At 71.0% G+C, this 225,072-nt stretch carries 205 protein-coding genes, 2 tRNA genes, 1 other RNA gene, 2 pseudogenes and 2 riboswitches (2 of these 212 running past the window's edge); of the genes and pseudogenes, 80 read left to right on the forward strand and 130 right to left on the reverse strand.

All coding sequences use genetic code 11. The features are described from left to right. Positions 1-269 carry the final stretch of a TIGR00730 family Rossman fold protein gene (locus PE066_RS01230; protein ID WP_271234748.1) on the forward strand. Its footprint begins 319 nt before the window's first position, so only the last 269 of its 588 coding nucleotides appear in the window; its start codon lies beyond the left edge, outside the window; it ends in the stop codon at positions 267-269. Position 270: 1 nt separating this feature from the next. Here PE066_RS01230 and PE066_RS01235 read toward each other — a convergent pair whose 3' ends face one another. Together PE066_RS01235 and PE066_RS01240 are read right to left on the reverse strand one after the other, a co-directional pair. Next, positions 271-609, reverse strand: a complete 339-nt coding sequence (locus tag PE066_RS01235) for a P-II family nitrogen regulator (protein ID WP_271234749.1) — start codon at positions 607-609, stop codon at positions 271-273. Positions 610-627: 18 nt separating this feature from the next. Next, a complete protein-coding gene (locus PE066_RS01240; protein ID WP_271234750.1) occupies positions 628-2,292 on the reverse strand; it encodes an NAD+ synthase in 1,665 nt (554 codons plus the stop codon). Between PE066_RS01240 and PE066_RS01245 the strand changes: the two genes are divergently transcribed. Beyond that, positions 2,291-3,472 carry a GNAT family N-acetyltransferase gene (locus tag PE066_RS01245; protein WP_271234751.1) on the forward strand — a complete coding sequence of 394 codons (1,182 nt, stop codon included), beginning with the start codon at positions 2,291-2,293 and terminating at the stop codon, positions 3,470-3,472. The two genes, PE066_RS01240 and PE066_RS01245, sit on opposite strands and share 2 nt — an antisense overlap. Before the next feature lie 3 nt (positions 3,473-3,475). Here the strand turns inward: PE066_RS01245 and ppa are convergent, their stop codons facing one another. After that, a complete protein-coding gene (gene ppa, locus PE066_RS01250; RefSeq protein ID WP_271234752.1) occupies positions 3,476-4,018 on the reverse strand; it encodes an inorganic diphosphatase in 543 nt (180 codons plus the stop codon). A gap of 223 nt (positions 4,019-4,241) precedes the next feature. Between ppa and PE066_RS01255 the strand changes: the two genes are divergently transcribed. The 3 genes from PE066_RS01255 to PE066_RS01265 all read left to right on the forward strand — a co-directional run bounded on the left by PE066_RS01255 (position 4,242) and on the right by PE066_RS01265 (position 8,801). Then, on the forward strand, positions 4,242-6,422 hold the full coding sequence (locus PE066_RS01255) for a sodium-translocating pyrophosphatase (protein ID WP_271234753.1): 2,181 nt from the start codon (positions 4,242-4,244) through the stop codon (positions 6,420-6,422). Positions 6,423-6,518: 96 nt separating this feature from the next. Continuing rightward, positions 6,519-7,337, forward strand: a complete 819-nt coding sequence (locus PE066_RS01260) for a metal-dependent hydrolase (RefSeq protein WP_271234754.1) — start codon at positions 6,519-6,521, stop codon at positions 7,335-7,337. Between the two features lie 30 nt (positions 7,338-7,367). Then, a complete protein-coding gene (locus PE066_RS01265) occupies positions 7,368-8,801 on the forward strand; it encodes an aldehyde dehydrogenase family protein (RefSeq protein WP_271234755.1) in 1,434 nt (477 codons plus the stop codon). A 98-nt stretch (positions 8,802-8,899) separates the two neighbouring features. Here the strand turns inward: PE066_RS01265 and PE066_RS01270 are convergent, their stop codons facing one another. From PE066_RS01270 to PE066_RS01280, 3 genes are read right to left on the reverse strand one after another with little or no spacing between them, the layout of a single operon-like run. Next, on the reverse strand, positions 8,900-9,490 hold the full coding sequence (locus tag PE066_RS01270; protein WP_271234756.1) for a hypothetical protein: 591 nt from the start codon (positions 9,488-9,490) through the stop codon (positions 8,900-8,902). Further along, entirely contained in the window at positions 9,487-10,680 is a 1,194-nt protein-coding gene (locus PE066_RS01275; RefSeq protein WP_271234757.1) for a M48 family metallopeptidase, read from the reverse strand. Before PE066_RS01275 ends, PE066_RS01270 begins: the two co-directional genes overlap by 4 nt. Continuing rightward, on the reverse strand, positions 10,677-11,423 hold the full coding sequence (locus PE066_RS01280; protein WP_271234758.1) for a hypothetical protein: 747 nt from the start codon (positions 11,421-11,423) through the stop codon (positions 10,677-10,679). The genes PE066_RS01275 and PE066_RS01280 overlap by 4 nt, the downstream gene beginning before the upstream one ends. Positions 11,424-11,530: 107 nt before the next feature. On the opposite strand from PE066_RS01280, the gene PE066_RS01285 reads away from it, so the two are divergent. From PE066_RS01285 to PE066_RS01305, 5 genes are read left to right on the forward strand one after another with little or no spacing between them, the layout of a single operon-like run. Further along, positions 11,531-12,310, forward strand: a complete 780-nt coding sequence (locus PE066_RS01285; protein ID WP_271234759.1) for an SDR family oxidoreductase — start codon at positions 11,531-11,533, stop codon at positions 12,308-12,310. Positions 12,311-12,338: 28 nt separating this feature from the next. Next, complete coding sequence (gene moaA / locus PE066_RS01290; RefSeq protein WP_271234760.1) at positions 12,339-13,454, forward strand: GTP 3',8-cyclase MoaA; 1,116 nt, start codon at positions 12,339-12,341, stop codon at positions 13,452-13,454. Continuing rightward, complete coding sequence (mobA, locus tag PE066_RS01295; protein WP_440480561.1) at positions 13,454-14,062, forward strand: molybdenum cofactor guanylyltransferase MobA; 609 nt, start codon at positions 13,454-13,456, stop codon at positions 14,060-14,062. Before moaA ends, mobA begins: the two co-directional genes overlap by 1 nt. After that, positions 14,059-15,327 (forward strand): molybdopterin molybdotransferase MoeA, encoded by a 1,269-nt coding sequence (gene moeA / locus PE066_RS01300; RefSeq protein ID WP_271234761.1) that lies wholly within the window; start codon positions 14,059-14,061, stop codon positions 15,325-15,327. The genes mobA and moeA overlap by 4 nt, the downstream gene beginning before the upstream one ends. A 58-nt stretch (positions 15,328-15,385) precedes the next feature. Further along, entirely contained in the window at positions 15,386-16,402 is a 1,017-nt protein-coding gene (locus PE066_RS01305; RefSeq protein ID WP_271234762.1) for a hypothetical protein, read from the forward strand. A 33-nt stretch (positions 16,403-16,435) separates the two neighbouring features. Here the strand turns inward: PE066_RS01305 and PE066_RS01310 are convergent, their stop codons facing one another. The 5 genes from PE066_RS01310 to PE066_RS01330 all read right to left on the reverse strand — a co-directional run bounded on the left by PE066_RS01310 (position 16,436) and on the right by PE066_RS01330 (position 22,500). Next, positions 16,436-16,585 (reverse strand): hypothetical protein, encoded by a 150-nt coding sequence (locus tag PE066_RS01310; protein ID WP_271234763.1) that lies wholly within the window; start codon positions 16,583-16,585, stop codon positions 16,436-16,438. A 143-nt stretch (positions 16,586-16,728) separates the two neighbouring features. Beyond that, positions 16,729-19,860, reverse strand: a complete 3,132-nt coding sequence (locus PE066_RS01315) for an efflux RND transporter permease subunit (RefSeq protein ID WP_271234764.1) — start codon at positions 19,858-19,860, stop codon at positions 16,729-16,731. A 21-nt stretch (positions 19,861-19,881) separates the two neighbouring features. Next, positions 19,882-21,123 carry an efflux RND transporter periplasmic adaptor subunit gene (locus tag PE066_RS01320; protein ID WP_271234765.1) on the reverse strand — a complete coding sequence of 414 codons (1,242 nt, stop codon included), beginning with the start codon at positions 21,121-21,123 and terminating at the stop codon, positions 19,882-19,884. Between the two features lie 124 nt (positions 21,124-21,247). Beyond that, positions 21,248-21,715 carry a ribonuclease HI gene (gene rnhA / locus PE066_RS01325; protein ID WP_271234766.1) on the reverse strand — a complete coding sequence of 156 codons (468 nt, stop codon included), beginning with the start codon at positions 21,713-21,715 and terminating at the stop codon, positions 21,248-21,250. Beyond that, the gene (locus tag PE066_RS01330) at positions 21,712-22,500 is read right to left on the reverse strand and encodes a class I SAM-dependent methyltransferase (protein ID WP_271234767.1); all 789 of its coding nucleotides are present in this window, start codon (positions 22,498-22,500) and stop codon (positions 21,712-21,714) included. The genes rnhA and PE066_RS01330 overlap by 4 nt, the downstream gene beginning before the upstream one ends. Here PE066_RS01330 and gloB point away from each other — a divergent pair. From gloB to PE066_RS01350, 4 genes are all read left to right on the forward strand, one after another. Continuing rightward, on the forward strand, positions 22,499-23,272 hold the full coding sequence (gene gloB, locus PE066_RS01335; protein WP_271234768.1) for a hydroxyacylglutathione hydrolase: 774 nt from the start codon (positions 22,499-22,501) through the stop codon (positions 23,270-23,272). The genes PE066_RS01330 and gloB overlap by 2 nt on opposite strands. Further along, on the forward strand, positions 23,269-24,783 hold the full coding sequence (locus PE066_RS01340) for a transglycosylase SLT domain-containing protein (protein WP_271234769.1): 1,515 nt from the start codon (positions 23,269-23,271) through the stop codon (positions 24,781-24,783). The genes gloB and PE066_RS01340 overlap by 4 nt, the downstream gene beginning before the upstream one ends. 273 nt (positions 24,784-25,056) lie before the next feature. Beyond that, entirely contained in the window at positions 25,057-25,623 is a 567-nt protein-coding gene (locus PE066_RS01345; protein WP_271234770.1) for a dTDP-4-dehydrorhamnose 3,5-epimerase family protein, read from the forward strand. 10 nt (positions 25,624-25,633) lie between these two features. After that, complete coding sequence (locus PE066_RS01350) at positions 25,634-26,971, forward strand: NAD(P)H-dependent oxidoreductase (RefSeq protein ID WP_271234771.1); 1,338 nt, start codon at positions 25,634-25,636, stop codon at positions 26,969-26,971. A gap of 88 nt (positions 26,972-27,059) precedes the next feature. Here the strand turns inward: PE066_RS01350 and PE066_RS01355 are convergent, their stop codons facing one another. The 10 genes from PE066_RS01355 to dnaX all read right to left on the reverse strand — a co-directional run bounded on the left by PE066_RS01355 (position 27,060) and on the right by dnaX (position 36,281). Beyond that, positions 27,060-28,097, reverse strand: a complete 1,038-nt coding sequence (locus PE066_RS01355) for an NAD-dependent epimerase/dehydratase family protein (RefSeq protein WP_271234772.1) — start codon at positions 28,095-28,097, stop codon at positions 27,060-27,062. A gap of 10 nt (positions 28,098-28,107) precedes the next feature. Then, positions 28,108-28,815, reverse strand: a complete 708-nt coding sequence (locus PE066_RS01360; RefSeq protein ID WP_271234773.1) for a PIG-L deacetylase family protein — start codon at positions 28,813-28,815, stop codon at positions 28,108-28,110. A 7-nt stretch (positions 28,816-28,822) separates the two neighbouring features. Then, a complete protein-coding gene (locus tag PE066_RS01365) occupies positions 28,823-29,569 on the reverse strand; it encodes a glucose-1-phosphate cytidylyltransferase (RefSeq protein WP_271234774.1) in 747 nt (248 codons plus the stop codon). 202 nt (positions 29,570-29,771) lie between these two features. Continuing rightward, positions 29,772-30,611: an ABC transporter permease gene (locus PE066_RS01370; protein WP_271236481.1), complete on the reverse strand. Its 840-nt coding sequence runs from the start codon at positions 30,609-30,611 to the stop codon at positions 29,772-29,774. A gap of 2 nt (positions 30,612-30,613) precedes the next feature. Beyond that, the gene (locus tag PE066_RS01375) at positions 30,614-31,426 is read right to left on the reverse strand and encodes an ABC transporter ATP-binding protein (RefSeq protein WP_271234775.1); all 813 of its coding nucleotides are present in this window, start codon (positions 31,424-31,426) and stop codon (positions 30,614-30,616) included. 80 nt (positions 31,427-31,506) lie between these two features. Beyond that, positions 31,507-32,550 (reverse strand): ABC transporter substrate-binding protein, encoded by a 1,044-nt coding sequence (locus PE066_RS01380; RefSeq protein WP_271234776.1) that lies wholly within the window; start codon positions 32,548-32,550, stop codon positions 31,507-31,509. 143 nt (positions 32,551-32,693) lie between these two features. Further along, positions 32,694-33,107, reverse strand: coding sequence for an MAPEG family protein (locus PE066_RS01385; RefSeq protein ID WP_271234777.1), 414 nt, complete (start codon positions 33,105-33,107; stop codon positions 32,694-32,696). Between the two features lie 153 nt (positions 33,108-33,260). Continuing rightward, a complete protein-coding gene (recR, locus tag PE066_RS01390; protein ID WP_271234778.1) occupies positions 33,261-33,848 on the reverse strand; it encodes a recombination mediator RecR in 588 nt (195 codons plus the stop codon). A 60-nt stretch (positions 33,849-33,908) separates the two neighbouring features. After that, entirely contained in the window at positions 33,909-34,241 is a 333-nt protein-coding gene (locus tag PE066_RS01395; RefSeq protein ID WP_271234779.1) for a YbaB/EbfC family nucleoid-associated protein, read from the reverse strand. Positions 34,242-34,292: 51 nt separating this feature from the next. Next, positions 34,293-36,281 (reverse strand): DNA polymerase III subunit gamma/tau, encoded by a 1,989-nt coding sequence (dnaX, locus tag PE066_RS01400; RefSeq protein ID WP_271234780.1) that lies wholly within the window; start codon positions 36,279-36,281, stop codon positions 34,293-34,295. Positions 36,282-36,355: 74 nt separating this feature from the next. Here dnaX and ffs point away from each other — a divergent pair. The 6 genes from ffs (at position 36,356) to PE066_RS01430 (ending at position 40,755) form a co-directional block, all read left to right on the forward strand. Next, positions 36,356-36,452, forward strand: an RNA gene (ffs, locus tag PE066_RS01405) — signal recognition particle sRNA small type. A 143-nt stretch (positions 36,453-36,595) separates the two neighbouring features. After that, on the forward strand, positions 36,596-37,084 hold the full coding sequence (locus PE066_RS01410; RefSeq protein ID WP_271234781.1) for a hypothetical protein: 489 nt from the start codon (positions 36,596-36,598) through the stop codon (positions 37,082-37,084). A 60-nt stretch (positions 37,085-37,144) separates the two neighbouring features. Beyond that, a complete protein-coding gene (locus PE066_RS01415; protein WP_271234782.1) occupies positions 37,145-37,543 on the forward strand; it encodes a response regulator in 399 nt (132 codons plus the stop codon). Further along, positions 37,543-38,313, forward strand: coding sequence for a YaiO family outer membrane beta-barrel protein (locus PE066_RS01420; protein WP_271234783.1), 771 nt, complete (start codon positions 37,543-37,545; stop codon positions 38,311-38,313). The genes PE066_RS01415 and PE066_RS01420 overlap by 1 nt, the downstream gene beginning before the upstream one ends. Further along, entirely contained in the window at positions 38,291-39,355 is a 1,065-nt protein-coding gene (locus PE066_RS01425) for a HEAT repeat domain-containing protein (RefSeq protein ID WP_271234784.1), read from the forward strand. The genes PE066_RS01420 and PE066_RS01425 overlap by 23 nt, the downstream gene beginning before the upstream one ends. Continuing rightward, on the forward strand, positions 39,352-40,755 hold the full coding sequence (locus tag PE066_RS01430) for a glycosyltransferase family 2 protein (RefSeq protein WP_271234785.1): 1,404 nt from the start codon (positions 39,352-39,354) through the stop codon (positions 40,753-40,755). The genes PE066_RS01425 and PE066_RS01430 overlap by 4 nt, the downstream gene beginning before the upstream one ends. A 4-nt stretch (positions 40,756-40,759) precedes the next feature. Here PE066_RS01430 and PE066_RS01435 read toward each other — a convergent pair whose 3' ends face one another. Further along, positions 40,760-43,015 carry a sensor histidine kinase gene (locus tag PE066_RS01435; protein ID WP_271234786.1) on the reverse strand — a complete coding sequence of 752 codons (2,256 nt, stop codon included), beginning with the start codon at positions 43,013-43,015 and terminating at the stop codon, positions 40,760-40,762. 176 nt (positions 43,016-43,191) lie between these two features. Here PE066_RS01435 and trxA point away from each other — a divergent pair, with 176 nt between their 5' ends. The 5 genes from trxA (at position 43,192) to PE066_RS01460 (ending at position 48,478) form a co-directional block, all read left to right on the forward strand. Next, a complete protein-coding gene (gene trxA, locus PE066_RS01440) occupies positions 43,192-43,524 on the forward strand; it encodes a thioredoxin TrxA (protein WP_271234787.1) in 333 nt (110 codons plus the stop codon). A gap of 205 nt (positions 43,525-43,729) precedes the next feature. Continuing rightward, positions 43,730-44,995: a transcription termination factor Rho gene (gene rho, locus PE066_RS01445; RefSeq protein WP_271234788.1), complete on the forward strand. Its 1,266-nt coding sequence runs from the start codon at positions 43,730-43,732 to the stop codon at positions 44,993-44,995. A gap of 88 nt (positions 44,996-45,083) precedes the next feature. Then, positions 45,084-45,344, forward strand: a complete 261-nt coding sequence (locus tag PE066_RS01450) for a type B 50S ribosomal protein L31 (protein ID WP_271234789.1) — start codon at positions 45,084-45,086, stop codon at positions 45,342-45,344. Between the two features lie 93 nt (positions 45,345-45,437). Further along, on the forward strand, positions 45,438-47,123 hold the full coding sequence (locus PE066_RS01455) for a hypothetical protein (protein WP_271234790.1): 1,686 nt from the start codon (positions 45,438-45,440) through the stop codon (positions 47,121-47,123). After that, positions 47,123-48,478 carry an MATE family efflux transporter gene (locus tag PE066_RS01460; protein ID WP_271234791.1) on the forward strand — a complete coding sequence of 452 codons (1,356 nt, stop codon included), beginning with the start codon at positions 47,123-47,125 and terminating at the stop codon, positions 48,476-48,478. The genes PE066_RS01455 and PE066_RS01460 overlap by 1 nt, the downstream gene beginning before the upstream one ends. Here the strand turns inward: PE066_RS01460 and phoR are convergent. From phoR to pstS, 7 genes are all read right to left on the reverse strand, one after another. Then, a complete protein-coding gene (gene phoR, locus PE066_RS01465; RefSeq protein ID WP_271234792.1) occupies positions 48,423-49,784 on the reverse strand; it encodes a phosphate regulon sensor histidine kinase PhoR in 1,362 nt (453 codons plus the stop codon). The genes PE066_RS01460 and phoR overlap by 56 nt on opposite strands. A gap of 10 nt (positions 49,785-49,794) precedes the next feature. Then, on the reverse strand, positions 49,795-50,505 hold the full coding sequence (phoB, locus tag PE066_RS01470) for a phosphate regulon transcriptional regulator PhoB (protein ID WP_271234793.1): 711 nt from the start codon (positions 50,503-50,505) through the stop codon (positions 49,795-49,797). After that, positions 50,502-51,215 carry a phosphate signaling complex protein PhoU gene (gene phoU, locus PE066_RS01475; protein ID WP_271234794.1) on the reverse strand — a complete coding sequence of 238 codons (714 nt, stop codon included), beginning with the start codon at positions 51,213-51,215 and terminating at the stop codon, positions 50,502-50,504. The genes phoB and phoU overlap by 4 nt, the downstream gene beginning before the upstream one ends. Before the next feature lie 17 nt (positions 51,216-51,232). Continuing rightward, positions 51,233-52,006 carry a phosphate ABC transporter ATP-binding protein PstB gene (gene pstB, locus PE066_RS01480; protein ID WP_271234795.1) on the reverse strand — a complete coding sequence of 258 codons (774 nt, stop codon included), beginning with the start codon at positions 52,004-52,006 and terminating at the stop codon, positions 51,233-51,235. Between the two features lie 4 nt (positions 52,007-52,010). Continuing rightward, positions 52,011-52,904 (reverse strand): phosphate ABC transporter permease PstA, encoded by an 894-nt coding sequence (gene pstA / locus PE066_RS01485; RefSeq protein WP_271234796.1) that lies wholly within the window; start codon positions 52,902-52,904, stop codon positions 52,011-52,013. Then, complete coding sequence (gene pstC / locus PE066_RS01490; protein WP_271234797.1) at positions 52,901-53,857, reverse strand: phosphate ABC transporter permease subunit PstC; 957 nt, start codon at positions 53,855-53,857, stop codon at positions 52,901-52,903. The genes pstA and pstC overlap by 4 nt, the downstream gene beginning before the upstream one ends. 99 nt (positions 53,858-53,956) lie before the next feature. Next, positions 53,957-54,994: a phosphate ABC transporter substrate-binding protein PstS gene (pstS, locus tag PE066_RS01495; RefSeq protein WP_271234798.1), complete on the reverse strand. Its 1,038-nt coding sequence runs from the start codon at positions 54,992-54,994 to the stop codon at positions 53,957-53,959. A 204-nt stretch (positions 54,995-55,198) separates the two neighbouring features. Here pstS and PE066_RS01500 point away from each other — a divergent pair, with 204 nt between their 5' ends. Both PE066_RS01500 and PE066_RS01505 read left to right on the forward strand, forming a co-directional pair. Next, positions 55,199-56,341 (forward strand): ABC transporter substrate-binding protein, encoded by a 1,143-nt coding sequence (locus PE066_RS01500; protein WP_271234799.1) that lies wholly within the window; start codon positions 55,199-55,201, stop codon positions 56,339-56,341. Between the two features lie 41 nt (positions 56,342-56,382). Continuing rightward, positions 56,383-57,870 (forward strand): Ppx/GppA phosphatase family protein, encoded by a 1,488-nt coding sequence (locus PE066_RS01505; RefSeq protein WP_271234800.1) that lies wholly within the window; start codon positions 56,383-56,385, stop codon positions 57,868-57,870. Positions 57,871-57,898: 28 nt separating this feature from the next. Here the strand turns inward: PE066_RS01505 and PE066_RS01510 are convergent, their stop codons facing one another. From PE066_RS01510 to PE066_RS01540, 7 genes are all read right to left on the reverse strand, one after another. Further along, positions 57,899-58,360, reverse strand: coding sequence for a SixA phosphatase family protein (locus PE066_RS01510; RefSeq protein ID WP_271234801.1), 462 nt, complete (start codon positions 58,358-58,360; stop codon positions 57,899-57,901). Next, positions 58,351-60,453, reverse strand: a complete 2,103-nt coding sequence (ppk1, locus tag PE066_RS01515) for a polyphosphate kinase 1 (protein WP_271234802.1) — start codon at positions 60,451-60,453, stop codon at positions 58,351-58,353. Before ppk1 ends, PE066_RS01510 begins: the two co-directional genes overlap by 10 nt. Positions 60,454-60,535: 82 nt before the next feature. Continuing rightward, complete coding sequence (locus PE066_RS01520) at positions 60,536-62,812, reverse strand: penicillin-binding protein 1A (RefSeq protein ID WP_271234803.1); 2,277 nt, start codon at positions 62,810-62,812, stop codon at positions 60,536-60,538. A gap of 4 nt (positions 62,813-62,816) precedes the next feature. Next, entirely contained in the window at positions 62,817-63,431 is a 615-nt protein-coding gene (locus tag PE066_RS01525) for a trimeric intracellular cation channel family protein (protein ID WP_271234804.1), read from the reverse strand. A gap of 150 nt (positions 63,432-63,581) precedes the next feature. Beyond that, positions 63,582-63,669: riboswitch (glycine riboswitch) on the reverse strand. 44 nt (positions 63,670-63,713) lie between these two features. Then, positions 63,714-64,799, reverse strand: coding sequence for a glycosyltransferase family 4 protein (locus tag PE066_RS01530; RefSeq protein ID WP_271234805.1), 1,086 nt, complete (start codon positions 64,797-64,799; stop codon positions 63,714-63,716). Continuing rightward, complete coding sequence (locus PE066_RS01535) at positions 64,796-65,662, reverse strand: UDP-2,3-diacylglucosamine diphosphatase (protein WP_271234806.1); 867 nt, start codon at positions 65,660-65,662, stop codon at positions 64,796-64,798. The genes PE066_RS01530 and PE066_RS01535 overlap by 4 nt, the downstream gene beginning before the upstream one ends. Before the next feature lie 8 nt (positions 65,663-65,670). Then, positions 65,671-66,495, reverse strand: a complete 825-nt coding sequence (locus tag PE066_RS01540) for a GNAT family N-acetyltransferase (protein WP_271234807.1) — start codon at positions 66,493-66,495, stop codon at positions 65,671-65,673. Between the two features lie 585 nt (positions 66,496-67,080). On the opposite strand from PE066_RS01540, the gene PE066_RS01545 reads away from it, so the two are divergent. Continuing rightward, positions 67,081-68,271, forward strand: coding sequence for a hypothetical protein (locus tag PE066_RS01545; protein ID WP_271234808.1), 1,191 nt, complete (start codon positions 67,081-67,083; stop codon positions 68,269-68,271). Between the two features lie 42 nt (positions 68,272-68,313). On the opposite strand, the gene glmM is transcribed toward PE066_RS01545, so the two are convergent. The 4 genes from glmM to PE066_RS01565 form a co-directional block, all read right to left on the reverse strand. After that, positions 68,314-69,648 (reverse strand): phosphoglucosamine mutase, encoded by a 1,335-nt coding sequence (glmM, locus tag PE066_RS01550; protein WP_271234809.1) that lies wholly within the window; start codon positions 69,646-69,648, stop codon positions 68,314-68,316. A gap of 35 nt (positions 69,649-69,683) precedes the next feature. After that, positions 69,684-70,505 carry a dihydropteroate synthase gene (gene folP / locus PE066_RS01555; protein WP_271234810.1) on the reverse strand — a complete coding sequence of 274 codons (822 nt, stop codon included), beginning with the start codon at positions 70,503-70,505 and terminating at the stop codon, positions 69,684-69,686. A gap of 109 nt (positions 70,506-70,614) precedes the next feature. Further along, positions 70,615-72,528, reverse strand: coding sequence for an ATP-dependent zinc metalloprotease FtsH (ftsH, locus tag PE066_RS01560; RefSeq protein WP_271234811.1), 1,914 nt, complete (start codon positions 72,526-72,528; stop codon positions 70,615-70,617). Positions 72,529-72,685: 157 nt separating this feature from the next. Next, entirely contained in the window at positions 72,686-73,348 is a 663-nt protein-coding gene (locus PE066_RS01565) for an RlmE family RNA methyltransferase (protein ID WP_271234812.1), read from the reverse strand. Positions 73,349-73,384: 36 nt separating this feature from the next. Here PE066_RS01565 and PE066_RS01570 point away from each other — a divergent pair, with 36 nt between their 5' ends. Beyond that, complete coding sequence (locus PE066_RS01570) at positions 73,385-73,855, forward strand: YhbY family RNA-binding protein (protein WP_271234813.1); 471 nt, start codon at positions 73,385-73,387, stop codon at positions 73,853-73,855. A 102-nt stretch (positions 73,856-73,957) separates the two neighbouring features. Here PE066_RS01570 and PE066_RS01575 read toward each other — a convergent pair whose 3' ends face one another. The 20 genes from PE066_RS01575 to rpsB all read right to left on the reverse strand — a co-directional run bounded on the left by PE066_RS01575 (position 73,958) and on the right by rpsB (position 94,568). Continuing rightward, a complete protein-coding gene (locus PE066_RS01575) occupies positions 73,958-74,404 on the reverse strand; it encodes a DUF4149 domain-containing protein (protein WP_271234814.1) in 447 nt (148 codons plus the stop codon). 5 nt (positions 74,405-74,409) lie between these two features. Then, the gene (gene greA, locus PE066_RS01580) at positions 74,410-74,886 is read right to left on the reverse strand and encodes a transcription elongation factor GreA (RefSeq protein WP_271234815.1); all 477 of its coding nucleotides are present in this window, start codon (positions 74,884-74,886) and stop codon (positions 74,410-74,412) included. Positions 74,887-75,029: 143 nt separating this feature from the next. Then, positions 75,030-78,281: a carbamoyl-phosphate synthase large subunit gene (gene carB, locus PE066_RS01585; RefSeq protein ID WP_271234816.1), complete on the reverse strand. Its 3,252-nt coding sequence runs from the start codon at positions 78,279-78,281 to the stop codon at positions 75,030-75,032. Positions 78,282-78,284: 3 nt separating this feature from the next. Continuing rightward, on the reverse strand, positions 78,285-79,454 hold the full coding sequence (gene carA / locus PE066_RS01590; protein WP_271234817.1) for a glutamine-hydrolyzing carbamoyl-phosphate synthase small subunit: 1,170 nt from the start codon (positions 79,452-79,454) through the stop codon (positions 78,285-78,287). Between the two features lie 163 nt (positions 79,455-79,617). Then, positions 79,618-80,385 carry a TrmH family RNA methyltransferase gene (locus PE066_RS01595; RefSeq protein ID WP_271234818.1) on the reverse strand — a complete coding sequence of 256 codons (768 nt, stop codon included), beginning with the start codon at positions 80,383-80,385 and terminating at the stop codon, positions 79,618-79,620. Continuing rightward, positions 80,382-81,047: a ribonuclease HII gene (gene rnhB / locus PE066_RS01600; RefSeq protein WP_271234819.1), complete on the reverse strand. Its 666-nt coding sequence runs from the start codon at positions 81,045-81,047 to the stop codon at positions 80,382-80,384. Before rnhB ends, PE066_RS01595 begins: the two co-directional genes overlap by 4 nt. After that, the gene (lpxB, locus tag PE066_RS01605; RefSeq protein ID WP_271236482.1) at positions 81,019-82,137 is read right to left on the reverse strand and encodes a lipid-A-disaccharide synthase; all 1,119 of its coding nucleotides are present in this window, start codon (positions 82,135-82,137) and stop codon (positions 81,019-81,021) included. Before lpxB ends, rnhB begins: the two co-directional genes overlap by 29 nt. A 50-nt stretch (positions 82,138-82,187) precedes the next feature. After that, positions 82,188-82,979: an acyl-ACP--UDP-N-acetylglucosamine O-acyltransferase gene (gene lpxA, locus PE066_RS01610; RefSeq protein ID WP_271234820.1), complete on the reverse strand. Its 792-nt coding sequence runs from the start codon at positions 82,977-82,979 to the stop codon at positions 82,188-82,190. Positions 82,980-82,989: 10 nt separating this feature from the next. Beyond that, on the reverse strand, positions 82,990-83,433 hold the full coding sequence (gene fabZ / locus PE066_RS01615) for a 3-hydroxyacyl-ACP dehydratase FabZ (protein ID WP_271234821.1): 444 nt from the start codon (positions 83,431-83,433) through the stop codon (positions 82,990-82,992). Continuing rightward, a complete protein-coding gene (gene lpxD / locus PE066_RS01620; RefSeq protein ID WP_271234822.1) occupies positions 83,430-84,398 on the reverse strand; it encodes a UDP-3-O-(3-hydroxymyristoyl)glucosamine N-acyltransferase in 969 nt (322 codons plus the stop codon). Before lpxD ends, fabZ begins: the two co-directional genes overlap by 4 nt. Before the next feature lie 7 nt (positions 84,399-84,405). Beyond that, a complete protein-coding gene (locus PE066_RS01625) occupies positions 84,406-84,915 on the reverse strand; it encodes an OmpH family outer membrane protein (RefSeq protein ID WP_271234823.1) in 510 nt (169 codons plus the stop codon). Further along, entirely contained in the window at positions 84,915-87,209 is a 2,295-nt protein-coding gene (bamA, locus tag PE066_RS01630) for an outer membrane protein assembly factor BamA (RefSeq protein ID WP_271234824.1), read from the reverse strand. The genes PE066_RS01625 and bamA overlap by 1 nt, the downstream gene beginning before the upstream one ends. Positions 87,210-87,264: 55 nt before the next feature. Next, entirely contained in the window at positions 87,265-88,641 is a 1,377-nt protein-coding gene (rseP, locus tag PE066_RS01635) for an RIP metalloprotease RseP (protein WP_271234825.1), read from the reverse strand. A gap of 12 nt (positions 88,642-88,653) precedes the next feature. Further along, positions 88,654-89,844 (reverse strand): 1-deoxy-D-xylulose-5-phosphate reductoisomerase, encoded by a 1,191-nt coding sequence (gene ispC, locus PE066_RS01640; RefSeq protein ID WP_271234826.1) that lies wholly within the window; start codon positions 89,842-89,844, stop codon positions 88,654-88,656. Then, positions 89,841-90,695, reverse strand: coding sequence for a phosphatidate cytidylyltransferase (locus PE066_RS01645; protein ID WP_271234827.1), 855 nt, complete (start codon positions 90,693-90,695; stop codon positions 89,841-89,843). The genes ispC and PE066_RS01645 overlap by 4 nt, the downstream gene beginning before the upstream one ends. A 47-nt stretch (positions 90,696-90,742) precedes the next feature. Beyond that, positions 90,743-91,462, reverse strand: a complete 720-nt coding sequence (uppS, locus tag PE066_RS01650) for a polyprenyl diphosphate synthase (RefSeq protein ID WP_440480562.1) — start codon at positions 91,460-91,462, stop codon at positions 90,743-90,745. A 2-nt stretch (positions 91,463-91,464) separates the two neighbouring features. After that, positions 91,465-92,028, reverse strand: a complete 564-nt coding sequence (gene frr, locus PE066_RS01655) for a ribosome recycling factor (RefSeq protein WP_271234828.1) — start codon at positions 92,026-92,028, stop codon at positions 91,465-91,467. 23 nt (positions 92,029-92,051) lie between these two features. Beyond that, positions 92,052-92,771, reverse strand: a complete 720-nt coding sequence (pyrH, locus tag PE066_RS01660; protein ID WP_271234829.1) for a UMP kinase — start codon at positions 92,769-92,771, stop codon at positions 92,052-92,054. 81 nt (positions 92,772-92,852) lie between these two features. Continuing rightward, entirely contained in the window at positions 92,853-93,743 is an 891-nt protein-coding gene (tsf, locus tag PE066_RS01665) for a translation elongation factor Ts (protein ID WP_271234830.1), read from the reverse strand. A gap of 72 nt (positions 93,744-93,815) precedes the next feature. Beyond that, positions 93,816-94,568: a 30S ribosomal protein S2 gene (gene rpsB / locus PE066_RS01670; RefSeq protein ID WP_271234831.1), complete on the reverse strand. Its 753-nt coding sequence runs from the start codon at positions 94,566-94,568 to the stop codon at positions 93,816-93,818. 181 nt (positions 94,569-94,749) lie between these two features. Here rpsB and PE066_RS01675 point away from each other — a divergent pair, with 181 nt between their 5' ends. From PE066_RS01675 to PE066_RS01685, 3 genes are read left to right on the forward strand one after another with little or no spacing between them, the layout of a single operon-like run. Next, positions 94,750-96,084: an amidase gene (locus PE066_RS01675; protein WP_271234832.1), complete on the forward strand. Its 1,335-nt coding sequence runs from the start codon at positions 94,750-94,752 to the stop codon at positions 96,082-96,084. A gap of 20 nt (positions 96,085-96,104) precedes the next feature. Then, complete coding sequence (locus PE066_RS01680; protein ID WP_271234833.1) at positions 96,105-97,376, forward strand: D-amino acid dehydrogenase; 1,272 nt, start codon at positions 96,105-96,107, stop codon at positions 97,374-97,376. 25 nt (positions 97,377-97,401) lie between these two features. Next, positions 97,402-98,841 carry an NAD(P)H-hydrate dehydratase gene (locus tag PE066_RS01685; protein WP_271234834.1) on the forward strand — a complete coding sequence of 480 codons (1,440 nt, stop codon included), beginning with the start codon at positions 97,402-97,404 and terminating at the stop codon, positions 98,839-98,841. Here PE066_RS01685 and rnr read toward each other — a convergent pair whose 3' ends face one another. Continuing rightward, the gene (rnr, locus tag PE066_RS01690) at positions 98,842-101,049 is read right to left on the reverse strand and encodes a ribonuclease R (protein ID WP_271236484.1); all 2,208 of its coding nucleotides are present in this window, start codon (positions 101,047-101,049) and stop codon (positions 98,842-98,844) included. A 57-nt stretch (positions 101,050-101,106) separates the two neighbouring features. Here rnr and PE066_RS01695 point away from each other — a divergent pair. Continuing rightward, positions 101,107-101,191 (forward strand) — tRNA-Leu (locus PE066_RS01695). 103 nt (positions 101,192-101,294) lie between these two features. On the opposite strand, the gene rimO is transcribed toward PE066_RS01695, so the two are convergent. The 10 genes from rimO to PE066_RS01745 form a co-directional block, all read right to left on the reverse strand. Further along, positions 101,295-102,674: a 30S ribosomal protein S12 methylthiotransferase RimO gene (gene rimO / locus PE066_RS01700; protein WP_271234835.1), complete on the reverse strand. Its 1,380-nt coding sequence runs from the start codon at positions 102,672-102,674 to the stop codon at positions 101,295-101,297. A gap of 49 nt (positions 102,675-102,723) precedes the next feature. Continuing rightward, positions 102,724-103,500, reverse strand: a complete 777-nt coding sequence (locus tag PE066_RS01705) for a thiazole synthase (protein WP_271234836.1) — start codon at positions 103,498-103,500, stop codon at positions 102,724-102,726. Positions 103,501-103,504: 4 nt separating this feature from the next. Next, positions 103,505-103,708, reverse strand: coding sequence for a sulfur carrier protein ThiS (gene thiS, locus PE066_RS01710; RefSeq protein WP_271234837.1), 204 nt, complete (start codon positions 103,706-103,708; stop codon positions 103,505-103,507). Next, on the reverse strand, positions 103,705-104,733 hold the full coding sequence (locus tag PE066_RS01715) for an FAD-dependent oxidoreductase (protein ID WP_440480563.1): 1,029 nt from the start codon (positions 104,731-104,733) through the stop codon (positions 103,705-103,707). Before PE066_RS01715 ends, thiS begins: the two co-directional genes overlap by 4 nt. Continuing rightward, positions 104,730-105,776 (reverse strand): thiamine phosphate synthase, encoded by a 1,047-nt coding sequence (locus tag PE066_RS01720; protein ID WP_271234838.1) that lies wholly within the window; start codon positions 105,774-105,776, stop codon positions 104,730-104,732. The genes PE066_RS01715 and PE066_RS01720 overlap by 4 nt, the downstream gene beginning before the upstream one ends. Before the next feature lie 41 nt (positions 105,777-105,817). Next, positions 105,818-106,663 carry a bifunctional hydroxymethylpyrimidine kinase/phosphomethylpyrimidine kinase gene (gene thiD, locus PE066_RS01725; RefSeq protein ID WP_271234839.1) on the reverse strand — a complete coding sequence of 282 codons (846 nt, stop codon included), beginning with the start codon at positions 106,661-106,663 and terminating at the stop codon, positions 105,818-105,820. Between the two features lie 217 nt (positions 106,664-106,880). Then, a complete protein-coding gene (phaR, locus tag PE066_RS01730; RefSeq protein ID WP_271234840.1) occupies positions 106,881-107,414 on the reverse strand; it encodes a polyhydroxyalkanoate synthesis repressor PhaR in 534 nt (177 codons plus the stop codon). Between the two features lie 137 nt (positions 107,415-107,551). After that, positions 107,552-107,628 (reverse strand) — tRNA-Val (locus PE066_RS01735). Between the two features lie 42 nt (positions 107,629-107,670). Then, a complete protein-coding gene (locus PE066_RS01740) occupies positions 107,671-109,878 on the reverse strand; it encodes a RelA/SpoT family protein (RefSeq protein WP_271234841.1) in 2,208 nt (735 codons plus the stop codon). Further along, the gene (locus tag PE066_RS01745) at positions 109,875-110,780 is read right to left on the reverse strand and encodes an alpha/beta fold hydrolase (protein ID WP_271234842.1); all 906 of its coding nucleotides are present in this window, start codon (positions 110,778-110,780) and stop codon (positions 109,875-109,877) included. The genes PE066_RS01740 and PE066_RS01745 overlap by 4 nt, the downstream gene beginning before the upstream one ends. 91 nt (positions 110,781-110,871) lie before the next feature. Between PE066_RS01745 and PE066_RS01750 the strand changes: the two genes are divergently transcribed. Then, positions 110,872-111,642: a 3-hydroxybutyrate dehydrogenase gene (locus PE066_RS01750; protein ID WP_271234843.1), complete on the forward strand. Its 771-nt coding sequence runs from the start codon at positions 110,872-110,874 to the stop codon at positions 111,640-111,642. A gap of 18 nt (positions 111,643-111,660) precedes the next feature. Here the strand turns inward: PE066_RS01750 and PE066_RS01755 are convergent, their stop codons facing one another. Genes PE066_RS01755 through PE066_RS01765 form a run of 3 tightly spaced genes read right to left on the reverse strand, consistent with a single transcriptional unit; the run spans position 111,661 to position 114,242 of the window. Next, positions 111,661-112,476 (reverse strand): metallophosphoesterase family protein, encoded by an 816-nt coding sequence (locus tag PE066_RS01755; protein WP_271234844.1) that lies wholly within the window; start codon positions 112,474-112,476, stop codon positions 111,661-111,663. After that, the gene (locus tag PE066_RS01760; RefSeq protein WP_271234845.1) at positions 112,473-113,456 is read right to left on the reverse strand and encodes a diacylglycerol/lipid kinase family protein; all 984 of its coding nucleotides are present in this window, start codon (positions 113,454-113,456) and stop codon (positions 112,473-112,475) included. The genes PE066_RS01755 and PE066_RS01760 overlap by 4 nt, the downstream gene beginning before the upstream one ends. Before the next feature lie 48 nt (positions 113,457-113,504). Continuing rightward, a complete protein-coding gene (locus PE066_RS01765; RefSeq protein WP_271234846.1) occupies positions 113,505-114,242 on the reverse strand; it encodes an SIMPL domain-containing protein in 738 nt (245 codons plus the stop codon). Between the two features lie 164 nt (positions 114,243-114,406). Between PE066_RS01765 and ompR the strand changes: the two genes are divergently transcribed. The 3 genes from ompR (at position 114,407) to PE066_RS01780 (ending at position 117,643) form a co-directional block, all read left to right on the forward strand. Continuing rightward, entirely contained in the window at positions 114,407-115,138 is a 732-nt protein-coding gene (ompR, locus tag PE066_RS01770; protein WP_055902032.1) for an osmolarity response regulator transcription factor OmpR, read from the forward strand. A 111-nt stretch (positions 115,139-115,249) separates the two neighbouring features. After that, entirely contained in the window at positions 115,250-116,710 is a 1,461-nt protein-coding gene (locus PE066_RS01775) for a sensor histidine kinase (RefSeq protein WP_271234847.1), read from the forward strand. A 231-nt stretch (positions 116,711-116,941) separates the two neighbouring features. Next, positions 116,942-117,643, forward strand: coding sequence for a hypothetical protein (locus tag PE066_RS01780; protein WP_271234848.1), 702 nt, complete (start codon positions 116,942-116,944; stop codon positions 117,641-117,643). Between the two features lie 25 nt (positions 117,644-117,668). Here PE066_RS01780 and PE066_RS01785 read toward each other — a convergent pair whose 3' ends face one another. The 3 genes from PE066_RS01785 to PE066_RS01795 form a co-directional block, all read right to left on the reverse strand. Beyond that, positions 117,669-119,105: a coniferyl aldehyde dehydrogenase gene (locus PE066_RS01785; RefSeq protein WP_271234849.1), complete on the reverse strand. Its 1,437-nt coding sequence runs from the start codon at positions 119,103-119,105 to the stop codon at positions 117,669-117,671. Positions 119,106-119,131: 26 nt separating this feature from the next. Beyond that, a complete protein-coding gene (locus PE066_RS01790) occupies positions 119,132-120,325 on the reverse strand; it encodes an aminotransferase-like domain-containing protein (protein WP_271236486.1) in 1,194 nt (397 codons plus the stop codon). Between the two features lie 94 nt (positions 120,326-120,419). Further along, positions 120,420-121,049 carry a hypothetical protein gene (locus tag PE066_RS01795; protein WP_271234850.1) on the reverse strand — a complete coding sequence of 210 codons (630 nt, stop codon included), beginning with the start codon at positions 121,047-121,049 and terminating at the stop codon, positions 120,420-120,422. A gap of 155 nt (positions 121,050-121,204) precedes the next feature. On the opposite strand from PE066_RS01795, the gene PE066_RS01800 reads away from it, so the two are divergent. After that, positions 121,205-122,098, forward strand: coding sequence for a YihY/virulence factor BrkB family protein (locus PE066_RS01800; RefSeq protein WP_271234851.1), 894 nt, complete (start codon positions 121,205-121,207; stop codon positions 122,096-122,098). Between the two features lie 13 nt (positions 122,099-122,111). Here PE066_RS01800 and PE066_RS01805 read toward each other — a convergent pair whose 3' ends face one another. From PE066_RS01805 to PE066_RS01835, 7 genes are all read right to left on the reverse strand, one after another. After that, positions 122,112-123,722, reverse strand: a complete 1,611-nt coding sequence (locus PE066_RS01805; RefSeq protein ID WP_271236487.1) for a gamma-glutamyltransferase family protein — start codon at positions 123,720-123,722, stop codon at positions 122,112-122,114. 118 nt (positions 123,723-123,840) lie between these two features. Next, positions 123,841-125,166 (reverse strand): glucarate dehydratase, encoded by a 1,326-nt coding sequence (gudD, locus tag PE066_RS01810; protein ID WP_271234852.1) that lies wholly within the window; start codon positions 125,164-125,166, stop codon positions 123,841-123,843. A 17-nt stretch (positions 125,167-125,183) separates the two neighbouring features. After that, positions 125,184-126,749 (reverse strand): galactarate dehydratase, encoded by a 1,566-nt coding sequence (garD, locus tag PE066_RS01815; RefSeq protein WP_271234853.1) that lies wholly within the window; start codon positions 126,747-126,749, stop codon positions 125,184-125,186. Positions 126,750-126,810: 61 nt separating this feature from the next. Then, a complete protein-coding gene (locus tag PE066_RS01820; RefSeq protein WP_271234854.1) occupies positions 126,811-127,767 on the reverse strand; it encodes a Bug family tripartite tricarboxylate transporter substrate binding protein in 957 nt (318 codons plus the stop codon). 32 nt (positions 127,768-127,799) lie between these two features. Next, positions 127,800-128,711 carry a 5-dehydro-4-deoxyglucarate dehydratase gene (gene kdgD, locus PE066_RS01825; protein WP_271234855.1) on the reverse strand — a complete coding sequence of 304 codons (912 nt, stop codon included), beginning with the start codon at positions 128,709-128,711 and terminating at the stop codon, positions 127,800-127,802. A gap of 79 nt (positions 128,712-128,790) precedes the next feature. Then, complete coding sequence (locus PE066_RS01830) at positions 128,791-129,525, reverse strand: FadR/GntR family transcriptional regulator (RefSeq protein ID WP_271234856.1); 735 nt, start codon at positions 129,523-129,525, stop codon at positions 128,791-128,793. Positions 129,526-129,561: 36 nt separating this feature from the next. Next, positions 129,562-130,467 (reverse strand): crotonase/enoyl-CoA hydratase family protein, encoded by a 906-nt coding sequence (locus tag PE066_RS01835; RefSeq protein ID WP_271234857.1) that lies wholly within the window; start codon positions 130,465-130,467, stop codon positions 129,562-129,564. A 126-nt stretch (positions 130,468-130,593) separates the two neighbouring features. On the opposite strand from PE066_RS01835, the gene PE066_RS01840 reads away from it, so the two are divergent. Further along, positions 130,594-131,700, forward strand: coding sequence for a CapA family protein (locus PE066_RS01840; protein WP_271234858.1), 1,107 nt, complete (start codon positions 130,594-130,596; stop codon positions 131,698-131,700). Between the two features lie 40 nt (positions 131,701-131,740). On the opposite strand, the gene PE066_RS01845 is transcribed toward PE066_RS01840, so the two are convergent. Continuing rightward, complete coding sequence (locus PE066_RS01845; RefSeq protein WP_271234859.1) at positions 131,741-132,082, reverse strand: hypothetical protein; 342 nt, start codon at positions 132,080-132,082, stop codon at positions 131,741-131,743. A gap of 464 nt (positions 132,083-132,546) precedes the next feature. Between PE066_RS01845 and acsA the strand changes: the two genes are divergently transcribed. From acsA to crcB, 9 genes are read left to right on the forward strand one after another with little or no spacing between them, the layout of a single operon-like run. After that, positions 132,547-134,328: an acetate--CoA ligase gene (gene acsA / locus PE066_RS01850; protein ID WP_271234860.1), complete on the forward strand. Its 1,782-nt coding sequence runs from the start codon at positions 132,547-132,549 to the stop codon at positions 134,326-134,328. Next, a complete protein-coding gene (gene pdhA / locus PE066_RS01855; RefSeq protein ID WP_271234861.1) occupies positions 134,325-135,335 on the forward strand; it encodes a pyruvate dehydrogenase (acetyl-transferring) E1 component subunit alpha in 1,011 nt (336 codons plus the stop codon). Before acsA ends, pdhA begins: the two co-directional genes overlap by 4 nt. Next, positions 135,332-136,321, forward strand: a complete 990-nt coding sequence (locus PE066_RS01860; RefSeq protein WP_271234862.1) for an alpha-ketoacid dehydrogenase subunit beta — start codon at positions 135,332-135,334, stop codon at positions 136,319-136,321. Before pdhA ends, PE066_RS01860 begins: the two co-directional genes overlap by 4 nt. 16 nt (positions 136,322-136,337) lie before the next feature. Continuing rightward, positions 136,338-137,546: a dihydrolipoamide acetyltransferase family protein gene (locus PE066_RS01865; RefSeq protein WP_271234863.1), complete on the forward strand. Its 1,209-nt coding sequence runs from the start codon at positions 136,338-136,340 to the stop codon at positions 137,544-137,546. A gap of 11 nt (positions 137,547-137,557) precedes the next feature. Further along, complete coding sequence (locus PE066_RS01870) at positions 137,558-137,797, forward strand: acyl carrier protein (protein ID WP_271234864.1); 240 nt, start codon at positions 137,558-137,560, stop codon at positions 137,795-137,797. Positions 137,798-137,830: 33 nt separating this feature from the next. Then, positions 137,831-138,472, forward strand: a complete 642-nt coding sequence (nth, locus tag PE066_RS01875; protein ID WP_271234865.1) for an endonuclease III — start codon at positions 137,831-137,833, stop codon at positions 138,470-138,472. A gap of 52 nt (positions 138,473-138,524) precedes the next feature. Continuing rightward, complete coding sequence (locus PE066_RS01880) at positions 138,525-139,106, forward strand: J domain-containing protein (protein WP_271234866.1); 582 nt, start codon at positions 138,525-138,527, stop codon at positions 139,104-139,106. 26 nt (positions 139,107-139,132) lie between these two features. Continuing rightward, positions 139,133-139,402 (forward strand): hypothetical protein, encoded by a 270-nt coding sequence (locus PE066_RS01885; RefSeq protein WP_271234867.1) that lies wholly within the window; start codon positions 139,133-139,135, stop codon positions 139,400-139,402. A 9-nt stretch (positions 139,403-139,411) separates the two neighbouring features. Next, positions 139,412-139,792 (forward strand): fluoride efflux transporter CrcB, encoded by a 381-nt coding sequence (crcB, locus tag PE066_RS01890; protein ID WP_271234868.1) that lies wholly within the window; start codon positions 139,412-139,414, stop codon positions 139,790-139,792. Between the two features lie 62 nt (positions 139,793-139,854). Here crcB and PE066_RS01895 read toward each other — a convergent pair whose 3' ends face one another. The 12 genes from PE066_RS01895 to PE066_RS01950 form a co-directional block, all read right to left on the reverse strand. Further along, positions 139,855-141,330 carry an efflux transporter outer membrane subunit gene (locus PE066_RS01895; RefSeq protein ID WP_271234869.1) on the reverse strand — a complete coding sequence of 492 codons (1,476 nt, stop codon included), beginning with the start codon at positions 141,328-141,330 and terminating at the stop codon, positions 139,855-139,857. Beyond that, on the reverse strand, positions 141,327-144,629 hold the full coding sequence (locus PE066_RS01900; RefSeq protein WP_271234870.1) for an efflux RND transporter permease subunit: 3,303 nt from the start codon (positions 144,627-144,629) through the stop codon (positions 141,327-141,329). Before PE066_RS01900 ends, PE066_RS01895 begins: the two co-directional genes overlap by 4 nt. Next, a complete protein-coding gene (locus tag PE066_RS01905) occupies positions 144,626-147,766 on the reverse strand; it encodes an efflux RND transporter permease subunit (RefSeq protein ID WP_271234871.1) in 3,141 nt (1,046 codons plus the stop codon). Before PE066_RS01905 ends, PE066_RS01900 begins: the two co-directional genes overlap by 4 nt. Continuing rightward, positions 147,763-149,334 carry an efflux RND transporter periplasmic adaptor subunit gene (locus tag PE066_RS01910; RefSeq protein ID WP_271234872.1) on the reverse strand — a complete coding sequence of 524 codons (1,572 nt, stop codon included), beginning with the start codon at positions 149,332-149,334 and terminating at the stop codon, positions 147,763-147,765. The genes PE066_RS01905 and PE066_RS01910 overlap by 4 nt, the downstream gene beginning before the upstream one ends. Positions 149,335-149,598: 264 nt before the next feature. After that, entirely contained in the window at positions 149,599-150,036 is a 438-nt protein-coding gene (locus tag PE066_RS01915; RefSeq protein WP_271234873.1) for a universal stress protein, read from the reverse strand. A gap of 96 nt (positions 150,037-150,132) precedes the next feature. Then, positions 150,133-151,584, reverse strand: a complete 1,452-nt coding sequence (locus PE066_RS01920; RefSeq protein ID WP_271234874.1) for a cobyric acid synthase — start codon at positions 151,582-151,584, stop codon at positions 150,133-150,135. 55 nt (positions 151,585-151,639) lie between these two features. Continuing rightward, positions 151,640-152,416, reverse strand: coding sequence for an ABC transporter ATP-binding protein (locus tag PE066_RS01925; protein WP_271234875.1), 777 nt, complete (start codon positions 152,414-152,416; stop codon positions 151,640-151,642). Further along, positions 152,413-153,465 (reverse strand): FecCD family ABC transporter permease, encoded by a 1,053-nt coding sequence (locus PE066_RS01930; RefSeq protein ID WP_271234876.1) that lies wholly within the window; start codon positions 153,463-153,465, stop codon positions 152,413-152,415. Before PE066_RS01930 ends, PE066_RS01925 begins: the two co-directional genes overlap by 4 nt. Continuing rightward, positions 153,462-154,325, reverse strand: a complete 864-nt coding sequence (locus PE066_RS01935; RefSeq protein ID WP_271234877.1) for an ABC transporter substrate-binding protein — start codon at positions 154,323-154,325, stop codon at positions 153,462-153,464. Before PE066_RS01935 ends, PE066_RS01930 begins: the two co-directional genes overlap by 4 nt. Beyond that, positions 154,322-154,915, reverse strand: a complete 594-nt coding sequence (locus PE066_RS01940; RefSeq protein ID WP_271234878.1) for a bifunctional adenosylcobinamide kinase/adenosylcobinamide-phosphate guanylyltransferase — start codon at positions 154,913-154,915, stop codon at positions 154,322-154,324. The genes PE066_RS01935 and PE066_RS01940 overlap by 4 nt, the downstream gene beginning before the upstream one ends. Next, the gene (locus tag PE066_RS01945; RefSeq protein ID WP_271234879.1) at positions 154,908-155,717 is read right to left on the reverse strand and encodes an ABC transporter substrate-binding protein; all 810 of its coding nucleotides are present in this window, start codon (positions 155,715-155,717) and stop codon (positions 154,908-154,910) included. Before PE066_RS01945 ends, PE066_RS01940 begins: the two co-directional genes overlap by 8 nt. A gap of 9 nt (positions 155,718-155,726) precedes the next feature. After that, the gene (locus PE066_RS01950; protein ID WP_271234880.1) at positions 155,727-157,544 is read right to left on the reverse strand and encodes a TonB-dependent receptor domain-containing protein; all 1,818 of its coding nucleotides are present in this window, start codon (positions 157,542-157,544) and stop codon (positions 155,727-155,729) included. 67 nt (positions 157,545-157,611) lie between these two features. Continuing rightward, positions 157,612-157,887: riboswitch (cobalamin riboswitch) on the reverse strand. A gap of 36 nt (positions 157,888-157,923) precedes the next feature. Between PE066_RS01950 and zapB the strand changes: the two genes are divergently transcribed. From zapB to PE066_RS01965, 3 genes are all read left to right on the forward strand, one after another. Further along, positions 157,924-158,136 (forward strand): cell division protein ZapB, encoded by a 213-nt coding sequence (gene zapB, locus PE066_RS01955; RefSeq protein WP_271234881.1) that lies wholly within the window; start codon positions 157,924-157,926, stop codon positions 158,134-158,136. A 1-nt stretch (position 158,137) separates the two neighbouring features. Then, positions 158,138-158,455 (forward strand): cell division protein ZapA, encoded by a 318-nt coding sequence (locus PE066_RS01960; protein WP_271234882.1) that lies wholly within the window; start codon positions 158,138-158,140, stop codon positions 158,453-158,455. Between the two features lie 499 nt (positions 158,456-158,954). Next, on the forward strand, positions 158,955-159,770 hold the full coding sequence (locus PE066_RS01965; protein ID WP_271234883.1) for a sulfite exporter TauE/SafE family protein: 816 nt from the start codon (positions 158,955-158,957) through the stop codon (positions 159,768-159,770). 96 nt (positions 159,771-159,866) lie between these two features. Here PE066_RS01965 and PE066_RS21400 read toward each other — a convergent pair. Together PE066_RS21400 and PE066_RS01970 are read right to left on the reverse strand one after the other, a co-directional pair. Then, positions 159,867-160,541: pseudogene (locus PE066_RS21400) on the reverse strand (alpha/beta fold hydrolase); the annotation flags it as partial. Between the two features lie 6 nt (positions 160,542-160,547). Beyond that, positions 160,548-160,856, reverse strand: a complete 309-nt coding sequence (locus tag PE066_RS01970; RefSeq protein ID WP_271234884.1) for a hypothetical protein — start codon at positions 160,854-160,856, stop codon at positions 160,548-160,550. A 397-nt stretch (positions 160,857-161,253) separates the two neighbouring features. Here PE066_RS01970 and PE066_RS01975 point away from each other — a divergent pair, with 397 nt between their 5' ends. The 3 genes from PE066_RS01975 to PE066_RS01985 all read left to right on the forward strand — a co-directional run bounded on the left by PE066_RS01975 (position 161,254) and on the right by PE066_RS01985 (position 167,135). Further along, entirely contained in the window at positions 161,254-165,627 is a 4,374-nt protein-coding gene (locus PE066_RS01975; RefSeq protein ID WP_271234885.1) for an ATP-binding protein, read from the forward strand. A 144-nt stretch (positions 165,628-165,771) separates the two neighbouring features. Continuing rightward, positions 165,772-166,149: a chorismate mutase gene (locus PE066_RS01980; RefSeq protein ID WP_271234886.1), complete on the forward strand. Its 378-nt coding sequence runs from the start codon at positions 165,772-165,774 to the stop codon at positions 166,147-166,149. After that, positions 166,146-167,135, forward strand: coding sequence for a Bug family tripartite tricarboxylate transporter substrate binding protein (locus tag PE066_RS01985; protein WP_271234887.1), 990 nt, complete (start codon positions 166,146-166,148; stop codon positions 167,133-167,135). The genes PE066_RS01980 and PE066_RS01985 overlap by 4 nt, the downstream gene beginning before the upstream one ends. A gap of 238 nt (positions 167,136-167,373) precedes the next feature. Here PE066_RS01985 and PE066_RS01990 read toward each other — a convergent pair whose 3' ends face one another. Beyond that, on the reverse strand, positions 167,374-168,981 hold the full coding sequence (locus PE066_RS01990; protein WP_271234888.1) for a sensor histidine kinase: 1,608 nt from the start codon (positions 168,979-168,981) through the stop codon (positions 167,374-167,376). Between the two features lie 210 nt (positions 168,982-169,191). On the opposite strand from PE066_RS01990, the gene PE066_RS01995 reads away from it, so the two are divergent. Then, complete coding sequence (locus tag PE066_RS01995; RefSeq protein ID WP_271234889.1) at positions 169,192-169,965, forward strand: hypothetical protein; 774 nt, start codon at positions 169,192-169,194, stop codon at positions 169,963-169,965. A 110-nt stretch (positions 169,966-170,075) separates the two neighbouring features. Here PE066_RS01995 and PE066_RS02000 read toward each other — a convergent pair whose 3' ends face one another. The 6 genes from PE066_RS02000 to PE066_RS02025 are packed head-to-tail and all read right to left on the reverse strand — an operon-like array spanning position 170,076 to position 176,728. Then, positions 170,076-171,242: an ABC transporter substrate-binding protein gene (locus PE066_RS02000; protein WP_271234890.1), complete on the reverse strand. Its 1,167-nt coding sequence runs from the start codon at positions 171,240-171,242 to the stop codon at positions 170,076-170,078. 27 nt (positions 171,243-171,269) lie between these two features. Continuing rightward, complete coding sequence (locus PE066_RS02005; protein WP_271234891.1) at positions 171,270-173,126, reverse strand: AMP-dependent synthetase/ligase; 1,857 nt, start codon at positions 173,124-173,126, stop codon at positions 171,270-171,272. A gap of 7 nt (positions 173,127-173,133) precedes the next feature. Then, positions 173,134-173,949: an ABC transporter ATP-binding protein gene (locus tag PE066_RS02010; RefSeq protein ID WP_271234892.1), complete on the reverse strand. Its 816-nt coding sequence runs from the start codon at positions 173,947-173,949 to the stop codon at positions 173,134-173,136. Then, positions 173,946-174,746, reverse strand: a complete 801-nt coding sequence (locus PE066_RS02015; RefSeq protein WP_271234893.1) for an ABC transporter ATP-binding protein — start codon at positions 174,744-174,746, stop codon at positions 173,946-173,948. The genes PE066_RS02010 and PE066_RS02015 overlap by 4 nt, the downstream gene beginning before the upstream one ends. After that, a complete protein-coding gene (locus PE066_RS02020; protein ID WP_271234894.1) occupies positions 174,743-175,819 on the reverse strand; it encodes a branched-chain amino acid ABC transporter permease in 1,077 nt (358 codons plus the stop codon). The genes PE066_RS02015 and PE066_RS02020 overlap by 4 nt, the downstream gene beginning before the upstream one ends. Positions 175,820-175,852: 33 nt before the next feature. Next, positions 175,853-176,728 (reverse strand): branched-chain amino acid ABC transporter permease, encoded by an 876-nt coding sequence (locus PE066_RS02025; protein ID WP_271234895.1) that lies wholly within the window; start codon positions 176,726-176,728, stop codon positions 175,853-175,855. A gap of 120 nt (positions 176,729-176,848) precedes the next feature. Here PE066_RS02025 and PE066_RS02030 point away from each other — a divergent pair, with 120 nt between their 5' ends. The 12 genes from PE066_RS02030 to PE066_RS02085 all read left to right on the forward strand — a co-directional run bounded on the left by PE066_RS02030 (position 176,849) and on the right by PE066_RS02085 (position 189,158). Next, the gene (locus tag PE066_RS02030; RefSeq protein ID WP_271234896.1) at positions 176,849-177,649 is read left to right on the forward strand and encodes a crotonase/enoyl-CoA hydratase family protein; all 801 of its coding nucleotides are present in this window, start codon (positions 176,849-176,851) and stop codon (positions 177,647-177,649) included. Beyond that, on the forward strand, positions 177,649-178,464 hold the full coding sequence (locus tag PE066_RS02035; RefSeq protein WP_271234897.1) for a helix-turn-helix domain-containing protein: 816 nt from the start codon (positions 177,649-177,651) through the stop codon (positions 178,462-178,464). The genes PE066_RS02030 and PE066_RS02035 overlap by 1 nt, the downstream gene beginning before the upstream one ends. 80 nt (positions 178,465-178,544) lie before the next feature. After that, a complete protein-coding gene (locus PE066_RS02040; protein ID WP_271234898.1) occupies positions 178,545-179,714 on the forward strand; it encodes an acyl-CoA dehydrogenase family protein in 1,170 nt (389 codons plus the stop codon). Further along, entirely contained in the window at positions 179,714-180,613 is a 900-nt protein-coding gene (locus PE066_RS02045; protein ID WP_271234899.1) for a phosphatidylglycerol lysyltransferase domain-containing protein, read from the forward strand. Before PE066_RS02040 ends, PE066_RS02045 begins: the two co-directional genes overlap by 1 nt. Positions 180,614-180,741: 128 nt before the next feature. Next, the gene (locus PE066_RS02050) at positions 180,742-182,355 is read left to right on the forward strand and encodes an acyl-CoA carboxylase subunit beta (protein ID WP_271234900.1); all 1,614 of its coding nucleotides are present in this window, start codon (positions 180,742-180,744) and stop codon (positions 182,353-182,355) included. A gap of 16 nt (positions 182,356-182,371) precedes the next feature. Further along, positions 182,372-183,526 (forward strand): acyl-CoA dehydrogenase family protein, encoded by a 1,155-nt coding sequence (locus PE066_RS02055; protein ID WP_271234901.1) that lies wholly within the window; start codon positions 182,372-182,374, stop codon positions 183,524-183,526. A gap of 4 nt (positions 183,527-183,530) precedes the next feature. Beyond that, the gene (locus PE066_RS02060; protein ID WP_271234902.1) at positions 183,531-185,498 is read left to right on the forward strand and encodes an acetyl-CoA carboxylase biotin carboxylase subunit; all 1,968 of its coding nucleotides are present in this window, start codon (positions 183,531-183,533) and stop codon (positions 185,496-185,498) included. Continuing rightward, complete coding sequence (locus PE066_RS02065) at positions 185,495-186,307, forward strand: TIGR03084 family metal-binding protein (RefSeq protein ID WP_271234903.1); 813 nt, start codon at positions 185,495-185,497, stop codon at positions 186,305-186,307. The genes PE066_RS02060 and PE066_RS02065 overlap by 4 nt, the downstream gene beginning before the upstream one ends. Before the next feature lie 73 nt (positions 186,308-186,380). After that, positions 186,381-186,599, forward strand: coding sequence for a DUF3079 domain-containing protein (locus tag PE066_RS02070; RefSeq protein WP_271234904.1), 219 nt, complete (start codon positions 186,381-186,383; stop codon positions 186,597-186,599). 58 nt (positions 186,600-186,657) lie between these two features. After that, on the forward strand, positions 186,658-187,323 hold the full coding sequence (locus PE066_RS02075; protein WP_271234905.1) for a DsbA family oxidoreductase: 666 nt from the start codon (positions 186,658-186,660) through the stop codon (positions 187,321-187,323). A 499-nt stretch (positions 187,324-187,822) separates the two neighbouring features. Further along, positions 187,823-188,788 carry a glycosyl hydrolase family 18 protein gene (locus tag PE066_RS02080; RefSeq protein ID WP_271234906.1) on the forward strand — a complete coding sequence of 322 codons (966 nt, stop codon included), beginning with the start codon at positions 187,823-187,825 and terminating at the stop codon, positions 188,786-188,788. Between the two features lie 145 nt (positions 188,789-188,933). Further along, positions 188,934-189,158: a hypothetical protein gene (locus PE066_RS02085; RefSeq protein ID WP_271234907.1), complete on the forward strand. Its 225-nt coding sequence runs from the start codon at positions 188,934-188,936 to the stop codon at positions 189,156-189,158. Between the two features lie 11 nt (positions 189,159-189,169). Here PE066_RS02085 and PE066_RS02090 read toward each other — a convergent pair whose 3' ends face one another. Both PE066_RS02090 and PE066_RS02095 read right to left on the reverse strand, forming a co-directional pair. Beyond that, positions 189,170-190,861 carry an isovaleryl-CoA dehydrogenase gene (locus tag PE066_RS02090; RefSeq protein WP_271234908.1) on the reverse strand — a complete coding sequence of 564 codons (1,692 nt, stop codon included), beginning with the start codon at positions 190,859-190,861 and terminating at the stop codon, positions 189,170-189,172. Between the two features lie 38 nt (positions 190,862-190,899). Next, entirely contained in the window at positions 190,900-191,682 is a 783-nt protein-coding gene (locus PE066_RS02095; protein WP_271234909.1) for a PaaX family transcriptional regulator C-terminal domain-containing protein, read from the reverse strand. Between the two features lie 255 nt (positions 191,683-191,937). Here PE066_RS02095 and PE066_RS02100 point away from each other — a divergent pair, with 255 nt between their 5' ends. The 4 genes from PE066_RS02100 to PE066_RS02115 are packed head-to-tail and all read left to right on the forward strand — an operon-like array spanning position 191,938 to position 196,047. Further along, a complete protein-coding gene (locus PE066_RS02100; protein ID WP_271234910.1) occupies positions 191,938-192,360 on the forward strand; it encodes a PepSY domain-containing protein in 423 nt (140 codons plus the stop codon). Positions 192,361-192,374: 14 nt separating this feature from the next. Next, positions 192,375-192,851 (forward strand): DUF2271 domain-containing protein, encoded by a 477-nt coding sequence (locus tag PE066_RS02105; RefSeq protein WP_271234911.1) that lies wholly within the window; start codon positions 192,375-192,377, stop codon positions 192,849-192,851. A gap of 9 nt (positions 192,852-192,860) precedes the next feature. Beyond that, positions 192,861-195,065 (forward strand): PepSY domain-containing protein, encoded by a 2,205-nt coding sequence (locus tag PE066_RS02110; RefSeq protein ID WP_271236488.1) that lies wholly within the window; start codon positions 192,861-192,863, stop codon positions 195,063-195,065. Then, a complete protein-coding gene (locus PE066_RS02115; RefSeq protein WP_271234912.1) occupies positions 195,046-196,047 on the forward strand; it encodes an FAD:protein FMN transferase in 1,002 nt (333 codons plus the stop codon). The genes PE066_RS02110 and PE066_RS02115 overlap by 20 nt, the downstream gene beginning before the upstream one ends. Positions 196,048-196,065: 18 nt before the next feature. Here PE066_RS02115 and PE066_RS02120 read toward each other — a convergent pair whose 3' ends face one another. The 6 genes from PE066_RS02120 to PE066_RS02145 all read right to left on the reverse strand — a co-directional run bounded on the left by PE066_RS02120 (position 196,066) and on the right by PE066_RS02145 (position 202,682). Beyond that, the gene (locus PE066_RS02120; RefSeq protein WP_271234913.1) at positions 196,066-197,586 is read right to left on the reverse strand and encodes a malonate--CoA ligase; all 1,521 of its coding nucleotides are present in this window, start codon (positions 197,584-197,586) and stop codon (positions 196,066-196,068) included. Next, positions 197,587-198,372 (reverse strand): enoyl-CoA hydratase/isomerase family protein, encoded by a 786-nt coding sequence (locus tag PE066_RS02125; RefSeq protein WP_271234914.1) that lies wholly within the window; start codon positions 198,370-198,372, stop codon positions 197,587-197,589. It lies immediately after the preceding gene. Between the two features lie 137 nt (positions 198,373-198,509). Beyond that, entirely contained in the window at positions 198,510-199,496 is a 987-nt protein-coding gene (locus PE066_RS02130) for a Bug family tripartite tricarboxylate transporter substrate binding protein (RefSeq protein ID WP_271234915.1), read from the reverse strand. A 103-nt stretch (positions 199,497-199,599) separates the two neighbouring features. Then, the gene (gene lgt / locus PE066_RS02135) at positions 199,600-200,430 is read right to left on the reverse strand and encodes a prolipoprotein diacylglyceryl transferase (protein WP_271234916.1); all 831 of its coding nucleotides are present in this window, start codon (positions 200,428-200,430) and stop codon (positions 199,600-199,602) included. 54 nt (positions 200,431-200,484) lie between these two features. Beyond that, complete coding sequence (locus PE066_RS02140; RefSeq protein ID WP_271234917.1) at positions 200,485-201,681, reverse strand: M20 metallopeptidase family protein; 1,197 nt, start codon at positions 201,679-201,681, stop codon at positions 200,485-200,487. A gap of 2 nt (positions 201,682-201,683) precedes the next feature. Then, on the reverse strand, positions 201,684-202,682 hold the full coding sequence (locus tag PE066_RS02145; RefSeq protein WP_271234918.1) for a Bug family tripartite tricarboxylate transporter substrate binding protein: 999 nt from the start codon (positions 202,680-202,682) through the stop codon (positions 201,684-201,686). A gap of 101 nt (positions 202,683-202,783) precedes the next feature. Between PE066_RS02145 and PE066_RS02150 the strand changes: the two genes are divergently transcribed. Then, positions 202,784-203,728 carry a LysR substrate-binding domain-containing protein gene (locus PE066_RS02150; protein WP_271234919.1) on the forward strand — a complete coding sequence of 315 codons (945 nt, stop codon included), beginning with the start codon at positions 202,784-202,786 and terminating at the stop codon, positions 203,726-203,728. Here PE066_RS02150 and PE066_RS02155 read toward each other — a convergent pair. Beyond that, positions 203,685-204,611, reverse strand: coding sequence for a LysR family transcriptional regulator (locus tag PE066_RS02155; protein ID WP_271234920.1), 927 nt, complete (start codon positions 204,609-204,611; stop codon positions 203,685-203,687). The genes PE066_RS02150 and PE066_RS02155 overlap by 44 nt on opposite strands. 132 nt (positions 204,612-204,743) lie before the next feature. Between PE066_RS02155 and ilvD the strand changes: the two genes are divergently transcribed. Together ilvD and PE066_RS02165 are read left to right on the forward strand one after the other, a co-directional pair. Continuing rightward, a complete protein-coding gene (gene ilvD, locus PE066_RS02160; RefSeq protein WP_271234921.1) occupies positions 204,744-206,438 on the forward strand; it encodes a dihydroxy-acid dehydratase in 1,695 nt (564 codons plus the stop codon). A 184-nt stretch (positions 206,439-206,622) separates the two neighbouring features. Next, the gene (locus PE066_RS02165; protein ID WP_271234922.1) at positions 206,623-208,119 is read left to right on the forward strand and encodes an FAD-dependent oxidoreductase; all 1,497 of its coding nucleotides are present in this window, start codon (positions 206,623-206,625) and stop codon (positions 208,117-208,119) included. A 60-nt stretch (positions 208,120-208,179) separates the two neighbouring features. On the opposite strand, the gene PE066_RS02170 is transcribed toward PE066_RS02165, so the two are convergent. Continuing rightward, positions 208,180-208,422, reverse strand: a complete 243-nt coding sequence (locus PE066_RS02170) for a TIGR04438 family Trp-rich protein (protein WP_271234923.1) — start codon at positions 208,420-208,422, stop codon at positions 208,180-208,182. A gap of 115 nt (positions 208,423-208,537) precedes the next feature. Between PE066_RS02170 and PE066_RS02175 the strand changes: the two genes are divergently transcribed. Beyond that, complete coding sequence (locus PE066_RS02175; protein WP_271234924.1) at positions 208,538-208,843, forward strand: c-type cytochrome; 306 nt, start codon at positions 208,538-208,540, stop codon at positions 208,841-208,843. A gap of 110 nt (positions 208,844-208,953) precedes the next feature. Here the strand turns inward: PE066_RS02175 and acs are convergent, their stop codons facing one another. Continuing rightward, complete coding sequence (acs, locus tag PE066_RS02180; protein ID WP_271234925.1) at positions 208,954-210,939, reverse strand: acetate--CoA ligase; 1,986 nt, start codon at positions 210,937-210,939, stop codon at positions 208,954-208,956. Positions 210,940-211,123: 184 nt separating this feature from the next. Here acs and PE066_RS02185 point away from each other — a divergent pair, with 184 nt between their 5' ends. Then, the gene (locus tag PE066_RS02185; protein ID WP_336298446.1) at positions 211,124-211,714 is read left to right on the forward strand and encodes a YqhA family protein; all 591 of its coding nucleotides are present in this window, start codon (positions 211,124-211,126) and stop codon (positions 211,712-211,714) included. Between the two features lie 90 nt (positions 211,715-211,804). Here the strand turns inward: PE066_RS02185 and PE066_RS02190 are convergent, their stop codons facing one another. Both PE066_RS02190 and PE066_RS02195 read right to left on the reverse strand, forming a co-directional pair. Then, the gene (locus tag PE066_RS02190; protein WP_271234927.1) at positions 211,805-212,644 is read right to left on the reverse strand and encodes a class III extradiol dioxygenase family protein; all 840 of its coding nucleotides are present in this window, start codon (positions 212,642-212,644) and stop codon (positions 211,805-211,807) included. Positions 212,645-212,665: 21 nt separating this feature from the next. Beyond that, complete coding sequence (locus PE066_RS02195) at positions 212,666-213,031, reverse strand: protocatechuate 4,5-dioxygenase subunit alpha (protein WP_271234928.1); 366 nt, start codon at positions 213,029-213,031, stop codon at positions 212,666-212,668. Between the two features lie 201 nt (positions 213,032-213,232). Between PE066_RS02195 and PE066_RS02200 the strand changes: the two genes are divergently transcribed. The 3 genes from PE066_RS02200 to PE066_RS02210 are packed head-to-tail and all read left to right on the forward strand — an operon-like array spanning position 213,233 to position 215,710. Continuing rightward, on the forward strand, positions 213,233-214,891 hold the full coding sequence (locus PE066_RS02200) for an FAD-dependent oxidoreductase (protein ID WP_271234929.1): 1,659 nt from the start codon (positions 213,233-213,235) through the stop codon (positions 214,889-214,891). A gap of 12 nt (positions 214,892-214,903) precedes the next feature. Next, positions 214,904-215,134: a DUF2783 domain-containing protein gene (locus PE066_RS02205; protein ID WP_271234930.1), complete on the forward strand. Its 231-nt coding sequence runs from the start codon at positions 214,904-214,906 to the stop codon at positions 215,132-215,134. Between the two features lie 33 nt (positions 215,135-215,167). Further along, positions 215,168-215,710 carry a VOC family protein gene (locus PE066_RS02210; protein WP_271234931.1) on the forward strand — a complete coding sequence of 181 codons (543 nt, stop codon included), beginning with the start codon at positions 215,168-215,170 and terminating at the stop codon, positions 215,708-215,710. Positions 215,711-215,741: 31 nt separating this feature from the next. Here PE066_RS02210 and PE066_RS02215 read toward each other — a convergent pair whose 3' ends face one another. Next, positions 215,742-216,056 carry a putative quinol monooxygenase gene (locus PE066_RS02215; protein WP_271234932.1) on the reverse strand — a complete coding sequence of 105 codons (315 nt, stop codon included), beginning with the start codon at positions 216,054-216,056 and terminating at the stop codon, positions 215,742-215,744. A gap of 246 nt (positions 216,057-216,302) precedes the next feature. Here PE066_RS02215 and PE066_RS02220 point away from each other — a divergent pair, with 246 nt between their 5' ends. Continuing rightward, positions 216,303-216,686, forward strand: coding sequence for a hypothetical protein (locus tag PE066_RS02220; RefSeq protein ID WP_271234933.1), 384 nt, complete (start codon positions 216,303-216,305; stop codon positions 216,684-216,686). A gap of 10 nt (positions 216,687-216,696) precedes the next feature. Here the strand turns inward: PE066_RS02220 and PE066_RS02225 are convergent, their stop codons facing one another. From PE066_RS02225 to PE066_RS02270, 10 genes and pseudogenes are all read right to left on the reverse strand, one after another. After that, positions 216,697-217,704 carry an aldo/keto reductase gene (locus PE066_RS02225; protein WP_271234934.1) on the reverse strand — a complete coding sequence of 336 codons (1,008 nt, stop codon included), beginning with the start codon at positions 217,702-217,704 and terminating at the stop codon, positions 216,697-216,699. 17 nt (positions 217,705-217,721) lie between these two features. Further along, complete coding sequence (locus tag PE066_RS02230) at positions 217,722-217,919, reverse strand: hypothetical protein (RefSeq protein ID WP_271234935.1); 198 nt, start codon at positions 217,917-217,919, stop codon at positions 217,722-217,724. Between the two features lie 164 nt (positions 217,920-218,083). Further along, a complete protein-coding gene (locus PE066_RS02235; RefSeq protein WP_271234936.1) occupies positions 218,084-218,440 on the reverse strand; it encodes a hypothetical protein in 357 nt (118 codons plus the stop codon). A 175-nt stretch (positions 218,441-218,615) separates the two neighbouring features. After that, positions 218,616-218,972, reverse strand: a complete 357-nt coding sequence (locus tag PE066_RS02240; RefSeq protein ID WP_271234937.1) for a hypothetical protein — start codon at positions 218,970-218,972, stop codon at positions 218,616-218,618. 159 nt (positions 218,973-219,131) lie between these two features. Then, positions 219,132-220,097, reverse strand: coding sequence for a PDR/VanB family oxidoreductase (locus PE066_RS02245; RefSeq protein ID WP_271234938.1), 966 nt, complete (start codon positions 220,095-220,097; stop codon positions 219,132-219,134). Between the two features lie 13 nt (positions 220,098-220,110). Continuing rightward, a complete protein-coding gene (locus PE066_RS02250) occupies positions 220,111-221,826 on the reverse strand; it encodes an AMP-binding protein (RefSeq protein WP_440480564.1) in 1,716 nt (571 codons plus the stop codon). 7 nt (positions 221,827-221,833) lie between these two features. Then, entirely contained in the window at positions 221,834-222,517 is a 684-nt protein-coding gene (locus PE066_RS02255) for an RraA family protein (RefSeq protein ID WP_271234940.1), read from the reverse strand. Between the two features lie 36 nt (positions 222,518-222,553). After that, a pseudogene (locus PE066_RS02260) lies at positions 222,554-223,372 on the reverse strand (aspartate dehydrogenase); the annotation flags it as partial. Between the two features lie 85 nt (positions 223,373-223,457). Further along, positions 223,458-224,261 carry an SDR family NAD(P)-dependent oxidoreductase gene (locus tag PE066_RS02265; RefSeq protein ID WP_271234941.1) on the reverse strand — a complete coding sequence of 268 codons (804 nt, stop codon included), beginning with the start codon at positions 224,259-224,261 and terminating at the stop codon, positions 223,458-223,460. Positions 224,262-224,294: 33 nt separating this feature from the next. Beyond that, positions 224,295-225,072 carry the 3' portion of a VOC family protein gene (locus PE066_RS02270; protein ID WP_271234942.1) on the reverse strand. Its footprint extends 200 nt past the window's final position, so only the last 778 of its 978 coding nucleotides appear in the window; its start codon lies off the right edge, out of view — the gene reads right to left on this strand; its stop codon occupies positions 224,295-224,297.

A 225,072-nucleotide genomic window follows, 5' to 3' on the forward strand; every position in this document is an offset into this window, starting at 1 on the left:
CGCTGGCCGGCGGCATCGGCACGCTGGAAGAGCTGTTCGAGGCCTGGACCTGGCGCCAGCTGGGCTACCACGCCAAGCCGGTCGGCATCCTGGACACCGATGGCTACTACGCGCCGATGCTGGAATTCCTGCGCGGCAGCGTGGCGCACGGCCTGATGAACGAGTGGCAGATGCAGCTGGTGCGGGTGGGCGGCGAGCCCGGCCCGCTGCTGCAGGCGCTGGTGGACGAGTCCACGCCGGCCTCGGCGCAGGACCTGTCGCAGATCTAGTTCAGACCGCCGACTCGTCGGTCTCGCCGGTGCGGATGCGCACCACCCGCTCGACGCTGGTGACGAAGATCTTGCCGTCACCGATCTTGCCGGTGCGCGCGGCCTTGACGATGGCGTCGACGCAGCGCTCGACGTCGTCGTCCTTGACCACCACCTCGATCTTCACCTTGGGCAGGAAGTCCACCACGTACTCGGCGCCGCGGTACAGCTCGGTGTGGCCCTTCTGGCGGCCGAAACCCTTGACTTCGGTGACCGTCAACCCGGTGACGCCGCACTCGGCCAGCCCCTCGCGCACCTCCTCGAGCTTGAAGGGTTTGACGATGGCGGTGATCTGTTTCATGGTCTTCCTTGCGCGGGCCTAGGCGCCGAACTTGCCGGTAATAGGATAGCGCCAATCCTTGCCGAAGCCGCGGTGCGTGACGCGGATGCCGATCGGCGCCTGCCGGCGCTTGTACTCGTTGACGCGCACCAGCCGCGCAACCCGCTCGACCACCGCGCGCTCGAAACCCTCGGCCACGATCTGCTCGACGCCCTCGTCCTCCTCCATGTAGCGCGAGAGGATGGCGTCGAGCACCTCGTAGGGCGGCAGGCTGTCCTGGTCGACCTGGTCCGGCCGCAGCTCGGCGCTGGGCGGGCGGGTGATGATGCGCTCGGGGATCGGGTGGGCGCCGGTGCCGTACGGATCGTTCGCATTGCGCCAGCGCGCCAGCGCGAACACGCTGGTCTTGAGCACGTCCTTGATCACCGCGAAGCCGCCGGCCATGTCGCCGTACAGCGTGCAGTAGCCGGTGGCCATCTCGCTCTTGTTGCCGGTGGTCAGCACGATGCTGCCGAACTTGTTGGACAGCGCCATCAGCAGCACGCCGCGGATGCGCGCCTGGATGTTCTCCTCGGTCGCATCCTCGGGCAGGCCCTCGAATTCCCCGGCCAGCGCCGCCTTGAAGGCCTCGAACTGCGGCACGATCGAGATCTCGTCGTAGCGCACGCCCAGCCGCGCCGCCATCTCGCGCGCGTCGATCCACGAGATGTCGGCCGTGTAGGGCGACGGCATCATCACGGTGCGCACCTTGTCCCTGCCCAGTGCATCGACGGCGATCGCCAGCACCAGCGCCGAGTCGATGCCGCCCGACAGGCCCAGCAGCACGCCCGGGAAGCCGTTCTTGGCGATGTAGTCGTGCACGCCCAGCACCAGCGCGTCCCAGAGCTCGGCTTCGGGCTCGCGCGCCGGCGCCATCGGCGCATGGAGCACCAGCGCACCGGGCGAACCCTCGACATCGACCGTGAACAGGTCCTCGCGGAACGACGGCGCGCGGCCGGCCAGCGTGCCATCGGCGGCCACGGCGAACGATCCGCCGTCGAACACCACCTCGTCCTGCCCGCCCACCAGGTGCGTGTAGACCACCGGCAGGCCGGCTTCGCGGGCCCGGTCGGCCATGCGGGCGACCCGCTCGCCACCCTTGCCGACATGGAAGGGCGAGGCGTTGATCACCGCCAGCAGCTGCGCGCCCGACTCGGCCGCCAGCATCGCCGGCTCCTCGAACCAGGCGTCCTCGCAGATCAGCAGCCCGACGTTCAGGCCCTCGACCTGGAACACGCAGCTGCCCTTGCCCGGGGTGAAGTAGCGCCGCTCGTCGAACACCTGGTAGTTGGGCAGTTCGCGCTTGGCATAGGTCTCCAGCACCCGGCCTTCGCTGATGACGCTGGCCGCGTTCAGGCGCCGCTGCACCTGCACCGACCTGCTGCGCAGGTCGCCGCCGACCGGGTGGCCGACCACCACGTGCAAACCTTTCAACCCCGCGAGCTCGCGGGCCACCGTTTTGACGGCATCATCGCAAGCCGCGATGAACGCGGGACGCAGGAACAGGTCCTCGGCCGCGTAGCCGCAGATGGACAGCTCGGGAGTCAGGACCAGGCGCGCGCCGTCGGCATGGGCCCGGCGGGCGGCATCGATGATCTTGCGGGCATTGCCGGGCATGTCGCCCACCACGAAGTTGAGCTGGGCGTTGCAGATCCGGAGGGCCATGTCAGCAGTGCGAAAACAGCCTCGGGATTATGTCATCCGGCTCCTTGCCTCACCGGGTGAAGTGCCGCGACAGGCCTGGAACGAATTGCTGGCGGCGCAGGACCTGCCCACGCCCTTCATGCGGCACGAGTACCTGGCCGCGCTGCACGACAGCGCCAGTGCCACGGTGGCCAGCGGCTGGCAGCCCAGCTTCGTGACGCTGTGGCGCGGCGATGCGCTGCAGGCCGCCTGCGCCTTCTACCTGAAGGCCCATTCGTACGGCGAGTACGTGTTCGACTGGGCCTGGGCCAATGCCTACGAGCAGCACGGGCTGGACTACTACCCGAAAGGGCTGGTGGCAGTGCCGTTCACGCCGGTGCCGGGCTCCCGGCTGCTGGCGCGCGACGAATCCTCCCGCCGCGCACTCGTGCAGGCACTGGTTACCCTGTGCCGCAGCAACCAGCTGTCTTCGCTGCACCTGCTCTTTCTCTCCGACGCGGACGCGGCGGCCTGCGAGGAAGCGCAGCTGATGGCGCGCCACACCGTCCAGTTCCACTGGCTCAACCAGGGTTGGCGCGACTTCGATGCCTTCCTCGCCAGCCTGGCGCAGGACAAGCGCAAGAAGATCCGCCAGGAGCGGCGCAAGGTCGCCGAGGCAGGCGTCACGTTCCGCGCCCTGCGCGGCGAAGCCATCGGCGGCGCCGACTGGGAATTCTTCTACCGCTGCTACGAGCGCACCTACCGCGAGCACGGCAACCCGCCCTATCTGCGGCACGAGTTCTTCCGCCGCATGGCGCGCGACCTGGCCGCCCACTGGGTGCTGTTCGTGGCGCAGCGGGGCGGCCGCGACATCGCCTGCAGCCTGGTGGCGCTGTCGGACGAAGGTGCGGCGCCGCAAGCCGCGTACGGCCGCTACTGGGGCGCGCTCGAGCGCGTGGACTGCCTGCACTTCGAGGCCTGCTACTACCAGCCGCTGCAGTGGTGCATGGCGCACGGCGTGCAGCGCTTCGAGGGCGGCGCCCAGGGCGAGCACAAGATGGCGCGGGCGCTGATGCCGGTGAAGACGCAGAGCGCCCACTGGCTGGCGCACCCGTCCTTCGCCGATGCGGTGGAGCGCTTCCTCGAGCGCGAGGGCGCCGGCATCGCGCACTACATGGAGCACCTGGAAGGGCGCTCGCCCTTCCGGCGCGACGCCGGCTAAGCCTCAGGCCGCCTTGGGGGTGCGGCGGAAGTTCTCGATGCCCTCGAGGACTTCCTTGCGGGCGGCGTCCGGACCTTCCCAGCCCAGCACCTTGACCCACTTGTTGGCCTCGAGATCCTTGTAGTGCTCGAAGAAGTGGGAAATCGTCTTCAGGCGCAGCGGATTCAGGTCCTCGGGCTTCTGCCAGTGGCTGTAGATCGACAGCACGCGGTCGATCGGGACCGCCAGCACCTTGGCGTCGTCGCCGGCCTCGTCCTGCATCTTCAGCACGCCGAGCGGGCGGCAGGTGACGACCACGCCGGGGATCAGCGGCACCGGGGTGATCACCAGCACGTCGACCGGATCGCCGTCGCCGCTGATGGTCTGCGGCACGTAGCCGTAGTTGGTCGGGTAGTGCATGGACGTGCTCATGAAGCGGTCCACGAAGATCGCGCCGGAGTCCTTGTCCACCTCGTACTTCACGGGGTCGGCATTCATCGGGATCTCGATGATGACGTTGAAGGCATCGGGGGCCTGCTGGCCCGGCGTGACGTTGTCGAGAGACATGGGGTCGTTTTCTTTGGGAAGTGAAAAACCTAGGACTAACCCTGATTTTACTTTCGCGACCCTGGTGCCGTCCCGGCTGTCGCCGGCAGCACAAGAGTTTGGACTTATAGTGCTTCGGTTGGCCAATCGTCTCCCGGCCGAAGGGATGCGACGAGGAAGCAACGCAGCGGGGGCACCGCTTGCGTGGCCCCCTCCAAGCAGACAAACGACAGGAGATGAAGAAATGAGTGGCAACTCGGCGCTGATACTGGCGCTCGTGTGCGGCCTCGCGGCCGTCGCTTACGGGTTCTGGGCCCGAAGCTGGATCCTCTCGCGAGACGCCGGCAACCCCCGAATGCAGGAAATCGCCGCGGCGATCCAGACCGGCGCGGCGGCTTACCTGGCAAGGCAGTACAAGACCATCGCCATGGTCGGTGTCGTACTGGCCGTCCTCATCGGCATCTTCCTGGACGGGCAGACCGCCCTCGGCTTCGTGGTCGGCGCGGTGCTGTCCGGTGCCTGCGGCTTCATCGGCATGAACGTCTCGGTGCGCGCCAACGTGCGCACCGCGCAGGCCGCCACCCACGGCATCGGCCCGGCGCTGGACGTCGCGTTCCGCGGCGGCGCCATCACCGGCATGCTGGTGGTCGGCCTGGGGCTGCTGGGCGTGGCCGGCTTCTACTGGTTCCTGGTCGGCAACGGCCGCCTGACGCCGGATGCCAACCTGGCCAACCTGCTCAACCCCCTGATCGGCTTCGCCTTCGGCTCCTCGCTGATCTCGATCTTCGCCCGGCTGGGCGGCGGCATCTTCACCAAGGGCGCCGACGTCGGCGCCGACCTGGTGGGCAAGGTGGAAGCCGGCATCCCCGAGGACGACCCGCGCAACCCGGCGGTGATCGCCGACAACGTGGGCGACAACGTGGGCGACTGCGCCGGCATGGCGGCCGACCTGTTCGAGACCTACGCCGTGACGCTGATCGCCACCATGGTGCTGGGCGCGCTGATGGTCACCGCGGCCGCCACCCAGGCCGTGCTGTACCCGCTGGCGCTGGGCGGCGTGTCGATCATCGCCTCGATCATCGGCTGCTTCTTCGTCAAGGCGCGCCCGGGCATGACCAACGTGATGCCGGCCCTGTACAAGGGCCTGGCCATCTCCGGCATCCTGTCGCTGATCGCCTTCTACGGGGTCACCGTCTGGCTGATGCCGGACAACGCCATCACCGCCAGCGGCTCGCAGATGCGGCTGTTCGGCGCCTGCGCCGTCGGCCTGATCCTCACCGGCCTGCTGGTCTGGATCACCGAGTTCTACACCGGCACCCAGTACTCGCCGGTGCGCCACATCGCGCAGGCCTCCACCACCGGCCACGGCACCAACATCATCGCCGGCCTGGGCGTGTCCATGCGCTCCACGGCCTGGCCGGTGCTGTTCGTCTGCCTGGCGATCATCTCGGCCTACTCGCTCGCCGGCCTGTACGGCATCGCGGTGGCCGCCACCTCCATGCTGAGCATGGCCGGCATCGTCGTCGCGCTGGACGCCTACGGCCCGATCACCGACAACGCCGGCGGCATCGCCGAGATGGCCGAGATGCCCTCCTCGGTGCGCGACATCACCGACCCGCTGGACGCGGTGGGCAACACCACCAAGGCGGTGACCAAAGGCTACGCCATCGGCTCGGCCGGCCTGGCCGCGCTGGTGCTGTTCGCCGACTACACCCACAAGCTGGAAGCCTACGGCCGCGCCATCAGCTTCGACCTGTCGGACCCGATGGTGATCGTGGGCCTGTTCATCGGCGGCCTGATCCCCTACCTGTTCGGCGCCATGGCGATGGAGGCCGTGGGCCGCGCCGCCGGCTCGGTGGTGGTGGAGGTGCGCCGCCAGTTCCAGACCATCAAGGGCATCATGGAAGGCACGGCCAAGCCCGAGTACGGTGTGGCCGTCGACATGCTGACCAAGGCCGCGATCCGGGAAATGATGATCCCGTCGCTGCTGCCGGTGGTGGTGCCGATCGTGGTCGGCCTGGTGCTCGGTCCCAAGGCGCTCGGCGGCCTGCTGATGGGCACCATCGTCACCGGCCTGTTCGTCGCCATCTCCATGTGCACCGGCGGCGGCGCCTGGGACAACGCCAAGAAGTACATCGAGGACGGCAACCACGGCGGCAAGGGCTCCGAAGCCCACAAGGCGGCGGTCACCGGCGACACGGTGGGCGACCCCTACAAGGACACCGCCGGCCCGGCCGTCAACCCGCTGATCAAGATCATCAACATCGTGGCGCTGCTGATCGTGCCGCTGGTGGTGAAGTTCCACGCCGGCAATGCGGAAGCCGCCAAGGCGCAGGCCGCCACGCCGGTGGCCGTCACGGCACCCGCCAGCGTCACGGCGCCGGTGCCCGCGACACCGGCCACGCCGGCCAGCGCGGCGAAGTAGCCGCAACCGGCTCGTCAGGAGGCCCGCTTCGGCGGGCCTTCCTCTTCCTGTTTCCGGCGTTTGCCATAGGATCAGACCAACGCCACCGCCCTTCCCATGACCGACCTCGTCGTACGCCGCCTCCTGGTGGACATGCAAGCGCCGATCGAGCGCCATTGGTGCGCCGGCGATCCGTTCCGCACGGCGCTGCTGGATGCGCTCTCCATGAGCTTCCCGGTCGGCGAGCAGTTCTTCATCGACAGCGTGCGCGAAGGCTTCAAGGCCCTGCCTGGGCCGCTGCAGGAGCGCTTGCGCGACGAGGTGCAGGGCTTCATCGGGCAGGAGGCCACGCACCGGCGCCTGCATGCGCTTTACAACGAACACCTGCAAAGGCTCGGCCTGGTCAACCACTGGGAGCCCCGTGCACGCAAGCGGCTCGGGCTGCTGGAAGGCGCGGACATCCGCCACTGGCTGGGCATCACGGCCGCCAACGAGCACTTCACCGCCATCCTGGCCGACTGGCTGCTGCACAACGCCGACCTGCTGGGCGAGCGCGACCCGCGTCTGGCGACGCTGTGGCTGTGGCACAGCGCCGAGGAATCGGAGCACAAGTCCATCGCCTTCGACCTGTACCAGGCGCTGGGCGGCGACCACCGCTGGCGGCTGCGCTGGTTCCGGCGCGTGACCGTGTTCTTCCTCTCCGACGCGGTGCGCCAGACCCTGTCCAACCTGCGCCAGGACGGCACGCTGTGGCGCTGGAGCACCTGGAAGGGAGCGGCTTCGTTCCTGTTCGGCCGTCGTGGCCTGGTGCGGCAGACGTTCGGTCCCTGGAAGCAGTACCTGCGGCGCGATTTCCATCCGAGTCAGCAGGACAGCAGTGCGTCCCGGCGCTGGCTGGCGGAGCACGCCCACCAGTTCGTGGCCGTCGGGCGCTGAGGCTGCCGGTCGCTGGCGCAAAATGGCGCCATGCAACTCCACTACATCGCCAACGAGGGCGTGCGCTCCTCCTCCGGCCGGACGCTGCCGGTCATCGACCCGTCGGACGGGCAGGTCTTCGACGAGCTGCAGCGCGGCACGGCCGAAGACATCGACCAGGCCGTGCAGGCCGCGCGCCGTTGCTACGACAAAGTCTGGAGCAAGCTGAGCGCGGCCGAGCGCGGCCGCCTGCTGATGCGCCTGTCGAACAAGGTGGCCGAGCACGCCGATGAACTGGCCGCGCTGGAGCAGCGCGACTGCGGCAAGCCGACCAAGCAGGCGCGCGCCGACGCGCTGGCGCTGGTGCGCTACTTCGAGTTCTACGCCGGCGCCTGCGACAAGCTGCATGGCGAGACCCTGCCGTACCTGGACGGCTACAGCGTGCTCACCTGGCGCGAGCCGCACGGCGTCACCGGCCACGTGATTCCCTGGAACTACCCGATGCAGATCTTCGGGCGCAGCGTCGGCGGCGCCCTGGCGGCCGGCAACGTCTGCGTGGTCAAGCCGTCGGAGGACGCCTGCCTGTCGCTGATCCGCGTGGCCCAGCTCGCGGCCGAGTGCGGCTTTCCCGCCGGCGCCATCAACATCGTCACCGGCTTCGGCCACGAGGTGGGCGACGCGCTGGCGCGGCACCCGGGCATCGACCACATCAGCTTCACCGGCAGCCCTCACGTGGGCACGCTGATCCAGCAGGTCGCGGCCGAGCGGCACTGCCCGGTGACGCTGGAGCTGGGCGGCAAGAGCCCGCAGATCATCTTTGACGACGCCGACCTGGAAGCCGCGCTGCCGATGGTGATCAACGCCATCGTGCAGAACGCCGGCCAGACCTGCTCGGCCGGCTCGCGCCTGCTGGTGCACCGCCCGCTGTACGAATCGCTGCTGGACCGCCTGGGCAACGCGTTCGCCAACCTGCGGGTGGGCCCGGCGGCCATGGACCTGGACGTGGGGCCGCTCATCCGCTCCAGCCAGCTGCAGCGCGTCTGGGATTTCCTCTCGGACGCCCAGCACGCCGGCATTCCGATGGTGGCCCAGGGCCAGATCGTCGACGAGGCGCCCGACACCGGGTACTACCAGGCGCCCACCCTGCTGCGCGACGTGCCGGTGACCCACCGGCTGGCGCAGGAGGAAGTGTTCGGGCCGGTGCTGGCCGCGATGTCGTTCCAGGACGAGGATGAGGCGGTGGAGCTGGCCAACGCGACGCAATTCGGCCTGGTGGCCGGCATCTGGACGCGCGACGGCGGCCGCCAGCTGCGCATGGCCAAGCGCGTCAAGAGCGGCCAGGTTTTCATCAACAACTACGGCGCCGGCGGCGGCGTCGAGCTGCCCTTCGGCGGCGTCAAGTCCTCCGGCTACGGCCGCGAGAAGGGCTTCGAGGCGCTGTACGGCTTCACCACGCTCAAGACCGTGGCGATCAAGCACGGGTGAGGCGGCCCCCTCCTCCGGCGAAAGCCGGAGGAGCCACGCAACGCTCCAGCCCCTTGTCGTTCGTGGATTCCCGCTGCCGCGGGACCGACGGGAAGACGCTAGCCGCGGATCTGCGCGCTGCGCGCCACCGCTTCGGCCTTGGGCAGCAGGCGCGGGTAGAAGGCCAGGCGCGGCGCCACGAAGCTGGCGGCGAACAGCTCGTCCTTGCGCACGCTCACCCAGCCGACCCCGCTCATCTGCAGGTCGTTGCGCTTGCGCACCACGGTGAACTCGAAGCGCACGCCGCGCTCGCCGGCGAACTGCGCCGGCTCCACCCGGGTCACGCTGACCAGCGAGCCATCGGCCGAGTACACGGACTCGAACAGGCTCACCAGCTGGTCGGGCGCCATGCCGGCCGCATAGGTGGGCACGCGCGGCGCCTTCTGGCCCGCCGGCACGTTGCCTGGCGGCAGCGTCATGAGCGGCTGGCCGGGGCGGATGCCGGCCCACAGGCGCAGCTCGTCCAGGCTGAGGCCCTCCTGGGTCCAGCGCTCGTAGGGCTGCGAGTCGCCCGGGACGCTGACCTTGTTCCAGGCTTCCGCCAGCTGGATGGCCATGCGCTGGTTGACGAGCTGCTCGCCTTCCACCTTGGCGATGTTGGCGCAGGCCGCGACCAGCACGGCCAGCAGCAAGGGCAGGAGTTTCTTCATGGCTTCACTTCGTTGAGGTACTGGCGGATGAGGGCAGCGTCAGGCGCGTCAGGCGCCTGCGCCAGGTAGTGTTCGAAGGCGGTCGCGGCACCCGCCGGATCGGCGCGGCGGCGCAGCACCAGGCCGAGCGACCGGAACGCTTCCGCCGGTGCCCGCTCGGCCGCGGTGGCGGCGCGCAGGTCCTGCGTCGCCCGCTCGAGGTCGCCTTCGCCGTCGCGCTGGCGATGCACCTCGCCCCGCGCGAACAGCGCCTGCGGGTCGCCCGGCCGGATCGCCAGCATGCGGCCGAGCAGCACCAGGCTTTCCTCGAACTGGCCGCGGCGGATCTCTTCCTGCAGCCAGGCCAGGCGGTGCGGCGCGACGACCTGCTCGAACTCGTCGCTGCCGGTGCGTCCTTCGCCGCTGCCGGCCAGCCGCAGCAGCGCGTCGCGCCGGTCAGCGGCGGGCGGGTGCGTGGCCAGCATCACGCTGCGGCGCCCGACGTCCTCGCCGCCGGTCACCTTCAGCTCGCCGAGCAGGTTGTCCCAGACCCGGGCGGCCTCGCGCCCGTCATAGCCCGCCCGCTGCATGAGCTGCATGCCGATCGCGTCGGCGCGGCGCTCCTGGTCCCGACTGAAGGCGAACGCGCTGGCGATGACCGCCATCCCGGCCACCGCGCCGGCCAGCCCGAACACGCCCAGCATCTGGCCGGCGGCCGCGCGGTCCTTGGCGTCGCGCAGGCGCTCGAGCGTGTGGCGCTCCAGGTAGTGGCCGATCTCGTGCCCCAGCACGGCGGCCAGCTGCGCCTCGTTCTCCACCCGCAGCAGCAGGCCGGTCCAGACCTGCATCATCCCGTTGGGCGCCATGCTGGCGTTGAACACCGGCGTGCGCACCACGTGCACCCGCACGTCGCGGCAATGCTCGCCGCCCAGCCGGCACACGAGCTGCTCGAGATAGCCGGACAGCGCCTTGTCGCGCAGCACGAACGGACTGCGGCGCAGGCGCGTTTCCTCGCGGTCCATGAGCGCCCACAGGCCGCCTTCGTCGGTGTCCAGCGCCGGTCGTGCCAGCCGCCCGGCCGGCAGCTTCAGGTCGGCCGGCGCCTGGGCCAGCGCGGCCAGGCCGGCACCGCCCAGGCCGAGCGCGGCGCAATGCCGGCAGGCCGATCGCAGGAAGCCGCGCCGGCCGCGCACCGGGTCGCTGCCGCTCATGGGGCCGGCGGGAAGCCCTTGAGCAGGGCCTCGACCGTTTCGCGGGCCGGTTCGGCCTCGCGCAGGTCGCCGGAGACGCGCTGCAGGTGGTTGAACCAGACCACCCGCCCGTCCTTCAGGTCGACCAGCGAGGCATAGGCCACCTGCGAGCCGCCGGTCAGGCCCACGCCCAGCAACGCCATCGCCACCATGGCGGCCTTGCGCTCGGAGCTGGCGTAGCTGTCGCGGACCCAGAAGAACAGCGCGTAGTCGGCACCGGTCTTCTCGCGCAGCGGCAACACCGCGTCGCCCATGGACCAGTCGAGCTTGCCGTCCTTGGTCGGCAGCTTGAGGAAGCCCGGCGCGTGGTGCAGGAACACGGCGTCGGCGACCGCGCCATGCAGCGCGTTGACCTGCGCCAGGTCGTCCATGTCGTCCTCGCGCAGCGCCGCGGCCTGGGTGCCGAGCAGCTTGGCCTGGCCGACCAGGGCGGCCCTGAAGTGCCTTTGCGCGGCCTCCGTCCAGTCGGCGCGCGGCTCCTGCACCCCGCCGGCGCTGATCGAGAACAGCTCCATGTCGGCCGGCACCACGACCAGCCGGGAGTCGGCCGCCCGCTGCGTGAACCCCGGTGCGCGCTGCCGCTCCGATTGTTGCGCCGCCCCTTGCGCCGGCGCCTGCCCCGGCGCCTGTGCCTGTGCACCGCCGCCAGCCAGCGCCAGCGCCAGCAACACCCCGCGCATGCGGGCTCCCATCCCGTGCACCATGCCTGCCTCCTCGTGTAATGCACGGAATTCTAGAAGCCCGCCGCCGCGCCACCGCGGCCGGCGTTCCGGCACGGGCTGGGCAACAATAGCGGTCCACAGGAGAACGCATGCGAGTCAAGGACAAATCGATCATCGTCACCGGCGCCGGCCAGGGGATCGGCGAAGGCATCGCCAGGCGGCTGGCCGAGGAAGGCGCCCAGGTGATCGTCAACGACATCAACACGGCACTGGGCGAGAAGGTGACGGCCGCCATCCAGGCCGCGGGCGGGCGCGCCTCCTTCTTCGCCGCCGACGTCACCCGGTCGGCCGACATGAAGGCGCTGGTGCAGGCCGCGCTCGACCGCCACGGCAAGCTGGACGCGATGGTCAACAATGCCGGCTGGACCCACCGCAACCGCCCCGCGCTGGAGGTGAGCGAGGAGGAGTTCGACCGCGTCTATGCGATCAACATGAAGAGCATCTACCTGTCGACGATCCACGCGGTGCCGGCGTTCCGCGCCAACAAGGGCGGCAGCTTCATCAACATCGCATCGACGGCCGGGATCCGGCCGCGCCCGGGCCTGGCCTGGTACAACGGCTCCAAGGGCGCCGTCATCACCACCAGCAAGTCGCTGGCCGCCGAGTTCGGCCCGGACAACATCCGCGTCAACTGCATCAACCCGGTGTTCAATCCCGACACCGGCCTGTCGGCCGAGTTCGCCGGCGGCCCGGTGGACGAAGCCCGGCGCGCGAAGTTCCTGGCAACCATCCCGCTCGGCCGCTTCTCCACGGCGCTCGACGTGGCCAACGCGGCGCTCTACCTGGCCAGCGACGAGGCCGCCTTCATCTCGGGCGTCTGCATCGAGGTGGACGGCGGCCGCTGCGTTCTGATCCCCCGCAAGCGGTAGGGCTGCAGGCTGCGGCAGAATCGAAACCGTGTCCGAACGCGTCATCCCCCTGGTCGACCAGCGCACCGCCGTCGTTGCGGCGCAGGTGCCGGCCGCGCCGATCGTGCCCGGCGGCCAGCTGCGGGACCGCCTGGCCCGGCCGCTGCGCGACCTGCGCATCAGCGTCACGGACCGCTGCAACTTCCGCTGCAGCTACTGCATGCCCAAGGAGGTGTTCGGCAAGGACTACCCCTACCTGCCGCATGCCGCCCTGCTGAGCTTCGAGGAGATCACCCGGCTGGCCCGGCTGTTCGTGGCGCACGGGGTGCGCAAGATCCGGCTGACCGGCGGCGAGCCGCTGCTGCGCAAGAACATCGAGGTGCTGGTCGAACAGCTCGCGCAACTGCGCACGCCGGACGGCGCGCCGGTGGAACTGGCGCTGACCACCAACGGCTCGGTGCTGGCGCGCAAGGCGGCCGCCTTGCGGGCAGCGGGCCTGCGGCGGGTCACGGTCAGCCTCGACGGCCTGGACGATGCGGTGTTCCGCCGCATGAACGACGTCGATTTCCCGGTGGCGCAGGTGCTGGAAGGCATCGCCGCGGCGCTCGCCGCGGGGCTGGACCCGATCAAGGTCAACATGGTGGTGCAGCGGGGCACCAACGAGCAGGAGATCCTGCCGATGGCGCGCCATTTCCGCGGCAGCGGCATCGTGCTGCGCTTCATCGAGTACATGGACGTGGGCGCCACGAATGGCTGGCGGATGGACCAGGTCGTCCCGTCGGCCGAGGTCATCGAGCGGCTGCAGCAGCATTTCCCGCTGCGCGCGCTCGATCCCACCGCCCCGGGCGAAACCGCCGAGCGCTGGGCCTACGAAGACGGCGCCGGCGAGGTCGGCGTGATCAGCAGCGTTACCCAGGCCTTCTGCGGCAGCTGCAACCGGGCCCGCCTGTCCACCGAGGGCCGGCTGTACCTGTGCCTGTTTGCCGAGCAGGGCCATGACCTGCGGGCGCTGCTGCGCGGCGGCGCCAGCGACGCCGACATCGCCTCGGCCATCGGCCTGATCTGGCAAGGCCGCAGCGACCGCTACTCCCAGCTGCGCGGCCAGCAGGCGCCCGACGCTTCGGGTGGCGGACGCCGGGTCGAGATGAGCTACATCGGCGGCTGATGGACCCGCAGGACGTCACCGGCATCGTGCTGGCGGGCGGCCGCGGTTCGCGCATGGGCGGCGCCGACAAGGGCCTGCAGAACTTCAACGGCATGCCGCTGGCTCTGCACGCGCTGCTGCGGCTGCAGCCGCAGGTCGGCGACACCCTGGTCAACGCCAACCGCAACCTGGCCGCCTACGAATCCTTCGGCGTCCCGGTCTGGCCCGATGCGCTGGCCGACTATCCCGGACCACTGGCCGGCTTCCTGACCGGGCTGGAGCAATGCAGCACGCCCTGGCTGGTGACGGTGCCGTGCGACACGCCCCTGTTCCCGCCGGACCTAGTCCGGCGGCTGGGCGAGGCGGCCGAACGCGAGGACGCCGAGATCGCGATGGCCAGCGCCCCCGAAGCCGACGGCCAGCAGCGCACCCAGCCGGTGTTCTGCCTGCTGCGCCACGGGCTGCTCGAGAGCCTCGTGCGCTTCACCCAGGACGGCGGGCGCAAGATCGACAAGTGGACGGCGCAGCACCGCACCGTGGTCGTGCCGTTCGGGCCGCCGGCCGACGACCCGCGCGCCTTCTTCAACGCCAACACGCTGGCCGAGCTGCGCGAGCTGGAGCGCCGGTGAAGACGCTGGACCAGATCGCGGCCGAACTGCAGGGCTACGATCCCCAGGCCCTGCCGGCTGCCGCCGTCAACGAGTTCCTCGCGCGGCTGGTGGCGCCGGTCGAACAGACCGAGGAGGTCGGCATCGCCGATGCGCTCGGCCGCGTGCTGGCCCGCGACGTGGTCTCGCCGATCAGCGTGCCCCCGCACGACAACTCGGCGATGGACGGCTACGCCTTCGACGGCGCGCAGCTCGCGTCCGGCGCCGCACTCACGCTGCGCGTGGTCGGCACCGCCTTCGCCGGCAAGGCCTGGCAAGGAACGGTCGGCCCCGGCGAGTGCGTGAAGATCATGACCGGCGCCATCATGCCGGCGGGGCTGGACACGGTGGTGCCGCAGGAGTTCACCCGTGCCGCCGGCGAGCAGGCCATCGAGATCCCGGCGGGCGCGCTGCAGCGCGGCGACAACCGGCGCTTTGCCGGCGAAGACCTGATGGCCGGCCGCCCGGCCCTGCGCCAGGGCGAATGCCTTGGGCCCGCGGCCTGCGGCCTGCTGGCCAGCCTGGGCCTACCCCGCGCGACCGTGTTCCGCCGCCTTCGGGTGGCGTACTTCTCCACCGGCGACGAGATCCTGAGCCTGGGCGAGCCGCCGCGCGAAGGCGCGGTGTACGACAGCAACCGCTACACGGTGCGCGGCCTGCTGGCGCGGCTCGGGTGCGACCTCATCGACCTGGGCGTGGTGCGCGACCAGCCGGCGCTGCTGGAGCAGGCGTTCCGCTCGGCGGCGGCGCAGGCCGACGCCATCATCACCAGCGGCGGCGTCAGCGTCGGCGAGGCGGACTTCACCAAGGCGATGATGAAGCAGCTCGGCGACGTCGCCTTCTGGCGCATTGCCATGCGCCCCGGCCGCCCGATGGCGGTGGGGCGCATCGGCTCCTCGGTGCTGTTCGGCCTGCCCGGCAACCCGGTGGCGGTGATGGTCACCTTCCTGGCCTTCGTGCGGCCTGCCCTGCTGCAGATGATGGGCTGCCGCGAGATGGCGCCGCCGCCGCTGCTGCGTGCGCGCAGCCAGGAAGCGATCCGCAAGAAGCCCGGCCGCACCGAGTACCAGCGCGGCATCGTCTCGACCGCGCCCGACGGCTCGCTGCAGGTGCGCACCACCGGCAACCAGGGCTCGGGCGTGCTCAGCTCCATGGTGCAGGCCAACGGCCTGATCGTCCTGCGGCACGACCAGGGCAACGTCGCGGTCGGCGACGAAATCGACGTGATGATGTTCGAGGGCCCCTGAGCCACGGTTGAGCTTTCCCGCACAATCGCGCCACCAAGGCGAACGAAAGGCGGGGGACATGCAAGGCAGGCAGGAGAGCGCAGGCGGGGTCAAGGCCCTCCGGCACGCGGCGGCGATGGCGCTGCTGCTGGCGGCGGCGGCAGCCCACGGCAAGGATGAACCCGCTCCTTCGGACCCGGCGCAAGCCGCCGTGACCGACGCCATGCGGCAGCACTGGGGCGCCCTGGCCGACCTGGCCGGCAAGTCCTACGTCGTCGAGTCCTCGCCCGGCGTGCCCGTGTGGCGCGACGTGCGCTGGATCGTCCCGGGCGAGAGCCTGCGCTACGCCAACGGCTGGTGCCGGCGCAGCCAGTGCGACAACACCGAGTTCGTGGTGCGCTTCAACGCGGCCTCGAAGCAGCTGGAGTACACCCACGGCGGCGCGATCGCGGCCACCGGCACGGTGAACCCCGACGGATCGGTGACCGCGCGCATGGCCGGCCTGTTCGGCAACAGTGAAACCATCGACATCGACCGCGCGTCGGGCAGCCTGAAGTCGGGCGGCTACCTGCTGCAGCCCATCACCCGGGAGCGGCTGGTCGAGCTCAGCCGGGGCCTGGCGGGCAAGGAGGTCGTGGCCACGCCCGCCCGCAACGTTGCCGCCACGCCGTCGGCAGGCACTGCTGCGGCTCCCGCCAGCGGAGCGAGGCCGCCGGTTGCTGCTGCACCCGGCGACCCGAACGCGCTGCGCTTCATCGTGGGCATGCCGATGGGCGCGGTGCAGGGCGCGCCCTACTGCCAGTCCGGCATCGTGAGCGCCCAGCCGCCGCGCCGCTGGCGGCTGAACCGCGAGGGCGGCACCGGCTACACCTACAGCACCGAGGCGCGCGGCGCGGCGCGCCTGATCGTGGAAGCCCACTACCAGGCCTTCATCGAACGCTGTCGGGCTGCGCTCGGCGCCGCCGCGGCACGGATGGGTGAGCCCGGCCTGCCCTCGCTGCTGTGGTGGAACGCGAACGAGGATGCCGAGCCGCCCGGCAACCTGCTGGCCGGATCACGGCCGGGCACGTTCGTGGTCGAGCTGACCGGGCGCTGACCGGGCGCGGCACCCAGCCGCCTCCGCTGCACTTCAGGCGAACATCCGCCGGGCCTCGTCCGCCAGTTCCTGGCGCTTCATGACGAGCCGGGGCAGGTCCGGGTGCAGGGGGTCGATCTCGCGCAGCGCCCAGCCATAGAACGCCTGCGCGAACGTCAGGTGGATAAAGCGGAGGATCTTCATGGCGCCCATCGTGCGCGGATACAGCAGAGCCATCCCGTCGGCGCCCTGCGAAACGCCGCGTCGGCGGCGCGCCGCACGCGCTGTCGGACAGCGGCGACGCAACCGTCGCCAGCTGCCTTCGGGGCGCCGCGGCTGCGGATCGGCTACTTGGCGATGAGGTCGCCGCGGCCGGGCGCCGGCTCGGCGTCCCGGGCCGGTGCCTTGTTGGCCCCCGGCACCCGGCTGCGCGCGAACACGGTGTACATGGTCGGCACCACGAACACCGTCAGCAGCGTGCCCAGCGACATGCCGCCCACGATCACCCAGCCGATCTGGACGCGGCTCTCGGCGCCGGCGCCGGTGGACAGCGCCAGCGGCAGCGCGCCCAGCACCATGGCGCCGGTGGTCATCAGGATCGGGCGCAGCCGCAGCGAGGCGGCCTCGACCACCGCCTCGACGATGTCGCGGCCCTGCTGGCGCAGCTGGTTGGTGAACTCCACGATCAGGATGCCGTGCTTGGTGATCAGGCCGACCAGCGTGATCAGCCCGATCTGCGAATAGACGTTGAGCGAGCCGCCGCTCCACTTGAGCGCCAGCAGCGCTCCGATCATCGACAGCGGCACCGACAGCATGATCACCAGCGGGTCGACGAAGCTCTCGAACTGGGCCGCCAGCACCAGGAAGATGAACAGCAGCGCCAGCACGAACACGATGCCCAGCGCGCCCTGCGAGTTGCGGAACTCGCGCGAAGTGCCGTTCAGGTCGGTGGTGTAGCCGGGCTTGAGCACCTTGGCGGCGGTCTGCTCCATGAACTGCAGCGCCTGGCCCAGCGAATAGTCGGGCGAGAGGTTGGCCGTGATGGTGGCCGAGCGGCGCTGGCCGAAGTGGTTCAGCTCGCGCGGGCTGACGCTCTCGCTGACCTTCACCAGCGCCGACAGCGGGATCATGGTGTCGCTGCGGCCGCGCACGTAGATGCTGTCGATGTCCTCCGGCGTCGAGCGGCCGCTGGGCCGGTTCTGGATGATCACGTCGTACTGCTCGGCGTCGCGCTTGTAGCGCGTCACCTGCCGCCCGCCCAGCGTGGTCTCCAGCGCGCGCGCCACCACGTCCACGCTCACGCCCATGTCGGCCGCCTTCTCGCGGTCGACCTGGATGCGCAGCTCCGGCTTGTTCAGCCGCAGGTCCATGTCCACGCCCTGGATGCCGGGGTTCCTGGCGATCTCGTCGAGCATCTGCCGCGCGACGCGCGCGAGGTTCTCGTAGCTGTCGGAGGTCTGGATCACGAAGTTGAGCGGCCGGTCGCGAAAGCCCTGCCCCAGCGACGGCGGCGTCAGGATGAAGGCGTTGATGCCGGCCAGGCTGCCCACCTTGGGCTGCAGCTCACGGGCGATTTCCAGCGTGGTGCGGTCGCGCTTTTCCCAATCGATGGCGCGGTACACCACGCTGCCCTGCGACACCGTGGGGTTGCCCAGGCTGGCGAAGATGCGGTCGAACTCCGGGTAGTCCTGGCCCAGCTTCTCCAGCACCCGGGCGTAGCGGTCGGTGTAGTCCAGGGTGGAGCCGTCCGGCGCATTGATGGTGGCCAGGATGGTGCCGCGGTCCTCCAGCGGCGACAGCTCGGACTTCATGGTCGGCCAGACCGCGGCGATCGCCAGCGCGCTGGCCAGCATCACGCCCACCACCAGCCAGCGGGCCTGCAGCAGCTTGCCGGCGGCACCGGCGGCGCGGGTGGTCAGGACCCAGCGCAGCAGCCTCGCATAGCGGTCGCACAGCGCCGTCAGGCCGCGCTCCATGCCGCGGTCGAACCAGTTGGGCTTGGGGTTGTGGCGCAGCAGCTTGGAGCACATCATCGGCGTCAGCGTCAGCGCCACGAAGCCCGACACCAGCACGGCGCCGGCCAGGGCCAGCGCGAACTCGATGAACAGCCGCCCGGTGCGCCCGGGCGTGAACGCCAGCGGCGCGTACACCGCCACCAGCGTCAGCGTCATGGTGATGATCGCGAAGCCGATCTCGCGCGCGCCCTTGATGGCGGCCGAGAACGGGTCCAGCCCTTCCTCGATGTGCCGGAAGATGTTCTCCAGCATCACGATGGCGTCGTCGACCACCAGGCCGATGGCCAGCACCAGTGCCAGCAGCGTCAGCGTGTTGATGGTGAAGCCGGCCAGCGCCATCATCCCGAAGGTGCCGATCAGGCTGACCGGGATGGTCACGATCGGGATGATCGAGGCCCGCACGGTGCGCAGGAAGACGAAGATCACCAGCGCCACCAGCAGCACCGCCTCGGCGATCGTGGTGTACACGTTCTTGACCGAGCGGTCGATGAACAGCGAGTTGTCGTTCGCCACCTCGATGTTGATGCCCGGCGGCAGGTCCTGCTGCAGCCGCGGGATCATCTCGCGCACGCCCTGCGACAGGGTCAGCGGGTTGGCGGTGGCCTGGCGGATCACGCCGGTGCCGATGGCCGGGCGGCCGTTCAGGCGCATGCCGCTGCGCTCGTCGGCCGGCGCCTCCTCGACCCGCGCCACGTCGCGGATCTTCACCGGGAAGCCGTTGACGGTGCGCACGACGATCTCGCCGAACTGGGCCGGCTTGACCAGGTCGGTCTGCGAGGTGACGCTGAACTCGCGCTGCTGCGACTCGATGCGCCCGGCCGGCACCTCCAGGTTGCTGCGCCGGACCGCATCCTCGATGTCCTGGGTGGTCAGGCGGTAGCCGGCCAGCTTGTCCGGATCGAGCCAGACCCTCATCGCGTACTTGCGCTCGCCGAAGATGCGCACGTCGGCCACGCCGGTGACGGTCTGCAGGCGCGGCTTGATGATGCGGTTGACCAGGTCGTTGATCTGCAGCGGCGTGTAGGTGTCGCTGGTGAAGGCCAGCCACATGACCGGGAAGGCATCGGCCTCGACCTTGGCGATCACCGGCTCGTCGATCGCCTGCGGCAGCTTGTTGCGCACGCGCGAGGTGCGGTCGCGCACCTCGGCGGCGGCGGCGTCGGCGTCCTTCTCCAGCCGGAAGCGCACCGAGATCTGGCTCTGCTCGGGCCGGCTGATCGAGGTGATGACATCGACCGCGTCGATGCCGGCGATCGAATCCTCCAGCGGCTTGGTGACCTGCGACTCGATCACCTCGGCCGAGGCGCCGGCGTAGCGCACGCTGACGGTCACCACCGGCTCGTCGATCTTGGGGTACTCGCGCACGGCGAGCCGGTTAAAACTGACCGCGCCGATCAGCACCACCAGCAGCGACAGCACGGTGGCGAACACCGGACGGCGGATCGCGATCTCGGGCAGTTGCATGGCGAACTCCTGGCGGGACGGTCAGCGCGCGGACAGCGCCACCCGGCACGGGTTGCCGGCATCCTGCGCGCCGGCTCCCGGCACCGGCGCCGGTGCGGCGGCCGCCGCCGGTGCAGCGCCGACGGCCGGGCCGTTGGCCGGCGCTCCGTTGGCGCCGCCCGCTGCGCCCGTCTCGACCACCCGCACGGCCATGCCGTCCCGCTGGATCCGCTGGTGGCCGGCGGTGACGATCAGGTCGCCGGGCTGCAGGCCCTCGGCGATCTCGACCCGGCCGGGCTGGCGGATGCCGATCTTCACCTCGACCCGCTGCGCGGTCCGGCTGTCCTGGTCCGGGCCGTCGACGAGCCGGAACACGAACTGGCGGCCGCCCTGCGGCACCAGCGCCTCCTCGGGCACCACCCGCGCATCGGAGCGCTCGCTGAAGACGGTGGTGATGCGCGCGAACATGCCGGGGCGCAGCGCCAGCGGGCGGTTGTCGATGCAGCCGCGCAGGCCGATGGAGCGGCCATTGGCGTCCACCAGCGGGTCGATCGCCTGCACCACCGCCTCCCAGCGGCGGCCCGGCAGCGCGTCGGTCTGCACGATCGCGGTCTGGCCCACCCGCAGCTTGGTCTGGTAGCGCTCGGGCAGGCGGAAATCCACGTACAGGGCGTCCAGGTCTTCCAGGTTGACGACGTCGGCGCCGTCCTTGAGGTAGTCGCCCACGTTGACGCTGCGGATGCCGGCGATGCCGTCGAACGGCGCCACGATGCGCAGGCGGGCGGCGGTCGCCTCGGCCAGCGACAGCTTGGCCTGGGCCACCTGCAGGTTGGCCGCGCTTTCGTCGACCTGGCGCTGGCTGATGAAGTTCTGCGCCACCAGGTCCTGGTTGCGCCTGTGGTTGGCCTGGGCGATCGACAGCTCGGCCCGCGCCTGCTGCACCTGCGCGCGCGGCAGCTGGTCGTCCAGTTGCACCAGCAGCTGCCCGCGCTGCACGCGCTGGCCGTCGCGGAAATTCAGCTGCGTGACGCGCCCGCTCACCTCGGGCCGCACGATCACGCTGCGGCGCGAGCGCAGGCTGCCCACCGCCTGGGCGTCATCGGCCAGGCGCATCACCTCGACCCGCGCCACTTCCACCGCCGGCGCGCCGCCCTTGGCGGCCGACGCGGCCGCCTGCGGCGATGCCACCGGAGACGGGGACTTGTGCTGGTACCACCAAGCGGCTGCCGATGCAGCCGCGATGCCGGCGACGGCGATCGCCAAGTAGAGAGGCCTGGATGCCATGAACTGCTTGCCTGGGAGGAATGCGCTCTTCCGTCGCGAACACACCAATGTAGCAGCCGCGCCGGACATTGCGATGCGCACAAGCCCGAACCCGACGCGTGCCGGGAACGCCGCCGGCGCGGCTTTACGTGCGGTTTACAGCCCGGCCCGGCGCCCGGGCCATCTCGACCCCCCGGTTGGCCAGCACGTCGGCGCGCTCGTTGCCGGGGTCGCCGTTGTGCCCGCGCACCCAGCGCCAGTCAATGGCGTGGCCGCTGTGCTGGACCAGGTCGTCGAGCTGCTGCCACAGCTCGACGTTCTTGACCGGCGTCTTGCCGGCCGTGCGCCAGCCCTTGGCCTTCCAGCCCGGCAGCCACTCGGTGATGCCCTTGAGCACGTACTGGCTGTCCACGTACAGCGTCACCGCGCAGGGCCGCTTCAGCGCCGACAGCGCCTGGATCACGGCCGTCAGCTCCATGCGGTTGTTGGTGGTCGCGGGCTCGCCGCCGAACAGCTCTTTTTCGGTAGGGCCGGAGCGCATCAGCACGCCCCAGCCGCCGGGACCGGGGTTGCCCTTGCAGGCGCCGTCGGTGTAGATCACAACCTGGTTCAAGAAATCTCCTGCTGCATTTCGGGTTGGGGCCGCCGGTTGGCCAGCGGCACGGGTGCGGTGGCGATGGACTTGGCCGGCTTCCACAGGCGCCCCACCAGCTTCATGCCGCGCACCCGCTTGGTGGCGACCACGAAATAGACGGCGCCCAAGATGGGCCACCAGCGCTCGCCGGCCGGGTCCATCCAGTCGAATCGTTGCAGCCAGCGCTCGGTGCTGAGCGCCGGCCGGTAGCAGCCGAAGCTGCCGGTCTCGACCTCGAAGCTGAGCAGCCGCAGCCAGTCGCGCAGCCGCCGGTAGCCGATGAACTCGCCGGCATCGGGCAGGTACAGCTGGCCGAAGCCCAGGCGCCGGTACAAGTGCGCGCGGCGTTGGCGCCAGCCCCACAGGCTGGCCGGATTCAGGCACGAAATCACGACCTTGCCCTCGGGCACCAGCACCCGTTCGACCTCGCGCAAGGTAGCGTGCGGATCCAGGTTCAGTTCCAGCGAGTGCGGCAGCACCACCAGGTCCAGGCTGTTGGCCTCGAACGGCAGCGCGGCATAGTCGGCCAGCAAGGCCGGGCGGCGCGTGCCGTCGTCCAGCGGGCGCAGGTCGCGCAGTCCGAGCCACTTGTGGGGCATGCGGTTGGTGGCCAGGGTGTCCAGCTCCGGCAGTCCGAGCTGCAGCGCGTGGTAGCCGAAGATGTCGCTGACGGCGCGATCGAATTCGGCCCGCTCCCAGGCCAGCACGTAGCGGCCCGGGGGGGTCTCGAACCATTCGTGCATTCCTATAATCGCATCGCTCATGAAGTTGGTTCCTCTGCCCGCCTTCCAGGACAACTACCTCTGGGTGTTGCACGACGGACATCGGGCGCTGGTGGTTGACCCGGGCGACGCGCCTCCGGTGCTCGACTTCCTCGCGCGAACCGGCCTGCTGCTCGAGGCGATTCTAGTCACGCACCACCACGCCGACCACATCGGCGGGCTGGCGCAGGTGCGCGATGCGACCGGCGCGGCGGTTTACGGGCCGGCGCGGGAACCCATCCCCGGTCCGCTGCAGCGCCTGTCGCACGGCGATGCGGTCACGGTGCTGGGCCTGCGCTTCCAGGTGCTCGACGTGCCCGGCCACACCGCGGGCCACATCGCCTACTTCAGCGAGCAGGACGCCGACGGCCCGCTGCTGTTCTGCGGCGACACCCTGTTCTCCGGCGGCTGCGGCCGCCTGTTCGAGGGCACGCCGGCGCAGATGCTGGCGTCGCTCGACGCGCTGGCCGCGTTGCCCGATGCCACGCGGGTGTGCTGCGCGCACGAGTACACGCTGTCCAACCTTCGCTTCGCGCGTGCGGTGGAGCCCGGCAACGTGGCGCTGGCCGCGTACCAGCGCCACTGCGAGGACCTGCGCGCCCGCGGCGAGCCGACGCTGCCTTCCACCATCGGCGAGGAAAAACGCATCAATCCCTTCCTGCGCAGCCGCCAGCCCGCCGTCGCCGCGGCCGCGCAGTCCTTCAATGGCGCCCGCGCCGAGGATGAAGTGGCCGTGTTCGCCGCCATCCGCCAGTGGAAGAACGAATTCAGATGAGATCCCTGCTGCAGGCCGCCGGCCTGGCGATCACGCTGTGGCTGGCCGGCTGCGCAAGCACGCCGGGCACCGACGCACCCTCCTCCTCGTGGCCGGCCGGCGCCGGCGAAGTCCCAACCAGTGCCGCCCGGGCCCCCGCCGGTCCGCCGGTGCTGCCCAGCGGACCGCTCAGTCCGATCACCCCGGCGCACGCCAGCCCACGCAGCGTCGCCGCGCTGCAGCCGCCGGCCGACCTGTGGGAGCGCATCCGCGGCGGCTTCGCCATGTCCGACCTCGATTCGGACCTGGTGCGCCACCACGAGCAGTGGTACGCCAGCCGGCCCGACTACATGCAGCGCATGACCGACCGCTCGCGCAAGTACCTGTTCCACATCGTCGAGGAACTGGAGCGCCGCGGCATGCCCAGCGAGCTGGCGCTGCTGCCCTTCATCGAGAGCGCCTTCAACCCGCAGGCCGTGTCCAGCGCGCGTGCCGCCGGCATGTGGCAGTTCATGCCCGCGACCGGCCGCGACTACGACCTGAAGCAGAACTTCTTCCGCGACGACCGGCGCAACGTGCTGGCCTCCACCCGCGCCGCCCTGGACTACCTGCAGCGGCTGTATGGGATGTTCGGCGACTGGCACCTGGCGCTGGCCGCCTACAACTGGGGCGAAGGCAGCGTCGGCCGCGCCATCGCCGCCAACGAACGGCGCGGGCTGGGCCGCCGCTACACCGACCTGAAGATGCCGGCCGAGACGCGCAACTACGTGCCCAAGCTGCTGGCGGTCAAGAACATCATTTCCGATCCGGACAAGTTCCGCACCGAGCTGCCGGTGATCGAGAACCACCCGTACTTCGACGTCGTCACCGTCCAGCGGGACATCGACATCGAGCTGGCGGCCAAGCTGGCCGACGTCGAGCTGGCCGACTTCAAGGCGCTCAACCCGCAGCTCAACCGGCCGGTGATCCTGGCCGCGGGCACGCCGCAGATTCTGCTGCCCTGGGACAACGCCAAGGTCTTCGCCCGCAACCTGGCCGAGTACAGCGAAGGCCGGTTCGCGAGCTGGACCGCCTGGACCGTGCCCGGCACCATGAGCGTGGCCGAGGCCGCGCGGCGCGTGGGCATGAGCGAATCCGAACTGCGCAGCGTCAACACCATTCCGCCCCGCATGCTGATCAAGGGCGGCTCGGTGCTGGTCGTGCCGCGTCCGCCCAGCAAGCAGGACGACGTGGCCAGCCACCTGGCCGACAACGGCCAGCTCGCGCTGGCGCCGGAAGTCACCCTGCACCGGCGGGTGGTCAAGGCCGGCAAGCGCGACTCGGTCGCCAGCATCGCGCGGCGCTTCCGCGTCACGGCGGCCCAGGTCGCCGACTGGAACGACGTCGCGGCCGGCGCCAGTTTCAAGGCGGGGCAGAGCGTCGTGGTCTACGTGCCGGTGCGCGCCAAGGCCACGGCCAGCAAGGGCGGCAGCCGCTCGGTCAAGCAGGTCAGTGCCCGCAAGAAGGCGGTCGTCAAGAAGCGCCGGCGCTGAGCGGCGCCTCGCGGGCAGCCGATCCGGCCGTCCGGTCCGGGACACAACGCAACCTTATCTGCAGACTCCTGTATCGGACGTTTTCGTCTGTGTTCGTTTCGCGCGCGCAGCGGACGTGCCGCATGAGCTTGGTCCCGGCTTCGCACGCGACAAGGCGCTGACGTAGCCCGTCGATGAGGCAGAGTTCCTCGGCGCGCAAACATACAAATTGGCAGGTCCGCAACGGCAGACCGTTTCCACAATCCTGTCACCTCGGGAACGTGGAAGCCACAAATGCTGTTTACCGAAACCAGACTCCCCGGCGCCTTCCTCATCGACATCGAACCGCGCGCGGACAACCGGGGGTTCTTCGCCCGGGCCTTCTGTCAGCGGGAGTTCGAGGCGCATGGGCTCAAGCCGGCGATCGCTCAGGCCAACATTGCGTTCAACACCCGGCGAGGGACGTTGCGCGGCATGCATTTCCAGTTTCCGCCTTACGCCGAGACCAAGGTGGTCCGCGCCACCCGCGGCGCGATCCTCGACATCATTGTCGACCTGCGGCCGGAGAGCCCCACCTACCTGCGCTCCATCGCCGTCGAGCTCACCGCGGACAACCACCGGGCGCTCTACGTGCCTGAGCGGTTCGCGCACGGCTACCAGACCCTGGAAGACGGCACCGAGACGAGCTACCAGGTCGGCGAGTTCTATGCCCCGGGCGTCGAAAGCGGGCTGTCGCCCTTCGATCCGGCACTCAGGCTCGAATGGCCCCTGCCGGTGACCGAGATGTCCGCGAAGGACCGGGGGTGGGCCGCGCTCGATGAGGTCGGGGAAACGCTGCGCCAGCGCATGGCCGTTTCGTGAAAGGCGCCCCATGATCATCGTCGACAACGCACTCCGGAGACTGGCGGCGCTGGACACGCCGATCCGCGTGGGCATGGTGGGCGCGGGCTTCATGGCCCAGGGCCTGACCAACCAGATCGAGCACAGCGTGCCGGGCATGCGCATGGCCGCCATCTACAACCGCAGGCCCGAGCGCGCCAGGCACTGCTACGAGTACGCGGGCCGCACGCCGGTCGTGGCAGGCAGCCAGGCGGCCTTCGACGCCGCCGTCGAGGCGCGCCAGGCGGTGGTCGCGGAAGACCCGCTCTTCATCACCCGCTCGCCGCACATCGACATCGTGGTGGACACGACCGGCTCGGTCGAGTTCGGCTCGCACGTCATCCTGGATGCCTTCCGGCACGGCAAGTCCGTGGTGCTGATGAATGCCGAGGTCGATGCGACCGTGGGCCCGATCCTGCGCGTGTACGCGAAGAAGCACGGCCAGATCCTGTCGGCCTGCGATGGCGACGAGCCCGGGGTCCAGATGAACCTGGTGCGCTGGGTGCGCGGGCTCGGGCTCCAGCCGCGGCTGGTGGGCAACGTCAAGGGCCTGCAGGACCCCTACCGCAACCCCACCACCCAGCAGGGCTGGGCCGAGCGCTGGGGCCAGAACGCGGCCATGGTGACCTCCTTCGCCGACGGCTCGAAGATCAGCTTCGAGCAGGCCATCGTGGCCAATGCCACCGGCTTCGGCGTGCTGCAGCGGGGCATGTCGCGCGGCGTGAAGTACGACGGCAGCATCATGGACATCGCCAGGCTGTACGACGTCGAGCAGCTGCGCGCCATGGGCGGCGCGGTCGACTACACGGTGGGCCCCAGCCTCATCAAGGTCTTCGTGCTCGCCGAGCACGAAGACCCCAAGCAGCGGCACTACCTCAACCTCTACAAGATGGGCGAAGGGCCGCTCTACCCGTTCTGGACGCCCTACCATCTGGTCCATTTCGAATGTCCCAACGCGATCGCGCGCGTCCACCTGTTCCAGGACGAGCTCGCGCCGCCGCTCGGCGGACCGGTGGTGGAAGTCTGCTCGGTGGCCAAGCGCGACCTGAAGGCGGGGGAAACGCTCGACGAGTACGGCATGTACATGACGTACGGCGAGGCCGCCAACGCGCGGGAGATGTGCGCCAACCGTTTCCTGCCCGAAGGCCTGGTGCAGGGCTGCCGCCTCCAGCGTGACATCGGCCGCGACCAGGTGATCACCTACGACGACGTCGAACTGCCCCCCGGCCGGCTGGCCGACCAGCTGCGCGCCGAGCAGTACTCGCACTTCCTCGGCGAGACCTGGCTGGCCGAACTGCTGCAGGAGCGGCAGGCGCTTGCTGCGGCCTGAAATCGGCCTGCAAGGCTGGGAAGGGGATCGGGCCCGGCCTTGCTCCTCCTGCCGCCCGCCCCTGCCTTCGCAGGAGCGGAGAAAGAGATCAGTAGCGCCAGAACAGCCGCTCGTCGACCTGGCCCGTGGTCCTCAGGTACTTGATCTGCTTGAGCCGGGTGAAGGGCCGCGCGGCGAAGCCGTCGGCGTCCAGGCCGATGCGCTCGAACACATCGTGCAGCTGGCGGGCCCCCTTGGCCGCGTCCCACGCGCAGCGGAACGCGGGCAGCCGCTCGTGGATTTTGGCGAAGCTGACCCGGTAGCTGCGGTTGTCGCCGCCCGCGGGGCCGAACGAAACCTCGCAGGCGGGATAGACGTTCGCGACGACCTGCGCGATCTCGCGCACCTGGTAGTTGTCGGCGTCGTGGCCCACGTTGAACACTTCGCCATGGACGGCGTCCGCGGGCGCCTCCAGCACGCAGGCGATCGCCTCGCAGATGTCCAGCACGTGCACGAGCGGGCGCCACGGCGTGCCGTCGCTGGTCATCACGATGCGCCCGCTGGTCGCCGCGATGCCGCAGAGGTTGTTGAGCACGATGTCGAACCGCATGCGCGGCGATGCCCCATAGGCGGTGGCGTTGCGCAGGAACGTGGGAGAGAACGTGCCCGACGCCAGCGCGCCGACGTCGCGCTCGACCAGCGCCTTGCACCTGGCGTAGGCCGTCTGCGGATTGAGCGGCGAGCGCTCGGTCATCGGCTCGGCGCCGTCGGCGACGCCGTACACGCTGCAGGACGACGTGTACACGAAGCGCCGCACCCCGGCGTCGCGGGCCAGCTGCGCCAGCCGCACCGAGGCCCGGTGGTTGATCCCGAACGTCAGCTCCGGGTCGTTCTCGCCGAGGGGATCGTTCGACAGCTCCGCCATGTGCACGACGGCATCGACGCCGTGCAGGTCCGCGGCCTCGATCTCGCGGATGTCGCGGTTGACGGTGCGCGGAAAACCGGGAACCAGCGCGCGATCGCTGAACAGCCAGCCGTCGCGGTAGTAGCCGGTGTCCATGCCGACCACGTCGTGGCCTCGTGCCTGCAGCAAGGGGGCGAGCAGGCAGCCGATGTAGCCTTCCACGCCGGTGACGAGCAGTTTCATCGATGGGACCTCACGAGGAGCGGGTGGATGGATGCGGGCTGTTTCCCGGCGCGACGCGATCGGGCGCGCCGCGCAGCATGAACTTGCGACAGTGGAAGGCTTCGGCGTACCGTGCGGCGCACTCGACGCCGCGCAGCCGCATGAGCGCGAGGAACGTATCCGGCGTGAGCCAGGCCTTGTTGTGCTCGCTCTGGAACGCCTCGCAGATGCAGGCGGCCTTGCGCTCGCAGACGTCCGGCTCCAGCGGCACGAAGCAGTTGGGGCTGCCCAGGTCGCCGTCGTACTTCGGGATCTCGTACTCGAGGATCAGGTGATGGCGCCAGGTGTTCCAGGTCAGGTCGCTGATCGTGCGGTGGTCCTGGTGGCGGTCGTCGCGGTAGTGCGTGAAGATCAGGTCGGGATCGGCCTGCCCCTTCAGCGCCTCGAAGGCCTCCTTGATCTGGCCGCCCTGATAGGGAAAGAAGCCGTCGCGGAAGGCGTGCACCGTCACCTCCTGGGCGCCGGCGCCTCGCAGGAACATCGCAGCGCTCGCACGCGCCTCGCGCTCGCGCTGCGGGTTGGAGGCGAAGACGACCCACCGCACCTCCACGTCCGGCCGCGACGCCACCAGCTGCAGCACGGTGCCGCCGCAGCCGATCTCGATGTCGTCGCAATGCGCGCCCAGGAACAGGACCCGCAGCGGCTTGGCCGGGTTCCAGGGCAGCAGCAGCGGCAGCATGAGCCGATCAATGCGCGGCGCGGGCGGCCGTTCCGCAGGAGCGCCAGAGCTCCCACGGCGCGGTACCGCCCGAGTAGAGGCTCTCCAGCTGCTGCTTGTCCTTGATGGTGTCGATGCTCGCCCAGAAGCCGTCGTACACGTAGCCCAGCAGCTGCTGGTCGCGGGCCAGCCGCCGGAACGGCTCCTCCACCAGTTCCTCCCGGTCCTTCATGTACTCGAAGATCTCCTTGCGGAAGACGAAGAAGCCGCCGTTGATCCGAACGTCACCGTTGTTGATCGGGTGGATGCCCGAGACCAGGTTGCTGCCCTGCTGCAGCGACACCACGTGGTAGCTCAGGTTCGGGCGCACGCATAGGAAGCTGGCGATCCGGCCCTGCCGGCGGAAGTCGTCCAGGTACTGCGGCATCGGCAGGTCGGTCAGGCCGTCGCTGTAGTTGGCCAGGAACTCGTCCTCGCCTTCCAGGTACTTCTGGGCGGCCTTGAGCCGCTCCCCGATGTTGGACGAGATGCCGGTGTCGGCGAAGGTGATGCGCCAGTCCTCGATGTCCCGGCTCATCAGTTCCAGCGTTTTCCCACCGCCCGAGAGCACGAAGTCGTTGGAGACGCACTCGTTGTAGTTCAGGAAGTAGTCCTTGATCGCGTCGGCGCGGTAGCCCAGGCAGAGGATGAAGTCCTTGTGTCCGAAGTGGGCGTAGTACTTCATCACGTGCCACAGCAAGGGGCGCTGGCCGATCTGGACCAGGGGCTTGGGCATGTTCCCGGCATCGCGGATGCGCATGCCCAGGCCACCACAAAACAACACCACTTTCATGACTGTCCCGACGGTGAAACGAACCACCGCACCAGGGTGGGTGCGAACCTGCAGCGGAGTGTGGGGTCAGACTCTTCTTACGCCCTCACGCGTCGGGATCCGTTTCAGCCGTTACGTGTTGCCACGCGAGGCTGGCGCTCGTGCGCTAGAGCTTCTCGGTCTCGCCGGCTTTGGGCTGCCACTTCATCAGGCGCCGCTCGATGCGGCCTACCAGCCCATCCAGCACCAGCGCGAACGCGGTCAGCACCACGATGCCGGCGAACACCGTGTTGACGTCGAAAGTGCCCTCGGCCTGCAGGATCAGGTAGCCCACGCCGCGGGCCGAGCCCAGGTATTCGCCCACCACGGCGCCGACGAAGGCCAGGCCCACCGACGTGTGCAGGCTGGAGAACACCCAGCTGGTCGCGCTCGGCAGGTACACGGTACGCAGCAGTTGGCGCTGGTTGGCCCCGAGCATGCGGGCATTGGCCAGCACCACCGGGCTGACCTCGCGCACGCCCTGGTACACGTTGAAGAACACGATGAAGAACACCAGCGTCACGGCCAGCGCGACCTTGCTCCAGATGCCCAGGCCGAACCACAGCCCGAAGATCGGCGCCAGGATCACGCGCGGCATCGAGTTGGCCGCCTTCACGTACGGGTCCAGGATCGCGCTGGCCGTAGGCGCCAGCGCCAGCCACAGCCCGAAGCCCAGCCCCATCAGCGTGCCGATGCCGAAGGCCAGCACCGTCTCCAGCAGCGTGACGCCCAGGTGGACGTAGATGTCGGCGCGGCCTTCCAGGCCCTCCGGGAAGAGCGCATTGACGGGCAGCCCGAACGGCAGGAACCAGGACCAGATGCGGCCGGCCACCTTGACCGGCTCGCCGATGAAGAAGGCGGTCTGCTCGTTGCGCGAGGCGAGTTGCCAGATCGCCAGCACCAGCACCAGCACGGCCACTTGCCAGGCGCGCAGGTTCTTCTCGTTGGGACGGATGGCGCTCCACATGCTCATGCGGCCTTCTGCAGTTGCTGGGCGTAGCCCTTGAGCACTTCCTCGCGCAGCACGCCCCAGATGCGCGCATGCAGCTCCACGAAGCGCGGGTCGTTGCGCACCTCGGCCACGTCGCGCGGGCGCGGCAGGTCGATGGCGAACTCGCCGATCGGGTGCGTGGCCGGCCCGGCGGACAGCACCACCACCCGGTCGCTCATGGCGATCGCCTCGTCGAGGTCGTGCGTGATGAACAGCACCGCCTTGCGCCGGGCGGCCCACAGCTCCAGCACCTCGTTCTCCATCAGCTGCCGGGTCTGGACGTCGAGTGCCGAGAAGGGCTCGTCCATCAGGATGATGTCGGGGTCGAGCGCCAGCACCTGCGCCAGCGCGGTGCGTTTGCGCATGCCGCCCGAGAGCTGGTGCGGGTAGCGGTCCTCGAAGCCGCCCAGGCCGACCCGCGCCAGCCACGCCCTGGCCTGCTCGCGCGCCTGCGCGTCCGGCAGGCCGCGGTACTGCAGGCCCACCATCACGTTGTCGAGGGCGCTGCGCCACGGCATCAGGGCCTCGGTCTGGAACATGTAGCCGGCCCGCGAATTCAGGCCTGCCAGCGGTTCGCCGAACACGCGCACCTGGCCGGAGGACGCCTGCAGCAGGCCGGCACCCACGTTCAGCAGCGTCGACTTGCCGCAGCCGGTGGGACCCACTACCGAGACGAACTCGCCGGCGGCGACGTGCAGCGTGGTGCCGGCCACGGCGGTGTAACGCTGGCCGGGATCGTCCTTGGAGCGGAAGGTGACGGTGATGTCCTGCAGTTCGAGCGCGTGCGGCATGGGGGCAAAGACTACCAAACGGAAGAGCCCGCGCGGGCGAAAAAAACCGGCCCGGAGGCCGGCTTGCCGGAGCGCGGGGGTCAGGCCTTGTACTTTTCCTTGGCCCGGCGCGCGAACTCGTTGGTGTAGGTCTTGGCCAGGTCGATGCGCTCGCCCTTGATCGTGGGCACGAAGCTGGCGAGCGCGCGCAGGGCCGTCTTCGCACCCTCGTCGGGCAGCACGCCGTCGAGCGAGATCGCTTCGCGCACCTTGTTGAACGAAGCCAGGTACAGCGCCCGGTCGCCCAGCAGGTAGGCGTCGGGCACCGTCTTGATGATGTCGCTGGGGCCGGCCGTCTGCAGCCACTTGAGGGCATGCACCACCGCATTGGCCAGCGCCTGGCAGGTGTTGGGGTTCTTCTGCACGAACTCGTTGTGCGTGTAGAAGCAGGCGGCCGGCATCGGGCCGCCGAACACCTCCTGCGTGCCCTTGAGCGTGCGCGTGTCGCTGATGATCTTCACGTCACCCTTCTGCTCGAGCATGGTCATCACCGGGTCGGTGTTGCTCATGGCGTCGATCTGGCCCGAGCGCAGCGCCGTCAGCGCGCCGGCGGAGGTGCCCACGCCGACATAGCTGACGTCGCTGGCCTTCAGGCCGGCGCGCGAGAGCACCAGGTTGGCCACCATGTTGGTGGACGAGCCCGGCGCCGACACGCCGATCTTCTTGCCGCGCAGGTCGGCCACCGACTTGTAGCCCGGCACCGCCTTGGTGGACACGCCCACGGCAATCTGCGGCGCCCGGCCCATCAGCACGATCGACTGGATGAACTGGTTCTTGCTCTGCAGGTTGATGGTGTGCTCGTAGGCGCCGCTGACCACGTCGGCCGAGCCGCCCATCAGGGCCTGCAGCGAGCGCGAGCCACCGGCGAAGTCGGAGATCTCGACCTCCAGGCCCTCGGCCTGGAAGTAGCCCAGTTGCTCGGCGATGGTCAGCGGAAGGTAGTAGAACGCCGCCTTGCCGCCCACGGCGATCGACACCTTGGTCTTCTCCAGCCGGTTCTGGGCGCGCAACGCGGGAGCCGCAAGGACGGCGGCAGCGGCAGTGGCCGCCAGCGTGAAGCTGCGGCGCGTGATGGTGCTTTTCATTGCGGGAATCCTCTCTGAAGCAGCTCAGGCGAGGTTAGCAGCACCCCTGTGGATCGCATCCGGAACATCCCGTGCGGGTTTCCACGTAACGGCACGACGGCAGCGCGGCGACGCATGCGCCGGAAGTGCGCGCAAGTCGCGCGTTATCTCACCGCCGACAACAGGATGGCCAGGTTCGCCAGCAGGCCGCCGGCCCAGACGGCCGAGCGGACGGTCGGCAGCCCGGCCACATACATCGCGATGTAGATGGCGCGCAGCGTGACGAACAGCACGGCCAGGATGTCGATGCGCGTCTGCGGCGCGCCGAGCTGGTGGGCGATGATCACCGCGCCGATGAACAGCGGCAGCGCCTCGAAGCTGTTGGCCTGCGCGGCATTGGCGCGGGCGCGCCAGTCGGTCTGCCGTGCCAGCCAGCCGCGCGGGTCGCGGTTGTCGAAACCGCCCTGGCTGCGCGGCTTGCCCAGGCCACCTGCCTTGGCCAGGTAGGCACAGGCATACGGCAGCAAGGCGGCCACCAGCACGCACCAGTAGGCCACGGTGAAGCGCGTCGGTCCCATCTGACTATGTTCCTTTCCAGGCAGAAGGCGCTGCCTGCGCATCGAAGCGTGGAGCCGAGGGGAATGCCAGCGGCCATCGCGGAACCGGCTCTGCCGGGCCGCGGGTGGCTCCCCTCGAGGGGGAGCAGCCGCAGGCCGCTTCGGGGTGGACCATCATCGGCGGTCGACCAGGGCGTGGGCGATCGTGCCCAGGTCGACGTATTCCAGCTCGCTGCCGGCCGGCACGCCGCGCGCCAGGCGTGTCACGGCCAGGCCGCGCTGCTTGAGTGCCTCGCCGATCACGTGCGCCGTGGCCTCGCCCTCGGCGGTGAAGTTGGTGGCCAGGATCACTTCCTGCACCACGCCGTCGGTGGCGCGGTCGAACAGCTTGCCCAGGCCGATGTCGCGCGGGCCGATGCCGTCCAGCGGGCTGAGCTTGCCCATCAGCACGAAGTAGCGCCCGCGAAAGGCGCCGGTGCGCTCCACCGCGGCCTGGTCGGCCGGGGTCTCGACCACGCACAGCTTGCTGGCATCGCGCTGCGGGTCGCGGCAGGTGGCGCAGACCTCGTCCTCGGTGAAGGTGTGGCACAGGCTGCAGTGGCGGATGCGCGCCACCGACTGCTGCAGCGCCTGCGCCAGCAGCTGTGCGCCCTCGCGGTCGTGCTGCAGCAGGTGGTAGGCCATGCGCGAAGCCGACTTCACGCCCACGCCGGGCAGCCGGCGCAGGGCTTCGACCAGGGCGTTGAGGATGGAGTCAGCCAAGCGGTTTGGCGCACGAGCGCATCACGGGAACGCGGCCGCGCGGCACGATCTGCAGTTGCGTCAGAACGGGAACTTCATGCCGCCGGGCAGGCCCGGCATGCCGGCGGTGATCTTGGCCATCTTCTCCTGCGAGGTCTCCTCGGCCTTGCGCACGGCCGCGTTGAAGGCGGCGGCCACCAGGTCCTCCAGCATGTCCTTGTCGTCGGCCAGCAGGCTGGGGTCGATCTCCACGCGCTTGACGTCGTGCTTGCAGGTCATGGTGACCTTGACCAGGCCGGCGCCGGACTCGGCCGTCACCTCGATGTGGGCGAGTTCGTCCTGGGCCTTCTTCAGGTTGTCCTGCATGGCCTGGGCCTGCTTCATCAGGCCGGCGAGTTGTCCCTTGTTGAACATGTGGCTTTCCTTCTTGCGGCATGGCGCCGCGCAATGCGTGAATTGTGCCCGTCAGGTGGGCCGGATGCCGCCCGGCGCGACCCGCGCGCCCAGGTCGCGCACCAGTTGCTGCACGAACGGATCGTTCTGCACGGTTTCCTCGGCCTGGCGCTGGCGCTCGGCGGCAGCCGCTGCGTTGCGGCGGGCCGGGCTGTCCGTGACGGCGCCGATCTCCACGCCCAGCGTGACCTCGTGGCCGGCGGCGCGCAGCGCCGTCTGCAGGCGCTCGCGCGAGTTGCCCTGGTTGAGCAATTCGCGCTCCACACGCAGCAGCCAGTGGCCCTCGTCGCGCGCGACCAGTTGCGACTGCAGCGCGAGCTCGCGCACCAGCGCCGTGATGGCGTCGGCCGCCGCCAGCTGCTGGACGGTGGCATGCCAGAAATCGCCCTCCTCGCTCGGCACGAAGCTGGTGGCGGGGGCCGCGGCGTCGCGCGCCGACTCCGGTTGCATCCGCACCGGCATGCCCATCACCTGTCCGTTGGCCAGCGGCCGCTCGGCCGCGGGTCGCGCCGGCACGCGCGACGGCGGCTCGACCACGGGCAGCACGCGGCCGGGCGGCAGCGTGGGGGACGGGGCAACCGGGCTTGGGCTTGGCGCCGTCACGGGCGATGCCGCCGGTGCGGCTGAGGCTGCGGGCGGCCGATCCTCTGAAGAGGGGGTCCGGGCCACCGGCGGCTGGACCTGTGGGGGTGTAGGTGCGAGCGCAGGCGCAGGCGCAGGCGCAGGTGCGGGTGCGGGTGCGGGTGCAGGTGCAGGTGCGGGTGCGGGGGCGGGTGCGGGGGCGGGGGCGGGGGCGGCGGCCTGTGCAGGTGCCACAGGCATCGCCGGCGCTGCCGCCGTGCGCTCGTCAGGCGCCGACGGCGCTGGCTTCAGAGTTTTTTTTTCCGCCGCGGCCGCGGCCGTGCCCGGCTTGAAGGCCAGCAAGCGCAGCAGCACCATGGACAGGCCGCTGTACTCGTCGGGCGCCAGGCCGAGTTCGGCCCGGCCATGCAGGCACATCGTGTAGAGCAGCTGCGTCTCGTCGGCCGGCATCAGCGCAGCCAGCCGCGCGATCTCGACCTGGTCGGGATCGGCCGGGTCGCCGGCATCGGGCACCGCCTGCACCACCGCCATGCGCTGCAGCACCGCGGCCATCTCCTCCAGCGCGCCGGCGGCGGACAGGCCGTGCGTGCGCAACGCGTCGGCCAGCTCCAGCACCGAGCGCGCGTCGGCCGCGGCCAGCGCCTCGACCAGGCGGAACACGTGGCTGCGATCGACGCTGCCCAGCATCTGGCGCACCGCCTCTTCCTGCAGCGCGCCGTCGCCGAACGCGATGGCCTGGTCGGTCAGCGACAGCGCGTCGCGCATCGAGCCGCGCGCCGCCCGCGCCAGCAGGCGCAGCGCCGGCGGCTGCGCCGGCACGCCCTCGGCGGCCAGCACGTGGGCCAGGTGTTCGTGCACAGTCTCGGGCGCCATCGGCCGCAGGTTGAACTGCAGGCAGCGCGAGAGCACCGTCACCGGCACCTTCTGCGGATCGGTGGTGGCCAGCACGAACTTGAGGTACTCGGGCGGCTCCTCGAGCGTCTTGAGCATGGCGTTGAACGCATGCCCGGTGAGCATGTGCACCTCGTCGATCATGAAGACCTTGAAGCGCCCCTGCACCGGCTTGTAGACCGCCTGCTCCAGCAGCGACTGCACCTCGTCGACGCCCCGGTTGGAGGCGGCGTCCAGTTCGGTGTAGTCGACGAAGCGGCCGGCGTCGATGTCGGTGCAGGCCTGGCACACGCCGCAGGGCGTGGCCGTGATGCCGCCGGTGCCGTCCGGGCCCTGGCAGTTGAGCGACTTGGCCAGGATGCGCGAGACCGTGGTCTTGCCCACGCCGCGGGTGCCGGTGAACAGGTACGCATGGTGCAACCGCTGCTGGGCCAGCGCGTTGGAGAGCGCCTGCACCACGTGCTCCTGGCCGACCATCTCGCCGAAGGTCTTCGGCCGGTACTTGCGGGCGAGCACGAGGTAGGACATCGCGGCGATTCTAAGGGTGGGGTCACCCTGCTCTTCGGCGCCGCTCGCCTGCCGGCTCGCCTACAATCGACCCTGACGGGCCTCCCCGCATGGTGAAGCGGCCAACCGGGTCAGGTGGGGAACCAAGCAGCCCTAACTGCGGAGCCAGTGCCGGGGGTAAGGCTCGTCAACTTCCCCTTCTTCCGATCGCGCATCGCACGCCGTCCGCGCGCCGCCGACGCCGCGCCGGACGCTGACAGCCGTCGTTGGACGCGTCTTACAAATCTCCGCGCTGAGCCACGCCGACACTGCCCTCGCATCCGAGGGAGGTTGCCATGCGCCACTGGGTTTTCCCGGCCCGAACCCCGCAGGCTCGCACGCCGGGTGCGCCGCCCCTCGTCTTCTGGGTTCTCGCATGCAGCGTGTCGGCGGCGTCCGCACAGGGTTTCGACAACCCGCTGTCGGCGGCCGAGCCGCCGAGACTGCCGCCGCTGGCGCTGACGTTGCGGCCCTCGCTGCCCTCCACCCTGCCCTGGCACACCGGCGACGACATCGGCCTGAGCTGGCGGGCGCGGCTGGCCGCGGACAAGATGGTCGACATCACGGCCTGGCGCCGATTGCCACGCCAGCCCTTCGACGCGATCAGCCAGATCCAGCAGCGCGACCCCCTGTACGGCGCGCGCCTCGAGATGAAACTAGCGCCGCCGCGCAGCGGCTTCACCACCGAGCTGCGCGCCATCGGCCTGCAACTGGACAACGGCGCCCGCATCCTGTTGCGTCGAAAGGACGGCAACCCGACGCTCTATTACCGCCAGCAGTTCTGAGCGCAATTGCGCGCACCTCGATGGTAGAGTCGCGCGCAACTTTGCCGCCTCACTGCCTGCATGGCCGACGACCGACCGTCCCCTCTCCTGCCCGTCCTCGTCGTCGAAGACGACGAACACATCGCGCACCTCCTGCAGTTCATGCTGGCGCGCAACGGCTTCCAGGTCCATCTCGCCGCCGACGGCCGCCAGGGCAAGGAACTGATCGAGACCCTGCCGCCGCCGGCCTGCGCGCTGCTGGACGTGATGCTGCCGTTCCATGACGGCTTCCAGCTGCTGCGCCTGCTGCGTGCCCAGCCTGGATGGGAGCGCGTGCCGGTGGTCATGCTCACCGCCAAGACGCAGGAACGCGACGTCATCCGCGGCCTCGAGGCCGGCGCCGACGATTACGTGGTCAAGCCGTTCCAGCCCCAGGAACTGCTGGCTCGCCTGCGCCGGCTGATCCGGACCCCGGCGTGATGCGCGCCGCCTGCCTTCTCCTGGCCCTGCTGGTGCCGCTGGCGGCCAACGCCCAGGCACCGGCTGCAGCCCCGGCCCCGCAGGATCGCGTGCTGTTCCTCGCCGACCATGGCCGCCTCGACCGCGGCCAGCCGGACTGGAACGAAGCCGGCGTGGTGCTCAGCCGGCACTGGAGCACGCGCCAGGTCGCCGAACTGGGCCTGGTGCACACGCGCCGCTTCGGGCTGGAAGACACGCGGCTGGACCTCGGCTGGAGCACGCCGGTCAACCCGCAACTGACGGCCAGCGTGCAGGCCAGCATCAGCCCCAGCCATCGCGTCCTGCCGCGCCATGCCCTGGGCGGGCAGCTGCAGTACGAGTTCGCGCCGGGCTGGCTGGCGCAGGCGGGCGCCCGGCACGTGCGCTACGAGGCGAACGACGCCGAGGTGAACGTCCTGCGGCTGGCGCTGGAGAAATACTTCGGCCCGTTCAGCGTGCTGGCGGCGTGGAGCCCGGCGCGGGCCCTCGGCCAGGGCACCCGGACCGTCGAGCTGCGCGGCCACTACTACTACGGCCAGGACAGCTCGCTGGGCCTGATCCTCGCGCGCGGGGACGAGGCCACGGCGCTGGGCCCCGGGCAGGTGGCGCTGGCCGACGTGCGCTCGGTCGCGCTGCTGGGCCGCCAGGAGCTGGGTCCGAACCGCTGGCTCCTGTGGGGCGTGAACCGCACCCGCCAGGGCAGCTTCTACACCCGCACGGGCGCCACGCTTGGCCTTCAGCTGGCTTTCTGACCCCTACCTGATCCTGGCCGCGTGGGCCGGCACCGTGTCCGCCGTGCTGGTCCTGCTGCTGGCGGTCCTGATCCTGGCGCTGCGCGCCAACACGCGCGGCGCCCAGGCCCGCTGGCAGGCCTTCATCGCGCACTGGCGTCCGCAGCTGCTGGCTGCCGTTTCGGCGACCGAAGCCGCCGGCGCGCTCTTGCCGCCGCTGCACCGGCGCGACCGCCGGCATTTCCTGCGCCTGTGGCTCTACCTGCATGAATCGCTGCGCGGCGAGGCGGCGCAGCGGCTGAACGAGGCGGCGCTCGCGCTGCACATGCCGCGCTGGGGCACCCGCCTGCTCGCCCGCGGCTCGGACACCGACCGGGTGCTGGCGGCCCTGGCGCTCGGGCGGCTGCAGTGGCAGCCGGCCTGGCCGGTGCTGCTGCGGGCCACGCACAGCCGCGATCCGCTGCTGTCGGTGAGCGCCGCACGGGCCCTGGTGCAGATCGATCCGCTGGAAGGCGTGCGCCAGCTGCTGCCGCTGCTGCTCGGGCGCACCGACTGGGACGTGAGCCGCGTGGGCGAATTCCTCGGCGGCGCCCGCCAGGCGTTCTGGCTGGCGCTGACCCGGCATCTGCCGGGGGCACCGCCGGCGCAGGTGGCACGCGGGCTGCAGCTGGCCGGCGCCCTGCGGCTGGAGCTGCCCGACACCGCCTTGCGCCCGATGCTGCAGGCGACCTGGCCGGCACCCGTCATCCGCGCGGCGGTGCCGCTGGCCGCGCGCCGCGCCCTGGCGCCGGCGATCATCAGGCTGCTGGAGCACCCCGACTGGCAGGTGCGCGAAGCGGCCGTCGCGGCGCTGGCGCGCTTCGCCGTGGCCGACGAGCTGCCGCTGCTGGAGCGCCGCCTGGAAGACGAGCGCTTCGAGGTCCGGCTGACGGCGGCGCGCGCACTCGCCGCGCTGCCCTTCGTGCAGGAGGCCCGGCTGCGGGCACTGGCGGCCACCAGCAACGCCGGCGGCCCGGTGCTGCAGCAGGTGATCGCCGAGATGGCGACCGGAGAACGGTCGTGAGCGCGCGCCTGGCCGTCGAGTTCGCCACCTGGTTCGTCCTCGTCTACTTCGCCCTGCTCAACCTGGGCTACCTGGCGCTGAGCCTGCTGGCCCTGGCCAGCCTGCGGCGCGACTTCCACCGCCGGGCGGTGGACGAACTGCCGCAGGCCTTCACCGGCCTGGAGCCGGCCATCAGCCTGCTGGTGCCGGCCTACAACGAGGAAGCCACCATCGCGGCCTCGCTGCGCTCCATGCTGCAGCTGGCCTACCCGGAGTTCGAGATCGTGGTCATCAACGACGGCTCGCGCGACGGCACCCTGCAGGTCCTGCGCGAACAGTTCGACCTGGTCCCGTTCCCGGAGGCCGTCAATCCGCGCCTGCCGACCCGGCCGGTGCGCGGCATCTGGCGCTCGCGCCTGCACCCCAACCTGCGCGTGGTCGACAAGGAGAACGGCGGCAAGGCCGACTCGCTCAATGCCGGCATCAACGTGGCGCGGCATCCGCTGTTCTGCGGCGTGGACGCCGATTCGCTGCTGGCCCGCGACAGCCTGCGCCGCGTGGTGCGGCCGTTCCTGCGCGACCCGCGCATGGTGGCCAGCGGCGGCACGGTGCGGGTGGCCAACGGCTGCAAAGTGCAGGCAGGGGAGCTCACCCGCGTGGGCCTGCCGCGCAACCCGTGGGCGCTGTTCCAGGTGGTCGAGTACCTGCGCGCCTTCCTGTTCGGGCGCCTGGGCTGGTCGGAGATCGGCGGCATGCTGATCATCTCGGGCGCGTTCGGGGTGTTCCGCACCGACGTCGTGGTGGAGGCCGGCGGCTACCGCCCCAAGACCATCGGCGAGGACATGGAGCTGGTGGTGCGGCTGCACCGCGTGCTGCGCGAGCAGGGCGTGGACTACCGCATCGAGTTCGTGCCCGACCCGGTCTGCTGGACCGAGGTGCCGGAGGACCGCCAAACCCTGGCCAACCAGCGCATCCGCTGGCAGCGCGGGCTGTCGGAAAGCCTGTCCGCGCACTGGCAGCTGATGTTCAGCCGGCGCGGCGGCACGCCCGGCTGGGTGGCCTTTCCGTTCATGCTGGCGTTCGAGTGGCTGGGGCCGCTGGTCGAACTCGCCGGCTACGTCTTCATGGCCGTGGCCTTCGCGGCGGGCCTGGTCTCCTGGCAGGCCTTCGCCGTGTTCCTGTTCCTGGCGATCGGGCTGGGCATCCTGCTGTCGGCGTCGGGCCTGCTGCTGGAGGAGATCGCCTTCCATGTCTACCCGCGGCGACGCCACCTGCTGGTGCTGGCCGCCGTGGTGGTGCTGGAGAACTTCGGCTACCGCCAGATCAACAGCTGGTGGCGGCTGGTCGGCCTGTACCGCTGGGCGGCCCAGCGCGAATCCCAGTGGGGCGCGATGAAGCGCAAGGGACTGGGCGACTCCTGACCGGTCACTCCTGCACCGCGATCTCGAAGAAGAACTCGGTGCGCACGCCCGGCTCGCTGGTGAAGTCGATGCGGCCGTGGTGCGCCTCCACGATCGCGCGGCAGATGCTCAGGCCCAGGCCGGTGCCGCCGCGCTGGCGGCGGTCGGAACTGTCGGCCTGGGCGAAGCGCTCGAACACCCGCGTGCGAAAGCCCTCCGGCACGCCGGCGCCGTGGTCGACCACGCCGAAGCGGGCGGCGTTGCCCTCGCGGCGGACCGACACCCGCACGACCCCGCCCGGCGGCGAGAACTTGACCGCATTGGCCAGCAGGTTGATCGCGACCTGCACCAGCCGGTCGAAGTCGCCCAGCACGGTCAGCGGCTCGGCCGCCTCCAGCAGCACGCGCACATCGGCGGTCTCGCCCAGCGGCTGGACGTCGCGGATCGCGTGCATGGCCACGGACGAGAGCAGGCAGGGCTGGATCGCGTACTGCATCCGCCCCGACGCGATGCGCTCCAGGTCCAGCACGTCGTTGACCAGCCGCACCAGCCGCTCGGAGCTCTGGGCCGACAGCGCCACCAGCTCGCGCGCGTCCTCGGGCAGATCGCCCGCCATGCCCGATTGCAGCAGCTGCAGCGAGCCATGGATCGCCGTCAGCGGCGTGCGCAGTTCGTGCGAGACGGTGGAGACGAACTCGCTCTTGAGCCGGTCCACCTCCTTGCGCTGCGAGATGTCGTGCACGAAGGCGGCGAAGAAGCGGTGCGGGCCGGTGTCCACCAGGCCCACCCGCGCTTCCACCTCGACCTCGCGCCCCAGGCGGTCGACCATGATTCGCTCGAACGGCGCCTGGATCATCGTCGGCCGGTCGCCGCGGGCGAATGCCTCGAACGCCTTGCGCAACGAACCGGCGAAGCGGGCCGGCACCAGCGTCTCGGCGACGGACTTGCCGAGGATCTCCTCGCGGGTCCAGCCGAACAGGCTTTCCGCCCGGCTGTTCCACTCGATCACGCGCCCCTGCAGGTCGAACGCCAGGAACGGGTCCTGCGCGGACTCCAGGATCACCTGGATGCGCTGCTCGTTCGCCCGCACCTGCTCGTAGGCCAGGCGCAGCTTGGCCGTGCGCTCCTCGACCCGCTTCTCCAGGCCGGCGTTGAGTTCGCGCAGGTTGTCCTCGTTGTCGCGCAGCTTGCGCATCAGCGACGACAACGCGCCGCCGAGCACGTGCACCTCGCGGTAGGCCGACGCCGGCACGTCGAGAGCGGGTGCGCCGCCGGCCTCCAGCGTCTTGGCCCCGCGCGCCACCTGCAGCAGCGGCCGGGTGATCCAGCGTGCGACGAGCCAGCCAGCCAGGCTGAACAGCAAGGTCGTCCCTACGCCCCAGAGAAGCAGTTGCTGCCGCAGGTGCGCGACGGGCTCGTAGGCCTGCTTCAGCTCCTGCCGCACGAGGATGGACCAGCCCAGGCCCGGCGACTGCTCGAAGCCCTGGGTGCGCGCGTAGCCGACCAGGTAGGTGCGCCCGTCCGGCCAGGTCTCGACGTCGTGACCCGAAGCGCCGCGCGCAGCATGGGCCACGCTCGGAAGGTCCAGGCGCCGGCCTTCCAGGTCGGCCGGCCCGAGCAGCACCTCGCCGGCGCGCGACACGATCAACGGCTCCACGCTGCTGTTCGGGTCCACGGGGGTGAAGATGGTCCTGCGCACATCCCTGGCCCATTCCCAGGAGACGTGGGCACCCAGAACGCCCAGCAGCCGGCCCCGCGGGTCATGCATCGGGAAGGCGATGTCGAAAAAGCGCGGGGGCGTGCGGCCGGCAGGCTTGCCCAGCGCGCGGGCGAGCAGTACCGCCTCGTGGACGTCGCCCAGATGGCGGCCCTCGATCGCCTCCCGGAACCAGGGCCGGCCGGAGACGTCTGCGCCCTCCAGCAGGCCGCTGCTGGAGGTGCGCACCCGGCCGGCCGCGTCGGTGACGCCGAGCCAGGCGTAGTGCCGGTAGCTCGCCTGCATGGCGCCGAGTTCACGCGCCACCACCCGCCCGTCGCGCTCCGGGCCGAGGCGCTGCGCCATCAGTTGCACCTCGCGATGGCGCTCGTAGGTGGCGCGGTCCATCCGGCTGGCGGTCTGCAGCGCCAGCTCGGCCAGCCGGTTGCCGATGCTCAGGCGCATCTGCTTGCTGGCGGTGTGGTCGCCCACCGCGCCGAGGACGATGGTCAGGAGCACCGACAGCAGCGTCGAGGCGACCGCCAGGTAGGTGCCGAGACTGCGGCGCCGCAGCAACGGCGTCATGGGTGCGGGGATGCGCTCATTTGGGCGGCGATTGTGCCCGGACGGCGCAAGGCAGCACCCGGCCCCGACCAAAGCCCGGCAACGGTCCCCCCGCGCGCCGTGCGGTCGCCCGGATTCTGTAAAAATAGCCCCGACAACAACGGCACGGCACCTCGCCGACGAGAAAGGATTTCCCCATGGCCAGCGACCTCATCAAGCATGTCTCCGACGCGAGCTTCGAAGCCGACGTCCTGAAGGCCGGCAAGCCCGTGCTGGTGGACTACTGGGCCGAGTGGTGCGGCCCGTGCAAGATGATCGCGCCCATCCTGGACGAGGTGTCCGCCTCCTACCAGGACAAGCTGCAGATCGCCAAGATGAATGTCGACGAGAACCGCGACATCCCGGCCAAGTTCGGCATCCGCGGCATCCCGACCCTGATGCTGTTCAAGGACGGCCAGCTCGCCGCCACCAAGGTCGGCGCCCTGAGCAAGGCGCAACTGACCGCCTTCCTGGACCAGCAGCTCGGCTGACCGCCGGGCGCCGGCTCCACGGCCGCCGGGGCCGCTCCCCGGCCTGCTTCGCTGCCCCTATAATTTCCCTGCTGACCCGCCGCAACGCCGGCGGCAGCGTCCCGAGTTCCCCGGTCTGCAAGGCGCCTTCCGCCTTGGCCAAAGACCCACCCCCACAAGCCCAAAAACAGCCCCGCCCCGGGGCGCACCCACCGCAGCCGCAGCCATGCATCTGAACGAACTCAAGGCGCTCCACGTCTCCGAAGTCCTCAAGCAAGCCGAAGAGCTCGAGATCGAGAACCCCGCCCGCATGCGCAAGCAGGAGCTGATGTTCGCGATCATCAAGAAGCGCGCCCGCGCCGGCGAGCAGGTGTTCGCCGACGGCGTGCTGGAGATCCTGCCCGACGGGTTCGGCTTCCTGCGCAGCCCGGACACCAGCTACACCGCCAGCACCGACGACATCTACATCTCGCCCTCGCAGGTGAGGCGCTTCAACCTGCACACGGGCGACATGATCGAAGGCGAGGTGCGCACGCCCAAGGACGGCGAGCGCTACTTCGCGCTGACCAAGCTCGACAAGGTCAACGGCCTGCCGCCCGAGCAGAACAAGCACAAGATCATGTTCGAGAACCTCACGCCGCTGTTCCCCAAGGAACAGATGAAGCTGGAGCGTGACAACTTCAAGGGCGAAGAGAACATCACCGGCCGCATCGTCGACATCATCGCGCCGATCGGCAAGGGCCAGCGGGCCCTGCTCGTGGCGCCGCCCAAGAGCGGCAAGACGGTGATGATGCAGCACATCGCGCACGCCATCGCCGCCAACTACCCCGAGAGCATCCTGATGGTGCTGCTGGTGGACGAGCGGCCCGAGGAAGTCACCGAGATGCAGCGCTCGGTCAAGGGCGAGGTGATCGCCTCCACCTTCGACGAGCCGGCGGCCCGCCACGTGCACGTGGCCGAGATGGTGATCGAGCGCGCCAAGCGCCTGGTGGAGCTGAAGAAGGACGTGGTGATCCTGCTGGACTCGATCACCCGCCTGGCCCGCGCCTACAACAACGTCGTGCCCTCGTCCGGCAAGGTGCTGACCGGCGGCGTCGACGCCAACGCGCTGCAGCGGCCCAAGCGTTTCCTGGGCGCGGCGCGCAACGTCGAGGAAGGCGGCTCGCTGACCATCATCGGCACCGCGCTGATCGACACCGGCAGCCGCATGGACGAGGTGATCTTCGAGGAGTTCAAGGGCACCGGCAACAGCGAGATCCACCTGGACCGCCGGCTCTACGAGAAGCGCGTGTTCCCCTCGATCCAGCTCAATCGCTCCGGCACCCGCCGCGAGGAGCTGCTGCTGGCCCCCGAGATCCTGCAGAAGACCCGCATCCTGCGCCAGTTCATGTACAACATGGACGAGATCGAGGCGATGGAGATGGTGCTCAAGTCGATGAAGGCCACCAAGACCAACGTCGAATTCTTCGACATGATGCGCCGCGGCGGCTGAGGCACCCGCCCGCTATAATCGCGTGCTTTGCGGAAAGTAGCCCAGACTGGCTGGACCGGCTCCCGCACCGACCTGGAAGGAATCCGCCATGGCCAAAGAAGGCATCCACCCCAACTACCGCGAAGTGCTCTTCGTGGACCTGTCCAACGGCTTCAAGTTCGTCACGCGCTCGTGCGTGAACACGAAGGAAATGGGCAAGACCGACGACGGCCGCGAGCTGCCGCTGTTCAAGCTGGACACCTCCAGCGAGTCGCACCCGTTCTACACCGGCACGCAGAAGTCGGTCGACAACATGGGCGGCCGGGTCGAGCGCTTCCGCAACCGCTTCGGCAAGACGGCCGCCAAGTAAGCAGCCGCCGCCCGCCGCACCGAGGGCAGCCCGGGTGACCGCGCTGCCCTTTTTGCTGCCTGCCTGAACGGCACACATGGCACACTCGCCCGCGTGAACCAGCCGACCCCCGCGATCGTCGCCCAGAGCGCCGTCCGACGGTTGCCGCGGCTCGCGCTGCTGCTGTTCTGCGCCGCCTACGTCGTGCCCGGCTTCGTCGGCCGCGACCCCTGGAAGAACGCCGACGTCGCCGCCTTCGGCTACATGCTGGAGCTCGCGGCCGGCCGCACCGACTGGCTGGCGCCCACGCTGCTGGGCCAGCCCCCCGAGTTCGACGCGCTGCTGCCCTACTGGCTGGGGGCCTGGGCGATCCGGCTGTTTTCCTGGCTGCCGGCGGACTTCGCCGCGCGGCTGCCGTTCGCCGCCCTGCTGGCGCTCACGCTGGCGGCCACCTGGTACGCGGTCTACTTCCTGGCGCGCACCCCACGCGCGCAGCCGGTGCCCTTCGCCTTCGGCGGCGAGGCCCAGCCCAAGGACTACGCACGCGCCATCGCCGACGGCGGCCTGCTGGCGCTGATCGCCTGCCTCGGGCTGGCGCAGCTCTCGCACGAGACGACGCCGGCGCTGGCCCAGCTCGGTTTCAGCGCGCTGGCCTTCTTCGGCGCCGCGGCCCTGCCCTACCGCACGGCGACTCCGCTGCTGGCCATCGTCCTCGGCCTGGCGGGCCTGGCCCTGAGCGGCGCGCCGAGCACGGCGGTGCTGCTCGGCGCCGGCAGCGCGCTGTTCACGCTGATGGATCCGCCGGACGACGAGCGCCAGCGCCGCCGCCGCTGGCTGTGGGCCGGGCTGCTGGTGGCCAGCACGCTGGCGACGGCCTGGCTGGCCGGCGCGCTCGACCTGTGGCGCTGGCGCATCCCGGCGGCGGACAACCGCGACTGGCATCCGGCGGCGCGCCTGCTGCTCTGGTTCACCTGGCCGGCCGGTCCGCTGGCGGCCTGGACGGTGTGGCGCTGGCGCCGCCAGCTCACCGCGCGCCACGTGGCCCTGCCGCTGTGGTTCGCGCTGGTGGCGATCGGCTCCACGCTGCTGACGCATTCGTCCGACCGCTCGCTGCTGCTGGGCCTGCCGGCGCTGGCGACGCTGGCGGTGTTCGCGCTGCCGACGCTGCGCCGCAGCGTCGCCGCCCTGATCGACTGGTTCACCCTGCTGTTCTTCACCGGCTGCGCCGTGGTGATCTGGGTGGTGTGGATCTCGCTGCACACCGGGGTGCCGGCCAAGCCGGCGGCCAACGTGGCCCGGCTGGCCTCGGGCTTCGAGCCGACCTTCTCGCTGCTGGCCTTCATCGCCGCGCTCGCCGGCACCCTCGCCTGGGGCTGGCTGGTGCGCTGGCGCGCCGGCCGGCATCGCGCCGCCCTCTGGAAGAGCCTGGTGCTGCCGGCCGGCGGCGCCGCCCTGTGCTGGCTGCTGCTGATGACGCTGTGGCTGCCGGTGCTCGACTACGCCCGCAGCTACACCGCGGTGGTGCGCGGCGTGACGCAGGCCATGGACCATCGCGGCTGCACCGAGGTCTACGGCCTCAACCGCGGGCAGGTCGCGGCCCTGCGCTACCACGGCAAGCTGGACGTCAGGCCGGCCGCCACCCAACCGCAGTGCGCCTGGCTGATCATGGGCTCGGACGACCAGCCTGCCGCGGGCATGGCCCTGGACATGAAGCAGTGGCGCCTCGCCGCCACCGTGCGCCGCCCCACCGACCCCAAGGACAACGTCCTGCTCTACGAGCGCCAGTCGCGGGGCGGCTGATGTCCGAGCGCGGCACCATCGCCCGCCACGCGGGCACCGTGCTGGTCGGGCAGCTCGCCACCATGGCCTTCGGGGTGGCCGACACACTGATCGCCGGCCGCTACGCGCCCGAGGCGCTGGCCACGCTGTCGGTCGGCTCGGCGGTCTACATCAGCATCTTTGTCGCCCTGCAGGCGATGGTGCAGGCGCAGCTGCCGGTCTGGGCCGAGCTGCGCGGCCGCCGGCGCGGCCCCGAGGTCGGCCGCTCGGTGCGGCAGGCGGTGTGGCTGTGCGGGGCCGGCATGGTCGTGGGCATGGGGGCGCTGCTGTTCCCCGACCCGCTGCTGCGCTGGGCCGAGGTGCCTCCGCACCTGGAGCAGCAGGTGCTGGACTACCTGGCCGTGCTGGCGCTGTCGCTGCCGGCGGCCCTGCTGTTCCGCGCCTATTCCACCCTCAACCAGGCGCTGGGCCGGCCGGTGATGGTGACCTGGCTGCAGGCCGCCTCGCTGGTGGTGAAGGTGCCGCTGTCGATCTGGCTGACCTTCGGCGGGCTCGGCGTGCCGGCGATGGGCCTGGCCGGCTGCGCCTGGGCGACGGTGATCGTCAACTGGCTGCTGGTGGCGCTGGCCGGCTGGGCGCTGCGCACCCATTCGCTGTACGCGCCGTACCGGATCTGGCGCGCCATCGAGCGGCCCGACTGGAAGACCCTGCGCGCGTTCGCCCGGCTGGGCGTGCCGACCGCGCTGGCGGTGATGGTGGAGGTGACCTCGTTCACGCTGATGGCGCTGTTCATCGCCCGCCAAGGCACGGTGGCCGCGGCCAGCCACCAGATCGCCAGCAACCTCACCGCGGTGCTCTACATGGTGCCGCTGTCGCTCGGCCTGGCCTGCAGCGCCCGGGTCAGCTACTGGCTGGGCGCCGGCGACGACCGGCGCGCGCGCGAGGCCCTGCGCACCGGCCTGCGCATCACGCTGCTGCTGGCGTGCATCAGCGCCGCCATCCTCGTGCTCGGGCGCCATGGCCTGGCGCGCCTGTATGCCGGCGACAACCCGCAGGTGGTGCAAGGGGCCGCCGGGCTGCTGCTGTGGGTGGCCCTGTACCACGTCGCCGATGCGATGCAGGCGCTGTGCGTGTTCCTGCTGCGCAGCTTCGGCGTGGCGACCCGCCCGCTGGTGGTCTATTGCGTGCTGCTGTGGGGCGTCGGCCTGGGCGGCGGCTACCTGCTGGCCTACCGCGGCCTGGGGCCGTGGCCGCCCCTGCACACGCCGGCGGCGTTCTGGGGCGCCGGCGGTGTGGCGCTGGCGCTCACCGCCGCCGTGTTCACGGCGTTGCTCTGGCGCGTGGTGCGCTCGCACCGCCCGGCGGCGGCGGCGTGAGCATCCGGGCGCGCGCCGCCGGCAGCACGATGGCGAACGTGGAGCCGGCCCCCGGCTGGCTGTCGATGCGCAGCTCCGCGCCATGGCGCTGCGCCACGTGCTTGACGATGGCCAGCCCCAGCCCGGTGCCACCGGTCTCGCGCGAGCGGCTGCGGTCGACGCGGTAGAACCGCTCGGTCAGGCGCGGCAGGTGCTCGGGCGGGATGCCCGGGCCGGTGTCGCGCACCGAGAACTCGGCCCGCCCGTCCGGCAGCAGGCGCCAGCGCGCCTCGATGCGGCCGCCCACCGGCGTGTAGCGCACCGCGTTGCTGGCCAGGTTGGACATGGCGCTGAGCAGCTCCGGAGAGGCGCCGCCCACTTCCAGCCCGGCCGGCGACTCGAACACGAACTCGTGCGAATCCTTGCCCAGCACCGCCGACAGCGAGCGCGCGTCCTGCTCGCACTGCGCCAGCAGCGCGCCGGCCGCGGTCCACTCCGACACGCCCGGCGAAGGGCTGCCTTCCAGCCGCGACAGCGTCAGCAGGTCGTTCACCAGCGACTGCATGCGATGGGCCTGCTGCGACATCAACGTCAGGTAGCGGGCGCGGTCGGCCTCGTCCAGCGGCAGCTGCTGCAGCGTCTCGATGAAGCCGGCCAGCACTGTTAGCGGCGTGCGCACCTCGTGCGAGACGTTGGCGACGAAGTCGCGCCGCATGGTGTCGGCCTGCTCGACCGCCGTGACGTCGCGCGACAGCAGCAGCTTGCGTCCCTCGCCGTAGGGGTGCAGTTGCAGCGACAGCCGCACCGGCCGCCCGGGCGAGCTGTCGCGGCCGGTGATGACGACGTCGCGGTAGTAGGCGCCGGCCGCGTTGTAGTCGGCGAAAGCGGGGTCGCGCAACAGGTTGCCCACGTGCTGCAGCAGGTCGCGCTCCGGATCGATGCCGAGTTGGGCCGCCGCGGTCTGGTTGCACCATTCGATGCGCCCCTGGGCATCCAGCAGGACGACGCCGTTGGGCGAGGCCTGGATCGCCGCCAGGAAGGCCTGCAGCCGCGCGCCGGCTTCCTCGGAAGCGCGCTCGCGCAGGCGCAGGGCGCGCCGGATGCGGTCGGCGGTCTCGCCCCACGGCCCGCCGGCGGCCGGCGGCTCGTCTTCGGCGCCGCCACGCAGCCAGCGCAGCACGCGCCAGCCCCGCACGAGATCGACCACGAACCAGGCCAGGGCCCCCGCCAGCGCACCGCCGAAAGCGCCGCGCTCGCCGGCCAGCCAGCCCCCCAGCGCCGCGCCGAGCAGCTGGCAGAACACGAACGCAACGATGCGGTCCGGCATGGATGCCGATTCAGTGGTTGCGCGCTGCCGCTTCCGGCTGGGCGGTGAAGCGGTAGCCCGCCCCCCGCACGGTCTCCACCATCAGGCCGGCCGGGCCGAGCGCCTCGCGCAGCCGCTTGACATGGACGTCGACCGTGCGCTCCTCGATGAATACATGGTCGCCCCAGACCTTGTCGAGCAGCTGCGAGCGGCTGTGCACGCGCTCCGGGTGGTGCATCAGGTAGTTGAGCAGCTTGAACTCGGTCGGCCCCAGCTTGACCGGCTCGCCGCGCCAGCGCGCCCGGTGCGCCTGCGGGTCCAGCGACAGCTCGCCGACCTGCACCGCGCTGCTGTCCTGCTCGGGCGCGCGGCGCCGCAACACGGCGCGGATGCGCGCCAGCATCTCCTGGGTGGAGAACGGCTTGGTGATGTAGTCGTCGGCGCCGGCATCCAGCCCGGCCACCTTGTCCGGCTCGTCGCCGCGCGCCGTGAGCATCAGGATCGGGACGCCGCGGGTGCGCTCGGCGGCGCGCCACTTGCGCGCCAGCGCCAGGCCGCTCTGGCCGGGCAGCATCCAGTCGAGCAGGATGGCGTCGGGCAGCACGGCATCGAGCTCGCGCTGCGCTTCGTCGCCATCGGCGGCCCACACCGGCTCGAAGCCGCCGTGGCGCAGGTTCACCGTCACCAGCTCGGCGATGGCGGGCTCGTCTTCCACCAGCAGGACACGCGGGGACTGCTTCATCGGCCTTCCTGCCGCAGCGCGGACTCGACTTCGGCCATGGACGCGTGGCGGACGTCGGCCCCCTTGACCACGTAGATGATGGACTCGCCGATGTTCTTGGCGTGGTCGCCGATGCGCTCCAGCGCCTTGGCCAGGAACAGCAGGTCCAGGCTGGGCGAGATGGTGCGCGGGTCTTCCATCATGTAGGTGATGAGCTTGCGCACGAAGCCGTCGAACTCGTGGTCGATCTGGTCGTCGGCCTTGAGGATGGACAGCGCGGCGTCGGTGTCCAGTCGCGCGAAGGCGTCCAGCGCGCGCCGCAGCAGCTCCGACGCCAGGTCGGCCGCGACCCGCAGCTCCGAGGCCGGCAGCAGGCGCGCCGAGCCGCTGTCGATGATCGAGCGCACCATGCGTGCGATCTTGGCCGCCTCGTCGCCCACCCGCTCGAGGTTGGCCGTGATCCTGGAGATCGCCATCAGCAGGCGCAGGTCGCGCGCGGTCGGCTGGCGGCGGGCGATGATGGACGACAGCTCGCGGTCGATGTCCAGCTCCATCGCGTTGACGCGCTGCTCGGTGTCCAGCACCTGCAGGGCCGCCTCGGCGTTGAACTGCGACAGTGCATAGACCGCCTGCCGGATCTGCGATTCGACCAGCCCGCCCAGCTCCATCACGCGCGAGGAGGCGCCGTTCAGGTCGCTGTCGAACTGGGTGGAAAGATGCTTGTCGGGCATGGTGCTGCTCCCCTTCCTCAGCCGAACCGGCCGGTGATGTAGTCCTCGGTTTCCTTGCGCCCGGGCTTGAAGAAGATCTGCTCGGTCTCGCCCATCTCCACCAGGTCGCCCAGGTACATGTAGGCGGTGTAGTCGCTCACGCGGGCCGCCTGCTGCATGTTGTGGGTGACGATCACCACCGTGTACTCGTCCTTGAGCTCGGCGATCAGCTCCTCGATGCGGGCGGTGGAGATCGGGTCCAGCGCCGAGCAAGGTTCGTCGAGCAGCAGCACCTCGGGCTTGATGGCGATGCCGCGGGCGATGCACAGGCGCTGCTGCTGGCCGCCCGACAGGCCGGAGCCGCTCTGGCCGAGCTTGTCGCGCACCTCGTTCCACAGCGCCGCCTTGCGCAGCGCCCATTCGACCCGCTCGTCCATGTCGGTCGCGTTCAGGCTCTCGAACAGGCGCACGCCGAAGGCGATGTTGTCGTAGATCGACATCGGGAACGGCGTCGGCTTCTGGAACACCATGCCGACGCGGGCGCGGATCAGCGCCACGTCCTTCTTCGAGGCCAGCAGGTCCTCGCCATCGAGCACGATCTGGCCCTCGGCGCGCTGGTCGGGGTACAGCTCGTACATGCGGTTGAAGGTGCGCAGCAGCGTCGACTTGCCGCAGCCCGAGGGGCCGATGAAGGCGGTGACCTTCTTCTCCGGGATTTCCAGGTTGATGCCCTTCAGGGCGTGGAACTTGCCGTAATAGAAGTTCAGGTCCTTCACCGCGATCTTGGGGGCGGGCTTGTGCAGGGATTTCATGGAATCAGGCCTTGTTGCGCGTCAGCACGCGCGCCAGGATGTTGAGGCCCAGCACGGCAGCGGTGATCAGGAACACGGCGGCCCAGGCCAGCTGCTGCCAGTTCTCGTAGGGGCTCATCGCGAACTTGAAGATGGTCACCGGCAGGCTGGCCATGGGCTGGCCCATGTCGGAGGTCCAGAACTGGTTGTTCAGCGCGGTGAACAGCAGCGGCGCGGTCTCGCCGGAGATGCGCGCCACCGCCAGCAGCACGCCCGTCACCACGCCGGCACGCGCCGCGCGCAGGGTGATCGAGGTGATCACCTTCCACTTGGGCGCGCCCAGCGCATAGGCCGCCTCGCGCAGGCCGGAGGGCACCAGCAGCAGCATGTTCTCGGTGGTGCGGATCACCACCGGGATCACGATCAGCGCCAGCGCCAGCGCGCCGGCCCAGCCGGAGAAGTGCCTGAAGCGCGCCACCACCACCGCGTAGATGAACAGGCCGATCACGATGGAGGGCGCCGACAGCAGGGTGTCGTTGACGAACCGGGTCGAGGAGCCGAGCCAGCCCTGCGGGTCGTACTCGGCCAGGTACACGCCGGCCAGGATGCCGATCGGCGTGGCGATGAAGGTGGCCGCCGTCACCATCAGGAAGGAGCCGTACAGCGCGTTGGCCAGGCCGCCGGGTTCGTTCGGCGGCGGCGTCATCTGCGTCAGGGTCGACCAGGCCAGCCCGGCCACGCCCAGCCGCACCGTCTCCCACAGGATCCACAGCAGCCAGAACACGCCGAAGGCCATGGCTGCCAGCGACAGCGCCAGGGCCACCTGGTTGACCCGCTTGCGGGCCGCGTAGCGCCGCTCGCGCAGGGCGGCGGCGTCGGCCCGGGCAATCAGCCGGGCGCCGGTTCCGGTATCGCTCATGAGCGCGCTCCCTCGCCCTTGCGCAGCTGCATCAGCAGCAGCTTGGACAGCGACAGCACCACGAAGGTGATGAAGAACAGCACCAGGCCCAGGTAGATCAGGGCCGCCTGGTGCAGCCCGCCGGCCGCCTCGGCGAACTCGTTGGCCAGGGCCGAGGTGATGCTGTTGGCCGGCTGGAACAGCGACAGCGAGTCGAGCTGGTTGAAGTTGCCGATGACGAAGGTGACCGCCATGGTCTCGCCCAGCGCACGGCCGAGCCCCAGCATGATGCCGCCGATGACGCCGGCCTTGGTGTAGGGCAGCACCACGCGCGAGACGACCTCCCAGGTCGTCGAGCCCAGCGCATAGGCCGATTCCTTCAGCATCGGCGGCGTGACGTCGAACACGTCGCGCATCACGGCCGTGATGAAGGGAATGATCATGATGGCCAGGATGATCCCGGCCGACAGGATGCCGATGCCGACCGGCGGCCCCGACACCAGCGCGCCCAGGTAGGGCACGCCCGACAGCAGCTTCTGCAGCGGCTGCTGCACCCAGGTGGCGAGGATCGGGCCGAACACCAGCAGGCCCCACATGCCATAGACGATGGAGGGCACCGCGGCCAGCAGTTCGATCGCGGTGCCGAGCGGGCGCTTGAGCCAGGCCGGCGACAGCTCGGTCAGGAACAGCGCGATGCCGAAGCTCACCGGCACCGCGATCACCAGCGCGATCAGCGAGGTGGCGACGGTGCCGTAGATCATCACCAGGCCGCCGTACTCGTTGGTGACGGGATCCCAGGTGGTGCTGGTGAGAAAGCCCAGGCCGTAGCGCTCGATGGCCGGCCATGCGCCGACGACCAGCGAGGCGAGGATGGCCAGCAACAGCCCCAGGGTGGTGATGGCGGCGGCTCGGGCGGCCCAGCCGAACACGCGGTCCGCCCAGGCGCCGGTGAGACGCCGGCTGGGCGGCTTCATGTGGCTGGCCCGCGCGCGCTGCGGCGCGCGGGGTACTTCGAGGCTGCCTTCATGGGCCGGAAGTGTAGAAGACACGCGCGCCGCCCCTTGACTGCCAGCTTACTTGGCGACGACGGGCTTGCCCGAGGCGTCCTTGATCTCGGCGGCCCAGAGCTTGCGCACCTGATCCTTCACCGAGGCGGGCATCGGCACGTAGTCGAGGTCGTCGGCGGTCTTGTCGCCGTTCTTGTAGGCCCAGTCGAAGAACTTCAGCGCGGCCGCAGCCTGCGCCGGCTTGTCCTGCGCCTTGTGCATCATGATGAAGGTCGCGCTGGAGATCGGCCACGACTTCGCGCCCGGCTGGTTGGTCAGGATCTGGTAGAAGCTCTTGGACCAGTCGGCACCGGCGGAAGCGGCCGCGAAGGCGTCGGCATCGGGGCTCACGAACTGGCCGGCGGCGTTCTGCAGCTGCGCGTACGTCATCTTGTTCTGCTTGACATAGGCGTACTCGACGTAGCCGATCGAGTTCGGCAGGCGGCCCACGAAGGCGGCGACGCCCTCGTTGCCCTTGCCGCCGGCGCCGGTCGGCCAGTTCACGGCCGTGCCCTCGCCCACCTTGGCCTTCCACTCGGCGTTGACCTTCGACAGGTAGTTGGTGAAGCCGAAGGTGGTGCCGGAACCGTCCGCGCGGCGCACCGGCGCGATCGCGGCATCCGGCAGGCTCAGCGACGGGTTCAGCGCCTTGATCGCCGGGTCGCTCCAGTTGCTGATCTTGCCCAGGTAGATGTCGCCCAGCACCTGGCCGTTCAGGCGCAGCTGGCCGGGAGCGATGCCCTTGATGTTGACCACCGGCACCACGCCGCCGATCACCATCGGGAACTGGACCAGGCCCTTCTTCTGGAGCTCCTCGTCCTTCAGCGGCGCATCGGAGGCGCCGAAGTCCACCGTCTTGGCCTCGATCTGGCGCATGCCGGCGCCGGAGCCGACCGACTGGTAGTTGATGCGGGCACCGGCCGCCTTCTGGTAGTCGGAGGCCCACGTGGCGTACAGCGGCGCCGGGAAGCTGGCGCCGGCGCCGGTGACGTCCTGCGCGGCAGCCAGGCCGGCCAGGGAGAAGGAAACCAGGCCGATGGCGGCCGTGCGGAAGCGGTTGTTCATTCGGATATTCCTGTGGTCTTGGATGAAACCGAACGGCAATTTAAGAAGCTTGCGTGACAGCCCTGTGACAGGGCCCCGGCCGGCGTCACGCCAAGTGCAGGAAGGCTGGGCCGGCTTGCGGGCGCACGTCACGCTGCGGTCACGATTGCGTCACGGGGGCTCCCTAAGCTCGGTTGCATTTCCACACAATCGAAGGATTCCCCCATGACTTCGCGCGAGCCCGTCGCGCTGCGCCGCCGGGCGCTGCTCCTGTCCACCGCCGCGGCCGGCATCGCGCCGTTCGCCCTGGCCCAGCCCGGCCGCGCGGCCGCCGGCAAGCCCATCACGGTGGCCCAGATCTTCGATGCCTCGCCGTCGCAGCAGGACGTCGCCAAGGACTTCCTGATCGGCTCGCGCGCCGCCTGGCAGGAGATCAACGCCCGGGGCGGGGTGCGCGGCCGGCCGGTCAACCACCTGAACCTGGAGGTCGACGGTTCCGCCGCCAGCGTGCGCAGCGTGCTGGGCACCCTGCGCGAGGACCCCAGCTGCGTGGTCCTGTCGGGCACCGCCGGCGATCCGCTGGCGGCCGAAGTGGCCGGCCAACTGCAGCGCGAGCCGTTCGCCATCGCCCATGCCGCCCCCTGGCTGCAGAACTCCAGCATCGAGGTGGACGAGCAGACCTTTCCGATCTTCGCCGCCCGCCAGGAGCAGATCGGCCATGCACTGAAGACCTTGACCGAGGTTGGCATCCGGGACATCGGCGCCGTCTACGGGTCGCCCGCCGACCACCTGCTCTACCGGACCGACGTCGAGCGCACGGCCGCCGCCCTCCAGCTGCGGCTGCAGAGCTTCGTGGCCGAAGGCGACCTGGCGCGCCTGGGGCAGCGCCTGACGCCCGGCACCCCGGCCATCCTGCTGTTCGTCGGCGGCACGCCGGAGCTGGTGCAGTTCACCCGCGGCCTCGAGCGGCAGCAGCGCCAGCGCTACCTGGTGGCGCTGGCCGACGTGAACCTGCAGACCGTCAAGCAGATGGGCGGGGCCCGCAGCACGCCGGTGATCGCCACCCAGGCCGTGCCGATCGTGACCGCCAGCCTGCCGGTGGTGCGCGCCTACCGCGACACCCTGGCCCGGCTGTTCGACGAGCCGCCGGCGCCGCTGTCGCTCGCCGGCTTCATCGCCGCCCGCTACACCTACGAGGTGCTCGCGGACATCGACGGCGCCCTCACCCGGGCCAGCGCGCTGGCCGCCTTCCAGCGGCGCGGCACCCTCGACGTCGGCGGCTTCCGGGTGAGCTTCGATGCCCGGCGGCGCAGCGGCCGCTTCGTCACGCAGAGCATGCTGACGCAGGACGGACGGGTCGTCGGCTGACGCCGCGCGCGGGCGGCGCCGATTGGTATGCTGCTTCGCCCATGCAGAACGGAACCCTCCTGGCCGCGGTCGATCTCGGCTCCAACAGCTACCGGCTGGAGATCGGCCGCCACGACCACGGACAGATCCAGCGGGTCGAATACCTGAAGGAGACGGTGCGCCAGGGCGCCGGCCTGGACGAGGCGCGCAACCTGACGCCGGCCGCCATGCAGGCCGGGCTGGATTGCCTGGCCCGCTTCGCCGAGCGGCTGGCGGGCTTCCCCCGCCGGCAGGTGCGCGCCGTCGCCACCCAGACCCTGCGCGAGGCGCGCAACCGCGACGAATTCCTGGCGCGCGCCCATCGCGTGCTGGGTTTCCCGATCGACGTGGTTTCCGGCGGCGAGGAGGCCCGGCTGATCTACCAGGGCGTCGCGCACCTGCTGCCGCAGTCGGAGGAGCGGCGGCTGGTGGTGGACATCGGCGGCCGCTCCACCGAGCTGATCGTGGGCCGGCAATACGAGGCCCGGGCCACCAGCAGCTTCCGGGTGGGCAGCGTGTCCTGGTCGATGCGCTACTTCCCGCACGGCGAATTCACCGAGGCCGCCTTCGCGCGCGCCGGGGTGGCGGCCCAGGCCGTCTTCGAGGAGGCCGCGGGCCGCTACGACCGCGAGCACTGGGACCTGGCCTACGGCTCGTCCGGCACCATCGGCGCCGTCGGCGCCCTCCTGGAAGCGGCGGGCCGCGGCCCCGGCATCTCGCGCAAGGACCTGCAGTGGCTGCTCGAGCAGCTGCTGGCGGCGCGCACCGCGAGCCGCGTGCGCCTGGCCGCGCTGAAGGACGACCGGCGGCCGGTGATCGGCGGCGGGCTGTCGGTGCTGCTGGCGGTGTTCGACCTGCTCGGCATCGACAGCCTGCAGCCGGCGGCGGGCGCCCTGCGCCACGGCGTGCTCTACGACCTGCTCGACCGCGACCAGGCCAGCGGCGACGTGCGCTCCGCCACCGTGCAACGCATGGCCGCAGCCTTCGCGGTCGATGCGGTGCAGGCGCAGCGGGTCGGCGACACGGCGGTGCTGCTGCTGCGGCAGTTGCGCGCCGGCGGCGGCACGTCCGCAGAGCCGGAGCGCGACGAGCGCAAGCTGCGCTGGGCCGCCATGCTGCACGAGATCGGCTGCCGGATCTCGCACAGCGACTACCACAAGCACGGCGCCTACATCCTCGACAACGCCGAGGCGCCCGGCTTCGCCCGGCACGAGTTGCACCGGCTGGGCCTGCTGGTGCTGGGCCATCGCGGCAAGCTGCGCAAGCTCGACACGGAACTGGGCGATGCCCTCTTCGTGCAGCAGCTGTTGTGCCTGCGGCTGGCCGTGATCCTGTGCCACGCCAGGCGCAAGCCGGACCTGCAGGGGGTGTCGCTGCACGCGGCGGGCCCGGCGACGTTCGTCCTGTCGCTGCGGCCCGACTGGGTCCGCACCTTCCCGCAGTCGGCCCACCTGCTGCGCGAGGAAGCCGTGGCCTGGCACAAGACGGCCTGGAGCCTTCAGCTGGCCTGAGCCGGCGCAGCCGTTGCGGAGCCCGGCTTCAACCGAGCTCCGGCGAATGGACCGCCAGCACCACGGTCTGGCTGTCGCCGGCCCGCTCGCGCGTGCGGATCCACCAGGCCGCGCCCTTGCGCACCGGGCAGTGGCCGCCGGCGATGCCGAGCAGGTGCGCCAGCGTTTCGCCCAGCACCGGCTGGTGCCCCACCAGCAGCACCGGCTGCCGCGCCACCGGCCACTGCGCCGCATCCAGCAACTGCTCGACGGTGGTACCCGGCACCAGCTCCGGCCGCAGCTTGTACTTGCGCCCCAGCGCCAGCGCGGTCTGCTCGCAGCGCCGCGCCGGGCTGCTCAGGATCCGGGCGCCATCGGGCAGCAGGCGGTCCAGCCAGGCGGCCGCGCGGGCGGCCTGCTTCTCGCCGCGCGCCGTGAGCGCCCGGTCCAGGTCGTCCAGGCCGTCGTGCGGGTCCTCCGCTTCGGCATGCCGCCACAGGATCAGGTCCACAGCGCCTCCTCGACCACCGGTTCGCGCGCGCCGTGGCGGGCCATCAGCGCCGCCTGCGCACCATGGCCCTTGGGCTGGACGGCGCCCCTGGCGCGCCGGTAGCGGCCGTCCTCCATCAGGTCCCAGGCATCGCGGTCGTCGTGCAGGTAGGCGACCAGGCACTCGTCGACGATGCGCCGCAGCAGCGCCGGCTCGGTCACCGGCCAGGCCAGTTCGATCCGGCGCAGCATGTTGCGGTTCATCCAGTCGGCGCTGGACAGGAACAGCTCCTCCTGGCGGCCGGCGCGGAAATAGAACACGCGCGAGTGCTCCAGGAAGCGCCCGATGATCGAGCGCACCCGGATGTTGTCGGTGCGGCCGGGCAGGCGCGGCGGCAGCATGCAGGCCCCGCGCACGATCAGGTCGATGCGCACGCCGGCGCGGCCTGCGCGGACCAGGGCCCGGATCATGGGCTCGTCGGTCAGCGCGTTCATCTTCAGCACGATGCGCGCCTCCTGGCCGGCCGCCGCCGCCGCGGCCAGCGCATCGATGCGCTCGACCATGCGGCGCTGCAGCTGGAACGGCGCGATCAGCGCCTGGTTCAGCCGCGGCAGCCGCGTCTGGCTGGCCAGGTGCACGAAGATGGCATCGACATCGGCCGTGAGCTGCGGGTTGGCCGTGAGGTGGCTCAGGTCGGTGTACAGGCGCGCCGTGCGGGCGTTGTAGTTACCGGTGGACAGGTGGGCGTAGCGCACCAGCTGGCGGCCTTCGCGGCGCGTCACCAGCATCATCTTGGCGTGGGTCTTCAGGCCCACCACCCCATAGACCACCTGGGCGCCGACCGACTCGAGCTGGTCGGCCCAGTTGATGTTGGCCTCCTCGTCGAAGCGGGCCTTGAGCTCCACCACCGCCGTCACCTCCTTGCCGCGGCGCACCGCCTCGCGCAGCAGGTCGATCAGCACGGAGTCGGAGCCGGTGCGGTAGATGGTCTGCTTGATGGCCAGCACCGCCGGGTCCTCGACCGCCTCGCGCAGGAACGCGACCACGCCCTCGAAGCTCTCGAACGGCTGGTGGATCAGCACGTCGCGCCGGCGCAGTTGCGCGAAGATCGACTGGCCGGGCAGCAGCCCGGCCGGGTAGCTGGCGCGGTACGGCGCGAACAGCAGCTGCGGCGCTTCCACCAGGTCGATCAACTGCTGCAGACGCACCAGGTTGACCGGCCCGTGCACCCGGTACAGCGCGGCCGGCGGCAGGGCGAACTGCTGAAGCAGGAAGCTGGCCAGCGGCTCCGCGCAACCCGCCGAGACCTCCAGCCGCACGGCCTGGCCGTAGTGCCGGTGCTGCAGCCCCAGGCGCAGGGCCGTGCGCAGGTTCAGGACGTCGTCCTCGTCGACCGCCAGGTCCGAATGGCGCGTCACGCGGAACTGCGAGAAGGATCCGACCTGGCGGCCGGGGAACAGGTCCTGCAGGTGCGCGCGGATCACGCTGGACAGCGAGACGAACAGCGCCTTGCGCCCGGCCACCTTGGCCGGCATGCGGATCAGGCGCGGCAGCACGCGCGGCACCTTGACGATGGCGATCGCGTTCTCGCGCCCGAAGGCGTCGGCGCCGCCCAGCTCGACGATGAAATTGAGCGACTTGTTGGCCACCTGCGGGAACGGGTGGGCCGGATCCAGCCCCACCGGCACCAGCAGCGGCCGCACCTCGCGTGCGAAGTACTCCTCGACCCAGCGCCGCTGGGCGGACGTGCGGTCGCCGTGCGAAACGATGGCAATGCCCTCGGCGGCGAAGGCCGGCGTGAGTTCGTCGTTGAACAGCGCGTACTGCTGGTCCACCAGCTGGTGCGCCGCCGCGGCCAGCGCCTCGGCGCCGGCGGCCGTGTAGCTGCCCTTGGTTTCGCCCTTGACCACCGCCGCCAGGTGCGGTGCAGCGCGCACCTCGAAGAATTCGTCGAGGTTGGACGAAACGATGCACAGGTAGCGCAGGCGCTCGAGAAGCGGCACGTCGCGCCGGCGCGCCCAGTCGAGCACGCGCTCGTTGAAGGCGAGAATGCTGTGGTCGCGGTCGAGGAACGGGATCGTTTCGCCTTGCTGCGGGGCCTTTGCCGGCTTCATGGAGGGTCAAGCTTGACGGGCTCGCGACCAGTGTTCACTTTCCGGATGACGGCTTGATGACACCCCAGCCGGGAAGACCGGCTCAGCCCGGGCAGGCGAGCGGGAGCGCGACGTGGGGAAAGACGTCCTCGACGCAGGCCTCGCCCAGGTACTCCGGATACACGAAGTCGCCGCCGAACGACGCCAGGTCCTGCGGCATCGTCGGCGTCATCGCCGTGCGGCCGGCGACCGCGCCCTTCATGTAGTGCGACCACACCGGCAACGCCAGGGTGCCGCCGGTGGCTCGGCCCAGGCTGCGGGGCTGGTCGTACCCCATCCAGACCACCGTGGACAAGCCCGACGAGTAGCCGGCGAACCAGACGTCGCGTGCATCGTTCGAAGTGCCGGTCTTGCCCGCGACGTCCTCGCGCCCGATCGCCAGCGCCCCGCGCCCGGTGCCCTGGCGCACCACGTCGCGCAGCAGGTTGTCCATCACGTAGGCGTTGCGCCGCGAGATGGCGCGCTCGCGCACCGGCTCGCCGGCCTGGTAGAGCACCGGGCCATCGCGCTCGGCCACCCGCAGCACCAGGCGTGGCGCCACCCGCTGGCCGCCGTTGGCAAACACCGCGTAGGCACCGGCCAGCCCGAGTGGGCTGATGGCGCCCGCGCCGAGGGCGAGCGGCAGCTCCGCGGGGTTGAGGCTCGGGTCGAAGCCGAAGCGGGCCGCGAAAGCCTGGACGTGGCGGGCGCCGATCGCCTCCATCAGGTTCACGGTGGCCACGTTCTTCGAGCGCACCAGCGCGCGGCGCGCCGAGGTCACGCCGTCGTACTGGTGCCCGTAGTTGCGCGGCGTCCAGGCCTTGCGGCCGCGCGCCGCCGGCGTCACCTCGCGTTGCGCGTCGGCCAGCAGCGTGCCGGGGAAGAAGCCCTTTTCCAGGGCGGCCGAGTACACGAAGGGCTTGAAGGTGGAGCCCGGCTGGCGCAGCGCCTGCACGGCGTGATCGTACTGGCCCCTTCGTGCGTCGAAGCCGCCGGCCAGGGCCAGGATCTCGCCACTGCCGGCGTCGAGCGTGACCAGCGCGCCTTCCAGGCGAGGCAATTGCCGCAGCCGCCAGCGCGGACCCTGCGCCTCGACCCGGATCACCGAGCCGGCCTCGATTCGCGTGCGCGCACCCGCCTGCGGGCGCAGTGCCGCCACGGCCCAGGACGGCAGTTCGGCGCGAGCGAGCATCAGCGCCGTGCCGTCGCGCAGCACCGCATCGATGCCCGCCCCCGTCACCGCGCGGACCACCGCCACCCGCAACGTATCGCTGTCGCCATAAGCGGCCAGTGCCCGGCGCAGGGCCGGCCCGGTGGGCAGCGGCAGCGGCAGCCGACCCTCGGGACCGGCGTAGCCGCGCTGCGCCTGCGCCCGCAGCAGGCCCTCGCGCAGGGCGCCCATGGCGGCGCGCTGCTGCTGCACGTCGATGCTGAGCGTCACGTCCAGGCCACGGGTGTAGGCCTCCTCGCCGAAGCGCTCGACCACCATCTGGCGAGCCTGTTCGACGGGATGGCCGGCGGCGAACTCGCCGACGCCGGGTCCGTCGCGCAGCACCAGCGGCTCCGCCCGGGCCTGCTCGTAGGCGGCCCGGTCGATCCAGCCGAGCGCCTGCAGGCGCGACAGGATGTGGTGCTGGCGCACGACGGCGCGCTCCCGGTTGGCGACCGGGTTGTAGGCGGAAGGCGCCTTGGGCAGGCCCGCCAGCATCGCCGCCTCGGCCAGCGTGAGCTCCTGCAGCGGCTTGTCGAAATAGACGGACGCGGCAGCAGCAAAGCCATAGGCGCGCTGGCCCAGGTAGGCCTGGTTCATGTACAGCTCGAGGAGCTTGTCCTTGTCGTAGGCCCTCTCGAGCTTGTAGGCGAGCAGGATCTCCATGATCTTGCGCCGGTAGGTCTTCTCCGCGCTGAGGAAGAACAGGCGCGCCACCTGCATGGTGATGGTGCTGCCGCCTTGCGCGTGTCCGCCGGCCGCGACGTTGGCCCAGGCGGCGCGGGCCAGACCCGCGTAGTCCACGCCACGGTGTTCGTAGAAGGCGCTGTCCTCGATCGCCAGCAGCGCCTGCCGCAACTGCATGGGGATTTCGTCGATCGCCACGAACTCGCGCCGCTCCTCGCCGAACTCGGCCAGCAGCGTGCCGTCACGCGCATGGATGCGCAGAGGCAGCCGGGGCTGGTAGTCGGCCAGGTGGTCCACCGCGGGCAGTTCCTGCCACAGGCGGTTCACCACGAAGGCCCCGCCCGCCAGGCCGGCGGCCGCCAAACCGATCACCAGGCCGATCGCGAAGCGCAGCATCGCGCGACGCGCGCTGGAGGATGAAGGGGACGCATCCTGCGGCGGCATGGCTTCAGTCCCAGGCCGCGCGATGCGAGAACGTCGGCAGGCGCCAGCCGCGCCAGATCGCCAGCAACCGCAGCGCCAGGCCGGCGGCGAAGCTGACGGCGGTGTTCCAGTCGGGCGGCACCCCCAGTTCGCGCAGCAGCAGGAACAGCAGGCACACCGCCAGCGACACCACGGCGTAGAGCTCCTGCCGGAAGACGATCGGTACCTGGTTGCACAGGACGTCGCGCAGCACGCCGCCGAAGATGCCGGTCATCATGCCGGCCATCACCACCACTGGTAGCGGATACCCCATGCGCAGCGCGACGTCACTGCCGATCAGGGAAAAGGCCACCAGGCCCATGGCATCGAGTACCAGGAACAGGCGCCGCACGTGGTGCAGGTGGCTGGCCACCAGCACCGTCAGCAGGCCGGCGCCGAGCACCAGGTAGACGTGGCCGGGATGCTGCGTCCAGCCGATCGGGAAGCGCCCCAGCACGATGTCCCGCAAGGTGCCGCCGCCCAGGGCGGTGACGAAGGCAATCACGCTGACGCCGAAGACGTCCATGCGGCGGCGGCCGGCGGCGAGCGCGCCGGAGGTCGCCTCGGCAGCGATGGCGACAAGGTAGACGATGCTGAGCAAGGGGACTCCCACGGTGGACGCGGCCACGCGCGCCACGCGGACGCGAAGACCTGCTGCGCCTCTCCCCCTGTCCCTTGAACCTGAGAGTTTCGGTTGCGCGGGCAACCTGCCCCTTCGGTGGGCCGTGACGGCCACTCTCCAGTCGGCGAAATCGAGCCTGCGGTCCTTTTGCCTGAGCGATGATGGGAGTTTGCGCCTTCGGCGGGGGCATGCAGCCCCGCTCTCCCGCAGGACACCCATTATCTCATCCGTGCGGCCACGCCTTGGCGCGTCGCGGCCCGGTCAGTCCCCCGGGGCCGTGGCCGACGAACGGCCCAGCGGCGCCTCGCGGTCCGTGCGCACCGGCACCAGGAACCCGGCGAACAGCTGCGCGGCGTGCTGCCAGCTGAAGTCCAGGGCGCGCGCGCGTGCCTCGCGCCGGGGCACGGCCATCGCCTCGAAGCAAGCCTGCTGCAGGTCCTGGTGCATGGCGCCGCCCATGGCGCGGGCCCCGTCCGGGGTTCGGCGCCCCAGCACCTCCAGCGGGCCATCCACCGGGAAGGCGGCCACGGGTGTGCCGGTCGCCATCGCCTCCACCATCACCAGGCCGAAGGTGTCGGCGTGGCTGGGGAACACGAACAGGTCGGCCGCCGCGTAGACGCGCGCCAGCTCGCTGCGCGGCAGCAGGCCGAGCCAGCGCACGTTGCCGAAGCGCTCCTTGAGCCGTTGCGCCACCGGGCCGACACCGCAGACCACCTTGGTGCCCGGGAAGTCGAGCCGCAGGAAGGCCTCGATGTTCTTCTCGTAGGAGATGCGGCCGACGAACAGCGCCACCGGCCGCGCCAGCTGGCCGAGGGCCGGGTGCGGCCGCGGCATCGGCTCGAACGCGAACAGGTCGGTGTCCACGCCGTGCGTCCAGGCCCGGAGGTTGGCGAAGCCACGCTGCTGCAGCATCTGCAGCACGCTGCGGGTGGGCACCATCACGCCGGACGACGGCGCGTGGAAGTGCCGCATCAGCGCGTAACCCCAGGACACCGGCACGCGCAGCGCGGCATTCGCGATCTCCGGGAACTTGGTGTGGAACGCGGTGGTGAAGGCCAGCCCGCGCTGCAGGCAGTAGCGGCGCCCGGCCCAGCCCAGCGGTCCCTCGGTCGCCAGGTGGATCGCGTCCGGGCGGAACACGTCGAGCCGGCTGGCCAGCGCCCGGCCCGGCGCCACCGCCAGGTCGATGCCGGGATAGCCCGGGCACGGCCGGGTGCGGAACTGGCCCGGCTCGACCACCAGCACCTCGTGGTGGGCCGCGGTCAGGTGGCGGACCAGTTCCACCAGCGTGGTGACCACGCCGTTGACCTGGGGCTGCCAGGCATCGGTGACCAGGGCAATCCTCATGCCGGCTCCGCCACGGCGCTGCGCTGCGCGACCGGGTGGTCGACGGCGCCCCAGTGCACCAGCTCGAGCCGGCCGTCGTGGTGCTCCACCAGCGCGGTGCGGCTCTCGACCCAGTCGCCGTCGTTGCAGTACAGCAGGCCGCCGATGTCGCGCATCTCGGCGCGGTGGATGTGGCCGCAGACCACGCCGTCGTGGCCGCGCCGGCGCGCCTCGTGGGCGACCGCTTCCTCGAAGCTGGTGACGTAGCTGACGGCCTTCTTCACCCGGCCCTTGAGCCAGGCCGACAGCGACCAGTAGGGCAGCCCCAGGCAGGCGCGCAGCCGGTTCAGGTGGCGGTTGATCCGCAGCGACAGCTCGTACAGCCGATCGCCCACCACGGCCAGCCAGCGCGCGCACTGGATCACGCCGTCGAAGGCATCGCCGTGCAGCACCCACAGCCGGCGGCCGTCGGCAGTGACGTGCACCGCTTCCAGCTCGACCTGGATGCCGCCGAAGCCATGGCCGGCGAACTGGCGCGCGAACTCGTCGTGGTTGCCCGGAACGAACACCACCCGGCAGCCCTTGCGGGCGCGCCGCAGCACCTTCTGCACCACGTCGTTGTGGGCCTGCGGCCAGAACCAGCGCCGGCGCAACTGCCAGCCGTCGACGATGTCGCCCACCAGGTACAGGTACTCGCTGGGGTGGTGCCTGAGGAAATCCAGCAGCGCCGCCGCCTGGCAGCCGGCGGTGCCGAGGTGGATGTCGGAGACGAAGACGGCGCGCAGCGGCGGCCGCCCGGGCCGGGCGGCGGCGAACGGTTCGCCGGCACCGCCGGCGAGTCCCCCGGCAGCCATGGGACCGAGGGCATCGAAGACGGTGCGCATGGCGGCTTTCAGTTGCCCAGGAAGTGCTTGCGGTAGCGCGCCGGCAGGTCGGCGATGCGCATCAGCATCGGCAGGTCGGCGCAGTTGAAGTCGGGATCCCAGGCCGGCGGCCCCAGCACCTTGGCGCCCAGGCGCAGGTAACCGCGGATCAGGGCCGGCGGGTCCACCGGCAGGCTGCCGTCCAGGCGCTCGACCGGCAGCGGCAGGCGCGGGCGCACGTGGTATTCGATCGGTGCCAGGTGGGTCTGGCGCAGCTGGTTCCAGATGCTGGCCGCCACGTCGCCGCTGACCACGCCGTTGTGCAGCATCGGGATGCTGGCGCAGCCCACCATGGTGTCCAGCTTGTTGCGCACCATGAATTCGGCCAGAGCACCCCACAAGGCCATGATCACGCCGCCATGGCGGTGCTCGGGATGCACGCAGCTGCGGCCCAGTTCGACCATGCGCTCGCGCAGGCTGCGCAGCCGGGTCAGGTCGAACTCGGTGTCGCTGTAGGTGCTGCCGATGCGCCGCGCCTGGGCCGGGGTCAGCACGCGGTAGGTGCCGACCACTTCGCCGCTGGCCTCGTCCCGCACCAGCAGGTGCTCGCAGTAGTCGTCGAACAGGTCGACGTCATGGCCGGGCTCCCGGGTGTCCAGCCGGGCCCCCATTTCACCGGCAAAGACCCGGAACCTCAGTCGCTGGGCTTGCCGGACTTCGTCCTGGTGCCGCGCCCAGCCCACCGAAATCGCCCCCTGCCGGCCCGCCATCGGCTGCGGATCCGGGCAATGAAGCGACCCCCTGGGCAAAGTAGCCGGCGACAGCGGCAAGGTGGGGCTGGGCAGCTCGTTCACGGCAATCCTCTCCTGCTGGAATGGCTGCAGTGTGCGAAGGCAGGATGACTGCGTCGTGGCAGTTGCGCGGCAGTTCGATGACGTTGCGCGGCCGCCTCAGGCGGCGGGACCGCGGCTGGTGTTGAGCAGCACGCAGCCAGGCGCCGAGCGAATCAGCCGGATGACAGGCCTTTTCAGCCCGCCTGAATGGCCTGCGCCAGTTGCTGCGCCCTCTTCCGGCGGCAAACCAGGTGCGCCGCCGATGTCCTGCTCGCCGTCGAGTGGCATCGCGCCTCTGCGCGATGCTCGGGACACTGCCGAGATACGGTTTCCCGTCATCCGAATTCATCTCAGTTCGTGAATGGGTGGCTTGACACCTGGGCCCCCCGATACATTGGGAGAAACATCTTTCTCCTTCCATGGAGCCCAGCATTTCCCCAGCCGGCCTGCCGCAAGGCCCTGCTCGGAAACACCCTTGGTGTCCAGGTACGTCGCTGCGGGGGAAAACCGGAAGGAATGGGGCCAACCTCGGCGCGTTCAGGCTCCCTCCTTCTCCCAGTCGCTGGTGCCAAGGGTCCTGCGGATCACCACCCAAGGAGTAGTTGCATGCTGCCTCTGCCCGCCTCGTTCCCGCGCTTCCATGGCCCCCGGCAACAACGCGACCGCAGCGAAAGCCGGCTTGCCTGGCGGCTTCGCGCCGGCGACCTGGTGAAGGTGCGAAGTCGGGAGGAAATCCTCGCGACCCTGGACGAGAACGGCCGCCTGGACGGCATGCCCTTCATGCCGGAAATGCTGGCGTACTGCGGGACGACGCAGCGAGTCTTCAAGCGCGCCCACAAGTCCTGCGACACGATCTACCAGCGCGGGAACCGGAAGATCGAACGGACCGTCCTGCTGGAGACGCGCTGCGACGGAAGCGCCCATGGCGGCTGCGATGCAGCCTGTGCGCTCTTCTGGAAGGAAGCCTGGCTCGAACCCGTCTCGGCGCCCGCGTCGACGCAAGTGCCAAGGAACGCATCTGTCACCAGGCGCGTGCCGGGGTGCACCCTGGAGCAGATGGCCGCAGCCACGCAGCAGGGCTCGGATCCGGAGAAAGGTCCGCGCTACGCCTGCCAGGCCACGGAGTTCCTGAACTTCACCCAGCCCCTGAATCGCTTCGACCTGCGCCAGTACATCGAGGACTACCGCTCGGGAAACGTCAGCCTGATGACGATGCTCCACGGCGCGGTGTACCGCGTGGGAGCGTTCATCGTGCGGCGCGTGGAGCGCATCGGCCGGCATGTCGGGCTGGGCGATGCACTGGCGAGGCCGCTGATGGCCGCCTACGATGCCCTGCAGAAGGTGCTGCCCGGCGGCGTGCCCTTCCCCCGGCGCAGGGGATCCATCCCGACAGGCCAGCCGACGCCCCATGTCGGCATTGGCCAACTCGGCCCCGGCAGCCGGGTGCGCGCCAGAACCTACCCCGAAATCCTGGCCACGCTCGACGGCAACAACAAGACCCGCGGGCTGTACTTCGACGCCGAGCACGTTCCATACTGCGGCAAGGAGTTCACCGTTCGATCGCTCGTGAACCAGATCGTCGATGAGCGCACGGGGTTCATGATCCGCTTCCAGTCCCCGTCGATCATTCTCCGGAACGCCCATTGCCAGGGGTCGCGCAGCGACGGTCGCCTGTTCTGTCCGCGTTCGATCTACCCCTACTGGCGTGCTGCGTGGCTGACACCCGTGGAGCAGCCCGACGCGCACGGTTCCTCAGGCGACCAGGGCCGATGCGCGGCGAACTCGCCTGAGCGCTGAACCGGAACCGGCCTCCCCCGCGGCACGGGACGACGCAGACCTTCAGCCGGCCTGGATGGCCTGCGCCAGCTGCTGCGCGCCCTCCTTCGCGACCGCCGCATCCTGCGCCTCGACCATCACCCGCACCACCGGCTCGGTGCCGCTGGGACGGATCAGGATGCGGCCGCGTCCCTCCAGGCGCTGCTCCAGCGCCTGATGCGCGGCCGGCAGGCCGCGGCTGCCCTTCCAGTCCTGGCCGGGCTGCAGGCGGACGTTGACCAGGGTCTGCGGGTACAGGTCCACCCCTTCGAGCAGTTGCGCCAGCGACCGGCCGCTGCGGGCGCAGGCCTTGAGCACCTGCAGCGCGCTGACCAGGCCATCGCCGGTGGTGTGCTTGTCCAGCGCCAGCAGGTGGCCGGAGCCTTCGCCACCGAGCAGCCAGCCGCGCTTGTCCAGCTCCTCCAGCACGTAGCGGTCGCCGACCTTGGCGCGCACGAACTCGACGTCGCGCGCGCGCAGCGCGACCTCCACCGCCATGTTGGTCATCAGCGTGCCGACCACGCCGGGCACCCGCTCGCCGCGCGCCAGCCGCTCGGCGACCATCACGTAGAGCAGCTCGTCGCCGTTGTACAGGCGCCCGCTGGCGTCCACCAGCTGCAGCCGGTCGGCGTCGCCATCGAGCGCGATGCCGAAGTCGGCGCGGTGTTCGCGCACCGCCTGGACCAGCGCGTCCGGGTGGGTGGCGCCGCACTCGCGGTTGATGTTCAGGCCGTCCGGCGCGCAGCCGATGCAGTGCACCTCGGCGCCGAGTTCGTGGAACACCTTGGGGGCGATGTGGTAGGCGGCGCCGTGGGCCGCATCGACCACGATGGTCAGGCCCTTGAGCGTGAGGTCGCTGGCGAAGGTGCTCTTGCAGAACTCGATGTAGCGGCCTGCCGCGTCGTCGAGCCGGCGGGCCTTGCCCAGGTGGGCCGAATCGGCCCAGACCGGCGCTTCCTGCAGGGTGGCCTCGACGTCCAGCTCCCACTGGTCGGGCAGCTTGGCGCCCTGCGCGCTGAAGAACTTGATGCCGTTGTCGCCGAACGGGTTGTGGCTGGCGCTGATCACCGTGCCCAGGCTGGCGCGCTGGGCGCGCGTGAGGTAGGCCACGCCGGGCGTCGGCAGCGGCCCGAGCAGGACCACGTCGACGCCGGCGGAGTTGAAGCCCGACTCCAGCGCGCTCTCCAGCATGTAGCCGGAAATGCGGGTGTCCTTGCCGATCAGCACCGTCGGGCGCGCCTCGGATCGCTTCAGGACCCGGCCGACGGCATGGGCCAGGCGCAGCACGAAATCGGGCGTGATGGGCGCCTGCCCGACGGTGCCACGGATGCCGTCGGTGCCGAAATACTGCCTGTTCATGAGGTGGGTCTCCCTTCCTGCCCGGTTTGTTGTTCCTACGCGCTCGCTGCCCAGACCTTGAGCGCCGACACCGTCTCGCGCACGTCGTGCACCCGCACGATGCGCGCGCCGCGCTCCACCGACAGCAGCGCCGCGGCCACGCTGGGCACCATGCGCTCGTCCACCGCCAGGCCGGTGACCTGGCCGAGCGAGGACTTGCGCGACCAGCCGGCCAGCAGCGGGTAGCCATCGGCCAGCAGCTCGTGCTGCCGCGCCAGCAAGGCGAAATTCTGCTGCACCGTCTTGCCGAAGCCGATGCCGGGATCCCAGACGATGCGGTCGCGGGCCACGCCACGGTCCTGCAGGGCGCGGCTTTGCGCCCGCAGCAGGGCGACCACCGGCGGCACGGCATCGCCTGCCATGGGGGCCTGCTGCATGGTGCGCGGCTCGCCGTGCATGTGCATCAGGCAGACGCCGCAGGCCGGGTGCGCGGCCACCGCGTCCAGCGCGCCCGGCTGGCGCAGCGCGGCAATGTCGTTGACGATGTCGGCCCCGAGGTCCAGCGCCCGGCGCATGACCTCGGCCTTGTAGGTGTCGACGGAAACCGGCACGCCGAGCCGGACCGCGCCCTCGATCACCGGCAGCACGCGCTGGAGTTCCTCCTCCAGCGACACCGGCGGGGTGCCGGGCCGGGTGGATTCGCCGCCGATGTCCAGCATGTCGGCCCCGTTGGCCAGCAGGCGCTCGGCATGCTGCAGGGCCGCGTGCGCGCCGAGGTAGCGGCCGCCGTCGGAAAACGAGTCGGGCGTGGCATTGACGATGCCCATCACCTGCGGGCGCGACAGGTCGATGCGGAAGCGGGAGGTCTGCCAGTGCATGGGCTGGAATTGTGCGCCTGCGCCAGCCACGAAAAAGGCCCGAACGGGCCTTTTCACGTGGGACGACGAAACGGCCGGCCCTGCTTCGCAGCAGTGCGCGGCCTTGCCGTCAGGCGGCCGTGGGCGCCGGGTTGTCGGCGCCGACCGGGGCGCCGCCCGAGCCGCCGCCGGAGGACGGCGTGCGCGGCGTGAAGTCCTTGGGCGGGCGCGGGTCCTTGCCGGCCATGATGTCGTCGAGCTGTTCGCCGTCGATGGTCTCCCACTCGAGCAGCGCCTTGGCCATGGCGTGCATCTTGTCCTGGTTGTCCTCGATCAGCTTGCGCGCCAGGGCGTACTGGTCGTCGATGATGCGGCGCACCTCGGCGTCGACCTTCTGCATGGTCTGCTCGCTGATGTTGGTGGTCTTGGTGACCGAGCGGCCGAGGAACACCTCGCCCTCGTTCTCCGCGTAGACCATCGGGCCGAGCGCGTCGGACATGCCGTAGCGCATCACCATGTCGCGCGCCAGGTGGGTGGCCCGCTCGAAGTCGTTGGAAGCGCCGGTGGTCATCTGCTTCATGAACACCTCTTCCGCGATGCGGCCGCCGAACAGCATGCTGATCTGGTGCAGCATGTACTCGCGGTCGTAGCTGTAGCGGTCCTGCGCGGGCAGGCTCATGGTCACGCCCAGCGCGCGGCCGCGCGGGATGATGGTGACCTTGTGCACCGGGTCGCACTTGGGCAGCAGCTTGCCGATCAGGGCGTGGCCGGACTCGTGGTAGGCCGTGTTGCGGCGCTCCTCCTCGGGCATGACCATGCTCTTGCGCTCGGGACCCATCAGGATCTTGTCCTTGGCCTTCTCGAAGTCCTGCATCTCGACCACGCGCGCATTGCGGCGGGCGGCCATCAGCGCGGCTTCGTTGCACAGGTTGGCCAGATCGGCGCCCGACATGCCCGGGGTGCCGCGCGCGATGATCTCGGCGCGCACGTCCTGGCCGATCGGGATCTTGCGCATGTGCACGTTCAGGATCTGCTCGCGGCCGCGGATGTCGGGCAGCTGCACGTAGACCTGGCGGTCGAAGCGGCCCGGGCGCAGCAGGGCGGCGTCCAGGATGTCCGGTCGGTTGGTGGCCGCGATCACGATGACGCCGAGGTTGGTCTCGAAGCCGTCCATCTCGACCAGCATCTGGTTGAGGGTCTGCTCGCGCTCGTCGTTGCCGCCGCCCAGGCCGGCGCCGCGCTGGCGGCCGACCGCGTCGATCTCGTCGATGAAGATGATGCACGGCGCGTTCTTCTTGGCGTTCTCGAACATGTCGCGCACGCGGGCCGCGCCGACTCCGACGAACATCTCGACGAAGTCGGAGCCGGAGATGGAGAAGAACGGCACCTTGGCCTCGCCGGCGATGCCCTTGGCCAGCAGCGTCTTGCCGGTGCCCGGCGGGCCGACCAGCAGCAGGCCGCGCGGGATGCGCCCGCCCAGCTTCTGGAACTTCTGCGGGTCCTTCAGGAAGTCGACGACTTCCTTGACCTCCTCTTTCGCTTCGTCACACCCGGCAACATCGGCGAAGGTCACCTGGTTGTTGTTCTCGTCGAGCATGCGCGCCTTGCTCTTGCCGAACGAGAAGGCCCCGCCCTTGCCTCCGCCCTGCATCTGGCGCATGAAGTAGATCCAGACCCCGATCAGCAGCAGCATCGGGCCCCAGCTCACGAGCAGCGTCATGAGCAGCGAACCTTCCTCGCGCGGCTTGACGTCGAACTTGACGCCGTTGCTGATCAGGTCGCCGACCAGTCCGCGGTCCAGGTAGGTGGCCGTGGTGCGGATCTTGCGGTCATCGGTGGTGATGGCGACGATCTCGCTGCCGCCAGGGCTTTCCTGGATGACCGCGTTCTTGATGCGCTTGGCCCGCACTTCCTCCAGGAAGTCCGAGTAGCCCATCACGCTGGCGCCGGCGGCCCCGCGCGTGTCGAACTGCTTGAACACCGTGAACAGCACGAGCGCAATGACGAGCCAGACGGCGATTTTCGAGAACCACTGATTGTTCAACTCGGGACTCCGGGGCAGGCGTGCCGATGCGGCACCTCAGGCAGATGCGCCCCATTCTAGGGGTTTCAAGTCGTGGAACCCTGCCATGGGACAAGGACCGTGACCGACAAAAGGGTGACAGGCGGTAGCGGACGCCGCACCGGGCGTCCGCCGCCGGTCAGGCCGGGCTTTTCAGGCCGATGCCGACGATGAACGTCTCGGACGACCGGTCGCGCGAGGCCTTGGGTTTCAGAGGCTTGACGACCCGGAAGGTTTCCTTGAACAGCTTCACCAGCTGGCTGTAGCCGCTGCCGTGGAACACCTTGACGACCAGGGCGCCCTCCGGCTTGAGGTGGCCGCGGGCGAATTCCACCGCCAGCTCCACCAGGAGGCTGATGCGGGCGGCGTCGACCGACTCGATGCCGGACAGGTTGGGCGCCATGTCCGAGACCACCACGTCGGCCTTGCGGCCGGCCACGGCCTGCTGCAGGCGAGCCAGCACGTCGTCCTCGCGGAAGTCGCCCTGCAGGAAGGTGACGCCCTCGACCGGCTCCATCGGCAGGATGTCCAGCGCGATGATGGTGCCGGCCAGCTCGCCCACCGCCGCCCCCTGCGGCGACAGCTTGCGGCGCACGTACTGGCTCCAGGCGCCGGGCGCCGAGCCCAGGTCCACCACCAGCTGGCCGGGCCGGATCAGGCCGAGCGCCTCGTCGATCTCCTTGAGCTTGTAGGCGGCGCGGGCGCGGTAGCCCTCCTTCTGCGCCAGCTTGACGTAAGGATCGTTGACGTGGTCGTTCAGCCAGGCCTTGTTGACCTTGCCGCTCTTGGTCTTGACTTTCACTCGGGCGCCTTCGGGGAGGGCGGGATAATAGCTGCCATGCCCGCCCTCGAATTGTCCATCGCCGAACGAAAGGCCCACCGGGCCGAAGCCCACCACCTCGATCCGGTGGTGATGATCGGCCAGGAGGGCCTGACGCCCGCCGTACTGAAAGAATCCGACGCCGCCCTCAACGCCCACGGCCTGATCAAGGTCCGCGTGCAGGGCGACGACCGCGAGCAGCGCGAGGCCATCTACCGGCAGCTGGCCGACGACCTCGGCGCCGCGCCGATCCAGCACATCGGCAAGCTGCTGGTGCTGTGGCGGCCGCAGCCGCCGAAGGAGAAAGTGGTCGACGAAGACCGCAAGCCCGGGCCGCGCGACTTCAAGGTCCTCAAGTACAGCTCGCGCGGCGGCCAGCGCCCCGAGGTCAAGACCCTGCGCGTGCTGGGCAACCAGCGGCTGACCGCGGGCGGCCAGGTCAAGCGGGCCAAGCCGAAGCAGAAGTCGGTGAAGAAGGGGCGCGTCTGACTGTCATCCGCCGCGCAGGCGGAGGATCCGGCGCAACGAGCCTCTGGTGCTCATGCGCCGCGCTGCGTGGATTCCCGCCTCCGCGGGAATGACCAGGCACCGCTACCGGCTGTTCCCGCACGCATTTCGATCGGCCGCCGCGCCGGTCACCCGCCACAACACCACCAGCGCACACACCCACTGCAGCACGTAGGCCGCGCTGCCGGCCGCGTGCCACAGGCGCAGGTTCTCGCGGGCCATGATGCGCGGGGCGATGGCGAACTCGAGCAGCAGGGCCAGCAGCATGCCGGCCAGCACGAACGGCAGCGCGCCGCTGGCGGCGTCCATGCGCGGCGCACGGCCCTTCTCGCGCGAGGCCAGCAGCAGTACCACGCCGCAGGCCACGCCGATCCAGGCCTGGGCGGAAAACAGCCTGGCCGCGGTCTGGCCGGCCAGCGCCGGGGTGGGCAGGTGTGCGAACAGCAGCGGCACGGCCATGAAGCCGATGGCGCCCAGGCTGCCCCACCACAGGGCCGCCGCCAGCACCGCCACCCGCTGCCGCCCGTTCATCGGAATCAGAGGTAGTTGACGCCGACGATCTCGTAGCGCTTGAGGCCGCCGGGCGCCTGCACTTCGGCCGTGTCGCCCTCTTCCTTGCCGATCAGCGCGCGGGCGATCGGGCTGGAGATGTTGATCAGGCCTTCCTTCAGGTCGGCCTCGTCCTCGCCCACGATCTGGTACTTCACGGTGTCGCCGGAGTCCTCTTCCTCCAGTTCCACGGTGGCGCCGAACACCACCTTGCCGCCGGCGTCCAGTTCCGCCGGGTCGATGACCTGGGCCGCCGCCAGCTTGCCTTCCAGCTCGCGGATGCGGCCTTCGATGAACCCCTGGCGGTCCTTGGCCGCGTCGTACTCGGCGTTCTCCGACAGGTCGCCCTGCGCCCGCGCCTCGGCGATCGCGTTGATCACCGCCGGGCGCTGCACCGTCTTGAGCTGGTGCAGTTCGGCCTTGAGCTTCTCGGCGCCGCGCCGGGTGATGGGGATGGTGGCCATGTCTCGTCTTGCCCTGTTTCGCAAACCAAAAGGAAAACCGCCGACCGTTGCCGACCGGCGGTGAGTTGATGGGACGAATTATGCCGAAAAGCGGGACGATCAGCGCCGGCCGGGATCGATGCCCGGCTGCGGCGCCGCTCGCCTCAGGCCAGCTGCGCGTGCAGCTCCTGCACCGAATGCACGTGCAGGTCGTCCACGTACTTCATGCCCTCGACGGCCGCCTCGGCGCCCCAGATCGTGGTGAAGGTGGTGACGCGGGCCTGCAGCGAGGAGGTGCGGATGGCGCGCGAGTCGGCGATCGCGTTGCGGCGCTCCTCGACGGTGTTGATCACCATGCAGATCTCGTTGTTCTTGATCATGTCCACCACGTGCGGACGGCCCTCGGCGACCTTGTTGACGGTCTGGCAAGGGATGCCGGCGGCGCCGATCGCCGCCGCCGTGCCCTTGGTGGCCACCAGCTCGAAGCCCATGGCGGCCAGCTGGCGCGCGATGTCCACGGCACGCGGCTTGTCGCTGTTCTTCACCGTGAGGAACACCTTCTTCGCGGCGTCGGTGGGCCGCGGCAGCCGGGTGCCGGCGCCCAGCTGGCTCTTGACGAAGGCTTCGCCGAAGGTCTTGCCCACGCCCATCACCTCGCCGGTGGACTTCATCTCGGGGCCGAGGATGGTGTCCACGCCGGGGAACTTGACGAACGGGAACACCGCTTCCTTGACGCTGAAGTACGGCGGCGTGACCTCGCCCCGGATGCCCTGCTGGTCGAGCGACTGGCCGACCATGCAGCGCGCCGCCACCTTGGCCAGCTGGATGCCGGTGGCCTTGCTGACGAAGGGCACGGTGCGCGAGGCACGCGGGTTGACCTCCAGCACGTAGATCACGTCGCCCGCCTCGCTCTCCTGGATGGCGAACTGCACGTTCATCAGGCCGACCACGTTCAGCGCCTTGGCCATGGCGGCGGTCTGGCGCTTGATCTCGTCGACCGTCGCCTTCGACAGCGAGTACGGCGGCAGCGAGCAGGCCGAGTCGCCCGAGTGCACGCCGGCCTGCTCGATGTGCTCCATCACGCCGCCGATGAAGGTGCGCTGGCCGTCCGACAGGCAGTCGACGTCGCACTCGGTGGCGTCGTTGAGGAAGCGGTCCAGCAGCACCGGCGAGTCGTTGGAGACCTTGACCGCCTCGCGCATGTAGCGCTCCAGGTCGCGCTGCTCGTGCACGATCTCCATGGCGCGGCCGCCCAGCACGTAGCTCGGGCGCACCACCAGCGGGTAGCCCAGCGCCTGGGCCTTCTCCAGCGCCTCGGCCTCGGTGCGGGCGGTGGCGTTGGGCGGCTGGCGCAGGCCCAGCTCGTTGAGCAGCTGCTGGAAGCGCTCGCGGTCCTCGGCCGCGTCGATCATGTCGGGGCTGGTGCCGATGATCGGCACGCCCTCGGCCTCCAGGCCCAGCGCCAGCTTCAGCGGCGTCTGGCCGCCGTACTGCACGATCACGCCGGTGGGCTTTTCCTTGTCGACGATCTCCAGCACGTCTTCCAGCGTCAGCGGCTCGAAGTACAGGCGGTCGGAGGTGTCGTAGTCGGTCGAGACGGTCTCCGGGTTGCAGTTGACCATGATGGTCTCGTAGCCGTCCTCGCGCAGGGCCAGCGCCGCGTGCACGCAGCAGTAGTCGAACTCGATGCCCTGGCCGATGCGGTTGGGCCCGCCGCCCAGCACCATGATCTTCTTGCGGTTCGTCGGCTCGGCCTCGCACTCGTCCTCGTAGGTCGAGTACATGTAGGCGGTGTCGGTGGCGAACTCGGCCGCGCAGGTGTCGACCCGCTTGTAGACCGGGCGCACGTTCAACTGCTTGCGCCGCTCGCGCACGGCCTTGTCGGTGGTCTTGAGCAGCTTGGCCAGGCGCCGGTCGGAAAAGCCCTTGCGCTTGAGCAGGCGCAGCTGCTGCTCGTCCAGCGAGGCCAGCGCGCCCTCGCCCCTGGCCTCGGCGAGCCGGTCCAGTTCGAGCTCGATCTTGACGATCTCCTCGATCTGCGCCAGGAACCACTTGTCGATCTTCGTGAGGTCCTGGACCTCCTCCAGGCTCCAGCCGGCGGCGAAGGCGTCGCCCACGTACCAGATGCGCTCGGGGCCGGGCTCGCCCAGCTCCTTTTCCAGGACCTCGCGGTCCTGGGTCTTCTCGTTCATGCCGTCGACGCCGACCTCCAGCCCGCGCAGCGCCTTCTGGAACGACTCCTGGAAGGTGCGGCCCATGGCCATGACCTCGCCCACCGACTTCATCTGGGTGGTCAGGCGGTCGTCGGCCTGCGGGAACTTCTCGAACGCGAAGCGCGGGATCTTGGTGACCACGTAGTCGATGGTCGGCTCGAAGCTGGCCGGGGTGGCGCCGCCGGTGATCTCGTTGCGCAGCTCGTCGAGCGTGTAGCCCACGGCCAGCTTGGCCGCCACCTTGGCGATCGGGAAGCCCGTGGCCTTGGACGCCAGCGCCGAGGAGCGCGACACCCGCGGGTTCATCTCGATCACGATCATGCGGCCGTCGTCCGGGTTGACCGCGAACTGCACGTTGGAGCCGCCCGTGTCGACGCCGATCTCGCGCAGCACCGCCAGCGAGGCGTTGCGCATGATCTGGTATTCCTTGTCGGTCAGCGTCTGGGCGGGTGCCACGGTGATCGAGTCGCCGGTGTGCACGCCCATCGGATCGAGGTTCTCGATCGAGCAGACGATGATGCAGTTGTCCGCCTTGTCGCGGACCACCTCCATCTCGAACTCCTTCCAGCCGAGCAGCGACTCCTCGATCAGCAGCTCGTTGGTCGGCGAGGCTTCCAGGCCGCGCTTGCAGATGACCTCGAATTCCTCCGGGTTGTAGGCGATGCCGCCGCCCGTGCCGCCGAGCGTGAAGCTGGGACGGATCACGGTGGGGAAGCCCACGACCTTCTGCACCGCCCAGGCTTCGTCCATCGAATGGGCGATTCCCGAGCGCGCCGAACCGAGGCCGATCTTCGTCATGGCCTCCTTGAACTTAAGCCGGTCCTCGGCCTTGTCGATGGCTTCGGGCGTGGCGCCGATCAGCTCCACGCCGTGCTTGTCCAGCACGCCGTTGCGCCACAGGTCGAGCGCGCAGTTCAGCGCGGTCTGGCCGCCCATGGTGGGCAGGATGGCGTCGGGCTTTTCCTTGGCGATGATCTTCTCGACCGTCTGCCAGGTGATCGGCTCGATGTAGGTGACGTCGGCCGTGGCCGGGTCGGTCATGATCGTCGCCGGGTTGGAGTTGATCAGGATGACCTTGTAGCCCTCCTCGCGCAGCGCCTTGCAGGCCTGCACGCCGGAGTAGTCGAACTCGCAGGCCTGGCCGATGACGATGGGGCCGGCGCCGATGATGAGGATGGAGCGGATGTCTGAACGCTTGGGCATGTCTTACTTCTTCTTCTCGTCCATCAGCCGGGTGAACTTGTCAAACAGGTAGTCGATGTCTTGCGGGCCGGGCGAGGCTTCGGGGTGGCCCTGGAAACTGAATGCGGGCCGGTCGGTGCGCTCCAGCCCCTGCAGCGTGCCGTCGAACAGCGACACGTGGGTCGGGCGCATGTTGGCCGGCAGCGTCTGATCGTCCACCGTGAAGCCGTGGTTCTGGCTGGTGATGGAGACGCGGCCGGTCGCGAGGTCCTTGACCGGGTGGTTGGCGCCGTGGTGGCCGAACTTCATCTTGTAGGTCTTGGCGCCCGAGGCCAGCGCCATGATCTGGTGGCCCAGGCAGATGCCGAAGGTGGGATAGCCGGCGTCGATCAGCTCGCGCGTGGACTCGATCGCGTAGTCGCAGGGCTGCGGATCGCCCGGGCCGTTGGACAGGAACACGCCATCGGGCTCCAGCTTCCGGACCTCGGCGGCCGGGGTCTTGGCCGGAACCACCGTGACCTTGCAGCCGCGCTCGGCCAGCATGCGCAGGATGTTCTTCTTGACGCCGTAGTCGAAGGCGACCACGTGGTACTTCGGCTGCGCCAGTTGCCCGTAGCCGGCGCCCAGCTCCCATTCGGTCTGGTCCCAGCCATAGGGCTTGTCGGCGCTGACCACCTGGGCCAGGTCCTGCCCGTTCATGTCCGGCGCCTGGCGCGCCAGCGCCACCGCCTTGTCGACGATCTCCGGCGTGATCTCCTGGCCCGGCTCCAGCGCCATCAGGCAGCCGTTCTGCGCGCCCTTGGTGCGCAGCAGGCGGGTGAGCTTGCGGGTGTCGATGTCGGCGATGCCGACCGTGTTCTCGCGCTGCAGGTAATCCGACAGCGTGAGGCTGGTGCGGAAGTTGGACGCGGCCAGCGGCAGGTCGCGGATGACGAGGCCGGCGGCGTGCACGCGGGCGGCTTCGACGTCCTCTTCGTTGACGCCGTAGTTGCCGATGTGCGGATACGTCAGGGTGACGATCTGCCGCGCGTAGCTGGGGTCGGTGAGGATTTCCTGGTAGCCGGTGATGGCCGTGTTGAACACGACCTCGCCGGTGGCGGCGCCGGCGGCGCCGATGGAAGTGCCAGGAAAGACCGTGCCGTCAGCGAGCGCCAGGAGGGCGGCAGGGCGAGCTCCCTGTTGAGACAAAAGCACTGGGTTCTCCGGATGGTGACGGTACGCCCAAACACAACCGCAAGCGCACTCGCGGTGTTGCTTTTGTTCAGGAAAGAAGCTGGGGTTGCGCTAGGCGTACGGGTTGCGGGAAAGCCACTGATTATAGCCCGGGCTTGCGTTTGCGCAGAGCCCGTTCCCGTGATCAGCCGGCGTGCGCCGCGGCGCTGGCGTGCAGGCAGATCGCGGCTGCCGCAGCCACGTTCAGCGACTCCTCGCCGCCGGGCTGGGCGATGCGCAGGTGGGCAGCTGCGCGCTGCGACAGGGCCGGCGACACGCCCTGCCCTTCATGGCCGAACACCCAGGCGCAGGGCCAGGGCAGGCGGGCGCGGTGCAGCCACTCGCCCTGGTGCGAGCTGGTGGCCAGCAGCGGCACGGCCAGCCCGTCCAGCAAGCCGGTGTCCGCGGCATCGAACAACCGCAGCCCGAAGTGCGCGCCCATGCCGGCACGCAGCACCTTGGGCGACCACAGCGCCGCCGTGCCCTTGAGCGCGACCACCTGGCCGAAGCCGAAGGCGCCGGCGCAGCGCAGGATGGCGCCGACGTTGCCGGCGTCCTGCAAGCGGTCCAGCACCACGGTGGCCGCCGTGGCGTCGAACGACGGCGCCGCCGGCAGCTCCAGCACGAAGCCCATGCGGGCCGGCGACTCCAGGCCGCTCAGGGCGGCAAACAGGTTGTCGGCCAGCTCCAGCGAGCGCGGCGCCGGCAGCCGCAAACCGGACGGACACGATTCGGCGTAGACCGCCGTGTGCGGCTGCACGCCGCGCGCCAGCGCCGCCCGGCACAGGTGGTCGCCTTCCAGCCAGACCCGGCCCTGCTTGCGCCAGGCGGTGCTGTCCTGCGCCAGCAGGCGCAGCGCCTTGAACTGCGGATTGGCGGCGGAGCGGATGACCGCGGGCGAGGCTTGGCTCACGCCGCTGCGGCCAGGCTGTCGCCGCCCGCGGCATCGTTGCCGGCCATCGCCAGGCTCACGGCCACCGGGTTGAAGAACCTGCGGTGGTGCGGGCAGGCGCCGTGCACCTTGAGCGCCTGCAGGTGCTCGCGCGTGCTGTAGCCCTTGTGCGAGGCAAAGCCGTACTGCGGGAACTCCTCGTGCAGCTGCGTGAGCAGGCGGTCGCGGTGCACCTTGGCCAGGATGGAGGCAGCCGAGATCGACTTGACCCGGGCGTCGCCGCCCACGATGGCCTCGGCCAGCACGTCGAGGCGCGGCAGGGCGTTGCCGTCCACCAGCACCTTCACCGGCTTGAGCCTCAGGCCTTCGACCGCGCGCTTCATCGCCAGCATGGTGGCGTGGAAGATGTTCAGGGTGTCGATTTCCTCGACGCTGGCCTGCGCGATGGAGCAGCACAGCGCCTTGTCCATGATCTGGTCGAAAAGGCGTTCGCGCTGCAGCGGCGTCAGCACCTTGGAGTCGGCCAGCCCGCGGATGCGCTTGCCGTCGTCGAGGATCACCGCGGCGGCCACCACCGGCCCGGCCAGCGGGCCGCGCCCGGCCTCGTCCACGCCGGCCATCAGGCCGACCGGATCCCAGGCCAGTTGGCCCTGCTCACCCGTCGATGGTTTTTTCGATCGCATCCGTCGCCAGCCGGGCCGTGTCGCGCCGCAATTGGTGGTGCATCACGGTGAACTGCTCCCGCACGGCCGCCATTCTGGCAGGAGCGCGCAACCAGTCCAACACCGCTTCGGCCAGCGCCTCGGGGCTGGCGTCGTGCTGCAGCAACTCCGGCACGACGAAATCCCCGGCCAGGATGTTGGGCAGGCCGACCCAGGGCTGCAGCTGCTGGCGCCGCATCAGCTGCCAGCTGATCGGGTTCATGCGGTAGGCGATCACCATCGGCCGCTTGAACAGCGCCGCCTCCAGCGTGGCGGTGCCGCTGGCAATCAGCGTCAGGTCGCAGGCTGCCAGCGCCCGATGCGACTGGCCGTCGAGCACCAGCAGCCCCTCGGCCAGGCCGGCGCGGCGCGCGGCCGCCTCGATGGCCGGGCGCAGGGCCGGCAAGGCCGGGACCACGAAGCGCAGGCCGGGGCGGCGCTGGCGCAGCAGCACGGCGGCATCGAAGAACGGCTGCGCCAGGTACTGAACCTCGGAGGCGCGGCTGCCGGGCAAAAGGGCCAGCACCTCGTCGGCATCGGCCAGCCCCAGTTCCGCCCGGGCCGCCGCGCGGTCGGGCTCGAGCGGAATCACGCCGGCCAGCGGATGGCCGACGTAGGTGGCGCGCACGCCCTGCCCGGCCAGCAGCGCCGGCTCGAACGGGAAGATGCACAGCACGTGGTCGCAGGCGCGCCGGATCTTGGCGATGCGCTGCGGTCGCCAGGCCCAGATCGAGGGGCAGACGAAGTGCACGGTGCGCACGCGGCGTTCGCGCAGCTGCAGCTCCAGGTCGAGGTTGAAGTCGGGCGCGTCGATGCCGACGAAGGCGCTCGGCCGCTCGCGCAGCAGGCGGTCGCGCAACTGCTTGCGGATGCCCACGATCTCGCGGTAATGCCGCAGCACCTCCACGTAGCCGCGCACCGCCAGCTTGTCGTGCGGCCACCAGGCCTGGAAGCCCTGCGCCGCCATCTGCGGCCCGCCGATGCCCATCGCCTGCAGGCCGGGCCAGCGTTGCCGCAGCCCGCCCAGCAGCAGGCCGGCCAGCAGGTCGCCCGAGGCTTCGCCCGCGACCATGGCGATCGACGGCGCCGCCTCGGCGCCAGCCGGCGGCGGGCCGGGTGGGGTCACCGCACGATGCCGCGCTGCGGCGACACGCGGGCCAGGAAGTCCTCCATGAGCTGCACGTCGGCCGCCGACTCGGGCGCGGATTGCGCCAGCGCGGCGATGCGCTCGCGCGCCTGCCCCAGCGTCAGCCCGTCGCGGTAGAGCGCCTTGTGCATGGCCTTGACCGCCGCGATGCGCCCGGCCGAAAAGCTGCGGCGGCGCAGGCCTTCGTAGTTCATGGACCGGGCCTGTGCCGGCTGCCCCTGGCTCATCACGAAGGGCGGCTGGTCGGCGAACAGCACCGAGCACATGGCCGTCATGCCATGGGCGCCGATGCGCACGAACTGGTGCACCACGGTGAAGCCGCCCAGGATGGCCCAGTCACCCACCTCCACGTGGCCCGCCAGCTGCGAGTTGTTGGCGAAGATCGTGTGGTTGCCCACCACGCAGTCGTGCGCCAGGTGCACGTAGGCCATCAGCCAGTTGTCGTTGCCGACCCGGGTGACGCCGCCGCCGCCCGGCGAGCCGATGTTGAAGGTGCTGAACTCGCGGATGGTGTTGCGGTCGCCGATCACCAGCTCGCACGGTTCGCCGGCGTACTTCTTGTCCTGCGGCATGCCGCCGAGCGCGACGAAGTGGAAGATGCGGTTGTCCTCGCCGATGGTGGTGCGGCCCTCGATCACCGCATGGGCGCCCACCGTGGTGCGGGCGCCGATCGTCACCTCCGGACCGATGACCGAGTACGGCCCGATGCTCGCCGTGCTGTCGATCTGCGCGCGCGGATCGACGATGGCCGTCGGGTGGATCGCCATGCTCAGGCTCTCACGCGACCGTGCGCATGGTGCACATCAGCTCGGCCTCGCAGGCGATCTCATCGCCCACCCGGCTGACGCCCTTGAACTTGTAGATGCCGGCCTTGGCTCGCTCCAGCGTGACGTCCATCACCAGCTGGTCGCCCGGCTCGACCGGGCGCTTGAAGCGGGCGCCGTCGATGCCGGCGAAGTAGTAGACCGTCTTGTCGTCGGGCGTGATGCCCTGGGTGGCGAAGGACAGCAGCGCGGCGGCCTGGGCCATGGCCTCGAGCATCAGCACGCCCGGCATCACCGGTCGGTGCGGGAAGTGGCCCGTGAAGAACGGCTCGTTGATGGTGACGTTCTTGAGGGCGCGGATGCTCTTGCCCAGCTCGATCGACTCGACGCGGTCGACCAGGAGGATGGGATAGCGGTGGGGTAGCTGCTTGAGGATCTGGTGGATGTCGAGCTTCATGACTTCTTCTCGAGGGTGCGCACGCGGTCGCGCAGGGCAGCCAGTTGCTTGAGCGAGGCCGCGTTCTTCTCCCAGGCGGCATTCTCGTCGATGGGGAAGACACCCGTGTAATGGCCGGGCTTGCGGATGGAGCGCGTGACCAGCGAGAACGAGGAGATGTGCACGTGGTCGGCGATGGTCAGGTGGCCCAGGATGCCCGCGCTGCCGCCGATGGTGCAGTGCGCGCCGATGGTGGCGCTGCCGGCAATGCCTGCGCAGCCCGCGATGGCCGTGTGGCGGCCGATGCGAACGTTGTGGCCGACCTGGATCAGGTTGTCGAGCTTGACCCCGTCCTCGATCACCGTGTCGGCCAGCGCGCCGCGGTCGATGCAGGTGTTGGCGCCGATCTCCACGTCGTCGCCGATGCGCACCGCGCCGAGCTGCTCGATCTTCTCCCACTCGCCGCCGCGCGGCGCGAAGCCGAACCCGTCGGCGCCGATCACCACGCCGGGGTGCAGGATGCAGCGCGCGCCGACGACGCAGTCCTCGCCCACGCTCACGAGCGACTTCAGGACCGTGCCGGCGCCGATGCGCGCGCCGCGCTCGATCACGCACAGCGGGCCGATGCGCGCCGTCGGATCGACCTGCGCCTGCGGATCGACCACGGCGCTCGGGTGCACCGCCGGCCCCGCCGGCGGCGCCAGGCGCGACTTCCACAGCTGGGTGACGCGCGCGAAATAGAGGTAGGGATCGTCGGCGACGATGGCGGCGCCGCGGGCCAGCGCCGCATCGCGCATGGAGGCGCCGACAATGACGCAGCCCGCGCGCGAAGCGGCGAGCTGCTGCTGGTAGCGGGGGTTGCTGAGGAAGCTCAGCTCCGAAGGCCCGGCCGATTCCAGGGGCGCCAGCCCCTGGACAGCGAGGCCGGGGTCGCCATGCAGCTCGCCGCCGAGCGAGCCTACGATGTCGCCCAGTCGCAGCCGCATGCGGGCCTCACTTGCTCGAGTTGAGCGCCTTGATCACCTTCTCGGTGATGTCGTGCTTGGGGTTGATGTAGACCGCTTCCTGCAGGATCAGGTCGTACTTCTCCTGCTCGGCGACCTGCTTGACGACGCGGTTGGCGCGCTCGAGGACCTGCTGCAGTTCCTCGTTCTTGCGGGCGTTCAGGTCTTCCTGGTACTCGCGGCGCTTGCGCTGGAACTCGCGGTCCTGGTCGATCAGCTGCTTCTGGCGCTGCTGGCGCTGGCTCTCCGACAGCGTCGGGGCTTCGCGCTCATAACGTTCGGACAGGCTCTTGAGCGAGTTGCCCAGGTCGGCCAGCTCCTTGTCGCGGCGCGAGAACTCCTGTTCGAGCTTGGCCTGTGCCTGCTTGGCGGTGTTGGCCTCGCGGAAGATGCGGTCGGTGTTGACGAAACCGACCTTGAATTCCTGCGCGAAGGCGGGCGCGGCGAGGGCCATGGCGCACAGCAGCGACCACAGCGAGGGACGGCTCAGATACTTCATCAGAAGGCAGTTCCGATCTGGAATTGGAATCGCTGGATTCTATCTCCGGCGAACTTGCGCACCGGCTGCGCGATCGCCAGCCGCAGCGGCCCGATCGGCGAGATCCAGGAAATGCCCACGCCGGTCGATGCGCGCAGCTGGCCGAAGTCGAGCTTCTCGTTCTCGCCATAGACGTTGCCGACGTCGAAAAAGCCGAACAGGCGAAGCGTGCGGTCGTTGCCGGCACCCGGGAACGGCGTGAACAGCTCGCCGTTGAGCGTGATCTTGCGCGAGCCGCCGATGCTGGCGCCGGTGACGTCGCGCGGGCCCAGGGTGCCCTGCTCGAAGCCGCGCACCGACCCCAGGCCGCCCGAGTAGAAGTTCTTGAGCACCGGGAACGGCCGCCCGCCCAGGCCCTTTCCCCAGCCCAGCTCGCCGTTGAAGGCCACGGTGAACTGCTTGTTCAGCGGGATGTAGTGCTGGTACTGGTAGCTGCCGCGCAGGTAGCGGCCGTCGGCGAACAGGCTGGCCTCGCCGCTCAGGCGCTGCAGCCGCCCGCGGTTGGGCGCAATGGCGCTGTCGCGGTCGTCGCGCGACCAGCCGATGGTCAGCGGCACGTTGTAGCTGGTGTATCCGGCGCGCGCCGCGTAGGCCAGGTAGGCGGCCGGGATGTTGGTGCCGGGGCGGATCTCGGTGCGCTCGGCGCCGGCGCCGAAATAGACGGTGTCGAACTCGCTGAACGGAACGCCGAAGCGAAGGCTGGCGCCGGTGGTGGCCAGCGAGTAGTTGCCGCCCTGCTCCTCGTACGGCCGCGAGTTGCGGTGATAGACGTCGACGGTGCGCGAGACGCCGTCGGGGGTGAAGTACGGGTCGACCGAGGTGAAGGCGATCGTGCGGTTGTACTTGCTGGTGTTCAGCTCCACGCCCAGGTACTGGCCGGAGCCGAAGGCGTTCTCCTGCTTGATCGAGAAGCCCAGGCCCAGCTTCTCGGCGCTGGAGAAGCCGGCCGACAGCTGCAGGCTGCCGGTGGGCTTCTCGACCACCGAGATGTTCAGGTCGACCTGGTCGGGCGCGCCCGGCACGTCGGCCGTCTCGATGTTGATTTCCTTGAAGAAGCCCAGCCGGTCGATCCGGTCGCGCGACAGCTTGATCTTGTCGGCGTCGTACCAGCTCGACTCGAACTGGCGGAACTCGCGCCGGACCACTTCGTCGCGGGTGCGGTTGTTGCCCGAGACGTTGATGCGGCGTACGTAGGCCCGGCGCGAGGGCTCCGCGAGCAGGGTGAAGGCCACCAGGTTCTTCTCGCGGTCGATCTCCGGGCGGGCCTCGACGGTGGCGAAGGCGTAGCCGAAGTTGCCGAAGTAGTCGCTGAAGTTGCGGGTGGTCTCGGCCACCTGCTCGGCGTTGTAGGGTTCGCCGGCGCGGATGCGCACCAGGCTCTTGAACTCCTCCTCGCGCCCCAGGAAGTTGCCTTCCAGCTTGACGCCGCTGACCACGAAGCGCTCGCCCTCGGTCACGTTCACGGTGATCGTGATGTCCTGCTTGTCGGGCGAGATCGCGACCTGGGTGGAGTCGATGCGGAACTCCAGGAAGCCGCGGTTGAGGTAGTACGAGCGCAGGCTCTCCAGGTCGGCGTTGAGCTTGGCGCGCGAGTAGCGGTCGGACTTGGTGTACCAGGACAGCCAGCCGCCGGTGTCGAGGTCGAACAGGCCCTTGAGCGTGCCCTCGCTGAAGGCCTTGTTGCCGACGATGCGGATGTCCTTGATGCGCGCCGGATCGCCCTCGGTGATGGTGAAGGTCAGGTTGACGCGGTTGCGCTCGATCGGGGTGACGGTGGTCACCACCTCGGCGCCGTACAGGCTGCGGTTGATGTACTGGCGGCGCAGTTCCTGCTCGGCGCGGTCGGCCAGCGCCTGGTCATAGGGCCGGCCCTCGGTCAGGCCGATCTCGCGCAGCGCCTTCTTCAGGGCTTCCTGGTCGAACTCCCGGGCGCCGGCGAAATCGACGCCGGCGACCGTGGGCCGCTCCTCCACGATGACCACCAGCACGTCGCCCGAGACTTCCAGCCGCACGTCCTTGAACAGGCCCAGGCCGAACAGCGCCCGGATGGCGGACGAGCCCTTGTCGTCGGTGTACTGGTCGCCCACCCGGAACGGCAGCGAGGCGAAGACCGTGCCGGGCTCCACCCGTTGCAGGCCCTCGACGCGGATGTCCCGCACGGTGAAGGGATCCACCGCCCACGCATGGACGGCAAATGCGGCGGCGACCATGCCCGTGACGGTGCGCGCGCGCAAGCGCTTGATTCGATTTTTCATGAGTCCTGGTGGCCCCGCCGTCCTTCGGGGCTGGCCGCTGCGAGCCGCGTTTTTTTCAACCGAAGAGACGCGTGACGTCGTTGAACAGTGCGATGGTCATCATCACCAGAAGCACTGCCACCCCGCCGCGCTGCAGCCTCTCCATCCACGCGTCCGGGACGCTGCGCCCCGTAACCGCCTCCCAAAGATAATACATCAGGTGCCCGCCATCGAGCACCGGGAGCGGCAGCAGGTTCAGCACGCCGAGGCTGACGCTGATCATCGCCAGGAACACCACGTATTGCAGCAACCCCAGGCTGGCCGACTTGCCGGCGTAGTCGGCGATGGTCAGCGGCCCGCTCAGGTTCTTCAGCGAGGCCTCGCCGATCACCATGCGCCCCAGCATGCGCACGGTCAGCACCGAGACCTCCCAGGTGCGCACCACACCGCGCCACAGGCCATCGACCGGGCCGTAGCGCACTTCCACCATCTCCGGCGGCGAGCCGACATAGGCGCCGATGCGGCCGATGCTGCGCTCGCCCTCCCGGGCGACCTGCGGCGTGACCTGCAGCTCGATGGCGCGGCCTTCGCGCTCGATGCGCCAGGTGCCCGGCGCCGGCGTGCCCGTCGCCCCCTGCGACCGGATCCATTCGCGAAGCTGCTGGCCGTCGACCACCGCTGTGTCGCCCACCCGCAGCACCAGGTCGCCCTTGCGCAGGCCGGCCTGCGAGGCGGCGCCGCCGTCGACCACGTCGCCGATCACCGGCCGGGTGAGCGGACCGACCACCCCGATCCGGCGGAAGAGCTGCGCATCGGCATCCGGCGAGGCGATGGCGCTCAGCGGCAACTGCACCTCGCGCTCGCCGCGGCGCCCGGCCTCGGTGACCGCCAGTTGCACGTCGCGCCCATCGAGCGCCCCTCGCGTGAGCAGCCAGCGCAGCTGCTCGAACGAGCGCACCGGCTCCGCCTGCTCGCCCGCGAAGCCGGCGCGCGTGACGGTCTCGCCGCCCTGCAGCCCGGCCTGCTGCGCCACCGAGCCGGCCACCGGCGAGGCCAGCACGGGGCTGGGCTCCTGCACGCCCCACCAGTTGATGCCGGCGTACAGCAACACGGCCAGCAACAGGTTGGCCGCCGGCCCGGCGGCGACGATCAGCGCGCGCGAGCGCAGCGGCTGGGTGTTGAAGGCCAGGTGGCGTTCGTGCGGCGCGACCGGAGCCTCGCGCTCGTCGAGCATCTTCACGTAGCCGCCCAGCGGGAAGGCGGCAATGACGAACTCGGTGTCCTGGCCGGGGCGCTGGCGGCGCGGCTTCCAGCGCAACAGGGTGTGGCCGAAGCCGACCGAGAAGCGCAGCACCTTGACGCCGCAGGCCACGGCCACCCGGTAGTGGCCCCACTCGTGCACCGCCACCAGCAGGCCCAGGGCGACGATGAAGGCGAGGACGGTGGTCAGCATGGGGCTCCCGGCTCAGCCGAATCGGGCGATGGCGGCACGCGCCGCCTGCCGGGCCAGCGCGTCCAGCGCCAGCAGGTCCGCCAGCGCCTGCGGCTTGGACGGCTGCACGCGCTCCAAAGTTGCAAGGTTCACCGCGTGGATCCGGTCGAACCGGATGCGCCGGTCCAGGAAGGCGGCGACCGCTTCCTCGTTGGCGGCGTTGAGCACGGCCGTGGTGCCGGCCGGCGCCCGCAGCGCGTCCCACGCCAGCTGCAGGCCGGGGAAGCGCTCGCGGTGGCCGTGGCTGTCGAGCGACTCGAAGCTCATGTCGGCCAGCGCGGTGAAGTCCAGCGGCTCGGCGCCGGAGGCGATGCGCTCGGGCCAGGCCAGGCCGTAGGCGATCGGCACCCGCATGTCGGGCGTGCCGAGCTGGGCCACCACCGAATGGTCGCGGTACTGCACCATCGAGTGGATCACGCTCTGCGGGTGGATCACCACCTGCAGCCGTTCGGGCGGCAGTCCGAACAGGTAGCGCGCCTCGATCACCTCCAGCGCCTTGTTCATCATGGTCGCCGAATCGACCGAGATCTTGCGTCCCATCACCCAGTTCGGGTGGGCGCAGGCCTGCTCGGGCGTCACTTCGCGCAGGCTCTCCGGCGCCCGCCGGCGGAACGGGCCGCCCGATGCCGTGAGGATGATCTTGTCGACCCGCTCGTCCCAGCTCGCCGGGTCTTCCGGCAGCGACTGGAAGATGGCCGAGTGCTCGCTGTCGATGGGCAGCAGCGTCGCCCCGCCCTCGCGCACGGCCTGCAGGAACAGCTCGCCGCCGACCACCAGCGCTTCCTTGTTGGCCAGCAGCAGGCGCTTGCCGGCGCGGGCCGCCGCCAGGCAGGACGAAAGTCCGGCGGCGCCGACGATGGCGGCCATCACGGCATCCACGTCCTGCCGCACCACCAGCTGGTCGAGGGCGGCGTCGCCGCCCAGCACGGCGGTCGGCAGGCCCTCGGCGGCCACCCGCGCCTGGAGTTCGCGCGCGGCGCCTTCGTCGGCCATGACGGCAAAGCGGGGGCGGAACTGCGCGCACTGGGCCAGCATCGGCTCCACGCGCGAGCCGGCACTGAGCACCACGACCTCGTAGCGATCCGGATGGCGCGCCACCACGTCCAGCGTGCTGGCGCCGATGGACCCGGTCGAGCCCAGGATGGCGAGGCGCTGGCGGATCATGGCCGGACCTGCGAAGCCAGCATCATGGCCAGCGGCAGCGTCGGCAGCAAGGCATCGACGCGGTCGAGCACGCCGCCATGGCCGGGCAGCAGGCCGCTGGAATCCTTGGCGCCGGCGCTGCGCTTGACCAGCGATTCGGCGAGGTCGCCGACCACGCTCATGGCGGTGAGGAACAGCGCGCCCAGCACCAGCAGCCAGGAGCCGCCGGTGGCCAGCCGGGTGTACAGGCTCGGCGCCTGCGGCTGCCAGTGGGCATCGCCCGCGACCCAGGCGAAGGCCAGCACCAGCACCCCCACCATGCCGCCCCACACGCCTTCCCAGCTCTTGCCGGGACTGATGGCCGGGGCCAGCTTGCTGCGGGTGAACTTCAGGCCGAACGCGCGCCCGGCGAAATAGGCGGCGATGTCGGCCACCCACACCAGCACCAGCACCGACAGCAGGAAGTTGACGCCGATCACCCGGGCCTGCGCCACCGCCAGCCAGGCCAGGCACAGCGCCAGCAGGCCGCCGGCCAGCCGCACGCCGCGCGGAATGCCGGGCCAGCCGCGCACGCCGCCGCGCAGCAGCGCGGCGCCGGCCAGCACCCAGGCCGCGCCCGCCGCGGCCCACAGCAGCGGCAGCGGCTGCTCCAGCCAGCCCATGCCCCAGGCGGCGGCGCAGACGGCCACGCACAGGGCGCCGAGGGAAACCGAGGCCGCTTCGCTGCAGCCATTGAGGCGCCCGAACTCCCAGCCGCCGGCGGCGATCATCAGCAGCATCAAGGCCGCGAAGGGCCAGGGCGTGGGCCAGAACAGGGCGGGCAGCAGGATGGCCAGCAGGACCACGGCCGTGATGACGCGTTGCTTGAGCATGGCGCTCAGGACGCCCGCGCCGGTGCGAAGTGCTCGTCCACGGCTTTTCAGGCCACCTTGCGCGGGGCCGGCGGCTGCAGTTGCTGGGAGGTGCGGCCGAAGCGCCGTTCGCGCTGGCCGAAGTCGGCGATGGCCGCGTCCAGTTCGGCGGCGTTGAATTCGGGCCAGAGCTTGTCGGTGAAGTACAGCTCGGAGTAGGCCGCCTGCCAGAGCAGGAAGTTGGAAAGGCGCCGCTCGCCGCCGGTGCGGATCAGCAGGTCGGGGTCGGGCACGTCGGCCAGGGCCATCGCGCGGTCCAGGCTCTGCTCGGTGATCGGCTCGCCGCGATCGGCCAGCCGCGCGGCTGCCTGCGCGATGTCCCAGCGGCCGCCATAGCTGAAGCAGACGTTGAACACCAGGCGGGTGTTGGCGGCGGTGGCGGCCTCGGCCTGGGCCAGGCCGGCACGCACCTTCTCGGACAGGCCCGAGCGGTCGCCCACGAAATGGATGCGCACGCCCTCGGACTTGAGCTTGGGGACCTCGCGCGACAGCGCCATCGCCAGCAGCTCCATCAGTCCGGAGACCTCCTCGGGGGGGCGATTCCAGTTCTCGGAGGAGAACGCGAACACGGTCAGCACCTTGACGCCGCGCTCGCCGCAATGGCGCACGCAGGCGCGCAGCGCGTCGACGCCCTTCTTGTGGCCCGCCACCCGCGGCAGGCAGCGCCGGGTGGCCCAGCGCCCGTTGCCGTCCATGACGATCGCGATGTGGTGCGGGATGGCGCTCACGGTCAGACCGCCATGATCTCCTGCTCCTTGGCCTCGACCAGCTTGTCGATCTCGGCGACATGCCGGTCGGTGGTCTTCTGGATGTCGGCCTCGGCGCGCTTCTGGTCGTCCTCGGATGCCAGCTTGTCCTTGACCAGCTTCTTGACCGCGTCGTTGCCATCGCGGCGCAGGTTGCGCACGGCGATCTTGGCGGCTTCGCCCTCGTGGCGCACCAGCTTGGTCATTTCCTTGCGGCGCTCCTCGCTCATGGGCGGCATCGGCACGCGGATCAGGTCGCCCATCGAGGCCGGGTTCAGGCCCAGGTCGCTCTCGCGGATGGCCTTCTCGATCTTGGCGCCCATGCCCTTTTCCCAGGGCTGCACGCTGATCGTGCGGGCGTCCAGCAGCGCGACGTTGGCCACCTGGCTGATCGGCACCATGGAGCCGTAGTAATCCACGTGCACCGTGTCCAGCAGGCCGGGGTTGGCGCGGCCGGTGCGGATCTTGGTCAGGTTGGTCTTGAAGGCCGCGATGGACTGGTCCATCTTCGCTTCGGCCGATTTCTTGATCTCGGCAATGGTCGTCATGGCGGTTTTCCTTGGGTCGAACGTCAGGCGTACACCAGCGTGCCTTCGTCCTCGCCCATCACCACGCGGCGCAGCGCGCCGGGCTTGACGATGGAGAAGACCCTGATCGGCAGCTTCTGGTCGCGGCACAGGGCGAAGGCGGTGGCATCCATGATGCCGAGGTTGCGCGACATCGCCTCGTCGAAGGTGATCCGGCTGTAGCGGGTCGCGGACGGATCCTTGTTCGGGTCGGCCGAGTAGACGCCATCGACCTTGGTGGCCTTGAGCACCAGCTCGGCGCCGATCTCGGCGCCGCGCAGGGCGGCGGCGGTGTCGGTGGTGAAGAAGGGGTTGCCGGTGCCGGCCGCGAAGATCACGACCTTGCCCTCCTCCAGGTATTGCAGCGCCTTGGGGCGCACGTAGGGCTCGACGACCTGCTCGATGGCGATGGCCGACATCACGCGCGCCACCAGCCCCTGCTTGTTCATGCTGTCGGCCAGCGCCAGCGAGTTCATCACCGTGGCCAGCATCCCCATGTAGTCGGCGGTGGCCCGGTCCATGCCGACCGAGCCGCCGGCCACGCCGCGGAAGATGTTGCCGCCGCCGATGACCACCGCCAACTGGACCCCGCTGTTCACCACGTCGGCGATCTCCTCGACCATCCGCACGATGGTGGCGCGGTTGATGCCGAACGGGTCGTCCCCCATCAGCGCTTCTCCGGACAGCTTGAGCAGGATGCGCTTGTGGGCGGGGGCGGCGGTCATTCAGGGGCTCCGGGGTGGCGACTTTTCGAGTTTAGCGGTGCGGGGCCGCGCGCGGGCAGGCCGCGCGCGGCGAAGGGCCTGTCAGGCGCCCTTGGCGGCGGCGACCTGGGCCGCCACTTCGGCGGCGAAGTCGTCGGACTTCTTCTCGATGCCCTCGCCCACCACGTACAGGGTGAAGCCCTTCACGGTGGTGTTGGCGGCCTTGAGCATCTGCTCCACCGTCTGCTTGTCGTTCTTGACGAACGGCTGGTTGAAGAGGGACACCTCCTTGAGGTACTTCTGCACCGAGCCTTCGATCATCTTGGCGGCGATGTCGGCCGGCTTGCCCGATTCGGCGGCCTTGGCGGTGGCTACGCTGCGCTCCTTCTCGATCAGCTCGGCGGGCACGTCGCTGGACGCCAGCGCCACCGGCTTCATGGCGGCCACGTGCATGGCCACGTCCTTGGCGGCCACCTCGTCGCCCTCGTACTCCACCACCACGCCGATGCGGGTGCCGTGCAGGTACGAGGCCAGTTTGCTGCCGCCGGCAAAGCGCTGGAAGCGGCGGAAGCTCATGTTCTCGCCGATCTTGCCGATCAGGCCCTTGCGCACGTCCTCCAGCGTCGGGCCGAAGCTGTCCTGGCTGTAAGGCAGCGCGCCGAGCGCGGCCACGTCGGCCGGGTTGTTCCTGGCGACCAGTTCGGCGGCCGCGCGCGCCAGGGCGATGAAGCTGTCGTTCTTGGTGACGAAGTCGGTCTCGCAGTTGACCTCGATCAGGGCGCCGGTCGTGCCGTCGATGCTGGCGGCGACGACGCCCTCGGCGGTGACGCGGGCGGCAGCCTTGCCGGCCTTGCTGCCGAGCTTGACGCGCAGCAGCTCCTCGGCCTTTTCCATGTTGCCGTCGGCCTCGGTGAGCGCCTTCTTGCACTCCATCATCGGGGCGTCGGTCTTGGCGCGCAGTTCGGCGACCATGCTTGCGGTGATTGCAGCCATTGGAATCCTTTCAGTGTTCGGGCGGTAAAAAGGGGCCCAGGGCCCCTTCCGTGCTGTGGGGGGTGGGGCGCCTCAGGCGCCGGCGCCTTCCTCGACCTCGACGAACTCGTCGCTGCCTTCGGCGACCGCGCGGGCCACGTCATTGACCGCGTTGGCGCGGCCTTCCAGCACCGCATCGGCGATGCCGCGGGCGTAGAGCTGGACCGCCTTGGCCGAGTCGTCGTTGCCGGGGATGACGTAGTTGATGCCCTCGGGCGAGTGGTTGGAATCGACCACGCCGACCAGCGGGATGCCCAGCTTCTTCGCCTCGGAGACGGCGATCTTGTGGAAGCCCACGTCGATCACGAAGATGGCGTCCGGCAGGGTGCTCATGTCCTGGATGCCACCGATGTCGCGCTCGAGCTTTTCCATCTCGCGCTGGAACATCAGCTGCTCCTTCTTGCTCATCGACTCGAGGCCGGCTTCCTGCTGGGCCTTCATGTCCTTGAGGCGCTTGATCGAGGTCTTGACCGTCTTGAAGTTGGTCAGCATGCCGCCCAGCCAGCGCTGGTCGACGAAGGGCACGCCGGCGCGGCGAGCCTCGGTGGCGACGATCTCGCGGGCCTGGCGCTTGGTGCCCACCATCAGGATGGTGCCGCGGTTGGCGCTGAGCTGCCTCACGAACTTCGCCGCGTCCTGGAACATCGGCAGCGACTTTTCCAGGTTGATGATGTGGATCTTGTTGCGGGAGCCGAAGATGTAAGGCGCCATCTTCGGGTTCCAGAAGCGTGTCTGGTGCCCGAAGTGGACACCGGCTTCCAGCATTTCGCGCATGGAAAGGGCCATGATGTTTTCCTAGGTTGGGTCTAGAATCCGCCCCGCAATCGCGCGGGCTGGCAGCCGTTGCGACACCTGGTTGGGATGGATTCGCGAGTCTGTCCTGCCGGTCCCACGATCGACCGCACCATGCGGCCGCCGCCCGGCAAAACCGCGAGATTCTAACACAGGGCCCGCCTTTTCTTCCCCGATGGACGACCTCATTGCCACCCGAGAGCAGCTCGGCAGCGGCCGCGCCAGCGCCCCTGAAGCCTTCGCCCGGGCGCTCGCCCTGGCCCAGTCGGGCGCCTGCGCCCACGCGTTCATCCGCACCCTGCCGCAAGAGGCAGCGGCGGCGTCCCGGCCGGGCGTGCAGTCGCTGCCGCTGGCCGGGCTGCCGGTCTCGGTCAAGGACCTGTTCGACATCGAAGGCCAGGTGACGGCGGCGGGCTCGGCGGTGCTGGCCGATGCGGCGCCGGCCCGCGCCGACAGCACGGCCGTGGCGCGGCTGCGGGCGGCCGGGGCCAGCCTCGTAGGGCGCACCAACATGACCGAGTTCGCCTTCTCGGGCGTGGGCATCAATCCGCACCACGGCACCCCGGCCAACCCGGCCGATCCGGAGGTGCCCCGCATCCCCGGCGGCTCGTCCTCGGGCGCGGCGGTGTCGGTGGCCACCGGGGCCGCCTTCATCGGCCTGGGCTCGGACACCGGCGGCTCCATCCGCATCCCGGCCGCGCTGTGCGGCATCGTCGGCTTCAAGAACACCGCGCGGCTGGTGCCCGCCGATGGCGCGCTGCCGCTGTCGACCACGCTGGACACGGTGTGCGCCATGACGCGTTCGGTGCGCGACGCGGTGCTGGCGCACGAGGTGCTGGCGGCCCGCACCGTGGCGCTGGAACACAAGCCGCTGGCGCAGCGCCGCTTCGCCGTCGCGCGCACCGGGATGCTCGACGGCATGGACCTGGCCGTGGCCCGGGCGTTCGAGGCCTCGCTGCGCGTACTGCGCGACGCCGGCGCGCGGGTCGAGGAGATCGCGCTCACCGAGATCGGCGAGCTCGGCGCCATCCAGGCGACCGGCGGCTTCGCGGCGGCCGAAAGCTACGCCTGGCACCGGGAACTGCTGCAGCGGCGCGGCGATGGCTACGACCCGCGCGTGCGCACCCGCATCGAGCGCGGCGCCGGCGTGAAGGCCTGGGAATACCTGGACCTGCTGCGCCAGCGCGCCGGCTGGATCGGGCGCGTCCGCTCGGCGCTGCACGGCTTCGATGCCGTGCTCTCGCCCACCGTGCCCATCGTGGCGCCGCCCATCGCCGACCTGGCGCCCGGCGCCGAGCGCGACGACGCCTTCTTCCGCTCCAACGCGCTGCTGCTGCGCAACCCGAGCGTGGTCAACATGCTCGACGGCTGCGCGCTCTCGCTGCCCTGCCATGCGCCGGGCAGCCTGCCGGTGGGCCTGATGCTGTGGCACGGCCCGCTGCAGGACGACACCGTGCTGGATGCCGGGCTGGCCGTGGAAGCGGCGCTGCGCCCGCTGCGGCAGGGCTGAGGCGAAAGGCGCGCCATCCCGTGAAAGTCGCCGTCATCGGCGCCGGCATCGTCGGCGTCACCACCGCGTACGAACTGGCGGCCGACGGCCACCAGGTCACCGTCTTCGAGCGCCGCGGCGCGGCCGCCGAGGAAACCAGCTTCGCCAACGCCGGCGTCGTGGCCCCCGGCTACGTCACGCCCTGGGCGGCGCCGGGCATGTCGGCCAAGGTGCTGCGCTACCTGTTCAGCCGGCACGCGCCGGTCAAGCTGACCTGGCCGGTCTCGGCCGGCGAACTGCGCTGGATGTGGCAATGGTGGCGCGCCTGCAGGCTGGAGACCTACCTGGCCAACCGGGCCCGCCTGCAGCGGCTGGCCTTCTACAGCCGCGAGCGCCTGCACTGGCTGACCGACTCGCTCCAGCTCGACTACGACCGCAGCCCGGGCTACATGGTGCTGCTGCGCTCGGAGAAGGACCAGCGGCTGGTGCAGCCCGGCCTGCAGGTGCTGCGCGAGGCCGGCGTGAGCTTTCGCGAGATCGACGCCGCGGCCGCGCGCGGCATCGAGCCGGCGCTGAATCCGGACACCGACTTCCTGGGCGCCATCCACCTGCCGGACGACGAGGCCGGCAACTGCCGCCAGTTCGCCCTGCTGCTGAAGGACGCCGCGCGCGCGGCCGGGGCGCGTTTCGAGTTCAACACCAGCGTGCTGCCGCTGGACCGCGCGGCGCCGGCCGTGCTGCGCGTGCAGCAGGCCGATGGCCCGCCCCGGTCGGAAGCCTTCGACTCGGTGGTGGTCTGCGGCGGGCTGGAATCGGCGCCGCTGCTGCGCCCCCTGGGCTTTCGCATCCGCATGGCACCGGTGTACGGCTATTCGATCAGCGCGCCGATCCGCGAATCGCTCAACGCGCCGCGCAGCGCGGTGATGGACGAGCGCTTCAAGGTGGCGATCACGCGCCTGGGGCAGCGCGTGCGCGTGGCCGGCAGCGCGGAGATCGGCGGCAGCCTGCAGCACAAGCGGCCGGAAGCGCTGCAGACCCTCTACAAGGTGCTGCACGACTGGTTTCCGGGCGCGGCGCAGCTCTCCAACGCCTCCACCTCCGTGCAGGAGTGGAAAGGCGCCCGACCGATGCTGCCGGACGGCCCGCCGGTCCTGGGCGCCTCCGGCGTGCCGGGCATCTGGCTGAACCTGGGGCACGGCTCCAGCGGCTGGGCGCTGGCCTGCGGCAGCGCCCGCGTGGTCGCCGACCTGATGGCCGGCCGCGCGCCATTGCTGGACCTGGAAGGCCTGGGCATCGAACGGCTGGCCGCCTGACCGGCAGCGGCCCACAATCGGCCCCATGCAGAAGGTCACGGCCGATCGTTCCTGGCGGCTGCACGACGTCGCCGCCACCCGGCGCATCGAGCAGCGGGCCGCGGCCGCCCTGCCCCCGCACACCCTGATGCAGCGTGCCGGACTGGCGACGGCGCGGCTCGCACTGGCGCTGGCGCCGCACGCCCGCCAGGTCTGGATCGCCTGCGGTCCCGGCAACAACGGCGGCGACGGCCTCGAGGCCGCGCTCCTCCTGCGGCAATGGGGCAAGCCGGTCGCCGTGACGATCGCCGGCGATCCGGCCCGCTTCCCGGCGGACGCCGCCCAGGCCTGGCGCCGATGCCAGGCCGCCGGCGTCCCGGTGCTGGACGAGCCGCCGCCCGGCTGGGACCTGTGCATCGATGCCCTGCTCGGCATCGGCGCCGCCCGGCCGCTGCAAGGCGCCATCGCGCAAGCTGCTTCATGCATTGCGGCGGGACACGGCCTCGTGCTCGCTGTCGACGTGCCCAGCGGGCTGGCGGCCGATACCGGCCAGGGCGACGGCGTTCGCGCCCACCACACGCTGTCGCTGCTCACGCTCAAGCCGGGCCTGTTCACGGCGCGGGGGCGCGATGCCGCCGGCCAGGTGTGGTTCGACGACCTCCAGGCCGGTGCGCCGCCGGACCTCGCGTGCGCCGAGCTGTCCGGCCCGCCGGCCCTGGGCGAGCGGCTGCATGCCAGCCACAAGGGCAGCTACGGCGACGTGGCGATCGTGGGCGGCGCGCCGGGGATGGCGGGCGCGGCGGTGCTGGCCGCCGCGGCGGCGCTCACGGCCGGTGCCGGGCGCGTGTTCCTGTGCCCGCTCGACGAGCGCGCCGGATCGCTGGCGCCCGCCTGGCCGGACCTGATGCTGCGCGACTGGAAAAGCCTGCCGCTGCAAGCCGTGACCGTGGCCTGCGGCTGCGGCGGTGGCGAGGCCGTCGGCGCCGCCTTGCCCGCCGTTCTCGCCCGCTCGCAGCGGCTGGTGCTGGACGCCGACGGACTCAACGCCGTGGCCGCCGATCCGGCGCTGCAACAGGCCTTGCGCGAGCGGGCCGCGCGGGGTCAGGCCACGGTGCTGAGCCCGCATCCGCTCGAAGCCGCCCGGCTGCTGGGCAGCGATACCGGCCGGGTGCAGGCGGACCGTTTGCGCAGCGCCCGCGAACTGGCGCAGCGCTTCGACTGCACGGTGGTGCTCAAGGGATCGGGCAGCGTGGTCGCCGCCCCCGGCGCCCTGCCACGCATCAACCCGACGGGCAACGCGCGGCTGGCCACCGCCGGCACCGGCGACGTGCTGGCAGGCATGCTGGCGGCTGCGCTGGCCAGCGGCACCGACGCCTTCGAGGCCGCCTGCGCCGCCGTGTACCGCCACGGCCGCCTCGCCGACCGCTGGCCGGCGGACCGGCCGCTCACGGCCGGCGCCCTGGCGCTGCGCGCGAACGCCCCCTGATCAGCGCCGGGCCTTGCGGCCCTTGGCCTTGGCGGCCACCGCCTTCTTCACGGCGTCCTTCACGTTGGTCACCGGTGCGGCCTTGCCTGCCTTCTTCGCGGCCCGGCGCAAGCCCGTGGCGCCGCTCGCCGCACCGCCCGCGCCCTTGTCGCGCATCGCACGCGACTCCAGATCCTCGCCCTCGCGCACCAGGCGGAAGTCGATCTTGCGCCCGTCCAGGTCGACCCGGCTGACCTGCACCCGCACCCGCGTGCCGATGGCATAGCGGATGCCGGTGCGCTCGCCACGCAGTTCCTGCCTGGCCTCGTCGAACTTGAAGTACTCGCCGCCCAGCTCGGTGATGTGCACCAGGCCTTCGACGTACAGCGCGTCCAGCGTGACGAAGATGCCGAAGGTGGTGGCCGCGCTGACGACGCCGCCGAACTCCTCGCCCAGGTGCTCGCGCATGTACTTGCACTTGAGCCAGGCCTCGACGTCGCGGCTGGCCTCGTCGGCGCGGCGCTCGTTGGCGCTGCAGTGCAGGCCGGCGGCCTCCCAGGCCTGGGTCTCGCGGCTGGGGGGAGTGGCCTTCTTCGGCTTCTGCCCGGGCGGCGCCACGCGCGAGGCCAGCCGGCGCGCCAGCTTTTCGTGCGCCTCGCCCGGCGTGGGCAGGGCCGGCAGGGTGTAGCGCCGGTTGCCAAGCAGGGCCTTGATCACCCGGTGGACCAGCAGGTCCGGGTAGCGGCGGATCGGGCTGGTGAAGTGGGTGTAGGCGTCGTAGGCCAGCCCGAAGTGGCCGCTGTTGATCGGCGTGTAGATCGCCTGCTGCATGGACCGCAGCAGCAGGGTGTGGATCTGCTGCGCGTCGGGGCGGTCCTTGGTGGCCTCGGCGATGCGCTGGAACTCCACCGGCATCGGCTCGTCCGACAGGCTGATGCCCACGCCCATCGCCTTGAGGTAGTTGCGCAGGATCTCCTTCTTCTCCGGCGTCGGGCCCTCGTGCACGCGGTACAGGCCCGGATGCTTGCCCTCCTGGATGAAGTCGGCCGCGCAGACGTTGGCGGCCAGCATGGCCTCCTCGATCAGCCGGTGCGCATCGGTGCGGGTGCGCGGCACGATCTTCTCGATGCGGCCGGCGTCGTCGCAGACGATCTGGGTCTCGGTGGTCTCGAAATCCACCGCCCCGCGCATCTCGCGCGCCTTGAGCAGCGCGCGGTACGCGTCGTGCAGGTGGATCAGGTCCGCCACCCGTTCCTTGTGCCGCTGCGCCTCCGGCCCGCGCGTGTTGGCCAGGATGGCCGCGACTTCGGTGTAGGTGAGGCGCGCATGGCTCCACATCACCGCCGGGTAGAACTGGTAGCCCTGGATCTCGCCGGTGGCGGTGACCAGCATGTCCGCCACCAGGCACAGGCGCTCCACCTCCGGGTTGAGCGAGCACAGCCCGTTGGACAGCTTCTCCGGCAGCATCGGGATCACCCGCCGCGGGAAATAGACGCTGGTGGCGCGGTCGTAGGCGTCGATGTCGATGGCGCTTCCGGTCTCCACATAGTGGCTGACGTCGGCGATCGCCACCAGCAGCCGCCAGCCCTTGCCGCGCCCGACCTTGGCCGGCTCGCAGTAGACGGCATCGTCGAAGTCGCGCGCGTCCTCGCCATCGATGGTGACCAGCGGGATGTCGGTCAAGTCCACCCGGTGCCGGCGATCGGCCGGCCGCACCTTGTCGGGGATCAACCGTGCCTGGGCGATGCAGGGCTCGGAGAACTCGTGCGGCACGCCGTACTTGCGCACCGCGATCTCGATCTCCATGCCGGGGTCGTCGATCTCGCCCAGCACCTCCTTGACCCGGCCGACGGGCTGGCCGTACAGGCTGGGCGGCTCGGTCAGTTCGACCACCACCACCTGCCCCGGCTTGGCGGCGCCGGTGGCCGCCTTGGGGATCAGGACGTCCTGGCCGTAGCGCTTGTCCTCCGGCGCGACCAGCCAGACCCCGCTCTCGTGCAGCAGGCGGCCGATGATCGGCTGGGGCGGGCGCTCGACGATCTCGACCACCCGGCCTTCCGGCCGGCCCTTGCGGTCGTGCCGCACGATGCGCACGCGGACGCGGTCCTTGTGCAGCACGGCGCGCATTTCGTTGGGCGGCAGGTAGACGTCGGTCTCGCCGTCGTCGCGCACGACGAAGCCGTGTCCGTCGCGATGGCCCTGGATGACACCCTCGATTTCATCGAGCAGGCCGGTCGCATGTTGTGTTCCGATGTTTTTGATATAGAATCCCTTCTTTCCTGAAATGCCCAGGTGGCGGAATTGGTAGACGCACTAGTTTCAGGTACTAGCGGGTAACTCCGTGGAGGTTCGAGTCCTCTCCTGGGCACCAAACAAATCATAAAGCCGGCCTCGTGCCGGCTTTATCGTTTGCGCCCGGCAAGGCGCTGCGCCACGGGTTGGTTGGTGGGCCTTGCGGCCCCCATCGTCGGCGGTCAGACCGGCACCCCGACCAGGTCGTGCCCCTCGGTGGCGACGATGCGCGCCCGGGTGAACTCCCCCACCTTCAGCTGCTTGCTCAGCTTCTCCGGCGGCAGCAGCCGCACGGTGCCGTCGATCTCCGGCGCATCGGCGTAGCTGCGCCCGACGCCGCCCTTGCGGCCCAGCGCCGGCGCCGCATCCACCAGCACCTGCATGGTGGCGCCCACGCGACGCTGCAGGCGCGCGGCCGAGACTTCCTCGGCCACCGCCATGAAGCGGGCGCGCCGCTCTTCCCGAACTTCCACCGGCAGCATGCCGGGCAACTCGTTGGCGGCCGCGCCTTCGACCGGGCTGTAGGCGAAGCAGCCGGCGCGGTCGATCTGCGCTTCCTGCAGGAACTCCAGCAGGTGCTGGAACTCGTCTTCGGTCTCGCCGGGGAAGCCGGCGATGAAGGTGCTGCGGATCACCAGCTCGGGGCAGGCGTCGCGCCAGGCGCGGATACGCTCCAGGTTGCGCTCGCCGCTGGCCGGCCGCTTCATCCGGCGCAGCACGTCGGGGTGGCTGTGCTGGAACGGCACGTCCAGGTAGGGCAGCACGGCGCCGGTGGCCATCAGCGGAAGGACCTCGTCCACCGAGGGATAGGGATACACGTAGTGCAGCCGCACCCAGGCGCCGTGGGGCTGGGCCAGTTCGCCCAGCGCCTGCACCAGCTCCAGCATGCGGGTCTTGACCGGTCGGCCGTCGAAGAAGCCGGTGCGGTACTTCAGGTCCACGCCATAGGCCGAGGTGTCCTGGCTGACCACCAGCAGTTCCTTCACGCCCGATTCGAACAGCGCGCGCGCTTCCTTCAGCACGTCGCCCACCGGGCGGCTGACCAGGTCGCCACGCATCGAGGGGATGATGCAGAAGGTGCAACGGTGGTTGCAGCCCTCGCTGATCTTCAGGTAGGCGTAGTGGCGCGGCGTCAGCTTGATGCCGGCGGGCGGCACCAGGTCGACGAACGGATCGTGCGGCTTGGGCAGGTGCGTGTGCACGTGGTCCATCACCTCCTGGGTGGCATGCGGGCCGGTGACGGCCAGCACCGAGGGGTGGACCTGCTGCACCAGCGTGCCGCCGCCCTCGCCCGGGCGCGCCCCCAGGCAGCCGGTGACGATCACCTTGCCGTTCTCGGCCAGCGCCTCGCCGATCGTGTCCAGGCTTTCCTTGACGGCGTCGTCGATGAAGCCGCAGGTGTTGACGATGACCAGGTCGGCGCCCTCGAAGGTCTTGGAGGTGCGGTAGCCCTCGGCCGACAGCTGGGTCAGGATCAGCTCGGAGTCGGTCAGGGCCTTGGGGCAGCCGAGGCTGACGAAGCCCACCTTCGGGGCTGCCTCGGCGACAGGGGAATCACTCATCCCGCCGATTGTCCCAGAGGCAGGCCCCGGCCCGGGCACGGCACCCGCTTCAGAGCAGGAACGGCCGGCCCGTCACCGGCGTGGTCGCAACCGCCATGTCCTGCCGCGCCATGATGCCGGCCTCCCAGGCCAGGCGGCCGCCTTCGATGGCCAGGCGAAAGGCCCGCGCCATCACGACGGGATCGTGCGCCAGCGCCACCGCCGAGTTGACCAGCACCGCGTCGTAACCCAGTTCCATCGCCTGCACCGCATCGCGCGGCGAGCCGATGCCGGCGTCGACCACCAGGGGCACGCCGGGCAGGCGCGCGCGCAGCGTGCGCAGCGCACTGGGGTTGAGCAGCCCCTGCCCCGAGCCGATCGGCGCCCCCCAGGGCATCAGGATGCGGCAGCCGGCATCGAGCAGCCGGTTGCAGGTGACCAGGTCGTCGGTGCAGTAGGGGAACACCTCGAAGCCGTCGCGGGCCAACTCGCGCGCGGCCTCGACCAGCTCCCACGGGTCCGGCTGCAGCGTGTACTCGTCGCCCACCACCTCCAGCTTGATCCAGTTCGTGTCGAACATCTCGCGGGCCATGCGCGCCAGCGTGACCGCCTCGCGCGCGGTGGTGCAGCCGGCCGTGTTGGGCAGCAGGCGCGCCCCGCTGTCGCGGATGAAGCGGTAGAACCCGTTCGCTTCGCCGCCACCCGCGAGCTGGCGCCGCAAGCCGACCGTGACCACCTGCGTGCCGGCGGCGCCGATGGCGTCGCGCAGCACCTCGGGCGAGGGATAGCTGGCGGTGCCGAGGAAGAAGCGGCTCTCGAGTTCGACGCCGCCGATGCAAAAGGCCATGGGATCAGCCTCCGGTGATGGGTTCGAAGGTCAATACGACGTCGCCGTCGCGAAGCAGGTGCTGCCCGCGCAACTCGCGCGCCACGAACTCGCCGTTGACGGCGGTGGCCAGGGCGGCCGGCGCCCGGTCGAGGGCGGCCACCAGGGCGGCCAGGCTGGTGCCGTCGGGGAACTGCAGGCGCTCCCGGTTCAGCTGGATGGTGATCATGGAAAGGACTCCAGGGCGGTTTCGACCAGGCCCGGCGCGATCAGCCAGCCGTGCCGGAACAGGCCGTTGATGCGGGTCAGGCCCGGGCGGCATTCCAGCAGCGGTTGGTTGTCGGGCAGGGCCGGTCGCAGGTTGGTTTCGGCGTGGACGATTCGCGCCTCGGCCAGCGCCGGCACGATGCTGTGCGCGGCCGCCAGCAGTTCGACGGTCGTTCGCAGCGACACCGGCGAGCGGTCCTCGCTCTCGATTTCGCTGGCGCCCACCACCACCGTGTCGGGCGCGCGCGGCACCAGGTAGACGCGGTGCCGGGCGTGCAGCAGGCGCACCGGACGATGCAACACCATGCCCGGCGCTTGCAGCCAGAAGATCTCGCCGCGCACGCCGCGCACCGGCAGTTGCGGCCGCGCCCCGAGGCCGCGCACGTCGAACACCCAGTCGAAGGACTCGGTACGGCCGTCCACGAGCACGCGGCCCGCGTCGGCATCCCGCACGGTGGCACCCCAGTGCCAGTGCGCGCCAGGAGCGCCCGCCGCCAGCGCCTGCATGGCCTGCACGGTGTGGATGCGACCCTCGCCCGGCAGCAGCCAGGCCTGCGGGCCGGCACGCACGGACGGCTCCAGGCCGGCCAGCGCGGCGGGCGTGAGCGGCTCGGCGCCGTAACCGGCCGGGGCCTTGCGTGCCAGCAGGTCCAGCACGCGCCGGGCCGCGCCGGCGTCCTCGCGGTGGGCGACCAGCAGGCTGCCCTGCAGGCTGAATTCCACCGGCAGCGGCAGGCCGCCCAGGATCGCGGGCCACAGCTCGATCGAGCGCAGGCCCCAACGGAACACGCGCTCGTCCGCCGTCTCCAGTTCGGCCAGCGGGCTGAGCATGCCGGCCGCGGTCCAGCCGGCGGCGCCGCGGGCGTCCGGCCCGCTCGCCGGATCGAACACGTGCACCGCGTGGCCGGCCTGCGTGAGCCGCAAGGCCAGCAGGCGGCCCAGCAGGCCGGCGCCGGCGATGCCCACGCGCAGGGTCGATGCGCTCACGGCTGCGGCTCCAGCGTCGGATGCGGCAGCGCTGGCGCGGAAGCGGCGGCGCGCTCGCTGCGGCCGCGCTCGAAGGCCTTCTGCAGCGCGGGCACGACCCGCATCGGATCGTCGCCCAGGCCGCGCAGCACGCAGACGCCGTCGGCGCCGGCGCGCGCCGCCTCGCGCACCTGGGCCGCGTCCAGGATGCCGCCGATGGCGACCACCGGCGTGCCGGCCACGCGCGCCCACCAGGCCAGGTTGTCCAGGCCCTGCGGACGCCAGGGCATGTCCTTGGTGGTGGTCGGCCAGACCGGCCCGCAGGCGACGTAGGCCGGCGCCAGCGCCCGCGCGCGGCACAGTTCCCAGACCGCGTGCGAGCTGATGCCCAGCGCCAGGCCGCAGGCGCGCAGTTCGGCCCGCCCGGTCTCGCCCAGGGCCAGCAGGTCCTCCTGCCCCAGGTGGACGGCAGTGGCGCCGAGTTCGGCGGCGAGGCGCCAGTGGTCGTTGATGAACAGCCGGGCGCCGTGGTCGCGAGCCGCGGCGACGCTCTCGCGCACGGCCGCGGCGAGGACCGCTTGCCAGCGCGCATCGGCATCGGCCGGCCGCTTCAGGCGCAGCTGCACGGTGCGCACGCCCGCCTCCAGCACCTGGCGCACCCGCAACGCGCTGTCGACGATGGCATAGATGCCCAGCGGTGCGCCCTCCGCGGTGGGCGGGCGCAAGGGCTCCGGCGGCGCTTCGCCCCAGGACAGCAGCGGCAGCGCACCGAAGGCGAGCAGCAGGGCATCGGCGGCGACATGGCCCTGCCCGCGCTGCGCCTCCCAGGCACGCTCCAGCGTGTCGGCGTTGGTGGGCGCGGCCGATCGCACCCAGCCGCGTGCATGGCTGCTGTCAAGCCAATGCAGCGTCGGGTCATCCGAGCCCCCGGCCGCCGCCTGCACCAGCACGGCGGCCGCGCCCTCGGCACGCAGGCGTCCGGCTTGTTCCACCGGCTCGACACCCGCAGCCGGGTCCACCACGCGGACGGGCTGGCGTGGATCGCTGTTGGCCTCTAGCGGCATCGTCGCCCCTCTCCCAAGAGTTGTCAGGTGCTGCCACCCCATTACGGCAGCGCGAACAGCCGCATGGCCTGCGGCTCGTGCCCGTGGTTCAGCGGCCCGCTGCCGGCGCCGGTGCGCACGCCCGCGCCGGCCTGCAGCGCTCCCCGCACGAAGGCGCGAGCCTGCTGCACGGCTTGCGGCAAGCCGGCGCCGAGCGCGAGATGGGCCGCGATCGCGCTCGAGAGGGTGCAGCCGGTGCCATGCGTGTTGGCGGTGGCGATGCGCGGCGCGCGCATCCACAGCGGATCGCCACCGTGCATCAGCAACAGGTCGCTGACCGTCTCGCCGGCCAGGTGGCCGCCCTTGAGCAGCACGGCTTGCGCGCCCAGGGCGAGCAGCTCGCGCGCGGCGGCTTCCATGTCGGCCTCCGAGCGCAGCGGCTTGTCGACCAGCAGCGCCGCCTCGTCCAGGTTGGGCGTGACCAGCCCCGTGCGCGGAAACAGCTCGCGCACCAGCGAGGCCACCGCCGCCGGGTCGATCAGCGTGGCGCCGCTGGTGGCGACCATCACCGGGTCGAGCACGACGGCGCGCAGCCGATGGCGGTCGATCGCGGCGGCAACCGCCTGCACCGTGGCTTGCGAATGCAGCATGCCGATCTTGACGGCGTCGACGCCGATGTCCTCGACCACCGCATCGATCTGCTCGGCCAGCATGTCCAGCGGCACGGCATGGATGGCGCGCACGCCGGTGGTGTTCTGGGCGGTCAGCGCCGTGATGGCCGTCATGCCGAAGCAGCCCAGCGCGGCGAAGGTCTTGAGGTCGGCCTGCACGCCCGCGCCGCCGCCGGAGTCGGAACCGGCGATCGACAGCACGCGCGGATAGCGGGCGGAGAAAACGGGAGCTTGCATCGGACGTCCTTCGCGGGCCACACGGGTGCTCCGAAGGAGGTCCATCCGCGGCCCAGGACAGGCCGTGCAACGGTGCTCTTCTTACGCCGGTTCGAACCGGTTCAAGTTCGCGGGTCTGGATCTCAGCACGCCATGCGCGTGCACCCCGGAGCAGCGGCGATTGTGGCACAGGGGGCGGGCCCGCTGGCCCGCTGCGACGCTCGGCCGGGAACCGGCTTCAACGCTTGCCCATGAAGGCGCCGAGCATCTGCTCGGTCTGCTTGTGCATCTGCTCCTGCATCTTCTCGAACATGGTGCGCGACTGCTCGACGTAGCTGCCCATCAGCCCCTGCATCAGCGGGTTCTGCATGTTCATGAACTGGGCCCACATCTCCGGCGTGAACTGCGTGGACTGCTCGGCCAGCTTCGCCTGGATGTCGGTGAACGCCTGCACGTTCTTCTCGAGGTAGGCGCCCATGAAGCCCTGCGCGGCGTGCCCGTAGAAGCGGATGATGTTGGCCAGCGCCGCCTCGCTGAACATGGGCGCGCCGCCCGCCTCTTCCTCCAGGATGATCTGCAGCAGGATGCTGCGCGTCAGGTCCTCGCTGGTCCTGGCATCGCGCACCAGGAAGGGCTCGCCCTGCATCACCAGCCGCTTGACCTCGGCCAGGGTGATGTAGGTGGAGGTGTCGGTGTCGTACAGCCGCCGGTTGGGGTACTTCTTGATCACGCGCTTCGAGGGCGCGGCAGAAGCGGCTTTCTTGCTTTGCACGAGGCGGACTCCTCCTGGATTCTTTGCGGCTTTGCCGGTGTGCACGCGCATGCCGCAGTGCAAAAGATTCTAGGAAGGCCGCCTTCGCACGGGCCCGCAGGTTTACCCTACGGTGCACCGGAAGCGGTTCGGAAAATTGGTAGGCGCGATTGGACTCGAACCAACGACCCCCACCATGTCAAGGTGGTGCTCTAACCAGCTGAGCTACGCGCCTGAGTTCGTTCGAGAGGCGTGATTATAGCAGAGGGAAACGGCGTCATCGCCGGCGCGCCGCGATCACGCCGGCGACATCGAGCACCAGGTTCATCACGCGCGCCAGCCGGCCGGAATCGGCGATCTCGACGGTGAACGTCATCCAGGCCGTGCCCTTGAGCGTCTGCGTCTGCACGCCCACCACGTTCATCTTCTCCTTGGCGAACACCTCCGAGATGTCGCGCAGCAGGCCCTGCCGGTCGGCCGCTTCGACCGTGACGTCGACCGGATACAGCGCGGCCTCGCCCGCCTTCGGCCGGCCCCATTCGACCTCGATCACGCGCTCCGGTGCGCGCCCGGCGATCTCGCGGAAGTTGCTGCAGTCGCGCCGGTGCACGCTCACGCCCTTGCCGCGCGTGACGAAGCCGGCGATGTCGTCGGGTGGCGCCGGCTTGCAGCAACGCGCGAGCTGGGTCATGAGCGAGTCGACGCCGACCACCAGCACGCCGCCCTTGGGCGACTTCTCGGTCGGCCGCGATTTCTTCAGCAGCAGGTACTCGTCCTGCGGCAGCGGCGGCTCGGCGGGCTTGAAGGCCGCCTCGACCTGGCGCAGCGAGAACTCCTCCTTGCCGACGGCGACGAACAGGTCGTCGGCACTCCTGAAGCCCAGTTGCCCGGCCAGGTCGCCCAGCTTGAGCGAGGTGCGGCCCTCGCGCTGCAGCAGCTTCTCCACCGCTTCCTTGCCGCGCGCCAGCGTCTCGGCCCGGGCCTGCTCGTTGAACCAGGCCCGCACCTTGGACTTGGCCCGGTGGCTGGCCAGGAAGCCCAGCTCCGGGTTGAGCCAGTCGCGCGACGGCCCGCCCTCCTTCGCGGCGACGACCTCCACGGTCTGGCCGTTCTGCAGCGGCGTGTTCAGCGTCACCATCGCGCCATCGACCCGCGCGCCGCGGCAGCGATGGCCCAGGCTGGTGTGGACGGTGTAGGCGAAGTCCACCGGTGTCGCGCCCTGCGGCAGTTCCACGATCTGCGCGTTGGGCGTCAGCACGTAGATGCGGTCCTCGAACAGGCCCTGACCGGCGCCGGCGAGGTCGCGCTCCCAGGCCAGCAGTTGCCGCAGCACCGCGAGCTTGGCGTCGTACTCGCCCGCGGCGCTCACGCCGCCGTAGCCCTTGGCGCCCGCCTCCTTGTAAGCCCAGTGGGCGGCGACGCCATGCTCGGCGTACTCGTGCATGGACTGGGTGCGGATCTGGATCTCGATCGCGCGGCTGGCCTCGTCGCGCACCACGGTGTGCAGCGACTGGTAGCCGTTGGGCTTGGGCTTGGCGATGTAGTCGTCGAACTCCGAGGAGATGGACTCGAACTGCTCGTGCACCCACGACAGCGTGGCGTAGCAGTCGCGCACTTCCGGCACGATCACCCGCAGCGCGCGGATGTCGAACACCTCCTCGAAGTCGAGCGACTTGCCGCGCATCTTCTTGACGATGCTGTAGATGTGCTTGGGTCGCCCCTGCACCTGGGCGGCGATGCCCTGGGCCTTCAGTTCCCGCTCCAGCCGCTGGCGCAGCTGCTCGACGAAGACCTCGCGCTCGCCGCGCTTCTCGTCCAGCAGCCGCGCGACCTGGTGGTAGGTCTCGGGCTCCAGGAAACGGAACGCCAGGTCCTCCATTTCCCACTTGATCTGCCACACGCCCAGCCGGTTGGCCAGCGGCGCGAAGACGGTCAGCGCCTCGCGCGCGACCGCCGCGGGCGGCACCGTCTTGCGCGCCGCGTGCCAGCGCAGCGACTGCAGGCGCGAAGCCAGCCGCAGCATCACGACACGCAGGTCGCGCGAGAACGCCAGCAGCATCTTGCGCACGTTCTCGGTCTGGTCCTGCGGGCTTTCGGTCGGCTTGTGGGCCTCCTCGCCGGACGAGCGGGCCTGGCGCTGCACGCGCACCAGCGCCGTGGTCTCCACCGCCAGCGCCGCGTAGCTCTCGCCGAAGGCCTTGGCGATCACCTCCTGCGGCCGGTTCAGGTACTGGCAGGCATAGACCAGGTAGCTGGCGGCCTGCATGGCCTCCGAGCCGCCCATCGACTTGAGGATGGCGGCGACGCCGTCGGCATGGCCCAGCGTGTTCTCGCCGGTGTCCAGCAGCTCGCCGGCGATCAGCGGCTCGGCGAAGGCGCGCGCCCGCGCCAGCGCATCGGCCTGCCGGGGCAACGCCTGCTCGGCCGCGGCCACCAGCTCGGGAACCACACCGCCCTGCGCCGGTTCGGCCGTCTGGCGCTTCATGGCTGCAGCAGGAAGGACACCGCGACCTCGACCTGGTCCGGCGCGACGAAGGTGGGCGCATGGCCCACGCCCTCGAACTCGACCAGCCGCGCGCGCGGGCCGCGCCGCGTCATCTCGTCGGCCGTCTCGCGCGTGAGCAGGTCCGATTGGGCGCCACGGACCAGCAGCGTGCGGCCAGTGATGGCGTCGTAGAGCGCCCACAGCGCGGCCTGGCCCTGCTCGGCGTCGCGGGCCGTCATGGCCCGCATCGGCACGGCGATGGCCGGGTCGTAGTGCAAGGTCAGGCCACCGTCGGCCGCTTCACGCACCATCGGGCGCGACAACGCCAGCCACTGCTCGGGCGTGTGCGGCCCGAAGCTGGCGGAGATGCGCCACATCGCATCGGCCGCCTCCTGCAGCGTGGCGAACCGGCCGGCCTGGCCGAGGTAGGTTCCGATCCGCTCGAGTGCCTGCCACTGGATCACCGGCCCAACGTCGTTGAGCAGCAGGCGCTTGACGGGCACCGGCAGCGGCAGGCGGGGCGTGCCGGCGACGGCCATGCCGATCAGCCCGCCCATGCTGGTGCCGCACCAGGACAGGTCGCGCACCGGCGCCTGCGCATGCAGCTGCGCGAGCAGCGCCAGCATGTCGGCGGCGTAGGTGGGCAGCACGTAGCCCTGCGGGCTCTTCAGCCAATCGCTGCGGCCGCGTCCGACCACGTCGGGGCAGACCACCCGCAGCGGATCCGGACTTCGCGCCAGCAGGGCCTGGGCCAGCACGTCGAAGTCGCGGCCCTGACGGGACAGGCCGTGCACGCAGACGACGACCCGTTCAGCCGAGGCATCGCCCCAGCTCCAGTACGCCATCCGATGGCCGCCATCCGGGTCGGTGCAGGGTACGTAGTTGAGCGTAGGAGAGGCCATGGAGAAAATCATCCGATACTTCGCGCGGTCGCGTGCCCCGCAGCGCATGCAGGCGTCCAGCGAATCCTACCAACCCCATCGGAGACTCCCCATGCTCAGCGGCAAGACAGCCCTCGTGACCGGCTCGACCAGCGGCATCGGCCTCGGCATCGCCAAGGCCCTCGCCCGCCAGGGCGCCAACATCGTGCTGAATGGCTTCGGCGACGTCGAGGGGCCGAAGGCCGAAGTGGCCCAGCTCGGCGTCAAGGTGGCCTACCACGGGGCCGACATGAGCAAGCCGGCCGAGATCGAGGACATGATGAAGTCGGCGGCCGCGCAGTTCGGCCGGGTGGATATCCTGGTCAACAACGCCGGCATCCAGCACGTGGCCCGCATCGAGGACTTCCCGCCCGAGCGCTGGGACGCGATCATCGCCATCAACCTGTCCAGCGCCTTCCATGCCACGCGGCTCGCGCTGCCGGCCATGAAGGCCGCCAACTGGGGCCGCATCATCAACGTGGCCTCGGTGCACGGCCTGGTGGCCTCGGCCGAGAAGGCCGCGTACGTCGCCGCCAAGCACGGCATCGTCGGCCTGACCAAGGTCACCGCGCTCGAGAACGCCACCACCGGCGTCACCTGCAATGCGATCTGCCCCGGCTGGGTGCTGACGCCGCTGGTGCAAAAGCAGGTCGATGCGAAGGCGCAGGCCAACGGCTGGAGCAACGAGCAGGCGACCAAGGCCCTGCTGGGCGAGAAGGAGCCCTCGCTGCAGTTCACCACGCCCGAGGAGCTGGGCGAACTGGCCGTGTTCTTCTGCTCGCCCGCCGCGAACAACGTGCGCGGCGTGGCCTGGAACATGGACGGGGGCTGGGCGGCGCAGTAAGCCCGCAGGGCGGCTCGGTCAGTCGGCCAGCCGCAGCAGCTGCTCGTGCGAGCACTCGAAGCGCTCCTGGGCCAACTCGTAGTCCCAGCGTTCCACCCGGCACTGCCGGGACTCACCGGGCGCCGGCGGGGCCCAGCGCAGCACGTTGACCGAATTCGGTGAGCCGTGCCGCACCCGGCGCGACACGGCCGTTCCCGCCTGCACGCAGAACAGCGGCCGCGGCGTGCCCGGCACCAGGGCGCCGGCGTCGGCCAGGTAAGGCAGGTGGATGTGGCCGCCCAGCACCAGGTCGGCCCCCGCCGCCGACCAGGCCCGCAGGGCGGCGTGGCCGCCGTGCAGCCGGTCCGGCTCGTCCTCCGCGCGCATCACGCAGGCCGGCTGGTGCGTGACGACCACCCGCAGTTGACGGCGCTGCGCGCGCTCCAGCCGCTGCACCACCCGGGCGATTTGCGCCGCCGACACTTCGCCGTCCTTGTGCCGCGCCGGGCGGGTCGTGTTCACGCCCACCAGCAGCAGGTCGTCGCCTTCGAGCTCGGGCTCCAGTTCCGGCCCGAACGCGGCGCGGTAGCCGCCATACGGATCCAGCGCGCGCGCCGCCAGGTTGAACAGCGGGATGTCGTGGTTGCCCGGCAACGCCAGCATGCGCGCGATGCCCAGCGCATCGCAGAAGCTGCGGGCCGCCTCGAACTGGGCCCGGCGGGCCCGCTGGGTGATGTCGCCGCTGAGCACCAGCACGTCGGGCGCGAGGGCTTCCGACAAACGCTGCAAGGCGGCGACCACCGGCGGATCCTCGGTGCCGAAGTGCGTGTCCGAGATGTGCAGCAGCAGGCTCATGCGACCGGCACCCGGTCTTCGGCCCGCGGCAGCAGCAGGCGCAGCGAACGCGCAGCCACCGAAAAATGCAGCGGCGCCTCCAGCACCCCCACTTCGCCGTCGGCCGCCACCCGTACGCGCCGCCGGCCCAGCACCCGCACCGTGAGCGTGCGAAAGGCGAAGCTGTCGATCTGCTCGGGGTCGCCGAGGCGTCCGAAAGCGCCCTTGAGCATCAGCCAGGCCATCGCCCCGCTGCCGATCGGCCGCGCGATCAGCGCCGCCAGCCGTCCCTCCCCCACGCGATCCGCGATCGCCGGCTCCATGCCGATGCGCTGCAATTGCAGCCGGTTGTTGCCCACGAACAGGGTCGGCGTGCGCAGCACGGTGCGCTCGCCGTCGAGCTCGATCTCCAGCGTGAGCTGGCGGCGCCACTCGAAGAGGGTCTTCAGTCCGGCCATCACGGCCACCCAGCGATGGCGGCCGAACTGCTGCTTGAAGGCCTCGCGGTCCTGCAGCAGCTGCGGATAGAGCCCGAGGCTGGCATTGACCAAGAACAGCCGGCCATTGACCTCGCCCACCTGCACCGGCTCGGTTCGGGCCCGCAGCAAGGCGTGCGCCGCCGCTTCCAGTTCCTGCGGGATGCCGTGCTCGCGACCGAACAGGTTGAAGGTGCCCTGCGGCAGCACGCCCAGGGGGCATTCGTGGCGCCAGGCCGCTTGCGCCACGGTGTTCAGGGTGCCGTCGCCGCCGACGGCCACCAGCGCACCGCCGCACGCGCGCGCCTGCTCCGCGGCGGCCTCGCTGGCGTGCGGCAGGTCGGCGGGTGAAGCCAGGCCGACGAATCGGAAGCGCCGCCCCGCCGCGCCGAACACGGCCTCGAGCGTGGCGCGCACGTCGCCGGGGCCATGGCCGCCGGAGCCGGGATTGACCAGGATGAACAGCTCGGGCTGCGACCCGGCGGCTTCCGGACCCGGCGCCGGATCGGTGCACTCGGCCCTCATGCAGCCCAGCTTAGGGGCCGCGACCCCGGGGGCCTTGTCGGACGCCGGCTATCGCAGCTGTACGGAACCCGAGACGTTGACCACCACGGCGGACTTGCCCGCCTCCACCGGCACCGGGGCATCGGCCATGGCGGACTTGGCCTCCATCGCCATCATGCGGGGGCGCGGCGGCGATCCTTCGTCCTGGGCGTGGACCGAGACCTCGCGCAGGCCATAGCCGGCGAAGCCGAAGGCTTTCGCCAGTTCGCCCGCCTTGGTGCGGAAGCGCTCGACGGCCTGCGCCTGCGCGTCGCGCTCGGCCTGCAGCCGGCGCTCGCGGCTGAGCCGGAACGAGGCGCCGGTCATGTTCATGCCCGGCAGGCGCCCGGCCACCTGGCCGATGCGGGCGAAGTCGGTGCCTTCCAGCTGCAGCTCGGCCGTGCCGACCCAGGACGTGATGCGCCCCTCGCGGCCATAGCGCGGGCCGACCTGGAAGGTGCCGGTGCGCACGTCGAGCGCGCCGGGCTGGGCGGCCTTGCGCGCCTCGGCCAGGGCCTGGTCCAGCACGCTCTTGAGCTGGGACTGGACCTGGGCCGGATCGGCGCCTTCGCGCGTGACGGCCAGTTGCATGCTGAGCAGGTCCTGCGGCACCTCGACCGCCGCCGAGGCGGAAAGCTGGACCACGTTCTCCGGCGCGGGAGCCGGCACCGGCATGAGCTGCGCCATGGCAGGCGCCATGCAGACCACCAGCAGGGCGGCCGCGGCCAGGGGGCGGTGGAAGGAATGGATAAAGCTGGGCTTGGACATCAGGACTTGAATGTTTCTCAGGGCGCGGCGTTCACGCTCAGAAAGTGATTCGCTCCCATTCGCCGCAACTTGTGTAACAGTGTGTCAGGTACCGCCCGATTACCCGCTTTTCGCTGGACAAGGCCCTCAGAATCGGCTCTGTTACAAATACGTTTTGGAGCATCATGACACAAGCTGCTGCCCGCACCGACAAGATCCTGGTGGTCGATGACGATGCCCGCATCCGCGACCTGCTCAGGCGCTACCTGACCCAGGAAGGCTTCGAGGTCATCCTGGCGGAAGACGGCAAGGCGCTCAACCGCCTGATGCTGCGAGAGACCGCCGACCTGATCGTGCTGGACCTGATGATGCCCGGGGAGGACGGCCTGTCGATCTGCCGCCGGCTGCGCGCGGCCAACGACCGCACCCCGATCATCATGCTGACGGCCAAGGGCGAGGACGTCGATCGCATCGTGGGGCTGGAGGTCGGCGCCGACGATTACCTGGGCAAGCCGTTCAACCCGCGCGAACTGCTGGCCCGCGTCCACGCGGTGCTGCGCCGCCGCCCGGCGCAGGAAGCCCCCGGCGCACCGTCGAGCGAGAACGAAGTCGTCACCTTCGGCCCCTTCGCCTTCGACCTGGGCGCCCGCACCCTGCGCAAGAACGGCGACGAGTTGCCCCTGACCACCGGCGAGTTCGCCATGCTCAAGGCGCTGGTGCGCCATCCGCGCCAGCCGCTGTCGCGCGAGAAGCTGGCGCAGCTGGCCCGCGGCCGCGAGTTCGAGCCCTTCGACCGCAGCCTGGACGTGCAGGTGTCCCGCCTGCGCAAGCTGGTGGAGCTCGATCCGTCCGCGCCCCGCTACATCCAGACCGTGTGGGGCGTGGGCTACGTGTTCGTGCCGGACGGCGCGGGCTGAGCCCACGACGGGGGCGCCATCGGCGCCGGCGAATGACAAGGGCTGAGCCGCAGTCGACAATCGGGGTTCGCACCCGGCCGCGGCCGGCGCCATTCGCACCTGCATGACGAGATGATCCGAGGGGTTTCGACGACCAGCATGGACGCCACCGGGCCGGCCCCGTTGGAGACGGCACCGGCGCCGCTGGAGATGCGCCCGCGCGTCGGGCTGTCCCTGTTCTGGCGCACCTTCTTCCTGCTGTCGCTGCTGCTGATCGGCTCGATCGTGGCCTGGCTGCAGACCTTCCGCGCGCTGGAGTTCGAGCCGCGCGCGGTGCAGACCGCGCAGCAGATCGCGTCGCTGGTCAACCTCAGCCGCGCGGCGCTGCGCTACTCCGACGCGATCGCCCGCGTATCGCTGATCAAGACGCTGGCCGAGCAGGAAGGCGTGCGCATCCTCCCAAGCAAGCCGACCGACGTCTATGTGGTGTTCGATTCCGTCTCGCTCGACGAACGCGTGGCCGACGAACTGGTGAACCGGCTCGGACCGGGCACCATCCTGGCCTCGGCCGTCAATGGCGAGCAGGGTTTCTGGGTCGGGTTCAAGATCGACGCCGATGCCTACTGGCTGCTGATGGACCGCAACCGCTTCACGCGCGTCGGGGGCCGCACCTGGCTGATCTGGCTGATCACCGCGGCGGGCCTGTCGCTGGCCGGCGCGGCGCTGATCGCGCGCCTGATCAACCGTCCGCTCAAGCAGCTGTCGTTCGCCGCCAGCCGGGTGCGCGACGGCGACTTCGACGCCAGCCGGCTTGACGAGAAGGCCGTGACCAGCGAGATCCGCGAGGTCAACATCGGCTTCAACCGGATGGCGCAGCAACTCGCCAAGATCGAGCAGGACCGGGCCGTCATGCTGGCCGGCATCTCGCACGACCTGCGCACCCCGCTGGCGCGGCTGCGGCTGGAGACCGAGATGAGCGTGGCCGACCCCGAGGCGCGCGAACACATGGCGTCCGACATCGACCAGCTCGACGCCATCATCGACAAGTTCCTCGACTACGCCCGGCCCGACCACGCCGAGCTCAAGCCGGTCAACCTGCGCAGCGTGGTCGAGGCCTGCGTGTATGCCGTGCAGGACCACGGCGACATGCGGATCAACACCGACGTGCCCAAGAGCCTGTACGTGCTGGCCGACGAAGTGGAACTCGCGCGCGTCATCTCCAACCTGCTGGAGAACGCGCGCCGCTACGGCAAGACGCCCGAGACCGGCATCGCGGTGGTCGACATCGCCGCCAAGCAGCGCAACGAATGGGTGCTGCTCAAGGTGCGCGACCACGGCATGGGCGTGGCGCCCGAGGCCCTGCCCAACCTGATCAAGCCCTTCTTCCGCGGCGACGCCGCCCGCACCGCCGCCACCGGCGCGGGGCTGGGCCTGGCCATCGTCGACAAGACGGTGCAGCGCATGGGCGGCATCTTCGCGCTCGCCAACACCACCTCGGGCGGACTCGCCGCCCACATCAAGCTGCAGCGACCGCGCCTGCCGGTGATCGACGACAGCGACCCGGCACCGTTGCCGGCCGCCGAGGTCGGCTGACCGGCCGCGGGCCGCCGCGAGCGGCCCGCACAAGACACTTTCGCGGCCATGCCCATGGCCAGCCCATCCAGGTGCGGACCTTGATGCGCGCGGCTCTGGCGCGGCATGGCTTTGGGCATCGCGCGAACAACCTCCTGGCCACACATTTTTCCAGTCGATGGTGCTACATTCGATTACAAATCGGGAGGCAACTCGATGGGTGATGCGCCAAAGCTGTGGATTTCGACGGTCGTGGCCATGTTCGGAATTGCCGCAGGAATAATCGGCCACGTCTGGTGGATCAACCACGCCGCCAAAGCGCGCCGGCGCATCCCGCGCCACTGGCCTCTCGACTCGCGCAGGATGGCCAACTCCCAGGAGTGCAGGGTCTGGCGCTGGCTGGTGGGCGTGTTCCCCGACCAGCACGTGATGGTCAAGCTGCCCGTCACGCGATTCACCCTGCCGCGCGCCGGGGAGAACAGCGAATACTGGTACCAGCTGCTCGGCGGCGTCTATTGCACCTTCACCGTTTGCCGATCCGACGGGCAAGTGGTCGGCTGTGTCGACGTGCCCGGGCCCAAGGGGCTGTCGCGCAGCAACCGCCACCTCAAGCTGATGCTGCTGTCGCAGTGCGGCATCAGCTACTGGGTGGCCCGGCCGGGCAGGCTGCCCGACGCAGCCGAGATCCGCGCGGAATTCCTGGGGGAACAGGCCGTTGCCCCCGCCTCGCACGAGGACGAGGAACAGGCCAAGCTGGCCGCTGCCAAGGAGAAGCTGCTGGCGGCGCTGCACCGCCAGCGCGACTCCCGCCAGCAGGCGCGTGCCGCCGGCCGCGCCGGCTCGGATTCCGATCCCACCGGCCTGCTGGGGGAGAGCGACTTCGCACCGGCGGCCTGGCAGCAGCCCAACTCCTTCATCGCACCGCTGGACAGCCGGCCTGCCCGGCTGTGCTGACCGCCCGGCTCGCCGGCCGGCGCCGTCAGAGCCGCTTCATCCAGTGCAGCAGGCGCCGCGCCAGCGGGCTGTAGGGCGGCAGGAACAGCGACAGCGCGTTCACCCGCGACTGCAGGAACACCGGCTTGAGCTTGCTGAAGGTCTCGAAGCCCCAGCGGCCGTGGTAGTGGCCCATGCCGGAGGCACCGGTGCCGCCGAACGGCAGGCTCTCCTGGCCTGCGTGCAGCAGGGTGTCGTTCACCGTCATGCCGCCCGCCGGCAACTCGCGCATGGCCACTTCGGTGCGTGCCCGCTCGCGGTCGAACCAGTACAAGGCGAGCGGGCGCGGACGCTCCTGCACGAAGCGCATGGCCTGCTCGATCGTGTCGTAGGGCACGACCGGCAGCACCGGCCCGAAGATCTCCTCGTTCATGACCCGCGTGTCGGCCGGCGGGTCCAGCAGCAACAGCGGTGCGAGCCGGTGCCCTGCATCGCTGCGCTGCTCGCCGCCGAACAGGGGTACGCCGCGGCTGCCGCGGCCCTGCGCCTCCTCCACGCCGGCCAGCAGGCGCGCGTACTGGCGGTCGTTGACGATGCTGCAGTAGTTGCTGTCGGCCAGGCCTTGCGGGTACATGCGCAGGGCCTGCTGCTGCGCCGCCTGCACGAAGGCCTCGAGTTCGGGACGGTGCACGAGCACGTAGTCCGGCGCGATGCAGGTCTGCCCGGCGTTGATCAGCTTGCCCATCAGGATGCGCTCGGCGGCATGCGCCATCGGGTAGCCCGGCGTCACCACGCCCGGCGACTTGCCGCCCAGCTCCAGGGTCACCGGCGTGAGGTTGGGTGCCGCCGCGGCCATCACCTTGCGCCCCACCGGCGTGGAGCCGGTGAACAGCAGGTGGTCGAAAGGCAGCGCGCTGAACTGCGCCGCGACCTCCGCGCCGCCGGTGACGACCACGACCTCGTCCGGGCCGAAGGCGTCGCCCAGCAGCCGCTGCATCAGCGCCGCGTAGGCGGGCGTGAACTCCGACAGCTTGACCATCGCCCGGTTGCCGGCCGCCAGCGCCGCCGCCAGCGGGACCACGGCCAGGTTCAGCGGGTAGTTCCAGGGCACGATGATGCCCACCACACCCACCGGCTGCGGCACGATGCGCGCGCGAGCGGGCCGGAACCACTTGCCGACGCCGGCGCGGCGCGGCTTCATCCAGCCCCGCCCGTGCCGCAGCGCGCCCTTGATCTCGTCCAGGCTGGGCCAGATCTCCACGATCTCGGTCTCGATGGCCGGGCGTCCGCCGAAATCCTGGTGGATGGCGGCCGCGATCGCGGGCTCGTGTTCGCGCACCAGGCGCAGCAGGCGGCGCAGGCGATCCGCCCGCGCCGGCCACTCGGGATAGGGGTCGGCGGCGAACGCGGCGCGCAGGCGCTCGAAGGAGGACGACAGGGCTTGCGCTTCGGCAGCGCCGAGGCCCGCGGGACGATCGGTCACTGCAGCATCCATCACGCCCTCCCCGGCTAGAGCGCCTGGCCCAGGCGCGCGATGCCTTCGCGGATCTTGTCCACGCCGGCCGTGGCGAACGACAGGCGCAGCGAGCTGGTGTCGGGGTCTCGTGCGAAGAACGGCGCGCCCGGCACGAAGGCCACGCCCTGCTCGATGGCGCGCCGGGCGAACTCGCCCGCGTCCCGGACCTTGCCGCCGGCGCCCGTGAGGCGCGCCCAGAAGAACAGCCCGCCCTGCGGCTGGGTGAAGGTGATGGCGTCCCCCAGCTCGCGCTGCAGCGCGTCGCCCATGGCCTGCGCCCGCTCGGCATAGACCTGGCGCACGTGCTTCAGGGTCTGCGGCATGCGGCCGCTGCGCAGGTACTGCGCCGCCGTGGCCTGGGCGAAGGTGCTGGTGTGGGCATCGCTGAACTGCTTGCACATGGTGGCCCTGGCCAGCAGCTCGGCGGGCCCGACCAGCCAGCCCACGCGCAGGCCCGGCGACAGCACCTTGCTCAGGCTGCCGCAGCGGGCCAGCCACTCGCGCGAGCCCGGCACGTCCTTCGACAGCGCCAGCAGCGAAGGCGGCGGCGGCTCGGGGCTGAAGTACAGGTCGCCGTAGGGATCGTCCTCGACGATCAAGGTCCGGTACTTGACCGCCAGCTCCAGGATGCGGCGGCGCCGCTCCAGCGACAGCAAGGCCCCGCTCGGGTTGCCGAAGGTCGGGATCAGGTAGACGAACTTGGGCTTGTGCTCGGCGATCAGCGCCTCCAGCCGGTCGACCTGCACGCCCTGCGCGTCGATCGGGGCCGAGACCAGCTCGGCGCCATAGAGCCGGAAGCACTGGATGGTGGCCAGGAAGGTCGGCCCTTCCACGATCACCTTGTCGCCGGGGTCCACCAGGGTCTTGCCCAGCAGGTCCAGCGCCTGCTGGCTGCCGGTAGTGACGATCAGCTGGCTGGCTTCCAGGCCGGCCACGCCCTTGCCCTGCTCGAAGGCGGCCAGCTGCTCGCGCAGCGGCTCGTAGCCCTCGGTGGCGCCGTACTGCAGCGCGGCGCCGGGCTCCTCGGCCAGCGCCTTCTGGCTGGCTTCGCGCAGGCCCTCCACGTCGAACATGGCGCTGTCCGGAAAGCCGCCGGCAAAGGAAATGATCCCGGGCTTGCCGAGCAACTTGAACAGCTCGCGGATGGCGGAGGTTTCGACCTTGTCGAGGCGGGAGGCGAAAGGCAGGGGCATGGGCGTGTCGGCAGTCGGGGCAAACGCCCCCATTGTCGCGCCATTGGCGACCGCCCTGCCCCGCGTGCGCCCGCCCTCCGGTGCAGACTCAGCGCGACGGCTTGTCACCGCCGCCCTGCACGCCGCGACGGCTGTCGCGCTCCTCGTCCGGGTCGCGCAGGTCCAGCGGGGGCTGCTCGCCGATGCGGCCGGCCGCCAGCGCGCGTTCGCGGGCGGCCTCGTTGCGCTCGCTCCCGCCCGGCTCGCGGCTGCGAAGAGAGGACCCCGCCGCGTCCGGGCCCTCGTCCTCGGCGCGGATGCCCAGGATGTCCTGCACCGAGTGCTGCTGCGGCCGGTGGTACACCCCCAGGTCGGCCACCTGCAGGTCGTGCAGGAGGTCGCGTGCGCGCTGCGCCTCGCGTTCGTCGCGGGTATCGACCACCAGCACGGTGCGGCCGCTGTCGACGGCGCGCGACCAGCTCTCGTGGCGCCGCTCGGGGTCGTCGGCGCCGAACAGGTGGACGAAGAAGCCGGCCACCCGGTCCACCACGTCGCGGCTGGCGGCGATCTCGCGGTCCGTGCCCTCCCAGGCCCGCGGGTCCTCGCCCATGCTGTCGGAATCGGCGGGGCCACGGTGCTGCAGGTGGATGTCGTTGCGCGGGAAGCCGGCGGCGACCAGCCGGTCGCGGGCGCGGGCCGCAGTGTCGCGATCGTCGAAGGTGCAAAGGGCGGTGTGCATGGTGCGCTCCTTTCGGTGCTGCCCCCATTCAAGCGCGGTCGCCGGTCCGGCGCAGTCCGCCCGGCCGGGCAGCCGGTGTAGGCGCGGGACTACGTGCCGGCTCGGCCGTTGCGAACGCCGGGGACCGGGGCCCGGGCCTATAAGACGGAAGCACCATGTTCGGCCCGCGCAAGCTGTTCCGCCTGACCCTCCAGGCCGTCAAGGCCTGGTCCAACGACTACGCGCCCTCGATGGGGGCCGCGATCTCGTACTACACCGTGTTCTCGCTGGCGCCGCTGCTGGTGATCGTGATCGCGGTGGCCGGCGGCGTGTTCGGCCGCGAGGCGGTGCAGGGCGAGATCACCGGCCAGATCTCGGGCATGGTCGGCTCCCAGGGCGGCGCGCTGGTCGAGCGGCTCGTGGCGCAGCACAGCGATACCGGTCGCGGCCTGGTGGCCGGCATCACCAGCCTAGTGCTGCTGCTGGTGGGCGCCACCACCGTGTTCGCCGAACTGCAGAACGCGCTGGACCGCATCTGGAAGGTGCCGGAGGCGGAAAAGCCCTCGGGCATCCTCGGCATCCTGCGGGCGCGCCTGCTGTCGTTCGGGCTGATCCTGGGCGTGGCCTTCCTGCTGGTGGTGTCGCTGGTGGTCAGCGCGATCCTGGCCTCGCTCGGCACCTGGGCCGGCGGGCTGCTGCCGGGCTGGGAGGTGCTGCTGCAGGGCATGAACCTGGCCGTGTCGCTGGCCATCCTGTCGACCCTGTTCGCCATGATCTTCAAGCTGATGCCCTCGACGCCGGTGCGCTGGAGCGACGTGTGGGTGGGCGCCGTCGTCACCGCCGTGCTGTTCGAGGCCGGCAAGCTGCTGATCGGCCTGTACATCGGCAAGAGCGGCGTCAACGAGTCGTTCGAGGCCGCCGGTGCGCTGGTGATCGTGCTGGTGTGGGTCTACTACGCGGCGCAGATCTTCCTGCTGGGGGCGGAGTTCACCAAGGCCTACGCCGACGCCCACGGCTCGCTGTCGGCGCCGCGCAAGGCGCCGCAGGAGATCCCGACCCGGTCCTCCTGACCGGGTCGGGTGCTCAGAACCCGGCGGCCAGCCCGTCGCGGCGCGAATCGGAGGCGGCGACGTAGCCTTCCACCTTGGGGTCCCCGGCGCGCCAGATGAACTGGCCGGCGCCGAAGTCCTGGTAGTTGTCGTCGATCACTTCCACGCGGTGGCCGCGCTGGGCCAGCTCCTGCACCGTGGCCGGGTCCATCTGCTGCTCGACGTTGATCTCCAGGCCGGCGTTGAAGCGCCAGCGCGGCGCGTCGCAGGCGGCCTGCGGGCTCTGGCCGTAGTCGAGCATGCGCACCAGCATCTGCATGTGGCCCTGCGGCTGCATGTTGGCGCCCATGACGCCGAACGACATGACCGGCTGGCCGCCTTTGGTCAGGAACGCCGGGATGATGGTGTGGAACGGCCGCTTGCCGGGCGCCACCTGGTTGGGGCCGGGCCGCAGCGAGAAGCCATGGCCGCGGTTCTGCAGGCTGATGCCGAAGGTCGGCTCCACCACGCCCGAGCCGAACCCCATGTAGTTGCTCTGGATGAAGCTGACCATCATGCCGTCCTCGTCGGCGGCGGTCAGGTAGATCGTGCCGCCCTGGGCGATGTTGCCGGCGCCGAACTGCTGCGCCCGCTTCATGTCGATCAGCTTCGCGCGCCTGGCCAGGTAGGCGTCGTCCAGCATCTGCTGCGGCGTCACCTCCATGTGCGACAGCTCGGCGACGTGCTGGTACACGTCGGCAAAGGCCAGCTTCATGGCTTCGATCTGCAGGTGCTGCGAGTCCGCGCCATCGACCTTGTGGCCGGCCATGTCGAACTGGCGCAGGATGCCCAGCGCGACCAGCGCGGCGATGCCCTGGCCGCTGGGCGGGATCTCGTGCAGCGTGTAGCCGCGGTAGTCCTTCGAAATGGGCTGCACCCATTCGGGCCGGTAGGCCGCCAGGTCGGCGGCGCTGAGCGATCCGCCGTGCTCGCGCACGAAGCCTTCGACGGCCTGCGCGATCTCGCCGCCGTAGAACGCCTCGCCCCGGCTCGTGGCGATGGCGCGCAGCGCGCGCGCCGCCGCCGGGAAGCGGAACAGCTCGCCGACCCGGGGCGCGCGGCCCCAGGGCAGGAACGAGGGGGCGAAGCCGGGCAGCGCGCCCAGCTCCGGCGTGGCCGCGGCCCACTTCTGCTGCACCACCACCGGCAGCAGGTAGCCGCGCTCGGCGATCTCGATGGCCGGCTCCAGCAGGTCGGCGAAGGGCAGCTTGCCGAAGCGCTCGGACAGCGCCACCCAGCCGGCGACGGCGCCGGGCACGGTGATGGAGTCGGGCCCGCGCTTGGGCGGCGTGGCGGCGTCGTCGCCGTACTTGCGCCGGAAGTAGTCCGGCGACCAGGCCGCGGGCGCGCAGCCGGCGGCGTTGAGCCCGTGCAGCTCCTTGCCGTCCCAGAGGATGGCGAAGGCATCGCTGCCCAGGCCGTTGCTGACCGGCTCGCAGATCGTCATCGCGGCGGCAGCGGCGATGGCGGCATCCACCGCGTTGCCGCCCTTCCACAGCATGCGCAGCCCGGCCTGCGCGGCCAGCGGATGCGAGGTGGAAACGACGTTGCGCGCGAAGACGGGAATGCGCGTGGTGCGGTAGGGATTGTGGAAGTCGAACTGCATCATCGGGCTGACATCGGGCGCCGGCGGGCGAGCCGTGGCGCGTTGCGCGGGATCCCCGCCTTCGCGGGGATGACGAAGGGAAGGCGAGCGCGGATTATCTCGCGCCCTCGCCCGCCGCTCAGCGCACCAGGCAGGGCCGCTTGGGATCGAAGGTCCAGCCCGGGACCAGGTACTGCATGCCGATCGCGTCGTCGCGCGCGCCCAGGCCGTGCTGCAGGTACAGCGCGTGGGCCTGCTCCACCTGCGCCAGGTCCAGCTCGATGCCCAGGCCCGGCTTCTTGGGCACCTGCACGAAGCCGCCTTCGATCTTCAGCGGTTCCTTCGTCAGGCGCTGGCCGTCCTGCCAGATCCAGTGGGTGTCGATCGCCGTGACCTTGCCCGGCGCGGCGGCGCCGACATGGGTGAACATGGCCAGCGAGACGTCGAAGTGGTTGTTGGAGTGCGAGCCCCAGGTCAGGCCCCAGTCGCGGCAGGTCTGGGCCACCCGCACCGAGCCGGCCATCGTCCAGAAATGCGGGTCGGCCAGCGGGATGTCCACCGCCTGCAGCGACAGCGCGTGCGCCAGCTGGCGCCAGTCGGTGGCCACCATGTTGGTGGCGGTCGGCAGGCCGGTGGCGCGGCGGAACTCGGCCATCACCTCACGGCCGGAAAAGCCCTCCTCCGCACCGCACGGGTCCTCGGCATAGGCCAGCACGCCGTGCATGTCGCGCAGCAGGCGGATCGCCTCCTTCAGCAGCCAGCCGCCGTTGGGGTCGAGCGTCACGCGCGCCTGCGGGAAGCGCTCGTGCAGCGCCCGCACCGCCTCGACTTCCTCCTCGCCGCGCAGCACGCCGCCCTTGAGCTTGAAGTCCTGGAAGCCGTAGCGCCGCTGCGCCGCTTCGGCCAGGCGCACCACGGCCTCGGGCGTCAGCGCCGGCTCGTGGCGCAGCCGCAGCCAGTCGTCGCCCGCCTCCGGCTCGCTGGCGTACGGCAGGTCCGTCTTGCGGCGGTCGCCGACGTAGAACAGGTAGCCGAGCATCTGCACGGCCTCGCGCTGCTGGCCCTCGCCGAGCAGCGCTGCGACCGGCACGCCCAAAAGCTGGCCCTGCAGGTCCAGCAACGCGGACTCGACCGCGGTGACCGCATGGATGGTGGTGCGCAGGTCGAAGGTCTGCAGGCCGCGGCCGCCGGCGTCGCGGTCGGCGAAGCGGCTGCGCATCGCGTCCAGGATCGCCTGCAGCTCGCCGATCGGGCGGCCTTCGACCAGCGCGCGGGCGTCTTCCAGCGTCTGGCGGATCTTCTCGCCGCCGGGCACCTCGCCGACGCCGGTGTGGCCGGCGCTGTCGGTGACGATCACCAGGTTGCGCGTGAAAAAGGGCGCGTGCGCGCCCGACAGGTTGAGCAGCATGCCGTCCCGGCCGGCGACCGGGACCACGCGCATGTGCTGGACGAGGGGAGTGCTCATTCTTGGGGACTTCGGATTCAGGTGACGGGCGCCGGGTTGAACAGCACCAGTGCGTTGTGCAGCTTCCAGCGCTCCGCCCAGGTGCGGGTGCGCCCGCTGGCGACGTCCAGCATCAGCCGGAACAGCTCCCAGCCCAGCTCCTGCACGGTGGCCTCGCCGTCGGCGATGCGGCCGGCGTTCAGGTCGATCAGGTCGTGCCAGCGGCGCGCCAGTTCGGTGCGGGTGCCCACCTTGATCACCGGCACCTCGGCCAGCCCGTAGGGCGTGCCACGGCCGGTGGTGAACACATGCAGATTCATGCCGGCCGCCAGTTGCAGCGTGCCGCAGATGAAGTCGCTGGCCGGGGTGGCGGCGTAGAACAGGCCGCGGCCGCCTCGAGGCAGCTTCTCGCCCGGGCGCAGCACGCCGGCGATCGGCGCGCTGCCCGACTTGACGATCGAGCCCATCGCCTTCTCGACGATGTTGGACAGCCCGCCGGCCTTGTTGCCGGGCGTGGTGTTGGCGCTGCGGTCCACGCTGCCGCGCTGCAGGTACCCGTCGTACCAGGCCATCTCGCGCGTGATGGCCTGCGCCACCTCGGCGTCGACGGCCCGCGCCGTGAGTTGGTCGACCGCGTCGCGCACCTCGGTCGTCTCGGAGAACATCACCGTCGCGCCGGCACGCACCAGCAGGTCGGTGCAGAAGCCGACGGCGGGGTTGGCGGTGACGCCGGAGAAGGCATCGCTGCCGCCGCACTGCACGCCGACCACCAGTTCGCTGGCCGGGACCGTTTCGCGGCGGCGAGCATTCAGCCGCTCCAGGTGGGGCACCGCCTGGCGCACCACCGCATCGACCATCGACATGAAGCCGACGTGGCGCTCGTCCTGCAGCGTCACCACGTCCAGGCCCCGGTCGTCCGCGGTGTCAACCACTACCGGGATCACCCCCGGCGGCATCAGCCGCTGCGGCTGCAGCTTCTCGCAGCCCAGGCTGACCAGCATCACCTCGCCCCCGAAGTTCGGATTGAGCGCGATGTTGCGCAGCGTGCGGATCGGGATCACCGCATCGGGCGCGTCGATCGCCACCCCGCAGCCGTAGCTGTGCTCCAGCGCGACGACGCCGTCGACCTGGGGATAGCGCGGCAGCAGCTCGGCGCGGATGCGCTCGGCGGCGATGCGGGCCACGCCGGCCACGCACTGCACCGTCTGGGTGATGGCCAGCAGGTTGCGGGTGCCGACCGAGCCGTCGGCGTTGCGGTAGCCCTCGAAGGTGAAGCCGTCCAGCGGCGGCAGCGGCCGCGCCCGCCCGCCGGGCCCGGGCAGCTCGGACAGGCAGGCCGCCGCCGGCATCGCCAGCAGCCGCTCGTGCACCCAGCGGCCGGCCGCAATGTCGGCCAGCGCGCGGCCGATCACCACGTCATAGCGGCGCACCTCGCCGCCGGCCGGGATGTCGGCCAGCGCCACCTTGTGGCCCTGCGGGATGCGCTCGCGCAGCGCCGGGCCGCCGGGCAGGACGGCGCCCGCCGCCAGGCCGCCATCGTTGGCGACGATGGCGACGTTGTCCGCCTCGTGCATGCGGATGCAGCGGGGAGCGGCTTGCTTCATGGGCTCGGGCACGCCTTCGCGGGATTCGGTGGCGCCCCTCGCGGGGCGCCGTTGCGACGCCTCAATCGGCGGTGATCTTGCGCGCTTCGATCAGCTGCTTCCAGCGCGCGTACTCGGCAGCCTGGAACTTCGCGAACTGCTCGGGCGTGCTGGCCACGATCTCGAAGCCCTGGGCCAGCAGCTTGTCCTTGACGGCCGGCTCGTTGAGCGAGGCGGCGATGGCGGCATGCAGCCTGACCTTGATGTCGGCCGGCACGCCGCGCGGCGCCGCCACCGCCTGCCAGGACTGCACCTCGGCGCCCTTGACGCCCTGCTCCTGCAGCGTCGGCACCTCGGGCAGCAGCGGCGAGCGGTTCTCCGAGGAGATCGCCAGCGCACGCACCTTGCCGGCCTTGATGTGCTGGATGATGCTGTTGATGTTGACGAAGGCGGCGTCCACCTGCGCGCCCAGCAGGTCGTTGATGGCCGGGCCGCCGCCCTTGTAGGGCACGTGCACGCCGGCGGTGCCGGTCTGCTGCCAGAACAGTTCGGCCGACAGGTGGTCGGACGAGCCGTTGCCGGAAGACGCGAAGCTCACCTTGGCCGGCGTGCTCTTCAGGTTGGCCAGCAGGTCCGCCAGGTTCTTGTTGGGCGAGGCCGCCGGCACCACCAGCACGTTGGGCGCCTGCACCAGCACGGTGATCGGGTCGAAGTCCTTCAGCGCGTCGTACTGCACGCCCTTGATCAGGTGCGGCGCGATCACGAACGGGCCGAGCGAGGAGACGAACAGCGTGTAGCCGTCGGCGGGCGCCCGCTTGACGAAGGCGGCGCCGATGGTGCCGGTGGCACCGGCCTTGTTGTCGATGACCCAGGTGCCGCCCAGCTTTTCCGGCAGCTTCTGCGCCAGCACCCGCGCGATCGAGTCGGTCGAGCCGCCCGGCGGGAACGGCACGACCATCGTCACGGGCTTGTCGGGGTAGGCGAAGGCGCTCGCAGCGGCGGCGGCGAAGGCCAGGCCCATCAGGGTCTTCTTGAACATGCTGTTGTCTCCTTGGGGTGGGTAAGTCTTGTCTACTGGGCGCCGAGGCGGCGGATCAGGGCGGCGAGCTCCTCGGTCTCCTGCGGCCGCAGGTCCGACAGCGGCGGGCGCACCGGCCCGGCGCCATGGCCGACGATGGCCGCGCCGGCCTTGACGATGCTGACCGCGTAGCCCTGGCCGCGGTTGCGGATCTCCAGGTAGGGCAGGAAGAAGTCCTGCAGCAGGCGGCTGGTGGTGGCCGTGTCGCCGCTGGCGTAGGCCTTGTAGAACTGGATCGCGGTGCGCGGGATGAAGTTGAACACCGCCGACGAATAGACCGGCACGCCCAGCGCCTGGTAGGCGTGGGCATAGACCTCGTGGGTGGGCATGCCGCCGACGTAGGCGAAGCGGTCGCCCAGCTGCTGGCGGATGGCGACGATGCGCTCGACATCGCCCAGGCCGTCCTTGAAGCCGATCAGGTTGGGGCAGCGCTCGGCCAGGCGGAGCAGCGCATCTGCGCCCAGCTTGCAGGCGCCGCGGTTGTAGACCACCACGCCGATCTTGACGCTCCTGCAGACGGCTTCGACGTGCGCGACCAGGCCGTCCTGGGTGGCCTCGGTCAGGTAGTGCGGCAGCAGCAGCACGCCCTGGGCGCCGGCGGCTTCGGCGGCCTGCGCGTACTTGATCGCCAGCGTGGTGCCGCCGCCGGCGCCGCCGACGATGGGCACCCGGCCGCGGCAGGTCCGGGTGGCGGTCTTCACCACCTCGGCGTACTCCTGCGGCTCGAGCGAGAAGAACTCGCCGGTGCCGCCGGCGGCGAACAGCACGCTGGCGCCATAGGGCATCAGCCATTCCAGCCGGGCGGCGTAGCCGCGCGGGTCGAACTTCAGTTCGGCGTCGAAATCGGTGATCGGGAAGGACAGCAGCCCGCTGGAGAGGGCCTGCTTGAGTTCGTTGGGGGTCATGCGGCATCCGGATTTGAGGTAAGACATCGTACAACTTAGATCCCGATTGCCAGGGTGCATGTCCCTTCCGCCGAAAAGGTCAGCGCCGGCCGGCGGGCGTCGCGGCGCGCTGGCGCCGCTCCTTGCTGTTGGCCAGGTGGGTGCGCATGGCGGCGCGCGCGGCGTCGGCGTCCTGCCGCTCGATGGCGGCCAGGATGCTCTCGTGCTCCAGGTTGACGCGGCGCAGGTACTCCAGCCGCTGCGGCGTGACCGGCTCGGCGCTGTCCAGCCGGGCCCGCGGGATCATGCTGCCGCCCAGCGTGGCCATCAGGTCGGCATAGCGCGGGTTCTGGGTGGCGCGCGCGATCTCCAGGTGGAACTGGTAGTCGGGGCCGACGGCATCGCGCCCCTCCTGCACCGCCGTGCCGAACGCGTCCAGCGCGGCCCGCATCGCGGCCACGTTCTCCGGCGTGCGCCGGGCCGCCGCCAGGGCGGCGCTCTCGGTCTCCACCCCGATGCGCAGTTCCAGCACGCCGATCACGTCGTTCAGCGTGGCCAGCTCCTGCGGCCCGATGCGGAAGCTGCTGGCCTCGCCCTGCCCCAGCACGAAGGTGCCGACGCCATGGCGGGTCTCGACCATGCCGGCGGCCTGCAGGCGCGAGATCGCCTCGCGCACCACGGTCCGGCTGACGCCGAACTCGGCCATGACCGCGCCCTCGGTGGGCAGCTTGCTGCCGGCCTGCCAGCGGCCGTCGCGCACGCGGTCTGCCAGCGCCTCGACCAGGTCGGCCGTCAACGAGCGGGGGCGGCGCAGCGGCGCAGCAGCAGTGGCCATGGTCATATTATGTCGTACAGCATCCGCCTTTGAGCCCTACTTGCGCGAAGGCTGCTCCTCGAGCCTGGCGATGAGCGCCCGCGCCTCGTCGCCCTCCGGAATCGGCCGCCCACTGTCGCGCCACTCGACCGCGGCCTTGAAGCCCGCGGCCTGCGCCTGGCGCCGGAACCACAGGCCTTCCGGGTTGTGGCGGGTGATGCCGTCGAAGACGGTGGCCAGCTGCTGCGTCTGCTCCAGGCCCTGGGTCAGCATGACTTGGTTGACCACCATCTTGAGCATCGCCAGTTGCCCGCGCGGCACGCCGGCGATGCGCTGGGCCAGCTTCATCGTGGCTTGCTCCAGCTGCGCGGCCGGCACGCTCTCGTTGGCCAGGCCCCATTGCGCGGCGGTGCGCCCGTCGATGGTGTCGCCGGTGAACATCAGCTGCTTGGCCCGCGTGGGTCCGAGCCGGAAGGTCCACATCGCCGTGGTCGGGCAACCCCACACGCGCGTGGGCATGTAGCCGATGCGGGCGTCGTCGGCCATCACCAGCAGGTCGCAGCACAGCGCGATGTCGGAGCCGCCGGCCACCGCGTGGCCGTGCACCTTGGCGATGGTGGGCTTGGCGCTGCGCCACAGCGCCATGAAGTCCTCGGTGTTGCCCTTCATGAAGGCGTAGTCGACCATCGGGTCCCAGCGGAAGCGCTCCTGCTGGCAGGGGTGGTCCACCTCGCCCTGGCCGAACACGGTCAGGTCGTAGCCGCCGCAGAAGCCCTTGCCGGCGCCCTCGAGCACGATCACGTGCACCTCGTCATCGGCATTGGCCCATTCGACCGCCTGGCGCAATTCGCGCGGCGTGTCCTCGTTGATCGCGTTGAGGCGCTCGGGGCGGTTGAGCACCAGCCGGGCGATGCGGGGGTTGGCGGCGTCCTTGCGGACGTACAGGGTGCTGAGTTCGAGCATGGGGCCTCCCGGGTCTGGACCGCCGGATTATTGACCTCCACCGCCGGGCCGGCGCCGCCGTGCTTGCCAGCACCGCCGCGTCGCCTGCAGCATGCCATGCAGGAGACCGTGCACCGGGGTGCCGCTATGCAGACGACGACCTTGCTGCTGGCCGGCGACGTGATGACCGGCCGCGGCATCGACCAGGTGCTCGCGCACCCGGGCCCTGCGCGGCTGTTCGAAGCCTGGGTGCGCGACGCGCGCGACTACGTGCGCCTGGCCGAGGCGAAGAACGGGCCGGTGCCGGCGCCGGTCGATCCCGCGTACGTCTGGGGCGACGCCCTGGCGGCCATGGACCGGGCCGCACCCGAGCTGCGCATCGTCAACCTGGAGACGGCGGTCACCCGCTCGGAGGACGCCTGGCCCGGCAAGGGCATCCACTACCGCATGCACCCGGCCAACGTCGGCTGCCTCACGGCCGCCCGGCTGGACGCCTGCACGCTGGCCAACAACCACGTGCTCGACTGGGGCCGGGCCGGCCTGCGGGAGACGCTGGCCACGCTGGCCGGTGCCGGCATCCGAACGGCTGGCGCCGGCCTGGACGCCGCAGGGGCGCTCGCGCCCGCGGCGCTGCCGCTGCCGGGACCGCGGCGCGTGCTGCTGACCGCCCGGGCCACGCCGGACAGCGGCGTGCCGGCGGCGTGGGCCGCGTCGGCGGCGGCTGCCGGGATCGCGCTGCTGGACGCGCTCGATGCGGACGCGGCCGACGACCTGGCCGCGCAGGTCGAGCGGGTGCGCAGGCCGGGCGACATCAGCGTGGTGTCGCTGCACTGGGGCGGCAACTGGGGCTTCGACATCCCGGCGGCCCACCGCGCCTTCGCGCACCGCCTGATCGACCGGGGCGCCGCCGACCTCGTGCACGGGCATTCCTCGCACCATGCCTTGCCGATCGAGGTGCACCGCGGGCGGGCCATCCTCTATGGCTGCGGCGACCTCCTCAACGACTACGAGGGCATCGAGACGCGCGGCGACCTGCGCAGCGACCTCGGCTGCCTGTACCTGGTGCGGCTGGCGCCCGACGGCGCCCTGCAGCAATTGGAGATCCTGCCGATGCAGTTGCGGCGCCTGCGCCTGGCGCATGCGGACGCGCAGGCCCGCGCCTGGCTGCGCCGCGCCTTCGGCGAGCACGGCCGGCCGCTCGGCACCGGCGTGGACGACGGCCCCGAGGGCCGCTTCGTGCTGCGCTGGCGTTGAGGACGTGCCGTGGCAGGCGGCAGCACGCCGGAACGCCCGCCTACGGCTGCTCGTCCAGGTGCGGCGGCGACTGCCCTTCGGCCGGCTCGCGCGTCTCGGCGTCGGTCCACTCGTTCATGCCGATCTCGCCCTGCGCTTCGCGCACGGTTTCGCCCGGCTCGGTCGCCTCGACCCCCGCCGAGTTGCGGTCGGCCTCGGCCTCCTCGTAGGTCTTGAACGGGCCGACCTCGCCCAGTTCCTCGTCGGCCAGCCAGTAGTAGCCGTCGGGGCGCTCGACGATGGGCGCCGGAGCCGTCCCGGCATCCTGCGCCGGCTGTCGTCCGGACTCCTGCGCAGGCCCCGGTGCGCGGTCCGGCGCGGCGGTGGGTGTGCCTTGCTTCATCGCTGTCTCCGGTTTTCGCTGCGCGTCGACGCGCAGCGAAACAAGGTTACGCCTGACAGGGCCAGCCCATGCCCCAACCGAGCGGCCGCAGCGACCGATGAGGCCCTTGCCGTGCCGTTTGCCTCCCGGCGATGCGGCGCGGCAAGATGGCGCACACCCCCGGGCGCGGCCCGCTGGATGCGGCCGGGCGCACGGTGATCGTCGTCGACGACCGGCTGGCCACCGGCGCGACCCTGGCGCGGCCGGCTCGCAGGCAACTGTGAACCGGATGCAAGAAGTTCGCCAAAAGGAACATTCCCGCTTCGCGCCGCGGGCCTGGCAGCCGCGCGGCAAGCGCCAGCCCGGCGGCTGAGCCGGGGCTGCGCGGCCGATCCCGGCAAAGCTCTGCCGCAGGGGTTCCACTACCCTTGCCGAAGGCCACCGGCGCGGGCGCCGTTCGCGTCGAAGGACAAGGAGCACGGACGATGACCGAGCTGCTGCCTGCGCAAGCCCGCACGCGCATCCGCAAGGATGTCGGCCGGCTGCGGCCATCGCCCCACCTGCTCGATTACGAGGCGACCTGCGCCGCCTTCCGCTGGGACGATGCCCGCCGCCTGCTCGACGGCCTGCCGGCCGGCGGGCTGAACATGGCATACGAAGCCGTGGATCGCCATCTCGTGCACGGGCGCGGCGACCGCACGGCGCTGCGCTGCATCCTGAAGTCCGGTGAGCGGGTTGAGCTCAGCTACGCGCAGCTGGGAGCCCAGACCAGCCGCTTCGCCAACGCGCTGGGCGCGCTGGGTGTCGCCGCGCAAGAGCGGGTGTTCGTGATGATGGGGCGGGTGCCTCAGTTGTACGTGGCGGTGCTGGGCGCGCTGAAGGCGCGCTGCGTTGTGACGCCGCTGTTCTCCGCCTTCGGCCCCGAACCGATCGCCACCCGCGCGGAGATGGCCGATGCCCGGGTGCTGGTCACCACGCCCGAGTTGTACCGCCGCAAGGTGCAGGGGCTGCGCGAGCGCCTGCCCGGGCTGCGCCACGTCATCCTGGTGGGCGACGGCCCCGCGCAGGGGCCGGGGCTGCATCGCTGGGGCGAAGTGGTCGACAGCGCTTCGCCGGCCTACGCGGTAGGGCCGACCGACCCCGAATCGATGGCGCTGCTGCACTTCACCAGCGGCACCACCGGGCGGCCCAAGGGCGCGGTGCACGTGCACGAAGCGGTCCTCGCCCACATGGTCACCGGCCGCTACGCCCTGGACCTGCACGAGGACGACATCTTCTGGTGCACCGCCGACCCGGGCTGGGTGACCGGCACCAGCTACGGCATCCTGGCGCCGCTGTGCAACGGCGTCACCAGCGTGGTGGTGGAGGCGGAGTTCGACCCGCAGCTCTGGTACGGCGTGCTGGCCGGCGAGTGCGTCAGCGTCTGGTACACGGCGCCGACCGCGATCCGCATGATGATGAAGCTGGGCGCGCAGGCGCTGCAGGGGCACGACCTGGCGGCGCTGCGCTTCATGGCGAGCGTGGGCGAGCCGCTCAACCCGGAAGCGGTGCTGTGGGGCCTGGAGGCGTTCGGCCGGCCGTTCCACGACAACTGGTGGCAGACCGAAACCGGCGGGATCATGATCGCCAACTACCCGGCGATGGACGTCAAGCCCGGCTCCATGGGCAGGCCCCTGCCCGGCATCCGGGCCGCGATCGTGCGGCGCACGCCGGACGGCGCCGTGCAGCCGGTGGACGAGCCGGACCTCGAAGGCGAACTGGCGCTGCGCCCGCCCTGGCCATCCATGATGCGCGGCTACCTGCACGAGGAGGAGCGCTACCGCAAGTGCTTCGCCGGCGACTGGTACCTGACGGGGGACCTGGCGCGCCGCGACGCCGAGGGCTACTACTGGTTCGTCGGGCGCGCCGACGACGTGATCAAGTCGGCCGGCCACCTGATCGGACCGTTCGAGGTCGAAAGCGCCCTGATGGAGCATCCCGCGGTGGCCGAGGCCGGCGTGATCGGCAAGCCCGACCCGGTGGTGGGAGAGGTGGTGAAGGCCTTCGTCGCCCTCAAGCCGGGGTTCGAGGCCGGCGAGCCGCTGCGCCGCGAGCTGCTGGGCCATGCGCGCCAGCGGCTCGGCGCCGCGGTGGCCCCCAAGGAGATCGACTTCCGCTCCGGCCTGCCGCGCACCCGCAGCGGCAAGATCATGCGGCGCCTGCTCAAGGCCCGCGAACTCGGCCTGCCCGAAGGCGATTTGTCGACGCTGGAGAGCGACGCGACATGACTGCCAAGCTGCACCTTGACCGCGCCCACCTGCAGGGGCTGTACCGCGGCATGCTGCGCATCCGCCGCTTCGAGGCCCGGTGCGTGGAGCTGTACCAGGCCCAGGCGATCCGCGGCTTCCTGCACCTGTACGACGGCGAGGAGGGGGTGGCGGTCGGCGTGATGGCCGCCCTGCAGCCACAGGATGCGGTGGTGGCGACCTACCGCGAGCACGGCCAGGCGCTGGCGCGCGGCGTGCCCATGGACCGCCTGCTGGCCGAAATGCTGGGCAAGGTCGAGGGCAGCTGCCGCGGCCGGGGCGGCTCCATGCACATCTTCGACGGCGCGCGCCGCTTCTACGGCGGCAATGCCATCGTCGGCGGCGGCCTCCCGCTGGCGGCCGGCCTGGCGCTGGCCGACGCCCGGCTGCGCCCCGGCGCGGTCACCGCGTGCTTCTTCGGCGAAGGGGCGGTCACCGAAGGGGCCTTCCACGAGACCATGAACCTGGCCTCGATCTGGCGGCTGCCGCTGCTGCTGGTCTGCGAGAACAACCTGTACGCGATGGGCATGCCCGTGGCCGAAGCCGAAGCGCAGCCCTCGATCCACCGCAAGGCCGAGGCATACCGGGTGGCCGCGGCCAGCGTCGACGGCATGGACCCCGTGGAGGTCGAGTCCGCCGCCCGGCACGCGGTCGAGTGTGTCCGCTCGGGCCACGGTCCTTTCCTGCTGGAGTGCCGCACCTACCGCTTCCGGGCCCATTCGATGTTCGACGCCCAGTCCTACCGCAGCCGCGAGGAGATCGCGCAGTGGCGCGAGCGCGACCCGCTGGAGCGGCTGCGGCGCTGGATGCAGGACAACCACCAGATCACCGCGGACCAGTTCCAGGCCATCGCCGACGAGGTGGAGCAGGAACTGGCCGCCGCGCTGGCGTTCGCCGAGGCCGGGACCCTGGAGCCGGTGGAGGAGCTGGAGCGGTTCGTGCTCATGGACCACGTGCCGCAGGAGCAGCCGCAGGGGAATGCGCCATGAGCGCCGCCGGCCGCATCAGCTACCGCGAGGCGTGCCGCCAGGCGATCCGCCAGGCGCTGCTGGACGACCCGCGCGCCTTCCTCATGGGCGAGGACGTGGCGCGCTACGGCGGCTGCTATGCGGTCAGCAAGGGGCTGCTGGCGGAGTTCGGTCCCGCACGCATCGTCGACACGCCCCTGGCGGAGAACGGCTTCGTGGGCGCCGGCATCGGGGCCGCGCTCGGCGGCCTGCGCCCGATCGTCGAGGTCATGACCTGCAACTTCAGCCTGCTGGCGCTGGACCAGATCATGAACAACGCGGCCACCATCCCGCACATGTCGGGCGGGCAGTTCGCGGTGCCGCTGGTGATCCGCATGGCCACGGGCGCCGGCCGCCAGCTGGCGGCGCAGCATTCGCACAGCCTGGAGGGCTGGTACGCGCACATCCCCGGCCTGAAGGTGCTCGCCCCGGCCACCGTCGAGGACGCCCGCTTCATGCTGCCGGCGGCGATGGCCGATCCCAACCCGGTGCTGCTGTTCGAGCACATCGAGCTGTACGCCGCCGAGGACGAGATCCGCGCGGGCCTCGAGCGCGTCGACATCGAGCAGGCCCGGGTGCGCCGCGCGGGTCGCGACCTGACGCTCGCCACCTACGGCGGCAGCCTGCCGCGCTGCCTGGCGGCCGCCGAGGCGCTGGCGGCCGAAGGCATCGAGGCCGAGGTGGTCGACCTGCGGGTGCTGCGGCCGCTGGACCACCGGACGGTGGCCGCGTCGGTGGCGCGCACGCGCCGCTGCGTGATCGTCGACGAAGGCTGGCGCAGCGGCTCGCTGTCGGCCGAACTCGCGGCCCGGCTGGCCGAGGACTGCTTCTACGAGCTCGACGCGCCGGTGCGGCGCGTCTGCGGCCGCGAAGTACCGATGCCCTACCCGGCCCACCTGGAGCAGGCCGCCCTGCCCGGTGCCGACCGCATCCTGGCCGCCGCCCGCGGCCTGTTCGCCCGGAGCTGAGATGCAGGACTTCCGCATGCCCGCCCTGGGAGCGGACATGGAATCGGGCCGGCTGCTGGAATGGCGGGTTTCGGCCGGCAGCCTGGTCCGGCCCGGCGACGTGGTGGCGGTGGTGGAAACACAGAAGGGCGCGATCGACGTCGAGATCTTCCTGGAAGGGACGATCGAGGACCTGGTGCCGGTGGGCACCGAACTGCCGGTCGGCGGGCTGCTGGCGCGGGTGCGCGGCATGCACGAGCCGGCCACTGCCGCTTCGCCGCAAGCCGCCGCAGCGGCGGTCGCGGCACCGGCACCGGCGCCGGCCCGTGTCGCTGCCGGCCATGAAGGAACGCGTGCTGCCGCGATTCCGGCCGCGCAGGCCTTCATGTCAGCGCCGCAGGCGTCCACCCGCATCAAGGCCAGTCCCGGCGCGCGCCGCCGAGCGCACGCGCTCGGCATCGACCTGGCGGCGCTGCGCGGCAGCGGCCCGGACGGCAGCATCGTGCTGCAGGACGTGGAGGCCGGCGCGCCCACCGGGGAAGCGCCTCGCGAGCCGGCCGCGGCGCCTGCGCGCCGCTTCGATCCGGCCCAGATGCGGGCGGCCATCGCGGCGGCCATGGGCCGGTCCAAGCGCGAGATCCCGCACTACTACCTGACGCTGGCGGTGGACTTCGCGGCGGCCGACCGCTGGCTGGCCGCCTTCAACGCCGAGCGCCCTCCCGCCGAGCGCCTGCTGCCGGCGGCGCTGCTGCTCAAGGCCAGCGCGCTGGCGCTGCGGGCGGTGCCCCAGCTCAACGGCTTCTGGCGCGACGGCGCCGCGCAGCCGGCGCCAGCCGTCCACGTGGGCTGGGCGATCTCGCTGCGCGGCGGCGGCCTGGTGGCCCCGGCCGTGCACGACGCCGACCGCAAGGCCTTGCCCGAGCTGATGGCAGCGTTGCGCGACCTGGTGCAGCGCGCCCGCAGCGGCGGCCTGCGCAGTTCCGAGCTGGCCGATCCCACCGTCACGGTGACCAGCCTGGGCGAGCGCGGCGCCGACGGCGTGCAGGGCGTGATCTATCCACCCCAGCTGGCGCTCATCGGCTTCGGGCGCATCGCGCCGCGGCCGTGGGTGGCCGATGGCCAGGTGCTCGCGCGCCCGGTGGTGCACGTCAGCCTGGCCGCCGACCACCGCGCGAGCGACGGTCATCTGGGCGGCCAGCTGCTGGCCGCGATCGACGCGGCGCTGCAGAAGCCCGAGGGACTTTGAAGGAGCGATGCATGGACGAAGCGCAGGCGCGGGAACTGGCGGCGGCGGTGCTCGCCGGCATCGCGCCGGAGGCGGACCTGGCCGCGGTCGGGCCGGACGAGGACCTGCGCTCGGCGCTGGACCTCGACTCGATGGACTTCATGAACCTGGTGGTGGGCCTGAGCGAGCGCACCGGCCGGCCGATCCCAGAGGCCGACACGCCGCGCCTGTACACGCCGCGCGGGCTGCTGGCGTACCTGGTGCAGCACTGAGCCGGCCCCGCCCGCGGCCTACACTTCGCGGCCGTGACCGACGCCGACATCACCCCCTTCTTCGCCACCCTCCAGGCGGCCAATCCTTCCCCGCAGTCCGAGCTGGAATACAGCAGCGTGTTCGAGCTGCTGGCGGCCGTGCTGCTGTCGGCCCAGGCCACCGATGTCGGCGTCAACAAGGCCACCCGCAGCCTGTTCGTGGCGGCCCCGACGCCGCAGGCGATGCTGGCCCTGGGCCTGGAGCGGCTGGAGGGCTACATCCGCACCATCGGCCTGTACCGCACCAAGGCGCGCAACCTGCTGGAGACCTGCCGCCTGCTGGTGGAACGCCACGGCGGCCAGGTGCCGCGCACCCGCGAGGAGCTGGAGGCGCTGCCCGGCGTCGGCCGCAAGACGGCCAACGTGGTGCTGAACGTCGCCTTCGGCGAGCCGACCATGGCGGTGGACACCCACATCTTCCGCGTGAGCAACCGCACCGGGCTGGCCCCGGGCAAGGACCCGCTGCAGGTCGAGATGAAGCTGCTGCAGCGGGTGCCGGCCGCCTACCTGGGCGATGCGCACCACTGGCTGATCCTGCACGGCCGCTACGTCTGCGTGGCGCGGCTGCCGCAATGCTGGCGCTGCGCCGTGCGCGCCTGGTGCGACTACCAGCCCAAGACGCCGCCGCCGCAATGACGCATGTAATGCCGGATGCGTCACACTCCGGACGGTGCTAAGGTCCGCCCCCATGTCCGGCAAGAGCCCGCCCTCCCTGTACGACGTGCTCGGGTTGAATCCGGGCGCGTCCGACCAGGACGTGCGCCAGGCCTGGCGGCGCCTCGCGCAGCAGCACCACCCGGATCGCGGCGATGCCGCCGACAGCGAGGCGATGGCGCTGATCAACCAGGCTTACGAGGTGCTGTCCGATCGGCAGCGCCGGGCCCGCTACGACCACGGGCGCCAGCCCCCCGGCGAACCGCGCCGGCCCGGCCGGGTCACCCTCCCCGGCGACCGCCTCCGCCTTCGCCTGCTGTGGGCGGCGACCGCGCTGCTGCTGGTGGCCGTGGGGGCCGGTTTCCTGGCGCGCTACCCGCTGGATCGCGGCACCGCGGCCGGGTCGTCCCCGGCGCAGCGTGCCGACGGGCCGGCGGGTGTCGGTCCGCGCCCAGGCCAGCCCGCGGCGGCGGCGGCATTGCCGATCCGCGACGCCGACCCGGCCGCCGACGCGCCGCTGCGGCTGATCCCCGCCAGCCGCCTCGAAGCCCGCTCGTTCCCCTCGCCCCAGCCGCAGACGGCGCACGCCGAAGACACGGTCGCCCGCCAGCCCTGACCGCGGCCGCTGCTACATTGGCACGCATGGATTCCGACGACATCCGGCGGCAACTGGCCGAGCAGGCGCAGCACATCGACGCCCTCAAGGACAACCAGTTCGCGCTGGTCGCCCAGGTGCAGGTGCTGCAGGCGGCGCTGGCCAGCGCCCTGATGCACCACGCCGACCGCGCCGCCGTGCTGGCGGACTTCGAGCGCATCATGCAGCGGGCCCGGGAAGCCACCCCGAACCTGGCGGCGCGCATGGAAGCCCTGGAAGCCGGGATGCGGGCCCTGCTCGGCGCACCGCGCGCCTGACCCGCGGCGATGGCGGCGGTCGCCCTGCTCTGCCTGGGTGCCTCGGCCGGCGCCCTGGCGCGCTGGCAACTGGCGCTCTGGCTGAACACCGGCGGCACCTGGCTGCCGCTCGGCACGCTGGTGGCCAACCTCGCGGGCGGCTGGTTGATCGGGCTGCTGGTCGCCATCCTGCAGGCGCATCCCCACATCGATCCGGTCTGGCGGCTGGCCCTGATCACCGGCTTCCTCGGCGCGCTGACCACCTTCTCGACCTTCTCGATGGAGACCGTGCAGCTGCTGCAGGCCGACCGCCTGGCGCAGGCGGCCGCGCTGACCGCGCTGCACCTGTTCGGGTCGCTGGCACTGACCTGGGTCGGGCTGCGCTGCGGCGAGTGGGTGCTGGCGCGGTAGCTCGCTGCGCTTGCGGGACAGGCGCCGTGGAAACAGCCGGCGCCGCGTGACGACAGCCTGCGCTATTGCGCCGCCAAGCCACCCCAGCCGCCGCCCAGCGACTGCACCAGTGCCACGGCCGCCGACTGCCGGTCGGCCTGCAGTTGCACCAGCGCACTGCGCGCGTTCTGCGCCGTGACCTGGGCGGTCACCACGTCGGTGAAGCCGACCTGGCCGGCCTGGTAACGGTTGAGCACCTGCTGTTCGGCCAGGTCGGCCGCCCGCGCCGCCTCTTCCCGCAAGGCGACCTGCTGCGCCAGGATGCGCACGCCGGCCAGCTGGTCCTCCACGTCCTGGAAGGCGGCCAGCACGGCCTGGCGATAGCGCGCCGCGGCGGCATCCAGGCCCGCGCGCGCGCCCTCCACCTGGGCGGCGGTGGCGCCGGCATCGAAGATCGTCTGGGCCAGCGAAGCGCCCAGCGCCCACACCAGCGACGACGCGCTGAACAGGTCGCCGATGCTGGCCGCCCCGGCCCCCGCCGAGCCGGTCAGCCGCAGGCTCGGGTAGTACGCCGACTGCGCGATGCCGATCTGCTCGTTGGCCTGGGCGACGCGGCGCTCGGCCGCGGCAATGTCGGGGCGGCGTTGCAGCAGCGTCGAGGGCAGCGCGAGCGGGACGTCGGGCACGGCGACCGGCAAGTCGGGCGCAGGCTCGAGCGAGAAGTTCGACGGCGCCCGCCCCACCAGCACCGCGATCGCGTGTTCCAGCTGGGCACGCTGGCGCTCCAGCCCGAGCAGCTGGGCACGGGCGTTGGCCAGTTGCGTCTGCGCCTGCAGCACGTCGGTGCGCGCCGCGATCCCGGCCTCGTAGCGGTTGCGCGTGATCTGCAGCACCCGCTCGTAGCCGGCCAGGGTGCGAGCCAGCAGCGCGCGCTGGGCGTCCTGCTGGCGCAGGTTGAAGTAGTTGGTGGCCAGCTCGCCCTGGGCGGCCAGCCGGGCCGAGGCCAGGTCGGCCAGGCTGGCCTGGGCGCCGGCCTGGGCGCTGTCGACGCTGCGGCCCAGGCGGCCCCAGACGTCCGGCTCCCAGCTGGCGCCGATGCTGAACTGGTAGCTGTTGCGCGCGCCGCCGCCGCGGATGGAGCCACTGCCGCTGCCGCCGACGCCGGCACCGATGGCGGAGCCGGTGCCGCCGCCCTCGCGGCTGCCGCTGCGGCTGCCGCTCGCATCCAGGCTGACGGCCGGGAACAGCGAGGCGCGCTGCTGCGCCACCAGCGCGCGCGCCTGCCGGTACGCCGCGACCGCGGCGGCGACGTTCTGGTTCGACACCTCCACCCGCGCCGCCAGGTCGTTGAGCACGGGATCCTGGAACGCCTCCCACCAGGGCCCGCGCTCCACGCCGTCGGCCGGCGCGGCCCGCACCCACTCGCCGGACCCTTCCTTGAACGCCACCGGCGTCTCCACGGCGGGCGGCGCCTCGTAGCGCGGGCCGACGGCGCAGGCGCCGAGCGCCAGCGACAGGGCCAGGACGAGCGGGGTCTTCGAACGAAGCGAGGGGGTCATGCAGGTTCCGGTTCGTGGCTGCGCGCCAGCGCGCGCTCGTGGGGGCTGCGCCGGCGCAGCTTGTCCAGCAGCAGGTAGACCACCGGCGTGGTCAGCAGCGTGAGCACCTGGCTGGCGACCAGCCCGCCGACGATGGCGATGCCCAGCGGCCGGCGCAGCTCGGCGCCCTCGCCGAAGCCGATGGCCAGTGGCAGCGCGCCCAGCGCCGCCGCCAGCGTGGTCATCAGAATCGGGCGGAAGCGCAGCAGGCTGGCCTCGCGCACCGCCTGCAGCGGCGTCAGCCCGCGCGAGCGCTCCGCGTCCAGCGCGAAGTCGATGATCAGGATGGCGTTCTTCTTGACGATGCCGATCAGCAGGAACAGCCCGATCAGCGCCATCACCGACAGCTCCAGCTTGAACAGCATCAGCGCCAGCACCGCGCCGACGCCGGCCGAGGGCAGCGTCGACAGCACCGTGACCGGGTGCACCAGGCTCTCGTACAGGATGCCCAGCACGATGTAGATCACCACGATCGCCGCCAGGATCAGCAGCGGCTGCTGCGCCTGCGACTGCTGCGCCGCCTGGGCGGTGCCCTGGAAGCTGCCGCGCACGTTCACCGGCATCGCGATGTCGGCCTCGGCCTGCTTCACCGCCGCCTGCGAGTCGGCCAGCGTGTAGCCGTCGGCGATGTTGTAGGAGATGGTGGTGGCCAGCTCGGCGTCCTGGTGCTGCACCGAGGCGGCCGTCGGGCGCTCGCTGAGGGTGGCGATGGCCGCCAGCGGCACCATCGGCACCGAGGCGCCGCTCAGCGCCTGGCCGGTGGCCGGGTCGCGCAGGGCCGGGTTGACCGGCGACGCGGTGGCGGCGGCCGCCGCGGCGCTGGCCGCCGTCGCGGAGGTCGCACCGGCTGCCGCCGTGGCCGCGGCGCCGTTGGCCGCCGGCGCATTGCGCGCCGGCACGTGGATGTCCTTCAGGGCCTGCGGGTTCAGCGTGTAGCGCTGCGCCACGCCCAGGATCACCTTGTACTGGTTCAGCTCGCCGTAGATGGTGGCGACCTGGCGCTGGCCGAACGCGTTGTACAGGGCGTTGTCGACGTCGCGCGAACTGATCCCCAGCCGCGCCGCCGCGTCCTTGTCCACCTGCACGAACAGCTCGACGCCGTTCTCCTCCTGGTCGGTGTCCACGTCCACCAGCGCCGGCTGCTGCTTCATGGCCTCGGCCAGCCGCGTCGCCCACTGCCGCAGGTCCTGCCGGTTGTCGCTCTTGAGGGTGTACTGGTAGGTCGAGTTGCTCTGGCGGCCGCCCATGCGCAGGTCCTGCACCGGGTTGAGGAACAGGCCCACGCCAGAGACCTGCTGCAGCTGCGGGCGCAGCCGCGCGATCACGGCCTGCGCGCGTTCGCCCGGCGCGCGCTCGGCCGCCGGCTTGAGGCTGACCTGCAGGAAGCCGCCGCCGGCCCGGCTGCCGCCGGTGAAGCCGACCACCGTGTCCACCGCCGGATCGGCGCGGATGATGTCCACCAGCTGGCGCAGCTTGTCCTGCATGGCCTGGAACGAGATGCTCTGGTCGGCACGCAGGCCGCCGCTGATCTGCCCGGTGTCCTGCTGCGGGAAGAAGCCCTTGGGGATCTTCACGAACAGGAAGGCGTTGAGCGCGATCACGGCCACCAGGATCAGCAGCACCAGCTTCTGCGCCTGCAGCGCCCAGTCCAGCGTCACCGCATAGGCGTGGTGCATGGCGTCGAAGCCGCGCTGGGCCAGGCGCGACAGCCGCCCGGGCGGGCGCTGCGGCTGGCCGGGGCGCAGCAGCCAGGCGCACATCATGGGCGTGGTGGTCAGCGAGATCAGCAGCGAAATCAGCACCGCGGCCGACAGCGTGACGGCGAACTCGCGAAACAGCCGCCCGAGCTGCCCGCCCATGAACAGCAGCGGGATGAACACCGCCACCAGCGACAGGCTGATCGACAGCACGGTGAAGCCGACCTCGCGCGCACCCAGCAGCGCGGCCTGGAAGCGGTTCATGCCCTGCTCCAGGTGGCGCGAGATGTTCTCCAGCACCACGATGGCATCGTCCACCACGAAGCCGGTGGCCACCGTCAGCGCCATCAGGCTCAGGTTGTTGAGCGAAAAGCCCAGCGCCAGCATCACGCCGAAGGTGCCCAGCAGCGAGACGATGGTGGCCACCGCCGGGATGAAGGTGGCGCGCGCGCTGCGCAGGAAGGCGCCGACCACCACCACCACCAGCACGATGGCGATCGCCAGGGTCAGCTCCACCTCGTGCAGCGAGGCGCGGATCGAGTGCGTGCGGTCGGACGCCACCGCCAGCCGGATGTCGGGCGGCAGCTCGGCCTGCAGCTCGGGCAGCAGCGCGCGCACGTTGTCCACGGTCTCGATCACGTTGGCGCCGGCCTGCAGCGTGACCAGCACGATCACCGCCGGCTCGCCGTTGAACAGGCCCAGCGTGTTGACGTTCTCCACGCTGTCGGTGACTTCGGCCACGTCGCCCAGCCGCACCGCCGCGCCGTCGCGCCAGGCGATCACCAGGCCGCGGTAGTCGGCCGCCGACAGCTTGTTGGCGCCCATGGCGATCAGCCCGCCGGGGCCCTGCAGGTTGCTGCTGGTGCTGGTGTAGATCGGCAGCCGCCGGCCGCCGGCGTCCTGCACGTCGCCCTTGGGGCGGTTGGCGCTGCCGGCCTGCAGCGCGGCGCGGATGTCCTCGGTGGCGATGCCGTACTTGTTCAGCGCGAACGGCAGCAGCTCCACCCGCACCGCCGGCTGCGAGCCACCGCCCAGCTCGACGTCGCCGACGCCCGGCACCTGGGCGATCTTCTGCTGCACCACGTTGGAGACCGCGTCGTAGACCTGCCCCGGCGAGCGGCGCGGCGAGGTCAGCGCCAGGATCAGCACCGGCGCGGCCGCCGGGTTGGCCTTGCGGTAGGTCGGGTTGCTGCGCAGGTTGGCCGGCAGGTCGGCGCGCGACGCGTTGATGGCGGCCTGCACCTCGCGCGCGGCGGCGTCGATGTTGCGGCTCAGGTCGAACTGCAGCGTCACACGCGCCGAGCCGGTGCCGCTGCGCGAAGTCATCTCGTTGACCCCGGCGATCACCCCCAGCCTGCGCTCCAGCGGCTGCGCCACGCTGGTGGCCATGGTCTCGGGGCTGGCGCCCGGCAGGCTGGCGCTGACCGAGATCACCGGCAGGTCCACCTGCGGCAGCGAGGCCACCGGCAGGTTGAAGAAGGCCGCGATGCCCGCCAGCGCGATCCACACCGTCAGCAGCACCGTGCCGACCGGGCGGCGGATGAAGGGCGCCGAGAGGTTCACCGCAGCACCCGGGCTCCGTCGGCGTCATCCCCGGGCAGGCGGGAATGGGCCGGTTGCGGACGGCGCCAGCGCTGCCCCAGCCGCTCGAACCACAGGTAGATCACCGGCGTGGTGAACAGCGTCAGCAGCTGGCTGAGCACCAGCCCGCCGAAGATCGCCAGGCCAAGCGGGCGGCGCAACTCGGCGCCCTCGCCCCAGCCCAGCATCAGCGGGATCGCCGCGCCGAGCGCCGCCAGCGTGGTCATCAGGATCGGCCGGAAGCGCAGCAGCGCCGCCTGGTGGATCGCCTCCTGCGCCGGCTTGCCCTGCTCGCGCTGCGCATCGAGCGCGAAGTCGATCATCATGATCGCGTTCTTCTTGACGATGCCGATCAGCAGGATGATGCCGATGATGCCCACCACGCCCAGGGCGCTGCCGGTCAGCATCAGCGCCAGCAGCGCACCGACTCCCGCCGAGGGCAGCGTGGACAGGATGGTCAGCGGGTGCACGTAGCTCTCGTACAGCACGCCCAGCACGATGTACACGCACACCACCGCCGCCAGGATCAACCACAGCTGGTTTGCCAGCGACGACTGGTAGGCCGCCGCCGAGCCCAGGAAGTTCAGGCTCACCGAGGTGGGCAGCGCGGCTTCCTTCGCCGCCTGCCGCACCGCCGCCACCGCCTGCCCCAGCGACACGCCCGGCGCGGTGTCGAAGCCCACCGTCGCCGACGGGTACTGGGCCACGTGCGTGATCTGCAGCGGCGCGCGCTTCTCGCTGATGCGGGCGATGGCCGACAGCGGCGTCGAGCCGCCCGAGCCGGTGCGCAGCTGGATGCCGGCCAGCACCTGGGGCGTGGCGCTGGCCTCCGGCCGCGCCTCCAGGATCACCCGGTACTGGTTGGTCTGGGTGAAGATGGTCGAGACGATGCGCTGGCCGAAGGCGCTGTACAAGGCCTCGTCGATGGCCGCCGCCGTGATGTTCAGGCGTGCAGCCGTGTCGCGGTCGACGTCGACGTAGATGGCCGCCCCGCTGGCGCCGGCATCGGTCACCGGGTTGCGCACCTGCGGCACCGCCTGCAGGCGCTGCACCAGCCGCTCGGCCCACTGGTGGACGCTGGCGCTGTCGGCGCCCTCCAGCGCGAAGCGGTACTGGGTCGGGCCGGACTCGGCATCGATGGTCAGGTCCTGCACCGGCTGCAGGTACAGCGTGGCGCCCGGCACCTGGTGGGCCCGCTGGCGCAGCCGCTCCAGCAGCGCCGGCTGGTCGCCGCGGCTGCTGGTCAAATTGATCAGCAGCCGGCCGGTGTGCAGCATGGTGTTGTTGGCCGCGTCGACGCCGACGAAGCTGGCGATGCTGGCCACTTCCGGCTCTTCCAGCAGGGCCTGCACCACCTCCTGCTGCAGCTGCGCCATCCGCGGATAAGCGATCGATTCCTGCGCCTCCACCCGAGCCTGCAGCTGGCCGCTGTTCTGGGTCGGGAACAGCTCCTTGGGGATGACGACGTACAGCAGCACGGTCAGCACCAGCGTGCCCAGCGCCACCAGCAGGGTCAGGGTCTGGCGCTGCAGCACCCAGACCAGCGCCCGGTCGTAGTGGTGGATCAGGCGGTCGAAGCGGCGCTGCAGCCGCGCGCCCAGCCCGGTGCCGGCCGCCTCGCCGCCGGGGTGCGCCTTCAGCCAGCGCGCCGACATCATCGGCACCAGGGTCAGCGACACCACCGCGGAGATCAGGATGGTGATGGCCAGCGTGACGGCGAATTCGCGGAACAGCCGCCCGACCACGTCGCCCATGAACAGCAGCGGGATCAGCACCGCGATCAGCGACACCGTCAGCGAGATGATGGTGAAGCCGATCTCGCTGGCGCCCTCGATCGCCGCGTCCAGCGGGCGCTTGCCCATTTCCAGGTGCCGCTGCACGTTCTCGATCATCACGATCGCGTCGTCGACCACGAAGCCGCTGGCGATGGTCAGCGCCATCAGCGACAGGTTGTTCAGGCTGTACCCCATCAGGTACATCACGCCGCAGGCGCCCACCAGCGAGATCGGCACCGCCAGGCTGGCGATGACGGTGGCGCGCGGGCTGTGCAGGAAGGCGAAGATCACCAGCACCACCAGCAGCACCGCCAGCACCAGCTCGATCTGCACGTGCTGCACCGAGGCGCGGATGCCGGTGGTACGGTCGGACAGCACGTCCACGTGCAGCGCCGCCGGCAGCCCGGCCATCAGCTCGGGCAGGCGCTGCTGGATGGCGTCGACGGTGGCGATCACGTTGGCGCCCGGCTGGCGCTGCACGTTCAGGATGATGGCCGGCTCGACCCGCCCATCCCGGGCCGACCAGGCGCCCAGCTTGACGTTCTCGGCGCTCTCCACCACCTGCGCCACCTGGCGCAGGCGGATCGGCGCGCCGTTGCGGTAGCTGACGACCAGGTTGGCGTAGTCCTCGGCGGCGAGCAGCTGGTCGTTGGAGTTGATGGTCCAGGACCGGGCGGTGCCGTCGATGCTGCCCTTGGCGCCATTGGCGTTGGCGGCGTTGATCGCGCTGCGGACGTTGTCCAGCGTCAGCCCGTAGGACGCCAGCTCGCGGGTGTTGACCTGCACGCGCACGGCGGGCCGCTGTCCGCCCGCCAGCGTGACCAGGCCGACCCCCGGCACCTGGCTGATCTTCAGCGCCAGCCGGGTGTTGACCAGGTTCTGCACGTCCGGCAGCGGCATCTGGTCGGAGGTGATGGCCAGGGTCAGCACCGGCGCGTCGGCCGGGTTGACCTTGGCGTAGATCGGCGGTGCCGGCAGGTCGGCCGGCAGCAGCGTGGCGCCGGCGTTGATCGCGGCCTGCACCTGCTGCTCGGCGACGTCGAGCGCCAGGCCCAGGCTGAACTGCAGCGTGACGATGGACACGCCCGCCGCGCTGGTCGAACTCATGCGCGCCAGGCCGGCCATCTGGCCGAACTGCCGCTCCAGCGGCGCGGTGACGGTCTGGGCCATCACCTCCGGGCTGGCGCCGGGGTACAGCGTCTGCACCTGGATGGTCGGGTAGTCGACCTGCGGCAGCGCCGACAGCGGCATCAGCCGCAGCCCGACCAGGCCGGCCAGCACGATCGCCAGCATCAGCAGCGAGGTCGCCACCGGGCGCAGGATGAAGGGACGGGAGGGACTCATTGGCCGCCCGAGCGGCGCTGCTGCTGCAGTTGCTGCCAGCGCTCCATGGCCTGCGGCTCGCCGCGGTCGATGGCTTCCAGGAATCGCTTGCGTCGATCGAGCTGGGCGGGGTCGCCCTGGGCGGCATCGAGCAGGCGCTGGCGCTGCTCGGGGGTCGGCCCGGCGATCGCGGCGCGCGGGGTCGCGCCGGCATCGGCCGGCGACCGGCTGGCGACCGCGGGGCCGCCATTCGCCCGCGCCGCGCCGGCGCCGTCCGGCCCCGGGGCCGGCGTGGCGCCCGGGGCACCGCCGCGCGGCGCGGAAGCCCCCGGGGCGGGTGCACCGCGCGCACCCGCGGCACCGGGACGCGGCCCCTCGCCCGGCAAGGCCACGCGCGAGCCGTCGCGCAGGCGGTCGGCGCCTTCCGTGACCACGCGCTCGCCGGCCTGCAGGCCGCTAGTGACCTGCACGCGATCGGCCGTCGCCTCGCCGCGCCGCACGTTGCGCAGCTGCACGGTGCGGTCGTCCTTGAGCACGAACACGTAGTCGCCGTTGGCGCCGGTGCGCAGCGCCGCCAGCGGGACGGTCACGGCGCCCTCGACGGTGCGCAGCCGCAGCTGCACGTTGACGAACTGGTTGGGAAAGAGCGCCTGCCCGGCGTTGTCGAAGCGGGCCTTGGCGCGCACCGTGCCGGTCTGCACGTCCACCTGGTTGTCCAGCGACTGGTAGCGGCCGGTCTCCAGCTCGCGGCTGCGCGTGCTGTCCAGCGCTCGCACCGGCAGCGCCTCGGCGCGTGCCGCCTGCACCAGCGCGCCGACCCGGTCCTGCGGGATGGCGAACTCCACGTCGATCGGCGAGAGCTGGGTGACCACCGCGATGCCGTTGGTGTCGCTGGGGCCGACCACGTTGCCCACGTCCACCGTGCGCAGGCCGACCCGGCCGGTGATCGGCGAAACCACGCGCGTGTAGCCCAGGTTCAGCCGCGCCGTCGCCTCGTTCGCCTTGGACACCACGACCGCCGCTTCCAGCTGCTTGACCAGCGCGGCCTGGGTGTCGACCTCCTGCCGCGCGATCGAATCCTGCTCCAGCAGGGTGCGGAAGCGCTGCAGCGTGACCCGCGCCGCATCGAGCTGGGCCTCGTCGCGCATGCGCTGGCCGGTGGCCTGCTGCAGCGCCATCTCGAACTGGCGCGGGTCGATGGTGGCCAGCAACTCGCCCTGGCGCACCGCCTGGCCTTCCTTGTAGTGCACCTGCAGCAGCACGCCCGAGACCTGCGGGCGCACCCGCACCGTGGCGAGCGGGCTCACGGTGCCGAGCGCGTCCAGCGTGACCGGGATGTCGGAGCGTTCGGCCACGGCCACCCCGACGGTGGTGGCCGGGCCGCCGCGCCCGGCGCCGAAACCCGGCCCGCCGGCCGGCGCGGCCGGCTGCCGGGTCAGGCTCCAGGCCAGCCAGGCCAGGCCCCCCACCAGCAGCAGCGCGACCAGGCTGCCCAGCAGCTTGCCGCGCCGGCCCAGGCGGCGGGGCGGTGGATGCGCGGATTCGGCAGGAGCGGAGCGGTCGGATTCGCGGGTGGGGTCGGATTGCATTCTTCTGGGTAAGTCCGGGGCGGGGCCGGCTCTGCCGTCGCCGCGCACCGTGCGGCGGTCGCCTGCGACTGTAGGGCCTTTGCGCAGGCCGGGCTTGCCAGGGCAGCTTGCCCCGCCCAGGTGTCGCCCGCTTGGCCCCCAGGTTTCGGAATTGCAAACGTGTGTATGCGCGGGTCCTCCGCCCCTGCCTGCACGGGGGGGCCGGATTGGCGCGGAGGATGGCTTCGAGCGGGCCGTGGCGGGCTCAGTGGCCCGAGCCGCCGATCAGGACGTGATCACCGCCAGCACGCTGCAGGGCGAGTGCTCGATCAGGGCGCCGGAGATGGAGCCGCGCCACCAGCGGGCGGCCCAGCTGTCGAGGTGCTTGTGGCCGACGATGATGAGGTTGGCCTCGACCTTGCGCGCGTACCGGGTGATCTCTTCCACCGCCTCGCCGGTGACGACCTCGCCGCGGGCGGGATGGCCGGTCTGCTCGAGCCGGCGCAGGCCGTCCTGCAGGATGGCCTGGTACTTGGCGCGCTCGCGCTCCTCCAGTTCGACGTCGTACACGCCGCCCTCGAGCCCGACGAAGCTCATGGCCGACGGCATCACCGCCACCAGGAACAGCTCGGCGCCGGACCATTGCGCGACTTCGCGGCAATCGAGCAGCGCCTTCTGGCCGGCATCGCTGCCGTCGTAGGCCAACAGGATTCGCTTGTACATGCGGGTCTCCCGGGAGTGCTGGGTGGATCCAACCTTACCGCCGCGCAGCCGGGCCGCCACAGGGCATTAACCCGATGCTGGCACCGCAAGGCCAGCTCAAGCAATGAGGCCATCGAGGACGCCGGCGTCGAAGTGGGTGTCGATGAAGGCGGCCAGGCCGTCGAACACGGCATCGAGTCCGGGCCCCGTCGAACCGAACAGCGCGCCGAGAAGCGCCGGATCCTCGAACAGGCCATGCAGGTACACGCCCAGCACGTTGCCTGCGGCGTTCTGCCAGGCCAGGCCCTGCGCCATCGCCACGCGTGCGAGCGCCATCCCGGCGTGCTGGGCGGTGCGGCCATGGCGGATCTCGTAGCCGCGCACCGGCAGGCCCGAGAGCGCCGACCACGGACCCTGCAGCGGGCCGAAGCGCGCCTGCGTGCGCCGCACCGTCTTGTCGGGCGCGAAGGCGGTCACCAGCGGCAGCAGGCCGAGGCCCGGCCCGTTGCCGTCGATGCCGTGCGGATCGACCAGCGCCTCGCCCAGCATCTGCAGCCCGCCGCAGATGCCCAGCACCGCACCACCGCCCTCCGCGTGGGCGGCGATCGCCGGCGCCAGCCGCTGCGCGCGCAGCCAGGCCAGGTCGCTGCTGGTGTGCTTGGAGCCGGGCAGCACGATCCAGTCCGCGCCGTCGAGTTCCGCGGGGCTGCGCGCCCAGCGCACCCGCACGCCGGGCAGTGCGAACAGCGGCTGGAACTCGTCGTGGTTGCTGATGCGCGGGTAGGCGACGATGGCCACGGTCGTGCGCCCCCTGCCGCCGGCCGGGCCGGGCTGCGCTGCCGGCTCGTCGATCGCCAGCCCGTCCTCCTGCGGCAGGCCGTGCCCGCGCCACATCGGCAGCGTCGCCACGGTCGGCACGCCGGTGAGCTGCTGCAGCTGCTGCGGGCCGGGCGCCAGCAGCGCCGCATCGCCGCGGAACTTGTTCAGCACGAAGCCGCGCATCAGCCTGCGCTCGCGCTCGTCCAGCAGCGCCCAGGTGCCGTACAGGTGGGCGAACGCGCCGCCGCGGTCGATGTCGGTGACCAGCAGGCAGCGCGCATCCGCATGCAGCGCGGTGCGCAGGTTGACGATGTCGTCGTCCTTCAGGTTGATCTCGGCCGGCGATCCCGCGCCCTCGATCACCACCACGTCGTTCTGCGCCCGCAGCTCGTCGAGCGCTGCGGCCACCTGCGGCCACACGCGGGCGCTGCGCCCGCGCCAGGGCGTGCGCGACAGGCCTTCGTCGACTTGCCCGAGCAGGACCACCTGGCTGCGCGTGTCGGACTCGGGCTTGAGCAGCAGCGGGTTCATGCGCACGTCCGGCTCGGCCCGCGCCGCCAGCGCCTGGAAGTACTGCGCGCTGCCGATCTCGCCGCCGGCCACCACGCGCGCGTTGTTGCTCATGTTCTGCGCCTTGAACGGCGCCACCGTCAGGCCCTGGCGCGCGTAGCGGCGGCACAGGGCGGTGGCCAGCCAGCTCTTGCCGGCGCCGCTGGTGGTGCCCAGCACCATGACGCAGCGCGCGGTCATCGCCGGGCCTTTGCCGCGGCGCGCCGGGCCCTGGGCTCGCAGGCGATGCGGCGGCTCATGGTTCGGCCAGCGCCACCCAGTGGCGATCCAGCGCGTGGACCCGGATGCGGCCGTCGAACACCTGGCGCACGGCTTCGTGGGTGGCGCCGTCGTGCGTCGGTCCGTGGTGCAGCACGCGCCCGTCGGCCACCACCAGCAGGTCGTCCGCACGCAGCGCCAGCGTGAGCTCGTGCAGCACGGTGACGGCGGTGCCGCCGCCGGCCACGTGGCGGCGCACCAGCGCCAGCACGTCGGCCTGGTGCGGCGGGTCCAGGTTGGCCAGCGGCTCGTCCATCAGCAGCACCGGCGCCTGCACCGCCAGCGCACGGGCCAGCAGCACGCGCTGGCGCTCGCCGCCGGACAACTGGCCGAGCGGCCGCGCCCGCCAGTCCCAGCACTGGGTCTGGCGCATCGCGTCCTCCACGCCGGCGTGGTCGGCGGCGGTGGGCGCAGCCAGCCAGGGGTGGTGCGGCAGGCGGCCCAGCATGGCGACGTCCCAGGCCCGCAGGTCCTCGGCACCGGCTTCCTGGCCCTGTCCCAGCCAGGCCAGGGCGCGGGCGCGCTCGCGGCGGGGCCAGTCGGGCACGGGGCGCCCGAGCAGGTCGACCCGGCCCTGCACGGGCAGCAGCTGCGCCAGCGCCTTCAGCAGCGTCGTCTTGCCGGCGCCGTTGGGCCCGACCACCGCCGTCCAGCGGCCCTGCGGCAGCGACAGGTCGACGCCGCGCAGCACCTCGCGGCCGGCCAGCGTCACCCGCAGGCCCTGGGCGGCGAGCGCCGGCACCGCCCGGTTCATGCCGCCCTCCGGTGCATCAGCCAGAGCAGGTAGGCGCCGCCCAGCAACGCGGTGAGCACGCCCACCGGCAGTTCGCGCGGCGCCAGCAGCCAGCGCGAGAGCACGTCGGCCGCCAGCAGCAGCACGCCGCCGGCCAGCGCCGACAGCGCCAGCAGCGCCCGGTGCGTCGGCCGCACGGCGGAGCGCACGATGTGCGGCGCCACCAGGCCGACGAAGGCGATCAGGCCGACCTGCGCGACCGCCGCCCCGGTGGCCAGCGCGATCGCGCCGACCAGGCCCCGGCGCACCGCGTTCAAGGACAGGCCCAGGCTGGCGGCCGCGGCTTCACCCAGCGCCAGGGCATCGAGCGCCGGGCTGAGCACCAGCGCACCCGCCAGCACCAGCGCGCCCATCGCCGCCAGCAGCAGCGTGCCGGTCCAGCCGAGCAGGCCGGTGGTGCCGAGCAGGAACGCCTGCATGGCCCGCAGCACGTCGGGCGACCACAGCATCACCAGCGCGGCCAGCGCGCCGAACACCACGCCGACGATCACGCCGGCCAGCAGCAGCCGCAGCGTGTGCTGCACGCCGCGCGCCAGCACCAGCGTGAGCAGCACCGCGGCCATCGCGCCGAGGAAGCCGGCGCCGGCCAGGCCCAGTTGCGCCAGCGCGCCGGCGGCCGTCCCCGGCGCCGCCCCCATCGCCACCAGCAGCACGGCGACGCCGAAGGCTGCGCCGGTGGAGCTGCCCATCAAATACGGATCGGCCAGCGGGTTGCGGAACAGGCCCTGCGCCAGGGCGCCGGCCAGCCCGAGCAGCGCGCCGGCGAGCCAGGCGCCCAGGCTGCGCGGCACGCGGATGTCCCAGGTGATGGCGCGCGCGGCTTCCGTGCCGTCCCACAGCGGCTCCCAGCCGAGCGAGCCGACGGCGGCGCCCAGCAGCAGCAGCAGCAGGCTGGCGGCCAGCGCCGCGCCGGTGAACCAGCGCACGCGCCGGGCCTGCGCGTCCAGCCAGGCATCGGTGCGGCTCGCCGCGGTGCGCCCGGTCTCCAGGGTCTTGTCGGCGCTGTTCATCGGTGCTCGGCCAGCCGCCCCGCCAGGCAGTCGGCCATCAGTTGCGCCGCGTCGGCCAGCCGCGGCCCCGGCCGGGCGAGCACGTCGCCCTGCTCCGCCGTGAAGCGGCATACGCGGCCTTCGCGCAGGGCCCGGATGCGCGGCCAGCCCGGCCGCGCCGCGAGCGCCGCGGCATCGCGCTGCCAGGCCATGATCACCTGCGGGTCGGCGCGCACCACGAACTCGGGGTTGAGCAGCGGCACCGTGCCCAGCCGGCCCGGCACCACGTTCACCGCCCCGAGCCGCGCCAGGATCTCGCCGATGTGGGACGACTCGCTGGCCGCATAGGGGCCGCTGCTCACCTCGAAGTAGACGGTCGTGCCGCGGCGCTCGCGCGGCACGCTGCGGGCGGCGGCATCGACGCCGGCGCCGATGCGCTGCCACACGGCCTCGGCGCCGCCCACCTGCAGCGCGTCGGCGACCCCCGCCAGCACGCGGCGCACGTCGGCCAGGGTCTTGATGTCGAAGCCCATCACCGGCAGCCCCAGCGCCTGCAGGCGGCCGAGCGCACGCGAGGTGGACGACAGCAGCACCAGGTCGGGTTGCAGGCCGACGATGCGCTCGATGCGCGGGTCGTCCACGCCGCCGACGCGCGGCAGCGATTGCACCGATGCCGGCCAGTTGGCGTAGTCGTCGACGCCCACCAGCCGGTCGCAGGCGCCCAGCGCGCACACGGTCTCGCCCAGCGAAGGCAGCAGCGTCACGATGCGGCGGGGCGGCTGGCGCAGCTCCACCGCCACGCCGCGGTCGTCGGTCACGGTGACGGCCAGGACCGGCGCCGCGGCCAGCACGAATATCAGCGCGGCCAGCAGGCGCCTCATGCGCTTGCCTTCAGCACCAGAGGCAGGCCGTTGGACATCAGCGTGACCCGTTCGCAGGCCGCCGCGGCCTGCCGGTCGAGCCGGCCCAGGGTCTCGGCGTACTGGCGCGCATCGCGGCCGCCCAGGTCACCGGCATCGCCGGCGTGGCCGACCAGCACCAGCGGACCGGCGCAGGCAGCGATGGCATCCGCCAGCGACGCAGGCGGCGCCCCCTCGGCCCTTCTTCCAGGGTCGGCGATCAGGTCATGGCCGGACGGCTGATCCACCGTCCCCATCATCAGCGCCGTCAGCCACAGCGTCAGGGCATCGGCCACCACCAGCGTGCCGGGCCGGCTGCTGGCGCCCAGCGCGTGCGCCAGCGCCAGCGGCTCCTCCGCCGTGCGCAGGCGGCCCGGCGCCGCGTCGCGGGCCGCCCGCGCGACCCGCTCGCGCATCTCCGCGTCCCAGGCCTGGGCGCAGGCCACGTAGATGGCCTCGTGCGCCGCCGACAGCGACAGCCAGGCGCCGGCGAGCGCGACCGCGCGCGCGGCCTGGCCGCCTGCCGGCGTCCCCAGCACCAGCTCGCTGCGGGCCACGCGCAGGTCAGCCATGGCGGGCGCCCCAGTCCATGACGATGCGGTGCAGCTGCTCGACGCCGTCGGTCAGCGCCGCCGGCCCGGGCTGCAGGATGTCGGCCGACTTGATCTCGAACAGCTGGCCGTCGCGCACCGCGTTCACCTGCTGCCAGCCGGGCCGCGCGGCGACGCGCTCAGGCCTGAATTTCTTGCCGCACCAGGAGCCGATCACGATGTCCGGGTTACGCCGCACCACCTCGCCGGGATCGGCCAGGATGCGGTCCTTGCCCAGCGGCTGCGCCGCCAGCTCGGGAAAGCAATCGTCACCGCCGGCGATGCCCAGCAGCTCGCTGACCCAGCGGATGCCGCTGATCAGCGGCTCGTCCCATTCCTCGAAGAACACGCGCGGGCGGCGCGGCAGCGCCGCCGCCGCCGCGCGGATCGCGTCGAGCCGCTCGCGCATCGCCTGCAGCAGCTCCAGCCCGCGCTCGGCGCGGCCGACCAGGGCTGCCACCTGGAACAGCATGGCGAAGACCTGATCGACGCTGCGCTGGTTGAAGATGGTGACCTGCACGCCGCGCCGCACCAGCTCGGCGGCGATGTCGGCCTGCAGGTCGGAGAAGCCGAACACGCAGTCCGGCTCCAGCGCCAGGATCCGGTCGATCTTCGCCGAGGTGAAGGCGCTGACCCGCGGCTTGTCCTGGCGCGCCCTAGGCGGGCGCACCGTGTAGCCGGAGATGCCCACGATCCGCGCCTCCTCGCCGAGCAGGTACAGCCATTCGGTCGTCTCCTCGGTGAGGCAGACGATGCGGCGCGGTCCGCAGGGCAAGGCGATCATCGGGCCACTTTACTTCGGCTGCCAGCGCAGGGTCAGGTAGAACTCGCGCCCCGGCTGGTTGTAGCCGTAGGCGGTTTCGTAGCGCCTGTCGGCCAGGTTGTTCAGCCGGGCCTGGAGCGACCACCCGGGCGCGAACCGCCAGTCGGCGTAGAGATCGGCCGTGGCGTAGCCGCCCAGAGGCTGCGAGTTGGCCACGTCGTCGTAGCGTTTGCCGACGCCCAGCAGGTTGGCTCCCACGGTCCACTTCGAATCGACCTGCCAGTCGGCGCCCAGGTTGGCGGCATGGCGGGCCCGGCGCGGCAGCAACTGCTGGGTCACGGCGTTGCGGGGATCCAGGAATTCCAGGTTGGCGCGCAGCGCCACACGCTCCACCTTCCCCGTGTACCCCAGCGACCAGCCGTCGATGCGCACCCGCGGGATGTTCACCGGCAGGGTGGTGTTGGTCATGAAGCCGCGGATGCGGTTGTCGAACCGCACCAGCCTGAGCTCGTGCTCGCCGGCGGTGTAGGTCACGCCCAGGTCCGTGTTGCGGCCGCGCTCAGGCTGCAGCAGCGGATTGCCGAAGCGCGGGAAGTACAGCTGGTTGAACGAAGGCGCGACGAAGGACGTGCCATGCGAGGCATGCACCCGCCATGCGGGCGAGAAGCGGTAGCCGTAGCCGGCAAACCAGGTGTCGGCCGTGCCGAACTGCGAGTTGCGGTCGCGGCGTGCATTGGCCTGCCAGCTGTGGCCACCCGTGCTGCCGTTCAGGCCCAGGAACACCGCGTCGATCGCGCGCGAGCTGACGGTGTAGGCGGTGGTGGCGTCCACGTCCTGCTCGCGCCGTTCCAGGCCGGCGAGCACCGCACCCAGCGGCGAGTCGACGTGGTTCTGCCAGGTCCACTGAGTCTCGCGCGTGCGGAACGCACCCGGGAAGTTCGCCTCGATGATGTTCGCGGTGTCGCTCGCCTGCGAGACCCGCAACTCCGTGCGCCAGCCCTCCAGCACGCGCCCTTCGACGCCGGCACGGGCCGTGGTGGCGCGGATCGCGGTGCGCGCGTTCACGCCCAGGCCGTCGTCGTACCAGCTGATGCCGTCCGAATGCATCAGGCCCGCATCCGCGCGCCAGCCGCCGCCGAAGTCATGGCTCACGGAGGCGTTGACCGCGTCCTGGTAGAAGGGGTCCACGTCCGGGTTGTAGTTGCCGAACGGGACGTAGGGCTGGGTGCTGTTGAAGCCGCGCTCGCGCAGGCGCTGTGCGCCGAGGGCGTAGCGCCAGCCGCCCTGCCCTCCTTGCAGGCCGCCTGCCGCGAGCCAGTGGCGGTTGCTGCCGGCGGTCAGGGCGGCGTGCGGATGGAAGCCTTCCTGGCCGCGCCGCGTGAACACCTGCACGACGCCGCCCACGCCCTCGCTGCCGTACAGCGCGGAGGCCGGACCCTTGAGGATCTCGATGCGCTCGATCATCTCCACCGGCAGGGCGTCCCAGGTCGGCGTGCCGGCGGTGGCCGAACCGATGCGCACGCCGTCGACCATCAGGATGGTGTGGCGGTTCTCGGCGCCGCGGATGAACACGCTCGGCTGCTTGCCGCGGCCGCCGTTGGAGGACATCTGCACGCCGGCAGTGCGCGCAAGCAGTTCCGGCAGGGTGCGGGCGGACGAGGCCTCGATGGCGGCGCGGTCGACCACCTGCACCTCGCTGACCAGGTCATCCGCCAGGGTGGGCGAACGGGTGGCGGTGACGACGGTGGGCTTGAGCGTGCCCGTCTGGGCGTGCGTGAAGACAGGGAAACAGGCAGCGAGCGCCAGCGACAGCCGGGCCAGTCGCGCCGAGGAACGGAAAGCGTTCATGGAAACGAGAAAGCAAGCGAGCCCCGGCCGGCTTCCCCGCCGGCATATGGGGCAATACGGCCGCGCAAGCGCAGCCACCTCGTTGGCCGGTATCCGGGCTGGCGGAGGACGCCTCCATCGCCTTCCCGGCGGCGTGAGTTTCGGCACGCGCGCCAGTGGCTTGCTGTGATGGGGCGGGCGCCTGCGGGGCAGGCGCCTCCGCTTACCGTTGCGGGGGCAGCGCAGGTTGGCTCGCTTTCCGCGCGGGCGCGGCGATTGCCACGCTGGCGGAGCAGGCTCCCTGCTTCCCGTTGAACTGCGGCATGCGAACCACACCGCGGGCACCAACGCGTCGATTCTAGGCGCAAGGCGAGCCGCAACCCTACAATCCCTTACAGCCATGGCCACCGCTTCCCAGGTCGATCAAATCGCCGAACGCGTCGAGCGCCTGCTCGTGCGCTACGAGGAGCTGCAGCGCACCAACGCGCTGCTGCAGCAGCAAGTGGACGCGCTCACCCAGGAACGGGATTCGCTCAAGTCGCGCCTGTCGGCGGCGCGGGCGCGGGTCGATGCGCTGCTCGAGCGCCTGCCCGACATGAACTCGGCCACCTGACATGCCCGCCACCAAGCAGATCGAAGTCCAGATCATGGGCCAGAGCTACCTGCTCGGCTGCCCCGAGGGCGGCGAAGGCCGGCTGCTGGAGGCGGTGGAGAAGGTCGACACCGCCATGTGCCGCATCCGCGACGCCGGCAAGGTCAAGGCGCGCGACCGCATCGCGGTGCTGGCGGCGCTGAACCTCGCGTTCGACGTGGCCGACCGGCAGGCGCCCCCGCCCGCGCCGCCGGCCGCCGAGGGCGAGTTCGATCCGCGCCTGGCGCTGCTGCTCGATCGGCTCGATCGCGCGCTGGGCCAGGATGGGCGCCTGATCTAGCAAGCGGCGGCTGCAGCCGGCCCTGTCAAGCTCGGCGGCGCATTGTCCGAACCATGCCGGTGTTTTGCGCCGCAAGCGCCCCACGCGCGCAGGCCAGCCCCTAGAATGACCTTCGTCTGCAGTGCATGCCGGGCTTTATATTTCCTTGAACCAATGCTCTTCGAGCTCGGGCCTGGAACAAACCTGGCGAGCGTGAACGTCTCGCGTCAGATGATCCCAACGCCTGGTTGACCTAGCCCACCTGAACCCCCGGTTCAGGATGCCGGTCCGGTGGCAACTGCAGACACCCTATTCTGTCCACGATGAAATCGCTGCGCGATTTCATCGTGGTGACTAGCCAGATGACGAAGGCCGGAGTGAATCCGGCCTTCGTCATTGTGGGACCGCGCTGCACGTTGTTCCGCGCGGTCCGGCACATCGATCTGAAGCAAAGCATCAGATCGATGCTGGCTCAGCGACAATCGCGGGTTGCGCCTCGAACGGCGCGAACAGCAACAGCATGGACCTCGCGATTTACCTCGTTCTCGAACTGGCCGCGCTCGGCCTGGCCACCGGCTTCCTGGCCGGACTCCTGGGCATCGGAGGCGGCATGATCATGGTGCCGTTCATCACCCTGATCCTGGGCCAGCGCGGCGTCGATCCCGACCTGGCGGTGAAGATGGCGATCGCCACCTCCATGGCCACCATCATCTTCACCTCGGTCTCCAGCGTGCGCGCCCACCACAAGCGCGGCGCGGTGCGCTGGGACCTCGTCAAGCGGCTCGCTCCCGGCATCGTGATCGGCAGCCTGGCCGGCAGCCTGGGCGTGTTCGCACTGCTCAAGGGCAGCGTGCTGGCCATCGTCTTCGCCGGCTTCGTCGGCTTCTCGGCCACCCAGATGTTCCTGAACAAGAAGCCCAAGCCGACCCGCCAGATGCCCGGCACCGCCGGCACGGTGGCGGCCGGCGGCGTGATCGGCTTCCTTTCAGGCCTGGTGGGCGCCGGCGGCGGCTTCATCAGCGTGCCCTTCATGGCCTGGTGCAACGTCGCCATCCACAACGCGGTCGCGACCTCGGCCGCGCTCGGCTTCCCGATCGCGGTGGCCAACGTGGTCGGCTACGTCGGCAGCGGGATGCGGGTCGGGGGCTTGCCGCCGGGCTCGTTCGGCTACATCTGGCTGCCGGCGCTGGCCGTGATCGCGCTGGCCAGCGTCAGCACCGCCCCGCTCGGCGCGCGCGCCGCCCACGCCCTGCCGGTCGCCCGGCTCAAGCGGATCTTCGCCAGCATCCTGTACGTGCTGGCCGCCTACATGCTCTACAAGGGCCTGGCGGGCTGACGCTTCCCGCGCCCGCTGCGTCACCTCGCGCAGCACCTGCAGCACCAGTTCCGGCTGCGTCAGTTGCGGGAAGTGCCCGCTGCGCCGTGCGATCACCTGCCGGCCCAGCGGCGACAGCTGCGCCAGCGCCCGCTGGTGCTCCTGGCGCCGCCGCAGCTCGCCGGCCGGCACCAGCCAGCGCGGCGGCTCGCGGCCGCCGCTGACCACGACCAGCGGCACCGGCGGGAACGCCGCGGCGGACTCGACCTCGCGCACCGTCTGGCCGATCCGCTCCAGCTCCAGATGCACGTTTGCGCGCAGCCGGCGCCGGGGCACCGACAGCAGCTTCGCCAGCACCCGCGCCAGGCGCCCTTCGTGCCCTTCGAGCGATGCGCCGTCCCGCGGGTGGGTCGCCTCCAGCAGCACCACGCCGGCCACTTCGGCCGGATGGCAGCGTGCGAAGAGCTGGGCATGCAGGCCGCCGAGCGAGTGGCCGACCAGCACATAGGGGGGCGACAGCCGCAGCGCCGACAGCAGCTGGCGCAAGGCGGCCACCACCGCGCTGGCCGCTTGCGGCCGGCGCGCCACGCTGGCGCCGGCGCCGGCGCGGTTCCAGGCCAGCGTGCGGCCGATCGCCTCGATGCCGGGGTACAGGCGGCTCCAGCCCTCCAGCGTCACGCCGGCGCCGCTGAGCAGGACCAGCGGCGGCGACCCCTCACCCGACAGCACGAATTCCACCGCGCCGGCGGATATCTCCAGCCGGCGACGCGGCGGCAAGGAACCGGCTCGCACCCGCGTTCAGGCTCCGCCGATGCCGCGCACCACCTTGCCGGTGCCTTCGCATTCCGGGCAGGGACCGCCATTGAGCTGGCCGCTGCCGCCGCAGGCGCGGCAGATGTCCTCGCCGGTGCCGGGCGTGCCGGGGGGCGCCTCGTCGCCGGGGGCCATGGGCAAAGTCGGCCCGGCGGCGCGAATGCCGGATGGGTCCGTCGCGGCTGCGGCCGATGGACGCAACGCCAGGTCGATGGCAGCGCCCGGATCCTCCTCGCCGGCCACGGATTCGCTCAGGTCGATGGGGCCGGTGCTCGGCAGTCGTTCGTCAGCCATGGCGTTCTCGCGGAAGGGTTCACCCATGCTAGGCATCCCGTGCGCGCCGCACCGTAGGACGGGGCCGGGCGAGCGCAACCGCGAGTGGGGACAGGCCGGACGAGTGCGGCCGCGCGTTGCACAGAGATACCTCAAGGCAGAGTTGCCGACGGCCTAGACTGCGGGCCGCCCCCGTTGGAGCGAACACCGCGACGAGCCGGCACGGCAGCAGCCCTGCCACGACGGCACTGGCGACGGCGACCGCAATTAGCTCTTCCATCGGCGCGCGGCACGCTGGCTCGTCATTTGACAAGCCGGCGCAATCGGCAGAAAACAGCGGCCGCGCGATGGCAAAAGATCAGCGGCCCGATGCAGCAGCCGGCCGCGGCACGCAGCCACGCGATACCACGACGCATCCATGAAAGAAACCACGGGCCTGCCCCAGTCGAACGACTCCCACTGCACCGCCGCAGGGGTGTCCCTGCTGGCGGGTTCCACGGCCAAGGCCGAAGCCATCGCCGAGAGCGACATGGCGGCCCTGGTGTCCGGCCACGACTGGGCGTCCACCCCGCTCGGCCCGGCCGAGCAGTGGCCGCAAAGCCTCAAGAGCGCGGTGCGCCTGATGCTGGCCTCGCGCTACCCGATGTTCATCTGCTGGGGGCCCCAGCTCACCTCCCTCTACAACGACGCCTACGTCGCCTTCCTCGGCCCGCGCCACCCCTGGGCGCTGGGCAGCAGCGCGCGCGAGACCTGGGCCGACATCTGGCACGTGGTGGGCCCGCAGGTGGACAGCGCGATGCAGCGCGGCGCCGCCACCTGGAACGACCGCGTGCTGCTGGTGATGCACCGCAAGGGCTTCGCCGAGGAAACCTACTTCACCTTTTCCTTCAGCCCCTGCTTCGACGACTCGGGCGAAGTCGGCGGCGTCTACTGCGCCTGCACCGACGAGACCGACCGGGTGCTGGGCGACCGCCGCCTCAAGAGCCTGGCGGCGCTGGCCGCGGCGGTGCAGGACTCGCACAACCCGCGCGAGGCCTGCGAGGCCGCCGCGCGCACGCTGGCCGGCAACCCGCATGACCTGCCCTTCGTGCTGCTGTACCTGCAGGAAGGCGACAGCGCGCGGCTGGCCGCCCGCTGCGGCGTCGATGACGCCCGGCTCGCCGTGCCGCAGGTCGCGCTGGCGGCGCCGGAAGGTCCCTGGCCGCTGGCCGCGGTGGCGGCGCGGCGCGAGCCGGCCGTGGTGGCCGGCGTCACCGCGCACGCCGAGGTGACGGCCGGGCCCTGGCCCGAACCGGTGGAGGACGCGATCGTGCTGCCGCTGCCGGCCAGTGCGCCGGGCGCGCCGGCCGGCTTCATGGTCGCCGGTCTCAACCCGCGCCGGCCGCTGGACGGCGACTACCGCGACTACCTGGGGCTGCTGGCCCAGCGGGTGGCCAGCGCCATCGCCGATGCGCGCAGTTTCGAGGCGGAGCAGCAGCGCGCCCGCTCGCTGGCCGAGCTGGATCGTGCCAAGACGCTGTTCTTCTCGAACGTCAGCCACGAGCTGCGCACGCCGCTGGCGCTGGTGCTGGGGCCGGTAAGCGACCTGCTCGAAGGCGGCGCCGTCAGCGGGCCGGCGCGCGACGCGCTGCGGCTGGCCCAGCGCAACGGCCATCGGCTGCAGCGGCTGGTCAACACGCTGCTGGAGTTCTCGCGCTTCGAAGGCGGCCGGGTGCAGGCGCGGTTCCGGCCGCTGGACCTCGGGGCCCACACCGCCGGCCTGGCCGCCTTCTTCCAGTCGGCCGCGACACGCGCGGGCCTGGCGCTGCACATCCGCTGCGAGCCGCTGCCCGAGCCGGTGTACGTGGACCGCAGCCTGTGGGAGAAGATCGTCTTCAACCTGGTGTCCAACGCGATCAAGTACACCCTGGTCGGGCAGGTCGTCGTGCGGCTGAAGCCCACGCCCACCGGGGCCCGGCTGGAAGTGTTGGACACCGGCGTGGGCATTCCCGAAGAGGCGCTGCCGCGCGTGTTCGAGCGCTTCTACCGGGTGGAAGGCGCGCACGGCCGCAGCATCGAGGGCACCGGCATCGGCCTGGCGCTGGTCGCCGAGCTGGTGCGGCTGCACGGCGGCACGGTGCAGGTGCAAAGCCGTCTGGGCGAAGGCAGCACCTTCACGGTCGATCTGCCCTGGGGCAGCGCCCACCTGGACCCCGGGCAGGTGGAGCAGGCCGGGGAAGCCGCCCCGGCCACCGAACCGCCGCGCGGCTGGCTGGACGAAGTCGAGGGCTGGATCGACCACACCGCGGCCGAACCGCTGCCGGCCGACTTCGCCTTCGCGCCGGCCTTGCCGCCACAGCCGCCGGCCGCCGGCCATCGCCCCCGGGTGCTGGTCGCCGACGACAACGCCGACATGCGCGCCTACCTGGCCCAGCTGGTGGGCCACGAGCACGAGGTGCAGGTGGTCGGCGACGGCTGGCAGGCCCTGCGGGCGATCGACGAATGGATGCCCGACCTGGTGGTCACCGACGCCAGCATGCCGGGGCTGGACGGCTTCGGGCTGCTGCAGCGCCTGCGCGCCGACCCCGGCACCGCCGCCTTGCCGGTGGTGATGCTGTCGGCCCGCGCCGGGCACGGCGCGCGCCTGCAGGCACTGGAGGCCGGCGCCGACGACTTCCTGGTCAAGCCCTTCCATGCGCGCGAGCTGCTCGCGCGCCTGTCGGCCACGCTGCGGCTGGCGCAGGTGCGGCGCGAGGCGATGGAGCGCGAGCAGGCGCTGCGCGCCGAGGTGCAGGAGGTGCTGGAGAGCGTCACCGACAGCTTCGTCGTGGTCGACCGGGACTGGCTTTTCACCTACGTCAACGGCGCCGCCGAGGCGGTGTTCGGCCGGTCGCGCGAAAGCATGCTGGGCCGCAGCTACTGGGAGCTGTTTCCCAAGGCGCGCGGATCGGTGTTCGAGGAGCCGTTGCTGCGCGCCATGCGCGAGCGCGAGCCGACCACCGTGGACGGGCCGATCGACCCCATGGCCGGCTGGTTCGAAGCCAGCATCTACCCGGTCGCTTCGGGCGGGCTGGCCTGCTCGTTCCGCGACGTACTGCAGACCCGGCTGCTGGAGCGCAGCATCCGCGAGAGCGAGGCGCAGCAGCGCTTCCTGGCCGACTTCGGCGGGCTGATGCAGCGCATCGAGGATCCCGAGGCGGTGCTCGATGCCGCGGTCCGGGCGCTGGCCGAATACCTGCGGGCCGATCGCTGCACCTGGGTGCTGTTCGACGAGGACGAGGACAGCTTCGAGATCCGCGGCGAGTTCCGGCGCGAGGGCCTGACCAGCAGCCTGGGCCGGTTGCGCCTGCGGGACTTCGGTGGTGAGCAGTTGCGGCTGTACCGCGCCGCCCTGCCCTTCGTCGTGCACGACATCGCCGGCGATGCCCGCATCGACGCCGCGCAGCGCGACGCGTTCCGGCTCATGGGCGCCGGCGCCCACGCGTCCTTCGGCATCCTGCGCGCCGGCCGGCTGGTGGCCGGCATCGGGGTGCAGCAGTGCACGGCGCGGCGCTGGAGCGAATCGGAGGTGGTGCTGCTGCAGGCGGCCACCCAGCGCTGCTGGGAGGCCTTCGAGCGCGCCCAGGTCCAGCGCCGCCAGCGCGAGGCGGCCGAAGCGCTGGCGCAGGCGCTGGCGGCGCTGCAGCAGGTCGAGCGGCGCAAGGACCAGTTCATCGCCACCCTGGCGCACGAGCTGCGCAACCCGCTGGCGCCCTTGCGCAACGGCGTGCAGTTGCTCGAGCTCGGCGGCGGCCCCGACAGCGGCGCGCGGGTACAGGCGATGATGCGCCGCCAGATCGACCATCTGGTGCGGCTGGTCGACGACCTGCTGGAGGTCTCGCGCATCACCTCCGGCAAGGTGGTGCTGCAGCGCGGCCGGATGTCGCTGCACGAACTGCTGGCCGGGGCGGTCGAGTCCTGCCGGCCGGTGCTGGACGCCGCCCGCCACTCGCTGCACGTGGACATCGGCGCGGTGGCGGCCGTCGAGGTGGACGGCGACCCGCTGCGGCTGGGGCAGGTGTTCGCCAACCTGCTGAACAACTCGGCCAAGTACACCGACCCCGGCGGCCATGTCGCGCTGACCGCCCGGACCGACGGCGCGCAGGCCGTGGTGCAGGTGCAGGACAACGGCATGGGCCTGCCGCCCGAGATGCTGGAGGAGGTGTTCCAGCCCTTCGTGCAGGCCGACCGTTCGGCTGCGCGCGCGCAGGGCGGGCTGGGCATCGGCCTGTCGATCGTGCGCAGCCTGGTGGAGCTGCACGGCGGCGTGGTGTTCGCGCAGAGCGACGGCCCGGGCAAGGGCAGCACCTTCGAGGTCCGCATCCCGGTCCTGCCCGCGCAACAAGGCGAGGCCCCCGCGCCGGCCGCCGACCCGGCCGCACCGCCGGTGCAGCCGGAGGGGCCGTCGGTGCTGGTGGTCGATGACAACCGCGACGCCGCCGACAGCCTGGGCGCGATGCTGGAGATGATGGGGGCCACCACGCGCGTGGTCTACGGCGGCCCCGACGCGCTGGCGGCGGCGCAGGAGCAGCCGCCCCAGCTGGTGCTGCTGGACCTGGGCATGCCCGGCATGGACGGCTACGAGGTCGTGCGCCGGCTGGCCGGGCACCCGCGGCGCGATCGCATGCACGTGGTCGCGCTGACCGGCTGGGGCCAGGCCGAGGACCGCCAGCGCACGCGCGAGGCCGGCTTCGACGAGCACCTGGTCAAGCCGGCCGACATCGACACCCTGCAGGCGCTGCTGGGCCGGGTGGGCAGCGCGGTGGCGGGCTGACATCGCCGCGCCCCGCCGCGGCGCCCCGGATCGCTGCGAGCGGTTTCCCCGCACAAGCCCGACCTGGAAGCCGCTGCATTGGCGAGCCCATCGGCGCCCTGCCGCGGCAGCGGTTACCCTCGGAGCTTTTGAGTTTCCGCAGGAATGTCCCCTTCCACCGAGCCTTCCACCACGGCGCCGCCGGTGCGGCGCTTCAAGGATCCCGCCTACCGGCCGGTCGCCGGCACCCTGGCCGAGTTGCGCCAGCGCATCGACGCGCTGGATGACCAGATCGTGGCGCTGCTCGCGCAGCGCGCCGAATGCGTGCGCGACGCCACCCGCTTCAAGCGCGACGCCTTCCAGGTCCAGGCGCCGGCGCGCCAGGCCCAGGTGTTCGAGCGCGTGCGCGCCCTTGCCGCCGCGCACGAGACGTCCTTCCCCGGGCTGCCCGACATCGTGGAGTCCGCCTATCGCACCCTCGTGGCCGGCTACATCGCCGCCGAGGGCCAGTTGTTCCAGCAAACCGAAAGCATCGAACCATGAAGACGCCGTTCACCCGCCGCCTCGTCGCCCGCTCGCTGGCCGCCCTGGGTCTGGCCAGCTTCGCGCTGGCCGGGCTGGCCCAGCAGGCCTGGCCGCAGCGCCCGGTCAAGATCGTCGTGCCCTACGCGGCGGGCTCCTCGCCCGACGTCATCGCCCGCATCGTCGGCGAGCGCCTGTCGCCACGCCTGGGCCAGCCGGTGGTGGTGGAGAACCGCGCCGGCGCCGGCGGCAACAACGGCACCGGCGCCGTGGCCAAGTCGGCCGGCGACGGCTACACCTTCGTGATCAGCACCAACGGCCCGCTGGTCTACAACACGGTGATGTACAAGAACCTGCCGTACGACCCGTTCAAGGAACTGCGGCCGGTGGTGCTGGCCGGCGGCCAGCCCAACGTCTGCGCCGTGCGCGCCGACTCGGGCATCAATTCGCTGCGCGACCTGGTCGCGGCGATGAAGAAGAACCCGGGCGCGTTCAACTTCTCCTCCACCGGCGTCGGCAGCCTGTCGCACCTCGGCCCGGAGCTGCTCAAGATCAAGACCGACACCTACGCGGTGCACATCCCCTATGCCTCGTCGCCGCTGGCGATCATGGCGATCCTGCAGGGCGACGTGCAGTTCGCCTGCGTGCCGCCGGTGGCGGTGATGCCGCAGGTCAAGGCCGGCAAGATGCGCGCGCTGGCGGTGTCTACCGGCAAGCGCAGCACGCTGATGCCCGACATCCCGACCATGCGGGAAGCCGGCCTGCCGGAGATCGAGAACCTGGCCTGGATGGCGATCATGGCCCCGGCCAGCACGCCCGACGACATCGTCCAGCGCATGAACCGCGAGATCAACGCGGTGCTGGCCATGCCCGAGGTCAAGGAAAAGCTGAACAACCAGTTCATGGAACCGATCGGCGGCTCGACCGAGGACCTGGCGAAGTTCCTGCAGCAGGAACTGCGCGTGATGACGCCGGTGATCAAGCGCACCGGCATCACGATGGAGTGATCCGGGCGGCGTGAACGGGCGGCTCGAGCCGCCCGGGCCGCTTTCCCGCGCTGCGGCACGCGCGCGCCGCGCTCGCCCCGCTCGATCGCGTTCGCTTCGACCATCAGGGCCGCCACGAACGCGAAACACCGCCTGCTGGGCGCTCCCGCCCTCGCCGATGGGCGCCGGGCTGCCGCACTGGGCGTCCTGACCGGAGCGGGCCCGCAGGCGGGTGGACGGACGCCCGGCGCCGGCGGTTCTAGCCGGCAGCGGTCGCGGCCTCCTGCGGCAGCAGCGGCAGCCGCACGGTGAACGTGCTGCCCTGGCCGGGGCCCGCGCTCTCGGCGCTGAAGCTGCCCCCGTGCATCTGCACCAGCTTGCGCACCAGCGCCAGGCCGATGCCGAGGCCGCCCTGGGCGCGTTCGAGCGCATCGCGCGCCTGCACGAACATCTCGCCCAGGTGCGGCAGCACGTCGGCCGGGATGCCGATGCCGCGGTCCACCACGCTGATCGCGACCTGGTCGCCTTCGCGCGTGGCGCGCAGCCAGACGCCGCCTCCCGGATCGCTGTACTTGGTGGCGTTGACCACCAGGTTGGTCAGCACCTGCACCAGCCGCGTGAGGTCGGCCTGCACCGCCAGCGGCTCGGCCGGCAGGTCCACCTGCAGTGGGTGGCGGCCCGACTGCAAGGCGGGCCGGCAGGCCTCGATGACCGCGGCAACCAGCTCCTGCACCGTGACGCAGCGCAGGCGCAGCGTGATCTTGTCGCTGTTGATGCGCGAGACGTCGAGCAGGTCGTCCACCAGGTGCACCAGGTGGCGCAGCTGGCGATCCATGATGTCCAGCGTGCGCCGGGCCGGGCCCTCGGCGGGCAGCGCCGGCCCGCGGGACAGCACCGCCAGGCCGTTGCTGAGGGCGGCCAGCGGGTTGCGCAGCTCGTGCGCCAGGGTGGCGAGGAAGGCGTCCTTGCGGCGGTCCTGCTCCTGCAGTTCCTGCTCGCGCGCGCGCAAGGCCTGCTCGGCGGCGATGCGTTCGGTGATGTCGATGGAGGCGCCGACCAGCCCGATCACGGCGCCGCTCGCATCGCGCAGCGGCGCCTTGGACGACAGCCACCAGGCCGGGCTGCCGTCGGCCAGCCGGATCGGCTCCTCCAGCAGCTCGGCCACGCCCGAATCCATGATGCGGCGGTCGCGCGCCATCAAGGCGGCGGCCTGCTGCTTGTCTTCGAGGAACTCGAGGTCGGTCCTGCCGATGAATTCGGCCGGCGGCTTGCCGATCAGCTCGGCCGCGCCGCGGTTGGCCACCAGCATCCGCCCCTGCCGGTCCTTGGCATAGACCACGCCGGGCACCGCCTCGATGAAGCTGCTCAGCATGGCGTGCGCGCGGTCGCGCTCGGCCTGCGCGCGCAGCCGCTCCTCGATGCTGATCAGCACGCCGGGAAAGCGCAGCGGCCGGCCATCGCTGCCGAACTCGACCCGCCCGTTGGCCTCGACCCACTGGTACTCGCCGCCCTGGCGCCGGACCCGGTACTCGCAGCGGTAGCCGCCGCCGGACTCCATGGCCTGCGCGATGGCCCGGTTCACCCGGTCGATGTCGTCGGGGTGGATCGAGACCTTGACCTTGTCCAGCGGCAGCCCGCGGCGGCAATCCTGCGGATCGAGGCCGAAGGCGCGGGCGAACAGCGCGTCCGCCACGAAGCGGTCCTGCGGCACGTCCCACACCCAGGTGCCGATGATGGCGCCGGCGTCCAGCGCCAGCTGCATGCGTTCGGTCGCGGCCGCCGCTTCGCTGGCGAGCCGCCGCAGCTCCTCGACGCTGGATCCCTCGGGGACGCCGGCAATCGCAGGTGGTTGGATGGATCGGGCCATGTCCGGCCGGAATATTACAGGCCGGTATCCTGAACCGTATCAGCCGGGTACCCGGGGCCGCAGCCGTGCAGCCGGCGCACGGCGCCGGGCAACAGGCCCTTGCGTGGCGCGCATGAACCATCCGGGGCCGAAAATCGCCGAGGGCGCGTCGCGCCGACGCAGTTCCGGTCGATTCGGCCGTTGCGTCGGCAAGGAAACGCGGAGGCAAGGATGCACACACGAAGGGTCGTCGGCACAGCGGTCGGTGCGTTCGCGCTCTGGACGGCAGCGACCTGGTTGCTCGAGGGACGCATCGAGGCCCTGCGAAGGCCGGATGCCGCCCTCGACCGTGCCATCTACGCTCTGGTTGCCAACCTGCTCATCGGCCTCGCGCTCGGCATGCTCATCTTGCGCCGCTGGCGAGATGATTCGATGGACCCAGGCCGAAGCGGCTTCGGATCCGGCCGGCGCAGTGCGGCCTGGATTGCCGTCGGTGCCGTCGCGGGGCTGGCCTTCTACCGGATCCAGGGCACGCCCTCCACCCACCCGGTGGTCATCCTGAACGCCTTCGCCCAGGTCTTCGTCGTTTCGGCAGCCGAAGTGCTGGTGTGCTGGGCGCTGGTCGGGCGTGCGGTGGAGGCAGCCCTGGGTTCGCGAGGCCGGGCCACCGCCCTGGCGGTTGCGGCCATCGTTGCGAGCCTGTCGTTCGGGATCTACCACTTCGCGCACAGCCCACCCTTCAACACGTGGAGGATGGTCGCCCTCCTGTCGGTGGTAGGCCTCGCCACCAGCGCGTTCTTCTTCCTGAGCCGCGACGTCGCCGGCACCATCGTCTTCCACAACTTCCTGGGCACGTTCGGGGTGGTGCAGGCGTTGCGTGCCGCGGGCAGCCTGGCGGCCTTCGAGCAGCCGCAACCGGCCCTCCTCATGACCGCCGTCGTCACGTCGGCCGTGCTCGCCGGCGGGTACTACTGGCTCCGCCGCGACGTCCGCAGGACGGCTTGAGCGCCAGGTGCGCCGGAGCAGGCATGAGCGCTTCGCGCACGGCCGCGCCCATGCAAAAGGCCGGGCAAAGCCCGGCCTCGCTGCACGGACGGGGCCGCGGCCCCACCGCCTTACGGCTTGACGTAGTCGGAGATCACCTTCCACTTGCCGTCCTGGATCTGCGACAGGCGCGCCTGGTTGCTGCCCAGGCGCTTGGTCGCGCTGAACGTCGCCTCGGCGCTGCCGAAGATGTCGGGCGGGTACACCATGCTGTCCATGGCCTTGACGAAACTGTCGGTGGTCAGCTGGCCGCCGGCCTTGCTGGCAGCGCGGGCGAAGGCATCGATGGCGCCCCAGCCATAGACCGAGAAAACGGTCGGGTCCTCGTTGAACTTGGTCTTGTACTTGTTGGCCCAGAAGCGGATCGGCTGCGAGGCTTCGTCCAGGTAGGGATGCTGCACCGTCATGGTGGCGTACAGGCCGTTCATGGCCGGGCCGCCCAGCTTGTGGATCAGGTCGGTGTAGGCGGCGCTGGAGCCCAGGAAGGTCGGGTTGAAGCCGGTCTTGCGCGACTCGCCGATGGTGCCGATGGTCTCGCGGATGATGGTGCCCAGCACCACCAGGTCGCAGCCGGCCGCCTTCATGCGCGCCACCTGCGAGGAGAAGTCGGTGGCGCCGCGCTTGAAGGTGGTCTTCTCGGCGAATGCCATGCCCGCCGCCTTGAGGCCGTCCTCGCCGCCGCGCATGACCTCCAGGCCGAACTCGTCGTCCTGGTAGATGGTGCAGACCTTCTTGGCGTCCTTCTCCTTCACCAGCTTGGGCAGGGCGACACGGATCTGGTCGTAGTAGGTGGCGGCGAAGGCGTACTTCAGGCGGTGGTGCGGCTCGTACATCTCGCGCGCCGCCGTCACCGGGTAGAAGTTGATCACGTTCTTCTGGAACTGCACCGGCATGGCGGCCATGTTCTGGGCCGTGCCGATGTGCGCCACCATGGCGAAGATCTTGTCCTGGTTGACCAGCTTCTGCGCCGCCAGCACCGCCTTGCGCGGGTCGTAGCCGGAGTCCTCGACGATCAGGCGGACCTTGCGGCCGTTGATGCCGCCCTGCTCGTTGAGCTCGTCGACGCGCAGCATCATGCCCAGGCGCACCTGCTTGCCGAACCCGGCCAGCGGGCCCGACAGGTCCTGGATCGAGCCCAGGACGATCTCGTCCTTGCTCACCCCCTGGTTGCTGTTCTGGGCGCCGGCGAGGCCAGCCGCCAGGGCCAGTGCCGCGGCGGCGGCGAGCTTGCGTTTCATGATGCGTGTCTCCTTCGTTGGGGTTGGCTAGCCGTACATCGCTTCGATCTGGGGGGCGTACTTCTTCTCCACCAGCTTGCGCTTGAGCTTCATGGTGGGCGTGAGCTCCTCGTCTTCGGCGGTGAGCTGCGTGTCCAGCAGGAAGAACTTCTTGATTTGCTCGACCCGCGCGAACCCGGCGTTGACGCGGTCGATCTCGGCCTGGATCAATTCCTGGATTTCGGGTGCACGTGTCAAGCTGGCGTAATTGCTGAACGGCACGTCGCGGTCCTGCGCGTACTTCTCGACGTTCTCCTGGTCGATCATCACGATCACCGTGAGGTAGGCGCGCCGGTCGCCGATCACCACGGCGTCGGTGATGTAGGGCGAGAACTTCAGCTCGTTCTCCAGCTCGCTGGGCGTGACGTTCTTGCCGCCGGCCGTGATGATGATGTCCTTCATCCGGTCGGTGATGCGAAAGTAGCCCTCGGCGTCCACCGTGCCGACGTCGCCGGTGTGCAGCCAGCCGTCGGCGTCGAGGGTCTCGCGGGTCTTCTCGGGCAGGTTGAGGTAGCCCATGAACACGTTCGGGCCGCGCACCAGGATCTCGCCGGTGGCCGGATCGAGCTTGACCTCGTTGAAGCTGGCGGCCGGGCCGATCGAGCCGGGCTTGATGCGGCTGGCCGGCACGCCGGTGGAGGCGCCGCAGGTCTCGGTCATGCCCCACACCTCCAGCATCGGCACGCCCAGCGCCAGGTACCACTTCACCAGTTCGGGCGAGATCGGCGCGGCGCCGGTGACCAGGAAGCGCGCTCGGTGGATGCCGATCAGCTTGCGCACGTTGTCCAGCGCGATCCAGCGCGCCAGCGTGAACTTGGCCTTCAGCAGCCCGCCCACCGGCCGCCCTTGCAGCACCCGCTCGGCGATCTCGCGGCCGACGCCGATCGCCCAGCCGTAGGCGACGCGCTGCAGCGCGCTGGCTTCCTTGAGCGCGATGGTCACGCCCGAATAGAACTTCTCCCACACGCGCGGCACCGCGGTGAAGACGGTGGGCGCGATCTCGCGCACGTTCTCCGGCACCGTCTCGGGGTTCTCGACGAAATTGAGCTTGGCGCCGGTGTAGAGGGAGAAGTACTCGCCGCCCATGCGCTCGGCGATGTGGCACAGGGGCAGGAAGCACATGCACTCGTCCTTCTCGTTGCGCGCGATCAGGGTGTTGAAGCCGCGCGCGGTATAGACCAGGCCGTGGTGGCTGTGCATGGCGCCCTTGGGCTTGCCGGTGGTGCCGGAGGTGTAGACCAGGATCGCCAGGTCGCCCGGCTTGCACCCGGCGGCGCGCTCGGCCACCGCATCCGGGTGCTGCGTGTTCCAGCCGCGCCCGATCTCGCGCAGCGCATCGAGGCTGATCACGCCGGGGTCGTCGAGGTCGCGCAGGCCCTCCATGTCGAACACCACGATCTTCTCCAGCGCCGGCAGCCGCTCGCGCACCGACAGCGCCTTGTCGAGCTGCTCGTCGTCCTCCACGAACAGGATGCGGGTGCCCGAGTCCTCGCACAGGTACTGCACCTGGTTGGGTGCGTCGGTCGGGTAGATGCCGCTGGACACGCCGTTGCAGGACAGCACGGCCAGGTCGGCCAGCACCCATTCGAGCACGGTGTTGGACAGGATCGAGGCCGTGTCGCCGCGCCGGAAGCCGAGCGCCATCAGCCCGCCGGCGATCTCGCGCACCGCCTCGCCCACCTGCGACCAGGTGTGGCTGCGCCAGATGCCGAGCTGCTTTTGCCGCAGCCAGACCTGCGGGCCGCGCTTGGCCACCGCGTTCCAGAACAGGGCGGCGATGGTGTCGCCCTCCAGCACGACCTCGGTGCGGGGCTGGATGTGGGAGAGGTTCCAGAGGTTGCTCATGCCGTGCTCACCGCCAGGTCTTCTTCTTCTTCCAGCGGCGCTCGCCGCGCGCGCCGGCTTCCTTCATGCCCAGGTAGAACTCCTTGATGTCCTCCTTCTCGCGCAGGCGGGCACAGGTGTCCTCCATCACGATGCGGCCGTTCTCCAGCACGTAGCCGTAGTCGGCGGCGTTCAGGGCCATGTTGGCGTTCTGCTCCACCAGCAGGATGGTGGTGCCGCGCTCGCGGTTGATGCGCACCACGATCTCGAAGATCTCCTTGGTCAGCTTGGGCGACAGCCCCAGGCTGGGCTCGTCCAGCAGGATCAGCTCGGGCGCGGCCATGATGGCGCGCGAGATCGCCAGCATCTGCTGCTGCCCGCCCGACAGCAGGCCGGCGTCCTGCGCGGCGCGCTCCTTGAGGATCGGGAAATAGTGGAACACCGCCTCGACGTCGCGCGCCACCCCGTCCTTGTCCTTGCGGGTGTAGGCGCCCATGGCCAGGTTGTCGCGCACCGACAGCAGCGGGAACACCTCGCGGCCCTCCGGCACGTGCGACAGGCCCAGCTGCACGATCTCGGCCGGGTCGCGCGCGGTGATGGGTTCGCCCTTGAACTCCACCTGGCCCTTGAGCGGGTCGATGATCCCCGAGATGGTCTTGAGGATGGTGGTCTTGCCGGCGCCGTTGGAGCCCAGCACGGTGGCGATTTCGCCGCGGCGCACCTGCAGGCTGACGCCGCGGATCGCCTTGACCGGCCCGTAGGCCGATTCGACGTTGGCCAGCTTGAGCACCGGGGTGCCGGTGGCGCTGCCCATCGCAGCCCCCTCGCCGCACGCCGACTTCATGCAGCCGCCCTCCGCAGGGAAGCGACGTCCTCGACCGAGCCGAGATAGGCCTCGATCACGCCGGGGTGCCCCTGCACCTCGGCCGGGCGGCCCATGGCCAGCACCTCGCCCTGGTTCATGGCCAGCACCCGGTCGGACACCTTGGACACCAGCGTCATGTCGTGCTCCACCATCAGCACGGTGATGCCCAGCTCCTTCTGGATGTCCTGGATCCAGAACGCCATGTCCTCGGTCTCCTCCACGTTCAGGCCGGACGAGGGCTCGTCCAGCAGCAGCAGCTTCGGCTCGGTGCACAGGGCGCGCGCCAGCTCCACCACCTTGCGCACGCCATAGGGCAGGCCCGCGACCATCGATTCGCGGTGGTGCTGCAGGTCCAGCAGTTCGATCACGCGCTCGACCTTCTCGCGCGCCTCGATCTCCGCCGCGCGCGCGCCGGGCGTGAACAGCAGGTCGGCCCACAGGCCGGTGCGCCGGTGCGTGTGGCGGCCGATCAGCAGGTTCTGCAGCACGGTGGCGTGCTCGAACAGCTCGATGTTCTGGAAGGTACGCGCGATGCCCAGCTGGGCGATGCGGTGCGGCGGCAGCGCCGTCAGCGGCCCGCCCTCGAAATCGATGTGGCCGGTGGTGGGCTGGTAGATGCGGCTGATCAGGTTGAACACCGTGGTCTTGCCGGCGCCGTTCGGGCCGATCAGGGTGAACACCTCGCCGCGCCGCACGTCGAAGCTGACGTCGTTCACGGCCAGCACGCCGCCGAAGCGCACCGACAGGTTCTTGGCCGATAGCAGGACTTCGCTCACCGCAAGCGCTCCGACTTCTGGAAGGCCTTCTGCCGCCGGAACATGCCCTGGCGGTAGAACGGGAACAGCTGGAACCAGGTGCGCACCTTCAGCCAGCGGCCGTACAGGCCGAGCGGCTCGAACAGCACGAAGGCGATCAGCACCGCGCCGTACACCACCGCCTTCAGGCCCGGCGCATTGCCGATGGCCTCGGGCAAGAAGTCCTTGACCGCCGAGATCGCCTGCGGCAGCCCGATCAGGAAGATCGCGCCGAGGAAGGCCCCGTGCAGCGAGCCGAGCCCGCCGATCACCACCATCAGCAGCAGGTCGATCGACTGGATGATGTTGAACTGGTCGGGCGAGAGGAACCGGATCTGGTGCGCGTACAGCGCGCCGCCGATGCCGGCCAGCGCCGCCGAGATGGCGAAGCTCAGGGTCTTGTAGTACGCGAGGTGGATGCCCATGCTCTGGGCCGAGATCTCCGAGTCGCGGATCGCCACGAAGGCGCGGCCGGTGGGCGCGCGCAGCAGGTTGCGGCAGGCCAGCGTGGCCCCCACCGCGGTGACCAGGCAGACGAAGTAGAACGAGGTCGCGCCGTCGGCCGCCCAGCCGAACGCCTTGGGCACGTCCACCGCCAGGCCGGAGTTGCCGCCGGTCACCGACTCCCAGCGGGCGAAGCCCTCCTCCACGATGAAGCCGAAGGCCAGCGTGGCGATGCCCAGGTAGATGCCCTTCACCCGCAGCGCCGGCAGCCCCACCACCACGCCGACGGCAGCCGCCAGCAGGCCGGCCACCGCCATGGCCAGCGGGAACGGCCAGCCCATGTTGGTCAGCACCGCCTGCGCGTACGCGCCGACGCCGAAGAAGGCGGCGTGCCCGAGCGAGAACAGCCCGGTGAAGCCGGCCAGCAGCATCAGGCCCAGGCCGACGATGCCGTAGATCAGCACGAAGGTCAGTTGCGCCAGCAGGTACTCCGACATCAGCCAGGGCGCCGCCGCCAGCACCAGCCCCAGCAGGCTGTACCAGAACGCGTGGCCGCCATGCTGGACCAGCCGGATGTCCTGGGCGTAGTCGGTCTTGAAGATGAAGCGCATGTCAGCCGCGCCCCCTGGTGATGGCAACGGCGATCAAACCTTCTTCCTCAGTTTTTCCCCGAACAAGCCGTTCGGCATGACCACCAGCATCAGCAGCACCACGATGTAGGCGGCGATGTCCTTGAAGCCTTCGGGCAGGTAGAAGCCGGACAGCGACTCGACGATGCCGATGATCAGCCCGCCGACGATGGCGCCGGGCAGGCTGCCGAAGCCGCCGACCACCGCGGCCGGGAAGGCCTTGAGACCGATGAACCCCATGTTGGCGTGCACGAAGGTGATGGGCGCCAGCAGCAGGCCGGCGATGGCCGCCACCGCCGCCGCCAGGCCCCACACCAGGCTGTTGAGGCGCCGCACCGGGATGCCCATGTAATAGGCCGCCAGCTGGTTCTGCGAAGCCGCCTGCATCGCGATGCCGACCTTGCTGTAGCGGAAGGTGGCGTACAGCAGCGCGCACAGCAGCGCGGTGGCGACGATCACCACCACCTGCTCGGCATTGATCACCAGCCCGCCGGCCTTCCAGATCTCGTTCCTGTAGGGCACGGCCAGCGTGTGCGTCTCGGTGCCGATGCCCGGGATCATGGTGATGGCGCCGCGCGCCACGTAGCCGATGCCGATGGTCAGCATCACGATGGAGAACGCCGGCTGGCCCAGGATCGGGCGGATCACCACCCGTTCGACCAGCACGCCGAACACCGCCATCGCCGCGATGGCCGACAGCACGGCCAGCCAGAACGGCATGCCCAGGAAGGTGATCGCTGCGTAGCCGCCGAACGCGCCGAGCATCATCAGCTCGCCCTGGGCGAAGCTGACGGTTTCGGTGGCCTTGTAGATGAGCACGAAGCCCAGCGCGATCAGCCCGTAGATGCATCCCTGTGCGATGCCGCTGATCACCAGTTGTAGGAATTGCACTGCGCCCCGAGCCCCTTTCCGTTGGCGCCGGTTATAGCCGTGCCTGCTGCCCGCGCCCTACAGGGTTCGTCCGGAGAGACGACGATTGCGGGTGCAGGCAGTGACCGATCTAATGCCGCCATGGACAGCGCCGTACGAATCGAGAAGGAGGGACCCGTCACCCTCGTGACACTGGACCGGCCGCAGGTGCGCAACGCGGTCGACGAGGACACCGCGCGCCAGCTGCACGAGGCCTTCGTGGCCTTCGACGAGGACGACGACGCCCGCGTGGCCGTCTTCCACGGCGCCCACGGCCATTTCTGCGCCGGCTGGGACCTGCAGTTCGGCGCCCGGCTCGCGGCCGACGACCCGACCGACGCCTTCGCGGGCCTGGACTTCGAACCGGACGCCCGTCAGCCGCGCGGCCCGATGGGCCCCTCGCGCCTGCTGCTGTCCAAGCCGGTGATCGCCGCCGTCAGCGGCGCCGCCGTGGCCGGCGGGATGGAGCTGGCCCTGTGGTGCGACCTGCGGGTGATGGAGCAGGACGCCTACTTCGGCGTGTTCTGCCGCCGCTTCGGCGTGCCGCTGATCGACGGCGGCACGGTGCGGCTGCCGCGGCTGGTCGGCATGGGCCATGCCATGGACCTGATCCTCACCGGCCGAAAGGTCGACAGCGCGGAAGCCCTGCGCATCGGCCTGTGCAACCGCGTGGTGCCCAACGGCCAGGCGCGCGAGGCGGCGCTGGAGCTGGCCCGCCGCCTCGCCGCGTTTCCGCAGGAGACCCTGCGCGCCGACCGCCTGAGCGCCTACCGCCAGTGGGACCTGCCGCTGCCGCAGGCGCTGCAGCAGGAATGGCAGGGCGGCGCGCCGTGCATCACCCACGCCCTGCAGGGCGCAGTGCGCTTCGCGGCAGGCGAAGGCCGCCACGGCACGTTCGAGTGATGCGATCCGATCCGTTCCCCGTCCCGTTCCCGCGCCGGCTGGCCAGCGGCGAGCGGCTGATGTGGATCACCCCGGAGCGGGTGTTCTACGCCGGCCTGCTGGGCGAGCCTTCGATGCACACGCGCGGCAGCCTGACGGTGCACGTCGCAGCCGAGGCGCCGCTGAAGCTGCGCCTGCAGGGCGGCGAGTGGCAAACGGCCGAAGTCGCGGTGGTCCAGCCCGGCAGGCCCTACCAGGTGGCCTGCGAAGGCCGCCACGCGATCGGCCTGCTGCTCGAACCCGAGACGGTGGACCCGGCCCGCCTGCCCGAGCTGCTGCGCGCGAACGGCGCGGTCCGCGCCCCGGCGTTCGCCGCCCACGTGCGGCAGTGCCATGCGCGCATGGTCGCGGCGGGAGCGGGCCTGGACCTGCGCCCGGCCGATTTCGATCCCCTGTTCTTCGGCGCACCGCTGGCGGCCCGCCCGCTCGACCCGCGCATCGCCGCCGTGCTGGAACGGCTGCGCGCCGACCCTTCGGCGGCGCTGTCGGCGCACGACGGCGCGCGCCAGGCCGGCCTGTCGTTCTCGCGCTTCCTGCACCTGTTCCGCGAGCAGGCCGGCGTGCCGTTCCGCAGCCTGCGCAGCTGGAAGCGCGCGCGCAGCCTGCTGCACCACGTCAGCGCCGCGCCGCCCTTGGTGGACCTGGCGCTGGACATCGGCTACCCCGACTCCAGCCACTTCAGCCACTCGATCCGGCAGAGCTACGGCCTCAAGCCGCGCGACATCGTGGCCGGGTCGAGGAAGCTGCGGGTGATCGCGCAGGCGGCGATGGCTTGAGGGCCAAGGCGGCGACAAGGGGCGCTGGCGGAGCCAGTTCACGCAAGAACGCAGCCGGGCGATTGCCGCACACTCGCCCCATGTCCGCCCTGCCGCCCCTGCCGCACTGCTTCACCCCCGAGCACGAAGCCTTCCGCGCCACGGTCCGTGCCTTCGTCGAGCGCGAGATCGCACCCTTCGTGAACGAATGGGACGAGGCGCAGACCTTCCCGCGCGAGCTGTACCGCAAGGCCGCCGGCATCGGCCTGCTGGGCATCGGCTTCGACGAGCGCCATGGCGGCACCCCGGCCGACACCTTCTTCCAGCTGGCCGCCTTCGAGGAGCTGGCCCGCGCCGGCAGCGGCGGCGTGCTCGCCTCGCTGCTGTCGCACACCATCGGCCTGCCGCCGGTGGCGCGCTGGGGCAGTGAGGCGCTGCAGGACCAGGTCATTCCCGCCGTGCTGGCCGGCGAGCGGATCAGCGCGCTGGCGGTCACCGAGCCGGGCGCGGGCTCCGACGTGGCCGCGCTCAGGACCACCGCCGTGCGCGAGGGCGACCACTACGTCGTCGACGGCGAGAAGACCTTCATCACCTCCGGCATGCGCGCCGACTGGCTCACGCTGGCGGTGCGCACCGACCCGGCCAACCGCGGCCCCGGCGGCATCTCCGCCTTGCTGGTGCCCGGCGACAGCCCGGGGATCACGCGCACGCCGCTGAAGAAGATGGGCTGGTGGTGCTCCGACACCGCCCACCTGCACTTCGACCACGTGCGCGTGCCCGCCGCCTACCTGCTGGGCGCCGAGGGCCAGGGCTTCAAGGTCTTCATGCACAACTTCAACGCCGAGCGGCTCGGCATGGCGGCCAGCGCCTGCGCGTTCGCGGCGGCCTGCCTGGAGGAAGCCACCGCCTGGGCGCGCGAGCGCCGCACCTTCGGCCAGCCGCTGGTCGAGCGCCAGGTGATCCGCCACAAGCTGGTGGACATGACCCTGCAGCTGGAGGCCGCGCGCAGCTACGTGTACGAGCTGGCCTGGCGGCTGGACCACGGCGTGGGCGACGGCCCCGAGCTGGTGGCGCGCACCGCGATGGCCAAGGTGCTGGCCACGCGCGCCCTGCAGGCCTGCGCCGACCAGGCGGTGCAGATCCTGGGCGGCATGGGCTTCATGCGCGGCACCCGCTCCGAGCGCATCTACCGCGAGGTCAAGGTGATGATGATCGGCGGCGGCTCGGAGGAGATCCTCAAGGACCTGGCCGCGCGGCAACTGGGGCTGTAATGGCCGGCGAAGGCGTCGAACTCACGCTCCAGCTGGCGCCGCGCGTGCAGCCGCTGCTCCAGGCGCGGATCGCCGGGCTGGGCGAGCGGGCGCCGGCCGACCTGTCGTACTGCAACCTGTGGCTGTTCCGGCGGGCGCATGGCTGGCGCTTCCACGAGGGCGAGTGGCCGTTGATCAGCGGTCGCAGCTACGACGGCGACTCGCACGTGCTGCCGCTGTTCGACCTCGCCACCGCTCCTGCGGCGGCGCTGCAGGACATGACCGGCCGGCACGGCAGCCTGTTCCCGCTGTCCGGGCGCGAAATCGCCGTCCTGGACCCGCTCCGATTCCGCGTCGACGCCAATCCCGACGACGCCGACTACGTCTATCCGGCCGAGCAGTTCCGCCGCTACCCCGGTCGCGTGCTGCACAAGAAGCGCAATCTGATGGCGCAGTTCACCTCGGCCCATGCCGTCACCGCCCTGCCCTACGCGCCGACCCTGCGCGACGAGGCGCTGGCCGTGCTGGACGGCTGGCTGGCCGACAAGCACAAGCAGCCCGGCGAGGCCGACGACCTGCCCTGCCGCGAGGCGCTGGCCCATGCGGCCGAGCTGGGGCTGGAGGGGTTCATGGTCCGCGCCGACGGGGCGCCGGCCGGTTTCCTGCTGGCCGAGGAGCTGCAGCCCGGCGCCTGGGTGATCCGCTTCGCCAAGGGACTGGCGCGCTACACCGGCGTGGCGCAATACCTGTTCCAGCACTTCGCGCTGCACGCGCCGCGCCCGGCCCAATGGCTCAACTTCGAGCAGGACCTGGGGCTGCCCAACTTCCGCCGCACCAAGCAGAGCTACCAGCCGGCGTTCCTGCTGCCCAAGTGGCGCGCCAGCCAGTTGGCGCAAGACCGCGAGGGACGGATTGGCTAGGCTGCCCGAGAGTTCAACAGAACCTTGTCATCCTCCGCGAAGGCGGAGGATCCAGCGCAACGCGCCTGCGGCGCCCGGCACCGCGCTGCGCGGATTCCCGCCTTCGCGGGAATGACGGGGAACCCGCCATGCCCGTCATCGAATCCACCCTCGCCCCCGGCAGCGCCGCCTTCGCGGCCAACCGCCAGCACATGCTCGGCCTGCTGCAGCAGGTGCGCGACTGCGAGCAGCGCACCCAGGCCCGGTCGGCCGCCTCGCGCGAGCGCTTCGAACAGCGCGGCCAGTTGCTGCCGCGCGACCGCCTGGCCCTGCTGCTGGACCCGGGCGCCCCCTTCCTCGAACTGGCCACCCTGGCCGGCCTGGGGCTGGACACGCCCGACCTGGGGCGCAGCGTGCCAGGCGGCGGCGTGATCGCCGGCATCGGCTTCGTCAGCGGCGTGCGCTGCATGGTGCTGGTGTCCGACGCCGGCATCGACGCCGGCGCCCTGCAGCCGATGGGCCTGGACAAGATCCTGCGGGTGCAGGAGCTGGCGCTGGAGAACAAGCTGCCCTACGTGCAGCTGGTCGAGTCGGCCGGCGCCAACCTGCTGGAGTACCGCGTGGAGGACTTCATCCGCGGCGGCGCCACGTTCCGCAACCTGGCGCGGCTGTCGGCGGCCGGGCTGCCGGTGGTCACCGTCACGCACGGCTCCTCCACGGCCGGCGGCGCCTACCAGACCGGGCTGTCCGACTACATTGTGCTGGTGCGCGGCCGCTCGCGCGCCTTCCTGGCCGGACCGCCGCTGCTCAAGGCCGCCACCGGCGAGATCGCGACCGAGGAGGAACTGGGCGGCGCCGTGATGCACACCTCCATCTCGGGCCTGGGCGACTACCTGGCCGAGGACGACCGCGACGCGTTGCGGATCGCGCGCGACATCCTGGCGCAGATCGACTGGGACCGCACGGGCAGCGCGGCGCGCGACTTCGAGCCACCCCGCCACGACCGCGAGGAACTGCTGGGCATCATGCCGGCCGACCTGAAGCGCCCGGTGGACATGCGCGAAGTCATCGCGCGCATTGCCGACGGATCGCAGTTCCTAGAATTCGGCGCCGACTACGGCCCCGGCACCGTCTGCGGCCACCTGCGGCTGGAAGGCTGGCCGCTCGGCGTGATCACCAACAACGGCCCGATCGACATCGCCGGCGCCAACAAGGCCACCCACTTCATCCAGGCCTGCTGCCAGTCGCGCACGCCCCTGCTCTACCTGAACAACACGACCGGCTTCATGGTGGGCAAGGCCTACGAGGAAGGCGGCATGATCAAGCACGGCTCCAAGATGATCCAGGCCGTGACCAATGCCACCGTGCCGCAGGTAACGATCTACTGCGGCGCCTCCTACGGCGCCGGCAACTACGGCATGTGCGGCCGCGGCTTCGCGCCGCGCTTCTGCTTCAGCTGGCCCAATGCGCGCACCGCCGTGATGGGGGGCGAGCAGGCCGCGGGCACGATGCGCATGGTCACCGAGGCCGCCATGCGCCGCAAGGGCGCAGTGGACCAAGGCAAGCTCGATGAGCTGGAGCGCCGCATCGTGGAGCGCTTCGACAGCCAGATGAGCGTGTTCGCCACCAGCGCCCGCCTGCTCGACGACGGCGTGATCGACCCGCGCGACACCCGCGCGGTACTGGCCGAGGTGTTCGCGACCTGCCGGGAGGCGCAGGCGCGGCAGCCGCAGAAGATGCAGTTCTCGGTGGCGCGGCCGTGAAGACCAGGAGACCCCCATGCAACTGACCCACGAACACGAGCAACTGCGCGCCACCATCCAGCGCTGGATCACCGAACAGGTCAATCCCCACGTCGACCAGTGGGAGCGCGAGGAGACGTTTCCGGCGCACCAGGTGTTCCGGCAGATGGGTGAACTGGGCCTGCTGGGCCTGACCAAGCCGCAGGAGAACGGCGGCGCGGCGCTCGACTGGTCGTATGCCGCGGTGCTGGCCGAGACGCTGGCCGAGATTCACTGCGGCGGCGTGCCGATGGCGATCGGCGTGCAGACCGACATGTGCACGCCGGCGCTGGCGCGCCACGGCAGCGCGGAACTGCGCGCCGAGTTCCTCACGCCGGCCGTGGCCGGCGAACAGGTCGGCTGCCTGGGCGTGTCCGAAGTCGGCAGCGGCTCGGACGTCGCCTCGATCCGGACCACGGCGCGCAAGGACGGCGGCGACTACGTGATCAACGGCGGCAAGATGTGGACCACCAGCGGCACCCAGGCCGATTTTTGCTGCCTGCTGGCCAACACCTCCGACGGCGCCGCGCACCGCAACAAGTCGCTGATCGTCGTGCCGATGAACACGCCCGGCATCACGGTGGCGAAGAAGATCCGCAAGATGGGCATGCACGCGTCGGACACCGCGCAACTGCACTTCGACGACGTGCGCGTGCCGCAGCATTTGCGCATCGGCGAGGAAGGCATGGGCTTCATGTACCAGATGGAGCAGTTCCAGCACGAGCGGCTGTGGAGTGCGCTCAATGCCTGCGGCGGCGCCCGCCGGGCGATCCGCGAGACCATCGCCTACACCGCCGAGCGCCAGGTGTTCGGTCGCCCCGTGCTGGACAACCAGTGGGTGCACTTCAAGCTGGCCGAACTGCAGACCGAAGTGGAAGCCCTGCACGCGCTGGCCTGGTCGGGCGTCGAGATGCTGGTGCGCGGCGAAGACGCCACGCGGCTGGCCACCATGGCCAAGCTCAAGGCGGGTCGCGTGGTGCGCGAAGTGGCCGACACCTGCCTGCAGTTCTGGGGCGGCATGGGCTTCACGGACGAAGCGCCGATCTCGCGCCTGTTCCGCGACCTTCGGCTGGTGTCGATCGGCGCCGGCGCCGACGAGGTGATGCTGCAGATCCTGTCCAAGTTCATGGGCACCTTCCCCAAGCGCGACTGAACGCATGACGACGGCAACGCCCTTCCACAAGATCCTCGTTGCCAACCGCGGCGAGATCGCCCTGCGCATCATGCGCACGGCGCACCGGCTCGGTTACCGCACCGTGGGGGTGTACTCGAGCGCCGATGCGGACTCGCCGCACGTCGCCGCCGCCGACCAGGCGGTGTGCATCGGCGAGCCGGCACCCGCGCAGTCCTACCTCAACGTCGACGCGCTGCTCGCGGCCGCGCGCGCGGCCGGCGCCGACGCGGTGCATCCCGGCTATGGCTTCCTGGCCGAGAACGAGGGCTTCGCCCAGGCCTGCCGCGACGCCGGTCTGGTGTTCATCGGCCCCTCGCCGGAATCGATCCGTGCCATGGGCGACAAGGCCGCCGCCAAGCGCCGCATGGCCGAAGCCGGCCTGCCCTGCATCCCCGGCTACGACGGCAGCGCGCAGGACGAGCAGCGCCTGCTGCAGGAAGCGCAGCGCATCGGCTGGCCGGTGATGATCAAGGCCACCGCGGGCGGCGGCGGGCGCGGCATGCGGCTGGCCCGTTCGGCGGGCGAGTTCCCGGACCTGCTGCGCAGTGCGCAATCGGAGGCGAGCCACGCCTTCGGCGACGGCACCGTGCTGCTGGAGCGGGCGATCGAATCGCCGCGGCACGTCGAGATCCAGGTCTTCGCCGACCGGCACGGGCAGGTCGTGCACCTGGGCGAGCGCGACTGCTCGGTGCAGCGGCGCCACCAGAAGCTGGTGGAGGAAGCGCCCTCGCCCGCCGTCGATGCGGCGCTGCGCGAGCGCATGGGCGCGGCGGCCGTGGCGGCCATGCGGGCGATCGGCTACGAAGGCGCCGGCACGCTGGAGTTCCTGCTGGACGCCGATGGCCGGTTCTGGTTCATGGAGATGAACACCCGGCTGCAGGTCGAGCACCCGGTGACGGAAGCACTGACCGGGCTGGACCTGGTCGAGTGGCAGCTGCGGGTGGCCGCGGGCGAACCGCTGCCGCTGCGGCAGGAGCAGATCCGCTTCGACGGCCATGCGATCGAGGTCCGGCTGTGCGCGGAGGATCCGGCGCAAGGCTTCCTGCCGCAGAGCGGCACGCTGCTGCGCTGGCAGCCGCCCGCCGGCCTGCGCGTCGAGCACGCGCTGGCCTCCGGCTGCGCGATCCCGCCCTGGTACGACTCCATGGTCGCCAAGCTGGTGGCGCACGGTGCCACGCGCGAGCAAGCGCGGCGCCGGCTGCTGCGCGGCCTGGATGAATTGGTGGCGCTGGGCGTGCCGACCAACCAGGCCTTGCTGGCGCGCTGCCTGCAGCACCCGGCCTTTGCCGCCGGGCAGGCCACGACGGCGTTCATCGCGCAGCATGAAGCGCAGCTGCTGGGCGACGGCGCAAGTCCGGCTGCCAAAGCGGTGGCGGCCTGGTTGCTGGTGGCCGACCCGCAGCGCCCGGCCCACCCGCTGGCCCCGGCGCTGGCCCTGCCGCTGCGGTTCGATCTCGGCGGCGAAACGGTGCTGGCGCAGGTCGCCCGCACCGCCCCCGGCTGCTTTGCCGTGCGGATCGGCGACGAGGCGCATTCCCTGCAGGTGGCGGCGCTGGACGTCGGGCAGGCGCACGTCCTCGTCGATGGCGTGCAGGCGCAGATGCCGTTCGTCCGCCAGGGCGACGGCCTGTGGTTCCTGTTCGCCGGCCAGCCGCTGCATGCGGTCGACCGCACGCGCCAGCCGCTGCGGCGTGGCGCCGGCGCGGCCTCGGACGGGCGCGTGCGCGCCAGCATGAACGGCCGCGTGGTCGCCGTGCTGGTCGAGCCCGGCCAGGCGGTGCAGGCCGGCCAGCCGCTGCTGGCGCTGGAAGCGATGAAGATGGAGCATGTGCACGCGGCGCCGGTCGACGGCACGGTCGAGGCCGTGCTGGCCGCCGTCGGCGAACAGGTGCCGGCCGGCCATCTGCTGGCGCAGGTCGCGCCGGCTGCCGCCAACGGGAGCCCCGCATGACGATGCAGGAACTGGGCCGCGACCTGCTGGCCGAATACGACGAACTGGGCGGGCTGGTCGAGGGCTTCACGCCGCCGCAGTGGGAACTGCCGACCGGCTTCTTCCACTGGACGCCGTGGGACGAGATCGCCCACCTGATGTACTTCGACCAGGCCTCGCTGCAGGCCCTGACCGAACCACAGGCCTTTGCCGTTCATGCGCGCGACCTGATGGCGCGCATGGCGCGCGGCGAACACATGAGCCTGATGTGCCGCGAGCTGTACCGCCCCCTCGACGGAGCGGCGCTCGTGCGCCAGTGGCGGCCGCTGTACCGCGAGCTGGTGCAGCGGCTGTCGGTGCTCGATCCCAAGGACCGCCTGCCCTGGTACGGCCCGTCGATGAGCGCGCGCTCCTTCGCCACCGCGCGCCTGATGGAGTGCTGGGCCCACGGCCAGGACGTGTGGGATGCGGTCCGGCGCCGCCGGCCGGTCCATGCGCGGCTGCGGCACATCGCCCACCTGGGCGTCAGCACCTTTGGCTGGAGCTTCGCAGTGCGCGGCCAGCCGCCGCCCGGCCCGCAGCCCTTCGTCGAGCTGGAGGGCCCCGGCGGCGGACGCTGGAGCTGGGGCGAGCCCGGCAGCAGCGATGCCATCCGCGGGCCGGCCGCCGACTTCTGCGCGGTCGTCACCCAGCGCCGGCATGTGCAGGACACGCAACTGCAGGTGACCGGCGCCACCGCGGCCGCCTGGATGGCGGTGGCCCAGTGCTTCGCCGGCGAGCCGGCCACCGGTCCGGCGCCGGGCGTGCGCAAGGTCGAGTACGGCGCTTAGCGCGCCGGCCTTGAGGGAAGTCAAATCCCTCCTTCTTTCAGGCGCGCACCATGGCCTGCAACTCCCCGGCGCCATGACAAGCAAGAAGTTTCCGGTCCGTCCCGCCCATCCCGAGCGCAACTGCTGGGGATGCGACCGCTACTGCCCGTCGCACGACATGGCCTGCGGCAACGGATCCGACCGCACCCAGCACCCGATCGAGCTGTTCGGCGAGGACTGGGCCGAACTCGGGCTCGATCCGTTCGCCGCCATCCCGGTCGAGCCGGCCGAGCCGGAAGTGCCGACCGCCTGAGCGCCGCCGCCGCAGCGTGCGGGCAGCAAGGTCAGGGGCTGACCGCTACCATGCGGCGATGACCTCCTCCCTCAAGATCGATTTCGTCTCCGACGTCGCCTGCCCCTGGTGCGCCGTCGGCCTGTCTTCGCTGGAGCGCGCGCTCGAGCGCCTGGACGGCGAAGTCACGGCCGAGCTGCACTTCCAGCCTTTCGAGCTCAACCCGCAGATGGGCCCGCAAGGCCAGGACATCGTCGAGCACCTGGCGCAGAAATACGGCTCCACCGCCGAGCAGCAGGCCGCCAACTGGGAGGCGCTGCGCCAGCGGGGCGAGGCGGTGGGCTTCGAGTTCCGCCAGGGTGGGCGCGGCCGGGTCTGGAACACCTTCGATGCGCACCGCCTGCTGCACTGGGCCGGCCAGCAATCGGGCGGCGCCCAGCTCAAGCTGAAGAAGGCGCTGCTGCAGGCCTACTTCGGCGAAGCGCGCAACGTGTCGGACCGGCAGGTGCTGCTGGACGCGGTGGCCGCCGCCGGCCTGGACGGCTCGCGTGCGCAGGCCATCCTGGACAGCGACGAGTTCACCCGCGACGTGCGCGAGCAGCAGCAGTTCTATGCCCAGCAGGGCATCCGCGCCGTGCCTTCGGTGATCGTCAACGACCGCCACCTGATCCAGGGCGGCCAGCCGCCCGAAGTGTTCGAGCAGGCGCTGCGCCAGATTGCCTCGGCGCCAGCCGACGCTGGCTGACAACTCCGCGCCCTGCACAAGCCGCCCCCGGGCGGCTTTTTTTTGGCCGTTTGTGCCGCCACGGCTGAGCTTTCCAAGCACATCCGGAAGCTGCGCGGCGGCCCAATACGTAACCGTTTGGCCTGAGCCGGACGCCACGGCAGAGCTGGAGCGTGCGGCTGCACAACAGGGCCGTCCTACAAACCTGTAGGACGCCTTCTCGGCGTTTCCTTGGCGATCCGGCGCATCGGGGTCGCTTCACGGCGCCTCGATCCGTGCCCGGCAAGACCCTTTTCGTGACGGCCATCACGAAAACCCCAAGCTCATGTTCCGTTACGTCTGTAGTCGCTCGCCTACACGGTTGTAGGACGGTGCTGACTACAGTCCCGGCTTCTCGCTGAGACGACCCCCGCCACGCTGCGGGTCCGGCAACGACCAGTCGGCGCTCAGCTCATCTGCCAACAGGTCTTCGCAAGGCCGCCCGCGCGGCCCCATGACCACCTCCAACGGAAAGCTGAACATGAAAAGACGACTCTTCCTCTCCGGCACTGCTGCATCCGCCCTCGGACTCATGGGTTGCGGCGGCGGTGGCGGCGGCGGCTCGGCCGTGGCACCGGTCGACCTGCCCACCGGCGTGCTGGTGGCCAATCCCGGATCCGCTGCGGCGAGCGCCGGCGCGGCCGGCGGCCTGCCCGAGCGCGTGCTGGCCTGCTACTACACCGCCTGGGATGCGGGCCGCTACCGGATCACCGACGTGCCGGCCGACTTCAACGCCATCTACCTGTTCCATGCCAAGCCCAACGGCCAGCCGGTCAACGGCAACTGGAACAACGTGGGCAACGGCTCGTTCGCCTTCGAGCACTGGGGCGACGTGCTGCCGTCCGACGTGCAGCAATGCCGGGGCCGTGGCCAGCGCGTGATCTTCACCATGGGTGGCGCCCAGGCCGGCTTCAACTTCGACAGCCGCGCCAAGAGCGGCAACTTCATCGCCTCGTTCCGCGAGATGTACGACCGCATGGGCGGCGTGGACGGCTGCGACTTCAACAACTTCGAGGCCAATATCGGATCCTCGCAGGCCGAGATGATCTGGATCGCCGAGCAGCTCAAGGGCCTGTACGGCAGCGACTTCGCCATCACGGCGCCGCCGCAGCCCAACTCGCCGGAGGACCGGGCCATGCTCAAGGCCATGGCCGACGCCGGCGTGCTGACCTGGGCCGGCCCGCAGTACTACGACTGGTCCGGCTTCAACGACGTCGGCTTCATCCGCAACCGCACCCGCGACTGGGTCAACGACCTGGGCGCCTCGCGCGTGATGCTGGGCCTGTCGGCCAACTACCCGCAGGGTCCTTCGCTGGACGACTGCATCCGCGAATGGGATGCGGTCAAGGCGGCCCACCCCGAGATCCGCGGCATGTTCTGCTGGAGCGCCCAGCACAACCTGGACGGCGGCAACACCTGGGGTTCGACCATGAAGGCGCGGCTGTAAGGCAGCCGGCGATCGAGGGGCGGGGCGAGACCCGCCCCTTTTCGTTTCCGGTCCTGGCGCGCGAGATGCAGGTGTGGGACCCCGCCGACAGCGCTTGTGCCGGAAAGCTGGCAGCAGGCCGCGAGGCCGCCGCTATGTTGCGCGCATGGAATCACTGCGGCACCCCGATCCCGGCGCAGAGCCGATCCCGATCGAACCGGATCGCGAAGCGCGCGGCCTGTTCGCCGCCGGCTGGTACGCGACCCGCGACGAAGGCCGGCTGGTACACCCGGCCGAACAGACCGAGCAGTTCGTCTCCGCCGCGACCTGGCGGATGCTGCGCCAGCTGGAAACAATGGACGGCATCCAGCCCATCGTGCCTTCGGTGTAGCGGCGCCCCCGTCAGCCTGCCGCAGCCACGCGCGGCGTCGCCCGTTCGATCAGCGCGCCCACGTCCACCCCCCGCGGCAGGGTGCCGTAGTTGCGATGGCCGCCGTCGGCCAGGCGCGAGGCGCAGAAGCCATCGGCCACGGCCGCCGGCGCGTGCTGCACCAGCAGCGCCGCCTGGATGCCCAGCGCCATGCGATCGACCAGGTCGCGCGCCCGGTACTCGGCGTCGGCCGGGTCCTTGAGCAGGGCCTGGAGGCCGCCGACCCAGCGGTCCAGCGCGGCGTTGGCGCCGCGGGCCTTTCCGACCTCGGCGAAGTACGCGTCGACCACCGCCGGCGACTTCTGCATCGCGCGCAGCACATCCAGGCACTGGATGTTGCCGCTGCCCTCCCAGATCGCGTTCACCGGCGATTCGCGGAACAGCCGCGGGAACGGGCTGTCCTCCATCACGCCGCTGCCGCCGATGCACTCCATCGCCTCGTAGACCAGGTGGGGCGTGCGCTTGCAGATCCAGTACTTGCCGACGGCGGTGCACAGGCGCACCAGCAGGTCCTCGTGCGGATCGTCGCGGTGGTCCAGCGCGCGGCCGATGCGCATGGTCAGCGCCAGCGAGCCTTCCTGCTCCAGCGCCAGGTCGGCCAGCACGTTGCGCATCAGCGGCTGCTGGTTCAGCACGCGGCCGAAGGCCGAGCGCACGCTGCAATGGTGCAGGGCCTGCGCCACGGCGGCGCGCTGGCCGGCCGAGGAGCCGACCATGCACTCGAAGCGGGTCATGGCCACCATCTCGATGATGGTGCGCGCGCCGCGGCCCTCCTCCCCCACCATCCAGCCCAGCGCCCCGCGCAGCTCGGTCTCGCTGGAAGCGTTGGACACGTTGCCCATCTTGCGCTTGAGGCGCAGCACCTGCAGCGGGTTCTTGCTGCCGTCGGGCCGCCAGCGCGGCACCAGGAAGCAGGACAGGCCCCCGGGCGCCTGCGCCAGCACCAGGAAGGCGTCGCACATCGGGGCCGAGACGAAGTACTTGTGGCCAACGAGTTCGTAGGCCTGGCCCTCGCCACCGGCGCCGACCGGGTAGGCGCGCGTGGTGTTGGCGCGCACGTCTGAGCCACCCTGCTTCTCGGTCATCGCCATGCCGATGGTGAGCCCCGCCTTCTGGCTGTCGGGCACGTTGCGCGGGTCGTAGTGGCGCGCGGTGATCTTCGGCTCCCACAGGGCCGCCAGCGCCGGCGTGCTGCGCAGCGAGGGCACGGCCGCGAAGGTCATGGCGATCGGACAGCCGTGCCCGGCCTCGACCTGGGTGTGCAGGTAGACGTGGGCGGCCCGCGCCACGTGCGCGCCGGGCTTGGGATCGGCCCAGGGCGACGAATGCAGCCCGTGCTCGATCGCCGTCTTCATGAAGGTGTGGTACGCCGGATGGAAGCGCACCAGGTCGACCCGGTTGCCGAAGCGGTCGTGCGTGTCCAGCTCGGGGCCGTAGCGGTTGGCCTGCGCGCCCAGGTCCAGGTAGTCGGCGGAGCCGGTCAGCCGGCCGAACGCGGCGAGATCCTGCTCGGCCCAGGCCGCACCCTCGCGCCGCACCGCCTCGGTCAGCGCCCGGTCCTGGCTGTACATGTCGTAATCGGCGAGTTCGCGCGACACGTTGACCACCTCGTGCGTCTCGGCGAGCCAGGCGGCGCCTTGGATCAGGGATTCGGGGGCGTTCATGGAGGTCTCCTGGTGAGGGGGTGGAGGTGCGGCCGCGCTCAGGCGGTCGCCAGGAATCGTTGCCACAGGGCCTGGCCGGCGGCGTCGAAGGCCAGCACGGTGTCGGTATAGGCGCGGCGCGCCTGCACGTCCACCAGCGGGTCGGGCAGCAGCGGGTCGAACACCAGTTCGCGGATCGCTTCATGGCCCAGCAGGAAGGCCTCGCGCGCGGCGGCTTCGGGCTCCAGGCCGCGCGAGCGGTCCAGCCAGGCGGCCAGCCGCTGGCCCATCTTGCGGTAGCGACGGTTGAGCGCGGCACCGTCCCAGAGTCGCCGCGCCTGGCGTTCGCGGCCGGCGTCGAAGTCGCGGGCGGCGAAGACCGCGATGTCGGGGCCCAGCCCCAGCTTGTCCAGGCGTTCGCGCACCCCGGCCGCGCCCTGCCCCAGGTTGTCGGGTCGCAGGTACAGGCCCCGCTCGAGCTCGGCCAGCCCGAGCATGCCCAGTGCGCGCTCGCGCGCCCGCAAGGCCGTCCGGTCGCTGCGGCCGAGGCCGGCGACATGGACGGCGATCCAGCCGCCCTGCCAGTCGCCCACCCGCTGCTCGGCGCTGCGCCACTGCGCGACGTCGGCGGCCAGCGCTTCGGCCTGCGGACCCAGCGCGTAGCTGCCGCGGCCCGACGCCACGATCAGCCCGGCCGACGCCAGCCGCGCCAGCGCAACCCGCGCGCTGTTTTCCCGGATGCCGAACAGGGCGCACGACGCCACCGCCTGCCGAGCGCTCAGCGGCGCGCCGCCGGCGCCGAGCAGCAGGTTGAGGATGAGGTGGCGCGCGCCGGGGGACATGGCGCCAAATATTACGCCTCAATGCAATTAGCGTCAAAGCAGGTAATGAGTGCGCACGCCGTGCGGAAGATCAAGCCTGTCGCCGCCACGCGGGGCTAAGTTGGGTTCCGGCTGAACGGCAGATGAAAGCGCGCTTCAGCCTGCATTCATGCCGCATTTCCCAGAATCAGCGCCAGTGACGAGGGCCATCGGCCCGGACGTCGATCGGAGCGACCCCCTGCCATGCGCTGACCCCCGTTGAAGAGGAGCACTGCCATGAAGCCTTTTCCCCTCCTGCGCTGCAGCCTGCTGGCCCTGTCCCTCGGACTGGCCGCCTGGCCCACCCTGGCCGACGATTGCGATGCCCCGGTGCAGCAGTGGCAATCGCGCGAAGCCGTGCGCCAGATGGCCGCCGCCCAGGGCTGGCAGGTGCAGCGCCTCAAGATCGACGACGGCTGCTACGAGATCCGCGGCACCGATTCGCAGGGCCGCACCTTCAAGGCCAGGGTCGATCCCCAGACCCTGGCGATCGTGAAGATCAAGCACAAGGACCGCGCTCGCGAGCGCACCCGCGAGCGTGAGCACGACCTTGGCCGCGACCCTGCCGCGGCGCATCCGGGACCCTCGCGCGCCGATGACACCGGCGCACCGCCCCTGACCACGCCAGGCACGGCCCCGCGCAATCCCGTCGATCGTTGAAAAGGAGAAAGACCATGTCCAAGCCCGTCCTGACCACAGTGGCGGCCGCCTGCGCGCTCGCCCTGCCTGCACTGGCGCAGAGCCGTCCGGTCACCGTGACCACGCAGCTCAAGAACTATGGCGGCGATGGCGCCTACCTGGCCATGTACCTCACCGATGCCAAGGGGACCTACGTCCGCACGCTGTGGGTGGCCGGGGGCAAGGCCAAGTACTACAAGCACCTGGCCGACTGGAATCGGCTGTCCGCCGCCGACGCCAAGCGCCTGGCCGGCGTGACCGGTGCCAGCGTGGGCGCCGGGCGCTCGCTCAAGGTGACGGCCGACCTGGCGGACGCCCTGATCGACGCAGGCTACGAAATCCGCGTCGACGCCGCCGCGGAAGACATGCGGGACAGCCCGTCCGAGATCCGGGTGCCGCTGACCAGCCAGAACGCCGGCAAGCCGCAGGCAGGCAAGCAGTACATCCAGTCCCTCACCTACCAGTTCCAGTAAGGCATGCGCATGGGCTGGAAGGCGATCCATCGCTGGCTGGGGCTGGTTGCCGGCAGCATCGCGGTGCTGCTGGGCCTGACCGGCGCCCTGCTGGCCATCGACCCGGTGCAGCAGGCCTGGCAGGCACCCGCGGATGCGCCCGACCTGTCCACCGCCGCCCTGGTGCAGCGGGTGCAGGGCGCCATGCCCGGCCTGGAGGAGATCCGGCGCCTGCCCTCCGGTGCCGTCGTCGCCTTCGGCTTCGACGGCGAGCAGGCCCAGGCGTTCTACGTGGATCCGCGCGACGGCCGCGCCCTTGCCGCCTACCGGCCTTCGCAATTGCCGCGCTGGGTGAAGAACCTGCACCGCTCGCTGCTGCTGGGCGATGCCGGGCGCTGGGGTGCCGCCGGCACTGCGCTGGCCATGGCGCTGATCTCGATCTCGGGCCTGGTGCTGATGCTGCGGCGCATGGGCGGCTGGCGGCAACTGGCCGGCCGGGTGCGCGGTTCGCTGGCGCAGCGCCTGCACGTGCTGGCCGGACGGGTGGTGCTGCCGGTGCTGTGCCTGACCTCCTTCACCGGGCTCTACATGAGCGCGACGACGCTGGGGCTGGTGCCGCTGGAGGCCGGACCCGAGCCGGACGTGGTGTCCATGGCCACCGGCCGGCCCGGCCTGCCCGGACCGCGATTGCCCCTGCTGCAGGACGTGCCCGTGCGGAACCTGCTCAAGCTGAATGTTCCCGCTGCCACCGATCCGGAGGACGTCTGGACGGTGACGACCCGGGATGGCCAGGGCTGGATCGACCGTTACAGCGGCCAGGTCCTGGCCTGGCAGGACGCCACGCCGGCCCGGCGCGTGCACGACTGGGCGGTGGTGCTGCACACCGGCGAGAGCGCCTGGCCCTGGGCCGTGGTCCTCGCAGTGGTCGGCGCGAGCGTGCTGCTGTTCTGGATCACCGGGCTGCTGATCTGGTGGCAGGTGCGCCGCGAGGCCATCCGCATCGCCGACAACAGCCCGCTGGCGCAGGCGGACGTGCTGGTGTTCGTCGCCAGCGAAGGCGGCAGCACCTGGGGCTTCGCCCAGACGCTGCACGATGCGCTGGTCCGATGCGGGCATCGGGTGCACACCAGCGGGCTGGAGCACTTCCAGACCGCGGCCGCGACACGCCAGGTGCTCGTGCTGGCCGCCACCCATGGCGAAGGGCAGGCCCCGACGCACGCCCGCCCTGCCCTGGAGCACATCGCCCGCGAGACGCACGCGGTGCCCGTGGCCGTGCTGGGCTTCGGCGACCGGCAGTACCCCGCGTTCTGCGGTTTCGCCCGGGCCGTCGAGCAGACCCTGCGCGACAAGGGCTGGCCGATCCTGCTGCCGCTCGAATGCATCCACCAGCAATCGAGCCAGCAGTTCGCCCTCTGGGGCGAGGCATTGGCGCAGGCGCTGGGCGAGCCGCTGGTGCTGGACCACGTGCCGCGCCTGCCGCCCACCACCGCGCTCACGTTGATCTCGCGCCAGGACTACCCGGGCCAGTCCGACCGGCCGGCGGCCATCCTTCGTTTCCACTGGACGCGGCCGGGCTGGTGGGACCGCCTGCGCGGACGCGGCCTGGCGCACTTTGCCGCTGGCGACCTCGTCGGCATCGTGCCGCCGGGCTCCACCGTGCCGCGCTTCTACTCCCTGGCCTCGGGCAGCCAGGACGGATTCCTGGAGATCTGCGTGCGCCGCCTGCCCGGCGGCCTGTGCTCCACCCACCTCCATGGCCTGCAGCCGGGCGACACGGTCCAGGCCTTCATCCGGGCCAACCCCGGCTTCGCCTTGCACGGCGCAGCGCGGCCGGTGGTCCTTGTCGGCGCGGGCACGGGGGTGGCGCCACTGGCCGGTTTCATCCGCCGCAATGACAGGCGCACCCCCATGCACCTGTACTACGGTGGCCGCGACCCGGCGCTGGACTTCTATTTCGAGACCGACATCCAGCGCTGGCTCGGCGAGCAGCGCCTGGCCAGCGTGCGAACCGCCTTCTCGCGCGTGCCCGAAGGCGGCGGCTACGTGCAGGACGCCCTGCGCCGCGACGCCCCGGGCCTGCGCAAACTGCTGGCGGGCGGCGCGATCGTGCGCGTGTGCGGCAGTCGGCCGATGGCGCAGGGGGTGGCGCAAGCACTGGACGAGATCCTGGGGCCGCTGCAGTCCAGCGTGCAGCAGCTCAAGGCGAAGGGGCGCTATGCCGAAGACCTGTTCTGAAGGGCCGACCCTGCGCCTGCGCTTGCACGGACCGACCATGGGCACACGCTGGTCGGTCACCTGCGATGCCGCGCCCGAACTGGACCGCGAACGGCTGTGCGAAGCCCTGCGGGCCACCGTGGAGCAGGTGGATGCGCAGATGTCGCCCTGGAAGCCCGACAGCGACCTCATGCGACTGAACCGCGCCGACGTGGATGCCTGGCTCGACCTGCCGGCGCCCACGCTGCAGGTGCTGGCCTGCGCGCTGGAGATCAACCGCCTGAGCGCCGGCGCCTTCGATCCCGCGGTGGGCGATCTCGTGGAGGCCTGGGGTTTCGGACCGGTGCGCGATGCACCCGATGCTGCAGCGATCCGCGCCGCTCGCGACCAGGCCCGCAGCCCTGCGCACCAGCGACTCGAGCTGGACCTGGGCCTAGGCCGCGCACGCAAGCGCGCGCCGGTGCAGCTCGACCTGTGCGGCATTGCCAAGGGCTACGCCGTGGATCGCATGGTGGACGTGCTGCGGCGCCACGGCGTGGCGCACGCGCTGGCGGCACTCGACGGCGAACTGCGCGCCCTGGGCAGCCAGGCGGACGGCCGGCCCTGGCCGGTGGCGCTGGAGAGCCCCCAGGCCGGGCGTCGGGCGGTGCACGGCGTGATCGAGATGGAGGACCTGGCCGTGGCGACTTCGGGCGACTACCGCCGCTTCGTGCAGGTTGGCCAGGCGCGCGTGGCGCACACCATGGACGGCCGCCAGGCCGCGCCCGTGCACAACGGCGTGGCCTCGGTCACCGTGCTGGCCGCCACCTGCATGGATGCCGATGCCTGGGCCACGGCCCTGCTGGTGGCCGGGCCGGGCGAGGGGCTGGCCCTCGCCCGGCGCCGGGGCCTGGAAGCGCTCTGGCTGTTGCGCCGCGCAGGCGAACTGGTGGAGATCGGGCTGGGGCGCTTTGGTTCCGGGCCGCCGCCAGCGGCCACGCGAACGGAAATTGAACGGGCTTGAGCGCCGCCCGGGCGGCGCCTACGCGAACAGGCTTTTGTACTGCTCGCGCAGCAGGTTCTTCTGCACCTTGCCCATGGTGTTGCGCGGCAGCTCGCCCACCGCGAAGCAGCGCTTGGGGATCTTGAAGTTGGCCAGCTGCGCCTTGAGCGTGGCGACGATGGCGTCCGGGTCCAGTTGCGCGCCCGCCTTCGGGATCACCACCGCCACGCCTACCTCGCCGAAGTCCGGGTGCGGCACGCCCACAACCGCGCTCTCGGCCACGCCGGGCAGTTCGTTGATGAAGCCCTCGATCTCGGCCGGATAGACGTTGTAGCCGCCGCTGATGATCAGGTCCTTGCTGCGGCCGACGATGGTGACGTAGCCGCGCTCGTCGATGCGGCCGACGTCGCCGGTCCTGAACCAGCCGTCGGCGGTGAACTCCTCGGCGGTCTTCTCCGGCATGCGCCAGTAGCCGTCGAACACGTTGGGCCCGCGCACCTGGATGCCGCCGATCTCGCCGGTGGGCACGTCGCGCCCGTCGTCGCCGACCACGCGCAGGCCCACGCCCGGCAGCGGAAAGCCCACGGTGCCGCCGCGCCGCTCGCCGCCCTCGTAGGGGTTGGAAGTCAGCATGATGGTCTCGCTCATGCCGTAGCGCTCCAGGATGGTGTGGCCGGTGCGCTCGCGCCAGTCGTTGAAGGTCTCGATCAGCAGCGGCGCCGATCCCGAGATGAACAGGCGCATGTTGCGCGCAGCCTGGCGATCCAGCGCCGGCTCGGCCAGCATGCGCACGTACAGCGTCGGCACGCCCATGAACACGGTGGCGCGCGGCAGCGCGGCGATCACCTTCCTCGGGTCGAACCTGCCGAACCAGAGCATGCGGCTGCCATTGAGCAGCGCGCCGTGGATGGCGACGAACAGGCCGTGCACGTGGAAGATCGGCAGCGCGTGTACCAGCACGTCGCCGGGCACCCAGCCCCAGTAGTCCTTGAGCACTTGCGCGTTCGACAGCAGGTTGCCGTGCGTCAGCATGGCGCCCTTGCTGCGGCCGGTGGTGCCGCTGGTGTACAGGATGGCGGCCAGGTCGCCGGCGCGCTTGCGGGCGGGCTCGTGGCGGTCGCCGTGCTGGGCGGCGCGGTCCAGCAGGGTGCCGGTGCGGTCGTCGCCGAGCGTGAACACGTTGCGGGTGCCGGCCCTGAACGCGATCTTGCTGACCCAGCCGAAGTTCTCCGGCGTGCAGACCACCACGGCCGGCTCGGCGTTGCCGATGAAGTACTCGATCTCGGCGCTCTGGTAGGCGGTGTTGAGCGGCAGGAACACGTAGCCGGCGCGCAGCGTGGCCAGGTACAGCATCATGGCCTCGACCGACTTCTCCACCTGCACCGCGATGCGCGAGCCCTCGGGCAATTGCAGCGAGGCCAGCAGGTTGGCGATCATGGCCGTGCCGCGGTCCAGGTCGCGCCAGCTGTAGGCCAGTTCGTCGTCGGTCTCGACGGCGATGGTGTCCAGGTCTTTCGGGAAGGCCGCGCGCAGGGCGGCGAACAGGTTGTCGTTGCTCATTCAGAACTGAGGCTTGCGCTTGTCGAGGAAAGCCGCCACCCCTTCACGGTGCTCGGCCGCGGGAGCATAGCGGTAGGCCGCCGCGAGTTCGGCGGCGGCCGCGCCGGCGCGCTCGGGATCGTGCCTTTCGCGCAGGGCACGCAGGGTGCGCTTGTTCAGGCGCGCCGCCTGCGGCGCGAGCGAGGCGATGCGGGCGGCCAGCGCATTGCAGCGTGCCGGCAGGTCCGCGGGCGGCGCCAGGTGCTGCAGGAAGCCGCGCGCCTTCATCTCGGCGGCGTCGAGCACCGCCGCCTCCAGCAGCATCTGGCGCGCGGTGCCCTCGCCGGCCGCGCGGGCCACCAGTTCGGCTTCGCGCGGGGCCATCGGGAAACCGAGGCGGGCGATCGGCGCGCCGAAGCTGGCGTCGTCGGCGGCGATGCGGATGTCGCAGCAGCTGGCGATCTCCATGCCGGCGCCCATGCAGGCGCCGGCGATGCCCGCCAGCAGCGGCACGTCGCAGTCCAGCATGGCCTGCAGCGCGCCCCACACGTCCTGCTCGTGGAAGTCGCGCAGCGAGGCCTCGTCGAAGCGGAAATCGGCGTACTCGGAGATGTCGCCGCCGGCGCAGAACGCGCCGCCCTCGCCCTGCACCACTACGCACCGCACGGCAGGATCGTCCTGCAGGCGCAGGAAGGTCGCGCGCAGCTCGCGCCACATCGCGCGCGACATGGCGTTGAGCTTGCCCGGGTGCGACAGCCGCACCCGGGCAACCGGACCCTGCGACTCGAGCCAAACTTTTCCTGGCAAGGCGTCAACTCTCCATGGCGCTCACCGCCAGCGGCGGCGCGGCCCAGTCCAGTGCCACCGCGGAACCGGCTTTGCCGGGCCGCTGGTGGCGCCCCCTCGAAGGGGGAGCGCCGAAGGCGCTTCGGGGGTGGGCCAATTCAGTCTGCCTTCACGTTGGAGGCCTTCACCACCTGGGCCCAGCGCTTGACCTCGGCCTCCACGAAGCTGCCGAACTGCTGCTGCGAGAGGTTGGGGAACTCGGCGCCCTGATTGGCCCAGATGGCCTTGAGCTCGTCGGTCTGCATGGCCTTGCGGATCTCGTCGGCGATGCGCGTCTGCACGTCGGCCGGCGTGCCCTTGGGCGCCCAGATGCCGTACCAGGTGGTGACGGTGTAATCCGGCAGGCCCATCTCGGCCGCGCAGGGCACGTCGGGCAGCGCCGGGTTGCGCTGGTCGCCCGACACCATCAGCGCCTTGATGCGGCCGCCCTTGATGTGGGTGGCCGAGGAACCCAGGCCGTCGAACATCAGGTCGGCGTTGCCGGCGATCAGGTCCTGCAGCGCCGGGCCGGCGCCGCGGTAGGGGATGTGCGTGATGAAGGTCTTGGTCTGCAGCTTGAACAGCTCGCCGGCCAGGTGGTGCGAGGTGCCGTTGCCGGCCGAGGCGTAGTTGTAGCGGCCGGGGCTGCGCTTGACCATGTCCAGGAAGGTCTTGAAGTCGTTGGCCTCGATGCGCTTGGGATTGACCACGATCACCTGCGGCACGCGCGCCACCAGCGAGATCGGCACGAAGTCCTTGAGCAGGTCGTAGTCCAGCCGCGGGTAGATGGAGGGCGCGATCGTGTGGTGCACGGCGCCCATGAACAGGCCGTAGCCGTCCGGCGCCAGCTTGGCCGCGACGCTGGCGCCCACCGTGCCGCCGGCGCCGCCCTTGTTGTCGATCACCAGCTGGCGGCCGGTCTGCTTGGCGAACTGCGCCGCCAGCGGCCGCGCGAAGGCATCGGTGCCGCCGCCCGCCGGAAAGGGCACGACCAGGGTGACCGGCCGGCTGGGCCAGCCGCTGCCCTGGGCGAAGGCCATGGGGCTGAGGGCGGCAGCGGCGGCGGCGCGCAGCAGGTCGCGGCGCTGGAAGGGGAAGGACTGCATGGGACTGTCTCCGAAAGCCTTGTGGGACCTCAACCGTACAGGCGGCCGAGGGCGCCTGCCATCGGGATTTCTCCGCGCGCCGCCATCGCGATGGCGGTCACGGTCAGGCCGCGACGCCGGCGCGCGGCCGCCGCTGGGCCCACAGCCACAGGGCGATGCCGAAAGCAATCATCGGCACGCACAGCCACTGGCCCATGCTCAGGCCGGTCTGCTCCTGCAGCCACAGCAGGTAGGCATCGGGTTCGCGGAAGAACTCGGCGATGAAGCGAAAGATGCCGTAGCCGATCAGGAACATGGCCGAGACCTGGGCCTCGCGCCGCGGCTTGCGTGCATACAGCCACAGCAGCACGAACAGCAGCACGCCCTCGAGCAGGAACTGGTAGATCTGCGACGGGTGGCGCGGCGCCATCGAGCCGCTGTGCGGGAACACCATGCCCCAGGGTAGCGACGGGTCGGCGAAGCGGCCCCACAGCTCGCCGTTGATGAAGTTGCCGACGCGGCCGGCGGCCAGCCCCAGCGGCACGCACGGCGCCACGAAGTCCATCACCTGCCAGAACGGCTTGCCGCGCGTGCGGGCGAACCACCACTGCGAGGCGATCACGCCGAGCATGCCGCCGTGGAAGCTCATGCCGCCCTGCCAGATGAAGAAGATCTCGAGCGGGTGCGCCGCGTAGTAGGCCGGCTTGTAGAACAGGCAGTAGCCCAGCCGGCCGCCGGCGATCACGCCGACCACGCCGAGGAACAGTGCATCCTCCACGTCGCGCCGGCTCCACGCGCCGCGTCCTTGCACCGATGCGAACGGCTCGTGGCGCAGCCGCCGCATGGCCAGCAGCCAGAACAGCCCGAACGCGGCCAGGTAGGTCAGGCCGTACCAGTGGACGGCGAGCGGGCCGATCTTCAGCGCGACCGGATCGATCTGGGGGTACATCAGCATGCGGCGATTGTGGCGCAGCACGCGGACGGGGCCGGCAGGCCGGCCCCGTCGCCCTCAGGCCGGCTGGTTCAGCACGAAGGGCGCGGCGGCGAACAGCCGCACGCCGTGCTCCAGCGCATCCTCGTCGAAATCGAACAGCGGATGGTGGTGCGGGTGCTCGATGCGCTTGGCGGCGCTGCGCGCCCCGATCAGGGCGTAGGCGCCCGGCGTGCCCACCGTGAAAGCGCTGAAGTCCTCGCTGTTGGGCAGCGGCCTCATGGCGTGCAGCGGCACCTCCGGCAGGGCGAGCCGGGCCGCCTCGCGCAGCGCGCCGGCCACCGCCGGATCGTTCACCACCGGCCGGTAGCCGTGCACGTAGTCGAGCGCGATGGTTGCGCCGTGGGCCTCGGCGATGCCGCGGGCAATGCGCTCGATGCGGCCGGGCACGGCCTCGCGGACCCCGGGGTCGAAGCAGCGCACCGAGCCCCAGAGTTCGGCGCCGTCGGGGATGACGTTGAAGGCCGTGCCGGCGACGAAGCGGGTGACGGAGACGATCAGCGCGTCGTGCGCATCGGTGTTGCGCGCCACGATGGCCTGCAGGTTGGCGACGATCTGCGCCCCGATCCAGATCGGGTCGACGCAGCGATCGGGATTGGCCGCATGGCCGCCGCGGCCCTGCACGCGCAGCACGAAGCGGTCGGAGCTCGCGAAGGCCGGGCCGTCGAGCACCGTGATGCGGCCGGTGTCCACGGTGGACATGACGTGCGCCGCGATGATCCGGTCCACGCCGTTCATGACGCCGGCGTCGACCATCTGCTGGGCGCCGCCCGGGTGCTGCTCCTCGGCATGCTGGAAGAAGAAGCGCACCTCGCCGGGCAGCTGCTCGCGCAGCTGCGCCAGCAGCCGCGCGGCGCCCAGCAGCATGGCGGCGTGGCCGTCGTGGCCGCAGGCGTGCATGGCGCCCGGCCGGGTGGAGGCGTAGTCGCAGGTCTTCTGGTCCTGGATCGGCAGCGCATCGATGTCGGCCCGGATCGCCAGCACCCGGCCGGGCAGCGCCCCGCGCAGCCGCGCCACCAGGCTGGTCGGCGTCGGCCGCTCGATCGCCAGCCCGTCGATGCGGCGCAGTTCGCGCTCCAGGAAATCGGCGCTGTCGAACTCCTTGAACGAGAGCTCGGCGTTGCGGTGCAGGTGCCGGCGCCAGGACACCACCTCGGCGTGCTGGGCGCGCGCGAGGCCGGCCATGTCGCGCGCCAGCGGCTCGGTCAGGGCCATGCTCACTCGATCTCGATCTTGCGGGCCTTGACCACCGCCCGCACGCGCTCCAGGCTGCTGGCGATCAGCTGGCCGAACTGCTCCGGCGTGTTGCCGATCGGCTGCATGCCCATTTCCTTGAGCCGGGCGGCCAGCGCCGGGTCGTTCAGCGCGGCGACGGCCGCTGCCTGCAGCTTCGCCACCACCGGAGCCGGCGTCCGGGCCGGCGCCACCAGGCCGAACCAGGTGATCGCGAGCTCGTTGAGTTCGCCGTGCCCCAGCTCCTTGAAGGTCGGCACGTTGGGCAGCGCCGTCAGGCGCTGCTCGGCCGCCACCGCGAACGGCACCAGCTTGCCGGCCTTGATGAAAGGCGCCGACGAGGGGAACTGGTCGGACAGCACCTGGGTCTCGCCGCCCAGCGCACCGTTGATCACCGGCCCCATGCCGCGGTAGGGAATGTGGCGCAACTGGATGTGCAGCTCCTGGTTCATCGCCTCGATGATCAGGTGGCCGATCGAGCCGTTGCCGGGCGAACCGGAGTTGAGCTGGTCCGGCCGGGATTTCGCCAGCGCCACGAAGGCGTTGAAGTCGCCCGCCTTCAGGCTGGGATGGGTGGAGAACACCGAAGGCACGGCGGCGAGCGCCGTGATCGGCGCGAAGTCCTTCAGCGGATCCACCCGCGAGGCCTTCAGCAGCACCGGGTTGACGGCCAGCGTGCTCACCGTGCCCATGCCGATCGTGTAGCCGTCCGGCGCGGCCTTGGCCACCGCCTCGGCACCGATGGCGCCGCCGGCGCCGGCGCGGTTGTCCACCACCACCGGCTGGCCCAGGGTCTGCTGCATGCGGTCGGCCACCAGGCGCGCCACGATGTCGGTCGAGCCGCCCGGGGCGAAGGGCACGATCAGCTTGACTGGCTTGGCCGGATAGGGGTCCTGGGCAGCCGCCGGCTGCAGGCCCAGCGCGCCCAGGGAGCACGCCAGCGCGATGGCCGCCAGGCGGCGGCGCTTGACTGACATCGTCATGTTCGGTCCTCGTCGAAACAGGGCGGGATTATCGAAAGCGACTATTTGCAGTTCCAATCACCTTTCGCCCCGACCCATAAGCAGAATCGATAAGCAGAACCATGCCCACCGAACCCGCCGTGCTGTTCAACCGCCTGCTGGCACGCGGGCGGCTGCGCCACCTGCAGCTGCTGGTGGCGCTGGCCGACGCCGGCGGCGTGCAGCGCGCCGCGGCCGTGGTCGGCATGAGCCAGCCGGCGGCCACCCAGGCACTGGCCGACCTGGAGGAGCTGTTCGGCGCCGCGCTGTTCGAGCGCCACACGCGCGGCGTGCGGCCGACCCGCTTCGGCCAGGCGGTGGTGCCGGTAGCGCGCAACGTGCTGCAGGCGCTGCGGGCGTCCACCGAGGCGGTCGCGGCGCTGCAGGCGGGCGCCCAGGCCCTGCTGCGCCTGGGCTGCATCCCGGCGGCCGCTTCCGGCCTGCTGCGCCAGGCGCTGCCGGCGCTGCTGGCCGCGCAGCCGGGCCTGCAGGTCGAGCTGGCCGAGGAGAACACCGACCACCTGCTGCCGGAGCTGGCCGCCGGCCGGCTCGACGCCGTGCTGTGCCGGCCGCCACGCCCGCTGCCGCCGCACTGGCGCTTCGAGTTGCTGCAGCAGGACCGGCCGGCCGTGGTGTCCGGACCCGGCCATGCCCTGGCCGGCCGTCCGCAGGTGCCGCTGGCGGCACTGGAGCTGCTGCCCTGGATCCTGCCGCCGCGCGGCATGGGCGTGCGCCGCTACCACGAGCAGCTGTGGGCCGGCCGCGCCGCGCCGCGCCTGCACCCGCTGACCACGACCTCGCTGCCGCTGGTGCTGGAGGTGCTGCGCACCACCCCGGCGGTCAGCCTGATGCCGCGCAGCATGGTGGAGCCGCTGCTGCAATGGGGGGTCGCGGCGGTGCTGGACGTGGACCTGCCCGAGCTGCCGGAGGCCGCGCTCGAAGGGCTGGGCCTGCTGACCACGGGCGGCGAGGACCCGCCCGCGGTCAGCGGCCTGCGCTCGCAGCTGCGGGCGGCTGCGCGGCCATGAAGCCCTCCAGCACCGGGGGCAGGCGGCCGGCCAGCCAGACCAGGCTGGTCTCGCAGCGGGGGACGGACCGGCCGCGCGGCACATCCACTTCGCGGTAGGCCACGCCGGGGCGCTGGAACTGGCGCACGCTGTCCGGCACCCAGGCGATGCCCAGCCCGGCCGACACCAGGTTGACGATGGTCTGCATCTGGATCGCCTCCTGCGCGACGTCCGGCTCCCGGCCGGCCGCGTGGTACAGCCCGAACACCGCGTCGTGCAGCGACGGCAGGATGCGGCGCGGGAACATCACCAGCGGCTCGGCCAGCACCTGGCGCAGGGGCAGGCGGGGGGCCGCGGCCAGCGGGTGCTGCTCCGGCACGGCCAGCACCAGCGGCTCGCTCGCCACCGGCCGGTGCTCGAACCCGCCCGGGGCGAAGCCCGGCGAATGCAGCAGGAAGCCGGCGTCGAGGTCGGCCCGCTCCAGCGCCGGCAGCTGCACGTCGGCCGTGGCTTCCACCAGCTCGAGCTGCACGCGCGAGTGGGTCGCGCGGAACGCCCGCACCCAGGGCGGCAGCAGGGTGAAGCCGACGGTCGACACGAAGGCCAGGCGCAGCCGCCCGGCCTCGCCGGCAGCGGCCGCCCGCGCCTGCGCCGGCAGCGCCTGGCCGCGCGCGAGCAGGTCGCGCGCCAGCGGCAGCAGCGCGGCGCCGGCGCCGGTGAGCTGGACGCTGCGCTTGCTGCGGTCGAACAGGCGCACCTCGAGCAGCCGCTCCAGCTGCGCGATCGCCTGGGTCAGCGGCGGCTGCGTCATGTGCAGCCGCTGGGCGGCGCGGCCGAAGTGCAGGGTGTCGGCGACGGCGACGAACTGGCGCCACAGGCGCAGCTCGATGAGCGGATCCTTCATATGCGTCGCATATTAATCGCGCCAAAAAATGGATTGGAAGCAATCACCGAGGGGCCGCATACTGCGGCCTTCCGACCCGCCCTGACCGGCGCACCGCCGGCCCGGGCTGCCAACCTGCCGAAGAGAGATCCCATGGCCGAACACCCGATCCGCCTGCACCTGCGCAGCGACAACATCACCCAGGGCAAGTCCCGTGCGCCCAACCGCTCCATGTACTACGGCATGGGCTACAAGGAGACCGACTTCGGCAAGCCGATGGTCGGCGTGGCCAACGGCCACAGCACCATCACGCCCTGCAACAGCGGCCTGCAGAAGCTGGCCGACGCCGCCATCGCCGGCATCGAGGAAGCCGGCGGCAACCCGCAGGTGTTCGGCACGCCGACGATCTCCGACGGCATGGCCATGGGCACCGAGGGCATGAAGTACTCGCTGGTCAGCCGCGAGGTCATCGCCGACTGCATCGAGACCTGCGTGCAGGGCCAGTGGATGGACGGCGTGGTCGTGATCGGCGGCTGCGACAAGAACATGCCCGGCGGCCTGATGGGCATGCTGCGCGCCAACGTGCCTGCGATCTACGTCTACGGCGGCACCATCCTGCCGGGCAAGTGGCGCGGCCAGGACCTGAACATCGTCAGCGTGTTCGAGGCCGTGGGCCAGAACGCCGCCGGCAAGATCAGCGACCAGGAACTCAAGGACATCGAGCAGCACGCCATTCCCGGCACCGGCTCCTGCGGCGGCATGTACACCGCCAACACCATGAGCTCGGCCTTCGAGGCGCTGGGCATCTCGCTGCCCTACTCGTCCACCATGGCCAACCCGCACGACGAGAAGCAGAACTCGGCCAAGGAATCGGCGCGGGTGCTGATCGAGGCGATCAGGAAGGACATCAAGCCGCGCGACATCGTCACGCGCAAGTCGATCGAGAACGCGGTGGCGGTGATCATGGCCATCGGCGGCTCCACCAACGCGGTGCTGCACTTCCTGGCGATCGCACACGCGGCCGGCGTGGAGTGGACCATCGACGACTTCGAGCGGGTGCGCCAGCGCACGCCGGTGATCTGCGACCTCAAGCCCTCGGGCCAGTACCTGGCGGTGGACCTGCACCAGGCGGGCGGCATCCCGCAGGTGATGAAGATCCTGCTCAATGCCGGCCTGCTGCACGGCGACTGCCTCACCATCACCGGCCAGACCGTCGCCGAGGTGCTCAAGGACGTGCCCGACCAGCCGCGCGCCGACCAGAGCGTGATCCGCACCCTCGACAAGGCGCTCTACAAGGAAGGCCACCTGGCCATCCTCAAGGGCAACCTGTCGCCCGAAGGCGCGGTGGCCAAGATCACCGGCCTGAAGAACCCGGTGATCACCGGGCCGGCGCGGGTGTTCGACGACGAGCAGTCGGCGCTCCAGGCCATCCTGGACGGCAAGATCCAGGCCGGCGACGTGATGGTGCTGCGCTACCTGGGCCCCAAGGGCGGCCCCGGCATGCCCGAGATGCTGGCGCCCACCGGCGCGCTGATCGGCGCGGGCCTGGGCGAGAGCGTCGGTTTGATCACCGACGGCCGCTTTTCCGGCGGGACCTGGGGCATGGTGGTCGGCCACGTGGCGCCGGAAGCGGCCGCTGGCGGCAACATCGCGCTGGTGCAGGAAGGCGACTCGATCACCATCGATGCGCACCAGCTGCTGCTGCAGGTGAACGTGTCGGACGAGGAACTGGCCAAGCGCCGTGCCGGCTGGAAGGCGCCTGCGCCGCGCTACACGCGCGGCGTGCAGGCCAAGTTCGCGTTCAACGCGTCCAGCGCCAGCAAGGGCGCGGTGCTGGATCACTTCTGAGGCTCTGAACAGTTGAGCGAGGCCCGGCAAAGCCGGTTCCTCGCTCAAGAGGTGTTCGCGCTGCCTGTCATTTCGCGCGAACGGTTCGACCTGCGGTCGGGTACGAGCCGGCGGTTTCGCTGCCGTCCTACACCCACCAGCATCCGTCTTTCCTAGCATGGGCCTCCCCCGACAGGAGACCCCCATGGACACCACCTCGGTGTGGCGCGCGACGGCGCCCGGACCCGGCTTCGAGCCGCTGCAGGGTGACGTGCCGTGCGACGTGCTGGTGGTGGGCGCCGGCATCACCGGCCTGACCACGGCGCTGCTGCTGGCCGAGCAGGGACGCAAGGTGGTGCTGCTCGAGGCCGGCGAGATCGGCAGCGGTACCACCGGGCACTCCACGGGCAACCTCTACGTCACGACCAGCCAGGGGCTGTCATCCATCGCATCGGCGTGGGGCGAACCGGTGGCGCTCGAAGTGGTGCGCCGGCGCGCCGCCGCCATCGACTTCATCGAGCTTCAGTGCCGCCGGATTCCGCGGGCCGCCTTCACGCGCTGCGGGCACTACCAGTCCGCGCGTTTCGCGCAGGACCAGGACCGCATCCACAAGGAGCGCGAAGCCCTGTCCCGGGCCGGCTGCGCCGTGCGCATGGAGGATTCGCTGCCCGGTGGACTGCCGCCGCCCTCCGGCTCGGTGCTGGTTCTGCCCGACCAGGCGCAGTTCCAGCCCCAGGCCTACGTGCGCGAACTGGCGGCGCGGGCAGCCCGGGCCGGCGCCTCGCTCCACGAGCATTCCCGCGTGCTGGAACTCGATGCCAAGGCCCGCCGGGCGGTCACCGGCGCGGGAAGCGTCAGCGCAGGCGAGATCGTGCTGGCCACGCACTCGCCCAAGGGCGTGCACGGGGTCCATGCCGAGATGCCGGTGCACCGCGAGTACGCGGTCGCATTCGAGGCCGGCGGCGTCGATCCCGGTCCGGGCATCTTCTGGTGGCAAGGCGACGAGAGCCTGTCGATCCGCATGCATGAACACGAGGGGCGCCGCTACCTGGTCGTGGTCGGGCCGCAGCACAAGGTCGGCACGCACAACGCCAAGGCGGCGTTGATGGCGGTGGAAGCCATGGCCCGCAGCTACCTCGATCCGGGTCCGGCCTTGCATCACTGGTCGGCGCAGAACTACCGTTCGCACGACGGCCTGCCCTACATCGGGCGCGACCGCTCGGGCGTTCTCGTGGCGACGGGCTTCGGCACCGACGGACTGACCTGGGGCACCGTTGCGGCACAGGGCATCGCGGCGCTGCTGGCGGGACAGGACGACCCCTTCATCGAGCGCTGCTCGCCGGGCCGCTTCACGCCGGCCAAGGGCGCCAGGGCCTTGCTGGAGGAGAACGCCACCACGGCTCGCGCGCTGGTGCAGGACTACCTGACCCGGGGCCAGCAGGAGCACCTGTCGAGCCTGGCGCCGGGCGACAGCGCGATCGTGGAGTCGGAGGGCGAGGCGTTCGCCGCCTGGCGCGCGCCCGATGGCGAACTGTTCGCCGTCTCGCCGGTGTGCACGCACATGGGCTGCAAGGTGCACTGGAACAGCGTGGAAACCAGCTGGGACTGCCCCTGCCACGGCAGCCGGTTCCGCCCGGACGGAACGGTGATCGAGGGGCCGGCGCTGGCGCCGCTGCAGCGCAGGCAGCTGACGCTGGGCTGATCGGCGCGGGGCCGGTGGTTCGCCGCCGCCCGGCCGCACGGCCGCACGGCGGCAGCCGCGTCAGCGCTTGCGGCGCGGCACCATGCCCAGGTTCTCGCGGCTCTTGTCGATGCGGGCCTGGCGCTTGGCGTTTTCCTTCTGCACGGCCTTCTTCTTGGTGTAACCCGACCAGTCGGCCCACGACCACCAGGCCACGGCCAGGCCGAAGGGGGCCAGCACCGCCCACCAGGGCCAGGCGGCTACCGGGCCCATCTCCAGGTACTTCATGGCGAGCAGGATGAGCCCAACGCCGAGGAACAACATCGCTTCGTCTCCGCAAAATCCCGGTTTTCACCGCCTTGCCGGGAACAAGAAAGGGTCAACCGCGGTCGGTACAATGACGTTGAGCACTGTAACGCAACCCTGGAGGATCGCCCTCATGAAACGAGCCTTGTTTGCCCTCGCAGCCACCGTCGCCGTGGCGGGCCCGGCGTTCGCCGACCAGGCGCTGGCCCAGGCCAAGAACTGCATGGCCTGCCACGCCGTGGACAAGAAACTGGTCGGCCCCTCCTACAAGGACGTCGCCAACAAGTACGCCGGCCAGAAGGACGCGGTCGACAAGCTCGCCGTCAAGATCCAGAAGGGCGGCTCCGGCGTCTGGGGCCCGGTCCCCATGCCCGCCAACACGCAGGTCAGCGAGGCGGATGCCAAGAAGCTCGCCGCCTGGGTGATGAGCCTCAAGTGACCTGAACGAAGCCAAAGAAAAAAAGGCCCGCGCAAGCGGGCCTTCTTCTTTGGCGGTTCAGGTCATCCCCGCGAAAGCGGGGATGCGCGGCCGGCCTTCGGCCGCCTCGATCAATTGCGTTCCGCCAATTGATCGAGGATTGCCGGGTTTTCCAGCGTCGTGGTGTCCTGGGTGATCGCCTCCCCCTTCGCGATCGACCGCAGCAGCCGGCGCATGATCTTGCCGCTGCGGGTCTTGGGCAGGTTCTCGCCGAAGCGGATGTCCTTGGGCTTGGCGATGGGGCCGATCTCCTTGGCCACCCAGTTGCGCAGTTCGTTAGCGATCTGCTTGGCCTCCTCGCCGGTTGGGCGCGGCCGCTTGAGCACGACGAAGGCGCAGATCGCCTCGCCGGTCAGCTCGTCGGGCCGGGCCACCACGGCGGCCTCGGCCACCAGGTCGGTCTTGGCGACCAGCGCCGACTCCACCTCCATCGTGCCCAGCCGGTGGCCCGAGACGTTGAGCACGTCGTCGATGCGACCGGTGACGCGGAAGTAGCCGCGCTCCTTGTCGCGCACCGCGCCGTCGCCGGCCAGGTAGGTGCGCCCGCCCATCTCCTCGGGGAAATAGGTCTTCCTGAAGCGCTCCGGATCGCCCCAGATGGTGCGGATCATCGCCGGCCAGGGCCGCTGGATCACCAGCATGCCGCCCGAGCCGTTGGGCAGTTCCTTGCCGGTCTCGTCGACCACCGCGGCCATGATGCCCGGCAGCGGCAGCGTGCACGAGCCCGGCACCAGCGGCGTCGCACCCGGCAGCGGGCTGATGACGTGGCCGCCGGTCTCGGTCTGCCACCAGGTATCGACCACCGGGCAGCGCTCGCCACCGACGTTCCGGTAGTACCACATCCAGGCTTCGGGGTTGATCGGCTCGCCCACGCTGCCCAGGATGCGCAGCGAGGACAGATCCCAGTTCTTCGGGTGCACCTTCTCGTCGCTCTCGGCCGCCTTGATCAGCGAGCGGATCGCCGTCGGCGCCGTGTAGAACACGCTGACCCTGTGCCGCTCGATCATCTGCCAGAAGCGGCCGGCATTCGGGTACGTCGGAATGCCCTCGAACATCACCTGGGTCGCCCCGGCGGCCAGCGGCCCGTACACCACGTAGCTGTGGCCGGTGACCCAGCCGATGTCGGCCGTGCACCAGAAGACGTCGTCCGGGCGGATGTCGAACACCCAGTCCATGGTGAGCTTGGCCCACAGCACGAAGCCGCCGGTGGCGTGCTGCACACCCTTGGGCTTGCCGGTGGAGCCCGAGGTGTACAGCACGAACAGCGGGTGCTCGGCACCGACCGGCACCGGCGGGCACTCGTCGGGCTGGCCCTTGAGCACGTCCTCGAAGGTCTTGTCGCGGCCGGCCACCATGTTGCAGGCGGTGGGCGTGCGCATGTAGACCAGCACCGAGCGCACCGACTCGCAGCCGCCCATGGCGATGCCCTCGTCGACGATGGCCTTGAGCGGCATCTCCTTGCCGCCGCGCATCTGGTAGTTGGCGGTGATCACCGCCACCGCACCGGCGTCGATGATGCGCTCGTTCACCGCCTTGGCCGAGAAGCCGCCGAACACCACGCTGTGGGTGGCGCCGATGCGCGCGCAGGCCTGCATGGCGATCAGGCCTTCCACGGTCATCGGCATGTAGATGAGCACGCGGTCGCCCTTCTGAATGCCCTGTGCCTTGAGCGCATTGGCGAAGCGGCTGACGCGCAGCAGCAGGTCCTTGTAGGTGTAGGTCGTGACCGTGCCGTCGTCGGCCTCGAAGATGACCGCGGTCTTGTTCTCCACCGGCGTGCCGACGTGCTTGTCCAGGCAGTTGGCGCTGGCGTTGAGCTCGCCGTCCTCGAACCACTTGTAGAACGGCGCCTGCGATTCGTCGAGCGTCTTCGTGAACGGCCTGGTCCACACCAGGTGGTCGCGCGCCAGCTTCGCCCAGAAACCCTCGAAGTCGCGCGCGGCCTCCTGGCACATCGCGTCATAGGCGGCCATGCCGGCGATGCGGGCGCCGCGCATCGACGCTTCGGCGGGTGGAAAGACGCGGTTCTCGACCAGGACCGATGTGATGGCGCTCATGCTCTTGTCTCCGGGCTGGGGGGTGGATGGGATGGCCGGGAATGTCGGACCGGCCACTTACAGATGTCTGACTCCCGCGAGCTTACAAGGTACGCCGAACGGCTCGGGCTGTCATGGGGCAAAACTACAATGCCGGCCGGCTTATCGCATCATCCAAAAGACCTCAATGCCCGACCCGAACCCGATGCTTCGGAGCTCTCCGCTGCGTCCGCTTCCCAACCTGATCTTCGCCAGCCGCTGGCTTCAACTGCCGCTGTACCTGGGCCTGATCGCCGCGCAGGCGGTCTACGTGTTCCATTTCTGGGTGGAGCTGGTCCACCTGCTGGAAGCCGCCTGGGGCAACCAGGACGCGCTGCACAAGCTGGTCGGCAGCATCGGCTACAAGGCCGACGCGCCGGTCACCGCGCTGAACGAGACCGTGATCATGCTGGTGGTGCTGGCACTGATCGACGTGGTGATGATCTCCAACCTGCTGATCATGGTGATCGTCGGCGGCTACGAGACCTTCGTCAGCCGCATGCACCTGGAGGGCCACCCCGACCAGCCCGAATGGCTGAGCCACGTGAACGCGTCGGTGCTCAAGGTGAAGCTGGCCACCGCCATCATCGGCATCAGCTCGATCCACCTGCTCAAGACCTTCATCAACGCCGGCAACTACACCGACCGCGTGCTGATCGCGCAGACGGCGATCCACATCACCTTCCTGCTGTCGGCGATGGCGATCGCCTACACCGACAAGATCATGGCGGCAGCGGCCGCGCAGGCGCAGCACTGAGGACTCCGGCGCGCAACGCGCGCCTGCGGCGCTCGCGCTGCGCGTTGCGGTGGATTCCCGCCTTCGCGGGAATGACGGAATCCAGGATCCTTACGCCACCGCCTCCATCGCCATCAGCCCGGCCGCCGTGTTCGAGATCGGGATGTGGTAGTTCGAGTGCACCTTGCGCACCGGCCCCGACACGGCGCCGCGCGCGGCCAGCCACATGAGCAGCTCCACGCCCTGGGTGCCGGTCTTCTCGACCAGCTCGTGGATGCTGAATTGCGTGGCCCAGGCCGGGTCGTCGAGCATGCTGTCCATGAACTTCAGGTCGAACGGCTTGTTGATGAAGCCGGCCCGCTCGCCGTCGAGCTGGTGCGACAGGCCGCCGGTGCCGATCACCACCACGCGCCGGTCGCTGTCCCAGGAGCGGATCGCCTCGCCCACCGCCTGCCCCAGCGCGTAGCAGCGCCTGGCCGACGGCAGCGGGTACTGCACGGTGTTGATGCACACCGGCACGATCGCCACCGGGCAGTCGCCTTCCGGCCAGAACAGCTTGAGCGGCAGCGTCACGGCGTGGTCGACCAGCATCTCCTGGCAGGTGGTGATGTCGAACTCGCGCGCCACCAGGTGCTCGATCAGGTGCCAGGACAGGTCCAGCTCGCCGCGGAACGGCGGCAGCGTCGGGATGCCCCAGCCCTCGTCCGCGTTGCGGTACTCGGGCGCTGCGCCGACCGCGAAGGTCGGCATCTTGTCCAGGAAGAAGTTCAGGCCGTGGTCGTTGTAGAAGACCACGGCGACGTCGGGCTTCACCTCGGCCAGCCATTGCTGCACCGGGCCGTAGCCGTCGAAGAAGGGCTTCCAGTAAGGCTGCTGCTGCAGCCCCTTGGCGATGGCGCCGCCGATGGCGGGCACGTGCGAGGTGGCGAGGCCTCCGAGGATGCGGGCCATGGTCGATGTCTCCTTGTGGTTTCAGGTTGGCAGCGTGTCGGGCTGCTCGTTGGCGCGCACCAGCATCGCCTTGAAGTCGTCCTTGCTCATGCCGGTCTGGGCCGCGCCCAGGTCCTGCACGTCCAGCCCCAGGATGCCGGCGAACTTGGCCAGGTAGTAGACGTTGCCGCCGGCGGCCAGCAGGCCCGGCACGTCGCGACCGCGGATCGCGCGCGCCTGCTCCTCGTTCAGCCCGTAGCGCTGCATGTAGCCGGCCTCGTCGGCGCGGAAGGCCTCGCGGTTGGCGGCCTCGTTGAAGGAAAAGCACATGCGGTTGAGCGCATAGCCCTTGCGGGCCTGCTGACCGTCGAAGACGGTGGTGCCGGGAATGGGTGGATAGCGGTCCATGGTGTGCGGTTGCGGGTGGATGGGCGCTCGCGGACTATTCCGCCGCCGCGCGCGCCAGTCCCTGATCCAGGTCAAGGACCGCCGTGGAACTTGACGAAGATCAAGCGTACGTAGAATTACGTTTAGTGAAATCAATTTCGCAATAGTAAATTCCCAACCCGCACCCACCGGACGGTGCGAACCAGAACAGGAGACGCCCGCATGGGGACCTACGCGTACCCGCGCTTTCCGTACAAAGCCCCGACGGACCTGCGGTCCGATCCGCCGCAGCGGCGCCCGCTGATCGTGGTCGGCGCCGGCCCGGTCGGGCTGGCCGCCGCCATCGACGCCCGGCTGCAGGGCATCCCGGTGCTGCTGCTGGACGAGGACGACACCGTCTCGATCGGCTCGCGCGCGGTCTGCTACGCCAAGCGCACGCTGGAGATCCTCGACCGGTTCGGCGTGGGCGACCCGCTGGTCGACAAGGGCGTCGGCTGGAACGTCGGCCGCACCTTCTTCGGCGAGCAGGAGGTGTACCGCTTCGACCTCCTGCCCGAGCCGGGCCACAAGCGGCCCGGCATGATCAACCTGCAGCAGTACTACCTGGAAGAGGCGCTGATCGCGCGCGCCACCGAACTCGGCGCCGACCTGCGCTGGAAGCACAAGGTGGTGTCGATCCAGCCGGCCGACGACCACGTGCGCCTGCAGGTCGAGACGCCCGACGGCCTGTTCGCCATCGAGGCCGACTGGCTGATCGCCGCCGACGGCGCGCGCAGCCCGATCCGCCGCATGCTGGGCCTGGAGGTGGACGGCCGCATCTTCATGGACCGGTTCCTGATCGCCGACGTGGTGATGAAGGCCGACTACCCGGCCGAGCGCTGGCTGTGGTTCGACCCGCCCTTCCATCCGCACCAGACCGTGCTGCTGCACAAGCAGGCCGACAACGTCTGGCGCATCGACTTCCAGCTCGGCTGGGACGCCGATCCGCAAGAGGAGAGGAAGCCGGAGAACGTGATCCCGCGGCTGCAGGCCATGCTGGGCGAGCGCCCGTTCGAACTCGAGTGGGTCAGCATCTACACCTTCCAGTGCCGGCGCATGAAGGACTTGCGCGCCAACCGCGTGCTGTTCGTCGGCGACGCCGCGCACCAGGTCTCGCCGTTCGGCGCGCGCGGCGCCAACTCCGGGTTCCAGGACGTCGACGACCTGCTGTGGAAATTGCGGCTGGTGATGGCCGGCCAGGCGCCCGATCGCCTGCTCGACACCTACAGCCGGGACCGCATCGACGCCGCGGACGAGAACCTGCTGAACTCGACGCGCTCGACCGACTTCATCACGCCCAAGAGCCGCGCCAGCAAGACCTTCCGCAACGCGGTGCTGCACCTGGCGCGCGAGCACGCCTTCGCCCGCAGGCTGGTGAACTCCGGGCGGCTGTCGGTGCCCAGCTTCCTGACCGGATCGGTGCTGAACACGCCCGATGCCGAGGCCTTCGAGGGCCGCATGGTCCCCGGCGCGCCGATGGACGATGCGCCGCTGCGCATCGATGGCCATGACGACTGGCTGCTGGACCGGGTCGGCAACGGCTTCCGGCTGCTGGTGTTCGCGCCCTCGGCGCAGGCCGTGCCGGCCGGCTGGCGCGACAAGCTGGCCGAACTGGCACACGACCCGATTCCCGTCACGGCGCTGGTCGTCGCGCCCGACGGCGGCGCCCTGCCCGGCTTCACCGTGGCACAGGACCCCACCGGCCTGGCGGCGCAGCGCTACGACGCCCGCGACGGCGCCGTCTACCTGATCCGCCCCGACCAGCACGTGGCCGCCCGCTGGCGCGCGTTCGACGCCGCACGGGTGCGCGCCGCCGTGGCCCACGCCACCTGCAACGCCTGAAGGACAGCCCCCATGCCGCTGCAACTCGCCCCCAACATCGCCGAACCCGGCAAGCGCTACTTCCGCGACTTCAGCCCCGGCGACGACTTCTACGAAGCGCTGATCGACGCCCACCGCGACCTCACCGACGAGCAAAGCGAGCAGCTCAACGCCCGCCTGGTGCTGCTGCTGGCCAACCACATCGGCGACCTGAGCGTCCTGCGCGAAGCCTTCGCGATCGCCCGACAGGGCCTCGACACCTGAACCCTGCCCCAGCCCCCCGAAAGGAGACAACCCGTGCCCATCCGCAAGATCCACCATGTCGCCTACCGCTGCCACGACGCCAGGCAGACCGTCGAGTGGTACGAGAAGAACCTCGGCATGAAGCTGGTGCTGGCGATCGCCGAGGACCAGGTGCCGTCCACGCGCGACCCCGATCCGTACATGCACCTGTTCATGGACGCCGGCGGCGGCAACGTGCTGGCCTTCTTCGAGATCCCGAACTCGCCCCCGATGGGCCGTGACCCGCACACGCCCGAGTGGGTGCAGCACATCGCCTTCGAGGTGGACAGCCTGGACGAGTTGCACCAGGCCAGGGCGAAGCTCGAGGCCAATGGCGTGCCCGTGATCGGCATCACCGACCACACCATCTTCCAGTCGATCTACTTCTTCGACCCCAATGGCCACCGGCTGGAGCTGGCGTTCAACACCGGCACGCCCGAGATGTACAGGCGCCTCGACGAGGTGAAGTACGAGATGGTCGACGAGTGGGCGCGCACCAAGCGCGCACCCAAGCACGCGGCCTGGATGCACGAGAAGGAATTCGCCACTCCCGCCTGAGCAGGCATGCGCGGTGTCCTCGGGCCTGCGCTCAGGCGTGCAGGCCCGCCGACTCGAACCGCGCCACCACTTCTCCGGACACCGGGTCGGTGACGCCGAGGCCGCCGCCCAGGTCCTCCAGGCAGTCGCGGAAGCTGTCGAGCATGGCGATCATCCCCGGCCGGGCCGCCGCCAGCTCCGCCATGGAGTCCCACTCGCCGACCACGCAGTAGGTGCGATCGCCGGTCTTCACCAGCGAGAAGCGCTGCATGCCGCCGAATTGCGGGTCGGCCTTGCGGTGCGCGTCGATGAACTCCTGCTCGCGGCCGGGCTTGACGCGGAAGCGGACGATGTTGAACGCGGTCATGGCGCCTCTCCTTGCACGGGTGGAAAAGGGGGCCAGATTGCGCCGCCCGCGCCGTCATGACAAGCGCGGGAGTGGCGTCCCGGCGCGGGGGTGGCACCGCAGCGCGAGCTGGCGCACGCTGGCTGCAATTGGTTTCACGGCTGGGCTGAAGCCGGCTTCACCCGCGCGGGCGGCGGCAGCCGGCCGGAACCTCCGCGGGCGCGGACGATCCACTTTCCTTGTCAAGCAAGCAGGAAGCTCACAGCCATGTTCGCCGCCGTCTGGATCCTGGGCCTGCTGGCCCTGCTGCTGTGGAGCCTCACGATGTGGGGCGTGCATGCCCTGTGGGCCGCACTGGCCGACACCAGCTGGGACGTGGCGGTGAACCGCCTGCCCAACCTGCAGCTGCCGCCCGCCCTGGAGCCGTGGCTGGGCGATACCTGGCGTCAATGGATGGAGGCCATCGGTCCCTGGCTGGGCCATGTCGCCCCGACGCTGGACTCCATCACCGGCTGGGCTGCCAGCGCCATGCCGGTGCTGATCTGGATCACCTGGGCGATCGGGGCGTTCCTGCTGCTGCTGGTCACCGCCGCGTTCGCGGGCGTGGTGTCGTGGTTGCGCGGCAGACGCCGGCCGGTGGCACGGACTTGAGTCCCGTCGCCTACGGCGCGAACTCCTCGGTATCCACTTCCGTGCGCGACTGCGCGCTGTAGCGGTTGCCGCTGACCGTCTGCTGGTTGACGTGGGCCTCCAGCCGCTCGACCAGGCCGGCGTCCAGCTTCAGGTTCGCCGCCGCCAGGTCCTCGTGCAGGTGCTCGACCTGGGTGGTGCCCGGGATCGGGATGATGTCGCTGCCCTTGTGCAGCAGCCAGGCCAGCGCCAGCTGCGCCGGCGTGCAGCCCGCCTCCTGCGCCAGTGCCTTGTAGCCGGGCAGCAGTTGCAGGTTGCGCGCGTAGTGCTCGGGGGCGAAGCGCGGCATGGAGCGGCGGATGTCCTTGGCGTCCAGCGTCGCCACGTCGTGCAGCGCGTCGCACAGGAAGCCGCGCGCCACCGGGCTGAACGCCACGAACGCGACGCCCAGCTCGCGGCAGGCCTGCAGCACCGCGATCTCCGGGTTGCGTGTCCAGAGCGAATACTCCGTCTGCAGCGCCGTGACCGGGTGCACGGCATGCGCCTTGCGCAGCGTGGCCGCCGACACCTCCGACAGCCCGATCGTGCGCACCTTGCCCTGCTCCACCAGCCGGCTCATGGCGCCGACGCTGTCCTCGATCGGCACCTGCTTGTCCCAGCGGTGCAGGTAGTACAGGTCGATCACGTCGGTCTGCAGGCGGCGCAGGCTGTCCTCGCAGTTGCGGCGCACGGTGTCCGGGCGGCCATCGATCACGCGCCGGACCGTGCCGTCGTCGCCCGTGACGCCCGCCATGCCGCCCTTGCTGGCCAGCGTGAAGCGGCTGCGATGCGGCTTGAGCACGCGGCCGACCAGCGTCTCGTTGGCGCCGAAGCCGTACAGCGCCGCGGTGTCGAACAGCGTCACGCCGGCGTCCAGCGCCGCCAGCAACAGCCGCTCGCCCTGCTCAGCCGACGGCGGCGTGCCATAGGCGTGGCTGAGGTTCATGCAGCCGAGGCCGATGGCGGAGACCTGGAAGGGGCCGAGGGAGCGATCGTGCATGGCGGCCGGCGTGCCGGTCAGGAAGCGACCAGTTCGCCCATGGCGAACACGGACACGGGGATGCGGCCAGCCAGCTGGGCGGGCGTCTGGGATAGCCAGGTGAGGCGCTTCTGCTCCTCCAGCGCGGCCTTGCGCTCCTGGGCCAGTTCCTTGGGAGTGAGTTCCTTTTCGTCCTCGATGATGCAGTGGATAGCGGTTTCGTCAGTCTTTGCCATGCCCGTATTGTCCGGTTTGTGCCCCGGATCGCGAAGAAATCTCGGGGATAACCCTCACTCATCCACAGCGCGCGGCTGGATCGCTTGACAGACCGTCGCCGCTGCGCTTTGGGCTCGGCAACGGCTGCGCCACGCTGGCGGGCCTGGTGCAGCCGTTCGAACCCTCAGCGCCAACGCGGGTTGTCGGGCGCGCGATCGCGGTGGTTCGGCACGCCGTCGCCATCGCGGTCGCGGTCGAAGCGGTCGGGAATGCCGTCGCGGTCACGGTCTCGGCGCGGGCCGGGACCGCCCTGCCATTGCGGGGCACCGTGACCGGCGTACCGTGGGGTGACGACCCACTGGGCCTCGACCCACACCCGGTGCGGGCCGCGCTGCTCCCAATGGCCCGGCACGAAGGTGCGCTGGTGAGCCGGGGCTGCGTAGGCCGGCGGCGCATAAACCGGTCGCGGTGATTGATCCACGTAAGCCGGGCGCGCGGCGGCAGTGCCGGCCGCCAGCAGGGTGCCGGCCACGATGATCATGCAAGCTGTCTGACCCATGTCGCGTCTCCTTTCGGGTTGGGGCACGACGATGGTGGCGCGCGATGCTGTCCGGCTTGCGAAGCGACTGCGAAGCTGTGTGAAGAGTCCCACGTGCCGCCGTCGTGGCGTCACGCCGCGCAACGGCTGCGCAGCCGCTGCCGCAGCGATCCGTCAGCTACAGATCGTGGGCGCAGGCGCTGCCGACCGCCTTTACATCCTCTTGCGGCGCGGGCGTGCCGTCGTCCAGGGTGGTGGTGATCGAAACCTGCTCGGTTGCCGCAGGCACCGGCGCCAACTGCGACACCGTCGGCGTCGGCACCAGCGTCGAGAAGACCGTCGCTTCGACCAGGCGCGCTTCATCCGCCGACACCGGAGGCGCGGCCGGCGACAACCAGGAGGCCGCCAGCGCCAGGCCGGCGACGGCTGCAGCGGCTGCGGCACCGGCCCAGCGCGGCCGGTGGTGGCCGGATTGCCGGGGGGCCACGGGTTCATCTCCGTGCAGGGATTGCTGATGACGGGCGAGGTAGCACATGCGGACCTCCTGCGTGCGGCGCTCGGGACTCGAGCGGCCAGTATGGCCCGCGCGCCCGTCGATGCAAGGCGCGCCGGAGGCGACCTTGTCAATGGCGAGCCTCTTGCGCATCACGAGGTTACGCCCGGCCGCCCGCGAGCGCCCGGGGGCATCAGGCCATCAGATGTCCAGTACCAGACGCGGGCTCAGCGAGCGCGAGCAGCAGGGCGTCAACCGGTCCCCGCGCATCCTCTCTTCCTGGGTCAAGCACATGTCCCGATGGTCCGGTACGCCGTCGAGCACCCCCACGGCGCAGGTGCCACAGATGCCTTGCTCGCACGATGTCGGCAGGATGAACCCGTGCTGAGCCAATGCAGCAAGAATCGATTGCCCAGCTGATACCTGGATCACGGCACCGGTCGAGGCGATCTGGACCTCGAATTCGCCTTCGGTGCACGGGCTGCGCACCGGCGCAGCAAAGTACTCGCGATGCAATCGGCTCTCGGGCCAGCCCGCTGCACGGGCGCTCCCGAGGACCCAGTCCATGAACCCGGCCGGGCCGCAGACATACAGGTGCGTGCCGGCGTGCGCTTGGTCGAGGACCGCACGCGGGTCGAATCGCTGCTCGGTGGGCCCATCGTCATGGTGAAACTCGGCATGCGGGCCGATGGGACCCGCCACGATCCGGTCGACGAATGCGGTTCGCTCGGAGGCGCGCGTGCAGTAGTGCAGTTCGAACGACGCCTGGTCCCGCGCCAGCGTCTCGGCCATCGCCAGCAGGGGCGTGATCCCGATCCCACCGCCCACCAGCAGGTGGTGCCCGGCGCTGGCATCCAGCTCAAAGCAGTTGCGCGGCTCGCTGATCAGCACAAGCTGTCCTTCCGCCAGCGCGTGCATCCCGCGGGAGCCGCCGCGCGAGGCGGGCTCGCGCAGGACTGCGATCAGGTAGAGCTGCGTGTCCCAGGGCGGGCTGCACAGCGAGTACTGCCGCAGCGGCCCGCCCGGCAGCTGCACGTCGATGTGGGCGCCCGCCGTGAAGGGCGGCAGTGGCTGGCCATCGGGATCGACGAGCTCGAACGAGCAGATCTCCGCGGTCTCGGGCTTCTTGCGCGCAATGCGCACCCAGCGCGTGGTGGAACAAAGCATGGCGATCGCAAGCCTACGGTTCGTCCCGCAGGTCCTGGAAGTCCTCTTCCCGGAACTCCTGCGCTCCGCGTTCACCGGCGGCGTGGCGGCTGGCTTCCTGGGCGCGCAGCTGGACGCGCCGGATCTTGCCGGAGATCGTCTTGGGCAGTTCCGTGACGAACTCGACCCGTCGCACCCGCTTGTAGGGCGCCAGTTGGCGCCGTGCGAATGCCAGGATCTCCCGGGCGGTCGCGGCATCGCCGACGCGGCCCGGCGCCAGCATGACGTAGGCCTTGGGCACGGCCAGCCGCACCGGATCGGGGGCGGGTACGACCGCGACCTCCGCCACCGCGTCGTGCTCGATCAGCGCGCTCTCCAGTTCGAAGGGGCTGATCCGGTAGTCGGACGCCTTGAAGACGTCGTCGGCGCGCCCGACGAAGGTGAAATACCCGTCGGCATCGCGGGCGGCGGTGTCGCCGGTGTGGTAGTAGCCGCCGCGCATCGCCTCGGCATTCTTCTCGGCGCTGTCCTGGTAGCCGGCCATCAGCCCGACCGGCTGCTCGCGCAGGTCGATGCAGACCTCGCCCTCGTCGGCCTCATGCCCGTCCAAATCGAGCAGGACGATGCGATAGCCGGGCAGCGGCTTGCCCATGGAGCCGGGCTTGACCGGCAAGCCAGGAGAGTTGCCGACCTGTGCCGTCGTCTCCGTCTGGCCGTAGCCGTCGCGCAGGCGCAACCCCCAGGCCTGCTGCACCTGTTCGATGATTTCGGGATTCAGCGGCTCGCCGGCACCGACGACCGAACGCAGCTGCAGACGGTCCTTCCAGGCCGCGAGATCCTCCTGGATCAGCATCCGCCACACGGTGGGCGGGGCGCACAGGCTCGTCACGCCGCAGCGGGCCAGCGTGGCCAGCAGGGCCGGCGCCGAGAAGCGCGGCGTGTTGTGGATGAACACGCAGGCGCCGGCATTCCAGGGCGCGAACAGGCAGCTCCAGGCGTGCTTGGCCCAGCCGGGCGACGAGATGTTCAAGTGGACGTCGCCGGGGCGCAGGCCCAGCCAGTACATGGTGCTCAGGTGCCCCACCGGGTAGCTCTGGTGCGTATGCAGCACGAGCTTGGGCTTGGAGGTCGTGCCGGAGGTGAAGTACAGCAGCAACGGATCGGTGGCGCGGGTCGGACCGTCCGGCTGGAATCCTCGGCCAGCCTGGTCGGCGGCCGCATAGTCGACCCACCCGGATTGCGGAGCGCCGACGCTGATGCGGGTGAATCCGCCCCGCAGCTGCGCGAACTTCTCCACCTGGGCGGAACCCGCCACGACATGGCGGACCTGCCCGCGATCGAGCCGGTCCTGCAGGTCGTCCGCGGTGAGCAGCGCCGTCGCCGGAATCACCACCGCGCCCAGCTTCATGGCCGCGAGCATGATCTCCCACAGGGCCGGCTCGTTGCCCAGCATGAGCAGCACGCGGTCGCCGCGCTGCACGCCCTGCGTCCGCAGGAAGTTCGCCACCTGCGAGGAGCGCGCGGCAAGCTCGGCGAAGGTGGCGCGGTACTCGCTGCCATCCGCCTCGACGATCCACAGGGCCGGCGCGTCGTTGCCGTGGGCGAGCGCATCGAAGTGGTCCAGGGCCCAGTTGAAGTGGACCAGCTTCGGCCAGCGGAAGCCGGCCACGGCGCCCTCGGGGTCGTCGCGCAGGCGCAGCAGCAGCTCGCGTGCCGCCAGGAAGGCCTGTCGATCGTCGCTCATGTCCATCAGCCCCTCAGACGTGGCCGTACTTCTTCAGCGCGTCGGCCAGGGTCAGCCCCTTCTTCAGGTCGATCCGGATGTCGCGCTCGATCGCGGTCAGCCGCTCGGCCTCGACCAGCACCTGCTCGACCAGGTCCGAGGGGATCGCGATCACGCCATCCTCGTCGCCCAGGATGAAGTCGCCGGGGTTGACCTGCACCAGGCTGGTGGTCGCGCCGCGCAGGAACACCGGCACCTGGGAGGCCGTGACCTTCCAGCGGCCGATCGACTGCACCGGCGTGCGGTAGCGCGCGTACACCGAGAAATCCTGCTCGCCGATCCAGCGGATATCGCGGATGCCGCCGTCGACCAGCGCACCCGTGCAGCCGCGCTCCTTCATGCCGATGGCGATCAGCTCGCCGAAGTAGCAGATGCCCTCGCCGTCGCCGCTCCAGACCGACACCTCGTCCGGCCCCAGGCCCTGGCAGGCCTTCATCTTGTCGGCGTCACCGCCCATCGGGTAAGGCGTCATCTGGCCGCGGATGGTGTACGCCCAGCCCGCCAGCTTGCCGGCGTTGGCCGGGTAAGGGGCGAACTCGGGCGCCAGGCCCTGGTTCAGGTGGCCCAGGTTGTCCAGGACGTCGCCGACATTGGCGGTGTCCACGGCCAGGAAACGCTGCCGGATCTCGGCCCGCTGCGCGCTCGAACGTTCTTTCATGGTCTGCCTGCTTTCTGAGGATGGTGTTGGGTCTGCTCAGGTACCGACGCGCAGCGGCGCCGACATCTTGCGCAGCAGCGCGATCACGCTCTTGGCCGTGATCCGGCCGGTCTTGGGGTTGTCCGATGGGATGTTCTGGATCGTCATCGAAAAGGAGGCTGAATCCGATTCCACGTCGATCGTGTGGGTGTTGCGCTCGACGCCCGGGTCGGCCCACACCTGCAGGGTGGTGCGGTCCGGGTCGATGCCGGCCAGCCCCAGCGCGACGGCGACGTTCAGGTTGGCCGGGAAGCCCTTGGCCGCGTTGCGGGCGTTGCCGTCGTAGAGCTTGACCGGCTCCTTCAGGCCGGCCAGGTCGATGCCGCGTTCGGCCAGGAACGGCGCCCCCAGCAGCCCCTTGGGCGGCTTGCGCGTGACCATCTTCACCGAATAGATCGTGCCTTCGGCCGCCGCCGTCACGGCGTCCAGGCCGATCAGGGCGCCCGTGGGCACCATCACCTGGGCGCCCGTCTCGCGGCACTGCTCGACCAGCTCGGGGTAGTCCAGCAAGGCACCGACCGACAGCACGACCGCCCGCTTGCCGGCAGCCACGACCGGCTTCAGGATGGTCGGCAGCAGCTCGGCCGGCGCGCACTCGATCACGATGTCGCAGTGCTCGGCCAGCTCGGCCAGGCCGACCAGCCGGACTTCCGAATGCAACTGCGAGAGGAAGGCGGCGGCCTTCTCCCGGTCGCGTGTGCTGACGGCGACCAGCCGGGTACCGGGCACGCCCTTGTCGAGCGCCCGCGCCAGCTCCTGGCCGATGGCCCCCAGCCCGGCGATCCCGATGCGCTGCACTGCTTGTCTGTTCATCTCTGTTTTCCCTTGTACATCTGTGGAATGGTTCTCTCCCCGCGAGCCGGCCGGCTTGCGCGGCGTCGTGCGCCGGCCAGGGCCGCCATCAAACGGCCTCCGGCGCGGCCTGGCCCACCGGTGTCAGGGCGTACTCCCTGCGCCCGCCGTCCACCGGCAGGACCGCGCCGTTGATGAATCCGGCCTGCCTGGAAGCCAGGAAGCAGACCAGCGCCGCGCAGTCCTCGGGCGTTCCCAGCCGGCCCATCGGGTTCTGGCTGCGGATCTGGGCCAGGAAGGCTTGCGGATAGGTGCTGAAGAAATCCGTCTCGATGAAGCCGGGGGCGATCGCATTGACCGTGATGCCGTTTCGCCCGGTTTCCTTGGCCAGGCTGCGCGTCAGGCCCAGCACCCCGGCCTTGGCCGTCGTGTAGTTGACGATGCCTTCGCGGCCACCGCCCAACGCATGCATCGAGGACGTGTTGATGATGCGGCCGTATCCCCGGGCACGCATCGCCGGCACGGCGAAGTGGCAGAACAGGAACGTGCCGCGCAGGTGCGTCTCGCAGATGCGGTCCCAGGCGGCGATGGACATCTCTCCCACCCGCTGGTTCATGAACTCCGCGCCGGCGCCGGCGTTGTTCACCAGCACGTCGAGGCGGCCGTAGCGCTGCAGGGCCTGCTGCACCACGCCATTGGCCACCTCCTCGCTGGCGACGTCGCCGGGCGCCGCCAGGGCCTCGCCGCCGGCGGCGCGGATGCGCTCCACCGTCTCTTGTGCCGACTCTGCGGTGCGGCTGTTGACCAGCACGGCCGCCCCTTCGGCGGCCAGCGCGAGCGCCTCCGCCCGGCCGATGCCGCGCCCGGCCCCGGTGACGATCGCCACCCGTCCCTTCAGGTCGTAATCAGGCATGTGCCCTCCCCGAGTTCGCGTCCACGCAGCGGCTCACAGCAGGTAGAGCGCATCCTGCAGCGCGACGCCGGCCAGCCGCTGCGCGCTCCAGTCGCGGTCCACGTAGAACTGCAGCCGGATGCCGTCGGGATCCAGGATCGTGATCGCCCGACGCACCGGGTGGTCGATCTGGTGCTCCACTTCGACCCCGTCGCGCGGCAGCAGCGCCAGCGCCCGGTCCAGATCCGCTTCGCTGCCCACTTCGATGCCGACATGGTGGAAGCCCGGGGCCCGCCCCGGGCCCGCGCGGTACAGGGTGAGGGCCGAATCGCTCGCGGTTCCGCCCAGCAGCACCCAGTCGCCGCCCGCCGAGCCGGCGACCTGCTGCAGGCCCAGGTAGCAGGTGTAGTAGGCCAGCATCTCCTCGTACTTCTGCGCCACCAGGCTGACGTGCGTGACGCGGCGCCCGCGAAACACCGAAGAAGTGACCGTGCGCAGTTGCGGGTTCTTCGGGTACCGGGGGTCCGCGACGGGCACCGTGGTCTCGCCGGGGATCCACTCGGGCTTCTGGCCGGAGATGACGCCATTGCGTGCGGCGCGCCAGTCCTCGAACACGTCGGCGTAGACCTCCACCATGTTGCCGTCGGGGTCGTACTTGTAGAGCGAGTGGGCGACGTCGTGGTTCTGGCAGAAGGCGAACTCGATGCCCTGCGCCAGCGAAGCCCGGTAGCCATCGACCAGGTCGACCTCGGTCTCCAGCTCGAACGCGATGTGGAACACGCCCGGCGCCTGGCCCGGCGGGGCGTAGCGGCTGCCCAGGTCGGTCAGGCCG

Source organism: Ramlibacter tataouinensis (assembly GCF_027941915.1).
GTDB classification, from domain to species: domain Bacteria; phylum Pseudomonadota; class Gammaproteobacteria; order Burkholderiales; family Burkholderiaceae_C; genus Ramlibacter; species Ramlibacter tataouinensis_C.

Coding starts and splice junctions, on each gene's coding strand:
- PE066_RS01235 (WP_271234749.1), bottom strand. CDS start 609: ATGAAACAGATCACCGCCATCGTCAAACCCTTCAAGCTCGAGGAGGTG.
- PE066_RS01245 (WP_271234751.1), top strand. CDS start 2,291: ATGTCAGCAGTGCGAAAACAGCCTCGGGATTATGTCATCCGGCTCCTT.
- PE066_RS01240 (WP_271234750.1), bottom strand. CDS start 2,292: ATGGCCCTCCGGATCTGCAACGCCCAGCTCAACTTCGTGGTGGGCGAC.
- ppa (WP_271234752.1), bottom strand. CDS start 4,018: ATGTCTCTCGACAACGTCACGCCGGGCCAGCAGGCCCCCGATGCCTTC.
- PE066_RS01255 (WP_271234753.1), top strand. CDS start 4,242: ATGAGTGGCAACTCGGCGCTGATACTGGCGCTCGTGTGCGGCCTCGCG.
- PE066_RS01260 (WP_271234754.1), top strand. CDS start 6,519: ATGACCGACCTCGTCGTACGCCGCCTCCTGGTGGACATGCAAGCGCCG.
- PE066_RS01265 (WP_271234755.1), top strand. CDS start 7,368: ATGCAACTCCACTACATCGCCAACGAGGGCGTGCGCTCCTCCTCCGGC.
- PE066_RS01270 (WP_271234756.1), bottom strand. CDS start 9,490: ATGAAGAAACTCCTGCCCTTGCTGCTGGCCGTGCTGGTCGCGGCCTGC.
- PE066_RS01275 (WP_271234757.1), bottom strand. CDS start 10,680: ATGAGCGGCAGCGACCCGGTGCGCGGCCGGCGCGGCTTCCTGCGATCG.
- PE066_RS01280 (WP_271234758.1), bottom strand. CDS start 11,423: ATGGTGCACGGGATGGGAGCCCGCATGCGCGGGGTGTTGCTGGCGCTG.
- PE066_RS01285 (WP_271234759.1), top strand. CDS start 11,531: ATGCGAGTCAAGGACAAATCGATCATCGTCACCGGCGCCGGCCAGGGG.
- mobA (WP_440480561.1), top strand. CDS start 13,454: ATGGACCCGCAGGACGTCACCGGCATCGTGCTGGCGGGCGGCCGCGGT.
- PE066_RS01305 (WP_271234762.1), top strand. CDS start 15,386: ATGCAAGGCAGGCAGGAGAGCGCAGGCGGGGTCAAGGCCCTCCGGCAC.
- PE066_RS01310 (WP_271234763.1), bottom strand. CDS start 16,585: ATGAAGATCCTCCGCTTTATCCACCTGACGTTCGCGCAGGCGTTCTAT.
- PE066_RS01315 (WP_271234764.1), bottom strand. CDS start 19,860: ATGCAACTGCCCGAGATCGCGATCCGCCGTCCGGTGTTCGCCACCGTG.
- PE066_RS01320 (WP_271234765.1), bottom strand. CDS start 21,123: ATGGCATCCAGGCCTCTCTACTTGGCGATCGCCGTCGCCGGCATCGCG.
- gloB (WP_271234768.1), top strand. CDS start 22,499: ATGAAGTTGGTTCCTCTGCCCGCCTTCCAGGACAACTACCTCTGGGTG.
- PE066_RS01330 (WP_271234767.1), bottom strand. CDS start 22,500: ATGAGCGATGCGATTATAGGAATGCACGAATGGTTCGAGACCCCCCCG.
- PE066_RS01340 (WP_271234769.1), top strand. CDS start 23,269: ATGAGATCCCTGCTGCAGGCCGCCGGCCTGGCGATCACGCTGTGGCTG.
- PE066_RS01345 (WP_271234770.1), top strand. CDS start 25,057: ATGCTGTTTACCGAAACCAGACTCCCCGGCGCCTTCCTCATCGACATC.
- PE066_RS01350 (WP_271234771.1), top strand. CDS start 25,634: ATGATCATCGTCGACAACGCACTCCGGAGACTGGCGGCGCTGGACACG.
- PE066_RS01355 (WP_271234772.1), bottom strand. CDS start 28,097: ATGAAACTGCTCGTCACCGGCGTGGAAGGCTACATCGGCTGCCTGCTC.
- PE066_RS01360 (WP_271234773.1), bottom strand. CDS start 28,815: ATGCTGCCGCTGCTGCTGCCCTGGAACCCGGCCAAGCCGCTGCGGGTC.
- PE066_RS01365 (WP_271234774.1), bottom strand. CDS start 29,569: ATGCCCAAGCCCCTGGTCCAGATCGGCCAGCGCCCCTTGCTGTGGCAC.
- PE066_RS01370 (WP_271236481.1), bottom strand. CDS start 30,611: ATGTGGAGCGCCATCCGTCCCAACGAGAAGAACCTGCGCGCCTGGCAA.
- PE066_RS01375 (WP_271234775.1), bottom strand. CDS start 31,426: ATGCCGCACGCGCTCGAACTGCAGGACATCACCGTCACCTTCCGCTCC.
- PE066_RS01380 (WP_271234776.1), bottom strand. CDS start 32,550: ATGAAAAGCACCATCACGCGCCGCAGCTTCACGCTGGCGGCCACTGCC.
- PE066_RS01385 (WP_271234777.1), bottom strand. CDS start 33,107: ATGGGACCGACGCGCTTCACCGTGGCCTACTGGTGCGTGCTGGTGGCC.
- PE066_RS01395 (WP_271234779.1), bottom strand. CDS start 34,241: ATGTTCAACAAGGGACAACTCGCCGGCCTGATGAAGCAGGCCCAGGCC.
- dnaX (WP_271234780.1), bottom strand. CDS start 36,281: ATGTCCTACCTCGTGCTCGCCCGCAAGTACCGGCCGAAGACCTTCGGC.
- PE066_RS01410 (WP_271234781.1), top strand. CDS start 36,596: ATGCGCCACTGGGTTTTCCCGGCCCGAACCCCGCAGGCTCGCACGCCG.
- PE066_RS01415 (WP_271234782.1), top strand. CDS start 37,145: ATGGCCGACGACCGACCGTCCCCTCTCCTGCCCGTCCTCGTCGTCGAA.
- PE066_RS01420 (WP_271234783.1), top strand. CDS start 37,543: ATGCGCGCCGCCTGCCTTCTCCTGGCCCTGCTGGTGCCGCTGGCGGCC.
- PE066_RS01435 (WP_271234786.1), bottom strand. CDS start 43,015: ATGACGCCGTTGCTGCGGCGCCGCAGTCTCGGCACCTACCTGGCGGTC.
- trxA (WP_271234787.1), top strand. CDS start 43,192: ATGGCCAGCGACCTCATCAAGCATGTCTCCGACGCGAGCTTCGAAGCC.
- rho (WP_271234788.1), top strand. CDS start 43,730: ATGCATCTGAACGAACTCAAGGCGCTCCACGTCTCCGAAGTCCTCAAG.
- PE066_RS01450 (WP_271234789.1), top strand. CDS start 45,084: ATGGCCAAAGAAGGCATCCACCCCAACTACCGCGAAGTGCTCTTCGTG.
- PE066_RS01460 (WP_271234791.1), top strand. CDS start 47,123: ATGTCCGAGCGCGGCACCATCGCCCGCCACGCGGGCACCGTGCTGGTC.
- phoR (WP_271234792.1), bottom strand. CDS start 49,784: ATGCCGGACCGCATCGTTGCGTTCGTGTTCTGCCAGCTGCTCGGCGCG.
- phoB (WP_271234793.1), bottom strand. CDS start 50,505: ATGAAGCAGTCCCCGCGTGTCCTGCTGGTGGAAGACGAGCCCGCCATC.
- phoU (WP_271234794.1), bottom strand. CDS start 51,215: ATGCCCGACAAGCATCTTTCCACCCAGTTCGACAGCGACCTGAACGGC.
- pstB (WP_271234795.1), bottom strand. CDS start 52,006: ATGAAATCCCTGCACAAGCCCGCCCCCAAGATCGCGGTGAAGGACCTG.
- pstA (WP_271234796.1), bottom strand. CDS start 52,904: ATGAGCGATACCGGAACCGGCGCCCGGCTGATTGCCCGGGCCGACGCC.
- pstC (WP_271234797.1), bottom strand. CDS start 53,857: ATGAAGCCGCCCAGCCGGCGTCTCACCGGCGCCTGGGCGGACCGCGTG.
- pstS (WP_271234798.1), bottom strand. CDS start 54,994: ATGAACAACCGCTTCCGCACGGCCGCCATCGGCCTGGTTTCCTTCTCC.
- PE066_RS01500 (WP_271234799.1), top strand. CDS start 55,199: ATGACTTCGCGCGAGCCCGTCGCGCTGCGCCGCCGGGCGCTGCTCCTG.
- PE066_RS01505 (WP_271234800.1), top strand. CDS start 56,383: ATGCAGAACGGAACCCTCCTGGCCGCGGTCGATCTCGGCTCCAACAGC.
- ppk1 (WP_271234802.1), bottom strand. CDS start 60,453: ATGAAGCCGGCAAAGGCCCCGCAGCAAGGCGAAACGATCCCGTTCCTC.
- PE066_RS01520 (WP_271234803.1), bottom strand. CDS start 62,812: ATGCCGCCGCAGGATGCGTCCCCTTCATCCTCCAGCGCGCGTCGCGCG.
- PE066_RS01530 (WP_271234805.1), bottom strand. CDS start 64,799: ATGAGGATTGCCCTGGTCACCGATGCCTGGCAGCCCCAGGTCAACGGC.
- PE066_RS01535 (WP_271234806.1), bottom strand. CDS start 65,662: ATGCGCACCGTCTTCGATGCCCTCGGTCCCATGGCTGCCGGGGGACTC.
- PE066_RS01545 (WP_271234808.1), top strand. CDS start 67,081: ATGCTGCCTCTGCCCGCCTCGTTCCCGCGCTTCCATGGCCCCCGGCAA.
- glmM (WP_271234809.1), bottom strand. CDS start 69,648: ATGAACAGGCAGTATTTCGGCACCGACGGCATCCGTGGCACCGTCGGG.
- folP (WP_271234810.1), bottom strand. CDS start 70,505: ATGCACTGGCAGACCTCCCGCTTCCGCATCGACCTGTCGCGCCCGCAG.
- PE066_RS01570 (WP_271234813.1), top strand. CDS start 73,385: ATGCCCGCCCTCGAATTGTCCATCGCCGAACGAAAGGCCCACCGGGCC.
- PE066_RS01575 (WP_271234814.1), bottom strand. CDS start 74,404: ATGAACGGGCGGCAGCGGGTGGCGGTGCTGGCGGCGGCCCTGTGGTGG.
- greA (WP_271234815.1), bottom strand. CDS start 74,886: ATGGCCACCATCCCCATCACCCGGCGCGGCGCCGAGAAGCTCAAGGCC.
- carB (WP_271234816.1), bottom strand. CDS start 78,281: ATGCCCAAGCGTTCAGACATCCGCTCCATCCTCATCATCGGCGCCGGC.
- rnhB (WP_271234819.1), bottom strand. CDS start 81,047: ATGCGATCGAAAAAACCATCGACGGGTGAGCAGGGCCAACTGGCCTGG.
- lpxB (WP_271236482.1), bottom strand. CDS start 82,137: ATGGTCGCGGGCGAAGCCTCGGGCGACCTGCTGGCCGGCCTGCTGCTG.
- lpxA (WP_271234820.1), bottom strand. CDS start 82,979: ATGGCGATCCACCCGACGGCCATCGTCGATCCGCGCGCGCAGATCGAC.
- fabZ (WP_271234821.1), bottom strand. CDS start 83,433: ATGAAGCTCGACATCCACCAGATCCTCAAGCAGCTACCCCACCGCTAT.
- lpxD (WP_271234822.1), bottom strand. CDS start 84,398: ATGCGGCTGCGACTGGGCGACATCGTAGGCTCGCTCGGCGGCGAGCTG.
- PE066_RS01625 (WP_271234823.1), bottom strand. CDS start 84,915: ATGAAGTATCTGAGCCGTCCCTCGCTGTGGTCGCTGCTGTGCGCCATG.
- bamA (WP_271234824.1), bottom strand. CDS start 87,209: ATGAAAAATCGAATCAAGCGCTTGCGCGCGCGCACCGTCACGGGCATG.
- rseP (WP_271234825.1), bottom strand. CDS start 88,641: ATGCTGACCACCGTCCTCGCCTTCATCGTCGCCCTGGGCCTGCTGGTG.
- ispC (WP_271234826.1), bottom strand. CDS start 89,844: ATGATCCGCCAGCGCCTCGCCATCCTGGGCTCGACCGGGTCCATCGGC.
- PE066_RS01645 (WP_271234827.1), bottom strand. CDS start 90,695: ATGCTCAAGCAACGCGTCATCACGGCCGTGGTCCTGCTGGCCATCCTG.
- frr (WP_271234828.1), bottom strand. CDS start 92,028: ATGACGACCATTGCCGAGATCAAGAAATCGGCCGAAGCGAAGATGGAC.
- pyrH (WP_271234829.1), bottom strand. CDS start 92,771: ATGACCGCCGCCCCCGCCCACAAGCGCATCCTGCTCAAGCTGTCCGGA.
- tsf (WP_271234830.1), bottom strand. CDS start 93,743: ATGGCTGCAATCACCGCAAGCATGGTCGCCGAACTGCGCGCCAAGACC.
- rpsB (WP_271234831.1), bottom strand. CDS start 94,568: ATGGCCCTTTCCATGCGCGAAATGCTGGAAGCCGGTGTCCACTTCGGG.
- PE066_RS01675 (WP_271234832.1), top strand. CDS start 94,750: ATGGACGACCTCATTGCCACCCGAGAGCAGCTCGGCAGCGGCCGCGCC.
- PE066_RS01685 (WP_271234834.1), top strand. CDS start 97,402: ATGCAGAAGGTCACGGCCGATCGTTCCTGGCGGCTGCACGACGTCGCC.
- rimO (WP_271234835.1), bottom strand. CDS start 102,674: ATGAGTGATTCCCCTGTCGCCGAGGCAGCCCCGAAGGTGGGCTTCGTC.
- PE066_RS01705 (WP_271234836.1), bottom strand. CDS start 103,500: ATGGCCTTTTGCATCGGCGGCGTCGAACTCGAGAGCCGCTTCTTCCTC.
- thiS (WP_271234837.1), bottom strand. CDS start 103,708: ATGATCACCATCCAGCTGAACCGGGAGCGCCTGCAGTTCCCCGACGGC.
- PE066_RS01720 (WP_271234838.1), bottom strand. CDS start 105,776: ATGCCGCTAGAGGCCAACAGCGATCCACGCCAGCCCGTCCGCGTGGTG.
- thiD (WP_271234839.1), bottom strand. CDS start 106,663: ATGCAAGCTCCCGTTTTCTCCGCCCGCTATCCGCGCGTGCTGTCGATC.
- PE066_RS01740 (WP_271234841.1), bottom strand. CDS start 109,878: ATGAAGCGCCAGACGGCCGAACCGGCGCAGGGCGGTGTGGTTCCCGAG.
- PE066_RS01745 (WP_271234842.1), bottom strand. CDS start 110,780: ATGGCCTCTCCTACGCTCAACTACGTACCCTGCACCGACCCGGATGGC.
- PE066_RS01750 (WP_271234843.1), top strand. CDS start 110,872: ATGCTCAGCGGCAAGACAGCCCTCGTGACCGGCTCGACCAGCGGCATC.
- PE066_RS01755 (WP_271234844.1), bottom strand. CDS start 112,476: ATGAGCCTGCTGCTGCACATCTCGGACACGCACTTCGGCACCGAGGAT.
- PE066_RS01760 (WP_271234845.1), bottom strand. CDS start 113,456: ATGAGGGCCGAGTGCACCGATCCGGCGCCGGGTCCGGAAGCCGCCGGG.
- PE066_RS01765 (WP_271234846.1), bottom strand. CDS start 114,242: ATGTCCAAGCCCAGCTTTATCCATTCCTTCCACCGCCCCCTGGCCGCG.
- ompR (WP_055902032.1), top strand. CDS start 114,407: ATGACACAAGCTGCTGCCCGCACCGACAAGATCCTGGTGGTCGATGAC.
- PE066_RS01775 (WP_271234847.1), top strand. CDS start 115,250: ATGATCCGAGGGGTTTCGACGACCAGCATGGACGCCACCGGGCCGGCC.
- PE066_RS01795 (WP_271234850.1), bottom strand. CDS start 121,049: ATGCACACCGCCCTTTGCACCTTCGACGATCGCGACACTGCGGCCCGC.
- PE066_RS01800 (WP_271234851.1), top strand. CDS start 121,205: ATGTTCGGCCCGCGCAAGCTGTTCCGCCTGACCCTCCAGGCCGTCAAG.
- PE066_RS01805 (WP_271236487.1), bottom strand. CDS start 123,722: ATGCAGTTCGACTTCCACAATCCCTACCGCACCACGCGCATTCCCGTC.
- gudD (WP_271234852.1), bottom strand. CDS start 125,166: ATGAGCACTCCCCTCGTCCAGCACATGCGCGTGGTCCCGGTCGCCGGC.
- garD (WP_271234853.1), bottom strand. CDS start 126,749: ATGAAGCAAGCCGCTCCCCGCTGCATCCGCATGCACGAGGCGGACAAC.
- PE066_RS01820 (WP_271234854.1), bottom strand. CDS start 127,767: ATGTTCAAGAAGACCCTGATGGGCCTGGCCTTCGCCGCCGCCGCTGCG.
- kdgD (WP_271234855.1), bottom strand. CDS start 128,711: ATGACCCCCAACGAACTCAAGCAGGCCCTCTCCAGCGGGCTGCTGTCC.
- PE066_RS01830 (WP_271234856.1), bottom strand. CDS start 129,525: ATGGCCACTGCTGCTGCGCCGCTGCGCCGCCCCCGCTCGTTGACGGCC.
- PE066_RS01835 (WP_271234857.1), bottom strand. CDS start 130,467: ATGCTCGAACTCAGCACCCTGTACGTCCGCAAGGACGCCGCCAACCCC.
- PE066_RS01840 (WP_271234858.1), top strand. CDS start 130,594: ATGCAGACGACGACCTTGCTGCTGGCCGGCGACGTGATGACCGGCCGC.
- PE066_RS01845 (WP_271234859.1), bottom strand. CDS start 132,082: ATGAAGCAAGGCACACCCACCGCCGCGCCGGACCGCGCACCGGGGCCT.
- acsA (WP_271234860.1), top strand. CDS start 132,547: ATGACCGAGCTGCTGCCTGCGCAAGCCCGCACGCGCATCCGCAAGGAT.
- pdhA (WP_271234861.1), top strand. CDS start 134,325: ATGACTGCCAAGCTGCACCTTGACCGCGCCCACCTGCAGGGGCTGTAC.
- PE066_RS01860 (WP_271234862.1), top strand. CDS start 135,332: ATGAGCGCCGCCGGCCGCATCAGCTACCGCGAGGCGTGCCGCCAGGCG.
- PE066_RS01865 (WP_271234863.1), top strand. CDS start 136,338: ATGCCCGCCCTGGGAGCGGACATGGAATCGGGCCGGCTGCTGGAATGG.
- PE066_RS01870 (WP_271234864.1), top strand. CDS start 137,558: ATGGACGAAGCGCAGGCGCGGGAACTGGCGGCGGCGGTGCTCGCCGGC.
- PE066_RS01880 (WP_271234866.1), top strand. CDS start 138,525: ATGTCCGGCAAGAGCCCGCCCTCCCTGTACGACGTGCTCGGGTTGAAT.
- PE066_RS01885 (WP_271234867.1), top strand. CDS start 139,133: ATGGATTCCGACGACATCCGGCGGCAACTGGCCGAGCAGGCGCAGCAC.
- crcB (WP_271234868.1), top strand. CDS start 139,412: ATGGCGGCGGTCGCCCTGCTCTGCCTGGGTGCCTCGGCCGGCGCCCTG.
- PE066_RS01895 (WP_271234869.1), bottom strand. CDS start 141,330: ATGACCCCCTCGCTTCGTTCGAAGACCCCGCTCGTCCTGGCCCTGTCG.
- PE066_RS01905 (WP_271234871.1), bottom strand. CDS start 147,766: ATGAGTCCCTCCCGTCCCTTCATCCTGCGCCCGGTGGCGACCTCGCTG.
- PE066_RS01910 (WP_271234872.1), bottom strand. CDS start 149,334: ATGCAATCCGACCCCACCCGCGAATCCGACCGCTCCGCTCCTGCCGAA.
- PE066_RS01915 (WP_271234873.1), bottom strand. CDS start 150,036: ATGTACAAGCGAATCCTGTTGGCCTACGACGGCAGCGATGCCGGCCAG.
- PE066_RS01920 (WP_271234874.1), bottom strand. CDS start 151,584: ATGACCGCGCGCTGCGTCATGGTGCTGGGCACCACCAGCGGCGCCGGC.
- PE066_RS01925 (WP_271234875.1), bottom strand. CDS start 152,416: ATGAACCGGGCGGTGCCGGCGCTCGCCGCCCAGGGCCTGCGGGTGACG.
- PE066_RS01930 (WP_271234876.1), bottom strand. CDS start 153,465: ATGAACAGCGCCGACAAGACCCTGGAGACCGGGCGCACCGCGGCGAGC.
- PE066_RS01935 (WP_271234877.1), bottom strand. CDS start 154,325: ATGAGGCGCCTGCTGGCCGCGCTGATATTCGTGCTGGCCGCGGCGCCG.
- PE066_RS01940 (WP_271234878.1), bottom strand. CDS start 154,915: ATGGCTGACCTGCGCGTGGCCCGCAGCGAGCTGGTGCTGGGGACGCCG.
- PE066_RS01945 (WP_271234879.1), bottom strand. CDS start 155,717: ATGATCGCCTTGCCCTGCGGACCGCGCCGCATCGTCTGCCTCACCGAG.
- PE066_RS01950 (WP_271234880.1), bottom strand. CDS start 157,544: ATGAACGCTTTCCGTTCCTCGGCGCGACTGGCCCGGCTGTCGCTGGCG.
- zapB (WP_271234881.1), top strand. CDS start 157,924: ATGGCCACCGCTTCCCAGGTCGATCAAATCGCCGAACGCGTCGAGCGC.
- PE066_RS01960 (WP_271234882.1), top strand. CDS start 158,138: ATGCCCGCCACCAAGCAGATCGAAGTCCAGATCATGGGCCAGAGCTAC.
- PE066_RS01965 (WP_271234883.1), top strand. CDS start 158,955: ATGGACCTCGCGATTTACCTCGTTCTCGAACTGGCCGCGCTCGGCCTG.
- PE066_RS01970 (WP_271234884.1), bottom strand. CDS start 160,856: ATGGCTGACGAACGACTGCCGAGCACCGGCCCCATCGACCTGAGCGAA.
- PE066_RS01975 (WP_271234885.1), top strand. CDS start 161,254: ATGAAAGAAACCACGGGCCTGCCCCAGTCGAACGACTCCCACTGCACC.
- PE066_RS01980 (WP_271234886.1), top strand. CDS start 165,772: ATGTCCCCTTCCACCGAGCCTTCCACCACGGCGCCGCCGGTGCGGCGC.
- PE066_RS01985 (WP_271234887.1), top strand. CDS start 166,146: ATGAAGACGCCGTTCACCCGCCGCCTCGTCGCCCGCTCGCTGGCCGCC.
- PE066_RS01990 (WP_271234888.1), bottom strand. CDS start 168,981: ATGGCCCGATCCATCCAACCACCTGCGATTGCCGGCGTCCCCGAGGGA.
- PE066_RS01995 (WP_271234889.1), top strand. CDS start 169,192: ATGCACACACGAAGGGTCGTCGGCACAGCGGTCGGTGCGTTCGCGCTC.
- PE066_RS02000 (WP_271234890.1), bottom strand. CDS start 171,242: ATGAAACGCAAGCTCGCCGCCGCCGCGGCACTGGCCCTGGCGGCTGGC.
- PE066_RS02005 (WP_271234891.1), bottom strand. CDS start 173,126: ATGAGCAACCTCTGGAACCTCTCCCACATCCAGCCCCGCACCGAGGTC.
- PE066_RS02010 (WP_271234892.1), bottom strand. CDS start 173,949: ATGAAGTCGGCGTGCGGCGAGGGGGCTGCGATGGGCAGCGCCACCGGC.
- PE066_RS02020 (WP_271234894.1), bottom strand. CDS start 175,819: ATGCGCTTCATCTTCAAGACCGACTACGCCCAGGACATCCGGCTGGTC.
- PE066_RS02030 (WP_271234896.1), top strand. CDS start 176,849: ATGGACAGCGCCGTACGAATCGAGAAGGAGGGACCCGTCACCCTCGTG.
- PE066_RS02035 (WP_271234897.1), top strand. CDS start 177,649: ATGCGATCCGATCCGTTCCCCGTCCCGTTCCCGCGCCGGCTGGCCAGC.
- PE066_RS02040 (WP_271234898.1), top strand. CDS start 178,545: ATGTCCGCCCTGCCGCCCCTGCCGCACTGCTTCACCCCCGAGCACGAA.
- PE066_RS02045 (WP_271234899.1), top strand. CDS start 179,714: ATGGCCGGCGAAGGCGTCGAACTCACGCTCCAGCTGGCGCCGCGCGTG.
- PE066_RS02050 (WP_271234900.1), top strand. CDS start 180,742: ATGCCCGTCATCGAATCCACCCTCGCCCCCGGCAGCGCCGCCTTCGCG.
- PE066_RS02055 (WP_271234901.1), top strand. CDS start 182,372: ATGCAACTGACCCACGAACACGAGCAACTGCGCGCCACCATCCAGCGC.
- PE066_RS02060 (WP_271234902.1), top strand. CDS start 183,531: ATGACGACGGCAACGCCCTTCCACAAGATCCTCGTTGCCAACCGCGGC.
- PE066_RS02065 (WP_271234903.1), top strand. CDS start 185,495: ATGACGATGCAGGAACTGGGCCGCGACCTGCTGGCCGAATACGACGAA.
- PE066_RS02070 (WP_271234904.1), top strand. CDS start 186,381: ATGACAAGCAAGAAGTTTCCGGTCCGTCCCGCCCATCCCGAGCGCAAC.
- PE066_RS02075 (WP_271234905.1), top strand. CDS start 186,658: ATGACCTCCTCCCTCAAGATCGATTTCGTCTCCGACGTCGCCTGCCCC.
- PE066_RS02080 (WP_271234906.1), top strand. CDS start 187,823: ATGAAAAGACGACTCTTCCTCTCCGGCACTGCTGCATCCGCCCTCGGA.
- PE066_RS02085 (WP_271234907.1), top strand. CDS start 188,934: ATGGAATCACTGCGGCACCCCGATCCCGGCGCAGAGCCGATCCCGATC.
- PE066_RS02090 (WP_271234908.1), bottom strand. CDS start 190,861: ATGAACGCCCCCGAATCCCTGATCCAAGGCGCCGCCTGGCTCGCCGAG.
- PE066_RS02095 (WP_271234909.1), bottom strand. CDS start 191,682: ATGTCCCCCGGCGCGCGCCACCTCATCCTCAACCTGCTGCTCGGCGCC.
- PE066_RS02100 (WP_271234910.1), top strand. CDS start 191,938: ATGAAGCCTTTTCCCCTCCTGCGCTGCAGCCTGCTGGCCCTGTCCCTC.
- PE066_RS02105 (WP_271234911.1), top strand. CDS start 192,375: ATGTCCAAGCCCGTCCTGACCACAGTGGCGGCCGCCTGCGCGCTCGCC.
- PE066_RS02110 (WP_271236488.1), top strand. CDS start 192,861: ATGGGCTGGAAGGCGATCCATCGCTGGCTGGGGCTGGTTGCCGGCAGC.
- PE066_RS02115 (WP_271234912.1), top strand. CDS start 195,046: ATGCCGAAGACCTGTTCTGAAGGGCCGACCCTGCGCCTGCGCTTGCAC.
- PE066_RS02120 (WP_271234913.1), bottom strand. CDS start 197,586: ATGAGCAACGACAACCTGTTCGCCGCCCTGCGCGCGGCCTTCCCGAAA.
- PE066_RS02130 (WP_271234915.1), bottom strand. CDS start 199,496: ATGCAGTCCTTCCCCTTCCAGCGCCGCGACCTGCTGCGCGCCGCCGCC.
- lgt (WP_271234916.1), bottom strand. CDS start 200,430: ATGCTGATGTACCCCCAGATCGATCCGGTCGCGCTGAAGATCGGCCCG.
- PE066_RS02140 (WP_271234917.1), bottom strand. CDS start 201,681: ATGGCCCTGACCGAGCCGCTGGCGCGCGACATGGCCGGCCTCGCGCGC.
- PE066_RS02145 (WP_271234918.1), bottom strand. CDS start 202,682: ATGACGATGTCAGTCAAGCGCCGCCGCCTGGCGGCCATCGCGCTGGCG.
- PE066_RS02150 (WP_271234919.1), top strand. CDS start 202,784: ATGCCCACCGAACCCGCCGTGCTGTTCAACCGCCTGCTGGCACGCGGG.
- PE066_RS02155 (WP_271234920.1), bottom strand. CDS start 204,611: ATGAAGGATCCGCTCATCGAGCTGCGCCTGTGGCGCCAGTTCGTCGCC.
- ilvD (WP_271234921.1), top strand. CDS start 204,744: ATGGCCGAACACCCGATCCGCCTGCACCTGCGCAGCGACAACATCACC.
- PE066_RS02165 (WP_271234922.1), top strand. CDS start 206,623: ATGGACACCACCTCGGTGTGGCGCGCGACGGCGCCCGGACCCGGCTTC.
- PE066_RS02170 (WP_271234923.1), bottom strand. CDS start 208,422: ATGTTGTTCCTCGGCGTTGGGCTCATCCTGCTCGCCATGAAGTACCTG.
- PE066_RS02175 (WP_271234924.1), top strand. CDS start 208,538: ATGAAACGAGCCTTGTTTGCCCTCGCAGCCACCGTCGCCGTGGCGGGC.
- acs (WP_271234925.1), bottom strand. CDS start 210,939: ATGAGCGCCATCACATCGGTCCTGGTCGAGAACCGCGTCTTTCCACCC.
- PE066_RS02185 (WP_336298446.1), top strand. CDS start 211,124: ATGCTTCGGAGCTCTCCGCTGCGTCCGCTTCCCAACCTGATCTTCGCC.
- PE066_RS02190 (WP_271234927.1), bottom strand. CDS start 212,644: ATGGCCCGCATCCTCGGAGGCCTCGCCACCTCGCACGTGCCCGCCATC.
- PE066_RS02195 (WP_271234928.1), bottom strand. CDS start 213,031: ATGGACCGCTATCCACCCATTCCCGGCACCACCGTCTTCGACGGTCAG.
- PE066_RS02200 (WP_271234929.1), top strand. CDS start 213,233: ATGGGGACCTACGCGTACCCGCGCTTTCCGTACAAAGCCCCGACGGAC.
- PE066_RS02205 (WP_271234930.1), top strand. CDS start 214,904: ATGCCGCTGCAACTCGCCCCCAACATCGCCGAACCCGGCAAGCGCTAC.
- PE066_RS02215 (WP_271234932.1), bottom strand. CDS start 216,056: ATGACCGCGTTCAACATCGTCCGCTTCCGCGTCAAGCCCGGCCGCGAG.
- PE066_RS02220 (WP_271234933.1), top strand. CDS start 216,303: ATGTTCGCCGCCGTCTGGATCCTGGGCCTGCTGGCCCTGCTGCTGTGG.
- PE066_RS02225 (WP_271234934.1), bottom strand. CDS start 217,704: ATGCACGATCGCTCCCTCGGCCCCTTCCAGGTCTCCGCCATCGGCCTC.
- PE066_RS02230 (WP_271234935.1), bottom strand. CDS start 217,919: ATGGCAAAGACTGACGAAACCGCTATCCACTGCATCATCGAGGACGAA.
- PE066_RS02235 (WP_271234936.1), bottom strand. CDS start 218,440: ATGATCATCGTGGCCGGCACCCTGCTGGCGGCCGGCACTGCCGCCGCG.
- PE066_RS02240 (WP_271234937.1), bottom strand. CDS start 218,972: ATGTGCTACCTCGCCCGTCATCAGCAATCCCTGCACGGAGATGAACCC.
- PE066_RS02245 (WP_271234938.1), bottom strand. CDS start 220,097: ATGCTTTGTTCCACCACGCGCTGGGTGCGCATTGCGCGCAAGAAGCCC.
- PE066_RS02250 (WP_440480564.1), bottom strand. CDS start 221,826: ATGGACATGAGCGACGATCGACAGGCCTTCCTGGCGGCACGCGAGCTG.
- PE066_RS02255 (WP_271234940.1), bottom strand. CDS start 222,517: ATGAAAGAACGTTCGAGCGCGCAGCGGGCCGAGATCCGGCAGCGTTTC.
- PE066_RS02265 (WP_271234941.1), bottom strand. CDS start 224,261: ATGCCTGATTACGACCTGAAGGGACGGGTGGCGATCGTCACCGGGGCC.